The sequence below is a fragment of the Gordonia amicalis genome, from assembly GCF_022059885.1.
In the GTDB taxonomy this organism is placed as follows: Bacteria; Actinomycetota; Actinomycetes; order Mycobacteriales; family Mycobacteriaceae; genus Gordonia; species Gordonia amicalis.
This window is the reverse complement of the sequence record NZ_CP091855.1, coordinates 2,766,333-2,997,018: the sequence shown is the minus strand read 5'-3', so window position 1 is coordinate 2,997,018 and position 230,686 is coordinate 2,766,333. Positions and strand designations below refer to the sequence as shown.

General features: G+C 67.1%; 184 protein-coding genes, 2 tRNA genes, 3 rRNA genes, 4 pseudogenes and 1 riboswitch (1 of these 194 running past the window's edge). Of the genes and pseudogenes, 84 read left to right on the top strand and 109 right to left on the bottom strand.

Going from position 1 to position 230,686, the window contains the following annotated elements:
• Positions 1-64 precede the first annotated feature (64 nt).
• A complete protein-coding gene (locus IHQ52_RS13705; RefSeq protein WP_006435508.1) occupies positions 65-487 on the bottom strand; it encodes a PaaI family thioesterase in 423 nt (140 codons plus the stop codon).
• Between the two features lie 319 nt (positions 488-806).
• Here IHQ52_RS13705 and IHQ52_RS13700 point away from each other — a divergent pair, with 319 nt between their 5' ends.
• From IHQ52_RS13700 to IHQ52_RS13660, 9 genes are all read left to right on the top strand, one after another.
• The gene (locus IHQ52_RS13700; protein ID WP_024497485.1) at positions 807-1,205 is read left to right on the top strand and encodes a BlaI/MecI/CopY family transcriptional regulator; all 399 of its coding nucleotides are present in this window, start codon (positions 807-809) and stop codon (positions 1,203-1,205) included.
• Positions 1,206-1,252: 47 nt separating this feature from the next.
• Positions 1,253-2,203 carry a M56 family metallopeptidase gene (locus IHQ52_RS13695; RefSeq protein ID WP_024497484.1) on the top strand — a complete coding sequence of 317 codons (951 nt, stop codon included), beginning with the start codon at positions 1,253-1,255 and terminating at the stop codon, positions 2,201-2,203.
• A gap of 109 nt (positions 2,204-2,312) precedes the next feature.
• A complete protein-coding gene (gene gndA / locus IHQ52_RS13690) occupies positions 2,313-3,770 on the top strand; it encodes an NADP-dependent phosphogluconate dehydrogenase (protein ID WP_024497483.1) in 1,458 nt (485 codons plus the stop codon).
• Between the two features lie 16 nt (positions 3,771-3,786).
• Complete coding sequence (guaB1, locus tag IHQ52_RS13685; RefSeq protein WP_024497482.1) at positions 3,787-5,220, top strand: GMP reductase; 1,434 nt, start codon at positions 3,787-3,789, stop codon at positions 5,218-5,220.
• A gap of 1 nt (position 5,221) precedes the next feature.
• Entirely contained in the window at positions 5,222-6,643 is a 1,422-nt protein-coding gene (locus IHQ52_RS13680; protein ID WP_024497481.1) for a hemolysin family protein, read from the top strand.
• Positions 6,636-7,709, top strand: a complete 1,074-nt coding sequence (locus IHQ52_RS13675) for a hemolysin family protein (protein WP_024497480.1) — start codon at positions 6,636-6,638, stop codon at positions 7,707-7,709. The genes IHQ52_RS13680 and IHQ52_RS13675 overlap by 8 nt, the downstream gene beginning before the upstream one ends.
• Positions 7,706-8,614: a hypothetical protein gene (locus IHQ52_RS13670; protein ID WP_024497479.1), complete on the top strand. Its 909-nt coding sequence runs from the start codon at positions 7,706-7,708 to the stop codon at positions 8,612-8,614. The genes IHQ52_RS13675 and IHQ52_RS13670 overlap by 4 nt, the downstream gene beginning before the upstream one ends.
• A gap of 74 nt (positions 8,615-8,688) precedes the next feature.
• A complete protein-coding gene (locus IHQ52_RS13665; RefSeq protein WP_024497478.1) occupies positions 8,689-10,881 on the top strand; it encodes a malate synthase G in 2,193 nt (730 codons plus the stop codon).
• Positions 10,882-11,014: 133 nt separating this feature from the next.
• On the top strand, positions 11,015-12,247 hold the full coding sequence (locus tag IHQ52_RS13660) for a hypothetical protein (protein WP_024497477.1): 1,233 nt from the start codon (positions 11,015-11,017) through the stop codon (positions 12,245-12,247).
• A 179-nt stretch (positions 12,248-12,426) separates the two neighbouring features.
• Here the strand turns inward: IHQ52_RS13660 and gcvP are convergent, their stop codons facing one another.
• The 8 genes from gcvP to secA2 form a co-directional block, all read right to left on the bottom strand.
• The gene (gene gcvP / locus IHQ52_RS13655; RefSeq protein WP_024497476.1) at positions 12,427-15,297 is read right to left on the bottom strand and encodes an aminomethyl-transferring glycine dehydrogenase; all 2,871 of its coding nucleotides are present in this window, start codon (positions 15,295-15,297) and stop codon (positions 12,427-12,429) included.
• Between the two features lie 169 nt (positions 15,298-15,466).
• Positions 15,467-15,562: riboswitch (glycine riboswitch) on the bottom strand.
• Between the two features lie 99 nt (positions 15,563-15,661).
• Entirely contained in the window at positions 15,662-16,303 is a 642-nt protein-coding gene (locus IHQ52_RS13650) for a MerR family transcriptional regulator (RefSeq protein WP_006435497.1), read from the bottom strand.
• Between the two features lie 253 nt (positions 16,304-16,556).
• Positions 16,557-17,069 carry a bifunctional nuclease family protein gene (locus IHQ52_RS13645; RefSeq protein ID WP_024497475.1) on the bottom strand — a complete coding sequence of 171 codons (513 nt, stop codon included), beginning with the start codon at positions 17,067-17,069 and terminating at the stop codon, positions 16,557-16,559.
• A 157-nt stretch (positions 17,070-17,226) separates the two neighbouring features.
• Positions 17,227-17,913 carry a transcriptional regulator FtsR gene (ftsR, locus tag IHQ52_RS13640; RefSeq protein WP_024497474.1) on the bottom strand — a complete coding sequence of 229 codons (687 nt, stop codon included), beginning with the start codon at positions 17,911-17,913 and terminating at the stop codon, positions 17,227-17,229.
• A gap of 42 nt (positions 17,914-17,955) precedes the next feature.
• Positions 17,956-18,408 carry a glycogen accumulation regulator GarA gene (gene garA, locus IHQ52_RS13635; protein WP_005199386.1) on the bottom strand — a complete coding sequence of 151 codons (453 nt, stop codon included), beginning with the start codon at positions 18,406-18,408 and terminating at the stop codon, positions 17,956-17,958.
• Positions 18,409-18,757: 349 nt separating this feature from the next.
• Complete coding sequence (gene gcvH / locus IHQ52_RS13630; protein WP_024497472.1) at positions 18,758-19,162, bottom strand: glycine cleavage system protein GcvH; 405 nt, start codon at positions 19,160-19,162, stop codon at positions 18,758-18,760.
• Between the two features lie 20 nt (positions 19,163-19,182).
• The gene (locus tag IHQ52_RS13625; protein ID WP_024497471.1) at positions 19,183-19,812 is read right to left on the bottom strand and encodes a CDP-alcohol phosphatidyltransferase family protein; all 630 of its coding nucleotides are present in this window, start codon (positions 19,810-19,812) and stop codon (positions 19,183-19,185) included.
• Positions 19,809-22,148, bottom strand: coding sequence for an accessory Sec system translocase SecA2 (gene secA2, locus IHQ52_RS13620; protein ID WP_024497470.1), 2,340 nt, complete (start codon positions 22,146-22,148; stop codon positions 19,809-19,811). Before secA2 ends, IHQ52_RS13625 begins: the two co-directional genes overlap by 4 nt.
• Positions 22,149-22,329: 181 nt before the next feature.
• Between secA2 and IHQ52_RS13615 the strand changes: the two genes are divergently transcribed.
• On the top strand, positions 22,330-23,868 hold the full coding sequence (locus IHQ52_RS13615) for a hypothetical protein (protein WP_024497469.1): 1,539 nt from the start codon (positions 22,330-22,332) through the stop codon (positions 23,866-23,868).
• Positions 23,869-23,871: 3 nt separating this feature from the next.
• On the opposite strand, the gene IHQ52_RS13610 is transcribed toward IHQ52_RS13615, so the two are convergent.
• A complete protein-coding gene (locus tag IHQ52_RS13610; protein WP_024497468.1) occupies positions 23,872-25,107 on the bottom strand; it encodes a hypothetical protein in 1,236 nt (411 codons plus the stop codon).
• Positions 25,108-25,256: 149 nt separating this feature from the next.
• Here IHQ52_RS13610 and IHQ52_RS13605 point away from each other — a divergent pair, with 149 nt between their 5' ends.
• From IHQ52_RS13605 to IHQ52_RS13590, 4 genes are read left to right on the top strand one after another with little or no spacing between them, the layout of a single operon-like run.
• Positions 25,257-25,652 (top strand): META domain-containing protein, encoded by a 396-nt coding sequence (locus IHQ52_RS13605; RefSeq protein WP_024497467.1) that lies wholly within the window; start codon positions 25,257-25,259, stop codon positions 25,650-25,652.
• Positions 25,649-26,632, top strand: coding sequence for a malate dehydrogenase (locus IHQ52_RS13600; RefSeq protein WP_024497466.1), 984 nt, complete (start codon positions 25,649-25,651; stop codon positions 26,630-26,632). Before IHQ52_RS13605 ends, IHQ52_RS13600 begins: the two co-directional genes overlap by 4 nt.
• A 27-nt stretch (positions 26,633-26,659) precedes the next feature.
• Positions 26,660-27,490 (top strand): polyphosphate kinase 2, encoded by an 831-nt coding sequence (gene ppk2 / locus IHQ52_RS13595; RefSeq protein WP_024497465.1) that lies wholly within the window; start codon positions 26,660-26,662, stop codon positions 27,488-27,490.
• 10 nt (positions 27,491-27,500) lie between these two features.
• Positions 27,501-27,797, top strand: coding sequence for a DUF503 domain-containing protein (locus IHQ52_RS13590; protein WP_024497464.1), 297 nt, complete (start codon positions 27,501-27,503; stop codon positions 27,795-27,797).
• Between the two features lie 63 nt (positions 27,798-27,860).
• Here IHQ52_RS13590 and IHQ52_RS13585 read toward each other — a convergent pair whose 3' ends face one another.
• Entirely contained in the window at positions 27,861-28,424 is a 564-nt protein-coding gene (locus tag IHQ52_RS13585; RefSeq protein ID WP_024497463.1) for a mismatch-specific DNA-glycosylase, read from the bottom strand.
• A gap of 76 nt (positions 28,425-28,500) precedes the next feature.
• On the opposite strand from IHQ52_RS13585, the gene IHQ52_RS13580 reads away from it, so the two are divergent.
• From IHQ52_RS13580 to IHQ52_RS13550, 7 genes are all read left to right on the top strand, one after another.
• The gene (locus tag IHQ52_RS13580; RefSeq protein ID WP_024497462.1) at positions 28,501-31,722 is read left to right on the top strand and encodes an ATP-binding protein; all 3,222 of its coding nucleotides are present in this window, start codon (positions 28,501-28,503) and stop codon (positions 31,720-31,722) included.
• A gap of 123 nt (positions 31,723-31,845) precedes the next feature.
• On the top strand, positions 31,846-33,273 hold the full coding sequence (locus tag IHQ52_RS13575; RefSeq protein ID WP_024497461.1) for an FAD-binding oxidoreductase: 1,428 nt from the start codon (positions 31,846-31,848) through the stop codon (positions 33,271-33,273).
• A gap of 61 nt (positions 33,274-33,334) precedes the next feature.
• The gene (locus IHQ52_RS13570; protein WP_024497460.1) at positions 33,335-33,730 is read left to right on the top strand and encodes a PIN domain-containing protein; all 396 of its coding nucleotides are present in this window, start codon (positions 33,335-33,337) and stop codon (positions 33,728-33,730) included.
• Positions 33,731-33,881: 151 nt separating this feature from the next.
• Positions 33,882-35,513 carry an FAD-dependent monooxygenase gene (locus IHQ52_RS13565; protein WP_024497459.1) on the top strand — a complete coding sequence of 544 codons (1,632 nt, stop codon included), beginning with the start codon at positions 33,882-33,884 and terminating at the stop codon, positions 35,511-35,513.
• Between the two features lie 63 nt (positions 35,514-35,576).
• On the top strand, positions 35,577-36,881 hold the full coding sequence (locus tag IHQ52_RS13560) for a polysaccharide pyruvyl transferase family protein (protein WP_024497458.1): 1,305 nt from the start codon (positions 35,577-35,579) through the stop codon (positions 36,879-36,881).
• Positions 36,882-36,962: 81 nt separating this feature from the next.
• Positions 36,963-38,138, top strand: a complete 1,176-nt coding sequence (locus tag IHQ52_RS13555) for a serine hydrolase domain-containing protein (RefSeq protein ID WP_024497457.1) — start codon at positions 36,963-36,965, stop codon at positions 38,136-38,138.
• 22 nt (positions 38,139-38,160) lie between these two features.
• Complete coding sequence (locus IHQ52_RS13550; RefSeq protein ID WP_024497456.1) at positions 38,161-38,646, top strand: PPOX class F420-dependent oxidoreductase; 486 nt, start codon at positions 38,161-38,163, stop codon at positions 38,644-38,646.
• A 47-nt stretch (positions 38,647-38,693) separates the two neighbouring features.
• On the opposite strand, the gene IHQ52_RS23590 is transcribed toward IHQ52_RS13550, so the two are convergent.
• Positions 38,694-38,819, bottom strand: coding sequence for a hypothetical protein (locus tag IHQ52_RS23590; protein WP_269138879.1), 126 nt, complete (start codon positions 38,817-38,819; stop codon positions 38,694-38,696).
• Between the two features lie 256 nt (positions 38,820-39,075).
• Here IHQ52_RS23590 and IHQ52_RS13545 point away from each other — a divergent pair, with 256 nt between their 5' ends.
• The 4 genes from IHQ52_RS13545 to IHQ52_RS13530 are packed head-to-tail and all read left to right on the top strand — an operon-like array spanning position 39,076 to position 42,020.
• Positions 39,076-39,588, top strand: a complete 513-nt coding sequence (locus IHQ52_RS13545) for a GbsR/MarR family transcriptional regulator (RefSeq protein WP_024497455.1) — start codon at positions 39,076-39,078, stop codon at positions 39,586-39,588.
• The gene (locus IHQ52_RS13540; protein ID WP_024497454.1) at positions 39,585-40,571 is read left to right on the top strand and encodes a daunorubicin resistance protein DrrA family ABC transporter ATP-binding protein; all 987 of its coding nucleotides are present in this window, start codon (positions 39,585-39,587) and stop codon (positions 40,569-40,571) included. The genes IHQ52_RS13545 and IHQ52_RS13540 overlap by 4 nt, the downstream gene beginning before the upstream one ends.
• The gene (locus IHQ52_RS13535; RefSeq protein WP_024497453.1) at positions 40,568-41,371 is read left to right on the top strand and encodes an ABC transporter permease; all 804 of its coding nucleotides are present in this window, start codon (positions 40,568-40,570) and stop codon (positions 41,369-41,371) included. The genes IHQ52_RS13540 and IHQ52_RS13535 overlap by 4 nt, the downstream gene beginning before the upstream one ends.
• Positions 41,372-41,393: 22 nt before the next feature.
• Positions 41,394-42,020, top strand: a complete 627-nt coding sequence (locus IHQ52_RS13530; RefSeq protein WP_024497452.1) for a GyrI-like domain-containing protein — start codon at positions 41,394-41,396, stop codon at positions 42,018-42,020.
• On the opposite strand, the gene IHQ52_RS13525 is transcribed toward IHQ52_RS13530, so the two are convergent.
• Positions 42,011-42,448 carry a MarR family winged helix-turn-helix transcriptional regulator gene (locus IHQ52_RS13525; protein WP_024497451.1) on the bottom strand — a complete coding sequence of 146 codons (438 nt, stop codon included), beginning with the start codon at positions 42,446-42,448 and terminating at the stop codon, positions 42,011-42,013. The genes IHQ52_RS13530 and IHQ52_RS13525 overlap by 10 nt on opposite strands.
• Positions 42,449-42,520: 72 nt before the next feature.
• On the opposite strand from IHQ52_RS13525, the gene IHQ52_RS13520 reads away from it, so the two are divergent.
• The gene (locus tag IHQ52_RS13520; protein WP_024497450.1) at positions 42,521-43,144 is read left to right on the top strand and encodes a maleylpyruvate isomerase family mycothiol-dependent enzyme; all 624 of its coding nucleotides are present in this window, start codon (positions 42,521-42,523) and stop codon (positions 43,142-43,144) included.
• Here the strand turns inward: IHQ52_RS13520 and IHQ52_RS13515 are convergent.
• Complete coding sequence (locus tag IHQ52_RS13515) at positions 43,102-43,983, bottom strand: helix-turn-helix domain-containing protein (protein ID WP_024497449.1); 882 nt, start codon at positions 43,981-43,983, stop codon at positions 43,102-43,104. The genes IHQ52_RS13520 and IHQ52_RS13515 overlap by 43 nt on opposite strands.
• A gap of 173 nt (positions 43,984-44,156) precedes the next feature.
• Between IHQ52_RS13515 and IHQ52_RS13510 the strand changes: the two genes are divergently transcribed.
• A complete protein-coding gene (locus IHQ52_RS13510; protein ID WP_024497448.1) occupies positions 44,157-45,011 on the top strand; it encodes an SDR family NAD(P)-dependent oxidoreductase in 855 nt (284 codons plus the stop codon).
• A gap of 84 nt (positions 45,012-45,095) precedes the next feature.
• On the opposite strand, the gene IHQ52_RS13505 is transcribed toward IHQ52_RS13510, so the two are convergent.
• Positions 45,096-45,515: a DUF7715 family protein gene (locus IHQ52_RS13505; protein ID WP_024497447.1), complete on the bottom strand. Its 420-nt coding sequence runs from the start codon at positions 45,513-45,515 to the stop codon at positions 45,096-45,098.
• Between the two features lie 116 nt (positions 45,516-45,631).
• Positions 45,632-45,943, bottom strand: a pseudogene (locus tag IHQ52_RS13500) (LLM class flavin-dependent oxidoreductase); the annotation flags it as partial.
• Between the two features lie 196 nt (positions 45,944-46,139).
• Here IHQ52_RS13500 and poxB point away from each other — a divergent pair.
• Positions 46,140-47,876, top strand: a complete 1,737-nt coding sequence (gene poxB, locus IHQ52_RS13495; RefSeq protein WP_024497445.1) for a ubiquinone-dependent pyruvate dehydrogenase — start codon at positions 46,140-46,142, stop codon at positions 47,874-47,876.
• A 5-nt stretch (positions 47,877-47,881) separates the two neighbouring features.
• Here the strand turns inward: poxB and IHQ52_RS13490 are convergent, their stop codons facing one another.
• On the bottom strand, positions 47,882-48,523 hold the full coding sequence (locus tag IHQ52_RS13490) for an MBL fold metallo-hydrolase (RefSeq protein ID WP_024497444.1): 642 nt from the start codon (positions 48,521-48,523) through the stop codon (positions 47,882-47,884).
• 139 nt (positions 48,524-48,662) lie between these two features.
• On the opposite strand from IHQ52_RS13490, the gene IHQ52_RS13485 reads away from it, so the two are divergent.
• The 4 genes from IHQ52_RS13485 (at position 48,663) to IHQ52_RS13470 (ending at position 52,569) form a co-directional block, all read left to right on the top strand.
• A complete protein-coding gene (locus IHQ52_RS13485) occupies positions 48,663-49,934 on the top strand; it encodes an oxygenase MpaB family protein (protein WP_035760170.1) in 1,272 nt (423 codons plus the stop codon).
• A gap of 81 nt (positions 49,935-50,015) precedes the next feature.
• Positions 50,016-51,068: a fused (3R)-hydroxyacyl-ACP dehydratase subunits HadA/HadB gene (locus IHQ52_RS13480; RefSeq protein ID WP_024497442.1), complete on the top strand. Its 1,053-nt coding sequence runs from the start codon at positions 50,016-50,018 to the stop codon at positions 51,066-51,068.
• A gap of 25 nt (positions 51,069-51,093) precedes the next feature.
• Entirely contained in the window at positions 51,094-51,492 is a 399-nt protein-coding gene (locus IHQ52_RS13475; RefSeq protein ID WP_024497441.1) for an ArsR/SmtB family transcription factor, read from the top strand.
• 3 nt (positions 51,493-51,495) lie between these two features.
• Positions 51,496-52,569, top strand: coding sequence for a cation diffusion facilitator family transporter (locus IHQ52_RS13470; protein ID WP_024497440.1), 1,074 nt, complete (start codon positions 51,496-51,498; stop codon positions 52,567-52,569).
• 115 nt (positions 52,570-52,684) lie between these two features.
• Here the strand turns inward: IHQ52_RS13470 and IHQ52_RS13465 are convergent, their stop codons facing one another.
• From IHQ52_RS13465 to IHQ52_RS13440, 6 genes are all read right to left on the bottom strand, one after another.
• Positions 52,685-53,107, bottom strand: coding sequence for a nitroreductase family deazaflavin-dependent oxidoreductase (locus IHQ52_RS13465; RefSeq protein WP_024497439.1), 423 nt, complete (start codon positions 53,105-53,107; stop codon positions 52,685-52,687).
• Positions 53,108-53,136: 29 nt separating this feature from the next.
• Positions 53,137-54,291, bottom strand: coding sequence for a hypothetical protein (locus IHQ52_RS13460; protein ID WP_024497438.1), 1,155 nt, complete (start codon positions 54,289-54,291; stop codon positions 53,137-53,139).
• A 358-nt stretch (positions 54,292-54,649) separates the two neighbouring features.
• Positions 54,650-56,368, bottom strand: coding sequence for a dipeptide ABC transporter ATP-binding protein (locus IHQ52_RS13455; protein WP_024497437.1), 1,719 nt, complete (start codon positions 56,366-56,368; stop codon positions 54,650-54,652).
• Complete coding sequence (locus tag IHQ52_RS13450) at positions 56,365-57,249, bottom strand: ABC transporter permease (RefSeq protein ID WP_024497436.1); 885 nt, start codon at positions 57,247-57,249, stop codon at positions 56,365-56,367. Before IHQ52_RS13450 ends, IHQ52_RS13455 begins: the two co-directional genes overlap by 4 nt.
• Complete coding sequence (locus IHQ52_RS13445; RefSeq protein WP_024497435.1) at positions 57,246-58,265, bottom strand: ABC transporter permease; 1,020 nt, start codon at positions 58,263-58,265, stop codon at positions 57,246-57,248. The genes IHQ52_RS13450 and IHQ52_RS13445 overlap by 4 nt, the downstream gene beginning before the upstream one ends.
• Complete coding sequence (locus IHQ52_RS13440; protein WP_024497434.1) at positions 58,262-59,929, bottom strand: ABC transporter substrate-binding protein; 1,668 nt, start codon at positions 59,927-59,929, stop codon at positions 58,262-58,264. The genes IHQ52_RS13445 and IHQ52_RS13440 overlap by 4 nt, the downstream gene beginning before the upstream one ends.
• A 213-nt stretch (positions 59,930-60,142) precedes the next feature.
• On the opposite strand from IHQ52_RS13440, the gene IHQ52_RS13435 reads away from it, so the two are divergent.
• The 3 genes from IHQ52_RS13435 to IHQ52_RS13425 all read left to right on the top strand — a co-directional run bounded on the left by IHQ52_RS13435 (position 60,143) and on the right by IHQ52_RS13425 (position 64,297).
• Positions 60,143-61,525 (top strand): LLM class flavin-dependent oxidoreductase, encoded by a 1,383-nt coding sequence (locus IHQ52_RS13435; RefSeq protein WP_024497433.1) that lies wholly within the window; start codon positions 60,143-60,145, stop codon positions 61,523-61,525.
• Positions 61,522-62,721 (top strand): acyl-CoA dehydrogenase family protein, encoded by a 1,200-nt coding sequence (locus tag IHQ52_RS13430; protein ID WP_024497432.1) that lies wholly within the window; start codon positions 61,522-61,524, stop codon positions 62,719-62,721. The genes IHQ52_RS13435 and IHQ52_RS13430 overlap by 4 nt, the downstream gene beginning before the upstream one ends.
• A 190-nt stretch (positions 62,722-62,911) precedes the next feature.
• Positions 62,912-64,297 (top strand): IS1380 family transposase, encoded by a 1,386-nt coding sequence (locus IHQ52_RS13425; protein ID WP_024498686.1) that lies wholly within the window; start codon positions 62,912-62,914, stop codon positions 64,295-64,297.
• 419 nt (positions 64,298-64,716) lie between these two features.
• Here IHQ52_RS13425 and IHQ52_RS13420 read toward each other — a convergent pair whose 3' ends face one another.
• The gene (locus IHQ52_RS13420; protein ID WP_051349612.1) at positions 64,717-66,090 is read right to left on the bottom strand and encodes an LLM class flavin-dependent oxidoreductase; all 1,374 of its coding nucleotides are present in this window, start codon (positions 66,088-66,090) and stop codon (positions 64,717-64,719) included.
• 417 nt (positions 66,091-66,507) lie between these two features.
• Between IHQ52_RS13420 and IHQ52_RS13415 the strand changes: the two genes are divergently transcribed.
• The 7 genes from IHQ52_RS13415 (at position 66,508) to IHQ52_RS13385 (ending at position 73,288) form a co-directional block, all read left to right on the top strand.
• A complete protein-coding gene (locus tag IHQ52_RS13415) occupies positions 66,508-67,083 on the top strand; it encodes a recombinase family protein (protein WP_024498709.1) in 576 nt (191 codons plus the stop codon).
• Positions 67,080-67,382, top strand: coding sequence for a hypothetical protein (locus tag IHQ52_RS13410; RefSeq protein ID WP_024498708.1), 303 nt, complete (start codon positions 67,080-67,082; stop codon positions 67,380-67,382). Before IHQ52_RS13415 ends, IHQ52_RS13410 begins: the two co-directional genes overlap by 4 nt.
• A gap of 132 nt (positions 67,383-67,514) precedes the next feature.
• Positions 67,515-68,603, top strand: a complete 1,089-nt coding sequence (locus IHQ52_RS13405) for an ATP-binding protein (protein ID WP_024498707.1) — start codon at positions 67,515-67,517, stop codon at positions 68,601-68,603.
• Positions 68,604-68,915: 312 nt separating this feature from the next.
• Positions 68,916-69,344 carry a chorismate mutase family protein gene (locus IHQ52_RS13400; protein ID WP_024498706.1) on the top strand — a complete coding sequence of 143 codons (429 nt, stop codon included), beginning with the start codon at positions 68,916-68,918 and terminating at the stop codon, positions 69,342-69,344.
• 1 nt (position 69,345) lies between these two features.
• Complete coding sequence (gene pabB, locus IHQ52_RS13395; RefSeq protein ID WP_024498705.1) at positions 69,346-71,466, top strand: aminodeoxychorismate synthase component I; 2,121 nt, start codon at positions 69,346-69,348, stop codon at positions 71,464-71,466.
• Entirely contained in the window at positions 71,463-72,344 is an 882-nt protein-coding gene (locus IHQ52_RS13390; RefSeq protein ID WP_024498704.1) for a prephenate dehydrogenase/arogenate dehydrogenase family protein, read from the top strand. Before pabB ends, IHQ52_RS13390 begins: the two co-directional genes overlap by 4 nt.
• Entirely contained in the window at positions 72,341-73,288 is a 948-nt protein-coding gene (locus IHQ52_RS13385; protein WP_024498703.1) for a diiron oxygenase, read from the top strand. The genes IHQ52_RS13390 and IHQ52_RS13385 overlap by 4 nt, the downstream gene beginning before the upstream one ends.
• 149 nt (positions 73,289-73,437) lie before the next feature.
• On the opposite strand, the gene IHQ52_RS13380 is transcribed toward IHQ52_RS13385, so the two are convergent.
• From IHQ52_RS13380 to IHQ52_RS13295, 18 genes are all read right to left on the bottom strand, one after another.
• Positions 73,438-73,511 (bottom strand) — tRNA-Pro (locus tag IHQ52_RS13380).
• A 257-nt stretch (positions 73,512-73,768) separates the two neighbouring features.
• Entirely contained in the window at positions 73,769-74,671 is a 903-nt protein-coding gene (locus IHQ52_RS13375; protein ID WP_232513020.1) for a DDE-type integrase/transposase/recombinase, read from the bottom strand.
• Between the two features lie 119 nt (positions 74,672-74,790).
• Complete coding sequence (locus IHQ52_RS13370; RefSeq protein ID WP_096273810.1) at positions 74,791-75,258, bottom strand: hypothetical protein; 468 nt, start codon at positions 75,256-75,258, stop codon at positions 74,791-74,793.
• Between the two features lie 101 nt (positions 75,259-75,359).
• A complete protein-coding gene (gene der, locus IHQ52_RS13365) occupies positions 75,360-76,799 on the bottom strand; it encodes a ribosome biogenesis GTPase Der (protein ID WP_024498702.1) in 1,440 nt (479 codons plus the stop codon).
• Positions 76,796-77,491: a (d)CMP kinase gene (cmk, locus tag IHQ52_RS13360; protein ID WP_024498701.1), complete on the bottom strand. Its 696-nt coding sequence runs from the start codon at positions 77,489-77,491 to the stop codon at positions 76,796-76,798. Before cmk ends, der begins: the two co-directional genes overlap by 4 nt.
• Positions 77,488-78,423, bottom strand: coding sequence for a pseudouridine synthase (locus tag IHQ52_RS13355; protein WP_006435441.1), 936 nt, complete (start codon positions 78,421-78,423; stop codon positions 77,488-77,490). Before IHQ52_RS13355 ends, cmk begins: the two co-directional genes overlap by 4 nt.
• A 37-nt stretch (positions 78,424-78,460) precedes the next feature.
• Positions 78,461-79,252 carry an SMC-Scp complex subunit ScpB gene (gene scpB, locus IHQ52_RS13350; protein ID WP_024498700.1) on the bottom strand — a complete coding sequence of 264 codons (792 nt, stop codon included), beginning with the start codon at positions 79,250-79,252 and terminating at the stop codon, positions 78,461-78,463.
• A complete protein-coding gene (locus tag IHQ52_RS13345) occupies positions 79,249-80,151 on the bottom strand; it encodes a segregation and condensation protein A (protein WP_024498699.1) in 903 nt (300 codons plus the stop codon). The genes scpB and IHQ52_RS13345 overlap by 4 nt, the downstream gene beginning before the upstream one ends.
• A complete protein-coding gene (locus IHQ52_RS13340; RefSeq protein ID WP_024498698.1) occupies positions 80,148-81,089 on the bottom strand; it encodes a ParA family protein in 942 nt (313 codons plus the stop codon). The genes IHQ52_RS13345 and IHQ52_RS13340 overlap by 4 nt, the downstream gene beginning before the upstream one ends.
• 170 nt (positions 81,090-81,259) lie before the next feature.
• Positions 81,260-82,177, bottom strand: coding sequence for a site-specific tyrosine recombinase XerD (gene xerD, locus IHQ52_RS13335; RefSeq protein WP_006435437.1), 918 nt, complete (start codon positions 82,175-82,177; stop codon positions 81,260-81,262).
• Between the two features lie 22 nt (positions 82,178-82,199).
• Positions 82,200-82,823: an NUDIX domain-containing protein gene (locus IHQ52_RS13330; protein WP_024498697.1), complete on the bottom strand. Its 624-nt coding sequence runs from the start codon at positions 82,821-82,823 to the stop codon at positions 82,200-82,202.
• Between the two features lie 5 nt (positions 82,824-82,828).
• The gene (locus IHQ52_RS13325; protein WP_081712441.1) at positions 82,829-84,613 is read right to left on the bottom strand and encodes a CTP synthase; all 1,785 of its coding nucleotides are present in this window, start codon (positions 84,611-84,613) and stop codon (positions 82,829-82,831) included.
• A gap of 151 nt (positions 84,614-84,764) precedes the next feature.
• Entirely contained in the window at positions 84,765-85,700 is a 936-nt protein-coding gene (locus IHQ52_RS13320; RefSeq protein ID WP_024498695.1) for a copper transporter, read from the bottom strand.
• A gap of 3 nt (positions 85,701-85,703) precedes the next feature.
• Positions 85,704-86,891: a putative cytokinetic ring protein SteA gene (steA, locus tag IHQ52_RS13315; protein ID WP_238063591.1), complete on the bottom strand. Its 1,188-nt coding sequence runs from the start codon at positions 86,889-86,891 to the stop codon at positions 85,704-85,706.
• A 101-nt stretch (positions 86,892-86,992) separates the two neighbouring features.
• Entirely contained in the window at positions 86,993-88,747 is a 1,755-nt protein-coding gene (gene recN / locus IHQ52_RS13310; protein WP_238064290.1) for a DNA repair protein RecN, read from the bottom strand.
• Between the two features lie 2 nt (positions 88,748-88,749).
• Entirely contained in the window at positions 88,750-89,769 is a 1,020-nt protein-coding gene (locus tag IHQ52_RS13305) for an NAD kinase (RefSeq protein ID WP_238063583.1), read from the bottom strand.
• A gap of 79 nt (positions 89,770-89,848) precedes the next feature.
• On the bottom strand, positions 89,849-90,709 hold the full coding sequence (locus IHQ52_RS13300) for a TlyA family RNA methyltransferase (RefSeq protein WP_006435430.1): 861 nt from the start codon (positions 90,707-90,709) through the stop codon (positions 89,849-89,851).
• A gap of 25 nt (positions 90,710-90,734) precedes the next feature.
• Positions 90,735-91,067: a hypothetical protein gene (locus IHQ52_RS13295; RefSeq protein WP_006435429.1), complete on the bottom strand. Its 333-nt coding sequence runs from the start codon at positions 91,065-91,067 to the stop codon at positions 90,735-90,737.
• Positions 91,068-91,196: 129 nt separating this feature from the next.
• Here IHQ52_RS13295 and IHQ52_RS13290 point away from each other — a divergent pair, with 129 nt between their 5' ends.
• A complete protein-coding gene (locus IHQ52_RS13290) occupies positions 91,197-92,216 on the top strand; it encodes an IS481 family transposase (protein ID WP_191834440.1) in 1,020 nt (339 codons plus the stop codon).
• On the opposite strand, the gene IHQ52_RS13285 is transcribed toward IHQ52_RS13290, so the two are convergent.
• The 18 genes and pseudogenes from IHQ52_RS13285 to IHQ52_RS13200 all read right to left on the bottom strand — a co-directional run.
• The gene (locus IHQ52_RS13285; RefSeq protein WP_051995371.1) at positions 92,213-94,477 is read right to left on the bottom strand and encodes an HAD-IIA family hydrolase; all 2,265 of its coding nucleotides are present in this window, start codon (positions 94,475-94,477) and stop codon (positions 92,213-92,215) included. The genes IHQ52_RS13290 and IHQ52_RS13285 overlap by 4 nt on opposite strands.
• 130 nt (positions 94,478-94,607) lie before the next feature.
• Positions 94,608-94,724 (bottom strand): 5S ribosomal RNA (rrf, locus tag IHQ52_RS13280).
• A 114-nt stretch (positions 94,725-94,838) separates the two neighbouring features.
• Positions 94,839-97,968 (bottom strand): 23S ribosomal RNA (locus tag IHQ52_RS13275).
• 471 nt (positions 97,969-98,439) lie between these two features.
• Positions 98,440-99,960: ribosomal RNA gene (locus IHQ52_RS13270) — 16S ribosomal RNA — on the bottom strand.
• The 16S, 23S and 5S rRNA genes sit together here, the layout of an rRNA operon.
• A 467-nt stretch (positions 99,961-100,427) precedes the next feature.
• Positions 100,428-101,774 (bottom strand): tyrosine--tRNA ligase, encoded by a 1,347-nt coding sequence (tyrS, locus tag IHQ52_RS13265; RefSeq protein WP_006437373.1) that lies wholly within the window; start codon positions 101,772-101,774, stop codon positions 100,428-100,430.
• A 74-nt stretch (positions 101,775-101,848) separates the two neighbouring features.
• Complete coding sequence (locus IHQ52_RS13260; protein WP_006437372.1) at positions 101,849-102,064, bottom strand: Trm112 family protein; 216 nt, start codon at positions 102,062-102,064, stop codon at positions 101,849-101,851.
• Positions 102,065-102,069: 5 nt separating this feature from the next.
• Positions 102,070-105,066, bottom strand: a complete 2,997-nt coding sequence (locus IHQ52_RS13255) for an AMP-binding protein (protein ID WP_238064289.1) — start codon at positions 105,064-105,066, stop codon at positions 102,070-102,072.
• Between the two features lie 90 nt (positions 105,067-105,156).
• Positions 105,157-106,608, bottom strand: coding sequence for an argininosuccinate lyase (gene argH, locus IHQ52_RS13250; protein ID WP_006437370.1), 1,452 nt, complete (start codon positions 106,606-106,608; stop codon positions 105,157-105,159).
• Complete coding sequence (locus IHQ52_RS13245; RefSeq protein WP_006437369.1) at positions 106,605-107,804, bottom strand: argininosuccinate synthase; 1,200 nt, start codon at positions 107,802-107,804, stop codon at positions 106,605-106,607. Before IHQ52_RS13245 ends, argH begins: the two co-directional genes overlap by 4 nt.
• 157 nt (positions 107,805-107,961) lie before the next feature.
• Complete coding sequence (locus IHQ52_RS13240; protein ID WP_006437368.1) at positions 107,962-108,468, bottom strand: arginine repressor; 507 nt, start codon at positions 108,466-108,468, stop codon at positions 107,962-107,964.
• Between the two features lie 44 nt (positions 108,469-108,512).
• Positions 108,513-109,436, bottom strand: a complete 924-nt coding sequence (argF, locus tag IHQ52_RS13235) for an ornithine carbamoyltransferase (RefSeq protein ID WP_006437367.1) — start codon at positions 109,434-109,436, stop codon at positions 108,513-108,515.
• Positions 109,433-110,671 carry an acetylornithine transaminase gene (locus IHQ52_RS13230; protein ID WP_006437366.1) on the bottom strand — a complete coding sequence of 413 codons (1,239 nt, stop codon included), beginning with the start codon at positions 110,669-110,671 and terminating at the stop codon, positions 109,433-109,435. Before IHQ52_RS13230 ends, argF begins: the two co-directional genes overlap by 4 nt.
• Positions 110,668-111,642, bottom strand: a complete 975-nt coding sequence (argB, locus tag IHQ52_RS13225; protein WP_006437365.1) for an acetylglutamate kinase — start codon at positions 111,640-111,642, stop codon at positions 110,668-110,670. The genes IHQ52_RS13230 and argB overlap by 4 nt, the downstream gene beginning before the upstream one ends.
• Positions 111,639-112,898 carry a bifunctional glutamate N-acetyltransferase/amino-acid acetyltransferase ArgJ gene (argJ, locus tag IHQ52_RS13220; RefSeq protein ID WP_006437364.1) on the bottom strand — a complete coding sequence of 420 codons (1,260 nt, stop codon included), beginning with the start codon at positions 112,896-112,898 and terminating at the stop codon, positions 111,639-111,641. The genes argB and argJ overlap by 4 nt, the downstream gene beginning before the upstream one ends.
• A complete protein-coding gene (gene argC / locus IHQ52_RS13215; RefSeq protein ID WP_040004874.1) occupies positions 112,895-113,953 on the bottom strand; it encodes an N-acetyl-gamma-glutamyl-phosphate reductase in 1,059 nt (352 codons plus the stop codon). The genes argJ and argC overlap by 4 nt, the downstream gene beginning before the upstream one ends.
• Positions 113,954-114,021: 68 nt before the next feature.
• Positions 114,022-116,493: a phenylalanine--tRNA ligase subunit beta gene (pheT, locus tag IHQ52_RS13210; RefSeq protein WP_238063574.1), complete on the bottom strand. Its 2,472-nt coding sequence runs from the start codon at positions 116,491-116,493 to the stop codon at positions 114,022-114,024.
• A gap of 53 nt (positions 116,494-116,546) precedes the next feature.
• Entirely contained in the window at positions 116,547-117,599 is a 1,053-nt protein-coding gene (gene pheS / locus IHQ52_RS13205) for a phenylalanine--tRNA ligase subunit alpha (protein ID WP_040004873.1), read from the bottom strand.
• Between the two features lie 97 nt (positions 117,600-117,696).
• Positions 117,697-119,130 (bottom strand): annotated as a pseudogene (locus IHQ52_RS13200) (acyltransferase family protein); the annotation flags it as partial.
• Between the two features lie 151 nt (positions 119,131-119,281).
• Here IHQ52_RS13200 and IHQ52_RS13195 point away from each other — a divergent pair.
• Positions 119,282-120,148 (top strand): alpha/beta fold hydrolase, encoded by an 867-nt coding sequence (locus IHQ52_RS13195; protein ID WP_006437359.1) that lies wholly within the window; start codon positions 119,282-119,284, stop codon positions 120,146-120,148.
• A gap of 52 nt (positions 120,149-120,200) precedes the next feature.
• Here the strand turns inward: IHQ52_RS13195 and IHQ52_RS13190 are convergent, their stop codons facing one another.
• The 5 genes from IHQ52_RS13190 to infC form a co-directional block, all read right to left on the bottom strand.
• Complete coding sequence (locus IHQ52_RS13190) at positions 120,201-122,696, bottom strand: Tex family protein (protein ID WP_394854770.1); 2,496 nt, start codon at positions 122,694-122,696, stop codon at positions 120,201-120,203.
• Between the two features lie 46 nt (positions 122,697-122,742).
• Positions 122,743-123,552, bottom strand: a complete 810-nt coding sequence (locus IHQ52_RS13185; protein WP_006437357.1) for a TrmH family RNA methyltransferase — start codon at positions 123,550-123,552, stop codon at positions 122,743-122,745.
• Between the two features lie 47 nt (positions 123,553-123,599).
• Entirely contained in the window at positions 123,600-123,980 is a 381-nt protein-coding gene (gene rplT / locus IHQ52_RS13180; protein WP_005178731.1) for a 50S ribosomal protein L20, read from the bottom strand.
• A 43-nt stretch (positions 123,981-124,023) separates the two neighbouring features.
• Positions 124,024-124,218, bottom strand: coding sequence for a 50S ribosomal protein L35 (gene rpmI, locus IHQ52_RS13175; protein ID WP_006360758.1), 195 nt, complete (start codon positions 124,216-124,218; stop codon positions 124,024-124,026).
• Between the two features lie 120 nt (positions 124,219-124,338).
• Positions 124,339-124,941, bottom strand: a complete 603-nt coding sequence (gene infC, locus IHQ52_RS13170; RefSeq protein ID WP_085950459.1) for a translation initiation factor IF-3 — start codon at positions 124,939-124,941, stop codon at positions 124,339-124,341.
• A 314-nt stretch (positions 124,942-125,255) separates the two neighbouring features.
• Here infC and IHQ52_RS13165 point away from each other — a divergent pair, with 314 nt between their 5' ends.
• Both IHQ52_RS13165 and IHQ52_RS13160 read left to right on the top strand, forming a co-directional pair.
• On the top strand, positions 125,256-125,681 hold the full coding sequence (locus IHQ52_RS13165) for a DUF1844 domain-containing protein (RefSeq protein ID WP_006437355.1): 426 nt from the start codon (positions 125,256-125,258) through the stop codon (positions 125,679-125,681).
• A gap of 154 nt (positions 125,682-125,835) precedes the next feature.
• Positions 125,836-126,123 carry a hypothetical protein gene (locus tag IHQ52_RS13160; protein ID WP_006437354.1) on the top strand — a complete coding sequence of 96 codons (288 nt, stop codon included), beginning with the start codon at positions 125,836-125,838 and terminating at the stop codon, positions 126,121-126,123.
• 99 nt (positions 126,124-126,222) lie between these two features.
• On the opposite strand, the gene uvrA is transcribed toward IHQ52_RS13160, so the two are convergent.
• Positions 126,223-129,105: an excinuclease ABC subunit UvrA gene (gene uvrA / locus IHQ52_RS13155; RefSeq protein WP_191834933.1), complete on the bottom strand. Its 2,883-nt coding sequence runs from the start codon at positions 129,103-129,105 to the stop codon at positions 126,223-126,225.
• A 267-nt stretch (positions 129,106-129,372) separates the two neighbouring features.
• Here uvrA and IHQ52_RS13150 point away from each other — a divergent pair, with 267 nt between their 5' ends.
• From IHQ52_RS13150 to IHQ52_RS13135, 4 genes are all read left to right on the top strand, one after another.
• Entirely contained in the window at positions 129,373-130,065 is a 693-nt protein-coding gene (locus tag IHQ52_RS13150; RefSeq protein WP_006437352.1) for an MBL fold metallo-hydrolase, read from the top strand.
• 313 nt (positions 130,066-130,378) lie between these two features.
• On the top strand, positions 130,379-131,497 hold the full coding sequence (locus IHQ52_RS13145; protein ID WP_006437351.1) for a DoxX family protein: 1,119 nt from the start codon (positions 130,379-130,381) through the stop codon (positions 131,495-131,497).
• Between the two features lie 91 nt (positions 131,498-131,588).
• On the top strand, positions 131,589-132,242 hold the full coding sequence (locus IHQ52_RS13140) for a hypothetical protein (RefSeq protein WP_238063572.1): 654 nt from the start codon (positions 131,589-131,591) through the stop codon (positions 132,240-132,242).
• The gene (locus IHQ52_RS13135) at positions 132,239-134,620 is read left to right on the top strand and encodes a HelD family protein (protein ID WP_238063570.1); all 2,382 of its coding nucleotides are present in this window, start codon (positions 132,239-132,241) and stop codon (positions 134,618-134,620) included. Before IHQ52_RS13140 ends, IHQ52_RS13135 begins: the two co-directional genes overlap by 4 nt.
• On the opposite strand, the gene IHQ52_RS13130 is transcribed toward IHQ52_RS13135, so the two are convergent.
• The 3 genes and pseudogenes from IHQ52_RS13130 to IHQ52_RS13120 form a co-directional block, all read right to left on the bottom strand.
• Positions 134,592-136,544 carry a thioesterase domain-containing protein gene (locus IHQ52_RS13130; RefSeq protein WP_238063568.1) on the bottom strand — a complete coding sequence of 651 codons (1,953 nt, stop codon included), beginning with the start codon at positions 136,542-136,544 and terminating at the stop codon, positions 134,592-134,594. The genes IHQ52_RS13135 and IHQ52_RS13130 overlap by 29 nt on opposite strands.
• Positions 136,545-136,592: 48 nt before the next feature.
• Positions 136,593-142,025, bottom strand: coding sequence for a non-ribosomal peptide synthetase (locus tag IHQ52_RS13125; protein ID WP_238063559.1), 5,433 nt, complete (start codon positions 142,023-142,025; stop codon positions 136,593-136,595).
• Positions 142,022-147,363: pseudogene (locus tag IHQ52_RS13120) on the bottom strand (amino acid adenylation domain-containing protein); the annotation flags it as partial. The pseudogene IHQ52_RS13120 and the gene IHQ52_RS13125, both read right to left, overlap by 4 nt.
• A 289-nt stretch (positions 147,364-147,652) precedes the next feature.
• On the opposite strand from IHQ52_RS13120, the gene IHQ52_RS13115 reads away from it, so the two are divergent.
• Positions 147,653-148,555: a hydroxymethylglutaryl-CoA lyase gene (locus IHQ52_RS13115; protein ID WP_040004872.1), complete on the top strand. Its 903-nt coding sequence runs from the start codon at positions 147,653-147,655 to the stop codon at positions 148,553-148,555.
• Positions 148,556-148,602: 47 nt separating this feature from the next.
• On the opposite strand, the gene IHQ52_RS13110 is transcribed toward IHQ52_RS13115, so the two are convergent.
• The gene (locus IHQ52_RS13110) at positions 148,603-149,049 is read right to left on the bottom strand and encodes a universal stress protein (protein ID WP_238063551.1); all 447 of its coding nucleotides are present in this window, start codon (positions 149,047-149,049) and stop codon (positions 148,603-148,605) included.
• Positions 149,050-149,227: 178 nt separating this feature from the next.
• Entirely contained in the window at positions 149,228-151,384 is a 2,157-nt protein-coding gene (gene uvrB, locus IHQ52_RS13105; protein ID WP_096274067.1) for an excinuclease ABC subunit UvrB, read from the bottom strand.
• Positions 151,385-151,520: 136 nt separating this feature from the next.
• Here uvrB and IHQ52_RS13100 point away from each other — a divergent pair, with 136 nt between their 5' ends.
• Complete coding sequence (locus tag IHQ52_RS13100) at positions 151,521-152,108, top strand: ribonuclease FAU-1 family protein (RefSeq protein ID WP_040004870.1); 588 nt, start codon at positions 151,521-151,523, stop codon at positions 152,106-152,108.
• Here the strand turns inward: IHQ52_RS13100 and IHQ52_RS13095 are convergent.
• The 4 genes from IHQ52_RS13095 to IHQ52_RS13080 form a co-directional block, all read right to left on the bottom strand.
• The gene (locus IHQ52_RS13095) at positions 152,096-152,629 is read right to left on the bottom strand and encodes a hypothetical protein (protein ID WP_232512993.1); all 534 of its coding nucleotides are present in this window, start codon (positions 152,627-152,629) and stop codon (positions 152,096-152,098) included. The genes IHQ52_RS13100 and IHQ52_RS13095 overlap by 13 nt on opposite strands.
• Before the next feature lie 130 nt (positions 152,630-152,759).
• Entirely contained in the window at positions 152,760-153,656 is an 897-nt protein-coding gene (gene coaE / locus IHQ52_RS13090) for a dephospho-CoA kinase (RefSeq protein ID WP_006437339.1), read from the bottom strand.
• Between the two features lie 97 nt (positions 153,657-153,753).
• Complete coding sequence (aztD, locus tag IHQ52_RS13085) at positions 153,754-154,989, bottom strand: zinc metallochaperone AztD (protein WP_096274964.1); 1,236 nt, start codon at positions 154,987-154,989, stop codon at positions 153,754-153,756.
• A gap of 71 nt (positions 154,990-155,060) precedes the next feature.
• Complete coding sequence (locus IHQ52_RS13080; protein ID WP_006437337.1) at positions 155,061-155,813, bottom strand: TetR/AcrR family transcriptional regulator; 753 nt, start codon at positions 155,811-155,813, stop codon at positions 155,061-155,063.
• Between the two features lie 183 nt (positions 155,814-155,996).
• Between IHQ52_RS13080 and IHQ52_RS13075 the strand changes: the two genes are divergently transcribed.
• Both IHQ52_RS13075 and IHQ52_RS13070 read left to right on the top strand, forming a co-directional pair.
• Entirely contained in the window at positions 155,997-156,644 is a 648-nt protein-coding gene (locus tag IHQ52_RS13075; protein WP_024498720.1) for an SNF2-related protein, read from the top strand.
• A gap of 175 nt (positions 156,645-156,819) precedes the next feature.
• Positions 156,820-157,404 (top strand): SWIM zinc finger family protein, encoded by a 585-nt coding sequence (locus IHQ52_RS13070; RefSeq protein WP_024498721.1) that lies wholly within the window; start codon positions 156,820-156,822, stop codon positions 157,402-157,404.
• A 68-nt stretch (positions 157,405-157,472) separates the two neighbouring features.
• On the opposite strand, the gene rpsA is transcribed toward IHQ52_RS13070, so the two are convergent.
• Positions 157,473-158,942: a 30S ribosomal protein S1 gene (gene rpsA / locus IHQ52_RS13065; protein WP_024498722.1), complete on the bottom strand. Its 1,470-nt coding sequence runs from the start codon at positions 158,940-158,942 to the stop codon at positions 157,473-157,475.
• A 328-nt stretch (positions 158,943-159,270) separates the two neighbouring features.
• Here rpsA and IHQ52_RS13060 point away from each other — a divergent pair, with 328 nt between their 5' ends.
• From IHQ52_RS13060 to IHQ52_RS13045, 4 genes are all read left to right on the top strand, one after another.
• On the top strand, positions 159,271-159,849 hold the full coding sequence (locus IHQ52_RS13060) for a 2'-5' RNA ligase family protein (protein WP_024498723.1): 579 nt from the start codon (positions 159,271-159,273) through the stop codon (positions 159,847-159,849).
• 75 nt (positions 159,850-159,924) lie between these two features.
• Complete coding sequence (locus IHQ52_RS13055; RefSeq protein WP_024498724.1) at positions 159,925-160,752, top strand: hypothetical protein; 828 nt, start codon at positions 159,925-159,927, stop codon at positions 160,750-160,752.
• 123 nt (positions 160,753-160,875) lie between these two features.
• Positions 160,876-161,628 (top strand): hypothetical protein, encoded by a 753-nt coding sequence (locus IHQ52_RS13050; RefSeq protein WP_024498725.1) that lies wholly within the window; start codon positions 160,876-160,878, stop codon positions 161,626-161,628.
• A gap of 94 nt (positions 161,629-161,722) precedes the next feature.
• Complete coding sequence (locus IHQ52_RS13045) at positions 161,723-162,589, top strand: class I SAM-dependent methyltransferase (protein WP_024498726.1); 867 nt, start codon at positions 161,723-161,725, stop codon at positions 162,587-162,589.
• Between the two features lie 18 nt (positions 162,590-162,607).
• Here IHQ52_RS13045 and IHQ52_RS13040 read toward each other — a convergent pair whose 3' ends face one another.
• The 6 genes from IHQ52_RS13040 to IHQ52_RS13015 form a co-directional block, all read right to left on the bottom strand.
• A complete protein-coding gene (locus IHQ52_RS13040) occupies positions 162,608-163,381 on the bottom strand; it encodes an amino acid ABC transporter ATP-binding protein (RefSeq protein ID WP_006437329.1) in 774 nt (257 codons plus the stop codon).
• Entirely contained in the window at positions 163,378-164,358 is a 981-nt protein-coding gene (locus IHQ52_RS13035) for an amino acid ABC transporter permease (protein ID WP_024498727.1), read from the bottom strand. The genes IHQ52_RS13040 and IHQ52_RS13035 overlap by 4 nt, the downstream gene beginning before the upstream one ends.
• A 1-nt stretch (position 164,359) precedes the next feature.
• Positions 164,360-165,298 (bottom strand): ABC transporter substrate-binding protein, encoded by a 939-nt coding sequence (locus IHQ52_RS13030; protein WP_238063549.1) that lies wholly within the window; start codon positions 165,296-165,298, stop codon positions 164,360-164,362.
• Between the two features lie 106 nt (positions 165,299-165,404).
• Positions 165,405-166,493, bottom strand: a complete 1,089-nt coding sequence (locus IHQ52_RS13025) for an isocitrate/isopropylmalate dehydrogenase family protein (protein WP_238063547.1) — start codon at positions 166,491-166,493, stop codon at positions 165,405-165,407.
• Positions 166,493-169,240, bottom strand: a complete 2,748-nt coding sequence (polA, locus tag IHQ52_RS13020) for a DNA polymerase I (protein WP_035760413.1) — start codon at positions 169,238-169,240, stop codon at positions 166,493-166,495. Before polA ends, IHQ52_RS13025 begins: the two co-directional genes overlap by 1 nt.
• Before the next feature lie 79 nt (positions 169,241-169,319).
• Complete coding sequence (locus IHQ52_RS13015; RefSeq protein WP_238063545.1) at positions 169,320-169,889, bottom strand: GNAT family N-acetyltransferase; 570 nt, start codon at positions 169,887-169,889, stop codon at positions 169,320-169,322.
• 220 nt (positions 169,890-170,109) lie between these two features.
• Here IHQ52_RS13015 and IHQ52_RS13010 point away from each other — a divergent pair, with 220 nt between their 5' ends.
• The 4 genes from IHQ52_RS13010 to IHQ52_RS12995 are packed head-to-tail and all read left to right on the top strand — an operon-like array spanning position 170,110 to position 174,453.
• Positions 170,110-171,531, top strand: coding sequence for a branched-chain amino acid ABC transporter permease (locus IHQ52_RS13010; protein ID WP_238063543.1), 1,422 nt, complete (start codon positions 170,110-170,112; stop codon positions 171,529-171,531).
• A gap of 3 nt (positions 171,532-171,534) precedes the next feature.
• The gene (locus IHQ52_RS13005) at positions 171,535-172,524 is read left to right on the top strand and encodes a branched-chain amino acid ABC transporter permease (RefSeq protein WP_024498732.1); all 990 of its coding nucleotides are present in this window, start codon (positions 171,535-171,537) and stop codon (positions 172,522-172,524) included.
• Complete coding sequence (locus IHQ52_RS13000) at positions 172,517-173,638, top strand: ABC transporter ATP-binding protein (RefSeq protein ID WP_024498733.1); 1,122 nt, start codon at positions 172,517-172,519, stop codon at positions 173,636-173,638. The genes IHQ52_RS13005 and IHQ52_RS13000 overlap by 8 nt, the downstream gene beginning before the upstream one ends.
• Complete coding sequence (locus IHQ52_RS12995; protein ID WP_024498734.1) at positions 173,638-174,453, top strand: ABC transporter ATP-binding protein; 816 nt, start codon at positions 173,638-173,640, stop codon at positions 174,451-174,453. The genes IHQ52_RS13000 and IHQ52_RS12995 overlap by 1 nt, the downstream gene beginning before the upstream one ends.
• Positions 174,454-174,532: 79 nt before the next feature.
• Here IHQ52_RS12995 and IHQ52_RS12990 read toward each other — a convergent pair whose 3' ends face one another.
• Positions 174,533-175,897, bottom strand: coding sequence for an ABC transporter substrate-binding protein (locus IHQ52_RS12990; protein WP_024498735.1), 1,365 nt, complete (start codon positions 175,895-175,897; stop codon positions 174,533-174,535).
• A 167-nt stretch (positions 175,898-176,064) separates the two neighbouring features.
• Positions 176,065-176,688 carry an ANTAR domain-containing response regulator gene (locus IHQ52_RS12985; protein ID WP_024498736.1) on the bottom strand — a complete coding sequence of 208 codons (624 nt, stop codon included), beginning with the start codon at positions 176,686-176,688 and terminating at the stop codon, positions 176,065-176,067.
• A gap of 100 nt (positions 176,689-176,788) precedes the next feature.
• On the opposite strand from IHQ52_RS12985, the gene IHQ52_RS12980 reads away from it, so the two are divergent.
• The 6 genes from IHQ52_RS12980 (at position 176,789) to IHQ52_RS12955 (ending at position 185,988) form a co-directional block, all read left to right on the top strand.
• Positions 176,789-176,862: transfer RNA gene (locus IHQ52_RS12980), tRNA-Leu, on the top strand.
• Between the two features lie 332 nt (positions 176,863-177,194).
• Positions 177,195-178,625, top strand: coding sequence for a DUF1254 domain-containing protein (locus tag IHQ52_RS12975; protein WP_024498737.1), 1,431 nt, complete (start codon positions 177,195-177,197; stop codon positions 178,623-178,625).
• Positions 178,626-179,033: 408 nt separating this feature from the next.
• Complete coding sequence (locus IHQ52_RS12970; RefSeq protein WP_024498738.1) at positions 179,034-179,918, top strand: alpha/beta hydrolase; 885 nt, start codon at positions 179,034-179,036, stop codon at positions 179,916-179,918.
• 257 nt (positions 179,919-180,175) lie between these two features.
• On the top strand, positions 180,176-180,940 hold the full coding sequence (locus IHQ52_RS12965; protein ID WP_024498739.1) for an amino acid hydroxylase: 765 nt from the start codon (positions 180,176-180,178) through the stop codon (positions 180,938-180,940).
• Positions 180,941-181,003: 63 nt separating this feature from the next.
• Entirely contained in the window at positions 181,004-184,954 is a 3,951-nt protein-coding gene (locus tag IHQ52_RS12960; RefSeq protein WP_024498740.1) for a non-ribosomal peptide synthetase, read from the top strand.
• A gap of 233 nt (positions 184,955-185,187) precedes the next feature.
• The gene (locus IHQ52_RS12955; RefSeq protein WP_081712444.1) at positions 185,188-185,988 is read left to right on the top strand and encodes an O-methyltransferase; all 801 of its coding nucleotides are present in this window, start codon (positions 185,188-185,190) and stop codon (positions 185,986-185,988) included.
• A 218-nt stretch (positions 185,989-186,206) separates the two neighbouring features.
• Here IHQ52_RS12955 and IHQ52_RS12950 read toward each other — a convergent pair whose 3' ends face one another.
• The 5 genes from IHQ52_RS12950 to IHQ52_RS12930 all read right to left on the bottom strand — a co-directional run bounded on the left by IHQ52_RS12950 (position 186,207) and on the right by IHQ52_RS12930 (position 191,488).
• Complete coding sequence (locus IHQ52_RS12950) at positions 186,207-186,953, bottom strand: succinate dehydrogenase/fumarate reductase iron-sulfur subunit (RefSeq protein WP_024498742.1); 747 nt, start codon at positions 186,951-186,953, stop codon at positions 186,207-186,209.
• Position 186,954: 1 nt separating this feature from the next.
• Complete coding sequence (locus IHQ52_RS12945) at positions 186,955-188,883, bottom strand: fumarate reductase/succinate dehydrogenase flavoprotein subunit (RefSeq protein WP_024498743.1); 1,929 nt, start codon at positions 188,881-188,883, stop codon at positions 186,955-186,957.
• Between the two features lie 57 nt (positions 188,884-188,940).
• Entirely contained in the window at positions 188,941-189,765 is an 825-nt protein-coding gene (locus tag IHQ52_RS12940; protein ID WP_024498744.1) for a hypothetical protein, read from the bottom strand.
• Positions 189,762-190,052, bottom strand: coding sequence for a hypothetical protein (locus IHQ52_RS12935; protein ID WP_024498745.1), 291 nt, complete (start codon positions 190,050-190,052; stop codon positions 189,762-189,764). Before IHQ52_RS12935 ends, IHQ52_RS12940 begins: the two co-directional genes overlap by 4 nt.
• A gap of 452 nt (positions 190,053-190,504) precedes the next feature.
• Entirely contained in the window at positions 190,505-191,488 is a 984-nt protein-coding gene (locus IHQ52_RS12930; protein ID WP_024498746.1) for a glycoside hydrolase family 43 protein, read from the bottom strand.
• A 222-nt stretch (positions 191,489-191,710) separates the two neighbouring features.
• On the opposite strand from IHQ52_RS12930, the gene IHQ52_RS12925 reads away from it, so the two are divergent.
• Positions 191,711-193,330 (top strand): DUF222 domain-containing protein, encoded by a 1,620-nt coding sequence (locus tag IHQ52_RS12925; RefSeq protein WP_096274967.1) that lies wholly within the window; start codon positions 191,711-191,713, stop codon positions 193,328-193,330.
• 164 nt (positions 193,331-193,494) lie between these two features.
• On the opposite strand, the gene IHQ52_RS12920 is transcribed toward IHQ52_RS12925, so the two are convergent.
• Complete coding sequence (locus IHQ52_RS12920; RefSeq protein ID WP_024499793.1) at positions 193,495-194,451, bottom strand: DUF1214 domain-containing protein; 957 nt, start codon at positions 194,449-194,451, stop codon at positions 193,495-193,497.
• Between the two features lie 123 nt (positions 194,452-194,574).
• Positions 194,575-195,321 (bottom strand): class I SAM-dependent methyltransferase, encoded by a 747-nt coding sequence (locus tag IHQ52_RS12915; protein ID WP_024499792.1) that lies wholly within the window; start codon positions 195,319-195,321, stop codon positions 194,575-194,577.
• A gap of 209 nt (positions 195,322-195,530) precedes the next feature.
• Between IHQ52_RS12915 and IHQ52_RS12910 the strand changes: the two genes are divergently transcribed.
• The 6 genes from IHQ52_RS12910 (at position 195,531) to IHQ52_RS12885 (ending at position 199,771) form a co-directional block, all read left to right on the top strand.
• The gene (locus tag IHQ52_RS12910) at positions 195,531-196,130 is read left to right on the top strand and encodes a DUF8020 domain-containing protein (protein ID WP_024499791.1); all 600 of its coding nucleotides are present in this window, start codon (positions 195,531-195,533) and stop codon (positions 196,128-196,130) included.
• 219 nt (positions 196,131-196,349) lie between these two features.
• Complete coding sequence (locus IHQ52_RS12905; RefSeq protein WP_024499790.1) at positions 196,350-197,597, top strand: alkane 1-monooxygenase; 1,248 nt, start codon at positions 196,350-196,352, stop codon at positions 197,595-197,597.
• The gene (locus IHQ52_RS12900) at positions 197,594-197,761 is read left to right on the top strand and encodes a rubredoxin (protein WP_024499789.1); all 168 of its coding nucleotides are present in this window, start codon (positions 197,594-197,596) and stop codon (positions 197,759-197,761) included. The genes IHQ52_RS12905 and IHQ52_RS12900 overlap by 4 nt, the downstream gene beginning before the upstream one ends.
• Entirely contained in the window at positions 197,758-197,937 is a 180-nt protein-coding gene (locus IHQ52_RS12895) for a rubredoxin (RefSeq protein ID WP_006437844.1), read from the top strand. Before IHQ52_RS12900 ends, IHQ52_RS12895 begins: the two co-directional genes overlap by 4 nt.
• A complete protein-coding gene (locus IHQ52_RS12890; RefSeq protein WP_024499788.1) occupies positions 197,934-199,172 on the top strand; it encodes an NAD(P)/FAD-dependent oxidoreductase in 1,239 nt (412 codons plus the stop codon). Before IHQ52_RS12895 ends, IHQ52_RS12890 begins: the two co-directional genes overlap by 4 nt.
• Positions 199,169-199,771: a TetR family transcriptional regulator gene (locus IHQ52_RS12885; RefSeq protein ID WP_024499787.1), complete on the top strand. Its 603-nt coding sequence runs from the start codon at positions 199,169-199,171 to the stop codon at positions 199,769-199,771. The genes IHQ52_RS12890 and IHQ52_RS12885 overlap by 4 nt, the downstream gene beginning before the upstream one ends.
• Positions 199,772-199,779: 8 nt before the next feature.
• Here IHQ52_RS12885 and IHQ52_RS12880 read toward each other — a convergent pair whose 3' ends face one another.
• On the bottom strand, positions 199,780-201,267 hold the full coding sequence (locus tag IHQ52_RS12880; RefSeq protein WP_024499786.1) for a phospholipase D-like domain-containing protein: 1,488 nt from the start codon (positions 201,265-201,267) through the stop codon (positions 199,780-199,782).
• A 125-nt stretch (positions 201,268-201,392) separates the two neighbouring features.
• Between IHQ52_RS12880 and IHQ52_RS12875 the strand changes: the two genes are divergently transcribed.
• Positions 201,393-202,016: a CHAP domain-containing protein gene (locus IHQ52_RS12875; RefSeq protein ID WP_024499785.1), complete on the top strand. Its 624-nt coding sequence runs from the start codon at positions 201,393-201,395 to the stop codon at positions 202,014-202,016.
• Here IHQ52_RS12875 and IHQ52_RS12870 read toward each other — a convergent pair whose 3' ends face one another.
• On the bottom strand, positions 202,017-203,090 hold the full coding sequence (locus tag IHQ52_RS12870) for an IS630 family transposase (protein ID WP_024498685.1): 1,074 nt from the start codon (positions 203,088-203,090) through the stop codon (positions 202,017-202,019).
• A 72-nt stretch (positions 203,091-203,162) separates the two neighbouring features.
• On the opposite strand from IHQ52_RS12870, the gene IHQ52_RS12865 reads away from it, so the two are divergent.
• From IHQ52_RS12865 to IHQ52_RS12850, 4 genes are all read left to right on the top strand, one after another.
• Entirely contained in the window at positions 203,163-203,795 is a 633-nt protein-coding gene (locus tag IHQ52_RS12865; RefSeq protein ID WP_024497908.1) for a DUF2461 domain-containing protein, read from the top strand.
• A gap of 360 nt (positions 203,796-204,155) precedes the next feature.
• The gene (locus IHQ52_RS12860; RefSeq protein ID WP_024497907.1) at positions 204,156-205,148 is read left to right on the top strand and encodes an antibiotic biosynthesis monooxygenase; all 993 of its coding nucleotides are present in this window, start codon (positions 204,156-204,158) and stop codon (positions 205,146-205,148) included.
• A gap of 46 nt (positions 205,149-205,194) precedes the next feature.
• Complete coding sequence (locus IHQ52_RS12855; protein WP_238063540.1) at positions 205,195-206,592, top strand: amidohydrolase family protein; 1,398 nt, start codon at positions 205,195-205,197, stop codon at positions 206,590-206,592.
• 4 nt (positions 206,593-206,596) lie between these two features.
• Positions 206,597-207,541, top strand: a complete 945-nt coding sequence (locus IHQ52_RS12850; RefSeq protein WP_024497905.1) for a putative antibiotic biosynthesis monooxygenase — start codon at positions 206,597-206,599, stop codon at positions 207,539-207,541.
• Position 207,542: 1 nt separating this feature from the next.
• Here IHQ52_RS12850 and IHQ52_RS12845 read toward each other — a convergent pair whose 3' ends face one another.
• Complete coding sequence (locus IHQ52_RS12845) at positions 207,543-207,950, bottom strand: YchJ family protein (protein WP_024497904.1); 408 nt, start codon at positions 207,948-207,950, stop codon at positions 207,543-207,545.
• A gap of 91 nt (positions 207,951-208,041) precedes the next feature.
• Between IHQ52_RS12845 and IHQ52_RS12840 the strand changes: the two genes are divergently transcribed.
• Complete coding sequence (locus tag IHQ52_RS12840; protein ID WP_024497903.1) at positions 208,042-208,254, top strand: dodecin; 213 nt, start codon at positions 208,042-208,044, stop codon at positions 208,252-208,254.
• An 18-nt stretch (positions 208,255-208,272) separates the two neighbouring features.
• Here the strand turns inward: IHQ52_RS12840 and IHQ52_RS12835 are convergent.
• Positions 208,273-209,162 (bottom strand): annotated as a pseudogene (locus tag IHQ52_RS12835) (alpha/beta fold hydrolase).
• Positions 209,163-209,237: 75 nt separating this feature from the next.
• Between IHQ52_RS12835 and IHQ52_RS12830 the strand changes: the two are divergent.
• Complete coding sequence (locus IHQ52_RS12830; RefSeq protein ID WP_238063532.1) at positions 209,238-209,858, top strand: TetR/AcrR family transcriptional regulator; 621 nt, start codon at positions 209,238-209,240, stop codon at positions 209,856-209,858.
• Here the strand turns inward: IHQ52_RS12830 and IHQ52_RS12825 are convergent.
• The 5 genes from IHQ52_RS12825 to IHQ52_RS12805 all read right to left on the bottom strand — a co-directional run bounded on the left by IHQ52_RS12825 (position 209,832) and on the right by IHQ52_RS12805 (position 215,058).
• Complete coding sequence (locus IHQ52_RS12825; RefSeq protein ID WP_024497900.1) at positions 209,832-210,506, bottom strand: TetR/AcrR family transcriptional regulator; 675 nt, start codon at positions 210,504-210,506, stop codon at positions 209,832-209,834. The genes IHQ52_RS12830 and IHQ52_RS12825 overlap by 27 nt on opposite strands.
• A gap of 95 nt (positions 210,507-210,601) precedes the next feature.
• Complete coding sequence (locus IHQ52_RS12820; RefSeq protein WP_238063530.1) at positions 210,602-211,747, bottom strand: acyl-CoA dehydrogenase family protein; 1,146 nt, start codon at positions 211,745-211,747, stop codon at positions 210,602-210,604.
• A gap of 22 nt (positions 211,748-211,769) precedes the next feature.
• The gene (locus IHQ52_RS12815) at positions 211,770-213,446 is read right to left on the bottom strand and encodes a class I adenylate-forming enzyme family protein (protein WP_238063525.1); all 1,677 of its coding nucleotides are present in this window, start codon (positions 213,444-213,446) and stop codon (positions 211,770-211,772) included.
• Between the two features lie 46 nt (positions 213,447-213,492).
• Positions 213,493-214,242: an SDR family NAD(P)-dependent oxidoreductase gene (locus IHQ52_RS12810; RefSeq protein WP_238063518.1), complete on the bottom strand. Its 750-nt coding sequence runs from the start codon at positions 214,240-214,242 to the stop codon at positions 213,493-213,495.
• A 21-nt stretch (positions 214,243-214,263) separates the two neighbouring features.
• Positions 214,264-215,058: an enoyl-CoA hydratase-related protein gene (locus tag IHQ52_RS12805; protein WP_024497896.1), complete on the bottom strand. Its 795-nt coding sequence runs from the start codon at positions 215,056-215,058 to the stop codon at positions 214,264-214,266.
• A 232-nt stretch (positions 215,059-215,290) separates the two neighbouring features.
• Between IHQ52_RS12805 and IHQ52_RS12800 the strand changes: the two genes are divergently transcribed.
• Positions 215,291-216,700, top strand: coding sequence for an ethanolamine ammonia-lyase subunit EutB (locus IHQ52_RS12800; RefSeq protein WP_238063516.1), 1,410 nt, complete (start codon positions 215,291-215,293; stop codon positions 216,698-216,700).
• Positions 216,697-217,506: an ethanolamine ammonia-lyase subunit EutC gene (eutC, locus tag IHQ52_RS12795; protein ID WP_238063514.1), complete on the top strand. Its 810-nt coding sequence runs from the start codon at positions 216,697-216,699 to the stop codon at positions 217,504-217,506. Before IHQ52_RS12800 ends, eutC begins: the two co-directional genes overlap by 4 nt.
• 21 nt (positions 217,507-217,527) lie before the next feature.
• Here the strand turns inward: eutC and IHQ52_RS12790 are convergent, their stop codons facing one another.
• From IHQ52_RS12790 to gltB, 9 genes are all read right to left on the bottom strand, one after another.
• Entirely contained in the window at positions 217,528-217,863 is a 336-nt protein-coding gene (locus IHQ52_RS12790; protein WP_238063512.1) for an SHOCT domain-containing protein, read from the bottom strand.
• A gap of 40 nt (positions 217,864-217,903) precedes the next feature.
• On the bottom strand, positions 217,904-218,353 hold the full coding sequence (locus tag IHQ52_RS12785) for a DUF6325 family protein (RefSeq protein ID WP_238063510.1): 450 nt from the start codon (positions 218,351-218,353) through the stop codon (positions 217,904-217,906).
• The gene (locus IHQ52_RS12780) at positions 218,353-220,188 is read right to left on the bottom strand and encodes an AMP-dependent synthetase/ligase (RefSeq protein ID WP_238063508.1); all 1,836 of its coding nucleotides are present in this window, start codon (positions 220,186-220,188) and stop codon (positions 218,353-218,355) included. The genes IHQ52_RS12785 and IHQ52_RS12780 overlap by 1 nt, the downstream gene beginning before the upstream one ends.
• 109 nt (positions 220,189-220,297) lie before the next feature.
• Positions 220,298-222,277: an ABC transporter ATP-binding protein/permease gene (locus IHQ52_RS12775; protein ID WP_238063505.1), complete on the bottom strand. Its 1,980-nt coding sequence runs from the start codon at positions 222,275-222,277 to the stop codon at positions 220,298-220,300.
• A gap of 189 nt (positions 222,278-222,466) precedes the next feature.
• Positions 222,467-222,931, bottom strand: coding sequence for a hypothetical protein (locus IHQ52_RS12770; protein ID WP_159405627.1), 465 nt, complete (start codon positions 222,929-222,931; stop codon positions 222,467-222,469).
• A 10-nt stretch (positions 222,932-222,941) separates the two neighbouring features.
• Positions 222,942-223,820, bottom strand: coding sequence for an acyl-CoA thioesterase (locus tag IHQ52_RS12765; protein WP_006437818.1), 879 nt, complete (start codon positions 223,818-223,820; stop codon positions 222,942-222,944).
• 52 nt (positions 223,821-223,872) lie between these two features.
• Positions 223,873-225,297: a pyruvate kinase gene (pyk, locus tag IHQ52_RS12760; RefSeq protein ID WP_006437817.1), complete on the bottom strand. Its 1,425-nt coding sequence runs from the start codon at positions 225,295-225,297 to the stop codon at positions 223,873-223,875.
• Between the two features lie 193 nt (positions 225,298-225,490).
• Entirely contained in the window at positions 225,491-226,996 is a 1,506-nt protein-coding gene (locus IHQ52_RS12755) for a glutamate synthase subunit beta (RefSeq protein ID WP_024498864.1), read from the bottom strand.
• A protein-coding gene (gene gltB, locus IHQ52_RS12750; RefSeq protein ID WP_024498863.1) for a glutamate synthase large subunit crosses the window boundary here: on the bottom strand, positions 226,989-230,686 show its 3' portion. The gene runs 874 nt beyond the window's last position; only the last 3,698 of its 4,572 coding nucleotides appear in the window; its start codon lies off the right edge, out of view; it ends in the stop codon at positions 226,989-226,991. Before gltB ends, IHQ52_RS12755 begins: the two co-directional genes overlap by 8 nt.

The window sequence follows — 230,686 nt, the reverse complement described above, 5'->3', positions numbered from 1 at the left end:
GAACGCCGCGGGTCAGCCCTCCGGCGGTGAGACGGCCGTCACCGGGACGTGGTCAGCAAACCTGTCAGCGGGCCTCGATGTTCTGGAGTCGCACCTGCGTCCTGGCGAGCAACGTGCCGTCCTGGTCGACCATGTCGACAGCCCACAGCTGCTGGCGCCGGCCGCGGTGGATCGGCGTCGAGGTCGCGGTGACCGTTCCCGAGCTCACCGACCGCAGGAAGTCGGTGTTGTTGTTGACCCCGACCGCCGTGCCCCCGATACCCGTCTCCTGCAGCCAGAAGAACCCGCTCATGCTCGCGACGCTCTCGCCGATCGCGCAGTAGACGCCGCCGTGGACGATCCCGAACGGCTGATGGTGACTCTCGGTGATCTCCATCGTCGCGACGATCCGGTCCGGCCCGGCCTCGACGACCTCGAGTCCGAGCACGCCGTCGAGTCCCTTGCCGAAGGAGCTCTGGAGGATCTCGTCCGCACTGTTCGCAGTCATGGCGTCAACACTGACACGGCTCCGCGCCGTTGGCGATACCGCCCCGGGAACACGGATGCCGGCGCCGGCGTTGTCTCCTCAGAGAAACCGGAAGGCCCCGCACCTCGTCGAGATGCGGGACCTTCCGTGGCGTCGACCGGGGGTCTCTGCAGCCCTCAGGACTCTCGCGCGGCCCGACGTCACTTAATGTAGGCTAGCCTTACCAACGTGTCAAGTGCTGTGGTGAAAAGCCACGTGAGAGGCGCGATCGCCGGCGCGGACGCGTCGATCGGGTGAAGACGCGAGCCGAGAGACACACAACGGGAGGCACAGCAGTAAAATGCGAAAGATGACTGGGCTAGGCGACCTCGAGCGCGCGGTGATGGACACGTTGTGGGCCGGATCCGAACCGAAGACCGTGCGGCAGGTACATGCCGAACTGTCGCGGGATCGGTCACTCGCCTACACGACGGTGATGACCGTGCTGCAGCGGCTGGCGAAGAAGAACCTCGTGACCCAGATCCGCGACGACCGTGCGCACAAGTACGTTCCGACGCACCCCCGTGAGGACCTGGTCGCGAACCTGATGGTCGACGCGCTCAGCGAGGCCGACGCACCGGGGTCACGGCACGCCGCGCTCGTGTCCTTCGTCGGCCGGGTCGGCGCAGATGAGGCCGCCGCACTCCGCGAGGCCCTCGATGAACTCGAAGCCGCACGAGGAACCGGCGAGACCGGTTAGATTCGCGGCACACCCCCAACAGCCCACCCTTTGAGGAAGCCCACCGGATGACCGCCCTGCTCTTCGGCATCGTCAGCTTGGTGCTCGCCGGCCCTGTACCCGAGGCACTGTCCCGGGCACGATGGCCGATCAGAGCCCCGCGCGCGGCGATGACGCTGTGGCAGGCCATCGCTCTCGCCGCCGTGTTGTCGGCGTTCAGCTGTGGCCTGGCGATCGCGGCCAACCTCCTGGTGATCGGCGCCGACGGCACACCGACGACACATCCGCTGCACGAGATGGAACGCCTCGGCCTCCCCCTGTGGCTGACCTGCGTAGGTGTCTTCGTCCTCACCCTGCTGGTCGGCGCCCGCCTCTTCTACACGACCATCCGCGTCGGGCTGCGCACCCGCGCCCGCCGCAAAGCCCACCGCCAGCTGATCGACATCCTCGATCGCTGCGACCGGACCGACGCCGACGATCCGCTCTACGCCCGCGACGTCCGGATGATCGACGTCGAGCAGCCACTCGCCTACTGCCTCCCCGGCCTGCGGCAACGCGTCGTCGTCAGCGAAGGCGTCGTCCATCGCCTGACCCGCGACGAGCTCATCGCCGTCATCGCCCACGAGCGGGCTCACCTGCGCGCACGCCACGACCTCGTCCTCGAGGCGTTCATCGCCCTGCACGAGGCCTTCCCGCGGTTCGTCCGGTCCAGTTCCGCCCTCGGCGCCGCCGAACTGCTCGTCGAAGCGCTCGCCGACGATCAGGCCGTTCGCGCCACCGCGCCGACGACCCTCGGACGCGCACTCGTCGCCTGCGCCGACGCGGTCGCTCCTCGCGGCGCGATGGCCGTCGGCGGACCCACCACGCTCACCCGTGTCCACCGTCTGCGCGACGACCGCCCCGCCCGCTGGATCGCGGTCGGCGCCTACGTCACCGCTGCCGGCATCCTGGTCCTGCCGACCCTCGCGGTCGCGATCCCGTGGCTCACCGAACTCAATCGCCTGATGTCGGCGTTGTGAGAGCGGTCCGATCTCCGCGCTCTGGACGACTGCTGTGAACATCGTCCGGGCATACACCAAAGGTGAGGCAGATCGCCGGATCGGATCGTGAGGCAATAGGCTGTCGGGCATGAACAACGTCGAGGGATCGTCACCGTCCGGGAAAGCTCAGATCGGCGTCACCGGTCTGGCCGTCATGGGTTCGAACATCGCGCGTAACTTCGCCCGTCACGGGTACACGGTCGCGCTGCACAACCGCAGCGTCGCCAAGACCGATGCACTGCTCGAGAACCACGGCAGCGACGGAGAATTCATCCGCACCGAGACGGTCGCCGAATTCGTCGCCGCACTCGAGCGTCCGCGCCGCGTCCTGATCATGGTCAAGGCGGGCGACGCCACCGACGCGGTCATCAACGAGCTCGCCGATGCGATGGAGCCGGGCGACATCATCATCGACGGCGGTAACGCGCTCTACACCGACACCATCCGCCGCGAGGCCGCGATGTCGGCCCGGGGACTGAACTTCGTCGGCGCCGGCATCTCCGGCGGCGAGGAGGGCGCGCTCAACGGCCCGTCGATCATGCCCGGCGGTCCCGCCGAGTCCTACGAATCGCTCGGCCCGTTGCTCGAGTCGATCGCCGCCCAGGTCGACGGCGAACCGTGCTGCACCCACATCGGCCCCGACGGCAGCGGCCACTTCGTCAAGATGGTCCACAACGGCATCGAGTACGCCGACATGCAGCTCATCGGTGAGGCCTACGACCTGATGCGCAAAGCCCTCGACATGCCAGTCTCCGAGATCGCCGACGTCTTCCGTGAGTGGAACGGCACCGAACTCGAGAGCTACCTGATCGAGATCACCGCCGAGGTGCTCAGCCAGGTCGACGCCGAGACCGGCAAGCCCCTCGTCGACGTGATCGTCGACGCCGCCGGCCAGAAGGGCACCGGCCGCTGGACCGTGAAGTCCGCACTGGACCTGGGGATCCCGACCACCGGCATCGCCGAGGCCGTGTTCGCCCGCGCACTGTCGAGCGCCACCGATCAGCGTGTCGCGGCCCGCGGCCTGTCATCGGGCAACCTCGGTGCCTCGCCCACCGACAAGGCGCAGTTCATCAACGACATCAAGACCGCCCTCTACGCCTCGAAGGTCGTCGCCTACGCACAGGGCTTCGATCAGATCGCCGCAGGCAGCGCCGAATACGGCTGGAACGTCGACCGCGGTTCGCTGGCGACCATCTGGCGCGGCGGCTGCATCATCCGGGCGCAGTTCCTCAACCGCATCCGCGAGGCCTACCACGAGGATCCGGACCTGCCCAGCCTGCTGCTGGCCCCCTACTTCCGCGAGGCGGTCGAGGTGGGCATCGACAGCTGGCGACGCGTCGTCTCGACCGCGACGCTGCTCGGCATCCCGGTGCCGGCCTTCGCATCGTCACTGTCCTACTACGACGGCCTGCGCGCCGAGCGCCTGCCGGCCGCTCTCACCCAGGGTCTGCGCGACTTCTTCGGTGCGCACACCTACCAGCGCGTGGACAAGGAAGGCACCTTCCACACGCTGTGGAGCGGCGACCGCTCGGAAGTGACCGAATAGGAGCCTGCGAGAACCGGTGCGATTCATCGAAGGCCATCGACCGACCCACGACCTGACCTACGACGATGTCTTCATCGTCCCCAGCAGGTCGGAGGTCAGTTCGCGATTCGATGTCGATCTGTCGACCTCGGACGGGAGTGGGACCACCATCCCACTCGTCGTGGCGAACATGACCGCGGTCGCGGGCAAGCGCATGGCCGAGACGGTCGCGCGCCGCGGCGGACTCGTGGTCCTCCCTCAGGACCTCCCCATCGAGGCCGCCGCGGCTTCGATCGCCTTCGTGAAATCACGCCACCTCGTGGCCGACACCCCGGTCACGCTCACCCGGTCGGACTCGGTGACCGATGCGATCGCGTTGATCCCGAAGCGATCCCACGGGGTGGCGGTCGTGGTCGACGACGGACATCCGGTCGGCGTCGTGACCGAGAGACGGTGCCGCGACGTCGACCGTTTCACCCGGGTACGCGACGTACTCGACCCCGACATCGTCACCCTGCCCGTCGACACCCCGCCCCGCGAGGTGTTCGACGCGCTCGGCGACCTCCACCTCGGCGTGGCAGTGCTCGTGGATGCCGACGGCAGACTGGCCGGGGTCCTGAACCGCGTGGGTGCTCTGCGCCACGCGATCTACGAGCCGAACGTCGACGACACCGGCGCGCTGCGGATCGCCGCCGCCGTCGGGATCAACGGCGACGTGGCCGGCAAGGCCCGCGCGCTCGCCGCCGCCGGCGCCGACCTCCTGGTCATCGACACCGCTCACGGCCATCAGGAGAAGATGCTCAGCGCACTGAAGTCGGTGGCCGACGCGGGACTCGGGGTCCCGATCGCAGCGGGCAACGTGGTCTCGGCGGAGGGCACCCTCGACCTCCTCGCCGCGGGCGCGTCGATCGTCAAGGTCGGTGTCGGTCCGGGCGCGATGTGCACCACCCGGATGATGACCGGTGTGGGCCGTCCGCAGTTCTCCGCCGTCGCCGAATGCGCCGGTGTCGCCGCGAGTCACGGCGCGTCGGTGTGGGCCGACGGCGGTGTCCGTCATCCGCGGGACGTCGCCCTCGCGCTGGCGGCTGGTGCGTCGAACGTGATGGTCGGCTCGTGGTTCGCGGGCACGCACGAATCGCCCGGAGACCTCCACGAGGACGAACTCGGTCCGTACAAGGTGAGTTTCGGCATGGCGTCGAAACGCGCCGTGGCCGCCCGGACCTCCGGCGACAGTCCGTACGACCGCGCCCGCAGGAGTCTCTTCGAGGAGGGCATCTCGACATCGCGTATTCGACTCGATCCCGATCGCCCGGGCGTCGAGGACCTCATCGACCACATCTGTTCCGGGATCCGCAGCACCGCCACGTACACCGGGGCCCGAAACCTGCGGGAGCTGCACGACAAGGTCGTCCTCGGGATCCAGTCGCCCGCCGGCTTCGCCGAAGGGCGTCCCCTGCCGGGCGGGTGGTGACGTGGAGGTCCTGCTGCTCGTCGCGAGCCTGGTCGGGTTCATCGCCCTGACCCTGGGCACCGCGCTGTTCGTCGCGGCCGAGTTCTCCCTGACCGCCCTCGAACGATCCACCATCTCCGCCGATGTCGCCAAACGCGGAGACCGTCGCTCCCGCCTCGTGCAGCGCGCGCATTCGACGCTGTCGTTTCAGTTGTCGGGCGCCCAGCTCGGCATCACGATCACCACGCTGATCACCGGCTACATCGCCGAACCGGTCCTCGCCCGCATCTTCAAGCCACCGCTGGCCGCGGCCGGGGTGAGCGAGTCGGTCGCCTCGGCGACCTCGCTCATCCTCGCGCTCGTCATCGCCACATCGTTGTCGATGGTCCTGGGCGAGCTGATCCCGAAGAACCTCGCGATCGCGAAGTCGCTGGCCGTCGCCCGCGCCACGTCCGGTCCGATGACCGCCTTCTCCGCTGTCTTCCGCTGGGCGATCAACGGACTCAACGGCACCGCCAACTGGGTCGTCCGCCGACTCGGCGTCGAACCCACCGACGAACTCGCCTCGGCCCGCTCACCGCAGGAGCTGGTGTCCCTGGTCCGCAACTCAGCGCGGCGCGGCGCGCTCGACGAGCAGACCGCGACGCTCGTGGACCGATCTCTGCGTTTCGGCGAGCTCACCGCCGAAGACCTGATGACCCCCCGCGTCACCATCGACACCCTCGACCGCGACGACACCGTGCGCGACCTCGTGATGGCCTCGTCGCGTACCGGTCACTCGCGCTTCCCGGTCGTCGTCGACGGAGACCTCGACGACCTCGTCGGCGTGGTCCACATCAAGCAGGCCTTCACCGTCCCGCCCGAACGCCAGGCCACGACCCGGGTCACGTCGATCGCGCGCAGCGTCCCGCGGGTACCCGCCAGCCTCGACGGGGACGCCCTGATGGAACGCATCCGCGCCGACGGTATGGAACTGTGCGTCGTCATCGACGAATACGGCGGTACCGCCGGGATCGTCACCACCGAGGACCTCATCGAAGAGATCCTCGGCGACGTCACCGACGAGCACGACTACGAACGCGCGGATGTCGTCCCGATCGACGGCAACGGCTACCTGTGTGCCGGGCTGCTGCGGATCGACGAACTCTACGACGCGACCGGCTACCACGCTCCCGACGGACCCTACGACACCCTCGGCGGCCTGATCATGTACTGCCTCGGACGTATTCCCACTGTCGACGACGTCGTCGACCTGCCGCGCCGCTCCCCCGTCGGCGACGGCGACGGCTCACCCGAGATGCCCGAGGCGCGCGACGACATCACCTGGCGGGCCACCGTCGCCCAGATGGACGGCCGTCGAGTCGACGTCGTCGCACTGCGTCCGGCCCCGTCCGGCGAGCCCCTCGGAGACGAGCCACGACATCCGGAGGACGCCGATGGGTGACCTCTGGGCGGTCGTGCTGGCCTTCGCGCTGCTGGCGGGCAACGCCTTCTTCGTCGGTGCCGAGTTCTCGCTGATCTCGGCGCGCCGCGATCGCCTCGAGGCGTTGGCCGAGAGCGGAAAGAGTCGTGCACGGACCGTCATCCGAGCCGGTGAACACCTGTCGCTGATGCTGGCCGGGGCGCAGCTGGGCATCACGATCTGCTCGATCCTGCTCGGCCGCGTCGGCGAACCTGCGGTCGCCCACCTCGTCGAGAAGCCGCTGGAACTCGCCCACGTGCCGCACGCCCTGCTGCACCCGATCTCCTTCGCCATCGCCCTGTCCCTGGTGGTCGTGCTGCACATCCTGCTCGGCGAGATGGTGCCGAAGAACATCGCACTCGCCGGACCCGAATCGGCGGCGATGCTGCTGGTCCCGGTGCATCTGATGTTCATCCGTCTGGTGCGTCCGTTGATCTCCTTCTACAACTGGACCGCCAACATCTCGCTGCGGCTGATGCGCGTCGAGCCCAAGGACGAACTCGAGTCCACGGTGTCGTTGGGTGAGCTGGCGCAGATGCTCGGCGAGTCCAAGCAGGAGGGACTCATCGACGCCGAGGAACATGAGCGCCTGACCCGGGCCCTGCAGTCCATCGGCCGTACCGTCACCGAGGTGATGATCCCCCTCGACAAGATGCGCAGCGTCAAGGTTCAGGTGTCGGCGACCGGCGGGATCGGGCCCACGCTCGGGGCCGTCGAGAAGGCCGTCAGCGAGACCGGCTTCTCCCGCTTCCCGGTCCGCGGACCGGACGGCACCTTCACCGGCTATCTGCACCTGAAAGACGTCCTCGACGAGATTCTCGACGAGCACATCGGCCCGGACACCATCATCGGTGTCGACAAGATCCGGCCGCTGCCGGTCATCGCCTCGACCACGCCCCTCGACGAGGCGACGACCGTGCTGCGCCGCACGAGTTCGCATCTGGGCGCCGTCGTCGATGACAACGGCCGGACCATCGGCATCGTCCCGCTCGCCGACCTCGTCGAGGAGTTCGTCGGCAACGTCCGGGACGAGACCCACCGCGTATGACCGCCGGGACCGTGCACCCGGACCAGCAGGACGGGTCGAACGAGAAGGAGCGACTGACCGGGCAGGAATGGCGCGCGCGACGCGACGACCACCGCCGCCGTGTCGACGCGCTCATCGGTCCCTATCTGGACGCCCGTCGCAAGGGCGTCAAACACCCGGTCATCGACTTCCTGTTCACCTACTACTCAGCGCGTCCCTCGCATGTTCTGCGCTGGCACCCGGGCTTCGGTGTCGTCCTCCAGGACGCCGACGAGTTCCTGCCGTTGCGCGGCTACGAACGCACCGAGTCCGGCGTGCACGTGGGTCTCGACTATGTCCGGCGCCGTCGAGACGCCTTACGGGCCACCGTGGACCTCCTCGGCGCCACTGCCGCGCGCCCGGCTCGGCTCGGATGCTTCGGACTTCACGAGTGGGCGATGGTCTACCGCACCGACGAGGCCCGGCACGACGTCCCACTTCGGCTGGGCCGGGCGGGCACCGACCGCGTCGTCGAGCAGATGCCGTTGCGCTGCACACACTTCGACGCCTTCCGCTTCTTCACCGGGCCGGCCCGGCCGCGCAACGAGAACCAGCTGAGCCGCGCGTCGCAGATCGACCACGAACAGCCGGGCTGCCTGCACGCCACCATGGATCTCTATCGCCACTGCTTCACCCTGGCGCCACTGCTGCCCGCCGGCCTGACGGTCGACTGCTTCGAGTTGGCCCTACGCGCCCGGGACCTCGACATGCGGGCCAGCCCCTACGATCTGCGTGACCTCGGCTACGAGCCGGTCCCGATCGAGACACCGGCCGGACGAGCAGAATACGTCCGCGAGCAATCGGCCATCGCCGATGCCGGAACACAACTCCGCGCGGAGGTGTTACGACGGTGTACGAACCTGGCCGGGATCGCGCGCCACGCCTAAACAGGACGCCTGTACGGTTCGGCGTTACCGGCGAGTAGCATAGATGTGTCTTCATTCGCTCGAGAAAGGCAATCATGTCGGACCGGATCACCGTCAACGGGTTGCAGGTCGCTTCCGTCCTGTACGACTTCATCAACAACGAGGCGCTGCCCGGCACCGGTGTAGAGGCCGACGCCTTCTGGTCGGGTGCCGCATCGGTGATCGCCGACCTCGCCCCGCGCAACCGCGAGCTGCTCGCCGTCCGCGACGATCTCCAGACCAAGATCGACGGGTGGCACCATGATCACAAGGACGCGGATCTGAAGCCCGGCACCGCCGACTTCGACGCCTACAAGACGTTCCTCACCGAGATCGGCTATCTCGCCGAGGTGCCCGCGGACTTCCAGATCACCACCGGCAACGTCGACCGCGAGATCGCCGAGACCGCCGGGCCGCAGCTCGTGGTCCCGGTTCTCAACGCGCGCTTCGCGCTCAACGCGTCGAACGCCCGCTGGGGTTCGCTCTACGACGCCCTGTACGGCACCGACGCGATCCCGGAGACCGACGGCGCCGAGAAGGGGTCGTCGTACAACAAGGTCCGTGGCGACAAGGTCATCGCCTACGCGAAGGACTTCCTGGACAAGGCCGTTCCGCTCGAACAGTGCAGCTACACCGACGTGCGATCGTTCGCCGTTCAGGACGGCGCCCTCCAGGTGACCCTCGACGGGGGCGCCACCTCGACGCTGGCCGATCCGGCCGCCTTCGTCGGCTACCGCGGAGACGCCGGTTCGCCGTCCTCGATCCTGCTGCGCAACAACGGCCTTCACCTCGACATCGAGATCGATCCGGCGTCGCCGATCGGTTCCACCGATCCGGCCGGCATCAAGGATGTCGTCGTCGAGTCGGCGATCACCACGATCATGGACTTCGAGGACTCGGTCGCCGCGGTCGACGCCGAGGACAAGGTCACCGGTTACCGAAACTGGCTGGGCCTGAACAAGGGCGATCTCGCCGAAGAGGTCACCAAGGCCGGCAAGACCTTCACCCGCGTGCTCAACGGCAACCGCGAGTACACGGCCCCCGACGGCACCACCTTCGACCTCCACGGCCGCTCGCTGCTGTTCGTCCGCAACGTCGGTCACCTGATGACCAACGACGCGATCCTCGACGCCGAGGGCAACGAGGTCCCCGAGGGCATCCTCGACGGCCTGGTCACCTCGCTGATCGGTATCCACGGCATGAGCAGTGAGGGCCTCCAGAACTCGCGGACCGGCTCGGTCTACATCGTGAAGCCGAAGATGCACGGCCCCGACGAGGTCGCGTTCACCGTCGAGCTGTTCGGCCGCGTCGAGAAGGTCCTCGGCCTGCCCGAGAACACCCTCAAAGTCGGCATCATGGACGAGGAACGCCGTACGACGGTGAACCTGAAGGCGTGTATCAAGGCCGCCTCCGAGCGCGTCGTCTTCATCAACACCGGCTTCCTCGACCGCACCGGCGACGAGATCCACACCTCCATGGAGGCCGGTGCGATGGTCCGCAAGGCCGAGATGAAGCAGCAGAAGTGGATCGCGGCGTATGAGGACTTCAACGTCGACACCGGCTTGCACGCGGGACTCCAGCACAAGGCACAGATCGGTAAGGGCATGTGGGCCATGCCGGACCTGATGGCCGACATGCTCGAGCAGAAGATCGGTCACCCCAAGGCCGGTGCCACCACCGCGTGGGTGCCCTCGCCGACCGCTGCAACCCTGCACGCGCTGCACTACCACCAGGTCGACGTCTTCGAGCGTCAGGACGAGATCGCCAAGCGCGATCCGGCCACGGTCGACGACATCCTCACGGTGCCGCTGGCGGCGAAGACCGACTGGTCCGACGAGGAGAAGCAGCAGGAGCTCGACAACAACTGCCAGTCGATCCTGGGCTACGTGGTCCGCTGGATCGATCACGGTGTCGGCTGCTCGAAGGTGCCCGACATCCACGATGTCGCCCTGATGGAGGACCGCGCCACGCTGCGTATCTCCAGCCAGCTGCTGGCGAACTGGCTGCGCCACGGCATCGTCAGCGAGGCCGACATCGTCGCCTCGCTCGAGCGGATGGCTCCCGTCGTCGACCGCCAGAACGCCGGCGACAGCGCCTACCGTCCGATGGCTCCCGACTTCGACTCCAACATCGCCTTCCAGGCGGCCAAGGAGCTGATCCTCGAGGGCACGACGCAGCCCAGCGGCTACACCGAGCCGATCCTGCACCGCCGCCGTCGCGAGTACAAGGCCGCCAACGCGGCCGGCTGACACCGCGGTCACGACGCACTGATACGACCGTGCCGGTCCCCGGTGGACCGGCACGGCGTATCGTCGTACCCTGCGCTGGACATCGACCGGGGAAAACCCGATCCCGGCGCACACGGCAGGGAGGGCATCGGCGTTGGCACATCATCGGAACCGCGGGGAGAGCATCCGCAACCGTGGCGTCAGCCGAGGTGTCGTATTCGCACTGCTCTCGATCCTGCTCGTCGCCGCCATCGTGGTGGCCTGGCAGGACCTCGGCGACCGCATCAACCGACAGGCCGACGACGCGGCCGCCCAGTGTGTCGAGGGCGCCGCGTCGGTTCCGATCGTCGCCGATCCCGACATCGCGCCCGGTCTCGCCGCGATCGCGACCGCCTTCGCCGACACCAAGCCCGTGGTCCGCGACCATTGCATCACCGTCGCAGTCCGTCCCGGAGACGCGAAGATCACCCTCGACGGCCTCACCGGTACCTGGGAAGCCGAATCGATGGGCGCGTACCCGGCCGCGTGGGTACCGCAGTCCTCGGTGTGGTCGGCAGACCTGGCCTCGGCCAAACCCGATCTGGTCGAGGGCAGCAACCGATCGCTCGTCTCGACCCCGGTGGTCCTCGCGGTCTCGCCGGAATTCGCCCGGGCCGCCGGCGACCAGCTCGACTGGTCCCAGATCCCGACCCTGCAACGACGCGACGCCTCGCTCACCGAGTTCGGCCTGCAGGGCTGGGGGGCACTGCGCATGGCCATGCCGGTCGGCGCCCAATCCGACGCGAGCGCGCTCGCGGCGCAGGCCGTCGCCACCCGCGTGACGCGCACGACCGGCCCCCTGACCACGGCCGACGCGGAATCACCGCGTGTGACGTCGAGTGTGAAGGCGATGCTCAACGGCGCACCGCTCTCCCCCGACGGCACCCCGCAGGGCGCGGCGACCGCGATCGCCAACGCCGCCGACCCGGCCAAGGGCGAAATCCACGTCGTCCCGATCACCGAACAGCGACTTTTCCAGATGACCAAGTCCGACGATCCGGCACGTCTGGCCGAGGTGATACCGGGCGGACCGACGCCGATCGCGGACTACCCGATCATCCGTCTCTCCGGGCCGGAGGTGAGTGACGTCGCGGCTGATGCGGTGGCGGAGTTCATCGCCTACGCGTCGCAGCCCGACCAGTTGAAGCTGCTCACCGAACTCGGATTCCGCGGCGACGCCCCGATGCCGGCGGCCACCGCGACGGTCACCTTCCCGCGTACCCCTGATCCGATGCCCACACCGGAGAACGGCGCGATCGTCGCGATCAACCGCGTGGTCTACGGACCCACGAGTCTGCCGGCGAGTTCTGCGGTCTCGCCGGCGCCTTCGGGAACCGCCGGCGGATAGACCGGATGGCTCGAGTCGTTTCGATACGGCTCGTCGCCGCGCTCCTCACCTACTCAACGAGCAGGGATCGCGCTCGTCGCTGCGCTCCTCACCTACTCAACGAGCAGGGATCGCGCTTGTCGCTGCGCTCCTCACCTACTCAACGAGCAGGGATCGCACTGACTCGTCGACCGGAGAGATCAGCTGCTGTAGGCCTCGATCGGGGGACAGCTGCACACCAGGTTCCGATCGCCGTAGACGCCGTCGATGCGACGCACCGAGGGCCAGACCTTCGCGCGGGCGCCCGCCGACGGCAGTCCCTGCGGGTAGACCGCGACCTCCCGCGAGTACGGATGGTCCCACTCGCCCACCAGCGCCTCGGCGGTGTGCGGCGCACCGCGCAACGGGTTGTCGTCGACCGGCCACTCGCCGCTGGCCACCCGGTCGATCTCCTCCCGGATGGCGATCATGGCGTCGCAGAAGGCGTCGATCTCGTCGAGGTTCTCGCTTTCGGTCGGCTCGACCATCAGGGTCCCGGCCACCGGGAAGCTCATTGTCGGAGCGTGGAAACCGTAGTCGGCCAAGCGCTTTGCCACGTCGTCGACGGTGACGCCGGTCTCCTTGGTGATCGTGCGCAGGTCCAGGATGCACTCGTGGGCGACGAAACCGCCCTCACCCGTGTAAAGCACCGGGAAGTGGTCCCGGAGTCGCTTGGCGACGTAGTTGGCGGCGGTGATGGCCGTCAGTGTCGCCCGGCGCAGACCGGCCGCACCCATCATGGCGATGTAGGCGTAGGTGATCGGCAGGATCGTCGCCGAACCGTACGGTGCCGCGGCGATGGTCGCCGTGCCCGGAAGTTCGTCGGCGAGCGGGTGTCCGGGCAGGAACGGAGCGAGATGCTCGCGCACCGCCACCGGACCCACGCCCGGTCCGCCGCCACCGTGCGGAATGCAGAAGGTCTTGTGCAGATTCAGGTGGCTGACATCGCCGCCGAAGTGACCCGGACGTGCCACGCCCACCAGTGCGTTGAGGTTGGCGCCGTCGACGTAGACCTGTCCGCCGGCGTCGTGGACCGCGCCGCAGACCTCGCGGATGTCGTGTTCGAACACGCCGTGCGTGGACGGGTAGGTGATCATGATGGCGGCGATCCGGCCCTCGTTCGCGGCGATCTTCGCGCGCAGATCCTCGAGATCGACGTCGCCGTTCTGCCGGCAGCCGACCACCACGACGCGCATGCCCGCCATGACCGCCGACGCGGCGTTGGTGCCGTGGGCGCTCGACGGGATCAGGCAGACGTCACGGTCGAGATCCCCCCGGCTCCGGTGGTACCCGCGGATCGCGAGCAGTCCGGCGAACTCGCCCTGCGAACCCGCGTTCGGCTGCAGACTCACCCGGTCGTAGCCGGTGACGGCGACGAGCCAGCCCTCGAGCGTGGAGATCAGCTCGCGGATGCCCACGGTGTCCTCGACCGGCGCGAACGGGTGGAGTCCGGCGAACCCAGGCCACGTGATGGGTTCCATCTCGGTGGTCGCGTTGAGCTTCATCGTGCAGGAACCGAGCGGGATCATGCTGCGGTCGAGCGCGATGTCCTTGTCGGACAGAGCGCGCAGATAGCGCAGCATCGCGGTCTCGGTGCGGTACCGGTTGAATGCGGAATGGGTGAGGTACTCGCTGGTGCGGTTCTCGATCGGCTGCGCGAAATCGAGCGGCTGCACACCGGCGGCGTCGAAGGCACGCAACACACCCTCGAGGTCGGCCTCCGTGGTGGTCTCGTCGCAGGCGATCGAGACGGTGTCGGCGTCGACGCGGCGCACGTTGATGCCCTCACGACGAGCCCGGGCGACGATCACGTCGGCCTGCCCCGTGGCGCGGACCTCGATGGTATCGAAGAACGAGGCGTGCGTGACCGAGAAGCCGCCCGCCGCAAGCGAATTCGCCAGACGAATCGCGGCGTCGTGGGTGCGGCGCGCAATGGCCCGGAGCCCGTCCGGCCCGTGGTACGACGCGTACATGGCCGCCATCACGGCCAGCAGGACCTGCGCGGTGCAGATGTTGCTGGTGGCCTTCTCCCGCCGGATGTGCTGTTCACGGGTCTGCAGGGCGAGGCGATAGGCGAGGTTGCCGTCGGCGTCCTTGGAGATGCCGACCAGACGGCCCGGCAGCTGGCGGGCGTGCTTCGAACCGACCGCCAGGTAACCGGCGTGCGGACCACCGAAGCCCATGGGAACGCCGAAACGCTGGGTGGTGCCGAAGCAGGCGTCGGCTCCCTGGTCCCCCGGCGGCGTGATCAGCGTCAGCGCGAGCAGGTCGCCGCCGACCGCCACCAGTGCACCGCGCTCGTGTGCGGCGGCGATGATCGGCGCGGCGTCGACGATCCGACCCGAAGCACCTGGAACCTGCAGGATCACGCCGAAGAAGTCGCCTTCGGGAAGCCCCTGGTTCGGCAGCTCCGGATGCAGCGATGCCTCGACGACCTCGATGCCGAGCGGCTCCGCGCGGGTCTCGATCACCGCGCGGGTCTGCGGGAAGAGATCGGCGTCGACGACGATGCGCGACGACTTCGACTTGCCGGCGCGGCGCAGCAGTGTCATGGCCTCGGCCGCCGCGGTGGCCTCGTCGAGCATCGACGCGTTCGCCACCTCCATCCCGGTGAGATCGGCAACCATGGTCTGGAAGTTCAGCAGGGCCTCGAGTCGTCCCTGACTGATCTCCGGCTGGTAGGGCGTGTACGCCGTGTACCAGGCCGGGTTCTCCAGGACGTTGCGGAGGATGACGCCGGGCGTGTGGGTGCCGTAGTAGCCGAGACCGATCATCGAACGGGCCACGGTGTTCTGGGCGGCGAGACCGCTGAGCTCGGCCAGGACCTCACTCTCACTCTGGGGGCTGGGCAGAGCCCCCAGCACGTTCGAGTCGAGTTCATCCGCGATGACCGCGGGGATGACGCGATGGGCGAGTTCATCGAGCGACGACACACCGATCACCGAGAGCATGCGCTGCGTCTCGTCGGGGTCGGGACCGACATGGCGGTCCACGAAGGTGACTGGCGCTGACGACGTGTCGGCTGAGGGCATGGTGAGGGCAACCTCTCGCAGGCGCCGGCTCGGTGCCGGCAGGCTCGCCCTCCCCCTCTGTCATGTCACCGGCCGGGGCCGGACGACGCCTGAGAGATTCGGTGTCACGCGGTTGCGTGACGACCTTTCACCGTGGGCGGACGACGAATCGTCACTTTCCAGAGACGCCGTCACCACCACGGTCCGGGTGCCTGAGAGTTTGACGGAGAGGTATTGCTCCTTCGGCGGTCACCTGTGTTCGGTGACGCTCTCCCGTGGCGTAGCGACGCGCGCACCAGTCTACGCAGTTCCACGTCCCGTTGGTCCAGACGACATCGCGAGAGTCGTGAGGATCACGTGGCGGGGTGCGGGCAGAGTGCGGATGCTAGCCGGTACGGCGGGTGCGATTCTTGCGGCGAGCGGCGAGTTCGTCCTCGGGTGCCGTCTCGCTGATACCCCCGTCGGCCCGTTCACCCGGGAAGTCGGCGATGGTGCCGGTGAGTTCGCGCATGGCGCCGCTGACCGCGATGCCGAAGACGCCCTGTCCACCCTGCAAGAGGTCGACGACCTCTTCGGCCGACGTGCACTCGTAGACGGTGGTGCCGTCGGAGAACAGGGTGATCTTGGCGAGGTCCTCGACCCCGCGCTTCCGGAGGTGGTCGACGGCGACACGGATGTTCTGCAGCGAGATGCCGGTGTCGAGGAGTCGCTTCACGATCTTGAGGACGAGGATGTCCTTGAACGAGTACAGACGCTGGCTACCCGAGCCCGCGGCGCCGCGGATCGACGGGACGACCAGCGAGGTACGGGCCCAGTAGTCGAGCTGGCGGTAGGTGATGCCGGCGATCTGGCAGGCACTCGGCACGCGGTAGCCGACCAGTTCGTCGGGAACGGTGTCGTCGGGGAAGAGCCCGGGTGCGATCTCCTCGAGACTGCCCTGGGTGGGACCCGCGGGACGATCGGTCACAGCGTGGTCGGGTGACGGGTCGCTCGACGTCACTTCACTGTCGACCGGACGATCGCCCACTTCTGTCTCCCTTGCAGAGCTCGGACCGGATGCCGCATCACACGCCTGACATCCACGTCTACAGTACGCGGTCCAGGCCCTGCTCGGGTCAGCCGATCACATCTTCATCGGCCCCTGAATGGTGCGCGATGTCGGGATTGACGCTATGCCGCGGGGGACACCGGATCAACGCGACGCGCCATGAGGCTCAACCTCAAGTTGAGATTGAGACAAACGGTGACCTATCGGTTGCCGTTCCGTGACCACGGACAGCTCAGGCGCCGCTGGCCTTGAAGTCGTCGGGCGAGACATTGTCGAGGAACTCCTTGAACTTCTCGACCTCGTCCTCTTTGGTCTCGTCGACCGGCTCGGCGGTGGCGTCCTCGGGTTCTTCCTCCGGGATCAGCAGACCGGCCTCGGCGAGGACCTCCTCGTCGGCGATGATCGGCACCTCGGCCCGCATCGCGACGGCGATGGAATCCGACGGCCGCGCGGATACGCGGAGATCGCCCGAGAAGATCATCTCGGCGTAGAAGGTGCCCTCCTGCATGTCGACGATGCGCACCTCGAGGAGCGTCTGGCCGAACTCCCTGATGAGATTCACGATCAGATCATGGGTCAGCGGGCGCGGCGGCTCGATTCCCTTCTGACGCAGGGCAATTGACGCAGCCTCACTCTGTCCGATCCAGATCGGCAGGTACCGCTCGCCGTCGACCTCGCGGAGCAGGAGCACGGGCTGACTCTGCGGGGGCTCGACCCTGATGCCCACCACACGCATCTCGCTCATCTCGCACCTCCCAGACGCCTCGTAGGGCGATCGATTGATGACCTCGACGCTACACCGCTCGGGCGACACACGGCGGCCGACTCGCTGCTGGGCGGCACGATCACTTCGGCCCGATGCGGACACCGAGGAGGCCGGAGTGCGCTGGTCGAGAAAGTGTTCAGTCGAGCACGTCGCGGACGGCGGCCTTGACCAACTGCGTGTGCAGGGTCACCGACAGCGCCGCGATCTCGCGAACGAGTTCTTCGGCACGGTCCCGGGCACCGGTCCCCTTGCCCTTGGCGATGGGGTTGGCGATCTGGGCGACCAGGCCGGCTTCCCGGTCCGCGGACACCTTGAAGGCACGAAGATGGCGTGTCTCGAGGCCATAGCTGGCCAGTGCCGCGGCCGCTTCGACGAGGCGCACGGCATCCTCGTCGAAGAACCCGGCCGGGCCCGGGATCAGCAGCCCGTTTCGCTGCAGTTCGGTCACGAACGCCGAGTCGACGCCGGTCCGTTCGATCAGCGACTCCCGGGACACCCGACCGGCACGCGCACCGAAATCGGTTGCGGGGGCCACGGTGCCGCGAGCCGTGGACAACGCCACGGTCCCGCCGGAACCGAAGCCGCCGTTCCCGTTGTCGATCGCATCGAGTTGTTCCTTGATGACCTTCAGCGGGAGATACCGGTCCCGCTGGGCGGTCAGCACGAAGCGCAACCGTTCACAGTCGGCTTCGCTGAATCGCCGATAGCCGGACGGCGCCCGCTCCGGGGTCACCAGACCCTCCGATTCCAGGAACCGGATCTTGGAAATCGTGATGTCGGGAAAGTCATCACGCAACTGGGCGAGGACCGTGCCGATCGACATCGATCCCTCGCCGCGAGGGGCCGTGGACGCCGTCACGACTTCTCAGGCGTCTGCTTCGTCGCGCGGACCGCTCAGGAAGACCAGACGGAATTTGCCGATCTGGACTTCGTCGCCGTTGCTCAGCGATGCGGTGTCGACGGGTTCCCGGTTGACGTAGGTGCCGTTGAGGCTGCCCACGTCGACCACCTGAAACTCGTTGTCGCCGAGTCGGAATTCGGCGTGACGACGGCTGACCGTCACATCGTCGAGGAAGATGTCGCTGTCGGGATGCCGACCCGCTGAGGTCGTCGGCTGGTCGAGGAGGAACCGCGATCCCGCGTTGGGCCCCCGCTTCACGACAAGCAGCGCGGTCCCGGGAGCGAGTCGCTCGACTCCCGTCTCGGCCGGCTCACTCGAGGTGCTGGTCCCGGCATCGAGTTCATTGATGAACTCTTCCCGGAACACCGAGGTGGTCTCCACCGGCGCCTCGAAGTCCCTGTCGTTTTCGCTCACCACTTCTCCTTCGTCGTCGTCAGTGCAATCGCACTGTCAGTGCACACCGCACTGTTCGGCCAACCGCACTGTCCGGCCGTCCACGTCTCCGGTCCCGATCGCGGTCTCGCGTCGGTTCGGAATCGGCTCTCGCCACGATGGCCGGTTGAATCTACATGACGTGTGCGGACGGGTAGATCTCGGTGCATGATCGCGAAGTCCGCTCACGTCACGCCTCATTCCCACTGCCGTAACCGTACCGGTCATGTCGATCGCACCGGCGAGCGAGTCGACTCCGGCACGGTCGATCATATCGTCACCGGGGCGATCAGCCAGGTCGATCAGAGCCACCGGGTGGTATCGGCGGGATGTCCTACCCTTCGATGACGGCGCGGTAGCCCGCGGCGTCGAGACCATCTCCCAGTTGCTCCTCGAGGGTCGCCTCGTCGGCGGCCTCGATCTCCACCAGCCAGCCCTCGCCGTACGGGTCCGAATTGACCAGTTCGGGCGAGGCGTCCAGTGCGTCGTTGACCGCGCTGACGGTACCGGTCAGCGGCCCGAAGATGTCGGAGACACTCTTTGTCGATTCCACCTCGGCGAAGGACTCGCCGACGGTGACCTCCGCCCCGGTGTCGGGCAACTGCACGAACACCACGTCACCGAGCGCATCCTGCGCGAAGTCCGTGATGCCCACGCGCACGGTCGTCGGCCCGGTCTTCTCGATCCACTCGTGCTCTGCGGTGTAGCGCAGGTCCTCTGGCACTTTGCTGTCGGTCACATGAGCCCCTCTCGTTCCCGTCAGACTCTACTGTCTGACGAGGTGTCGGCCTGACGGCGCGACGGCATGTGTCGCATCACCAGGATCGTTTGATACCAGTACAGGACGAAGGACCACAGGTAGAGCCCCACGCCCCAGATCATGAACGCCCACCCGACCGGGTACGCGATGTCGCCGACGACCGAATCGAGCTGTCCGGCAAGCAGCCACGGGAACGCACTCATCAGCGCGAAGGTCGCGGCCTTGCCGATGTAGAGCACCGGCAGTGCCAGCACACCGCGAGTACGCAGCAACGGCGCCGTGGCGAACAACAGCACATCCCGCCCGACGATGACACCGATGAGCCACCACGGCAGGAACTCACGCACGCCGAACGCCAGCGGGATGATGACGATGTAGAGCCGGTCGGCCGCCGGGTCCAGCAGGGCCCCGATCCGCGACGACTGATCGAGCAGTCGAGCCAGTTTCCCGTCGGCCCAGTCCGAGAATCCCGAGAACATCAGGACCGCGAATGCCCACCCGTCGGACTTCTCGACGAGCAGCAACCACACGAAGACCGGGATGAGGACGAGCCGGAGCACGCTGAGCGCGTTCGGCACGGTCACGATCCGGTCCGGAGCCGGCGCGGGGGCCGCCTCCGGCTCGGTCACCGGAAGATCCCGATGATGCCCTGCAGCGTCTTCGCCCCGCCCGAGGAGAAGAGGTTGTCGTGGACCATGTACGTCCATGTCGTCGTCGAACGGTGCAGATCCGACGATCCGAGATCGACGCCGTCGGCGGTGATCTTCGCCTCGCGGAACGTCTCCCGCGCCTTCTCCAGCGCTTGCGCGGGCAGGTCGGCGAACTCGGCGAGGATCATCCGGTGGAACTCGTCGAGCGGGCTCTCCTTGCCCAGCGACCGCAGGTGGATGCTCGCCCGGACATCGGAGACGAAGGCGAGATGGTCCGCCCACGCACGGTCGAGGTGGTAGAGCACGATCTCCCGCGCCGCCTGGCCGAGCACGTCACGCGGCACCGACTCGACGGCGACCTCGTCGTCGGTCTCCGCCGGGGACTTCTCCCCCGTCAGTTCGGCGTACCGCTCCGGTTCGAGTTCGGACAATTCCTCGAGCGCGGTGTCGGAGGTCAGGATCTTCATGCGTCGGTCGACGATGATGTCGCGTTGCTGATTGACGAGCTTGTTGTATCGCCAGGTGTTGGCGTGCAATTCCAGGCGGACGCCCTCGGCGATCCGCTGCGCCTGCTCGATGAGGTCGATGCCCTTACTGCCCATCGAACCGTCGTCGTTGGGCGACACCGGATCGCGCTTGAACGCGAGGTTCTTGGTGACGACCGGATCCTCGAGGCTGGAGAAGAAGACCGACGTACCCGGGTCGCCTTGACGGCCCGCGCGACCCCGCAGCTGACTGTCGAGCCGCTCGGTGTCGTGTCGTCCGGTACCGACCACGCACAGACCGCCGAGTTCGACGACCGCGTCGCGGGCCGCGGAGTCGTCGGCCGAGCCGCCCAGCCGGATGTCGGTACCGCGGCCGGCCATCTGAGTGGACACCGTCACGGCATCACGCGCGCCGGCCTCGGCGATGATCTTCGCCTCCTGCGCGTCGTTCTTGGCATTGAGGACCACCGACGACACGCCGGCCTTCTCGAGGAAGTAGGCGAGTTCCTCGGACTCGGCGACGTCGTGGGTGCCGATGAGGACCGGCTGTCCGGTCTCGTGGATCTCCTTGACGTAGGCCACGATCGCCTCGACCTTGTTGGCCTTGGTGTCGTAGACCCGGTCGGGCAGATCGGTACGGATGTTCTCGGTGTTCGGCGGGATCTGCGACACCCGCAGGTCGTAGAACTGCCGGAACTGTTCGCCGGCCGCGAGTGCGGTACCGGTCATACCGCACACCTTGGGGTAGCGACCGATGAGCGCCTGCACGGTGATGGTGTCGATGACCTCGCCCGAGTCGGTCTGGGCGAGACCCTCCTTGAGTTCGACGGCCGCCTGGACGCCGTCCGGCCAGCGCTGCAGCTGCGCCACCCGACCACGCGAGGCGTTGATCAGGTGGACGCCGCCGTCGCGGACGATGTAGTGGATGTCGCGCTCGAGCAGATAGTGCGCGTGCATCGCGATGCTGACGTGCACGAGCGTGGACCCGACGTGTTCCTCGCTGTAGAGGTCGATCCCGCCGAGCTCCTCCTCGACGAAGGCCGCCCCCTCGTCGGTGAGCGTCACGTTGCGGCCCTCGGCGTCGACCTCGTAGTGCTTCTTCTTCATCCGCGACACCACGTCGTGGATGGCCTGGTCGGGAACCTCGGTCTCGGTCGATCCGGCCAGCACGAGCGGCACGAGCGCCTCGTCGACGAGCACCGAGTCGGCCTCGTCGATGATCGCCACGTCCGGCTTGGGCGAGACGAGGTCGGCCTCGGACAGGGCCAGCTGGTCGCGGAGGACGTCGAATCCGATCTCGTTGACCGAGCCGTAGGTGACGTCGCCGGCGTAGGCGCGTCGACGCTCCTCGCGGCTGGAGCTCTCCGAGATGGCGTGCACCGCAATGCCGAAGACGGCGAAGAGCGGCTTCATCCACTCCGCGTCGCGGGTGGCGAGGTAGTCGTTGACGGAGATGACGTGGACCTGATGGCCTTCGAGCACATGCCCGATCGCCGCGATGGCGCCGGCGAGTGTCTTGCCCTCACCGGTGGCCATCTCGACGATGTCGCCTTCGAGGAGACGCAGCGCGCCCTGCAGCTGAACATCGAAGGGGCGCAGTCCGATCGAGCGATCCGCGGCCTCGCGGACGAGCGCCAGGAACTTGGCCCGGTCGCCGGCCTTCGCCCCGAGGTCGAGCTTCTCGGCCTCGCCGACGAAGGCGTCGTCGTCGAGTTCGGCTGCCCAATCGGTGTGGGCTTCGGCCTCCTTGATCACACTCAGCGACTTCGACTGATTGCGAGTCGACTGGGCACCCAGAAGTCGCCACATGCTGTTGGTCAGCTTTCCCACCGAAACACTTCTCCTGATCGTTTCCCGGCCACTACACGACCCGTCGCGCCACTCGGCCCCGTCAGGTCAGCAACAACGGTACGCGGCCCCTGGTAGAGCGGGGTCGCCGACATTATGATCGGTCCACCTGTTCTGCCCCGCCCGCATTTCGCCCTCTGCTTCCCCGACCCTAGGACGGCCGATGAGCGTGACCTTCCCGAACAGGACACGCCTGCGTCTGGTCCGGGCCGTTCTGGCCGGGCTGGTGCTGGCGACCGGCGTCGGTCTCGGCGCGTTCAACGCCTGGTGGGTCGCTCTGTCCATCGGCGTTCCGCTGGTCTTCCTGGGTATCGCGATCGGTCCGCGCGCGTCGCGGGTGTCCGAACTGACGGAGTTCCGGCGCGGTGTCACCCGGGACGCCCCGCAGATCGAGGTCGAGGCACTGACCCGCAGCAGTCTCGGCGCCGACGACCTGCAGCCCACGATGGTCACCGCCACCGTCAGCCCGCCGAATGACACCTCCTACGAGGCGCGGTGGATCACCTCCATGGGCAAGGGCCACTTCCAGGCGCTGGTATCGAGCCCGTTCACGACACTCGCACCCGATCAACTGCCGCCCCGCGACCAGACCGACACCCCGGAGTTCGACGACCATCCCGGCCGGTGGGCGGTCATCTACCCCGCGGTGACACTGCTGGTCGCTCTCGCCCTGCTGTTCGGCGTCGCCGGGAGCTGGAAGATCTCCGGCCCCTCGTTCCCGTCGTTCGGTTCGGCCGTGGACGGAGATGCGGACGAGAACGAGGCCGCACTCGCCGAGCGCCACCAGCGGCTCCTGGACGAGATCGTCGACCGGCTGGGGCCCGATGCCACCCGAAACGTGTTGCGCCTGAACTACAACCTCGACTCGTCCTCCGACCAGGCGATCGTGTTCGATCCCACGAACGGCCGCGCGACGAGCATCAACGTCTGGGACGGCGGTTCCAACGCGTCGGCGGTGCCCAACATGGACCGGGCGGACAAGACCTTCGACGCCGCGACCATCAATCCCGGCTCGCTCGGTGACATCACCCACTCGATGTCGGCGGAGGTCTCCCCCGCGGTGGCCGAGACAGAACTCGACCGGGTGCAGATCCAACGACCCGCGCCGAACGAGCCGGTGGTCATCACCGGCACCTTCGACCCCGGAGACGCCTTCGTCCGCGACGTCGAGATCGAGGCCCACACCGACGGAACCGTCGCGGAGTTCTTCGACCCTGCGGATTTCGACACCGCCTTCACGATCGCCCGCGACGCACTGTCGCTCGCCGGCATCGCGCCGGACGCACCTGTCCTCGACGAGTTCGTGATCCGCGGCATCGCCGACAACACCCCGATCATCAGCGCCAGCAGCATCCAGAACAGCGGCGGTGTCCTGATCCGGTACACGACCCCGACCCGCAGCGGACAGGTGGTGATCGCGCCCGGGAAGTTCCCGGAGGTCACGGACAGGGTGGGGCGCCACCGGCCCGACGGCTTCGACTTCGACGGGATCTCACCGCAGCTGTTCGACCGCGTTCGCGACGACGCGATGAAGCGCGGCTCGGTTCCCGAATACGATCGCGGGGCCGTCGCCATGGATGTGTCCGAGCCTCTGCTCGACGACGCCCCGGGTCACGTGGTCCGCATCGAGATGGCCCGGGTCGAAGCATCGAAGGGCATGTACACACTCGACGGAGAACTCATCAAAGCCGCGCACTACTGACGCTCACACCTGCGGCGTACCTGCCTCCAGTGCGCGCCGCGTGACGGCATGCAATTCGGCGACCGCAGCCTCCGGCGGATGAAGGACCCCGCGATCGGACATCGTGGTGACGATGTCGCGGACGCGACCGTAATAGGTCGCCTGCTCGGCGGGCGTGCTGCTGGCCTCGGCGTGTTTGTACAGCTTGAGGGCGGTGTCGAGGGCATCCCGGTCGGCGGGTTCGAGATAACCGGCCCCGATGCGTCGTCCGTGCTTCTCGCACGCGATCCACGCCCGCCGGAGCGCGGCGACGGATTGCTGGTAGGCGTCGGCGCGACCGCGGTTGCCCGGGTAGGCGTCGGTGCGCAGCGCGGTGGCCTCGTCGAGCGCGAGATGGAAGGTCTGGGTCTGTTCGACGGTCACATCCGTGACGGCCGGATACCTCAGCAGCAGCGCCGGGTCGAGTTCGTAGCTGCCGTAGACGCCGAGGATCTCGTCGTGGCGCCGGGTCGCCTCCTCCCACAACCGCTGCGCGGCCTCATCCGATCCGGCGTCGGCGATACGGGGGCGGCGCAGATCGACGGGTGAGTGGTCGTCGGACGAGGCGTCGTGGTCAGGCGACACCGACGCCACCGACACCTTCTCCCGCTGCTCGGCGGCAGCTCTCGGTCGCGTCGAACTCTTCTGCGTCGAACTCTTCTGCGTCGAACCCTTCTGGGTCGAAACACATTGTGGCGCATACTGTTTCAGTCGATCGATGACGACAGCGGCCGCCGGATCGCCCTCGATGATCGCGACCCTCCAGAAGTCGGAGTCGAGATCTTCGTCCACCCCCGTGCCGACGCGCGGCTGCTCACGCGCGAAGGTCAGTTCGAGGTATTTCTGCCCGAAGACGGTGAGGTGCTGGGCCCGCTGTCCGGCCATCGGCGAGGTGTCGTCCGCCGGACCACCGATCGCGAAGGATCGTAGTGCGGTCAGCGGGTAGGACACCAGCGTGCGGTCCTCGTCGCCGAAGTACACGGTGTCGTCGTCGACGGTCAGCAGCACCGCCCCCCGCTTGCCCAGTCGGCCGTACGCCGCGGCGAACAGAGACAAGGCCAGCAGTCCGGCGACCACTGCCGAGATGACCAGACCGTCGACGCCGGCGATGTTGAGCCCTACGAGCCCGACCAGCGCGACCATCATCACGATCCACGCGGCGCTCGCGGAACGGTGATGGCGGGCCGTCAGATACTCGGTCCGGCACGTTACCGGAACCACATCTCACCCCCGAAGGCCATATCGCATCCCCCATCCGGTCGGCTACCGTAAGGATCGTGAGCTCCGGGTATCGCCGTCAGACGGCACGCGTACTCCACCCAGCCCGCGACCATCGCATCAGCTTACGCATTGTCGCGGTGGTCAGCGCGGTGTTGTTCGTGTCAGGTATCGGCGCATTCAGCGCCGGCCCGGGTGTCGCCGCGCCGGCAACTCCACCATTTGTCGGCAAGTCGTACTCGTCCACAGCGGTCACCGGCCCCCAGATCCCGGGCGGAGGGCCGCTGCAGGTGACCTTCCCCGCCGCCAACCGCATCTCACTGTTCGCCGGATGCAACCGGCACGTCGGCGAGATGACGGTCGACGGTTCGGTCCTGCGCCTCGCCTCGCTCGCCTCGACGATGATGGCGTGCCCCGGTCCCCGCTCGGGCGCCGACGACTGGATCAACACGTTCACGAAGGAACCCCTCACCTGGTATTCGGTGGGCCACGCGCTCGTGCTCACCGCAGAGGGCACCCAGGTCCTGCTGATGGAAAAGTACTCGTGAGCACCTCCACACCGGCGGTCGTCACGGTGACCGGTGCGGCCGGGAGCATCGGATATGCCAGCGTGTTCCGCATCGCCGCCGGCGCGATGCTTGGTCACGACCAGCCCATCGCCCTCCGGCTCCTCGAGTTACCCCAGGCGGTTCCCGCCGCCGTGGGCACCGCGATGGAACTCGACGACGGCGCCTTCGGTCTGCTGAAGTCGGTCGACGTCTTCGACGATCCGCGAAAGGCGTTCGACGGCGCTGGTTTCGCGCTGCTCATCGGTGCTCGTCCACGGTCCAAGGGCATGGAACGCGCTGATCTGCTCGCGGCGAACTCCGACATCTTCGCCGTGCAGGGCGCGGCCATCAACGAGGTTGCCGCCGACGACATCCGGGTGATCGTGGTGGGCAATCCCGCCAACACCAACGCCGCGGTCGCCTCGGCACACGCACCCGAGGTGCCGCCGCAGCGATTCACCGCGCTCACCCGTCTCGACCACAACCGCGCGATCGCCCAACTCTCCCACCGGGCCGGGGTCGAGGTCGGCGAGATCAGCCGGGTCACCATCTGGGGCAACCACTCGGCGACGCAGTACCCCGACATCTTCCACGCTCGTGTCGGCAGGCGAAGCGGCGCCGATCTCGCCGCCGACCGCGAGTGGCTCGTCGACGAGTTCATCCCGACCGTGGCCCGCCGCGGCACCGCGATTCTCGAGGCACGCGGATCGTCGTCGGCGGCGTCGGCGGCCAACGCGACGATCGACCACGTCCACGACTGGGTATTGGGGACCCCTGCCGACGACTGGACGTCCACCGCACTGCCATCGCCCGGCGTGTACGGCGTGCCCGAGGGCATCGTCTGCTCGTTCCCGGTGCGATCGGTCGCCGGCGAGTGGGAGATCGTCGAAGGGCTCGACATCAACGAGTTCTCGCGCGCCCGGATCGACGCGTCGATCGTCGAACTCGAAGCCGAACGCGATGCCGCTCTGACCCCTTGACCGGTCAGCAGCCCGTACTCTCTTCCCATGGCCAAGAAGGACACGCGGAAACCTGAGAAGATCGCCGACGAGGTCTACGAGGCGGAGTTGTTCCGGCTGCAGACCGAGTTGGTCAAACTCCAGGAATGGGTGCGTGAGACCGGCACTCGCGTGGTGGTGGTCTTCGAGGGACGCGACGCCGCGGGCAAGGGCGGCACCATCAAGCGGATCAGCCAGTATCTGAGTCCTCGCATCGCGCGGGTCGCTGCGCTTCCGGCACCCACCGACCGCGAACGCGGGCAGTGGTACTACCAGCGTTATGTCGCGCATCTGCCGGCGCCCGGCGAGATCGTGCTGTTCGACCGGTCCTGGTACAACCGTGCCGGAGTCGAGAAGGTCATGGGTTTCTGCACGCCCGAGGAACACACACGGTTCCTGCGGCAGACGCCGATCTTCGAGCAGATGCTGATCGACGACGGCATCATCCTGCGCAAGTACTGGTTCTCCGTCTCCGACGACGAACAGCTCAAGCGGTTCCGCCAGCGCATGAAAGATCCCGTGCGGCAATGGAAGTTGAGTCCGATGGATCTCGAGTCGGTCTACCGCTGGGAAGACTACTCGCGCGCCAAGGACGAGATGATGGTGCACACCGACACTGCGCTGAGCCCCTGGTATGTCGTCGAATCCGACGTGAAGAAGCACGCGCGGCTCAACATGATCGCGCATCTGCTCGACAGCATCGACTACGGCGAGGTGCCCCGTCCGCAGGTGACGTTGCCGAAGAAGCCGGTCGAGACGGGCAACTACCACCGGCCGCCGCGTTCCCTGTCCAAGTACGTGCCCGACCACGTGGCGACGCTGATCCGCACCGACCATTGATCGGGTTCTGATGTGGATCGGGTTCGCCGAGTTCGACTATCGCCTCGGTGATGTGCACTCGCTGAAGCAGAAGCGTTCCATCGTCCGGCCGATCGTCGCCGAACTACGCCGACGGTTCGCGGTCTCGGTGGCCGAGGTCGGGCACCTCGACATGCATCGGCGCGCGATGATCGGCACGAGCGTGGTGGCGGCCGACCGGACGCACGTCGTCGATGTGCTCGACGCGGTCGAGAGATCCGCCGCCAACCATCCCGAGGTCGAACTCTTGTCGATGCGCCGCCGGATTCTCAATTCCGAAGACCTCTGAGACCGAACTACATCCCGGCGGAAGCCACAGCCGGAAAGCGCTCCCTTTTCCAGGGTGCTCTGCTCACACCACGCCGGCCGCGACCGCCGCCTCCCGGTACGCAGCGGCCAGCGAGTCGACGGTCTCGTGCGCATTGAGTCCGCTGGGGTTCGGAACCACCCAGAGCTGCGCCCCGTCCCAGGTCTCTTCCTGGCGGCCGGTCACCGCGTCTCGCCGCCCGAAGGCACTGCGATAGGCGGTGATCCCGGCGACCGCCACCACCCGGGGCCCGATCTCCCGCACGCGCGCCCGAAGCCGACGACCACCGTCCCGCAACTCGTCGACCGTGAGTTCTGCGGCGGTTGCGGTGGCCCGGGCAACGACGTTGGTGATGCCGATCCCCCGTCTGGTCAGCAGTTCGGCGTCGGCCTCGGACATGCCGCGCGACGCGTCGATCACCCGGTCGACGATCCCGGCGCGTGCCAGTGCCGGGTAGAAGCGATTTCCGGGCCGCGCGAAGTGAGCTCCGGTGGCGGCGGTCCACAGTCCCGGGTTGATGCCGACGAACAGTAACCGGCAACCGTCACCGACCAGGTCCTCGACGGTGCGGTCCCGGTATTCGAGGAGTTCGGCCCTGGTGAATCCCATCCCCCGAGGCTAAACGGCCGGCCTTCGAGACCGACAACCCCGCGCCAGAGGTGTCCAGACCATTACACTCACGCTGATGCTCGGACTCTCGTACACGGTCTTGGGCGGGCTCGGTGCTCAGATCGGTTCCGATCCCGTCGAACTCGGCACCCGCAAGCAACGTGCCACACTCGCGCAGCTCGTGCTGGCGGAGGGCGCGCCGCTGCGTGCAGATCGGCTGATCGAGGGAATCTGGGGCGACTCGCCGCCCGACCGTGCCGAAGTGTCCCTGCAGTCTTACATCTCGGGGCTCCGCAAGGCCCTCGAACCCGACCGCAAACCGCGCAGTCCCTCGACCGTGCTGCTCACCCACGGCACCGGCTACAGCCTCCCGACGGAGCCTGAACAGGTCGACCTGCGGCGTCTGACCACCGACCTGACCTCGGCGCGGACCCTGATGCAGCACGGCGACACCGCCGCCGCGGCCCCGATCCTGCAGGAGGTCCTCGACTCCTACCGTCCCCTTCTCCCGGAATTCGAGGGGCTGGCGTTCCGCGACGAGGCCGCCGATCATCTCGACCGCATGCTCGGCGCGGCGCGGGAGATGTCTTTCGAGGCGCGGATGGCTGCCGGGGACCATCGGCTCCTGGTCACCGAACTCGACAGCGCCGTCGAACGATCGCCGCTCGACGAAGGCCTCTGGGTCCTGCTCGCCACCGCGCTGTACCGACTCGGGCGGCAGTCCGATGCCCTCGGGGCGATCGCCAATGCGCGCCGCATCCTCGCCGACGAGATCGGCGTCGACCCCGGACCGAGACTCCGCGAACTGGAACGCGACATCCTCGACCACGCCCCACATCTCGACGCGCCGACCGCACCGCGCGCGGCGATCACCATGAGCGAGCGAGCCGGCAGCGGCGTCGTCGAGCATCCGGCGAGCGACGACGCGGAGAATCGGACGCCCGAAGCCGATCCCCTCGACCCCGCGGACGATGCGCCATCGCTCGTCGGGCGCACCGACGAACTGGCCGCGCTGCACCGCGCCGTACTCGCCTCGATGACCGGACACGGTGGGGTCGTCGTGGTGGAAGGCGAACCCGGAGCGGGCAAGACGGCCCTGATCGACGAAGCCGGCCGTCGTGCGGCCGGTGCCGCCGACCTGCGGGTGCTGTGGGGTCGGTGCGTGGACGATCCCGCGGCACCGTCGATGTGGCCGTGGGTCCAGATCCTCGGCACGGTCCTCCCCCAGCTCGATCCGGCCGACCGTGAGCGGCTCCTGGACAGCTCACTCGGCCGTATGGTCACCGAGGGCGTCAACGTCATCCCGCCACCGCGCCAGATGCCCGACGCCGCAGCACGTTTCCAGTTCTACGATCAGGCCGCCGATCTCCTCGACGGCGTCGCCGAGACCTCGAAGCTGATCATCGTCCTCGACGACCTCCAGTGGGCAGACGGTGCCTCACTGGAACTCTTCGCGCACATGACTTCTCGAAGGACCCCGGGCGTCACGTTCTTCGCCTCCCTGCGGTCGCCGACCCCCCGGCCGGTCGTCGCCTCGACACTGGCGACGTTGGCCCGGCTGCCCGAACACCGCCGTATCCAGGTCGGTCCACTCCGCGGAGACGACATCTCCGAGCTGATCCGCCGCGAGACCCAGCAGTGGCCGGAGGTCGCTACGGTGAGCTCGATCGAGCGGCGCACCGGCGGTAACGCTTTCTTCGTCCGCGAACTGGCCCGCATCCTCGCCGCCCAGGGGTCGATCGCGGGTAACGCCGTGCCGTCCGGCGTGCGCGACGTGGTGCGTCAAAGGCTGCTCGGACTGTCCACGGAGACAACCGAACTCCTCGACATCGCGGCGCTCATCGGCACCCGGGTGGATCTGGTGTTGCTCGCGACCGCAGCCGGACGGCCGGTCGACCACGCGCTCGACACCCTCGAAGCCGCCTCCGCCGCCGGGGTCATCGATCTCGGACCCGACGATCCGTTCGGATTCAGTTTCAGCCACGACATCATCCGTGAGGCGATCGCCGACGCGATCCCCTCGATGCGCGCCCGACGCATCCACCTGGCCATCGCCGACGCCCTGGCCGGCAATTCGTCACCGCACGCGGTCACCCGGGTCGCTCGCCACCTGTGGTCGGCAGGTCCCCTCGCCGACCGTGAGCGCACGACCAGCGCCCTTCTGACGGCGGGCGACATCGCTCTGCGCACCTACGATTTCGACGGCGCGAAACGCCATTTCGGCGATGCGTCGACGCTGGCGCGGGCCACCGGGGATCAGCAGGCCGAACTGCGGGCGATCGCCACCCAGCTCGCGGGTGAGGTCTCCACTCACGGGTACTTCGCCGCCGACCCCGACCTCCAGGAACGCGCCCGCACACTGGCGACCGCACTCGACGACCGGCGACTGCTGGCCGCCCTCGACTACGCACGTTGCGCCGCGCACATCCAGGTCGCCGACGTACGCACGGGGCACCGGCTCGCGAACGACCTACGTGCGCGTGCCGAACGGTCGGACGACGCCGTGGTCGTTCACCTCGGCATGCAGGTGGCCGGGATCGACGAGTTCACGCGCGGCAATTTCGGTGCGGCTCATCGCATCCTGGACACCTACGGTCCCCTCGATGACGTCGACGGGCTCCGCGACGACCAACTGACGATGGCACGCGGCTTCCGGATCTGGGCGGCGACGATCCACGTCGGCGGTGATACCGGCCGCGGCCTGTTCGCGACCATGTCCGATGCCCGCCCGGATCCCAGATCGCGGTTGGGTACGGCGATCTTCGCGGTCGGCGCGGCGGCGATGATCGGTGACGCGGAGTGGGCGCTCGACGCCGGACAGATCATCGACTCCGAGGGTCCGGGTCCGCTCGCATATCTGCGTCGCGGCGGCGAACGCATGTACTGGTGGGCGCGCGCGATGACCGGTGATCTCGACGACGCCCTGGTCCGAATCGATCAGCTGGACACCGGCGGACCCGCAACCGGCGAACCCGGCAGTGCGGACCCTCCGCGCACCGGTGAGGGATTCTGGCTCGGATTGCACGCCGAGGTACTGGTCACCGCGGGCAAGCTGACCGACGCGGCCGCCCTCCTGGACCAGGCAGACGACTTCGCCGAGCGGACCGGCGAGCGCTACGGGGACGCGCACCGTCTTCTCGTCCGCGCCCGCTACGAGTACGCCAACGGGCGGCCGGCATCGGTGTTCGGCGCGACGCTCGGACGCGCTCGGGACGTCGCGATGGTCCAAGAGGCACAAGCCCTGGTCGGGCGGATCGACGCGCTCGCCGCAGAGTGGGGCGTGTCCTCGTCGGCGTGAGGCCCAAGTCCGCCTCAAGTCGCCTCCAAGCCCCGTCGGGAAATCTGGTCTGCGAATCCGGGCCGACCGGAGACCAGAGAACGCCCGCGCCGGCCGAGCCGGCCACACCCGAGGACTCACCGAATGACCCCGACACCCACCTCACCGACCGGCCGACCCGAACGGTTGATCGTCCGCACCCGCACCTCGGTGCTCGCACAGTTGCGCCACCGGATCGCCGGCGAGGTACTCGGCCCCGGAGATGCGGGTTTCCGCGAGGCCCGCGCCGGCTTCAACCGGCTCGTCATCCACCGACCATCGGTGATCGCGATCCCGGCCAACCACTTCGACGTGGTCGAAGCCGTGCGGTTCGCCGCCGAGGAAGATCTGCGGGTCACGGTCCAGGCAACCGGTCACGGGACCGGCGTACCGGCCGACGGCGGTCTCCTCATCAACACGTCCCGCCTCACGTCGGTGGCCGTCGACCCCATCGCGCGGACCGCCCGGGTCGCCGCCGGCGCCACCTGGAAGATGGTCCTCGACGCCGCGGTCCCGTACGGACTCGCACCCCTGATGGGTTCGGCGAGCATCGTCGGCGCGGTCGGCTACACCCTCGGCGGCGGTTTCGGCTGGCTCGGACGCCGCTTCGGTCTGGGGTCGGACGCAGTGCGCGCCTTCGATCTCGTGACCCCCGACGGCACCCCGATCCGCGTCAGCGACGCGAGTTTCCCGCACATCTTCTGGGCGCTGAAGGGCGGTGGAGCCGGCAGCCTCGGCGTCGTCACCTCGATGGAGATCGCCCTCGCCGACGTCGCGACCGTGTACGCGGGCAACCTGTTCTACCCGGTCGCCGAGGCCGAGGAGATCATGCGCCGGTTCCGGGACTGGGCACCGGCCCAGCGCGAGGAACTGACCTCGGCGGTCACCATCCTGAATCTCCCCCCCACCGACGACGTTCCGGAACCGTTGCGCGGCGGCAGTTTTGCGGTGTTGCGTGGCTGCTGGTCCGGTGACACCGCCGCCGGCCGCGCGATCGTCGACGAGTGGCGGGACTGGCGGACACCCCTCGTCGACCTGTGGGACGAGATGCCGTTCGCGGCAGCGGACGCGATCAGCATGGACCCCACCGAACCGATGCCGGTCATGGTCACCACCGAATGGTTCGACGACCTGCAGGACGAGGCGATCGACGTCATCGCCGGACGCAGCCGGCCGGCACCGGGTTCGGCACCGCTCATCGTCTCCGCCGAGATCCGCCACGCCGGCGGCGCAATCGCGCGCGGAGCCGCCCGGGCGGCGAACGATCGGGCACGCTCCGGACGGTTCCTCCTCGAACTCATCTCGATCGTCCCCGATCCCCATGTGGCGCTGGCCGTCGAATCGACGCTGCGCGTCACCCGCACCGAGCTCGCGCCCTATGTCACGGGTGCGACGTACCTGAACTTCACGTCGGGAGCCGAACGCGCCGGCCGCGCCGCGGAGTCCTACAGCGTCGAGCACCGTCGTCGGCTCCTGGAGATCAAGGCGACGCTCGACCCGCACGACAGGTTCTGCCACGGCGACATCGTCTGACACCCGGGCAGTCGGCCGACGGGGGTTGCGCAACCACGCCGATCCGTGGACTGATGGGGTCATGACCGACCCGACGCCGTCGCACCTCGACATCCCGCTGCTCGTCGTGGACGGTGCGAATGTCGTCGGATCGGTGCCGGACGGATGGTGGCGAGACCGTCGGGGTGCGGCGGAGCGGTTGCGGGATCGTCTCGCTGAACTCGCTGCCCCGGGTATCGAGGCGTTGACCGGTCCGCTCGCGATCATGCTCGTCGTCGAGGGCAGGGCTCGGGGGATCGCATCGGTCCCCGGGGTCACGGTGGTGGAGGCGCCGGCGGTCGGCGACGACATGATCGTCGACGTCGTGGGCCGGCACCCCGACCGTCGTCGAGTGGTCGTCACCGCCGACCGCGAACTCCGCGCGCGGGTCACCGCGCTGGGGGCCGAGACCCTCGGACCGTCGTCGATCCCGCGCTGATCCCGGTCGGCCCGCGGTGCCGGACATCCGACAATGCAGTGCCGAGAATCGAAGGTGTGCCGCGTTTTCCCAGTCCCACGCCCGAGTTCGGCCGCACGGCGAATAATGCCTGCGAGTGTCGGCACTCGCCGACCGACGAAAGGGGTTCGGTGTGAATGACGTAGACGTACTGGTCGCGGGCGCGGGCCCGATCGGTCTGACCGCTGCCATCGAACTCCGCCGGCGAGGGGTCCGGGTCCGGATCGTCGACCCCCTTCTCGACCCTCCCCACTACGCGAAGGCCGTTGGGATTCAGCCACGGACCCTCGAGGTGTTCGAGGGCATCGGGGTGCTCGAGCCGATCCTGGACGCGGGTATGGAGATGCGCGGGCAGTTGGTGTTCGTCAATGGTTCTGAGGTGTCACGGATCGACCTGTCCACGCCGGACGATGTTCCCTTTCGCTTCCACCTGCTGCCGCAATATGCCACCGAGCGCGTCCTGCGAGACCGGCTCACCGACCTCGATGCCGAGATCGAACGCGGCGTGCGGGTGTCGGCGTTCGAGCAGGACGTCGACGGCGTCACCGTCACGCTGGCCGAGGCGGACGGTGGCGAGACCCAGGTCCGCGCGTCATATCTGATCGGCGCCGACGGCGCGCACAGCACGGTTCGCAAGGGTCTCGGTCTGAGCTTCGAGGGCGGTGCATTTGCCGAGCAGTACATGCTGGGCGACGTGGCCGTGGACTGGTCGATGCCCCGTGGTTACGCGATCCGCGCGATGCATCAGGCCGACGACGGCACAACCGACGACCTGCTGGTGTGCATCCCGCTACCGGGCCGCGGACGGTATCGCATGTCGATGCTCGTGCCCGACGAACTCGCGATCGGCGAGACCTCCGGCGGGGACGGTGTCGCGCATGGTTTCGAGGGCACCCGCACGCCCGAGCTGTCCCACATCCAGGCCGTCGTCGACCGGTTGTCGCCCGAACCCGCCACCGTGTCGGACATGCGCTGGTCGTCGGTGTTCCGCATCAGCCATCGGATCGTCGATTCCTACGGTCGCGGAAGGGTGTTCGTGGCCGGCGATGCCGCGCACATCCATCCGCCCACCGGCGCTCAGGGAATGAACACCGGTGTGCAGGACGCCCACAACCTCGCGTGGAAGCTGGCGCTGGCCGTCGATGGCGTCGCGGCACCCGGCCTGCTCGACAGCTATGACCTGGAACGACGACCGGTCGGTGAGGAGGTCGTCGGCCGTACCGTCCGCGACGCTCGGGAGGGCATCGGCACCGATTCCACCGACGTCGACTTCGTGACGCGCCGCGAAGCCCAGTTGCTGATCTCCTACGCCGACAGCCCGATCACCGCGGGTTCGACGGTCCCCAGCACGCCGTCGGCACCGCGGGCAGGGGAACGGGCTCCGGACGCCGCAGGACTCGGTCGCGAATCGGTGAATCACCCGCTCCGGCTGTTCTCCTTGCTGGGCGGCGTCGACCACTCGCTCGTGTTGTACGCCGACGCGACCTCGGGTGCCGAGGACGTCGCCGTGCTCGAAGGCCTGGCCGCGGAGATCACCGCGGCGGCACGCGGGCACATGACCGTACACGTGGTGGCGGCACCGACCGCGCAGGTCGGCAGCACCGACCTGCCCTTGCTCCGCGACACCGAAGGCCTCTTCGCCGCCGGATATCGGCCGGACGGTTCGACGGCCTTCGTCATCCGCCCGGATGGCTATCTCGGTTACCGCGGCCCGCTCGACGACACCGCCGCGGTCCTCGCGTACCTCCGCGCCACATTCGCGTGAACCGGGATCGCCTCTCGCGAAGCGCCGAGTCGCGCCGCCGCCCCGCCGCCGTAATCTCTCACCATGAGGGAATGGGGGCAGGTGCCGCGACTTCGCGGGCTGGCGAGCCGCGTGGGGGCATCGACACGACGCCGAGCCGCTGAGTCCTACGTCGGACGCGCCCTGGGCTCCGGCGAGGTCATCTACCTGATCGCACCGACCGGATACCCCAACTACGGCGACGAACTCATCGCGCGCACCTGGCTGCGCCACCTCACGCGCATCCGTCCCCACGCGACGGTGATCCTGGACTGCCACAACCCCGGGCCGGCGACCGCCTTGATGGGCGACGCGCACCCGAACCTGCGCGTCGTCGACACGCTCTGGCAACTCACGAACCACGCCGCCGGCATCGAACCCGACGCCCCGTGGGCGTGGGTCGGCCGGGCTGTCCTCGACTCCGGCCTGGCACCGCGGCTGAGCGCCGGTATCGACCTCCTCCACACGGCGACCACCATCCACCTGCTCGGCGGCGGATACGTGAACACCGTGTGGCCGCATCATGTTTCGCTGTTCGTGGGGGCCGCCGCGGTATCGGGCAGATCGGGAGCGAGGGCCGTGGCCACCGGGCAGGGACTGGTGCCCACCGTCGCCGAACCCGCGTGGACCGCCCTGGCCACGGCGCTGGGCACCTTCGACATCGTCGATGTGCGTGACACGCCGTCGGCGCAGGCGCTCGATGGGGTCGTGGGCGTGCGGAACTCCGGGGACGACGCCTGGCTCGCACTCAACCGTCCGCAACCGGCGATCTACCGCGACGAGACGGCCGCCGACGCACCGGGTCACGGTCACGGTGTGGTGCTGTGCCTGCAATCGGACCTCACCGAGAAGTTCACCGGCTCACACGGAACCGGCGCGGAGGCGCTCGCCGGGTTCGTGCACGACACCCTCGACGCCTGGGAGGTACCGGGAACGGGGGTCACCGTCGTCGAGGGAATCCCGGGACACGACTACGAGGTCCCGTTCCGTCTCGGGTCCCGACTCGACGGCGCACGCATCCTCAGTTTTCGTGACGTCTGGCTCGAGGGGCTGCCCGCAGGGCAGGGCAACACCTGGATCAGCACGCGATTCCACCCCCACCTGATGGCGGCTGCCGCCGGGGACCCGGGCGTCGCGGTCGTGCCGATGCGGGTCTACTACTCGATCAAGCACCGTTCCCTCGTCGAGGCCGGATCGTCCTGGAGTGTCGTCGATTCGGGAGACACGATCCCCGACCGGCCCACCGCCGGCGGTTTCGGGACGATGCAGCGGCAACGGGCCATCGAGGCCAAGGTCGCCACCGCACTCGACATCTATCCGGTGGCGGCTCTCTTCGCGCATCGGGTCTGAGGTAAACCGGACAGCGCGAATTCTGCGCCAGATACCGAGATGGACTGGCTGTTCCAGTCGTCGGCGAGCGATCATCACGGGATGATCCGTCGGCCCGTGCGCCCCGCTGTCCTACGAGTCCTGGTGTTCGGCGTGATAGCGGTGCTCGGCCTCGCCGCCTGCTCGCCGTCCCAGACGGCTTCCGACGGGTCGGGCACCCCCTCATCTGTGTCGGCCGAGAGCAGCGCCGCGTTCCAGAAGGTGCTCGACGACCTCCAGTCCGCCGGCGGCTTCCCCGGCGTCATCGCTCGCGTCATCTCACCGTCGGGTATCTGGACGGGAACGGCCGGCACGGCTGTCAAGGGACGGGATCGGCCGATCACCGCGTCCGATCACACCCGTATCGGTTCGCTCACCAAGACGATGACCGCGACGATCCTGCTGCAACTCGTCCAGGACGCGCGGGTCTCGCTCGATGATCCGATCAGCAAGTACATCCCCGACGCCCCGAACGGGAACGCCACCGTTCGCCAGGTCGCAGACATGACCAGTGGCATCCCGTCGTACACCCTGTCCGACACCTTCACGCAGAGATTCTTCTCCGATCCCGGATATGACTGGGCGCCAACCGAACTCGTCGACGCCTCGAAGACGTTGCCACCGGCCTTCGCGCCCGGGGACGGCTGGCAGTACTCGAACACCAACTACGTGCTGCTGGGGCTCCTCATCGAGAGGGTCCTGCGGCAACCGATCCGCGACGTCTTCGACGAACGGATCTTCGGCCCGCTGGGCATGGACGACTCGTCCTGGCCGGGCGGATCCGTCGACATCCCCGATCCCCACGTCGACGGCGTGACCAGCCAGGGTCAGCCGGCCGGAAAGACCGTCGACTCCACCGACTGGAATCCGTCCTTCGCCTTCACCGCGGGCGCGGTGATCTCGACCCTCGACGATCTGCAGCGCTGGGGCGATGCCCTCTTCACCGGTCGGGCGGTGCTCAACCCGTCCACCCAGCAGTTGCGTCGCGACTCGATCCTCACGTCTCCGCCGCCGAACACCGCCACCGCCGGGTATGGCATCGGTATCGGCGACCGGGACGGCTGGTGGGGCCACGACGGCGATTTCCCGGGCTTCAACTCGTCGCTGTTCCACAACTACGATTCCGACACGACCATCATCATCCTGGTGAACAGTGACGACGACATCACCGTCGACGGCAAGCAGGAACCACCGGTGTCGGCGATCCTCGCCGGGTTGATCGCCGCACTGCCGACGTAGACGTCGGCGTAAGGTCGTCGGCATGGCCAGAACCGTTGCGAAAGCCGATGCCGTCGACCGTGCCGGACTGCTGGACTTCATCCGGCCCCGTCACAAGATGATCCTGAGCACCGTCCGATCGAACGGCAGCCCGCAGCTGTCGCCGGTGACCGGCGGCGTCGACGCCGACGGCCGCATCGTGATCTCGACCTATCCGGGTCGCGCGAAGGCGACGAACCTCCGCTCCACCCCGGTGGCGAGCGTCGTCGTGCTGTCCGACGAGTTCAACGGCGCCTGGGTCCAGGTCGACGGAGACGCGGAGGTCCTGGACATGCCCGAGGCCGAGGACGCCCTCGTCGACTACTTCCGCAGCATCTCCGGCGAACATCCGGACTGGGACGAGTACCGTGCCGCGATGCGCATGCAGGGCAAGTCGCTGATCCGCATCACCCCGACACGATGGGGCCCGATCGCCTCTGGCGGCTTCCCCGCCGACGTCGCGGCGAAGCTGGACGCGCAGGACAGCTGAGCTCGAGTTCGACGACTCACGCGCGACGACGCAGGACACGTGACCCGTCAGAACGGCGGCGGGTCTGCCTGGTCGGCGAGGCTCTGCATCTTGTTGCGGGCACGTTCTGCCCGCCGACGTGCGTGCTTGTTGGCAAGCCGGTTGGTGGAGGGGGCGTCGTCCCCGGTGATCACTCGGGGCGTCGGTAACCCCAATGTAGACCCGATCACCGACAAGAACAGATGTCCATCCACAGACGGGGTGACCAGGGGTTGTGCGGCAACGGGTTACGCGAAAATTGGCCCTTCCACTTCCAGACCTCGTTTCGACGTTGCGACCTCGATCGAAGTCGCTACGTCGAAATGAAGTCCGACAGACCGATTCCTCAGAAAAGGGCGATCAGATGACACAGATTTGTGTCATCTCAGTCATGCGCGCACACTGTGACGTATGGCACTCGACGCGCAACTGACGTTCGCCGATCACATGGCGCGATTCTGCGCGCGTCGTTACAGCTACCCGCCGATGGTCGGACGCGTCCTCGGTTATCTGGCGGTGTGCGATTCGCCTGCCCCGACGATCGCCGAGCTGAGCGACGCCCTGCTCGCGAGCCGCTCGGCAATCGCCAACGCCATCGCCACGCTGGAATCCGTGGGCCAGGTGATGCGGACGCGCACCGCCGGGGAACGGATGGACCGCATCTCGATCGACATCACCTCGGCACGTGGCCTCGGGATGGACAATGCCGAATACGAAGAACTGGGGGCACTCGCACGAGAGGGACTCGACGTCCTTCGCGACGCACCTCCGGAGCGTCGCGCGGTCCTCAGCGAGATCGCGGCGTTCACCGAGTTCCTCACCAATCGGATCCCGGCGTTGTACGCCGAGTGGCAAAAGGAACGCGAGGTGTTGATCGCGGCCGGCGAGATCCCCGCTTCTCCGTCAGAAGGGCCGAGCGCATGACCCTCAGCCGCACCGCGGGCGCCGAGATCTGCATCCGCGGACTCACGAAAAGCTATGGCGAGCAAAAGGTTCTGGATGGTATCGACCTGACCGTCCCGGCCGGGTCGGTGACCGCGCTGCTCGGCCCCAACGGTTCGGGCAAGACGACCACGGTGAGCATCGCCTCGACGCTGTTCCCGGCCGATTCCGGCACCGTGACCATCGACGGCCACGACACCGTGGCAGCGGCCCGCGCGGTGCGCTCGATGATCGGCGTCACCGGCCAGTATGTCGCCATCGACGACCTGTTCAGCGGCCGCGAGAATCTGACCCTGATGGCCGATCTCCGCCACCTCGGACGCGCCGCTGGTCGACGTCGTGCGGACGATCTGCTCGAACAGTTCGATCTCGTGGGCGCTGCGGACCGTGCGGTGTCGACCTATTCCGGCGGTATGCGTCGCCGCCTCGACCTGGCGATGACGCTCGTCTCCACACCGCGCGTCATCTTCCTCGACGAGCCGACGACCGGACTCGACCCGCGCAGCCGACGGGTGCTGTGGGACATCATCACCGGCCTCGCCGCCGGCGGGGTCACGATCTTCCTCACCACCCAGTACCTCGAGGAGGCCGACCAGCTCGCCGACCGCATCGCGGTGCTCGACCACGGTCACATCGTCGCCGAGGGCACCGCGGCGGAACTGAAGAAACGGGTGCACGATTCCGAGGTGCGCCTCACGTTCGCCGACGACGACGCCTTCGACTCCGCCGGGCGGCTGCTCCCCTCCGCCCGGCCGATCGTCGAGTCCCGTCGGCTCGACATCGCCACCGACGACACCGTTTCCACCATCCGCACGACGCTCAACCTCCTCGACGCCGCCGACGTCGAGGTGGCCGACGTCCACGTCCACACCGCAACCCTCGACGACGTGTTCTTCGCCCTCACCGGGTCGGCACCGGCGGACGCCGTCGAGAACGACAGCAACACCTCGGGAGCCGCGTCATGACCGCGTTGACCTACACCGTGACCGACTCGCGGGTCATGCTGCGCCGCAATCTCCGACGGCTCGTCAAGTACCCGTCGTTGACCATCATGCTGGTCGGCCTGCCGGTCGTGTTCCTGCTGCTGTTCGTCTTCGTCTTCGGCGGCCAGCTCGGCGCCGGGATGACCACATCCACCGGAGCCACCGGCCGCGCCGCGTACCTCGACTACGTCATTCCCGGCATCATCCTCGTGACGATCGCGTCCGCGGTGCAGGGGTCGGCGATCGTGGTCGCGATGGACATGACATCGGGGATCATCAACCGGTTCCGCACCATGGACATCGGACGATCCTCCGTGCTCGTCGGGCATGTCCTCGCCAGCCTCATCCAGGCCTTGTTCAGCATCGCGATCGTACTCGCGGTGGCGATCGCCCTCGGCTTCCGCCCCACCGTGGACCCCCTCGGATGGCTTGGCGCACTGGGTATCACGGTCATGTTCTCGGTCGCCCTTATCTGGCTGGCGATCTACCTGGGCCTCGCCGCGGACACCGTGGAGACCGCCAGCAACTCGCCGATGTTCCTGACGATCATGCCGTTTCTCAGCACCGGTTTCGTTCCCGCCGACTCCTTGCCCGTCGGGGTCAAGCAATTCGCCGAATACCAGCCGTTCACCCCGGTCATCGAGGTCCTCCGTGGAGCTCTCACCGCCGCAACGGTTCCCACCGGCAGCGTGATCGCGGCAATGGCCTGGAGTCTGGGCATCGGCGCGGTATCCTACGGACTCGCCCTGCGCACCTATGAACGGCGAGCCATCACCTCCTAGCCGACAACCGGAGCGGAACCCTGTGAGCGACAAGGTCGACTTCAAGAAGACACTCGACTCCTATCAGGCCAGACGCGGCGAGTTCCGCATCCTCGAAGTCCCCTCCATGCGATACCTGATGATCGACGGCCAGGGCGACCCCAACGACTCCCCCGACTTCGCCGCTGCGATCGAGACCCTGTATCCGGTCGCCTACAAGCTCAAGTTCGCCAGCAGCCGCGGACTCGGTCGCGACTATGTGGTGCCGCCCCTTGAAGGCCGATGGTGGGCCGACGACATGGAGTTGTTCACCGGGGCGCGCGACAAGACCAGGTGGAGCTGGACACTCATGATCATGGTTCCGTCGTGGCTGACCGACGACATGATCGCCTCGGTGATCGAGACGGTCGGCACGAAGAAGCCACCGCCCCGGCTCGACGACCTTCGCACCGCGACCCTCGACGAGGGACTCTGCGTACAGACCCTGCACCTCGGTTCCTTCGACGACGAGGCACCCGTCCTGAACCGCATGCACGAGGAGTTCATCCCCGCCAACGACCTACGCATGAGTGGGCACCACCATGAGATCTACTTCAGCGACTTCCGCAAGGTGGCACCGGCGAAGCTCCGTACGATCCTGCGCCAGCCGGTCGAGAGGACTCACCGGTAGGGATCGGTGATCTCCCGCAGGCGGATCAGCGATCTCTCCAGCGCCGCATAGTCGTCGGCGCCCAGGTGATCTCGCCACTCCAGCTCGATGGCGTCGACCTCCCGCGCGGCGATCTCACACAACTCGACGCCGCGGTCGCTGAGGGTCACCAGCCGTGCCCGACGATCCGACGGATCCGGCACCCGCATCAGGTACCCCGCGGCCTCGAGCTGATCGACGATGCCACCGGCGGTCTGCTTGGTGACGCCCGCCTGTTCGGCAAGATCTGTCAGGCGCATCGGCTCGGGTGCGAGCCTCTGCACCACCCGACTCTGCGCGAGGGTGATGTCGTCGGCCCCGGCGTCGGCGAGACGCGCCATCACCCGCCGTTCGATGGACCGGTGGGCCACGAACATCAGGACGCCGAGGGCCGGCCGTTCGTCGGTCATGCCATTGACTTTAGTACGGAACCCTGACTAATATGGTCAGGCATCCTGACCAATTCGTAACGGGAGCACGTCATGGACAGTGACACTCTCTGGAACCACGTCGACGAACAGCGAATCGACCTGGCCGCACTGATCGAATCCCTCTCCGACGAGCAGCTCGGCACGCCGTCCCTGTGCGCAGGCTGGACCGTGCGCGACGTCGCGGTGCACCTCACGCAATCGCACGCCGACGCGCGTCAGGTGATCCCCGAAGCCATCCGATACGGCTTCCGCTTCAACACGATGATCCGCAACATGGCGATCCGCGACCGGACGACCCCACCCGAAGCGGCGCAGAAACTGCGTGCGATGGTCGGGTCACGTCGCCACCCGTTCGGGACCAACGAGCGAGCACCCCTCATCGACTCCCTGCTGCACGGCCAGGACATCACCGTTCCGCTCGGGATCGATCGTCCGATGCCGGTCGACGCCGCAGCAGCCGCGGCACAGGAGATCTGGGACATGACATTTCCCTTCTTCGCCCGTCGCCACAATCGGGGTCTACGTTTTGTGGCCACCGACGTCGACTTCGTGGCCGGGTCGGGGCGGGTCGTCGAAGCGCCGATCCGTGAGGTGCTGATGTGCTTCAGCGGGCGGGTCCCGGCGAGTTCCCTTCATCCCTCCGACGGTTCGGACTCCGGTTCCCGCGCCGGCTGACTCCAGCTCGCAAGGATCGAGATCGCCTGGCGGGACGACGATTCCGGCTCCGTCGTGTAGAGATACAGCGCCTGGTCGCTGTCGCCGGGCAGCACGAAGGTCTCGTAGTCGACGGTGAGTTCGCCGACGACCGGGTGCACCAACCGCTTGGAACCGAAGGTGCGCTGATGGACCTGATGCTCCGACCACCACTGCCGGAACTCCGGGCTCGACACCGACAGCTCCCCGACAAGTTCGATGACGTCGCGGTCCTCCGGGGATCGCCCGGCCTCGAGTCGCAGACTCTCGACGGCGTTGCGGGCCTGCAACTCCCAGTCGACGAACAGGCAGCGCGCGTCGTCGGAGAGCAGTATCCAGCGTGCATAGTTCCGTTCACGTCCGGGCATGCGCTCGAAGTCGGCGAACAACGCGCACGCCATCCGGTTGGCCGCCAACACCTCGGTCCGGCGGCCGAGGACCAGCGCGGGATGTGCGTCGAGCGAATCGAGGAGCCGGCGAAGTGCGGGGCGGACGCGCTGCGCCGCCGACCGGGATCGTGCCGCCGCCCGCGGCGCCCGCGTCGACGAGACGAGGTCGTGCAGATGGGTGCGGCCCACGTCGTCGAGCGCGAGCGCCCGCGAGATCGCGTCGATGACCTGCGTCGACGGCACGATGCGCCGCCCCTGTTCCAGCCTCGTGTAGTAGTCGGTGGACACCCCGGCCAGCAGGGCCACCTCTTCGCGCCGCAAACCCTTGACGCGCCGGACCCGCCCGTCGTCGGGGAGTCCGGCCTCCTGAGGGTCGCGCCCGGCACGAGCACGGCGGAGGAAGTCCGCGAATTCTCGATTCAGATCGGCCATGACCACCATCATGCGCGTCCGAGGTGGGCCGTGCCTGGGTCTTGCAGTCCTAGGTTGGCCGATCCGGGGTCCGTAATGGTCAGTTATGGCGTCCCACAGTGCCTTTCGGCGCGGGATTCTGGTGTCACCGGTTCGACTGACGGACCGCGACCCCACAGGAGACAATCATGATCGTGAGCTACCCCACCGATCGTCCGGCAACCTGGTTCGTCACCGGCGCCTCGCGCGGCCTCGGCCTGGAGCTGGTCACCCAGCTGCTGCAGCGCGGCGACAACGTCGCGGCCACCACCCGCTCCGCCGGTCGGCTGACCGGGGCCCTGGCCGATGTCGACACGAGCCGTCTTCTCCCGCTGGAGGTCTCGCTCGCGGACGAGGCCGACGTCAAGGCCGCGGTCGCGGCCGCCGAGGAACGCTTCGGCGGCATCGACGTGGTCGTGAACAACGCGGGTTACGGCTTCCTCGCCGCGGTCGAGGAAGCGACCGACGCCGAGGCCCGCGAGATGTTCGACGTCCAGATCTTCGGGGTCTGGAACGTACTACGTGCCGCGCTCCCGCAGATGCGGGCACGCCGCCGCGGCCACATCATCAACGTGTCGTCGATCCTGGGCCTGACGACGTTCCCCGGTTGGGGCCTGTACTGCGCCGGCAAGTTCGCGCTGGAGGGGCTGACCGAGTCGCTGGCTGCCGAGGTCGCCGACTTCGACATCGCGGTCAACCTGATCGAACCCGGCTACATGCGGACCGACTTCCTGCGTCCCAGCTCGCTGGGTCTGCCGGAATCCACCGTCGACGCCTACCCGGCCATCCGCGAGATGACCCAGGCGCACCTGGCCATGCCCGGCACCCAGCTCGGCGATCCGGCCCGCGCCGCGTCGGCGATCATCACCGTCGCCGTCGAGGGCAGCGCGCCACTTCATCAGTTGTTGGGATCGGACTCCCTCGGGTTCGCCGACGCCCGACTGGAGGCGCTGCGTACCGAGTTCGACGCCGCGAAGGAGCTCGCGGTGACCTCCGATCACCAGGACTGAGTCCATGCGACTCCGCATCGGTGATGCGACCTCGGTCGAAGTCGCATCACCGAAGCAGACTCGGCCGGCGAGAAGTCCGGACGATCAGCTCGCCAGGGCGTACTCCCACGCGTCGGCTCGGCGGTTGTAGGCGACCCGGATGATGGTCCCGGGATCGAGCTGCGCAGCCAGCACCAGCGTCGGCACCAGGAGCTCCAAGGCGTATGCCGCGACCGGATCGGTCGAATCGCCGGCGTCTGCGTCGGCCCTCAGCAGTTCCGCCCATCCCGCGGACTCGAGATACCCAAAGGTGGCTGTCGTGAGGTCCTCGACGGTCAGTTCCAGATCGCGGACCATGATCGTCGTGGTGGCCCGGTGGGAGTTGAGTCCGCCGAATGCGCGGTCGCATCCGCAGGTCCGGGAATCGCACACAACCCACGACGGCAGCACGATCTCGCCTTCGACGGCGTGGCAGAAGTCATCGTGCCGGGTGGCACCGGATGCGGTGGCGGTCAGGACTTTCATGAGCGACTCCGATGTGTCGAAACCACCTCGCAGAACGCGAGGCCCACGCCGCCCGGCGTGGTGCGACCCACGGTGACGAACGGCCCCGACAATCAGCGCCGTGGCCGACGACGCCATCCACAGCCCGGCCAGACATCCACAGGTCCCGGCCCTAGGCCCGGTGAATGAGGTTGCACGCGACGGGAGTACTGCTCGATGCCGACGGTGCCCTCGAAGTCGCTGACGGGTTCGCCGCGCAGGTTGTCCAGGAGTCGGACGACCCGATCCTTGGAGAAGTTCTCGACGTCATGGGTTTCCGGGTACAGCGACCTCGTGAAGTCGTCGTACCGCATCGGAACACCCACGGAGACTCCGGAATTGATTCGTCCGTCACTGAGTAGGTCGACGGTGGCGAGATCTTCGGCCAACCGCAGCGGATTCTCCAGACCCCGTTCTCGTCGAATCGTCCGATAGTCAGGAAGCCGAGATTCTGCGGTGGTTCACCACGCTGTGGCATGGACAGATTGTGTCACCGGCGATACCGCCGGTCACCGAGAATCATGGTGCGCGAAAGTTCGACGAGGTCGGTGCCGTTCGAGTCGCGTCTATAGTCGGGTGCACACCGACTCGACCGAACGGATCACCATGCCGACAACAGTCGCCGAGAGGATCGTCGAAGAGCTCGACCGTGCCGGAGTGCAGCGTGTGCACGGGCTTCCGGGTGATTCACTCAACGGTCTCACCGACGCCCTGCGCACCACCGAGGCCATCACCTGGCAACACGTCCGGCACGAGGAAGCGGCTGCGTTCGCAGCCTCCGCCGAAGCCGCACTCACCGGCGAACTCGCGGTGTGCGTGGGCAGTTGCGGCCCCGGCAATCTCCACCTGATCAACGGGCTCTTCGACGCTCACCGCAGCCGCGTGCCGGTCCTCGCGATCGCGGCCCACATCCCCGGACCCGAGATCGGCAGCGGCTACTTCCAGGAAACCCATCCCGAACAGCTCTTCCGCGAGTGCAGCGCCTTCTGCGAGATGGTCAGCACCCCCGAGCAGATGCCCCGGCTGCTCGACGTCGCATTGCGCACGGCGGTCGAACGACGCGACGTGGCCGTTCTGGTGATCCCCGGCGAGCTGTTCCTCAAACCGTGCCCCAAACGTCGTGCGGGCGCCCCGATCCGGCAGGTACCACGGCTGGTCCGTCCCACCGACGCGGAGTTGACCCGCACCGCAGACACTCTGAACGCCGCTCGGCGGGTCACGATCCTCGCGGGTGCCGGTGTCCAGGGCTCTCACGACGAGGTCGTCGGACTCGCCCGCGCGTTGCAGGCACCGATCGTGCATGCGTTGCGCGGCAAGGAGTTCATCGAATACGACAACCCCTACGACGTGGGCATGACCGGCCTGCTGGGCTTTTCGTCGGGGTATCGCGCGATCGAGAAGTGCGACACCCTTCTCATGCTGGGGACCGACTTCCCGTATCCGCAGTTCTATCCGTCCAAGGCGACCATCATCCAGGTCGACATCCGTGGCGAACAGATCGGTCGACGCTGTCCGGTCGACGTGCCGCTGGTCGGCGATGTCGGCGACACGGTGCGCGCGCTGCTCCCGCTGATCTCGGCCGACCGCGATCCCGAACACCTGACGACCTCACTCGCCCACTACACAAAGGCGCGTCGACGCCTGGACGACCTGGCCGACAACGACCGCAACCGGTCCCCGATCCACCCGCAGTACCTCACCCGGCTCATCAGCGAAAAGGCAAGCGCGGATGCCGTCTTCATCCCCGACGTCGGTTCGCCCGTCGTGTGGGCCGCGCGGTACCTGACCATGAACGGGTCCCGCCGACTGATCGGCTCGTTCACCCACGGGTCGATGGCGAATGCGGTCTCGCAGGCGATCGGCGCGCAGACGGCATTCCCTCGGCGACAGATCATCGCCCTGGCCGGCGACGGCGGGCTGGCGATGCTGCTCGGGGAGTTGCTCACCATCACCCAGAACGAGCTGCCGGTGAAGATCGTCGTCTTCAACAACTCGTCGCTGAACTTCGTCGAGGTGGAGATGAAGGCAGCCGGATTCGTCAACTACGGCACCGATCTGGAGAACCCCGACTTCGCGAAGCTCGCCGAATCCGTCGGCATCCGCGGACGCAAGGTCGAGCAGGCCGACGACCTCGCCGGCGCCGTCGACGACTTCCTCGCCCACGACGGCCCGGCGCTGCTCGACGTGACGACGGCCCGTCAGGAACTGTCGATCCCACCGACCATCACCGCCGCCCAGGCCAAGGGATTCACCCTCTACGCCCTGCGCACCGTGCTGTCCGGTCGTGGGGACGAACTGGTCGATCTGGCGGAGACCAACGTCTTCCGGCGGCTGTTCGACTGACCGCCCTAACGCTGCGCGGCCGAGAGTCCGGTGAGAGCCTGATCGATGTGATCCGGCCATTCCTGGGCGACAATGTGATTCACCGCTGAATCCCCGGCGTACGCACTCGAGATCACCACATCGACGGTCAGTGTCGCCAGCAGACGCAGGCTCTCCGCAAGAGTGTGTGCGTTGCTGAAACTCGGCAGATATCCGGCCGTCCATTCGCCGGATTCGCCCAGGTACAGGGTGTCCCCGGTGAACAGGTACCGGAGGCCGTCGTCACCCGGCACGAGGTAGCACGTGCTGCCGGGTGTGTGCCCGGGTGTCGGGATCACCTCGACACCGTTGTCGTCGACGTACCTTTCGGCGAGCGCTATGTCCACGCGCGCATACCGGCCGATCCGGCCGACCTCGGGGGCGGGAGCGTGCAGCGTCGCCCCGAACCGGTCCTCGATGCGGCCGAGCATCGGTCCGGCCTCATCGTGATGGGACAGGTACTGGTCATCGACGCCACCCAGCTTTTCCAAGTCGGCGAACTCGGCGTCGGACGCCACCGAGTAGAACAACGCGTTGCGGTCCGACGTCCACAGGTAGGCATGCGTGGTGAGGCCGGGGAATGGATTGTCGGTGGCGGTCTCCCAGAGGTCGGGTAGCACCTGTCGCATCGGGGTTCTCCTCGGTGAGGGCGGTCACTTCCACCCACGGTGCAACTTCAAGTGCACTCGAGGTCAAGGAGGCGGCGTGCACCTTCCACCCGACGGGTGATACACATGAGGGAATTCGTCTCAATATTTGGGGGTTCCCGTGTCCGCAGTGCTGTCGGGTCGCTCGACCGACGACGATCCCGCCTTCCCGAGCGCCGTCACCTACGACGCCGCGACGTCCAACCGCCGACTGCAGCGCGCACGCGCCCTTGTCCGGAGGGCGACGGGTAAGGACCTCTACCCCGAGCCCGAGCAGCTGCGCACCTTCGCCGAGGACATGTTCCGCACCGACCCGGTGGCCGAGCGGTTCGTCGACGAGGTCTACGGCACGCTCGGCCCGGAGGCCGCCCGAGCGCTGCTGGACAAAGCACTCACCGACGGGCTCGACAGCATCGAGAACCCCCCGCCGGCGCTGGTCGAACTGTTCGAGGAATTCGAGACGGTTCCCGACTGGGTCGACCCGGAGCTCATCGCGGAGGGCGAGGAGATCTGGCGTCGCTGGGGCACCGGCCTGTTCAGTGTCGCCGGCGGGATCACGCTCGAGATGTACACGGAAGCCGCGGTTGCCAAGCCGCTGTCACTGGCCGGCGGATACGCCGGCGACAACGCGCTACGCCGATTCCTGGAGACGTCCCGGTTCTGGATCGACGTCTCCCAGCCCGGCGCGCTGCTGACCCCGGGGTCGGCCGGACGGGCGACGGCGATGCGGGTCCGAGTGATGCATGTGTGGGTTCGACGCACCGTCGCCAAGCACCCCGAATGGGACGTGGAGCGATGGGGCGAGCCGATCAGTCAGTCGTATCAGCTGCTGACCCTGCTCGGCGGCAGCGTCGTGCCCGCGTCGGCACTGTGGCTGACCGGCGTCCAGACCACGCCTCGCGAGATCCGGGTGCTGTTGCACTATCAGCGCTACCTCGGGCATCTGCTCGGCGTGCGCACCCAGTGGTTCCCCGAGACCATCGCCGACTCGCTACGACTGTTGGCCTTCGTCAACACGACCCGCAGCTACGACGCGGGTGCGGAAGGCGCCGAACTCATCGAGTCGTTCCCGGCTGCGTTCGCCGGCGCGAACGCGAAGGGCCTCGAGCGCATCCGCGGCAAGTACAACGCCATGATGTACGCCGCGTACTCGACGATCTACATGATGCCGACGACGCGCTTTCGCTACGACATGCCCAATCCGGTCCCGGGTCTCGCGCTGATCCTGTTGCGACTGCCCGCCGTGACGCTCATCGAGACACTGCGCCGGGCCTCCCCGACGTTCCGCCGACTGCACGAGAAGGTGATGTGTCGCCACCGGGAGAATTGGCACCGCTGGCAGTCCTCGGGGCGCCCGGCGGAGTTCGCCCACGGCAAGGGGCTGCGACGCTGACGTCCAGGCCGTGTCGTCGAGCGCGGGACCGGAGGATGCCACGGTTTTGCCTGCGGAACCCGCGCGATTAGCGTTGTCGAAATGACCCAACCCCCGATCACGGAACCGACGGCAGCCGGTGAGGCGCCCGACCTCGAGACGCGCGTCGGCCACTACTACGTCCTCGACGGCTCCTACGAGGTGGGACGCGAGAAGGTCCGCGAATACGCCCGCGCGGTCCAGGACTACCACCCTGCCCACTGGGAGCCGGAAGCCGCTGCTGCCCTTGGATACTCGGGACTCGTCGCACCGCTGACGTTCACCTCCATCCCGGCGATGGCCGCGAACCGGGAGCTGTTCGAGTCCGTGATCGTCGGCTACGACACCTACGTGCAGACCGAGCAGGTCTTCGAGCAGCACCGGCCGATCGTGGCCGGGGACGAGCTCGTCACCGACGTCGAACTGTCGAGCGTGCGCAAGGTCGCCGGCCGTGAGCTGATCACCGTGACCAACACCATGACCGACGCCGCCGGCGAGAAGGTGCACACGATGCACACCACGGTTGTCGGGGTCACCGCCGACGAGGTCGATCCGACTCTCGGCCCCGCGGTGCGCAAGGTGATGATGCACGACGTCAACATCTTCAGCCACGAGGACACCCACCACCTGTACGAGAAGACCGTCCGGCCCGAGGGTGAGATCCGCGTCGCCGACGGCGCGAGCCGTCCGTCCGGCGCGCGCTCCTTCGACGAGCTCTCGGTGGGCGACGAACTGCCGATGCACACCGTCCGCATCTCCCGCGGCGACCTGGTCAACTACGGAGGTGTCGCCGGCGACGCCAACCCCATCCACTGGGACGAGGCGGTCGCCAAGCTCGCGGGGCTGCCCGACGTCATCGCACACGGGATGCTCACGATGGGTCTCGGCGCGGCCTTCGTCGCCTCGTGGTCCGGCGATCCCGGCGCGGTCACCCGCTACTCGGTGCGGCTCTCCCAGACGGTTCCCGTCTCGGCGTCCGACGGCGGCGAGATCGAGTTCAGCGGACGCATCAAGTCGCTGGACCCCGAGACCAGGTCCGGTGTCGTCATCATCGTCGCGAAATCGGGTGGCCGGAAGGTGTTCGGTCTCGCGACCATGAACATCCGTTTCGCCTGACCGATCAGAGCGCTACTATCTGCATATGAATGCAGATAAGCATTCACCGGTCGCGCGCTCTCCCATCGCGGAGGATCAGGCGCGGCTGGTGGTCGAGGTCTTCCGGATGCTTGCCGACCCAACCCGCATCCAACTGTTGTGGGCACTGTCCGGCACCGAGATGTCGGTCAGTGAACTCGCGGACGCGGTCGGCAAGCCCGGGCCCTCCGTGTCGCAACATCTCGCCAAGCTCCGGATGGCGCGGCTCGTCCGCACCCGCCGCGCCGGGACCACGATCTTCTACAGTCTCGAGAACGAGCACGTCCAGCGTCTCGTCACCGATGCGGTGTTCAACGCCGAACACGCCGGCCCGGGTGTACCCCCACACCATCGCGGCGATCCCGCACTTCGCGCCGTCGATCCGGGACCGGCCCGGGAGGCGTGAGCGATGACGCATCTGCCTCGCGCCCCCCATCGGCACGACCACCCTGACGATCACGCGCACCGCCATCCGCATCACCACGACCATGCGCACCGGCACGGCTTCCGGGGAATTGTCGCCGAGATCTTCGCGCCGCATTCCCACGACGCGGCCGACAGCGTCGACTCCGCACTGGAGTCCTCGAAGGCAGGCATCCGCGCAGTGAAGATCAGCCTGCTGGTCCTCGGCGTCACCGCTGTCGCACAGGCCGGGATCGTCGCTGCCTCGGGCTCGATCGCGCTGGCTGCCGACACGATTCACAACTTCTCCGACGCCCTCACCGCGGTACCGCTCTGGATCGCTTTCGCCCTGGGCACCCGGTCGGCCACTCGACGCTACACCTACGGGTTCGGACGCGTCGAGGACCTGGCCGGACTGTTCGTCGTCGCGATGATCGCCCTGTCGGCGTTCATCGCCGGATACGAGGCCGTGGGACGGCTCCTCGATCCCCGACCCATCGAACACGTCGGTTGGGTGGCGCTTGCCGGTCTCGTCGGCTTCATCGGCAACGAGTGGGTGGCGCTGTACCGCATTCGAGTCGGCAGACGCATCGGTTCGGCCGCCCTCGTCGCCGACGGACTCCACGCGCGCACAGACGGTTTCACGTCCCTCGCCGTGCTGCTCTCCGCGGGCGGCGTGGCTGTCGGGATTCCGCTCGCCGATCCGATCGTCGGGCTGCTGATCACCGTCGCCATCCTCGCGGTTCTGCGCACCGCGGTGCGCGACGTCTTCCGCCGTCTGCTCGACGGCGTGGATCCCGACCTCGTCGAGACCGCCGAGAAGACCCTCGCCGAACGTCCGGGGGTGCTGGCCGTCCGTAGTATCCGAATGCGCTGGATCGGACATCGACTCCATGCCGACGCCGAACTGGACGTCGATCCGAACCTACTGCTCACCGAGGCGCACACCATCGCGCACGACGCCGAACACGAACTGACCCATGCCGTTCCGAAGCTCGCCAGTGCGCTGATCCACGCTTATCCCGCACACGGGGATCATCCCCACGGGCAGCAGGAACACACGGTCAACACCCGCCCTTGATGACGAAGCACGGCCGCAGATGACCCGCTGGAGGACATCGGGCGCCACTCGGTGGCCACAACATCAGAGCCCCGACCGAAGTCGAGGGCTCTGATGCCTGCGGGCTGCAGATGAATCACTCCAGGATGAAGACCGGGATCTCTCGGTCGGTCTTGGTCTGGTACTCCCCGTAGGGAGGGAAAGCCGCGACGGCGAGCTCCCACCAGTGAGCGCGCTCGTCGCCGCTGATCTCACGCGCGGTCAGTTCCTTGATCTCGGAACCGTCCTGCACGGTAACTTGCGGATTGGCCTTGACGTTGAAGTACCAGGCCGGATGCTCCGGTGCACCGCCTTTGGAGGCGACCATCGCGTACTTGCCGTCCTCCTCCACGCGCATGAGCGGCACGTAGCGCTTCTTGCCGGACTTCGCGCCGGTGGTGGTGAACAGCACGATCGGACGATCCTGGACCAGCACACCCTCGGTGGTGCCCTGCTCCAGGATCTTCTCGGTCTGCTCGCGGACCCAGCCTTCAGGACTCAATTCTGCGTTGACACTCATGGCCCGCAAGAACACTCCGACACCCGTACCTATTCCGCCGTCGTCCGCCGATCGCCGCCGTCTTCGGCGACCGTCTCCGTTGCTGCTCCCGCTCCGGACTCCGCTCGCGACCCGTCGGCAGTCGTCACCTTGGTCTCGCCGGTGGACGATCCGTCGTCCACGACCGTCTTCAGGTCCGAACCACCGGAATCCGGCACCGGCTCCTTCTCCGTGGTCGAGGAGTCCGACACCGCCGGCACATCCCCGATCGGGTCAGCACCGGGAGTCGTGTCGTCGGACTGTTCTCCGCCGGGACCCGAGGGCGATCCGCCGTGCTCGCCTCTGGGGCCGGGGCCGGGATCGAGGGGCTGGGTGTCCTCGAAGATTCCCGGGTCGGGACCCGGCTTCGTCGTATTGCCCTGATCGTTCCCCGAACCACCGCCGGAACCGGGGTCCGTGGGTGTACCCGTGACGGGCGGGACGACGTGGGGTCCGAGCGTCATGGCCTTCGCCGGAAGCGTGACACCCCATGGCAGGGTGAAGCTTCCGGTCTGAATCGTCGGGGTGAGGTCGGCGCGATCGGTCGGCACACCCGATCGGATCTGCGGCACACCGAGGTAGTTGACGTATGTGTCACCGCCCACGGTCACGACGGGGAAGAGAACGATCGTGCTTCCCAGCCAGTCCAGTGTGATCGCTCCCGGCCCATACACCGGGTCGGCGACATTCGAATCGCTGCCGCCGACGATGACGGGTGCGAACCCATAGCTCGTGGTGACCGCGATCCGGTGGGTTCCGGCCGACTGACCGAGGGTGACCCGAACGAAGTCCTTCGTCAACGCTTTCGCGCTGCCTCCCCCGAGCACCACGTCGTCGAGGATGTCCTCCAGCGACCGGTCGCCGGTGAGGAGCGTCCCGGGATTCGTCAGGCCGAACTGGATCTCCTTCTTCAGCCGGTCGTAACGAAAGTCGAATGCGCCCAGAACGTTTGTGCACGCACCAGCCGAGGACGAGGTCGCTATCGCAAGGGCACCGAAGCAGGTGACCGACCCGGTGTCGTCGGCAGACGCCGTCGCGACGCCCAACCCCAGGACGGCGAGGGCGAAGGCGACGTCACCGGCGCTCGGAGACGAGGTTCCGGCGACAGAGCCTGGAAGGAATGCGAACGACGCCCCGTCACCCTGCGCGTCTGGGTGGTTGAGCACGGTCCCGCCGAGGACTCCCTGCGAAACGATCTGGATGCCGCCACCACCGACGCCGAACCGGTGGCGATCTTCTTGCGGCGTTTGCTCCGTCTCCGAGCAGTCATGAGACAGCCTTTCTCTGTACAGGAAATGCACACGAGGGATTCTTCGGCTTCCCGACCGAAGCACTGCCAGAGATATACCGGAACAGAGAAAACCGGACATTAACGACACCGGGCTCGCGACTCAGTTGGCCCGATAGTGACGGTTGGTACCACGCGCACCACCAGCACCATGCGCGTTCCGGCCCTCGGCGGCTGTCCCGCCGAACCGGTTCTGAACGGCACGGCCTCGACGCGATGGGAGCGTGCCGAGGCGTTCAGGCGATGAGCTCACCGCCGTCGACGGTGGGCACCGCGGCGAGCAGTTCACGCGTGTAGGGGTGCTCCGGGTTTCCGAAGACGCGGTCGGCGTCGCCGTACTCGACGACCTCGCCGCCGCGCATCACCAGGATGTCGTCGGCGACGTGGTGGATGACGCCGAGGTCGTGCGAGATGAAGACCAGTGAGACACCGGTTTCCACCTGAAGCATCGCGAGCAGGTCGAGGATACGGGCCTGGATCGACACGTCCAGGGCCGACACCGGCTCGTCGCACACGATCACCGACGGTTCGGGTGCCAGCGCCCGGGCGATGGCCACTCGTTGACGCTGCCCACCGGACAGGTGCAGTGGGTGACGCCATCGGAAGGCATCCGAGAGTCCGACGCTGTCGAGCAGTTCGGAGATACGGTCGTCGAGCGCCTTGCCGCGTAGGCCGCGGGAGCGCAGGCTGTCGCGCAGGATACGTTCGACGTTCCACCGGGGATCGAACGAGCTGAGGGGATCCTGGTAGATGACGGAGATCTGGTGCCGGTTCACCCGACGTTCGACATCGGTCAACGCGCTCCACGGCCGTCCGTTCAGCTCGACGGTCCCCGCGTCGGGGTCGGTGAGTCCGAGGACCATCCGAGCCGTCGTCGTCTTGCCCGATCCGGATTCGCCGACGATTCCCAGTGTCTTTCCTGGGAGGACGTCGAAACTCACACCGCGTACCGCCGGTCGCGCCGTGTTGTGCTTGCCCTCGAACGACTTTCGGAGATCACGGACGCGCAGCGAGGGAGTCGCGTGGGTCCCGGATGCCGCCGTGGGCTCCGGAAGGGTTTCGCCGCTCGTCAGGAGCGTGCCCTTGGAGGTGCGCGACGGCACCGATGCGAGCAGGTTTTTGGTGTATTCGTGCGTGGGGTTGCGCAGCACCTGATCGGTGGAGCCGTATTCGACGATCTCCCCGTGCCGCATCACCGCGACACGGTCGGCCAGGCGGGCGACGACGGCCAGGTCGTGGGAGATCAGGATGACGCCGTTGCCGCGTGTCTTGGCCTCGCCGAGGACGTCGAGGATCTGAGCCTGGACGGTGGCGTCGAGAGCGGTGGTCGGCTCGTCCGCGATGAGCAGCTTCGGATCCTGGGCGAGGGCCGATGCGATCAGCGCGCGCTGGCGTAGACCGCCGGAGAGCTCATGCGGACGCTGCGCGGCCCGGACGCGGGGTTCGGGGACGCCGACCAGTGTCAGCAGTTCGACGATCTTCTCCTCGCGATCCGCACGTCGGAGGGGCGATCGGCTCCGAAAGACGCCTCCGCCACGGGAATCCGAGTGCGCGGTCAGTGCTTCCCCGATCTCGCTCCCGACGGTACGCAGCTGGTCCAGCGACACCAGGGCATCCTGGAGGACGAAGCCGATCTCACGACCACGCAGACGACGCCAATCCCGGTCCTTGTATCCGAGCATCGACCGTCCGTCGAATGCGATGGTCGCGGCGCTGATCCGGGCACCCTCGCCCGTGAGCCCGATGAGCGTGCGCGCGGTCACCGACTTTCCCGACCCGGACTCGCCGACGATGGCGAGGCATTCGCCCGCGTCGACCGTGAACGAGACGCCCTTGACGACTTCCCGATCACCGAAGGACACATGCAGGTCCCGGATCTCGGCGAGCGGCGCCCGCGTGCCGTCGGTGTCGGCGCCGTCCGCCCGTTCCTCGATGGAGCTCGCGACCACGGTCATCGGGTTGTTCCTTCCAGTCGGGCGCCGAGGTGGCGTCCCACGGTGGTGAATGCCAGTGCGGTGATCACGATGACGAGGCCGGGGAAGATCTCCAGCCACCACGCCACCGTGATGTAGGTGCGTCCGGCGTCGAGCAGTGCGCCCCACTCGGGCGACGGCGGCGCGACACCGAGACCGAGGTAGGCCAGCCCCGACGCCCAGATGATCGCCTGGCCGATGCCGAGTGTGGCGGTCACGATCATCGGACGGAGAGCGTTGGGAGCGATGTGCTGCACCAGGATTCGCGTCCGCGAGTGTCCCAGCGCGGTCGCCGCCTCGATGTAGGCGGCATTGCGGACCGTCAGGACCTGTCCGCGGATGATCCGGGCATAGCCCGGGGCGATGCCGATCCCGATCGCGAATATCAGTGTGTACGGTCCGGGGCCGAACACCGACGTCAGCAGGAGTCCGAGGAGGATCGTCGGAAAGGCGAACAGAACGTCGATCCAACGATTCGCCAGGGCCTGCGCGATCCGGCCCGAGAGCCCGGCCGTGATTCCCAGCGCCACGGCCAGCAACAGGGCCACGGCCACCGCGCCGAGGCCGATGGCGAGGGACTGCCGAGTGCCGAAGATGATGCGAGTCAGAAGATCTCGACCCGACAGGTCGGTACCGAACGGATGCGCCCAGGTCGGCGGCGACAGCGTCTCGTCGAGGTTGATCGCGAGCGGGTCGTACGGCGCGATCAGCCCAGGTACCACCGCCGCAAGGGCCAGCAGGACCAGCACCCCGAGCGCGGCGATGACGGTGGGCGGCAACGACCACGGCCGCCGTGACGTCTCCGGTAGCGCGGTGACCGTGCTGCGGGACGTCTTGATGGACGGTTTCTGGGTGGTGGTCACGGGACCTCGATCCGGGGGTCGATGACGGTGTACAGGAAGTCCACGAGCAGGTTGGCGACCGTGTAGATCGCGGCGACGAGCACGACGATGCCGCTGACCAGTGGGACGTCTCTCGAACTGGCGGCTGCGACGAGGGTCTGGCCGATGCCCGCTCTCGCGAACACCGTTTCGGCAATGACCGCACCCGAGAGCAGGGCACCCATGGCCCAACCCGAGACGGTCACGGCGGGAATGACCGAGTGGCGCAACACATGTCGGGCACGAACCGACAGATCGCCGAGACCCCGGCTCCGGGCCGTGAGGACGAAGGGCTGGTCGAGTGCGCGTGCGAACTCGTCGCGGGCGATGCTGCCGAGGAATCCGGCGAGGGGAATCGCCAGTGTGAGCACCGGGAGAACCAGTCCGCGCAGCGAATCGCCGCTCTCGACCGGGAACCACGCGAGGTTGATCGCGAAGACCACCAGCAGGATCGAGCCCAGCCAGTACTGCGGGAGTCCGGCGCTCACGGTCTCGAGCAGGGCGCCGAGCGCGCCGCCCGGCCCACGGCGGCCGGCCGTCAGCGTCGTGGTCACCAGCACCAGGAGCCAGGCGACGATCAGCGCACTGATGGTCAGGACCAGGGTGGGACCGAGCTGGGCGGCGATCACCTCGGTGACCGGCTCGCTCAGCTGGTACGACGTACCGAGGTCACCGTGCAGCAGACCCTGCAGGTAATGCAGATACTGCTGCCAGATCGGATCGGTGAAACCGAACTGATCGTTCACCGGGCCCACCTCGTCGGCCGTGCGTTCCCGGCTCTCGCCCGACGACAGGTTCAGCAGCAGCGTCGCGCGGTCACCGGGTGCGAGCACCTGCAGGAGGAACGTGATCGTCGCGGCCGCCCACAGCACGAACACGGCCGAGCCGAGCTTGCCGAGCCACCGCAACCACACCGCCGAGCCCCTGGGTCGTCGACGCGCGACCGGCCGGCCCGCCGAGCCCGCGTCGACGATCGTCTTGTCGGTCTGAATGGTCATCGCACAAACCTCGCATCCGCGAACACCAGTTCACCCTGGGATTTCTCGACCCACACGTCGTGCAGCTTCGGGTTCGCTGCGATCGAGGTCGTTTGTGTGTACAGCCCGATCGACAGCGCCTGGTCACCGATCAGCTTCTGGGCCTGACTGTAGAACTCGCGCTGTTCCGCGGGGTCTGCCGAGCTGTTGGCCTTCTCGATCAGTCCCTGGAGAGTAGGATCGTTGTAGTAGGCCGTGTTGTGCGGGTTGGGTGAGTCCTCGAGCCGCTGGCGCCAGTTGATGTAGAGCAGGCCGGGAGTCGGACTCGTCCAGTAGCCGACGTAGGCGTCGTAGGTGTCCGGCTTGGCGTAGTTGCCGCCGAAGTACTCGCTCTGCGTCGCCGGGACGAGTTCGATGTCGAAGCCGACGTCGCGGGCCTGGTACGCGATGTTCTGCAGGATCGCCGCACCCTCGGGTCCGACGATGGCATCGGCCGCGTACACGAGCCGCGCGGTCAGCCGCCGACCGTCCTTGGTGCGGACGCCGTCGTCGTCACGCGAAGTCCACCCCGCCTCATCGAGCAGGGCGTTCGCCTTGTCCGGGTCGCGATCATACGCGCCGGCGGACGGATCGTAGTCGGGAGTGCTCTGACTGAGGGCGCCGTTCGAGTTGAACGGCACCACACCGAGAAACGCAGTCTCCACCGCCTTCTCGCGGTCCGCGGAGTACGCGAACGCCTGGCGCACCCGGACGTCGTCGAACGGTGCGTGGGCGACGTTGAGCGTGATCGCGTTGGGGCGACCCGGGGTCACGTACTGCTTGGTCTGGAATCGCGTTGTCGCGTCGGCCCAGTTGATGGGCGGGACGTTGTAGATGACGTCGGACGAACCACTGGTCAAGGAGCCGTACCGGAGTACCGGGTCCTTGAGGAACTTCCAGATCACCTTGTCGACGTAGGCCGGTCCCTGATGTCTCGCATTGGCCGGCGCCGAGTTGTAGTTCGGGTTGCGCACGAAGGTGATGCTGCGGTTGCGATCCCAGCGTTCGATGATGAACGGTCCCGATCCGACCGGCTGCGAGCAGTTCGCCTTCTTCCCACGCGCGAGCGCGGTGGGCGACTGGATTCCGAAGTAGCCCTGGGTGAGAACGGTCAGGAGCGGACTGTACGGCTGCTTGAGATGCAGCGCGTAGGTGTTGCGGTCGATGACCTCTCCCCCGGCGTAGTACTGGCCGATGTAGGCCATCACCGTCCCGTTGGGTGCGTCCGGATCGAGGTACTTGTCGAAGTTGGTCTTCACCGCAGCCGCGTCGAGATCGGTTCCGTCGCTGAACTTCACGTCGGGCTTCAGGCGGAAGGTGTAGGTCTTTCGGTCGGGCGAGATCTCCCAGCTCGTCGCCAGCCACGGCACCGGCGTCCCGTTGTCGTCGAGCGAGACGAGATTGTCGAGGTATTGCCGTGCGAGATAGGCGTTCTGGACCCAGCCGCCGTGTATGCACGGCGGTTCCTGCTCGTGCCCGTACTCGATGACGCCCCCGTCGACGTACTCGCCGGCCGCCGCGGGAACGCCCCGCGATGTGCCGTCGCCGGTCGCCGGACGCTCGCCGCACGCCGACAGCAGAGTGGCGGCCGACAGACCCACCGCCAGGAGGGCTCGGGTCCGTCTGGAACGGACAGATCTGAACACGGCAGGTACTCCTCGATATCGAGAGTCAGGATTCGACAGTGATCGAAAGCGGAAGGGGCGGCGGGCCGGCACGGAAGTCTCGGCACAGCTGAATCAGCACTCTGACCCGCGGTCGTCGTCGTACGGTAACGACCGAAGGCGTCTGCGTCAGGCTTTGGAGTCACCCTGAGCACAACGACACACGAGACGGCGCGCGAACGTACCGTCGTTCGGGTGTCAGAGCCAAAACCCTTGCGTTTCGCCGCCTTTGTGATGAACACGACCTCCCACATCCTGCATGGGGCGTGGCGTGCCCCCGGTGCGCGGCAAACGGATTTCAACTCGCTGCAGCACTGGATCGACCTCGCAAAGACGTTGGAGGAGGCGCGATTCGACTTCGTCTTCTTCGCCGACGTCGTCGGACTCTACGACGATTACCAGGGCGACTGGAAGAAGTTCGTGGACACCGGATTGCAGATCCCCAGCAACGACCCGATCGTTCTCGCGTCCGCGTTGGCGTCGCACACCGAGAATCTGGGCATTGCCATCACCAGCTCGATCCTGCAGGAACACCCCTTCGATTTCGCCCGCAAGATCTCGACGCTCGATCACGCGTCCAATGGCCGCATCGCGTGGAACATCGTCACGAGTCTGTCCCAGAATGCCTGGCGCAACTTCGGATACGACGGGATCACCGCCCACGACGACCGGTACGCGTGGGCCGAGGAGTACGTCGACGTCGTCTACAAGCTCTGGGAGGGCAGCTGGGACGACGGCGCGCTGATCCAGGACAAGGCCAGCGGCGTCCACGCAGACTTCGACAAGGTACACAAGATCCATCACGTCGGTGACCGCTACCGCGTCGAGGGACCACACCTCGTGGCACCCTCGCCGCAGCGCACACCGGTGTTGTTCCAGGCGGGTTCGTCACCGACGGGCCGCCGCTTCGCCGCTCGCAATGCCGAGGCACAGTTCATCGTGTCGCCCACTCCGCAGGCCGCCAAGGGCCTCGTCGACGACACCCGTCGTCTGGCGGTCGAGGCCGGCCGGGACCCTCAGGACATCCAGTTCTTCCAGGGGCTCTCCTTCGTCATCGGCAGCACCGAGGAGGAGGCACGCCGGAAGGCCGCCGAACTCGACGAGTACATCGATCCGAGCACGATCCTCGCCCACTCGGCGGGTGGTCTCGGGCTCGATCTCGGCTTCTACGATCTCGACACCCCGATCGGCGAGATCCACACCGAGGGCACGCAGAGCACCCTGCTGTGGCTGCGCGAGGCCGTGCCCGACCGTGAGCCGACCGTCCGTGACCTGGCCGAACTGCGCAGCCGCAGTGGACGGGTCGTCGGCACCCCCGAGCAGATCGCGGACCGCCTGGCCGAATGGCGAGATGCGGGCGTCGGTGGCATCAACGTCATCAACGCGACAATCCCGGGAAGCTACGTCGAGTTCGCCGAGCACGTCCTGCCGGTGCTGCGGGAACGCGGACTCGCCCAGCACGAGTACGCGCCGGGCACGACGCGGCGCAAGCTCACCGGCCGGGATCGCCTGCCCGAGTCCCATCCCGCGGCGGCGTATCGCGGTGCGTTCGCCGAAAGGGTCGAGGTGTCGGCGTGAGCGTGCTGAGCCGTGTCGTCGCGGACCGATCGGCGATCCTGTCCGAGATCGGGGCCGATGCCGCGGTGCGTGAGCTCACCGGCATCGATCCTCACGCCCAAGTTCGGTTGCTCAGTGAAAATGGCTATACCGCTTTGACTCTCGACGACGACTCCGGTCCCGGGGCCGGCACTCCCGAGCTGTTCGGGTTCCTCATCGATCTGGCCCGCGCCGATCCGATCGTCGCCCACATCCTCCGTGCGCACTACTGGTTCGTCGAGCAGATCCGCCGGTTCCCCGACGGGCCCGTGCGCGACCGCTGGGTCGCGGAGATCGCCGCGGGAAAGGTCTTCGGCAACGCGACCAGCGAACGCACCGGAAGCGCGGGTTCGCTCTCGTTCCAGACCGAGCTGGAGGCGGTCGACGGCGGGTGGCTGCTGACCGGGACCAAGTTCTACAGCACCGGCACCGCGTTCTCGGACTACGTCTCTGTGACCGCGACCGTACGGGGCGGTGAATTCGACGGCAAGGTCGCACGGATCGTCCTGCCCGTCGACCGTGACGGCGTGACCGTCGTCGACGACTGGGACGGGATCGGTCAGAACCGCACGGGTACAGGCACGACCACCCTGGACCGCGTCCCGGTGTCCGCCGACGACGTCCTGGCCTTCACAGACCCCGCGTCAGCCGCTCCGCTGGCGAACGACGGCCCGTTTCTTCAGCTCTACCTACAGGCACTGATCACCGGAATCCTGTTGTCGGTCGGTGATGATGCGACCACGCTGCTGCGGTCGCGGACGCGAACGTTCGATCATGCCCCCGTGGATTCGCCGCGCCACGATCCCGTGCTCCTCGGGACCGTCGGCGAGATCGACGCGGCCGCCCACGTGGCGAGGGCCGCCGTCCTCGACGCCGCTCGGACGATCGAGGAGGCGTTCGCGCCGGCGCGCAGCGGCGTGATCGATCCCGACCTGTTCATCAAGGCCTCGGTGGCGGCCGCGCGGGTGAAGGTTCACGTGGACCGCGTCGGTCTCCGCGCCGCCGCGGACCTGTTCGACGTCGGCGGCGCGTCGTCGGCGAGCCGGACCACGAACTTGGACCGGCACTGGCGCAACATCCGCACCGTCACCCTGCACAACCCGACGTCGTACAAGGCCATCGCCCTGGGCGACCTCCTGGTCAACGACACTCCCCTGCCGGCGAACGGGTACTTCTGACCACAACCCTCGCTCCCGGGAGGCTGAGGCACGGCAGCACCCCCGTCCCGCTCCCTGAGCCTGGATGCACCGATTTGGGGTGAGGTTTCTGGTGTTTGATGGGGTGTTGAGAAGCGAGATGCCTTGCTGCAGTGCAAGAATGGGACTTGTCTAAGGAACACATTCAGGCACGAAGAAAGGCATCTCGCAGATGCGATTCTCTCATACCAACCCGGTAGCAGCAGCCTCGTTCGACGACCCGAACCTGATCGCCGCAGCGGGGGTCGTGCCGGTGATGGGCTTGGCCACCTCGTGCAGCTTGGCCGACCTGGCCGACGAGTGGCTCACGATCCCCACCGACAAAGGCGCCCACCCAGGAGCGAAGGTATCGGCGCTGGTCACCGGCATGGTCATGGGTGCGGACAGCATCGCCGACATGGGTGTGCTGCGTCACGGAGCGATGGGTACCCTGTTCGACCGCACCTACGCACCGTCCACGCTGGGATCGTTTCTGCGGATGTTCACCTACGGCCACACCCGCCAACTCGACGCAGTCGCCACCCGGTTTCTCGGCGAACTGACACGACAGACCAGCCTGCTCGGTGATCTCAGTAATCCCAGCGCCTCGGTGATGCTCGACATCGATGACACTGTCATCGAGGTCCACGGCTATGGCAAACAGGGCGCGCAGGTCGGTTACACCGGCACCCGCGGACTCAACGTGTTGCTGACCACGCTCACCGCCCCAGGACGGGCCCCGGTGATCTGTGGGCAGCGCCTACGCCGCGGTGCTCGCGGTTCCTCGCACGGCGCAGCGTCAATGATCACCTCAGCACTGAAGACGCTCACCCGTCTGAGGCCCACCACCACTGCACCACCAGTGCTGGTGCGTGCCGATTCCGCGTTCTACTCCTACGACATGGTCCGCGCCTGCCTGGCCCACGGTGCGCACGTCTCGATCACCCTGCGGCGCCAACCCGACGTCCTGCGCGCCATCGCCAACATCGACGCCACCGCCTGGACACCGATCACCTACACCCGCCCGGTCTATGACCCCGACACCCACACCGTGGTCCACCGCGCCCAGGTCGCGGCCACCCCGTTCACCGCATTCACCGGCAACATGAGCGGCAAGAAGCCAGTGCCTGGTCACCTGATCGTGCGGCGAGTACCCGACGAACAAAGCACCCAGACCGGCGAGTTGTTCCCGATCTGGCGCTACCACGCGTTTTTCACCAGCCAACCCGACCCCGATCCGGTCACCGCCGACGCCATCCACCGCGGACACGCCATCATCGAAAACGTCCACGCCGACCTCAAAAACGGGCCCCTGGCCCACCTGCCCTCGGCACAGTTCGCCGCGAACAACGCCTGGCTGACCTGCGCAGTCATCGCGTTCAACCTCTCCCGCGCCGCGGGATGTGTGGCCGGGATGACCACCGCCACCACCGCCACCGTGCGCCGCACCCTGATCAGCATCGCCGCCCGCATCTCCCGCTCAGCACGCCGCGTGACCTTGCACCTACCCCGCGACTGGCCCTGGCAACCGTACTGGCAGAACCTCTTCGACCACACCCACCATCGAAAACCCGCGTAAACCCCTACCAACCCCGCCCACCCCCGGGCCCAACCAGGACACCCAGTGAAACAAGCCGACATTCCGAGATCGGCAGACCACCCACGCCCACATACCACCACCCCCAAAACCGCACGCCCACAACACCCTCCACCACCACCGGCACACCACATCGGTGCATCCAGGCTGAGGTGTGAGGAGCGCTAGCGACCGCCCCCGCTCCCTGAGGTGTGAGGAGCGCTGGCGACGAACCTCGAAGGGCCTGGCGACATTTCCTCGCCAAGCCCTTCGATACGCTCGCAAGCTCGCTACTCAGGGAGCAGAGCCTCACGCTCGCAAGCTCGCTACTCAGGGAGCAGAGCCTCACGCTCGCAAGCTCGCTACTCAGGGAGCAGAGCCTCACGCGCACAAGCTCGCTACTCAGGGAGCAGGAGCGCGCGTCAGTTCGCCGCACCAGCGAACGCCTCGTCGCCGGCTTTGCCGGCCCCCGCGCCGAACGCGCCGCGGTACCGGGTCGCATGGTGGCGATCCGGCAACCGGTCCCCTTCTCCGAAGATCTTCTGGCGCAGGGTGCCGTCGGAGTACTCGCTCTGGATGAGACCACGCTTCTGCAGCGTCGGGATCACCTGGTCGACGAAATCCTCGTAAGAGGTGGGGATCTCGTAGTTCATGAGGTTGATGCCGTCGACGCCGCTCTGCTGCCAGGCAGCGAGCTCGTCGGCGATTTTCTCCGGGGTCCCGATTATGCGGAGATTGGTCGCGGTGTGGTGTGCGACGTCACGCAGCGTGGCCGGGCGGCCGGTCACGAGGTCGTTGATCCAGCCGATCATGGACTGGACTCCCTCGGTCTTGATCTCGCCGACCGGGGTGTCGAGGTCGTCGTGACCGAAGTCGATGCCGATGGAACCCGACATGTGCGCGAGGTGGCCGTCGTGGTCGATCCACTCGTCGAGTTCCGCGGCGACGCGTGCTGCTTCGGCTTCGGTCGACGTCGGCACGACGTACAGCCCCTGGAAGAACTTCAGGTCGTCGGCTCGACGCCCGAGCGCGACCGCACGCCGGCGGATGTCGGAGGTGTCCCGGAGTGCGGCTTCACGGTTCGGCGTTCCGAGGAACACTGCTTCGGCGTTCTGCGCCGCGAAGTTGCGGCCGGCCTCTGAGGCACCCGCCTGGAAGAGGAACGGCGTGCGCTGGGGGCTCGGCGACACCAGGTGTGGCCCCTCGACCTGGTACCGCTCACCGACGTGGTTGATGCGGTGGACCTTGTCGTAATCGGCGTGGACGCCGCGCTCACGGTCCTGCAGCAGCGCGTCGTCGTCCCAGCTGCCCTCCCACAGCTTGTAGGTGACGTCGACGTACTCGTCGGCCCACGCGTAACGCGCGTCGTGGGCGGTGAGTCCTTCGAGACCGAAGTTGCGGCTGGCATTGGGCAGGTAGTTCGTCACGATGTTCCACGCGATACGACCCTTCGTCGCGTGGTCGAGTGTCGAGATCCGGCGGGCGAAGTTGAACGGATGCTCCTGCAGGATGCTCGCGGTGAATGCGATGCCGAGATGCTCTGTCGCGTAGGCGATCGCGCTGGCGAGCACGCTCGGGTCGTTGCTCGGGACCTGCAGACCGGCTTCGAAGTACTTCCGCTCGTCACCGCGGTACGGGGCGTAGAGCCCGACGACGTCGGCGAAGAAGATGGCGTCGAACTTTCCACGCTCGAGAGTCTTCGCGAGATTAACCCAGTGGTCGAGGTCGTTGAAGTCGGCCGACCTCGACGACGGGCGACGCCACGTGCCCTGGACGATGTGGCTCGTGGTGTTCATGACGAACGCCGCGAAGTGGAGTGGGCGGACAGGTTCTTGGGACACGAGTGCTGCTTCTTTCACGACGAGGGACGCGACTACGACTGCTGCACCCTAGGTGCGTCCGGTTTGCCGGGGCACGCTTACGCGCAGTGTGATCGAAACCCGACAGTCGGCGCGCACTCCCCCTGCGACTCAGCGGCCGATGACGTCAGGTTCCCTCCCGGCTCCCGGAGCACTGCACACGCAGATCAAAACCGGGTGCCGTCTCGAAACTTACGAGACCCCCTTTTGCGACACGTACTTCTTGAAAATTCCCCCAGTTGCGCGACTTCTGCGAATCGAGTCTCGAATCTCGGCGCGTCTCAGAAACTGTATCGAGACTTTTGAGATAGAGTCCTCCTCGTGACGGAAGAAGTGAGAGGTGGCGCACCGGGGATGGCTCTCGGATACGCGCGCGAGACCCCGGGAGCCCACGCTCTCGGTCCACAGATCGACGCATTGACGGAAGCAGGGGTGGATCCAGGACGGATCTACTCCGACGCCGCCGACCGGGTTCGGTCCGCGGACCGTCGGGCGGGCATGAATGCACTGCTGGACTACGCGCGGGCCGGAGACACGACCGTCGTTGTGGGAATCGATCGCCTCGGCCGTAACATTCGCGAAGTCATGGCCATCACACGCGAACTCGCGAAACGCCGCATCGGCCTCCGCTCGTTGCGCGAGGGGATCGACACCGACGATCCCGCCGGCGCGATGGTCGTCGGCGTCCTGGCGTCCCTGGCCGAACTCGACGACCTCTCCCCCACCCCCGCCTCGGCGAGGCCACTGACGACGGCGAACCGGCGACCGGCGTCGACCGTCGGACGCCCGCGAGTCCTCGACGACGAGCAGGTGCTGCGCGCCGAACAGATGCGGGCCGCAGGCGAATCCGTGCCGAGGATCGCCCAGGCGCTGGGGGTCAGCCGTGCAACGCTCTACCGTACTCTCGCCGAAAGGCGCACGGTCCGTTGACAGATCACGAGCACGAGCTCCCCGACCTCGACATCGTCACCGAATACGGCATCGTCACCCGGCTTCCCACGTCGTTTCCGATCTACGACGCCGACCTCGACGAGCATCTCGATCCCGATCTCTTCCAGAAGGGGTTCGACGACGCGGAAGCCGCGCTGTGCGCACTGCCGGCACCGTGGGCACGTCAGCTCGCATCGTCGACCCTCGACTGCCCGCCCGACCCCGACGACGAGGAACCCAGCTACACCCGCGGCTATCGTGCCGCCCTGTACGGGTACCTGCGGCACGCCCGCAAGTGAAGGCCGGGATCGCCACCTGAACATCGCAGCGCTGGCTACAAGTAGCGCTCGGGGCAGGTGGCGATTCCCCGACACCGCCCCACGCGACCCTGCGAGTCGGTGCCGAGGCCTCCGACGCCGTATTGTTCAGGCGTGGTCCAGCTGACAGTGGGAAGCCATCGCGACGACGCGACATCCGAAGTCGTTCTCTCCGCCCTGAAGTTCAACCGTCACACCTTCTGGTGCGGCCAGAGCGGTTCGGGCAAGACCTACGCGCTCGGTGTGGTGCTGGAGCAGTTGCTCCTGAGCACCCGACTCCCGCTGCTCATCCTCGACCCGAATGCCGACTTCACCCGGTTGCCGGAGACGAGGGACAGCTCCGACCCCGAAGCCGCCGCGACCATCGCCGCATCCGACATCCGGGTGCTGCATTCGACGCGGCGCGACCTCCCCCAGCTGCGGACGCGGTTCACCGACCTGCCGCTCGCCGCGAAGGCCGCGGTCCTGCAGCTGGATCCGATCGCCGACGCCGACGAGTACAACGTCCTGCTCCACGCCGACGCCACTCTCACCGGCACGCCGGACCAGAGCACCTACATCACAGCGCTGCGCGCCTCCGCCGACCCCGGCCACCAGCGGCTGGCCAAGCGGATCGAGAATCTCCAGGTCCTCGACTGGGACCTGTGGGCGCGGGGCGAGGTCGCGGCCACCGACATCGTCGACGAGCGCCCCCAGGCAACCGTGCTCGACCTGGGCGGGTTCGCCCACCCGGCCGAACCCAAGGTCGCCGCCCTCAGCGTGCTCGAACACCTGTGGGCTCGCCGCGAAGAGCGTCGACCCGTGCTGATCGTCATCGACGAGGCCCACAACATCTGCCCGCCCGTCGCCACCAGCGCCGTGGAGCAGGCCCTGATCGATCGCGTCGTGCAGATCGCGGCCGAAGGCCGCAAGTTCGGTCTCTGGCTTCTCCTGTCCACGCAACGGCCGACGAAGATCCACCCCAATGTGCTGTCCCAGTGCGACAACTTGTGCCTGATGCGGATGAACGCCCCGCGCGATCTGGCCGAACTCGCCGACACGTTCGGGTTCGTCGGCGAACACATGCTGGCGGAGTCACCCGAGTTCCGCCAGGGCGAAGCCCTCTTCGCGGGCGGGTTCATCACCACCCCCACCTTCACCCGGATGGGAGCTCGGATCACCGAAGAGGGCGGCGCCGACGTCGGGGTGCCGCTGCCCGCTTGAACGCCCTGTCCGGCCGTCCCACTGGCCCGACACGAGTTCGTGCGCCGCGCGGGCACGGCCAGACCGACGCGATCGAACCACCCCCCATCTGATCGGACGACAGTGATGTCGCGGTCGTTGGTGAATCGTGACCGGGCGGTGACGCCAACTCCCTCACAGTGCACGCGGTCGGTGCGACTATGGACCGAGTCGGGGGACGCGGTTCGCGAGCACGAACCGGGCGCAGGACCAGTCGAGGTCGGCGTCGCAGCATCTCGGCGGTTCAAGTTGGCGGGCCGCACTTCCCTTCGGACAGTGCAAGGTGGTCGTGCCGTGAACGAATCGATGGGCGACAAGGGACAGATGCTGGGTGCGAGCGACGTCGGCGAACGCGAGCTCGCGGACCTCCGTGCGGAGTTGGACGGTATCGACGACCGACTGCTCGAGGACGTGCGCGCCCGGATAGAGGTGTGCACCCGCATCGCGCACCTCAAGCAGCGATACACCATTCCGGTGATGCAGCCGCGCCGTGTCGGAGCGGTGCACGAGCATGCCCACCGATACGCCCTCGATCACGACCTCTCCCCGCAATTCCTGCACGACCTCTACGACCTGCTCATCTCGGAGACCTGCCGGGTGGAGGACCTGATCGTGGTGACCGAGGAACTGCGGACCAACAGCGTCCCGGCCGAGAACGCAGGACCGGATCGTGCCCTCACCGAACGGATTGCCGCGGACATCGGCGGCCCGAGCACGGACTGAGGTGGCCGCCGTGCGGACACTACTCATCGACAACTACGACTCGTTCACGTACAACCTGTACGCGGTGTTGACGGAGGTCAACGGCCGGGAGCCGACGGTCGTCGCCAACGACGTGCCGTGGTCGTCGGTGGACCTGACGGCGTTCGACAACGTGGTGGTCTCCCCCGGCCCGGGCCGGCCGGACTGCGCGCGCGACTTCGGGATCAGCGCGCGGGCCCTGACCGACAGCGGGCTTCCCGTGCTCGGCGTGTGTCTGGGCCACCAGGGACTGTGTCACGTGTTCGGCGGCCCGGTGGTACCGGCGCCCGAACCTCGACACGGACGGATCAGCGCGGTGCACCACGACGGCAGAGGCCTGTTCGCGGGACTGCCGTCCCCGTTCCGGGCGGTGAGGTACCACTCCTTGGCGGTCGTGGAGGTCCCCGACGTGTTGGAGGTCCAGGCGTGGTCGGACGACGGTGTCCTGATGGCGGTACGTCATCGGGAACTGCCGTTGTGGGGGGTGCAGTTTCACCCGGAATCGATCTGCTCCGAGTACGGCCGGGAACTCCTGGCGAACTTCGCGGCAGCGACGCCGGTGCGGGCGCCCCGGCCGACCCGGGCGGCAAGGATTCCCCCGACGGCAGCGGAGACCGAAGCGCCGGCGACGAAGCCGAGAGACCGCTACCGGATCCGATCGGTGAAGGTGGACCGGGTCGTGGACCCCGGGGCGGTGTACGAGCGGTTGTTCGCCGGTGGACCGAACAGCTACTGGCTGGACGGGTCGGCGGCCGACGAAGCGGACGGCCGGTTCTCCGTGATGGGTGACTGCTCGGGTCCGCGCGCCGAATACGTGACCTACCGCGTCCCGGAAATGACCGTGCGAGTAGAACATTCGGACGGGACGGTGGAGAAGATCCGCAGCACCTTCTTCGACTATCTCGGCGCGCAACTACGGGAGCGGTCGGTGGCGCCGCGCTCGGATCCACCATTCGGGTTCTGTCTCGGCTACGTCGGCTATCTCGGCTACGAACTCAAGGCGGACACCGGCGGGCAGCTGGCACACGCGTCCGAGCAGGCCGATGCGGCGCTCGTGTTCGCGGACCGGGCCGTGGTGATCGACCACGAGCGGGGATGTGCGTACGCGCTGGCACTCGAATCGGTGGACGGCCCGGATCCCGACACCGCAGACCCCGATACCGCGCGGTGGTTACACGAGACGGCGTCGACCATTGATGCGATGCAGGACACGCTTCCCGAGCCACCAGTAACGGCTCCCCCACTGGTCCCGGCGTCGGAAGAGGTGCCGATCGTATTCCGGCACAACCATCCGACGTACTTGAGGCTCGTCGAACAATGCCTGGCGGAGATCCGCTCCGGGGAGACCTACGAGGTGTGCCTGACGAACACGGCGACCGTGCACCGCAGCCTCGATCCCGTGTCCGGGTACTCGTGTCTGCGCGAGATCAGCCCGATGCCCTACAACGCGTTGCTCCAGTTCTCGGGACTGTCGGTGCTCAGCGCGTCCCCGGAACGATTCCTGAAGGTGGGTGCGGACCGGACGGTGGAGTCGAAACCGATCAAGGGCACCCGGCCGAGGTCGGCGGACCCCGTCGAGGACCAGGGGTTTCGGTGCGACCTGCGAGCCAGCGAGAAGGACCGGTCGGAGAACCTGATGATCGTCGACCTCGTCCGCAACGACCTGTCGCGGGTTTGCGTGCCGGGGTCGGTACATGTGCCCTCCCTGTTCGATATCGAGACGTACGCGCCCGTGCACCAGATGGTGTCGACGGTGCGCGGGACGCTGCGCGAGGGGCTGTCAGCGGTCGACTGTGTGCGGGCGGCATTCCCCGGCGGATCGATGACCGGTGCTCCGAAGATCCGCACGATGGAGATCATCGACAAACTCGAAGCCGGTCCGAGAGGGGTGTATTCGGGCGCGATCGGCTACTTCTCGCTGACCGGAACCGCCGACCTGTCCATCGTGATCCGCACCATGGTCGCGACCGGTTCCGAGGTGACGTTCGGGGTGGGGGGCGCGATCGTCGCGCTGTCGGATCCGGACGAGGAGTTCGAGGAGACGATGGTCAAGGCGCTGACGATGCGACGCTGCCTGTCTGTCGCCGAAGAGAGTGACCCGTGACCGGACCACCCGTCCCAGGTGCACGGTCGGTGGTCGTCGCCGGCGGCGCCGGGGCGGTCGGGACGATGCTCGCCGACCGATGGCGCGGTGACGGGAACACCGTGCACGTGCTCGATGCCTGCTCGGGCGATGACATCCGATCCCCCGGCCCAGAGGCGACGAAGCGATTGCGCGAGGCGGACGTCGTGGTCCTCGCGGTCCCGGAGGATGTCGCGCTCGCCGCGGTCGCGGACGTGAGTCCACTGCTGAGTCCGACAGCACTGCTGGTGGAGACACTGTCGGTGAAGACGCGGTTCTCTGCGGCCGTAGCCCGTCTCGACGCCGCCGATCGCGACCGGGGCGCGTCGATCGTCGGGATCAATCCCATGTTCGCGCCGTCCCTCGGCCTGCCCGGGCGCACGGTCGCGGTGGTCGTCCATCGGGGCGGCGCGGGCGCAGACCGTCTGCTCGAGGACCTCGCTCGGTGGGGCGCGCGAGCGGAGATCACGACCGCGGACCGGCACGACCGGTTGTGCGCGGCGGTGCAGGCCCTCACCCATGCGACGATCCTGTCGTTCGGATGCGCGCTCGCCGACCTCGGAGTCGACGCCGACGAGGCGGCGGCGCTGGCCACCCCGCCGTTCACGACGATGTCGGCGTTGCTGGCGCGGATCACCGGCGGGACACCGGAGGTGTATCGAGACGTGCAGGAGTCCAACCCGTGTGCGCCCGCCGCGCGGGAGGCATTGGGGCGGGCCGTATCCCGGCTGTCGGCCGCGTCCGAGGGCGACGCCGACGACTTCACAGCGCTCCTCACGCGGGCCGGTGTCCCGCTGGGCGACCACGCGGACGGGTACGCGCGAGTGTGTGCGCGGATGTTCGAAGGACTGCCGTCGTGAGCGGCCACGTGCCCGAGCACGACGCCTCCGATCCGGTGGAGACTGCGGTCATCCGCGGGCTGGTCCGCAGCTGGCCGCGGCGGGCGACGGTGCGGCGCAACGAACCCGAACTCGACTCGCTCACGATGGACGACCTCTACGACGACACCTGCGTCGACTACCCAGAGGTGCTGCTCCCCTTCGCCGGGCATCCGGTCTGGGAGCGGCTCGACGAGGGTGTCCGGTCCCGCATCCTGGCGTGGGCGTGGATCGCCTACAACAAGAATGTCGTCGACATCGAACAGGACGTGGTGACACCTGGTTTCGGGCTGCTTTTCCGGGACGCGTTCGGCACCGGCTTCTCCGATGCGGGCCGGGCGGCGGTGGTGCAGTCGATGGTCGACGAGGAGTACCACACGCTGATGCACCTGAACGCGTCCGCGCTGACCCGGCGTCGACGCGGCTGGGCGCTGCCGGACGCAGCCTTGCCGGAGACGTCGACCGTGCGGCGGCATCGGGAGGCGCTCTCGCGGGCGGAATCGGCGCGTGCCGCGGCCTTGACGACCCTCGCGTACGCGACGGTCGCGGAGACCTCGATCGCGGACTACCTGACCCTGATCGCCGACGACCGGACGATCCAACCGGTGCACCAAGCCACCATCGCGTTGCACCGCCGAGACGAGCGCGCACACGCCTCGGTTGCGTCCGAGATGATCGCCATGGTCCACGACCGGCTCGACCGACACGACCGGAACATCCTGGCGCGGGCCCTGCGTGATGGCGTCGACGCGTTCACGGCCACCGATGGGACGACGTGGTCGGCGATCCTCGCCGTCGAACAGGTCCCGGCCGGCGATGCGATGCTGCGCGAGGTCGCCGAGGACCCCGATCGCCGCCGATTTCTGCAGGACTGCACCGCGATCGACCGGCTGCTCGCCCGGTTCGGTGAGCTCGACCGGTGCTGACCACGATTCTGCGTGCACCCCGCCGACCCCGAACTTCCTCAGCGGACGGCCTGTTCGTGCAGGAAGGATCGTCGAGTATTTCGATCGCGTCGACAAGAGTCCGTGACAAGACGAAGGCCCCGTCCGCAATGCGGACGGGGCCTGCTCTGTCGGGCTGACAGGATTTGAACCTGCGACCACTTGACCCCCAGTCAAGTGCGCTACCAAACTGCGCCACAGCCCGTTGCTCCCTGCTCAAGCGGAGCGAGATAAAGCCTAGCCGACGACTGCCGTTCGGAACCAATCGCCTGGTCAGGCGGGGTTCCCGGCCGGTCGTCAGATGTCGCGAAACGTGGCGCCGGGCGCAACGATCGACGACATCTGCTACCGCGACCTAGACCGCGGACCGCATCTTGAACCAGATCCAACCGCCGGTGACGATTGCCAGACCCAGTCAAACCCACCAGTTTTCGGCAAACGCACCACCCGACGCGGAATTTCTCAACCTGTCTGAGACAGGACTTGGTTGGTTGTTCTTCTGTGGTTGATCCCGACGGTGGTCGGGATTTCCGGGGCCCGGGGTGGGCGCCGGAAGCGTTGCGGGTGGGCCAGGTAGTGGCGGTTGAGCAGTGTTTGGCGGTGCTGCCGCTGCTGGGTGGCAGTACCGTCGAACACCGAGGCCGGGGTGTGCCAGGCCAACCCGCTGTGGCGATGCTCGTCGGCATAGGTGGCGAGGAAGGTGGCGGTCCAGGCGCGGGCGTGGTCGATGTGGTCGAACCGGTCGGGACACTGCAGGTCGTATTTGATGGTCTTGAACAGCGATTCGGAGAACGGGTTGTCGTCACTGACTCGGGGCCGGGAGAACGAGGCTTCGATCTTGGCAGCCTGCAGGGCGTCGAGCAGATCGCGTGAGCGCATGATCGCCCCGTTGTCGGCGTGGAGCACCTGCGGGGCGCCGTAGCGGGTGAAGGCGGCGGCGAACATGTCGACTGCCAGGGCGGTGTCCTCGACGTGCTCGATGCGCCAGGCGACCGGGTAGCGGGAGAACACATCGATCACCAGGTACAGCTTGTAGCGCTGGCGGGATGGTCCTTTGAGTTCGGTGACATCCCAGGACCACAACTGCCCCGGCGCCGTCGCTACCGCTTTGGGCGCCGGGCGTGCGCACCCGCCGCCGTGCCTGCCTTTGCGGCGATCACCGGTCATCTGTTCGGCTTTGGCAATGCGGTAGAAACTGCTCTGCGAACACGGCACCCGACCGGCATCGAAAGCCCGCCAATAGGTTTGGCACACTGACAGCTCGGCGTATTGCTCGTCTTCGAGTACCGCTCGTGCCTGGGCACGCTCACCGGCAGTCAATGCCGCCGGCTGTTGGCGGGCGTGCTGCGGGACCGGATCGGTCACCGGTGTGTAGTGCCGATACCGGCGAGTGAGGCGATAAAACGTTGCCCGCGGCAATCCCGCCCACACACATGCCGCCGCGATCGTCATCCCAGCTGCGGCCAACGCGATGACCGTCTCGACTAGGACAGTCCTTTGCGGTGCAGCCACTGCTGGTACTGTTCGGCGCTCATCAACGCCGGTGGGATCTGCTCCTCCTCGCTCGTCGAGCTCGCGGTGATCCCGTCCATGAGCTCGATAGCTTTTCCCATGATCTCTTGAATGGCTTCGGCCTGTTCGACCTTCTTACGTAGCCGTTGGTTCTCAGCGCGTAACCGCGCCAACTCGGCTCGTTCCTGAGCATCCACCCGGCGCGATCCTTTCGACTTGAGTGCTGCCGACACCATCGACACCTCAAAGTCTCCCCGATCACGGGCGTGCAACCAGCCCCGCACCGTGGCCCGCGACAGAGCATGCTCGCGCAGCAACCGGGCACGGCCACCGCGCTCCAGCGTCGCCGCATCCCACAACTGCAAAAACTCGACCTTGAAACCAAGCGGGTAAGACCGCTGCCCATTCGGGGTTCGGCCGACCTCGACACTGATAGTCATCACACATTCCGATCCCCGCACACCCCGCCAGGTGTCTCACAAACAGCCTGACAGGATGCGCGACGCGGGGGTGATTCTGCCGAAAAAGGGTGGGTCTGCGGTCAGCGTTTGCGACGCTGCTCCCGCTTGTCGCGCACACGCACGTTGATGCGTACCGGCGAGCCGTCGAAGTTGAACTCCTCGCGCAGGCGACGCTCCAGGAAGCGGCGGTAGCCGGCCTCGAGGAAGCCGGTGGTGAAGAGCACGAAGGTCGGCGGTCGTACCGACGCCTGGGTCGCGAACATCACGCGCGGCTGTCGCCCGCCGCGCAGCGGCGGCGGGTTGGCCGCGATGACGTCCTTGAGCCAGCTGTTCAGCGGTCCGGTCGAGATGCGCTTGTCCCACGAGTCGAGTGCGCTCTCCATCGCGGGTACCAGCTTCTGGACCGCACGACCGGTCGACGCCGAGATGTTCACCCGGCGCGCCCACGGCACGCGGGCGAGCTCGCGATCGATCTCCTTGTCGAGCTGGTAACGACGATCCTCGTCGACCAGGTCCCACTTGTTGAACGCGATGACCAGCGCACGACCGCTCTCGATGATGAGCGACAGCACGCGAAGGTCCTGCTCGGTGATCGGCTCCGACGCGTCGATCAGCAGGATCGCCACCTCGGCGGCGTCGAGTGCCGACCGCGTCCGCAACGACGCGTAGTACTCGTGACCACTCGCGGTGCGCACCTTGCGCCGCAGGCCGGCGGTGTCGACGAAATGCCAGGTCTTGCCGCCGACTTCGACGATCTCGTCGACGGGGTCGACGGTGGTCCCGGCGACGTTGTCGACGACGGAACGCTCGGTGCCGGCCAGCTTGTTCAACAGCGAGCTCTTGCCCACGTTCGGCTTGCCGACGAGTGCCACACGACGCGGGCCGCCCAGCACCGGCGCCTCGCGCGGAGTCGCGGGCAGCTTCTCCAGGATGACGTCGAGCAGGTCACCGGCGCCACGACCGTGCGCCGCCGACACCGGGTGCGGCTCGCCGAGTCCCAGCGACCACAGGGCGGCCGTGTCTGCCTCCATGCGCTCGCTGTCGACCTTGTTGGCGCACAGGATCACCGGGGTCTTCGACCGTCGCAGGACACGCGCCACGGCCTCGTCGGTGGCGGTGGCGCCCACGGTCGCATCGACGACCACGACGATGGCGTCGGCGGTCCGCATCGCGAGCTCGGCCTGGGCCGCGACTGCCTGCTGCAGACCCTTGGCGTCGGGTTCCCAGCCGCCCGTGTCGACGACCGTGAAGCTACGTCCCGACCAGCTCGCCGAGTAGGACACACGGTCACGCGTGACTCCCGGGATGTCCTCGACCACGGCCTCGCGACGGCCGAGGATGCGGTTGACGAGAGTGGACTTGCCCACGTTGGGTCGCCCGACGATCGCCAGCACCGGCATGTGCTCGAACTCGGCGGCACCGTCGGCACCCTCGATATCGGCCAGCTGCCAATCGGATTCGTCCGCCCACGTGCCGTCACCCGGCAACGCCGCCACATCGGTCTCGAAGTTGTCGCTCACCGTTCTGATGCTCCGATCCGGGTCTCCACGAGGCCGCTCAGTTCGTCGAGCACCTCCATCAGGGTCTTGTCGCTGGTGTCGACGACGACGGCATCGTCGGCGGCACGCAACGGCGACACCGCGCGCGTCGAATCGAGATGATCGCGGCGGTTCACGCTGTCGAGAACGGCTGCGTAGTCGCTGTCGCGACCCGCGGCCAGGTTCTGCTTGTGCCGCCGGTCAGCGCGTGCCTCCGGCGTCGCGGTCAGGAAGATCTTGACGTCGGCGGCCGGGAACACCACGGTCCCGATGTCGCGTCCCTCGACCACCACGAAGCGGTCCTGCGCGTTCTGCCGCTGCAGCGCAACGAGTTTGGTTCGCACCTCGGGAACGGCGGACACCGCCGAGACCGCGCTGGTCACATGGTCGGTCCGGATCGGCCCGGACACATCGCGACCGTCGAGCAACACCGTCGACGACCCGTCTCCGGTGGGGATCAACTCGATGTCGACCGCGTCCACGACCCGGGCGATACCGGCCGGATCATCAAGTGCCACACCGGCATCGAGGACCGCCAGGGTCACCGCGCGGTACATCGCACCGGTGTCGAGGTAGCTGGCACCGACCTTCTCGGCGAGCAGCTTCGACACCGACGACTTGCCCGTACCGGCCGGCCCGTCGATGGCGACGACGCGCGTGGTGCCAGCGGTCACAGCCCGACCGCCTTGTACAGCGCGCCGACCTCGTCGTTGCCGAGGACACGCAGGCTGCCCGGCCGTTGCTCTCCGAGCGCGACGGTACCCACATGCGTGCGAACGAGTTTCGTGACCGGGAAGCCGACCTCGTCCATCATGCGGCGCACGATGCGGTTCCGGCCCTCGTGCAGGGTGATCCGCACCAGCGACTGTCCCTCGTGGACCTCGATGACGGTGAACCTGTCGACCTTGACCGGACCGTCCTCGAGTTCGATCCCCTCACGGAGTTGACGAGCGACCCCGCGGGGCACCTCACCCTTCAGGGTCGCGAGGTAGGTCTTGGGCACCTCGAACGACGGGTGCATCAGCCGGTGGGCCAGCTCGCCGTCGTTGGTGAGCAGCAGCAGACCTTCGGTGTCGGCGTCGAGGCGGCCGACGTGGAAGAGACGCTGTCCGGCCATCACGCGTTCGGCGACCACGTCACCGACGCACGGACGACCCTGGTCGTCGGCCATGGTCGACTGCCAGCCCTTGGGCTTGTTGAACGCGAGGTACTGACGCGTCTCGTCCATGATCACGCGTGCATCGTCGACGTGGATGATCGCGGTGTCGGGGTTGATGCGCAGGCCCTGCTCGGTGACGACGACGCCGTCGACCTTCACACGTCCGGCGGCGATCATCTCCTCGGCGCCGCGGCGCGAGGCGACGCCGGCCTGGGCGAGTACCTTCTGGAGTCGCACACCGTCCTCGACGAAGGCCGGTCCCGTGCCGCTCACCTGCTCCGGCGCCACCTGATGGCGTGCGGGCCGGGCGTTGTTGAGCCGGATCTTCCCGACATCGGCGTTCGGTTTCGACGACCCCTTGCGGTGCGTCTTCTTGGTTCGCGGTTGCTGTGCGGGGGCGCCCTTGCGGCGTTTTCCCGGTGAGCCATCTCGGCCAGCGGAAGCCATTGTTCTCAATCCTGTGTGTGGGTGGACCTATGCGGTTCTAGTCATCATTCAGGTCACCGTCGGTGACCAGTACCTTCGAGTCTGACGGCTGAGGGGACAGTTTGGCGAATCGGGGATCCGACAGCAGCTCGTCGTCCAGGTCGTCGATGAGGTCGACGTCGGGCAGCAGCGGCGCCAGATCGGGCAGTTCGGACAGCGAGGCGAGACCGAGACGCTCGAGGAACAACTCGGTGGTCGCGTAGGTCGTGGCGTTGGTCTGCGGGTCCTGGCCGACCTCGTTGATCAGGCCGCGCGCGACGAGGGTGCGGATCACGCCGTCGACGTTCACACCACGGATCGCGCTGACCCGTGCGCGGGTCACCGGCTGCCGGTAAGCGATCACGGCCAGTGTCTCCAACGCGGCGCGCGTCAGCTTCGACCGCGCCCCGTCGAGCAGCAACCTCTCCACGTACGGTGCGTAGTCCGCCCGGGTGTACAACCGCCAGCCGTCGCCCGCGAAACGCAGGTCGATGCCGCTGCGCGCCGCGGTGAGCTCGGCGGCCATCGCGTTGAGCATCTCGCGCACGCGTGTCCGGTCCTGGTCGACGGCGTTGGCCAACTCCTCGGTGGTCACCGGGGTGTCGACGACGAGCAGCACGGCCTCGAGTGCCGCCCGCAGGGTCGCGTCGTCGAGGACCTCGACCTCGTCCTCCCCCGTCAGCGCCGTCTGCTCGGGGTCGGCGGGGCCGTGGTCGGTCGCACTCTCCGCCGACGCCGGGGCGTCGGTTGCCGATTCGGCGAGAGCCTCGTCGTTCACGTCGTCGGCGTCCTCGATCGGTCCGTCGGTCATCCGTAATCCTCTGCCTTGTCGATGCGCAGGTCGTCGATCTCGCGTTCGCCGGTCCACATCACCGCGAGATCGCCGAGAGCCTCGGGTTGCTCGAAGGTGATGGCCTGATCGCGGTAGAGCTCCAGCAATCCGAGGAAGCTGCCGACGATCTCGAGTCCGCTCCCGCAGTCGGCGGTGAGAGCGCGGAACGTGACCCATTCGCCGGTCGACGCGCTGAGCAGTGCCGCCATCCGCCGGGCCTGACCCGGCACCGACACCGACTGCACGTCGTGGAGATGGTCGAGTCCGACCGTCGGCACGGGTCGCGGGGTCATCGCCGCCGCGGCCACCTGCACGAAACCAGCGGCGTCGACGCCGAGCGTGACCTCCGGCAACAGGTCCTCGAACCGTTGCTCCAGCGAGACGGCGCGCGGATAACGTTGAAGCGCGGCGGCTTCCAGTTCGCCGAACAACTGTGCCACCTGCTTGTACGCCCGGTACTGGAGCAGCCGCGCGAACAGCAGGTCGCGGGCTTCGAGCAGGGCCAGGTCCTCGGGGTCGTCGACCTCGCCGGACGGCAACAGCCGGGCCGCCTTGAGATCGAGCAGCGTGGCCGCCACGACGAGGAACTCGGTGGTCTGGTCGAGCCCGACCTCCGGACCGAGTTCGCGGGTATAGGCGATGAAGTCGTCGGTCACCTCGTGCAGCGCGACCTCGGTGACATCGAGCCGATGCTGCGAGATCAGGTTCAGCAGCAGGTCGAAGGGTCCCTCGAAATTGCGGAGCTTGACCCGGAAACCGGATTCGGTGGCCTCGTCACTCCCATCAGGGGTGTCCCCGACCGGCTCCGACGCCTCGACCGGCGCTTCGACCTCGGACCCGTCGGACTCGGTCACGGCGTGGTCGGTGTCGACGGTCATGCGCCCTTCACGTTGCGCGCGATCACCTCACGCGCCAGCGCCCGGTAGGCCTTCGCGCCGGCCGACCGAGGTGCCCACGAGGTGATCGGTTCACCGGCGACGCTCGTCTCCGGGAAACGGACGGTCCGGGAGATCACGGTGTCGTAGACGGCGTCGCCGAACACCTCGACCACACGCGCCATCACCTCGCGGGAATGCAGCGTGCGGGCGTCGAACATGGTGACGAGGATGCCACCGAGGTCCAGGCGCGGGTTGAGACGGTCGCGCACCTTGTTGATCGTGTCGGTGAGCAGCGCCAGGCCACGCAGCGAGAAGTATTCGCACTCCATCGGGATCAGCACGGTGTCCGCGCAGGCGAGGGCGTTCACGGTGAGCAGGCCGAGCGAGGGCTGGCAGTCGATCAGCACCACGTCGTAGCGGTCGAGCACCGGGTGCAGCGCACGGGCCAGGGACTGTTCGCGTCCCACCTCCGTGACGAGCTGGATCTCCGCGGCCGACAGGTCGATGTTGCTCGGCAGCAGGTCGAGTCCGTCGACGCGTGTGCGCATCAGCACCTCGTCGGTGGCCACCTGCGGCGGGACGAGGAGGTTGTAGACCGTCTGCTCGAGTTCGTGGTGCGGCACACCCAGTCCCGCGGACAACGCGCCCTGCGGATCGAGGTCGACGAGCAACACGCGGCGGCCGTACTCGGCGAGCGCGGCCCCGAGGTTGATGGTCGAGGTGGTCTTGCCGACCCCGCCCTTCTGGTTGCACACGGCGATGACGGTGGCCGGACCGTGACGGTCGAGTGGTCTCGGCTCGGGGACCTCTCGATAGGGCCGTCCGGTGGGACCGATCTCGCCGGTGCCGTGGTGATCGACCTCGTCGGCGTCATGTCCCGGCGACACCTGGATGCTGTACTGATCGCCCGCGGAGGTCACGATCGCGTCCCCGAACACTCGAGTCGGGTGCCAGACCGCAGTGTGCTCGGAGTGGTCACGTGCCCGCCGCTCCCTTCACTCTTCGGTACCCGATGCGCGTCGGCCGGCCGGGCGGAAATGCCGGTCCGTGGACGACGACTCGTATCAGCCTAGGACATCGCGGGCGTCGACCCGCTGTCGGCGCGCGGTCAGCGGGCACGCGGATGTGCGACGGCATACACCTCGCGCATCGTGTTCACCGTCACGAGTGTGTACACCTGCGTGGTGGTCACCGAGGCGTGTCCGAGCAGCTCCTGGACGACGCGGACGTCGGCGCCGCCGTCGAGGAGATGGGTCGCGAAGCTGTGCCGCAGGGTGTGCGGGGAGACGGCCTTGTCCAACCCGGCACGTTCGGCGGCGGTGACCAGTACCTGCCACGCCGACTGACGCGAGAGTCGCCCGCCCCGGGCATTGAGGAACAGCGCCGGCGTCGCCCGCGACACCAGCGCGGGACGGCCGCGGACGAGATAGGCGTCGATGGCGTCGATCGCCGGTCCGCCCAGCGGGACGAGACGCTCCTTGCCGCCCTTGCCCCGTAGGCGTACCGCCCGGGTGTCGAGGTCGAGGTCGTCGATGTCGAGCGAGGTGGCCTCGGAGATGCGGGCGCCGCAGCTGTAGAGGAATTCCAGCAGGGCGCGATCGCGCAGGGCGCGGGGATGATCTTCGGCACCGGCGGCCTCGAGGATGGCCAGCACCTCGTCGACGGGCAGCGACTTCGGGAGACGGCGCGCCGGCCTCGGCGGACGGACCGCCTGCGCGACGTCCGTCGCAACCATCCCCTCGTCGACCGCGAACTTGTGAAAGCGCCTGGTCGCCACCACGGTTCGCGCGATCGAGCTGTCCGCGAGGGGCGGGAACCCGGCGTCCGGATCCCCTCGACGCAGGTCGACGAGGAATTCACGCACGTCCTCCTCGGTCACCGCGTCGATCGACGCGATGTCGCGCGATTCGAGATATCGCCGGTACCGCTCGAGATCACGACGGTAGGACGACACGGTGTTGGCCGCCGCACCTCGTTCGACGGTGAGGTGATCGAGGAAGCGCGAGATGGCGGCGGCGATCGTCACGGGCGACTCACGACTGACGTGTTCACGAGCGACGCCGGCGGTCCCGGAGCGCGGTCGGCTCCTCGGGCCACGGGGCATCTGTCCCGCGCAGCCCGATCCCCGACCGTTCCGCCGCCGAGGCGGCCAGGATGCCCGCGACGCTGGTGGCGTTCACGATCTCGCCGGCCAGCACCATCGCGACCGCGTCGTCGAGCGACACCCACTCGACCTCCATGTCGGCTTCCTCGTCGACGCGCTCCGCCTCGTCGAGGCGATGTAGGTCCTCGGCCAGGTAGAGGCGAAGTGCCTCGTCGGTGAAACCCGGTGAGAGCGCCAGATCGACGAGGACGTGCCAGGTGTCGGCGGCCAGGTCGGCCTCCTCGGCCAGCTCGCGCTGCGCCGCAGCCAGCGGCGCCTCACCGTCCTGGTCGAGAAGGCCGGCCGGCAACTCGAGGAGGCGGCGGCCGATCGGATGCCGGTACTGGCGCACCATGGCGATCCGGCGGTTCTCGTCACGCGCGAGGATCGCGACCGCACCGAAGTGTTCGACGACCTCCCGCTCGGCGACTCGCCCGCCGGGCATGGCCACGTCGTCGACGCGCAACGTGATGATCGCACCGTCGTAGACGGTGCGGGTTCCGTTGACGTCGAACTCGTGGCCGCCCAACCCGGTCAGCCCTCGACGCCGATCTCGTCGATCCCGGCGACCGGTTCGACGGTGACGTCGTTGACCGCCGCGACGGTGCCGGCCGGGGCGTCGTTCGACTCGTACTCGTCACCGAGATCCACCGGAAGGCGTTCGGCTGCCTTGTATTTCAAAGCGGCCTCGATGAACGAGCGGAACAGCGGGTGCGGTCGCGTCGGACGGCTCTTGAGCTCCGGGTGCGCCTGGGTGGCGACGAAGAACGGATGCACCGACTTGGGGTATTCGACGAATTCGACGAGGTGCCCGTCGGGCGAGGTCCCCGAGAAGACCAGACCCGAATCGGCGATCTTGTCGCGGTAGGCGTTGTTGACCTCGAAACGGTGACGGTGACGCTCGGACACCTCGCGGGTACCGTACGACTCCGCGACGACCGAACCCGCCTTCAGGACCGCGTCGTAGGCACCGAGGCGCATCGTGCCGCCCAGGTCCGCCTCGCCGGCCACCGCGTCCGCCTGGTCGGCCATCGTCGAGATCACCGGATGCGGGGTGTCGGGATCGAATTCGGTCGAACTGGCCTCGTCGAGCCCCACCGAACGGGCGGCCTCGATGACCACACACTGGAGCCCCAGGCAGAGGCCGAGGAGCGGGATGCCGCGGCGCCGCGCGTACGAGATGGCGCCGACCTTGCCCTCGATGCCGCGGATGCCGAATCCGCCGGGGATCAGGATCGCGTCGACGTCCCCGAGCGCGGCCTGCGCACCCGCCGGGGTCTGGCAGTCATCCGACGGCACCCACTTGATCTCGGTGCGTGCCTTCCAGGCGAAACCGCCGGCACGGATGGCCTCGGTGACCGACAGGTAGGCGTCGGGCAGGTCGACGTACTTGCCGACCAGCGCCACCCGCACGGTTTCGCGCGGCTCGTGGACGCGGTGGAGCAGTTCGCCCCAGACCGTCCAGTCGACATCACGGAAGGGCAGCCCCAGCTTGCGGACCACGTACGCGTCGAGATGCTCGTTGTGCAGCACCTTGGGGATGTCGTAGATCGACGGCGCGTCGGGGGTCGAGATCACGCCGTCGAGTTCGACGTCGCACATCAGCGCGATCTTCTTCTTGAGTCCCTCGGGCACGTCGCGGTCGCAGCGCAGGATCAACGCGTCGGGCTGGATACCGACGTTGCGCAGCGCGGCGACCGAGTGCTGGGTCGGCTTGGTCTTGAGCTCCCCCGACGGCGCGAGGTAGGGCACCAGCGACACGTGCAGGAAGAAGACGTTGTCGCGGCCGACGTCATGGCGCACCTGGCGGGCGGCCTCGATGAACGGCAGCGACTCGATGTCGCCGACCGTGCCGCCGATCTCGGTGATGACGACGTCGGGCACCTCGCCGTCGGCGTCGGGCTCGCCCATGGCCAGCACCCGCGACTTGAGTTCGTCGGTGATGTGCGGGATCACCTGCACGGTCTCACCGAGGTACTCGCCGCGCCGCTCCTTGGCGATGACCGTCGAATACACCTGTCCCGTGGTCACATTCGCCGACTGCGAGAGGTTGCGGTCCAGGAAGCGCTCGTAGTGTCCGACGTCGAGGTCGGTCTCCGCGCCGTCCTCGGTCACGAAGACCTCTCCGTGTTGGAAAGGATTCATCGTGCCGGGATCGACATTCAGATAGGGATCGAGCTTCTGCATCGTGACCCGCAGGCCCCGAGAGGTGAGAAGTTGACCCAGGCTCGAGGCCGTGAGGCCCTTACCCAGTGAAGAGGCGACGCCACCAGTGACAAAGATGTGCTTGGTGTCGTGAACGTGTCGCAAAGGTCGCAAAAGCGTGTCTCCCGTCGGCCGAATCAGGGCCGATGCCCTGATTACCTACGGGACTCCAGGGTAACACCACTGGGCCGCCACGCCGTACCGCCACACCGGCGCGTGGCGTGGCGGTACTCACTCCGAACCCGAAATCAGCTCGACGGCGGGGTCAGGCGGCCGGCTTGCCGTCGGCCCCGACGGTGACCGCGGTGGCGCCGGCCCCGGTGCCGTAGGCCCCGGTCGCACCCTTCCCCTCGGCCGCGAGCGCCAGGACCGTCGTGATGAGACCGGTCGGCTGGTCGACGTTGTCGACCGTGGAGACCGCGTTGGCCAGCGACGGGTCGGCACGGACCACGGCGATCGGCGAGCTTCCGTTGGCCGATCCGGTCCGACCCACGAGCACCCCTCCCACGCCACGTACGGACGCCGCTGCGGCAAGGCGGGCCACGAGCGCACCCTGTGCACCCGAGTCGGGGCCGAACTCGTCACCGGTCACCACGACCATCAGATCGGCCGGTGTCACCGCGTTGTTGACGTAGTCGATGAACCCGCCGTCCCGCAGGGTCGCGAGACCGGTCCGACGGTCGGCGGACGATGCCGGGCGGGTGGATTTGCCGGAGAGCACCAGGGTTCCGAGCAGGTCACCGGCCCGGCTGCCCGAGTCGGTCAGCTCGGCTCGCAACATCGCACCCGGCGGGATCGTCTGGTCGACGATGGTGCGCAGCTGTTCGGCGTTCTGGTCGCCGAGGAGCGACTCGGTCAGCGCGATCTGACCGGCGAAGCGCGCGCCGGCGCCGGAGATGTTCTCCTTCACGGCGTCGACGTCGGCCTCGGCCGCGTTCGGCGCGGTGACCACCAGAACCGACTGGCCGCGCAGGGTGTTGGCGATGAGCCGGGGCCCGATCGCCAGATCGAAACTGTTGGACGCGTTGAGCTTCGCGTTCAGGTCGTCGCGCTGGTCTTCGAGATCACCGATCCGGTCCCTACTGGTCCCGGTCATCGAGTTCACCCGATCCCCGACGAACCCCGAACCGAGGAAGAGTCCGAGCGCCAATGCCAGAAAGATCGCGACCAGTGAGATCGCATGCTGTCGTAGCGAGATCATCGCCTATCGATTCCAGACCTCTCGTGCCCAGTCGAGCAGCGCATTCCACTGCGTGACAATCCAATCGGTGACGTCGGTGCCGGTGTTGGACAGCAGGAGGGCCGCGATCACCGCGACCAGTGCGGCCAGGACGACACACGCGATGGCTGCGCCGGACACGCGACTGCGGTACAGCGTCGCAACCGCTTTCGCGTCGACGAGCTTCTGCCCAACCTTCAGACGGGTCAGGAACATCGACGGGTTGCTCTCGCGACGCGAACGATCGAAGAAGTCGTCGAGGGAGCCCGGGTACCCGACGGTGACGATCAGGTCGGCGCCGTGGTAGTCGGTCAGCAGCAGGGCGAGGTCTTCCGCGGAGCCCGCCGCGGGGAAGGTGGTGGCACCGATACCGAGGTCCTGGATGCGCTCGAGGCCCGCGGCATGTCCGTCGGTGTCGGCCGGCAGCACCAGTTGCGCACCGGATTTCAGCGTCGGGGTCTTGATGTGCTCGGGGTCGCCGACGATGATAGCGGGCTTGTAGCCGGCTTTCGTCAGGGTGTCCGCGCCGGTGCCCACACCGACCATCACCGGCTGGTACTCCTTGATGAACGGCTTGAGCGCACGCAGATCCGCGGCGCGGTCGGCGCCCTCACCGACGATGACCACATGCCGGCCGGCAAGGTCCACGTCGATCTCCGGCACACCCACGCCGTCGATCAGCAGCGGGGATTCGCTGCGGATGAATTCGATCGTGTTGCCGGAGAAGGCTTCCAGGTGATCGACGAGACCCGCCTTGGCGCCGATCATGATGTCGGCGATGTCGCGCTCGTCGAGTTCGGTGCCCAGCGCCAGACGACGTTCACCGACGAAGAGCCGGTCGTCGTGGACGCGCACCTTGGCTCCGTCCTTGACGCGCTTGAAGATCTCCGGGCCCACATCGTCGAGTAGGACGATGCCCGACGCGACGAGAACCTCGGGACCGAGGTTCGGGTAGCGGCCGGTGATCGAGCGGGAGGCGTTCACCACCGCGACGACGTTGGCCTCGACGAGGGCGTCGGCGGTGACGCGGTCCAGGTCGACCTCGTCGAGGATGGCGATGTCACCCGGGCCGACCCGGTTGAGCAGCCGCTTGGTGCTCTTGTCGATCCTGGCGATACCGGTCACGCCAGGCAGTTCTTCGGTGTTACGCGCGAGCAGTGCAGGCATCTTCATGACCGCAATGATTGACCGAAGACACGACGGAGCCCGGGAGGCGCGCCGTAACACGAGAAACTTTTGTCACACGAGCAACAGGGGTCCCAGCCCGTGCGAGGTCAGTGAGCCGCCCGTTCCGCTTCCGCGGTGGCCAGCAATTCCTCGGCGTGCGCACGTCCGGTGTCGGACTCCCCCAGCCCGGCGAGCATGCGTGCCAGTTCGGCGACGCGCTCGTCGCGGTCGAGGGTCCGCACACTGCTGGTGACCAGCGCACCCTTCTTGGACTTGCCGATGACCAGGTGGTTGTCGGCGAAGGCCGCGACCTGTGGCAGGTGGGTGACGACGATGACCTGGTGGGCCCGGGCCAGACGGGACAGTCGCTTGCCGATCTCCACGGCGGCTCGCCCGCCGACACCGGCGTCGACCTCGTCGAACACCATGACCGAACCGGAGGTCGGCGCAGCGAGCACCACCTCGAGCGCGAGCATCACGCGCGACAGTTCGCCGCCGGATGCCGACTTCGCGATCGGCAGTGGCGTGGCTCCGGGGTGCGCCACGAGCGCGAATTCGACCTTGTCGGCGCCGTCGGCCCCCGCATGAGCCCGGCTGCCGCCGAGCGTGATCGCGAGCCGATCCTCCGGCGAGGCCGGTTCGGGGCTGACGGAGACCGCAAGCGTCGAGTCGCCCATTGCGAGCCCCTTCAGCTCCTTGGACACCTTGCCGGCCATCGACGACGCCGCCTTGACGCGCAGGTCGTGCAGCTTGGTCGCAGCGGCCTCGACCGTTTCCAGCGCCGTCGCGGCCGCGGTCTCGAGTTCCTCGATCGACGACCGCGGGTCCTCGATCTCGGCCAGGCGGGCCTGCGCCTTGTGCCGCCAGTCGATGACCCCGTCGACATCGGGCGCGTACTTGCGCAGGAGTGACTTGAGTTCGGCCTGACGTGCGAGGAGTTTGTCGAGCTCTTCGGCATCGGCCGGGAGGCTCGACGTGAACGCCGTCAGTTCGGCGCCGACATCGGTGATCAAGGTGAGCGCTTCGGAGACCCGCGGGACCAGTCCGCGCAGCGTGTCGTCGGCGGCACCCTCCAGAAGGGTCCGCACCGTACCCAGTCCCTCGATCACCGATGCTCCCGAATCGCCGGCGACGATGTCGTGTGCCTGGTCGGCGGCGCCGCGGATGGATTCGAGGTCCGACAGACGCCGGATCGTCGCGGTGAGTTCCTCGTCCTCACCCGGGACCGGGTCGACCGCGGCGATCTCATCGATGCCGAAACGAAGTCGGTCGGCTTCCTGCGCGAGCTCACGGTAGTTCGCGCGACGGGCGTCGAGTTCGTCGAGGATGTCGACCCAGGCGGTCCGGGCCTTCCGGTACGCCTCCAGCGCAGCCGTCGCCTTCGAGCCCCCGAAGGTGTCGAGCGCGGCTCGTTGATGCTCCGGACGCAGGAGACGGAGCTGATCGTTCTGGCCGTGGATGGCCAGAACCGCGGTGGTGAGTTGCCCCATCACCCCGACCGGCACCGATCGGCCACCCAGATGTGCCCGCGACCGACCGTCGGCGCTCACCGACCGGACCGCGATCACGGTGTCGTCGTCGTCGAGTTCGGCGCCGGTGGAGTCGAGGATGTCGGCGACCACCGGATCCTTCTGCACACCCTCGGCGTTCGCCAGCCGGAACCGGCCCTCGACGATGGCCTTGGCGCTACCGGTTCGGACACGCGTCGCGTCGGCGCGCGCCCCGGACAGCAGGTGCAGGCTGGTGACGATCATCGTCTTGCCCGCGCCCGTCTCACCGGTCAGCACCGTGAAGCCCGGGTGGAAACGTGCCTGCGCGTCCTCGATGACACCGAGTCCGGTGATCGACAGTTCTTCGAGCACCCCTATGCCTGCCTCCCTCGCCATCCCGTGACCGGGAGGGCGAACTTGGTCACGAGCCGGTCGGCGAACGGATCGGAATCGATCCGGATCCAGTTCACCGGACGCTCGCTGCGTACGACCTCGACGCGAGCACCGGCCGGCACGTCAAGTGGTCGACGGCCGTCGCACAGCGCGACCGCCGAACGTCCGTTCTTGTCCACCTCGACGGCGATCCGCGACCTCGGGCTGGTCACCATGGGCCGCGCGAACAGCGCGTGCGCGTTGTTCGGGACCACGAGGATGGCCTCGAGGTCCGGCCACATGACCGGACCGCCCGCCGAGAACGCGTAGGCCGTCGACCCGGTCGGGGTCGCGACCAGCACGCCGTCGGCGCCGAACGCGGACACCGGGCGACCGTCGACCTCGGTGACGAGTTCGAGTACGCCGTTCTTGCTGGTGTTGAGGATCGCCACCTCGTTGAGGGCCCAGCTGCTGGCCGTCGGTGGGTCGGGATCGGCCGGGTCGACGATGTCGATCTCCAGGGTCATCCGCGGTTCGATGCGGTAGTCGCGGGCGATGAGCTGCGCCATCACCTCGTCGATCCGGTGCGCCTCGGATTCGGCGAGGAAGCCGATGTGCCCGAGATTGATGCCCAGGACGGGCACTCCGGCCGGGCAGGCCAGCTCGGCGGCGCGCAGGAAGGTTCCGTCACCGCCCAGGACGATGACCAGCTCGCAGCCCTCGGCCGACGCGGACTCGGCCGTGGTGACCTCGACGACGGCACCCAGGGAACGGAGGTACTCCGGATCCACCGGGATGTTGCCGGGTCGCGAGGCTTCGCCCTCCCGGTTGCGGTACAGCACGTCGTGGTCCGGGGCGTCCCGATCGAGCGTGTCATGGTCGACGACACGCAGCGCGACGCCGGCGGCGGCACAGTGGCGGGCGATCGCCTCGATCGTCTCGATGACGTTCTCGCGTCCGGTGTGGGCGACCACCAAGAACTCGCGGGCACCGGCGGACTCGGCTACCGACTCGTCGGTCACTGATGTTCCCTCCCGGAGAAGTGTGGTCGGACGTGTGGTCGAGCAGGGACGAGCCGAACGGGCGCCGGTCGGTTTGCGCTCAGCGCGGTCCCTCCGCGACCGCACGTTCGATCATGGAGCGGAGCTCGTCGGACGATCCCGCCCGGTCGACCCTATCGCTCTCCCCCGACTCCTCGCCCGTCCGGCCATCGGGTTCGTTGCGCAGCCAGAGGAAGTACTCGACGTTGCCCGACGGGCCGGGCAGTGGGCTGGCCACGACGCCACGGGTCTCGAGCCCGAGCGCAGCGGCCTCGGTCGCCACTCCGAGCACCGCCTCGGCACGCAACTCGGGATCGCGCACGACCCCGCCGGCGCCGACACGGTCCTTGCCCACCTCGAACTGGGGTTTGACCATCGGCAGCAGGTCGGCTCCCGGAACCGCGCAACGGGCGAATGCGGGTAGGACGAGTCCCAGCGAGATGAAGGACAGGTCGGCGACCACGACGTCGACCTGACCACCGATCTGCTCGGGTTCGAGGTGCCGGACGTTGGTGCGGTCGTAGACGTGAACCCGATCGTCGTTCTGCAGACGCCAGATCAGTTGTCCGTAGCCGACATCCACGGCGACGACCTCCCGGACCTCGCGACGCAGAAGCACATCGGTGAATCCGCCGGTCGACGCGCCGGCATCGAGACACCGACGGCCGGCGAGGGTCAGACCCTGGGGTTCGAACGCCTCGAGCGCACCGAGGAGCTTGTGGGCGCCGCGCGACGCCCAGTCGTCTTTCGGTGCCTCGACGACGACGATCGGGGTGTCACGGGTGACGCCGGTCGCGGCCTTGGCCGCCACCGTTCCGTTGACCTTCACGACGCCGGCGTCGACGAGTTCGCGCGCCTGCTCCCGGGACCGGGCCAAGCCACGCCGGACGAGTTCTGCGTCGAGTCGTGCTCGGGTCGCCATCGTCAGTGCCGCGTCCGGGATCGACTCATCGGCGGTCCACCGCATCGAGCGCTGCGGTCAGCGCATCGTGTGCCTGCTCGAGGAGGTTCGCCTGGCGCTCGAGTGCGGCCAGCGAGAAAGTGTCCCCGACGGACTCACGCAGCTCGTCGACCTCGGCGAGAAGCTCAGAGACCGTGGCCTCGACGTCCGGCAGGTCGAGATCGGCGTCCGGCCCCGACGATGGGTCGTCGGTCAGGGCTGCCATCGGGTCGTACTGGCGACGCGGCATGGCGCCCGGACCGGGTCGGGGCGCCATGTTGTTCGGCGTCGGACCGCTGCTCAGGTCCGAACGACTGCTCTCGTCACTCGGATAAGTCATCGTCAACCACGCTAGCTGTACTGACCCGGGACGTTAGGTACGGGGTTCGGCGAGTCGGCGTGACATAGGGAAGACCTCCGAGTGAGGTGTGGAGCTGTCTAAGAACCGCTCCTCAACCCGGAGGTCTTCATGTCTCACCGTAATTCACCGTTGTCCCCGACTGGCCGGCTGCGTCTGGCTCGGTGTGTTGTCGAGGATGGGTGGCCGCTGCGGCGTGCCGCGGACCGTTTCAATGTCTCGGTGACCACGGCCAAACGGTGGGCCGACCGCTACCGCGACCACGGGCCCGCAGGGATGGTTGACCGCTCAAGCCGGCCCCGCTCATGCCCGCATCGCACCACCCGTCGCCGGGAACGCCGGGTGGTGGGGTTACGCGTGTCGCGCCGTTGGGGACCAGCTCGGATCGGGTTCCACCTGGGGTTGAACGTGTCCACAGTCCACCGCATCCTCACCCGGTACCAGTGTGTGCGGTTGTCGTGGACCGACCCGGCCACCGGAGCACCGGTGCGTGCACGACGACGTGAGGTTCGCCGGTATGAACGCGAAGCTGCCGGGGACTTGATCCACGTCGACATCAAGAAGCTGGGCAGGATCCCCGACGGTGGTGGGCACCGCGTGCACGGCCGCGCCCGAGGCGGCCGCAATTCCAGTGCCCATCGCGATCCGTCCCGGCCCCGCACCGTGCATGGCCGCCCCAACCTGGGATACGCCTACCTGCACCACGCCGTCGATGATCACTCCCGATACGCCTATTCGGAGATCCTCGCTGATGAGAAGAAGGAAACCGCGACCGCGTTCATGACGCGTGCCGTGGCCCACTTTGCCTCGATCGGCGTCACGACCACACGGGTGATGACCGACAACGGGTCCTGTTACCGGTCCAGAATGTTCCGGAAACGATTGGCCGACAACGGGATCAAACACAAATGGACACGACCGTACCGGCCGCAAACCAACGGCAAGGTGGAACGATTCAACCGCACACTGCAAGAGGAATGGGCCTACGCCCGCCCCTACAACAGCGAGACCGAACGCGTGGCCGCCTTCGACGAGTTCCTGCGCATCTACAATCACGAACGCGGCCACACCGCACTCAGAGGCGACTCACCCGCCGACCGCGTACCCAACCTGGCGGGTCAGTACAGCTAGCCGACGAGGGTGACACCCAGCGACGCCAGCTTCTCCCGCGCCGTGCCCTCGGCCCGGATCCGTAGCTCCTCGGGATCCGCGGTGCCGGCGTCCACCGCGGCCCAGGTGGCAGCGGCGAGCGCCGGCACGAGACCTATCTCGTCGCCCGAGCCGGAGACGCTCACCGTCGAGGCCTCCACGCTCACGGTCCAGCCCGGCTGGTCGGCCACGCGCACCGCGTCGACGACGTCGAACATGCCCGCGAGGTCGTCGATGACATAGGTGGGTCGCTGCTCTGGGGGCGCGGCCAGCAGGTCGGTGACCGTGCTGACGCCCGTGAGGACCAGTGCGCTCTCGATGCCGACGGCGTGTGCACCCTCGATGTCGGTGTCGAGACGATCGCCGACGACGAGCGGAGCGTTGGCCGCGGCCCGCGTGATCGCGTCCGCCATCAGCGGGGCGGCAGGCTTGCCGGCGACGAGCGGCTCCTTGCCGGTCGCGCTGCGCAGTGCTGCGACCATCGACCCGTTGCCCACGAGCAGACCGCGCTCGGACGGGAGCGTGGCGTCGACGTTGGTGGCCACCCACAGCGCACCGGCTCGGATGGCCAGAGCGGCCTCGGACAGCTGCGCCCAGCCGGTGTCGGTCGAATGCCCCTGGATCACGGCCGCGGGACGGTCGTCGGCGCTCCGTGTCACGCCGATACCGACTTCGCGAACCTCCTGCGCGAGTCCATCGGTACCGATCACCAGCGCCCGCGATCCCGGTGCGAGATGCTCGGACAGCAATCGCGCTCCCGACTGCGCACTGGTGACGACGAGATCATCGGTGGCGTCGAAACCGAGGTCACGGAGATGCGCGGCGACCTCGGCGGGCCGTCGACTCGCGTTGTTCGTCACGAAGAGGCGGGGGATGTCGAGCCGGTCGAGGGTGTCGACCGCATTCGGCAGCGCCTTGTTGCCCGCGAAGACAGTGCCGTCCAGATCGAGCAGGAGTGCATCGTAACGATCGGCGAGTGTCTGCGAGACCGAGTCCGAAAGCCCGATCAGCTCGGATACATCATCGTCGACGTAACTCGACGTCTCGGACAGGTCTGCGGTCCCCTGCACGCCTTCGATCGTCTCGGTGTCGTCGGCCTCCTGCTCGCCGGCGAGTTCCGGTGCGACGACCGGCTCTGGTGCAACAACCGGCTCCGGTGCGACGACCGGTTCGGCAGCTACCTTTGCCGAGGGCAACTCAGGGGATTCACCAGCAGTCGACTCAGCAGCGGCCGGTTCAGCAGCGGCCGGTTCAGCAGCGGCGGGCTCGACGCTCACGGCTTCAGCACTCGACGACTCGGCCGCCAGTGCCTCAGAGACTGCGCTGTCGGCGAGGACGTCCACCCCGTCGACGGCCTGCTCGTCATCGCCGACCGGTGCGTCGTCGTTCGCGAGTTCGGTCAGTCGGAACTCGGCGTCGGTCACGTCCTCGACGTCGGCTGCGGCCGCGTTCATGAACCAGGTGATCGATTCGTCACGGCGGCCCGATGCGTACAGCGCCGACGCGTACGCGTAGAACAGCCGCGCGGGTCCGGTTCCCACCTGACCCGGCTTGAGGTTCTCGGCCTGAAGCGTGACGACGGCTTTCTCGGGTTCACCCAGGTCGATTCGTGCGCCGGCTTCGACGATGCGCATTTCGGTGGCTTCCTCGCCGCGCAGCGCACGGCCCTCGTCGCCACGCGCGATCTCGACAGCACGCTCCGGACGGCCCAGACCACGCTCACAGTCGGCGATGAGAGGCAACAACGCATTGTTGCCGGTGATACGACGCGCAGCACGCAGCTCGGTTGCGGACTCCTGCCACTCGCCGGCGTTGTAGGCCGCGATACCGGCGGTTTCCCGAACGACGCCGACCCTCGACGCGCGGCCTCGCGCGGCACGAGCGTGTTCGAGCGCGAGCGCGGGCTCTTCGAGGAGCAGACGCGAGACCATCACCAGGTGTTTGGCGACGATCTCGGCGTTGGCCTTGTCGAGTGTCAGGAGGTCGCGACGGACTTCCGGATCAAGGTCTGACGCAGCGACATCGTCGGGCAGCGGAGGACCCGGCTGCCGGCGACCACCGTCGCCGCGCTCACGACCCGGACGATCCGGACGACGTCCCCGGCTCGAATCTCCTCGACTCGAATCGCTCTGACCGCGGGCTCCCCGCTGACCACGCGGACCGCCCTGGCCCCGCGACTCCCGCTGATCTCGCGTATCACGCTCACCGCGTCCCTCACGACGCGGACGATCACGATCATTCATAGCTGCCAATCTATGCCCTTGAACCTTGATGGGAAGCATCGCCGCCCTCGTCCAGACGAACGTGGGCGAACGAGAAAAGCCCCGTATCCGACGAATGAATTCATCGAATACGGGGCCCTTCTGAAGTTGTGTTCGGCGGTGTCCTACTCTCCCACACTGATTAAGGTGCAGTACCATTGGCGCTGGAGGGCTTAGCTTCCGGGTTCGGAATGGGGCCGGGCGTTTCCCCTCCGCTATGGCCGCCGTAACATTGTGAAACAACCACAAACCGCTGGTGTTTGTTTGTTCGTGTGTTGTCTCAGAAGATGCATAGTGGATGCGAACACACCAAAACAGAATGTTTTTGTGGTGTGTGGGTGTTGTTGGTAAGTCCTCGGCCGATTAGTACCAGTCACCTGAACACATTGCTGTGCGTACAGTTCTGGCCTATCAACCCCATGGTCTGTAGGGGGCCTTAACCCCGCAAAGGGGGTGAGAAACCTCATCTTGGAACAGGCTTCCCGCTTAGATGCTTTCAGCGGTTATCCCTTCCGAACGTAGCTAACCAGCGGTGCCCCTGGCGGGACAACTGGCACACCAGAGGTTCGTCCGTCCCGGTCCTCTCGTACTAGGGACAGGTTTCCTCAAGTTTCTTACGCGCGCGGCGGATAGAGACCGAACTGTCTCACGACGTTCTAAACCCAGCTCGCGTGCCGCTTTAATGGGCGAACAGCCCAACCCTTGGGACCTACTCCAGCCCCAGGATGCGACGAGCCGACATCGAGGTGCCAAACCATCCCGTCGATATGGACTCTTGGGGAAGATCAGCCTGTTATCCCCGGGGTACCTTTTATCCGTTGAGCGACACCGCTTCCACTTGCCGGTGCCGGATCACTAGTCCCGACTTTCGTCCCTGCTCGACATGTACGTCTCACAGTCAAGCTCCCTTGTGCACTTACACTCAACACCTGATTGCCAACCAGGCTGAGGGAACCTTTGGGCGCCTCCGTTACCTTTTAGGAGGCAACCGCCCCAGTTAAACTACCCACCAGGCACTGTCCCTGAACCCGATCAGGGTCCGAGGTTAGAAGTCCAATACGATCAGAGTGGTATTTCAACAACGACTCCATGAACACTGGCGTGCCCACTTCACAGTCTCCCACCTATCCTACACAAACCGAACCGAACACCAATACCAAGCTATAGTGAAGGTCCCGGGGTCTTTTCGTCCTGCCGCGCGTAACGAGCATCTTTACTCGTACTGCAATTTCGCCGAGTCTGTGGTTGAGACAGCAGAGAAGTCGTTACGCCATTCGTGCAGGTCGGAACTTACCCGACAAGGAATTTCGCTACCTTAGGATGGTTATAGTTACCACCGCCGTTTACTGGGGCTTAAATTCTCAGCTTCGCTCCCCGAAAGGAACTAACCGGTCCTCTTAACCTTCCAGCACCGGGCAGGCGTCAGTCCGTATACATCGTCTTACGACTTCGCACGGACCTGTGTTTTTAGTAAACAGTCGCTTCTCTCTGGTCTCTGCGACCCACACCAGCTCAGAGAGTAAATCTCGTCACCAGGATGGGTCCCCCTTCTCCCGAAGTTACGGGGGCATTTTGCCGAGTTCCTTAACCACAGTTCTCTCGATCGCCTTAGTATTCTCTACCTGACCACCTGTGTTGGTTTGGGGTACGGGCCGTGTACCAACTCACTAGAGGCTTTTCTCGGCAGCATAGGATCATGGAATTCACCGCAACGGCTACGCATCACCTCTCAGGCTCACTGTGTTCCGGATTTGCCTAGAACACGCCCTACAGGCTTACACCAGTACAACCACTGACTGGCCCCACTACCTTCCTGCGTCACCCCATCGCTTGCCTACTACCAGCCAAGGTCCCATGCATCACCCCACCCGGCACCCGAAGGTGCTCCTGGGGGATCTGGATGGTTAGTACAACTGATTCAGCATGGGCGCGGATACACGGGTACGGGAATATCAACCCGTTGTCCATCGACTACGCCTGTCGGCCTCGCCTTAGGTCCCGACTCACCCTGGGCGGATTAGCCTGGCCCAGGAACCCTTGGTCATTCGGCGGCAGAGTTTCTCACTCTGCTTTCGCTACTCATGCCTGCATTCTCACTCCCACACCCTCCACCACTAGATCACTCTGTGGCTTCCACGGATGCAGGACGCTCCCCTACCCACCCACACACCTGGTTCACCATCCGTAAACGGAGAACGGGCTATTGTGTGAGTGCCGCGGCTTCGGCGGTGTACTTGAGCCCCGCTACATTGTCGGCGCAGGATCACTTGACCAGTGAGCTATTACGCACTCTTTCAAGGGTGGCTGCTTCTAAGCCAACCTCCTGGTTGTCTTCGCGACCCCACATCCTTTTCCACTTAGTACACGCTTAGGGGCCTTAGCCGGCGATCTGGGCTGTTTCCCTCTCGACTACGAACCTTATCGCCCGCAGTCTCACTGCCACACTCTCACTTACCGGCATTCGGAGTTTGGCTGACGTCAGTAACCCTGTGGGGCCCATCGGCCATCCAGTAGCTCTACCTCCGGTAAGAAACATGTGACGCTGCACCTAAATGCATTTCGGGGAGAACCAGCTATCACGGAGTTTGATTGGCCTTTCACCCCTACCCACAGCTCATCCCCTCCATTTTCAACTGAAGTGGGTTCGGGCCTCCACGACGTCTTACCGTCGCTTCACCCTGGCCATGGGTAGATCACTCCGCTTCGGGTCTAGACCCGGCGACTCAAACGCCCTATTCAGACTCGCTTTCGCTACGGCTACCCCACACGGGTTAACCTCGCCACCGAGCACTAACTCGCAGGCTCATTCTTCAAAAGGCACGCCATCACCCACCCCGAAGGCGCAGGCTCTGACGGATTGTAAGCGTCCGGTTTCAGGTACTATTTCACTCCCCTCCCGGGGTACTTTTCACCTTTCCCTCACGGTACTTGTCCGCTATCGGTCACCAGGAAGTATTCAGGCTTACCGGGTGGTCCCGGCAGATTCACAGCAGATTCCACGAGCCCGCTGCTACTTGGGAGAACATCACGCAAGACCATGTGTTTTCAGCTACCGGACTCTCACCGTCTACGGCAGACCATTCCAGGCCACTTCACCTAACACACGATTTTCTGACTCACGCTTCCACAGGCAGATGGAAGAAGATGAACCCCACAACACCACACACACAACCCCTACCCGGTATCACATGCGCATGGTTTAGCCTCATCCGCTTTCGCTCGCCACTACTCACGGAATCACTTTTGTTTTCTCTTCCTATGGGTACTGAGATGTTTCACTTCCCCACGTTCCCTCCACACCCCCTATACATTCAGAGGTGGGTAACACGACATCACTCGTGCTGGGTTTCCCCATTCGGACACCCTCGGATCACAGCTCGTTTGACAACTCCCCGAGGACTATCGCGGCCTACCACGTCCTTCATCGGCTCCTGGTACCAAGGCATCCACCGAACGCCCTTACACACTTACAACAACACCTACAAACCACCCCCACCACACAACCCGAAAGCTGCACACAACCCCAAAGGATCATGTTCGGCGAGGATCGAATGTAGACAACACAAAACATTCTTTCTGCTAAATCACAGACCAACAAAAAATTGTTGATTTGAAATAAAGATGCTCGCATCCACTATGCACTTCTCAAACAACACACACCATCCCACCACCCACACCTCCGCGCCCCATCACAGGACACCTCACCAGCATGATTGGCCGAACAGTTAGGTCAGAGACAACCCGTTGCACACCCGAAAGCATGCCGCGTGTTCTCTCAGAACCCCGATAGTGTGCGATGAACCCGCCGGCCTCACGACCCAGCAGCAACCCCCCAAACTTCCACAGGTGTGGAAGCGGTGAGCCTGTCTGATGTTTCACCCTCGAACACACACGCGCCGCAGAACATACGCCTGCAGAAACACGTGATGTTGTGTGCTCCTTAGAAAGGAGGTGATCCAGCCGCACCTTCCGGTACGGCTACCTTGTTACGACTTCGTCCCAATCGCCGATCCCACCTTCGACAGCTCCCTCCCACAAGGGGTTAGGCCACCGGCTTCGGGTGTTACCGACTTTCATGACGTGACGGGCGGTGTGTACAAGGCCCGGGAACGTATTCACCGCAGCGTTGCTGATCTGCGATTACTAGCGACTCCGACTTCATGGGGTCGAGTTGCAGACCCCAATCCGAACTGAGACTGGCTTTAAGGGATTCGCTCCACCTCACGGTATCGCAGCCCTCTGTACCAGCCATTGTAGCATGTGTGAAGCCCTGGACATAAGGGGCATGATGACTTGACGTCATCCCCACCTTCCTCCGAGTTGACCCCGGCAGTCTCCTGCAAGTCCCCGGCATAACCCGCTGGCAATACAGGACAAGGGTTGCGCTCGTTGCGGGACTTAACCCAACATCTCACGACACGAGCTGACGACAGCCATGCACCACCTGTACACCAACCACAAGGGGGGCTATATCTCTATAGCTTTCTGGTGTATGTCAAACCCAGGTAAGGTTCTTCGCGTTGCATCGAATTAATCCACATGCTCCGCCGCTTGTGCGGGCCCCCGTCAATTCCTTTGAGTTTTAGCCTTGCGGCCGTACTCCCCAGGCGGGGTACTTAATGCGTTAGCTACGGCACGGAACTCGTGAAATGAGCCCCACACCTAGTACCCACCGTTTACGGCGTGGACTACCAGGGTATCTAATCCTGTTCGCTACCCACGCTTTCGCTCCTCAGCGTCAGTTACTACCCAGAGACCCGCCTTCGCCACCGGTGTTCCTCCTGATATCTGCGCATTTCACCGCTACACCAGGAATTCCAGTCTCCCCTGTAGTACTCAAGTCTGCCCGTATCGCCTGCACGCCTACAATTGAGTTGCAGAATTTCACAGACGACGCGACAAACCGCCTACGAGCTCTTTACGCCCAGTAATTCCGGACAACGCTCGCACCCTACGTATTACCGCGGCTGCTGGCACGTAGTTGGCCGGTGCTTCTTCTCCAGGTACCGTCACTTGCGCTTCGTCCCTGGTGAAAGAGGTTTACAACCCGAAGGCCGTCATCCCTCACGCGGCGTCGCTGCATCAGGCTTGCGCCCATTGTGCAATATTCCCCACTGCTGCCTCCCGTAGGAGTCTGGGCCGTGTCTCAGTCCCAGTGTGGCCGATCACCCTCTCAGGTCGGCTACCCGTCGTCGCCTTGGTAGGCCATTACCCCACCAACAAGCTGATAGGCCGCGGGCCCATCCTGAACCGCAAAAGCTTTCCACCAAACACCATGCGATGTAAGGTCATATCCGGTATTAGACCCAGTTTCCCAGGCTTATCCCAGAGTCCAGGGCAGATCACCCACGTGTTACTCACCCGTTCGCCACTCGAGTACCCGCAAGCGGGCCTTTCCGTTCGACTTGCATGTGTTAAGCACGCCGCCAGCGTTCGTCCTGAGCCAGGATCAAACTCTCCATGAAAAAATAGCGAAACAAAACCAACACCCAAAAGGTGCCAGCGTTTCAACACAATCAGGAAAGCAAAACCTGACCAATCCAAAACTAGCAAAAACATGTGACACCCAGACGGGGCCGAGCGCCACACACAATAAACATCTACATCCATAAAGAATGCACGATGCCACAATTGGCATCAGACAATTCATCATCACACTATCGAGTTCTCAAAGAACACACACCCACCAGACGTCCTCTTGACGAGTCCGGCTCCGGTGAGCCTCTCCCAGAGCGTGAGAAATTCTCACGCTCTTGTTCTCGGGAGTGGCCCCGCACAGGCGGCCCGAGCGAGTAGCTCGGGCACTTTTGCTTCCCCGGTGCTTGCGGCTCCGGGGGAGTTGCTCTCTGCGGTGCGTCGATTAAGTTACACAGGCGCGAACAACGCGTCAAATCGCCTGGTCAGAGGCCTGGTTCGCTACGCCTTCGCTGCGTCAGCGGCCCAGTCTCGCGCCGGCGAAGCTCTTCTTGCCGCGGCGCACGACCAACCATCGCCCGTGGAGCAGGTCGGAGTCCGCCGGCTGCCACTCCGGATCGGTGATCTTCGTGTTGTTCACGTACGCGCCGCCCTCGGACACTGCACGACGCGCAGCCTTGTTGCTCTCGGACAGCTTGGTGTCGACGAGCAACTGGATGATCGTGGGTCGCTCCTGCACGTACTCCGCGATGACGGTCTCCCCCACGGCCGCGGCGAGGGTGGACTCGTCGAGCTCGTCGAGCTCGGCGCGACCGAACAGGGCCTGGCTGGCGAGTTCGACTGCGCGGGTGTTCCCCTGCCCGTGGATCAGGGTGGTCATCTCGGCGGCGAGCTTCTTCTGCGCGAGACGCAGATGTGGCTTCTCCTCCGTCGCCTGCTCGAGTTCGGCGATCTCCTCGCGTCCGAGGAAGGTGAACCACCGCAGGTAGCGGATGACGTCCGCGTCGGCGGTGTTCACGAAGTACTGGTACCAGGCGTACGGGCTGGTGAGCTCGGGGTCGAGCCACAGGCTGCCGCCACCGGTGGACTTGCCGAACTTCTTGCCGTCCGACGACGTCACGAGCGGCACGGTCAGTGCATGCAGGGACACCCCGTCGAGTCGGCGTCCCAGGTCCACACCGCCGACGATGTTCCCCCACTGATCCGAGCCACCGATCTGCAGGAGGCAGCCGTACCGCCGATTGAGCTCGACGAAGTCGTTGGACTGCAGGAGCAGGTAGCTGAACTCGGCGTAGCTGATGCCGTCCCCCTCGAGACGCCGCTTCACGGTGTCCCGGGCGAGCATGACGTTCACCGAGAAGTGCTTCCCGAGGTCGCGCAGGAACTCGATGGCGGAGAGCTGTCCGGTCCACTCGAGGTTGTTGACGACGAGCGCACCCGTCGGCGACTCGTCGATGTCGACGAAGCGACGGAGTTGGGCGTCGATCCGGCCGGCCCATTCGGCGACCGTGTCGGGAGCGTTCATGGTCCGCTCCCCCACTTCCCGGGGATCACCGATGAGACCGGTGGCCCCACCCGCGAGAACGATCGGCCGATGGCCCGCGAGTTGGAAGCGTTTGAGGGTCAACAGCGGCACGAGGTGACCTGCGTGCAGACTCGACGCCGTCGGGTCGAAGCCCGCGTACAACGTGATGGGCCCGCCCGCGAGGGCCTCACGCAGTGCGTCGAGGTCGGTGGACTGCGCGATCAGACCTCGCCACTCGAGTTCGTCGAGGATGTCGACGGGTGCGGTTCCGCTCTGGGCGGTCGCGGCCCGGACGATTTCGTCGGTCGTGTTGGCGGTTCCCTCAGTCTCAGCACTCACCCCTCGATCTTGTCATCCATCGAGATCGGGGCTCGGACGAGGTGACTCGTGAGTGGGCCGCCGGCAGGCGTCGGCTACTGCCCGGAGATCAGGCGTTCGTGCTCGGCGTCGTCGACCTTGCGTGCCTCGTCGATGAGCATGACGGGGATTCCGTCGGCGTCGATCCGGTACGCGACATGGAGCCGCGGGTTGTAGAGCTCGTCGCCGGCATTGATCAGCGGGCCGTGGTCCTGCGGGCAGGCCAGCCGTTCGCGCACGATCGGGTCGATGGCCTCAGCGCGTGTCGTCACGCGGCTCAGCCTAGGGCATCGTCGATCGACGAATGGCCCCAGTCCAGCTTCTGGGCGATCGTCCTGGTGTATCGCCGGTACCGGCCCTCCTCATCGCGATACCAGGTCCGGGGACCGGGTTTCGGCAGACCTTCGGCCGCGAAGGCGGTGCTCAGCGGACGGAACGACGCCGAGTGCGGGATCTCGTCGACGACGCGGATGAGGTGTGGTCGTAGTTCGGCGGGGAACTCCCCGAGTGCGATGCGGAGCTGGGTGACGGTGAGTGAGTCGGCCTTCGCGTCCGGACGTAGCGTCAGCGCGGCGACGGCCACCTGATGACCCGGTTCTCCGACGCCGTAAGTGACCACCTGGTCGACGCCCTGCATGCGCGACAGAGCGTGGGTGATCGGCGGGATGAACACGGGGCCCGCCTCGGTCCGGATCACACGGTCGATGGCACCGAGGAAGTACAGGTCGCCGTCGGCGTCGCGGACGAAGAGATGTCCCGACACCTCCCACCGGTCGCGGCTGGTGAACACATCGCGGAGCACCGTGCCGTTGATGTCGAACTTGTGCTTGGCCTTGGACAGCAGCAACCCGGCTTCACCGATCTCGGCCCGTCGGACGAATCCGGACTCGTCGATGAGCAGGCGGTCGTTCTCGATGTCGTAGGCCGCGACCTCGACCGGGTTGGTCTCCGGCAGGGGCCGCCCGACGGAGGACAGCTTGTCGCCGGAGACGTTGGCCAGGATTGCCGAGCCGTCCGCGGTCGCGAAGAACTCGAGGATGCGGGCGCGTGGGAAGCTGCTGCACACGTCCTCCCACAGACCGGCCGACATCCCCGAACCCATGAAGAGTCGGATCGGGTTGTGCTGGTTGATCCGGAAACGGGGATCGCGCACGACGCCGCTGAGCATCGACCAGGTGTAGGACACGACGGTGACGCCGTAGCGCTGCACCTCGGTGGCGAAGGTCTCCGGGTGGATGCCGTTGGACAGGGCGATCCGCGATCGGCCGACCACGGTGGCGCCGAGAGTCGTCAGCAGGCCGGAGGCGTGATGCAGGGGCGGCAGGCAGTACACCGTGTCCCGGTCGGACAGCGCCGCCGCCGATGCCGCACCGAACGCCGACATCGCGAACCGGTGGTTGGTGACCGGCCACGGGACGAGTTTGCCGCGCGCACGGCTGAACAAGATGAACGCGAGATCACCGGCCAGGCCGGGATCCGGCCGGTACCAGGTGGGCAGGACGACCGCGTCGGGATCGATCTGCTCCATGTCGATGATGGTGGCGCCGTCGACACCGTCGATGTCGCGGGAGTCGCCACTGCCGCCGCCGAGGACCAGCACCCGACCCGACGCCGCGGTGGCGAGGTCGAGGTTGTTGGGGTCGGTGACGATGACCGAGCTGTCGGCGAGCCGCATCATCTCCCGCACGTCGGCGTCGGCGGCGAGGAGGACGGAGACGGCTCCGAGCCGGGCCAAGGCCGCGACCACGACCAGGGCGCTGGGGCGGGTGTCCATCAGAACGCCGATGTGCTGCCCCGGCCGCACACCGCAGTCGATGAGACCGGCGACCACGTTGTTGATGCGGGCGCCGACCTGCGCGTTGGTCAGCACGCGGTTCTCGAAGAGGAACAACTCGTTGTCGCCGTGCTTCTTGGTGTTCTCCGCCATCAGCTTGGACAGGGAGATCCGCGTGCCGCTCTGGATCTGACCGAGGCGGAGCAGCCGCGGCACCGTACGCACCGACTCGGAGGCGACCGCTCGCGACGTCCGTTGCACGGAGTTGACCAGTCCCAGCAACTCGCGGGATGCGGCGGTGCCGGCATCGGCGACCGAACCCATCCCGTGGGTGATGCGGGAGGACAGACTGACACCACTGCCGTGGCCCGGCTCCGCGACCGTCATCTCGCTGATGAGCTCGGGGCGGGTCCCGTTGGCCGACAACCAGTTCACCCAGTCGGCCGTCGTGGGCCAGGTGTGCTCACCGGCCGAGGAACCGACCACGAGTCCGAAATGACCGACGGGCAGCGTGGATTCGTATACCTCGGCGTCGGGTGCGGCACGCACGATCCCGCGCACCGCGGCCGGCTGACCGATGTCGTCGGCCTCGCCGACAAACGCCAGTACCGGACAGGTGATCTCGGTGAGCGACACGAGGTCACCGTTGATCACGAAGCCACCGGAGACCATGCGGTTGTGGGCCACGAACTGACGCAGCAGTTCGGCGATCGCCGGACCGGACCACGCGACCCAGCCGTCGGCCTCGAGAAACCTGCGCTGATCCTCGCGTGGCAAAAGCGCCTCGCGGTCGTGGAGACGGCGGAGGAAGTCGATGCGGCTGCGTACGGTCTTGACCGGATCGAGTAATTGGAAGCCGGTGCGTACCATCCAGTCCCGTACCCAGAGATTCCGCACGAACGATCTCTCGGCGAGGAACTCGGCAGCCGGCGCCACCAACCCCGCCGGCAATCCGAGGGGCAGTGCCGCGAGGACGTCGACCGGGCTGCCGAAGGTGATGAGGCTCGCGATCCCCTTCGACCGCCGGTACGCCGCGGTCTGGTACGCGAACATGCCGCCCTGGGAGTACCCGGCCAGGTGGATGTCGCGTCCGGTCGCCTCGATGATCAGGTCGATCGCTTGGCTGATCGCGACCACATGGTCGGCGAGATTGCGTTCCATCCCGCCCTCTTCGGTGTCCGGGGACCCGAAGTCGATCACCCACGGGGTGATGCCGTTGCGATGGAGGACGGACACCGCACCGTTGTGTTCGGTCACGTCGTAGACGTTGGCGGACACCATCATCGGAGGCACGAGGACGATGTTGGGGCCGGTGGACGGTTCGTTCGGGAAGTACCGGCGCAGGCGGAACATCTTGCGCGTCTCGACGATCGCGAAGGGCGCCGGTTCCGTCCCGGTCTCGAGTCCGCCGAACCGCAGGACCTCGAGCCCGTTCTGAGCGGTCGCCACCACCCGGCTGACCACTCCCCCCACATCGGGGATACCGTCCCAAGCCACCATCGCGTCGAATCCTCCCGTCGTCAGCGTGACGTGCACCGCCGACATCGGTGACATCGGTGACATACGTCACTCTACCCACTCAGAAGTGGATCAGCGCCGTCCTCCGGGCCCCGCGTTCCAGCGTGTCCGCAGGTCGGCCGATTGCGCCGACACCAGTTCTATCTGCCGTCGTACCTGAATCGGCGCGGTCCCGCCATGCGCGTTACGCGACTCCACCGATCCACGCACCGTCAGCACGTCGCGAACCGCAGGGGTGAGCGAGGGATTGATGCCGGCGAGTGTCTCGTCGTCGAGCTCGTCGAGACCGACACCCCGCGACTCGGCCTCGCGGACACAGGCTCCGGCGACCTCGTGTGCAACGCGGAAGGGCACACCCTGCCGCACCATCCACTCGGCGATGTCGGTGGCCAGGGTGAAGCCGGCCGGGGCCAGCTCCTCCATCCGGTCGGTGTGGAACTCGAGCGTCGCGACCAGGCCGGTGACGGCCGGCAGCAGCAGTTCGAGCTGCGCCACCGCGTCGAAGACCGGTTCCTTGTCCTCCTGGAGGTCCCGGTTGTATGCCAGTGGTTGCGCTTTGAGAGTCGCGAGCAGACCGGTCAGGTCACCGATCAGCCGGCCGGCCTTGCCGCGCATCAGCTCGGCGACGTCCGGGTTCTTCTTCTGCGGCATGATCGAACTGCCCGTAGACCAGGCATCGGCCAGTGTCACGTATCCGAATTCCGGTGTGCTCCAGATGATCACCTCTTCGGACAGCCGGGAGAGGTCGACCGCGATCATCGCGAACACGAACGCCGCCTCGGCCGCGAAGTCGCGGGACGAGGTGGCGTCGATGGAGTTCTCGGCCGGTGCGTCGAACCCGAGATCGGCCGCGATGGCAGCCGGGTCGAGACCCAGCGACGAGCCGGCCAGCGCGCCGGACCCGTACGGCGACACGGCGGTCCGGCGGTCGGCGTCGGCGAGCCGGTCGATGTCGCGGAGCAACGGCTGCGCATGTGCGAGCAGGTGGTGGCCGAGCAGGACAGGCTGAGCGGCCTGCAGGTGCGTCTTGCCGGGCATGATCGCGTCGGGATGAGCGGCCGCCTGGGCGGTCAGCGCGTCGACCACGTCGAGCAGACCGAGGGCGACGCGACGCATGGCGGCGCGCAACCACATCCGGAACAGCGTGGCGACCTGGTCGTTGCGTGACCGGCCGGCACGCAGCCGCCCACCGAGCTCGGGACCGACCCGTTCGATGAGTCCCCGCTCGAGCGCACCGTGCACGTCCTCGTCGGACTCCGCGGGACCGAACGTCCCGTCGGCGACATCGGCTGCCAAGCGGTCGAGACCGTCCAGCATGCCTCCCAGGTCGTCACCGGTGAGCAGCCCCGCCTTGTTGAGCACCCGGGCGTGGGCCTTGGAAGCCTGAATGTCGAAAGGCGCCAGGGCCCAGTCGAAATGGGTCGACTTGCTCAGGGCGGCCATCGCCGCGGCCGGACCGCCGGCGAAACGGCCGCCCCAGAGCGAACCCTCGTTGGTCGTTCCGCCGGTCTGCTCGTCACTCACAGATTCAGGTCCCGCTTGGCCGAGATCTTCGAGGACAGGCCGTGCAGCTCGACGAAGCCGCGGGCTGCCGACTGGTCGAAGCTGTCGCCCTCGTCGTAGGTCGCGAGGTTGAAGTCGTAGAGCGACTCGGAGCTGCGACGTCCCGTGGCCGCGATGTTGCCGCCGTGCAGGACGAGGCGGATCTCACCGGAGACGTGTTCCTGTGTCGAGTCGACGAAGGCGTCGAGCGAACGCTTGAGCGGCGAGAACCAGAGGCCGTCGTAGACCAGCTCGGCCCACTTACGGTCGGTGCCGCGCTTGTACCGGCCGAGCTCGCGCTCGATGGTGACGTGCTCGAGTTCCTCGTGGGCGCGGATCAGCACCATGGCGCCCGGGGCCTCGTAGACCTCGCGGCTCTTGATGCCGACGAGACGGTCCTCGACGACGTCGAGGCGGCCGACGCCCTGCGCACCGGCGCGGCGGTTCAGCTCCTCGATGGCCTGCAGCACGCTGACCGGACGGCCGTCGATGCTGACCGGACGGCCCTTCTCGAAGCCGATGATGACCTCGTCGGGGGTGTTCCAGTTGACGGTCGGGTCCTCGGTGTAGCTGTAGACGTCCTTGGTCGGCGCGTTCCACAGGTCCTCGAGGAAGCCGGTCTCGACCGCGCGGCCCCACACGTTCTGGTCGATGGAGAACGGCGACTTCTTGGTCACGTTGATCGGGATGTCGTTCTCCTCGGCGAAGGCGATGGCCTTCTCACGGGTCCACGCGTAGTCGCGGACCGGTGCGATGACCTCCAGATCGGGTGCGAGGGTGGCGAAACCGACCTCGAACCGGACCTGGTCGTTGCCCTTGCCGGTGCAGCCGTGGGCGACGACGGTGCCACCGTGGTCGCGGGCGGCGGTCACCAGGTGCTTGGCGATCAGCGGACGCGACAGCGCCGAGACCAGCGGGTAGCGGTCCATGTAGAGGGCGTTCGAGGTGATCGCCGGGAGGCAGTACTCGTCGGCGAATTCGTCACGGGCGTCGACGACGACCGCTTCGACCGCGCCGCAGTCGAGGGCGCGCTGGCGGATGACATCCATGTCCTCGCCGCCCTGCCCGAGGTCGAGGGCCACGGCGACGACCTCCTTGCCGGTCTCCTTCTGGATCCAGCTGATCGCGACCGAGGTGTCCAGGCCGCCCGAGTATGCGAGTACGACACGTTCTGCCATGAGGTGAAGCTCCTGTTCTAAGCGATGACCCGAGTCCATCATCGGCCCCGGGGTTCCGACCACACCGTCCGGGTCTCGGTTGGCGGTGTGGTCGGTTGCGGTTCTCGTCGTGTCCGGCCGCGGTGAGTGCGTCCGGTGGTGGTGGGCAGGACGGGGGTTACACGAGGCCCTCGATCCGTCGGGCGAGTTCGGCTCCGTCGAGCGGCTCCCGGGCGACCACGAAGATCGTGTCGTCGCCGGCGATCGTGCCGACCACATCGGGCAGACGAGCACGGTCGAGGGCGGCCGCCAGATAGTGCGCGGCGCCCGGCGGAGTGCGCAGCACGGCCAGGTTGCCGCTGCTGTCGGTGGAGACCAGCAGCTCCGACACGAGGCGGGACAGCCGGTCGGTGCCGCCGGACACGCCGCGCACCGGCGAGCCGTCCTCGGGAACCACGTAGACACCCGCACCGCCGTCGGCGGCCCGCAGTTTCACGGCCCCGAGCTCGTCGAGATCGCGCGACAGCGTTGCCTGCGTGGCATCGATCCCCTGGTCGGCCAAGAGTCGCTGCAGCTCGGACTGGCTACGCACCTGGTTGGTCGACAGGATGTCGATGATCCGCGCATGCCGCCCCGCGCGGGTCGCGGCGAGGCGGTTCTCCGTGGGTTCGGCGCCGGCGGTCATCGCTCGTCCTGTGTCACTGCTCGTCCTGGCTTGCGGATGTCATCTCACTGGTGCTCCAGAAGCCAGACCAGCAGTGCCTTCTGCGCGTGCAGACGGTTCTCGGCCTCGTCGAAGACGACGCTGCGCGGGCCGTCGATGACCGACGCGGTGATCTCATCGCCACGGTGCGCCGGCAGGCAGTGCAGCACGATCGCGTCGTCGGCGGCGTGGGCGAGCAGCTCGTCGTTGATCTGGTACGGCCGGAAAGGCGCGGTGCGGTCCTTGCCGTCCTCCTCCTGACCCATCGACACCCAGGTGTCGGTGACCAGGACGTCGGCTTCCGTGGCGGCGGCGACCGGGTCGGTCACGAGCTGTACCGACCCGCCGGTCTCCGCGGCACGACGCTCGGTGTCGGCGATGATCGCCGGGTCGGGCTGGAAACCCTCCGGTGCGCTGATCGTGACGTGCATGCCGGCGGTGACGCCACCCAGCCCGAGCGAGTGGGCCATGTTGTTGGCACCGTCGCCGAGGTAGGTCATCTTCAGCCCCGAGGGCGACCCCTTGTGCTCGACGATCGTCTGCAGGTCCGCGAGCACCTGGCAGGGGTGGAACTCGTCCGACAGGGCGTTGACCACCGGCACGGTCGCGCTCGACGACAGCGCCTCGAGACGGTCCTGCCCGAAGGTGCGCCACACCACGGCGTCGACGAAGCGCGACAGCACCCGTCCGGTGTCCTCGAGGGTCTCCTCGCGGCCGAGCTGCGTGGTGCGACCGTCCACGACGACCGCGTGACCGCCGAGCTGGGCGATGCCGACCTCGAACGAGAACCGGGTGCGGGTGGAGTTCTTGTCGAAGATCACCCCGACCCCGCGGGGCCCTTCGAGCGGGCGGAAGGCGAACGGCTTCGCCTTCACCTCGGCGGCGAGCGCGAGCACCTCGGCCTGTTCGGCCGGGGTGAGGTCGTCGTCGCGCAGGAAGTGCCGCGTCATGCCCCATCTCCCTTTTTCACGCTGTCTCCCTTGTTCACACTGTCTCCCTTGTCCTTCTGTGCAGCGTGCGCAGCGGCGTCCAGCAGGTCCGGCAGCGTTTCGACGAAGCTCTGCCCCTGCTCCTCGGTGATGATCAACGGCGGTGCGAGCCGCAGCACGTCGGGTGCCGGTGCGTTGATGAGGAATCCGGCGTCGCGGGCCGCGGCCTCGACGCGGGCCGACAGCGGCTCGGTGAGCACGATGCCGAGCAGCAGACCGGCGCCCCGCACGTGATCGATCAGCGGGTGGTGGAGGTCCTCGATCCCGGTGGCGATCGCCTTGCCCACGGCGGCGACGTGATCGGTGAGACCTTCGGACTCGATGACACCGAGCACGGCGAGTGCCGCGGCCGCGGCGACCGGATTGCCACCGAAGGTGGTGCCGTGCTGACCGGGTTCGAACAGCTCGGCGGCCGCACCCGTGGCGATGCATGCACCGATCGGCAGTCCGCCGCCGAGTCCCTTGGCGAGCGTCATCACGTCGGGAACCACACCCACCTGCTGGTGGGCGAAGAAGGTGCCGGTTCGCGCGACACCGGTCTGCACCTCGTCGAGGATCAGCAGCGCGCCGCGCTCGCTGGTGATGCGTCGGGCGGCGGCGAGATAGTCGGCGGGCGGGACGATCACGCCGGCCTCACCGAGGATCGGCTCGAGGATCACCGCGGCGGTCTGATCGGTGACGACCGCGTCGAGCGCCTCGATGTCGCCGTAGGGCACGAACCGCACACCCGGCGGCATCGGCTCGAACGGAGCACGCTTCGCCGGCTGTCCGGTCATCGCCAACGCACCCATCGTGCGACCGTGGAATGCCTTCTCGGCGGCCACGATCTCCGGCCGGCCGGTCCGGCGCGCGAGCTTGAAGGCGGCCTCGTTGGCCTCGGTGCCGGAGTTGCAGAAGAACGCCCGGCCGGGATGGCCGAAACGGTCGAGCAGTTTCTCCGCGAGTTCGACGACCGGCGGCGAGATGTAGAGGTTCGACACGTGCCCGAGCGTCTGCAGCTGGGTCGTGACGGCCTCGACGATCGCCGGATGCGCGTGACCGAGGGAGTTCACCGCGATCCCACCGAGCAGGTCAAGGTAACGCTTCCCGTCGGCATCGGTGACATACGACCCCGAGCCACCGACCAGGGCGATCGGCGGGGTGCCGTAGTTCTTCATCAGCGACTGGCCCCAGCGCCGTTGCAGCGGTGCGGTCACAGGTCCTCCTCCTGGGTTCCGGCGGCCGCCTTCGCCCCCGACTCGGCCGGGTCGACGACGGTGGTGCCGGTGGAGCTTCCGGTCAGTAGTTGGGCAAGCACGGAGTGGGCGACGCGGCCGTCGATCACGTGGGCGCGTTCGACGCCCCCGGTCACCGCACGCAGACAGGCCTCCATCTTCGGGACCATGCCGGAATCCAGCGACGGCAGGAGCTCGACCAGGGCATCGGTGTCGATCTGGGACACCAGCGACCCGCGGTCGGGCCAGTCGGTGTACAGCCCCTCGACATCGGTGAGCATGACGAGCCGCGACGCGCCGAGCGCCTCCGCGAGCGCTCCCGCCGCGGTGTCGGCGTTGATGTTGTGGACGACGCCGTCACGATCGGGAGCGATGGTCGACACCACCGGGATACGGCCCGCCCCGATGAGATCGAGCACCGCCGAGGTGTTCACCGAGGAGATGTCGCCCACGAGCCCGATGTCGGTCGCGACGCCGTCGACGAGAACCGTCCGCCGCGTCGCGGTGAACAGGTGGGCGTCCTCGCCGGTGATGCCGACCGCATAAGGCCCGTGCGCGTTGATGAGGCCGACGAGCTCACGACCCACCTGACCGAAGAGAACCATCCGGGCGACATCCATCACCTCCGGGGTGGTGACCCGGAAGCCGCCCTTGAATTCCCCTTGGAGGCCGAGCTTTTTCAGCATCGCCGAGATCTGCGGTCCGCCTCCGTGCACGACGACGGGGTGCATGCCGCAGGCACGGAGGAACACCATGTCCGCGGCGAACGCCTTCTTCAGCTCGTCGTCGACCATCGCGTTGCCGCCGTACTTGACGACGATGGTGGCGCCCGCCAGTTCCTGGAGGGCGGGCAGTGCCTCGGCGAGGATCGTCGCCTTGTGCAGCCCTGCGGCCGGATCGATCGTTCCCGGAACACTCTCAGGGGCACCGGATTCCGGTGCGGAGCCGCTCATGACGAGTACGCCGAGTTCTCTTCGACGTAGGCGTGCGAGAGGTCCGTGGTCCGGACCGACGCCGATGCGTCGCCGAGTTTCAGGTCGACGAGCACCTCGATGTCGGCACCGGACAGGTCGACGTCGCGTGCACCCTGTACGCCGCAGCCGTTCTCACACACCGGAGATCCGTTGAACGACACGGCGATCACGTCCGGGTCGATGCGGACCGGCGACGCGCCGACCGTGGCCAGCACCCGCCCCCAGTTGGGGTCGGAGCCGAACAACGCGGTCTTGACCAGGGAATCGCGTGCGACGAACCGGGCGACGGTCAGCGCATCCTCCTCGGTCGGTGCGCCCGTGACGGTGATGGCGACCCTCTTGGTGACGCCTTCGGCGTCGGCCTGCATCTGGGCGGCCAGATCGTCGCAGACCGCGAACACGGCCTCGTCGAGATCGGCCTGGTCGACCGGGATCTGGCTGGCGCCCGAACTCAGCAGCAGCACCGTGTCGTTGGTGGACATGGAGCCGTCGATGTCGAGCCGGTCGAACGTCCGCGCCGTCGCCCGGCGCAGCGCGGTGTCGAGCTGTTCGGAGGTCGCCGCAGCGTCGGTCGTGAGCACCACGAGCATCGTCGCGAGCGACGGCGCCATCATCCCGGCACCCTTCCCCATACCGCCGACGTTCCAACCCTGGGGATGGTGCAGCGCAGCCTGTTTCGGCACGGTGTCGGTGGTCATGATCGCGTGCGCGGCATCGGTGCCGCCGGTGAGTCCGCCGCCCATCTCCTGGACGATCTCGGTGACGCCGGCGAGGACCTTGTCCATCGGGAGGCGATCGCCGATGAGCCCGGTCGAGCAGACCGCGACCTCCACCGCACCGGTGCTGGTCCCCCAGTTGCTCAGCGCCTCCGCGACGGCCTCGGCCGTCTTGTGGGTGTCCTGGAATCCACCCGGGCCGGTGCACGCGTTGGCGCCGCCGGAGTTGAGGATCACGGCCCGCAGCCTCGACGTGGTGAGGACCTGCTGGGACCAGCGCACCGGAGCTGCCTTGACCTGATTGGTGGTGAAGACACCCGCGGCGGAACAGTCCGGACCCTCGTTGACGACGAGAGCGAGGTCGGCGGCACCGGATGCCTTGATACCGGCCGCGATTCCCGCTGCACGGAATCCCAACGGCGCGGTGACACCCTGTCCGCGGACGAGCCGTGGATGATCGCCGGGGGCGCCGCCCTCGATCCGATCCGGATCCGGCTGCGCGTGTTCGATTCCCGTCACGGTGCCACTCCCACGGTGCTCAGTCCCTCGTTCTCTGTCCAGCCCAGCGCCAGGTTCATCGATTGGACCGCGGCGCCGCCGGTCCCCTTGGTCAGGTTGTCCACGGCGCCGACGACCACCAGGGTCTGGGCGCGTTCGTCGACGGTCACCCCGAGCTGGACCGCGTTGGAACCGATGACCGAACCGGTGGCCGGCAGTCGGCCCTCCGGCAGTACGTGGATGAATTCCTCGTCGGCGTAGGCCTTTTCATAGACCGCGCGCACCTCATCGCCGGTCGCGACGGTTCGTGCGGTGCACGTCGCGAGGATGCCCCGGGCCATCGGCGCGAGGATCGGGGTGAACGAGACGGTGACCGGTTGCTGCGCCGCCGCCGAGAGTGCCTGCGAGATCTCCGGGGTGTGCCGGTGGACGCCGCCGACACCATAGGCCCGGGCCGACCCGATGACCTCGGAGGCCAGGAGATCGACCTTCGGCGAGCGACCGGCACCCGACGCACCGCTCACCGCGACCACGGTCACGTGCGGCTCGGCCAATCCCGCGGCGATCGCCGGGAGCAGCGACAGGATCGACACCGTCGGGTAGCACCCCGGGACGGCGATCCGGCCGGCGTCCTTGAGGACGTCGCGATTCCCGGGCAGCTCGGGCAGTCCATACGGCCAGGTTCCTGCATGATCGCCGCCGTAGTAGGCGGTCCAGTCGCCGGCGTCGCGCAGCCGGAAGTCGGCACCGCAGTCGATGATCAGGGTCGTCGGCGGCAGTGCGTCGGCGATGACGGCCGACGCGCCGTGCGGCAGGCCCAGGAAGACGACGTCGTGACCGCCCAGGATCTCCGGGGTGGTCTCCTCGAGAACCCGCTCTGCCAGCGGCAACAGGTGCGGATGATGAGATCCGAGCGTCGTGCCGGCGTTGCCGCCGGCCGTCAGCGCGCCGATCTCGAGCTCGCCGGATCGCAGACGGGGATGCCCGCACAGGAGTCGGAGGATCTCACCGCCCGCGTAGCCGCTCGCGCCGGCCACCGCGACCTTCACCTTGCTGGTTGAGCTTGTCGAAGCCATGCAATCATTATGCAGCAGCCTGCAAATCAATTCATCGCCGGGTGGGTGGCCGTCGAAGTGCCCTTCGGTCAGCGGAGTCGGGCGCCCACCCGGTCGGCAGCGGCGTCCACCGCGGCGAGCTTCGCGGCGTTGGCCTCGTCCTCGGTGAGCGTGCGATCACTCGCACGGAAGCGCAGCGAGAACGTCAGCGACTTGTTCCCCTCGCCGACCTGCTCACCGGTGAAGACGTCGAACAGTGCGATGTCCTCGAGCAGCTCACCCGCGCCGTCGCGCAGCGCCGACCGGACCTCGGCAGCGGGTACGTCGGCCGCGACCACCACGTTCACGTCCTGCAGGACGGCGGGGAACACCGACACCGCGGGAGCGGGCAGCACCTCGCCGAGCGGGAGCGCGTCGATGTCGATCTCCACCGCGCACGCGCGCTTGGGCAGGTGGGCGCGTTCGAGAACCGCCGGATGGAGCTCACCGGCGTACCCGACCGTGCGTCCGTCGACGGTCAGGCGAGCGCACCGACCCGGATGCCACGGCCGGTGATCGGCAGCGGAGAGTTCGACCTCCACGCCCGCGGCGCGAGCGATCGTGCGAGCCGCTTCGAAGGCGTCGAGGTAGTCGGCGGCACGGCCCGGACCCCAGGGACCTGCCGGATCGCGAAGACCGGTCAGGACGACGCCGACATGCAGCGGCTGATGCGGCAGCGAGGCGTCGAGCGCCGCGATGTCCTCGTCCGTCGGGCGACGGGTCACGTCGAGTGCGGGAACCGGCGCGACATGGTCGCCGGCGATGACGACCTGGCCGATGGTGAACAGCGACAGGTCGCGCTGGCCGCGGGAGATGTTGCGCGCGGCCATCTCGAGCAGACCCGGCAGCAGCGTCGTGTTGAGTTCGGGCCGATCCGACTCGAGGGGGTTGACCACCTTCACGGTGCGGCGACGTTCGTCGTCGGCGGGCAGATCCCAGAGGTCGAAGACCCCGGCCGGCATGAACGGGTACGGGAGGACTTCGACATATCCGTCGAGCGCGAGTGTGCGCCCGACGCTGCGGCGCCGACGCTGCTTCGGCGTGAGGCCGGTGCCGCCGGGTGCTCGCGGCACGACGGCGGGGATGTCCTCGAGGCCTTCGAGGCGCAGCACCTCCTCGACGAGGTCGGCGCGCTGCCTGAGGTCGGGACGCCACGACGGCGGGACGACGTCGAGCGTATCGGTGCCGGTGACCACACACCCCACCTCGGTGAGGCGCGCGGCGGTGGTGCCCGCCGGATAGCTGATGCCCGCGACGCGGTCGGGCTCGTCGGCGGCGATGCCGATCGCCGACGGGAGCGGTGTCACGACCCGCGCCTCGGACAGCGGCGAGGAGATCGTGCCGCCGGCGATCTCCACGATCAGCTCGGCGGCGCGGTCGGAGGCGACCGCGGTGATCTCCGGGTCGACGATGCGCTCGAAGCGCTTGCTGGCCTCGGAGGTCAGCTTGTGGCGCTTACCGGTGCGGAAGACGCGGACGGGATCGAAGGTGGCCGACTCGAGCAGGACGGTCGTGGTCTCCTCGCCCACCTCGGTGGCGCCGCCACCCATGACGCCGGCGAGGGCGATGGGACCGGTCTCGTCGGCGATGACGACGTCCTCGGGGTCGAGCACACGGTCGACTTCGTCGAGGGTTCGCAGCTTCTCACCTGGCTTCGCCGAACGGACGGTGACGGTGCCGGTGATGCGATCGGCGTCGAAGGCGTGCAGCGGCTGACCCAGTTCGATCATGACGTAATTGGTGACGTCGACGATCGCCGAGATCGGCCGGATGCCGGCGACCATGAGTCGCTTCTGCATCCACCACGGCGAGATGGCCGACGGGTCGACGCCGCTGATCGCGCGCGCGGTGTAGCGGGTGGCGCCGGAGCCGTCCTCGATGGCGACGGGCCACGGGGTGCCCTCGGCGGTGACGTCCGCCTCGGTGACGCCCGGGTCGACGAAGGGCACCTCGAAGCTGCTCGCCAACTCGCGGCCGAGACCGCGGATCGAGAAGGCGTAACCGCGGTCAGGGGTGACGTTCACGTCGATCGCGGCGTCGTCGAGTCCGAGAACCTCGCGTGCGTCGGCGCCGGGCTCGGCCGTGCCGGGGGCGAGTACCAGGATGCCGCTGTGGTCGTTGCCGATGCCGAGCTCCGAGACCGAGCAGATCATGCCGTCGGAGACGCGACCGTAGGTTTTGCGGGAAGCGATCTCGAACGGACCGGGCAGCACGGCGCCGGGCAGTGCGGCCACGATCAGGTCACCCACGGCGAAGTTCCGGGCACCGCAGACGATGCCGCGCGGCTCCGCCTCGCCCACCTCGACGGTGCAGAACCGGATCGGCTTCTTGAACTCGGTGAGCTCCTCGATCGTCTCCACGCGACCGATCACCAGCGGACCGGTGATCTCCGGGAACTTCTCGATGTCCTCGATCTCGAAACCCACGCGGACGAAACCCGCGTCGATCTCCTCCGTGGTGGCCGACCACGTCGGGTCGCCCGCGCGCAGGACCTCGGTGTACCAGGACTGTGGTGCACGCACTGTGTATCAACTACTTTCGTCGCGTCGTGAGGAGTCTGGAGGGGTCGCGCCGCTCAGGCGGCCGGACCGAACGGGAGGGTGAACCGGATGTCGCCCTCGACCATGTCGCGCATGTCGGAGATGTCGTTGCGGAACTGCAGAGTGCGCTCCAGCCCCATGCCGAATGCGAAACCGGAGTAGACGTCCGGGTCGATCCCGCTGGCGCGCAGTACGTTCGGGTTCACCATGCCGCAGCCGCCCCACTCCACCCAGCCGGGCCCGCCCTTCTTGGCGGGGAACCACACGTCGACCTCGGCCGACGGTTCGGTGAACGGGAAGTAGGACACGCGCATCCGGGTGGTGGTCTCCGGCCCGAACAGCGCCCGGGCGAAGGTCTCGAGGGTGCCGCGCAGGTTCGCCAGGGTGAGGCCCTTGTCGATGGCGAGACCCTCGATCTGGTGGAAGACCGGGGTGTGGGTGGCGTCGAGTTCGTCGGTGCGGAACGTACGCCCCGGGCAGGCCACGTAGATCGGCAGGTCGCGGTTGAGCATCGAGCGCACCTGAACCGGTGAGGTGTGGGTGCGCAGCACCTGACGCGAACCCTCGGGTGCGATGTAGAAGGTGTCCTGCATCGACCGCGCCGGGTGATCCGGCAGGAAGTTGAGGGCGTCGAAGTTGTGGTGTTCGGTCTCGACCTCGGGCCCCTCGGCGATCTCCCAGCCCATGCCGACGAAGACGTCGGCGACCTGCTCGGCGATCACGGTGATGGGATGGCGCGCACCGACCGGGCGTCGACCGCTGGGCAGGGTCACGTCGACCGACTCGGCGACGAGGACCGCCGCATCGCGCTCGGCCTCGAGGACCGCGGTGCGCAACTCGAGCGACGCGGTGACCCGGCCACGGACCTGGTTGACGAGCTTGCCCGCTTCGGAGCGCTGGTCCTTCGGCAGGCTGCCGAGTGCGCGTCGGGCCAGGGCGATCGGCGAGCGATCACCGAGGTGCGCGGATTTCGCCGCGGACAACTGCTCGAGGTCGGCCGCCGCATCGAAGGCCTCGACGGCCGACGCCGCGGCCGCCTCGAGGTCGTCGGGTCCGGGGAATACCGTTTCGTCGGCGGAAGTGGCCACGGTCGGCGAGCTCCTCATGCATGGGTCGGTGGATGGACGGTGTCGTCGTGACGCGGAGGGCCGGTCGGGCGCGGAAACCGGCTCGAGGCGACCGTCGACGGCGGCGATGACTCTCATCGAGGGTAGTCGACCGCCGCGACGCGCTGACCTGCAGGGAGGCGTGGTCTCCGGGAACCGTGTCCGCTCCGCGCGGACTGGACGGCCGAAGAGCGAGGACACGAGCGGTCGTCGCACATCCGATCCCGGCGATCAGCCACCCGATGCCGTCGCCGAGCAGGCCGTACCGCGACACCATCAGAACAGCGATGCCGAGGCACACGAGCACCGCCAGCAGGGCCAGGTCACGCGCGCGTCCGGATCGCCCGGCGACCGGATCGTCCCACCACCGGAGCGGCCGGTTCTCCAGAGGCGACAGCACCGCGACGACGGGCACCATGAGCGCGAGGAGCAGCATCGTCTGGGCACCGACGATGATCGGGAACGACGCGGAGTGCACATCGGCACGGTCTGCGCCCGTCACCGCGCCGGACACGATGATCGCGGCGAGCACCGGCAGATGCCAGAGGTACAGCGTCATCGCACCCCGGTTGCCGAGGACGACCCACCACCAGACCCGCGGACGGTCGGCGATCTTCGCCAGCATCCTTCGCACGGCGATCGCGCCCGCACACAGCACGATCGCGTGACCGGCGAGGAGCAGGCTGGGCGGGCTCATGTTCGACAGTTGCTGCCCCGGCACCGTGACGAGCGAGACCTCATACGGACCCCGGTACACGAGCCCGACGTCGAGGATCAGCACACCTGTCGCCACCGCCGCGGCAGTCACCGGACGAAGGATGCGCTTGGCGTAGGCGACGCCGAGCACGGCCGGGATCGTCCACACCGTGAGGAAGTTCAGATAGCCGAGCCACGACGGGCCGTCGGCGAAACGGATCACGTCGATGACCGCTGCACTCCCCCAGCATGTTCCGAGCGCGATCATCACGTGGAAGGGTGTGCGGATCCGCTGCAGCAGCGGGACCACGGCCAGCACGAGGAGATACGCACCGAGGAACCAGAGCAGCTGCACGCCGAGTCGCGCGACGACGTCGGCCGCGGCGTCGAGGCCGGCGGTCGTCAGTCCGGCCAGCAGGAGCAGCACGGCGCCGAGGTACCAGACGAGTGGACGCAGCAGTCGCTGCACGCGGGTGAACAGCCAGTGCCCGGCAGTGGGGTGGTCGTGGGAAGCACGCGACATCCACCCGTGCGTCGACGCGGCGGCACCCGCGAAGAAGAACAACGGCAGCACCTGGAGCAGCCAGGTGGCCGGCTGCAGGATCGGCACGTCGCCGAGTGTGTTGCCGAGACGGATCGCGCCGTCGGATGTGTCGACGGTGAGCATGATCGAGTGGCCGGCGACGACCACCAGCAGCGAGCAGATGCGGATGAGGTCGACGACCCGATCCCGGTCCCCGGTGAGTGCCGCGAGTTCGTGTGGGGTCGGCAGACTGGTCGGTCCGCCGGTTGTCCGGCGGCGGGAGGTCGTGAGCATTCATCGAGTCTCGCCGGGTACGTGGCCCTCGACCTGAGCAGAACTACTCAGCCGGGGTCGGTGATCCCCGCAACCTCCGGGCGCCTGTGGCACGCATCACGTGCCGCCGAAAAGCTTTACCATCGGCCGCCACCACGGTAGAGACAGAAAGGTGAAGCAATCAACTATCACCCAGCTCCGAGGCGACGGCATCCGACTCGCCGCCGATGTCTGGGAGCCCTCCGGCACGCCGACCGGCACCGCCCTGTTGCTGCACGGCGGTGGACAGACCCGGCACTCCTGGCAGCGCACCGGCGCCCGCCTCGCCGAGCACGGCTGGCGGGCGCTGACGATCGACGCCCGCGGCCACGGAGACAGCGACTGGGCCGACGACGGCGACTACAGCCACGACGCGCACGCCCGTGACCTGCGGCAGATCGTCGACGACCTGGGTGAGACACCGGTGCTGGTCGGCGCGTCGATGGGCGGTTTGGCCTCGCTGCACGCCGCGGGTGCCGACCCGTCGATCGCACGGGCGCTCGTCCTCGTCGACATCACCCCGACCGCCGAACCCGCGGGAATCGCCAAGATCACCGGCTTCATGCGCGACGGACTCGACGGCTTCGACAGTCTCGAGGACGCCCTCGACGCCGTCGTCGCCTACAACCCGCACCGGAGCCGCCCGCCCCGGATCGAGGGCCTGCGCAAGAATCTCCGGGAACGCGACGGACGCTGGTACTGGCACTGGGATCCGCGGATGCTCGCATCGCACGACAACATGGAGCACACAGCCGCCGAGCGGGAGGAACGTGCGCGCGAGGCCGCCCGGGCGGTACGGGTCCCGACCCTGCTCATCCGGGGCAAACAGTCCGATGTCGTGAGCGACGACGGCGTGCGCGAGCTACTCCGACTGATCCCCGGTGCCCGCTACATCGACGTCACCGGCGCGGGCCACATGGTCAGCGGCGACGACAACGACGTTCTGAGCAGCGGCCTGATCGACTTCCTGGACGGCGTCGTGGGCGCCGAGGCCGGCTGAAAGGCCACGGTCCCGGCACTGAAGCGTGCCGGGACCGAAGCGATGTCGGGAGCTACTTGCCGAAGCCGGCGCGCTTGAGGGCGTCGGCCATCGCACCGCTCGGTGCGGGGCGACGGTCGTTGCGGTTGCCGCCGGCGCGGTTGCCCTGGTTGCCGCGACCACCCTGAGCACCCTGACCGCCACGCTGATCGTTGCGACGTCCCTGCCCACCGCCACGGTTGCCCTGCTGGTTGTCAGGGCGCGGCGCGCGGGTGCCACCCTTGCCCGAGTTTCCGGTGCCGGGCTCGTCGTCGAGACGCAGCGACAGTCCGATCCGCTTGCGTTCGACGTCGACGTCCATGACCTTCACCTTCACGATGTCGCCGGACTTCACGATCTCGTGCGGATCGGAGACGAAGCGGTGCGCCATCGCGGACACGTGAACCAGACCGTCCTGGTGGACGCCCACGTCGACGAAGGCACCGAAGGCCGCCACGTTGGTGACCTGACCCTCCAGCACCATGCCGGGCGTGAGGTCGGAGACCTTCTCGATGCCGGCGGCGAAGGTCGCGGTCTTGAACTCGGGGCGCGGGTCACGACCCGGCTTGTCGAGCTCGGCGATGATGTCGATGACGGTCGGACGGCCGAACGTCTCGTCGACGAAGTCGTCGGGACGCAGCTTGGTGAGGGTGGCGGTGTCGCCGATCAGCGAGCGGACGTCGGTGCCGACGGTGTTGAGAATCCGGGTGACGACCGGGTAGGCCTCGGGGTGGACGCTCGATGCGTCGAGGGGGTTGTCGCCGTCGGTGATCCGGAGGAAGCCGGCACACTGCTCGAAGGCTTTGGGTCCGAGTCGCGGCACATCGGTGATCTGCTTGCGGCTGCGGAACGCGCCGTTCGAGTCACGATGCGCGACAATCGATTCCGCGAGCCCGGCGGTGATACCGGAAACACGGGACAGCAGCGGTACCGATGCCGTGTTCACGTCCACACCCACCGCGTTCACCGCATCCTCGACCACGGCGCCGAGCGACCGGGCCAGCAGCGTCTCGGAGACGTCGTGCTGATACTGGCCGACGCCGATCGACTTGGGATCGATCTTCACCAGCTCGGCGAGCGGGTCCTGCAGGCGGCGCGCGATCGAGACCGCACCGCGGATCGACACGTCGAGGTCGGGCAGTTCCTTCGAGGCATACGCCGACGCCGAGTACACCGACGCGCCGGCCTCCGAGACCACGACGCTGGTCGGCGGCTTCTTGCCGGAGTCCTTGATGGCCGCGATCAGTTCACCGGCGAGCGCGTCGGTCTCGCGGGACGCGGTGCCGTTGCCGATCGCGATCAGCTCGACGCCGTGCTTCTGGACGAGCGCACCCAGCACAGCGAGGGCGCCGGCCTTGTCGCGACGCGGCTCGTGCGGGTAGATGGTGGCGGTGTCGACGACCTTGCCGGTGTCGTTGACCACGGCGACCTTCACACCGGTGCGCAGGCCGGGATCGAGGCCCATGGTGGTGCGGGCGCCCGCGGGCGCGGCCAGCAGCAGGTCCTTGAGGTTGGTGGCGAAGACGGCCACCGCGTCGGCTTCGGCCGCCTGACGCAGACGCATCCGCACGTCGAGTGACAGTCCGACGAACAGCTTGGTGCGCCACGCCCAGCGGACGGTGTCGGCGAGCCAGCGGTCGGCCGGACGGCCCTGATCGGAGATCCCGAAACGCGCGGCGATGCGCTGCTCGTAGGGACCCGGGCCGGCCGGGCGATCCGCGGCCTCCGGGTCGGCGTCGAGGGTGACCGACAGGATCTCCTCACGCTCGCCGCGCAGGACAGCGAGCACGCGGTGCGACGGGATCGACGTGAAGGGCTCGGAGAACTCGAAGTAGTCGGCGAATTTGGCGCCGGCCGATTCCTTGCCCTCGCGAACGGTGGTCCGCAGCACGCCGGTCTGCCACATCAGTTCACGCAGTTCACCCACGAGGTCGGCGTCCTCGGCGAAACGTTCGACGGCGATCGCGCGAGCGCCGTCGAGCTGCTCGGCGGTGAACGTCGACGGGTCGGTCATCGGGTCCGACAGCAGCGCGTCGGCCACCGGTTCATGCCCGGCCTCGCGCGCGATCTGGGCCTTGGTGCGCCGCTTGGGCTTGTAGGGCAGGTAGATGTCCTCGAGGCGTGCCTTGGTGTCGGCGGCCAGGATCCGTGCGTCGAGTTCGGCGTCGAGCTTGCCCTGGGCGGCAATCGACTCACGAACCGCCTGCCGCCGGGCCTCGAGGTCGCGCAGGTATCCGAGACGCTCGTCGAGCGTGCGCAGCTGAGTGTCGTCGAGCCCGCCGGTGACCTCTTTGCGGTACCGCGCGACGAACGGGACCGTCGATCCGCCGTCGAGCAGTTCGATCGCGGCCCGGACCTGTCCGACGCCGACGCCGAGTTCGGTGGCGATTGCCGACGCGATGCGCGCGTTCACGACCGCGGGGTCGGGGGCAGGCACCGTCTGCGGGGTGACGGCATCCGACTGCGCGGCAGCCGACTGGGCTGGGGCTGCGGGAGCGGACTCGGACGGGGGCACGGACGCGGGTGGCACAGTTTCTGACACGATCGCCGACCCTACCGGCCGCCTGGGACAGCTGTCAGCCGCGACCCACCGCACTGTGGATGCGCGCACTCTCGTACAGGCAGATCGCCGCCGCGGCGGCCACATTCAGGCTCTCGGCGCGACCGCGGATCGGAATCGACACCCGGTGGTCGGCAGCGGCCTGGATGTCGGCGGGCAAGCCATGGGCCTCGTTGCCGAACAGCCAGCCGACCCGGCCGGACAGCACCTCGGCGGCGTGATCGAGGTTCACCTCGCCGTCGGCGGCGGTGGCGAGCAGCGTGACACCGGCCCCTGCGATGGCGTCGAGTCCCTCGGTCAGGGCACGGTGACGAACCACCGGCACGGTGAACACCGACCCTGCGCTCGCACGGACACATTTGCCGTTGTGGGGGTCGACGGCGTCACCGAGCAGCACGACCGCGTCGGCGCCCATCGCGTCGGCACATCGGATCAGGGTGCCGGCGTTGCCGGGCTCTCGCGATTCGACGGCGATCGCGAGCATCCTCGGCTCGTCGGCGAGGACGCTCTCGAGCGGCACGTCGAGGAGCGGACAGACCGCGAAGATCCCGGGCGGGGTCGATGTCTCCGCGAGCTTCGACGCCGCCCGCTCGGAGATCACGAGGACCGGGACGCCGGCGGCCGCCGCGGCGTCGGTGAGCTCACGGTGCCGAAGACGCTCCTCGTCGGCGACCAGCACGACCTCGGCTCGGTCGACAGCGAGGGCCGAGCCGACCGAGTTGGCCCCCTCGGCGAGGAAACGCCCCTGGTCGCGCCGCTCGGCGGCGCGATGGAGCTTGGCATACGACACGACCCGCGAGGATCGCTCGGACAGGATCTCCGTCATCGGATCATCCGTCGTGCGACTCGCGGGTCGTGTGTGGTGTGGCGCAATCAGGCAGCCGGGGCGTTGACGTCAGCCGGCAGGGCCTTGCGAGCGACCTCGACCAGGCCGGTGAAGGCCTCGGGATCGGTCACCGCGATGTCGGCGAGCACCTTGCGGTCAACCTCGACACCAGCGGCCTTGAGGCCCTGAATGAAGCGGTTGTAGGTGATGTCGTTGGCGCGGGCCGCAGCGTTGATACGCGCGATCCACAGCTTCCGGAACTCACCCTTGCGGGCGCGACGGTCCCGGTAGGCGTAGGTCATCGAGTGGAGCTGCTGCTCCTTGGCCTTGCGGTAGAGGCGCGACCGCTGTCCGCGGTAGCCCTTCGAGGCCTCGAGGGTGGACCGACGCTTCTTCTGGGCGTTCACTGCCCTTTTCACGCGTGCCATGTGTTAGATCCTTTTGCTTGTCAGATGTCCGGGTTCGCGCGCGTCAGATGTTCAGCAGGCGCTTGATGCGGGGGGCGTCGTTCTCGCTGACGACGGTGGTGCCGTCGAGACGACGGGTCCGCTTGGAGGGCTTGTGCTCCAGCAGGTGGCGGCGGTTGGCCTTCTGGCGGACGATCTTGCCGCTGCCGGTCACCTTGAACCGCTTCGCGGTGCCCTTGTGGGTCTTGCTCTTTGGCATGTCTTTCCTTCTGTCGGGCGAACTCGGGCAGCCGAACCTGATCAGGTCCGGCTGGAATCCGGGTTCACTTCTCGTGATCTCGGCCGGGACGGGGCATGCACCCGCGTCCGGCCGATCGGCTCAGCTCTCGTCCGGCGCGTTCTTCGGGCCGCCGGAACGTTCGCGGCTCTCTTGCGCCTTCTGGCGGGTCTTCGCGCCCTTGTGCGGGGCGAGAACCATCGTCATGTTGCGACCGTCCTGCTTGGCCGAGGTCTCGACGAAGCCGTAATCGGCGACATCGTTACCCAGGCGCTGCAACAGGCGGTAGCCGAGCTCAGGACGGGACTGCTCGCGGCCGCGGAACATGATGGTCACCTTCACCTTTGACCCCGCCTCGAGGAACCGGACGACGTGACCCTTCTTGGTCTCGTAGTCGTGGTCGTCGATCTTGGGGCGGAGCTTCTGCTCCTTGATGACGGTCATCTGCTGATTGCGACGCGATTCGCGCTGCTTCTGGGCCGCTTCGTACTTGAACTTGCCGTAGTCCATGATCTTGCAGACCGGCGGACGGGCGTCCGGAGCCACCTCGACCAGGTCGAGGTCGGCCTCGTAGGCCAAGCGAAGCGCATCTTCAACACGCACGATGCCCACCTGCTCCGAGTTGGGTCCGACGAGTCGGACCTCAGGGACGCGGATGCGCTCGTTGATGCGGGTCTCAGTGCTGATGGGGCCTCCTTGTTCAATCCTGCAGTGGTAACCGTCGCGTCGTGGCGAGGGTCGTGTGCAGGAGAACCAGCGCAAACCTCAGCAAACGAGCCCCGGGACTGTTGTCCGCGGGGCTCCGATACCGACCGATTCTTCGCGCTGCACCTCAGGGGCACAGCATTGCCGATCTGCGGTCGCATCGACGAGGATGCGATCTGCGACGATCGGCGTGAACCGGACCGTGCAACTGCGGTGATCTCGCGAGGCGAGCAGTGCGTCGAACGGTGGGAGCGGAACTCCACTTACGACCCCGGCGCATACCAGGGCGGTCGTGCTATGGGAGTCTAACAGCCATGGCCGAGAACCCCAATTCGTCACCAGCACCGATACCCCAGGAGGGTGCGACGGGCAGTGGCGCCGACACGGATGATGCGGCACACACCGAATTCGACAACATCCGTGACCTGGGAGATATTCCGGCGATCGAGGTCATCACCCGTTCCATCGTGATGCTCATGAGTGCCGCCGCCGAGAAGCTCGGCCTGGCCGAGGGCACCCCCGAGGACCGGATCGACCTGCCCGAGGCACGCACGCTCATCACCGCACTGGCCGGCCTCGTCGACGCGTCGAAGGCCGACCTCGGCATCCACGCCGCACCGATCCGGGACGGCCTGAAAGGCCTCCAGCTCGCCTTCCGGGAGGCGAGCGCCTACCCCGACGAGCCCGGCGAGGGCCCCGGCGAGAAGTACACCGGCCCGGTTCGGGTTCCGAAGAAGTAGCCCCCGCCGGCTGAGCCGGTACCGAGCGCAGACGACACCGAGCCCCGCCGGCTGAGCCGGTACCGAGCGCAGACGACACCGAGCCCCGCCTGCTGAGCCGGTACCGAGCGCAGCGAGGCACCGCGTCGAAGCCCACACGCCGTACCCTGGTCACATGACGGATCAGGACAAGCCGGCCGAGACGGACGACATCGTCGACGCCGAGGTCGTGCACACGGGCCCGGTGCCGGGGACTCTCCCCGACCCCGACTACACCGACAGCGGTGTCCCGACCTTCGACTTCGTCCGCGACAAGATCGAGAACCGCATCACCACCGCGATCGGTTCCCAGGAACTCGCCGAGGCGAGTGCCGAGGGGCAGAGCGTCGACGAGATGATGCGCAAGCGCGACGAGGCCGCCAAGAAGCGCCTCGAGGAGATCCGTAAGTCGATGGGCAAGTGAGCCCCGCTCCCCCAGACAGAGCACAATCGCCACTTCCGTTCCAGAAGCGCTGACTGTAAGTAGGGCTGCTGCAACGGAAGTGGCGATTTTTCTGGGGTGTCAGCCCGCCGACGCGACCGTCTCGTCGACCTTGAGTATCTCGGCGAGGAACTTGCCGGTGTGGCTTCCCGGGGCGACCGCGATGTCCTCGGGGGTGCCCTCGGCGACGAGCATGCCACCCCCGCTGCCACCCTCGGGACCCATGTCGATGACCCAGTCCGCGGTCTTGATGACATCGAGGTTGTGCTCGATGGTGATCACCGTGTTGCCCTTGTCGACCAGCCCGTTGATCACCGCGAGGAGCTTCTTGATGTCCTCGAAGTGCAGGCCGGTGGTCGGCTCGTCGAGGATGTAGACCGTGCGGCCCATCGACCGCTTCTGCAGCTCGGCGGCCAGCTTCACGCGCTGCGCCTCACCACCCGACAGCATCGGCGCAGGCTGTCCGAGACGGACATATCCGAGACCGACGTCGTTGAGGGTCTTGAGGTAGCGGTGGATCGAGGTGACCGGCTCGAAGAAGTCGGCGGCCTCCTCGATCGGCATGTCGAGGACCTCGGCGATGGTCTTGCCCTTGTAGTGGACCTCGAGGGTCTCCCGGTTGTAGCGAGCGCCGTGACACACCTCGCACGGCACGTACACGTCCGGCAGGAAGTTCATCTCGATCTTGATCGTGCCCTCGCCGGTACAGGCCTCACAGCGACCGCCCTTGACGTTGAACGAGAACCGGCCCGGCTGGTAGCCGCGCACCTTGGCCTCGGTGGTCGCCGCGAAGAGCGTGCGGATCTTGTCGAAGACGCCGGTGTAGGTCGCCGGGTTGGAGCGCGGGGTGCGACCGATCGGCGACTGGTCGACCTGCACGAGCTTGTCGAGGTTGTCGAGTCCCTTGATCCGCGTGTGGCGCCCGGGGACTTGTCGTGCGCCGTTGAGCTTGTTGGCGAGCACGGTCGCGAGGATGTCGTTGACGAGGGTCGACTTACCCGAGCCGGACACCCCGGTCACCGCCGTCATCACCCCGAGCGGGAACGACACCTCGATCCCGCGCAGGTTGTGCTCACGGGCGCCGACGACGGTCAGCTGACGCTTGCGGTCGATCGGCCGGCGGATCTCCGGGATCGGCAACGAATCCCGGCCCGACAGATATGCACCGGTCAGCGATTTGCGGTTCTTCAGCAGATCCTTGTAGCTGCCGCTGTGCACGACGTGTCCGCCGTGTTCACCGGCGCGCGGGCCGATGTCGACGATCCAGTCGGCCGCGCGGATGGTGTCCTCGTCGTGTTCGACGACGATCAGCGTGTTGCCGAGGTCGCGGAGGCGGGTGAGGGTCTCGATCAGCCGGCGGTTGTCACGCTGGTGGAGACCGATCGACGGCTCGTCGAGGACGTACAGGACGCCGGCGAGACCGGACCCGATCTGCGTCGCGAGACGGATGCGCTGTGCCTCGCCGCCGGACAGCGACCCGGCCGCACGCGACAGCGACAGATATTCCAGGCCGACGTCGAGCAGGAAGCGGATGCGGGCCTGTACTTCCTTGAGAACGCGGCTGGCGATCGCGGCCTGACGCTCGTCGAGATGGAGGTTGTCGAGGAAGTCGGCGCATTCGGCGACCGACAGCGCACAGACCTCGGCGATCGACTTCGGGCCGTACTCGGGGTGGTTCAGGGTGACGGCGAGGATCTCGGGACGCAGACGCGCACCCTGGCAGGCGGGGCACGGCACGTCGCGCATGTACCCCTCGTAGCGTTCCTTCATCTGCTCGGACTCGGTCTGGTCCATCCGCCGGGCGAGGAACGACATGACACCTTCGAACTCGGTGTAATACGAGCGGGTGCGTCCGTAGCGGTTGCGGAACTTCACGTGCACCTGGTGGTCGCTGCCGTTGAGCAGCGCGCGACGCGCCTTCACCGGCAGCTTCTTCCACGGTGTGTCGACGTCGAAGCCCATCTGGTCGGCGAGACCCGACATCAGGCGCAGGAAGTAGTCGGCGTTGTGGCCCGTCGACCACGGTGCGACCGCACCCTCGGACAGGGTCAACTCGGGGTCGGGCACGACGAGCTCCTCGTCGACCTCCTTGCGGATGCCGAGGCCGTCACACTCCGGGCACGCACCGTAAGGCGAGTTGAACGAGAACGACCGCGGCTCGAGGTCGTCGATGGCGATCGGGTGGGCGTTGGGGCACGCCATCTTCTCGGAGAACCGGCGCTCGCGATTCGGGTCGTCTTCCTCGAGATCGACGAAGTCGAGCACGATGATGCCGTCCGCGAGACGCAGACCGGTCTCCACCGAATCGGTGAGACGCTGCTTGGCGCTTGCCTTCACGACGAGGCGGTCGACGACGACCTCGATGTCGTGCTTCTCCTGCTTCTTCAGTTTCGGCGGATCGGTGAGCTGGTGCACGACGCCGTCGATACGGGCGCGGGAGAAGCCCTGCGTCTGGAGTTCGGCGAAGAGGTCGACGAACTCGCCCTTACGGGTGCGGACCACCGGTGCGAGGACCTGGAAGCGGGTGCCTTCGTCCATGGCGAGCACCTGGTCGACGATCTGCTGGGGGGTCTGCTTGGCGATCGCCTCGCCACAGATCGGACAGTGCGCCTTACCCGCGCGGGCATAGAGCAGCCGGAGGTAGTCGTAGACCTCGGTGATGGTGCCGACCGTCGAACGGGGGTTGCGGTTGGTCGACTTCTGATCGATCGAGACCGCAGGCGACAGTCCCTCGATGAAGTCGACGTCGGGCTTGTCCATCTGGCCGAGGAACTGCCGGGCGTAGGCCGAGAGGGACTCGACGTAACGACGCTGACCTTCGGCGAAGATCGTGTCGAAGGCGAGGGACGACTTACCCGATCCCGACAGCCCGGTGAACACGATGAGGCTGTCCCTGGGCAGGTCGACATCGATGCCCCGAAGATTGTGTTCGCGGGCACCTCGGACGATCAGACGATCAACCACTGCAGTCCTAACGTTTCTTCTCGAGTCAGAGTCTTCTCAAACTCACCGGGGCGCACGGGTGGCGCATGGGCACCGTAACGACAGGCACCGACAAAACTGTTCCGGAAGCGTCGGCCCGGATGGGATTCGTGGTCCGAGAGCCGGACGATCGGTCTCGCCATCCGCGCCATACACCATCGGACCGATAGTCCACGATACCCGCGCGCAGGGATGGTCCGACCGTCGCGAGCGTCACACATCGGCCGCGCGGTGTCATAGCCTTGCCGCATGACCTCAGCGACACCGATCAGCGATTCCTACACCGGCGATCTCTCCGGGTCGAAGACCCCGCAGCGCCGCACCCTCGGCTCGGCCACCATCGTCAAACTGTCCGTCGGTCCGATGGACAACAACGTCTACGTGGTGACCTCGAAGGCCACCGGCGACCAGCTGATCATCGACGCCGCGAACGACGCGGACACGATCATCGCCACACTCGACGCCATCGGCGGGAAGCCGGCCCTGATCTTCACGACCCATCAGCACCACGATCACGTGCAGGCACTGGCCGCAGTGGCCCAGCACACCGGAGTGCCCACCGCCGCCGGCCGGTTCGACGCCCCCGAACTCCCGGTCACCCCGGATCGTCTCGTCGACGACGGGGACGTGATCGAGATCGGCGACCTCCGCTTCGAGGCGATCCACCTCGTCGGCCACACCCCGGGCTCGATCGCGCTCGCCCTGACCGACACGGGGTCGGACGGCGACACGGTCCATCTGTTCACCGGCGACTGCCTGTTCCCCGGCGGCATCGGCAAGACCTGGAAGCCCGAGGACTTCGACACCCTCATCGAGGACGTCTCCACCAAGCTGTTCGACCGCTTCGGCGACTCGACCGTCGTCTACCCGGGACACGGGAAGGACACCACCCTGGGCGCCGAACGCGCCTCGGTGCCGGAGTGGCGCGAGCGCCGCTGGTAGGCCGGTCCCGGTCTCACCCGCAAACCCACCATTTTTCGATATTTCCACCCCCGGCCAGGGAGGTGGCTTCATCGAAAAAGGGTGGGTTTGGCGTCAAGTCGGGACGGCCGGGTTTGAGCCCCGCCCCCTCCGGATACCTGGTTCTCGAAGCGCTCTGCCAAACGTGCCCCCGGGATCCCGAAATTCCCGAACGGATCACGAAGAGTCGATTCACCTGCATGGATCCGGAGGGCGGGTAGCGTTGATCAGGCCAGAAACGCGCTGTACCCCGACGGATCTCGAACCGCACTCGATCGAAGAAGGTTGTGACCGAATGATTCTCCGCCGTATCGCCCGCCCGCTCCTCGCGTCTGCGTTCGTCGCCAGTGGCGTCGACGCCATCCGGAGCCCGAAACCGATCGCGCAGTCCGCGGCGCCTCTCGTCGACAAGGCACGCACCGCCCTGCCGCCGGAGGTCGCGGACAAGGTCCCGGAGAACACCGAGACCCTCGTCCAGATCAATGCGGCGGCGCAGATCGGCGGTGGCATCCTGCTGGCGACCGGCAAGTTCCCGCGTCTCGCCTCGGTTGTCCTGGCCGGCACGCTGATCCCGACGACGGCCGCCGGTACGGACTTCTGGAACGAGGCCGACCCGGTCCGCAAGGAAGCCCAGCGCGACGCATTCATCAAGAACGTCGGCCTGCTCGGCGGCGTGCTGCTGGCCGCGGTGGACACCGAGGGCAAGCCGTCGCTCGCGTGGCGCGGCCGGCAGAAGGCCGGTGCCGTCGCCGCGGCGCTCCCGATCGGCGCGACCGCCGGACATTCGACCTGGGATTCGCTCGTCGAGCGCACACACGAGGGTGCCGAGGTCGTCGGAGAACGGTCGGCCGAGGCCGGCGAGCTGCTGAGCAAGGGTGCCCACGTGCTGTCCGAGCGGTCCGCGGAATGGTCCGCCGAGGCGGCGGCCAAGTTCCGCGAGCACGCCCCCGAACTCGCTGAAGCTGCTCAGAAGCGTTCGCTCGAGATCGCGGACAGGGCCGCCGACACCGCGGCCGTCGTCGCCGATCGCATTCGCGATCGAGCACCCGTACTGGCCGACGCCGCGCTGGTGCGCTCGTCGACCTTGGCCGACGCAGCACTCGATCGTTCGTCCGAATTGGCCGAGACCGCCCGCAAGCGGGGCCCGAAGCTGGCGAAGAAAGCGCAGAAGCGCGCGGAGAAAGCCCAGAAGCAGGCCAAGAAGAACGCGCCGAAGATCGCCGAACTCGCCCGGGACCGCTCGGCCGAACTCGCCGAACTCGCCCGGGACCGCTCGGCCGAGTTCGCCGATCTCGCCCGCGCCCGTTCGGCCGAACTCGCCGAGTCCGCACGGCAACTCGCGGCCGCCGCCGAGGAAACCGCCTCGCACACCGCGGACGAAGGTCGCAAGCGCTGGCGCAAGGCGCGCGGCTGACCGTCCTGCCCGGTAGCCGGATGCGAGTACGACGCTGACCACCACCGATCACCACGCGGACGCGGCACACCCTCCAGAGAACTATCCCTGGGTGTCCGCGTCCGTTGTGGTCGATCACGTCCCGTCGCTCCCGCCTCCGGGTACGCGTCTGGTGGTCGCGGTCGGTTCGAACGCGGCGCCGAGCGTCCTCCGCCGCAAACTCGGGCACCTCGACCCTGCCGCCCTCCTCCACCTCCGGCGTGTGCGGGTCGCCAACATCACAGTCGGTCACTCCGCCCACGTCGCAGTCCGCGGATACATCCCTGCGGCACCTGTTCGCACAGCTCACGGCACATGGGAAACGGTGGCGGCCTGGCTGTCACCGCTCCAGACCGAGGCGCTCGACCTGACCGAACCCAACTACGATCGACGGACAGTGAACACGCACGACCATCCCCTCATTCTCGGTGACCCTCGGCTGCCCCACGACGGTCCCGCCACTCCGGACGAGTTCGACATCTACGTGTCGCGTCACGGAGTCCTCGCCGACCCCGCGACGGGAACGCCGCTGCCGTTCGGCAGCCAGGCACGCGTCGTCGGATGGCTGGACCAGCACCTGCACGATCCCGCCCTTCAGGGTTCGACGCCACAGGTCTGCGCGCGACTGGCGACCCCGGACCACGCGGCACGGATCACCGGGCTGATCAAGGACGCCGGGCTGGCACGGCCGGGGTGGCCCGTCGACGCGCGCGGAGGTGTGGCGTGACCGCCTTGTCCCCAGACACCGACACCGACTCGCGGATCAGCGAGGAACAGGAGCACCTCGATCGGGTGTACGGCCGTCTCGACCGGATGCGGCAGACCACCCAGCGGCGCCTGTCGTCGACCCTGAGCGAGCGCGGCGGAACCCCGCAGGCACGGTCGGAACGTGAGTCCTACGAGCGGATGTACAACGAGGATCTCGCGAAATTCGATGCCGCCGAACACAACCTGTACTTCGGCCGCCTCGACCTCGACGACGGCGAGATCCGGCGGATCGGTCGCATCGGTGTCCTCGACGACGGTCTGGGAGACGACGGGACGCACGACCACACCGCGACCGACGCGACGCTGCTGCTCGACTGGCGGGCCCCACTCGCACGCCCCTTCTACCTGGCCACGCCGGCCGCCCCCGAGGACGTCGCCCGCCGTCGCCACATCCGGACCCGCAGCCGCAGGGTCCGCGGGGTCAGCGACGAATCACTGACCGCCGGCGACGCCCTGCTCGACGACTTCGGCCACGGCGACGTCGTCAACGAATCCGCTCTCGTCGCCGCCCTGAACGCGGCGCGCACCGGCGAGATGACCGACATCGTCGAGACCATCCAGCGCGAGCAGGACCTCATCATCCGGTCGACACACCGCGGTGTGACGGTCATCCAGGGCGGTCCGGGCACCGGCAAGACGGCCGTCGCGCTGCACCGTGCCGCGTACTTGCTGTACACGCACCGCGAGATCCTCTCACGCAGTGGCATTCTCATCATCGGACCGAACGACGACTTCCTCAGCTACATCGGCCAGGTCCTGCCGTCGCTCGGCGAATCCGGCGTCCTGCTATCGACGATCGGCGACCTGTTCCCCGGCGTGCGGGCACGGAGCGAGGACCCGCGGTTCACCGCCGGCGTCAAGGGCGGGCTCCGGATGGTCGACGTCCTCAAACGCGCTGTGCGCGCGAAGCAGTCGTTGCCGTCCCGTCCCGAACCGGTGGACTTCGACGGCTATCGGGTCGAGATCGACTCCGCCCTGATCAAGGCGGCGCGTGCCAAGGCCCGTGCGACCCGGCGTGCACACAACCAGTCCCAGAGGGCCTTCCTGAAGGCCGGCCTCGCCGAACTCGCGGCGCGGCACGCCTCGACCATCGGCTCCAGTCTGCTCGACGGTTCTCAGCTCCTGAGCCCCGCCGACATCTCCGACATCCGCGACGACATGAGCGGCGACCCCGACATCCGCGCGGCGCTGCTGAAATACTGGCCCACCCTGACTCCGCAGGACATGTTGCGCGAGCTGTTCACCGACGAGCGTGCGATCCGCAAGGCCACGCCCGGCTGGTCCGACGCGGACCGGGCGGCCCTGCTGCGTGAACCGCGCACGTACTCGACCACCGGGGACGACTTCTCCCCCGCCGACGTGCCGCTGCTCGACGAGTTGGCCGAACTCATCGGGTACGGCACCGACGACGCCGAACGTGCCGAGCGCGCCCGCTGGCGTCGCCGGCTCGCCGAGGCCCAGGACGCACTCGACATCCTGACCGGTTCGGCCCCACAGGATCTCGAGGACGAGCTCGATCCCGAGATCCTGATGGCCTACGACCTGATCGACGCCGAACAGCTGGCGTCGCGCCAGACCGAGACCCGGCGCGCCACCACCGCCGAACGCGCCTACGGCGACCGCACCTGGACCTTCGGCCATGTGATCGTCGACGAGGCACAGGAGCTCTCGCCGATGGCGTGGCGGATGGTGATGCGCCGCATCCCGAACCGATGGATGACCATCATCGGTGACACCGCACAGACCTCCGACGAGGCGGGAACCCGGTCGTGGGGTGACGTGCTCGAGCCCTACGTCGCCAAGCGCTGGCAGTTCAAGGAACTGTCGGTGAACTACCGGACGCCCAGCGAGATCATGACCTACGCCGCGCGTGTCCTCGACGAGATCGGCAACGGTGAGACCGCGCCGACCTCGTTGCGCAGCAACGGTGTCGAGCCGGTCGCGATCCCGGTGACCGATGCCGGGGATGCGCAGAGCATCGCGACCGGTGTCCTGCGTGCCGTCGACCTGGCCGAACCCCAGGGGCTCACGGCGGTCGTCGTCCCGGACGCCCTTCTCGATGCGGTGAACGCCGCGCTGGACCCGGACGCATTCGACGCGACTGACGTCGAGACCCCGAAGGTCTACACGGTCCGGACCTGTAAGGGTCTCGAGTTCGACACCACGATCGTCGTCGAACCGGCCGCGATCATCGCGCAGTCACCGCGGGGTCTCAGCGATCTGTACGTCGCACTGACCCGCGCGACGCAGCGACTCGTGGTCGTCCACGGCGACCCTCTTCCCAAGGTGCTCTCCGACCTGCCGGCCGTCACCGGCGCCGCGACTCCGCGTCGTTGAGCGCCGCGTCGATCCGCGGACCGAACTCCGCCAGCGCCTGGCTGCCGACGATCCCGAGGTGGTCGGTGTCGATGTCGATGCGGGTGATGTCACCCCTCAGGTAGTGCGCCCAGCGGTTGGGCGCCTCGTCGGTCGAGTCCTCCTCGCCGTCGGTGGCGACGACGAGCATCGCGTCGCCGTCGTAGGGTCGCGGCCGGTGGGCGATGGTGCGTTCCGCAGAACTCGTCATACGCTGCAGCATCCGGTCGAAGGACTCCGCGTCGAGCAGGCCGAGTCCGATGGCCTTGTCCCGGATCGCGGCCGCGATGGTCTCCGGCGCGACGGACCCCGGATGGGCGGGGTCGACGAGCTCGTCCACGTCGATGACCGCTCGCCAGCCGCCGAGCAGCTCGGCGGCCAGCTCACGCGCATCGATGTCCAGCGACATCTCCCCGTCGTCGGTCCAGACGGTCGCCGGCTCGGCATCGTCGGCCGGGAAGCTGTCGAGCAATCCGAGGACGCCGACTTCCGCACCGCGCAAACGCAGTTCGACGGCCATTTCCTGCGCGATGAGACCGCCGATCGACCAACCCACGAGATGGTACGGGCCGTCGGGGGCGATGCGCCGGATCTCGTCGACGTAGCGCACGGCCAGGTCGTGCACGGTGGCGTCGGGGAGGTCGCCGGCCACCACGTACGGGTCCTGGAGTCCGTACACCGGCCGGTCGTCGAGGTGGGGTGCGAGACCGCCGAACAACCACGCCAACCCGTCTGCGGGATGCACACAGAAGACCGGGCTCCGCTTTCCCTCGCGGCGCAGCGGCACGACGACTCCGCCGTTTGCCGCAGCGGTGGGGCCACCGGCGCGTTCCGGGTCGCGGTGTGCGGCCAGCCGCGCACCGAGATCGCGAGGAGTCGGCCCGGCGAACACCCAGGCGACCTCGACCGGAAGGCCGGTGCGGCGGCGGAGTTCCGCGACGAGCCGCACCGCGGACAGTGATGTTCCGCCGACGTCGAAGAATCCCTGGACCGCGGTCGTGACCGGGACGCCGGTGACTCCGGACATGCACTCGGCGACGAGCACCTCCCACTCTCCGACCGGCGCCTCGGGCCGCTCCGGGACATCCGCATCGCGAGCGGCAGTGCCGATCATCGTCGACATCCGCGCATGGTCGGGCCGTCCGTCGTCATCGACCGGGATCTCGTCGACGATCGTCAGTGTCGACGGAACACAATGCGGGGCAATGCTTTCCACGGCAGATCGACGAAGATCGTCCGCCGTGATGTCGGCGTCGACGCTCACCCAACCGTGGATCTCGACACCGGCGGCGCACGGTATCGAGACGACGCCACTCGACCGCACACCGTCGAGATCGGCGAGCATCCTCTCGACCTGGTCGAGATCGACCCGCAACCCACCGATCCGGGCCTGACGGTCGAGGCGGCCGAGAACCTCGATCCGCGGTCCGCCACCGTCTTCCAGCCACCGTGCGAGCAGTCCGGTCGAGGAATCGTCCGACGTCGCGTCGGATCTACGCAGTTCACCGGGGATCCGCGGCGGCAGGAGTCGCCCGGCGGGATCGACGACGACGCCCGGTGCATCCGGAGAGCGGAGTCGACGACGGTCGTCGTCGGTGACCAGATCGATCTCACCCAGAACCGTGGCGGTCGGGACGTCCGCGGTGATCGCATCGACCATGCGATGGAAGACGTCGCGGAACACGGCGACCGTCTCCGGATCGAAGAGCCCTGCGGCGTAGTCGATCTCGCCGGCGATGACCGTCCCGTCGACGGTGTTCGTCTCGGCGAGTCCGAGAGTCAGGTCGACCTTCGCCGGCGGCGGGCCGGGATCGACCGGTTGCACACGCAACCCCTCTACCTCACCCAACTGTGCGAGCGGCGGTTCGGCTGACCCGCCGGTGGTGTCCGCGAGGTAGTTGATCATGACCTTAGCGCTTCGGCCACCTCCGCAGTCGAACGCGGCTCGGCCAGCTCAGGCAACGGTGTCGATCGCCGACGCGAGGGCCTCGACCGTCGGCGCGTCGAAGATCACCCGCACCCCGATCTCGACACCGAGTTCGGCGCCGAGCCGTGCGACGACGCGCGTCGCGGACAGCGAGGTGCCGCCGAGGTCGAAGAACGAGTCGAGTGCGGACACGCCCGGTGCGTCGTCGGCGCCGTCCATGCCGAGGACCTCGGCGAAGGCCGCGGCGACCGTGCGTTCGGTCGCGGTGCGCGGTTCGACGTGGACGCCGCGGGAGAACTCGGGTACCGGCAGCGCGGCCCGGTCGAGTTTGCCGGTGGCGGAGAGGGGGATCTCGTCGAGCGGGACGATCGCGGTCGGCACCATGTGCGCGGGCAGCTGCCGTGCGGCATGGGCTGCCAGCGCCGACACGTCGATGACCGCACCTTCGCTGTGGTGAACCCACGACACCAGCACGGTCTCGCCCGACGTCGGGTGGGCGACACCGGCGGTGGTCGAGAAGTCGACCGCTGCATGACTTTCCAGCACGGCGTCGATCTCGCCCGTCTCGATCCGGAATCCGCGGATCTTGACCTGGAAGTCGCTGCGACCGAGGAAGTCGAGCTCCCAGCGGTCGTCCCGACGACGGCGGCGGACGAGGTCACCGGTCCGGTACATCCGCTCGCCCGGTCGCCCGAACGGCGCGGCGACGAACCTCTCTGCGGTCAGGGCGGTGTGGTTCAGGTATCCGGCGGCCAGCGCCTGGCCGACGAGGTACAGCTCGCCCGCGACGCCGGGTGGCACCGGATGCAGGCGGGCGTCGAGGACCAGCACACCGACTCCCGCGATCGGTCCGCCGATCGTGACGGGCCCGCCGGGACGCATGGCGCCGGATGCGGTCGACCAGATGGTGGCCTCGGTCGGACCGTACAGGTTGTACATGATGCGTCCGTCCGACCAGGCGCGGACGAGTTCGGGCGAGCAGGAGTCGCCGGCCACGCACACCACGCGGAGATCGGGGAACGCCTCGACGGGAACCGTGGCCAACGCACTCGGTGTGATCGTCATGTGCGAGACGGCCTCGTCGGTGATGACTGCCGCCAGCTCCCGGCCACCGGTGACGCCCGGTGGCACCACGACCAGGGTCGAGGCGGCGGCCACCGCGACCAGGGTCTCGAACACCGAGGCGTCGAATCCCGGTGCGGCGAAACGCAGCACCCGCGACGACGGGCTCAACTCGAAACGCGACCGGGCGTCGGCGACGAGATCGGCGAGCCCGCGGTGCGTCACCGCGACGCCCTTGGGACGACCGGTCGAGCCCGAGGTGAAGATGACGTAGGCCGTGTCGTCCATCCGGACGGACGGCAGCGGATCATCGAACACACCCGACTCCGGCGCCCATCGCGAGCGGTCCGTCAGGTCGAGAAGATCCTCGACGACGAGCCAGGAGGTGCCGACGTCCGGCTCGCTCGGTGCGCCGGCACCGCCGACGGCATCCGCCGCCGCGCACGTCACGCCGAGCGTCGTGGCCAGTGTGCCGGTCATGTACCGGATGCGTTCGGCCGGCTGAGACGGGTCGATCAGTCCGGCCGCCGCCCCGGTCCGGGCGATCGCCCAGAAGGCCACCGTGCCGACCGACGAACGGGGCACGGCCAGTGCCACGACCGTGCCCGGTCGTGCACCCCGCGACCGGAGTTCCGCGGCGAGCAATCGTGACGCCGCATCGAGTTCGGCGTAGGTCAGCGAGTGTTCACCGTCGGTGACGGCGACACCGTGCGGATGGTGGGCCACCGCGGAGTCGAGTAGCGCGGGCAGCGCGACCGCCGAATCCGTGAGGGCCGGCGAGTTCACGAGTGCCGAGACGGCGTCGGACTCCCCGGTCGGCAGGTCACCGATCGGGGTCTCCGGTGCGTCGACGACCGACCGCGCGATGGATTGCAGGCGATGCAGCAGGTCGGCGATGGTGTCCGCGTCGAACAATGCTGTCGCGTAGGTGATCACGACGGGCGTGTCCTCGTCGCGAGGCCGCCCCGGTGGGTCGACGACCGTCACCTGCAGATCCACCTTGGCGGTGGTGACCGGTACCTCGAGTTCGGAGACGACCAGTCCGGGGAGTTCGACGACCGGCCGTTCGGTGTTCTGAAAGGCGAGCGCGACCTGGAACAGCGGCGGGTGCGCCGTGCTGCGGGCGGTCGTGACCTCCTCCACGACCGTTTCGAACGGCAGATCGGCGTGATCGAGGGCAGCGATGTCGGTCTCGCGGCAGATCGCGAGAACCGTGGCGAAGTCCGCGTCACGTCGCAACGGGGTGCGCAGCGCGAGCGTGTTCACGAACATCCCGACGAGACTGTCGAGCTGACGCTCGCCGCGACCTTCCACCGGTGTGCCGATCACCAGATCCGCGCTGCTCCCCGACCGCAGCAGCGTGACCGCGAGAAGCGCGTGGACACACATGAACATGGTCGCGTCGTGCCGGTCGGCGAGTTCGAGCAGGCGGGACCACGTCGCGGCGTCGATCACCGCGGACAGTTCCGCCCCGCTCTCGTCGCGTACGGGCGCACGTGGACGGTCCAACGGCAGATCGGTGAGCTCGGGGACGCCGGCGAGCTGTGTCTTCCAGTAGGCGAGCTGACGGGCCGCGAGCGACGCGGGGTCGGCGCTGTCCCCGAGGATCTCGTGATGCCACACCGCATAGTCGACGTACTGCACGGTCAGTGGCGGCCACTCCGGGGCACGACCGGACAACCGGGCCTGGTATGCCTGGACGAAGTCCGCCACGAGCGGCGCCATCGACCCACCGTCGCCGATGATGTGATGGACGACCAGCACCAGCACCCATTCGTCGTCGGCGACCCGGATGAGCCGCGCCCGGACCGGCGCTTCGTTCTCGAGATCGAAACCGCGCGTGACGATGTCGGCGACCGTCGCGGTCACCCCGGGTGTGCCGGTACCTCGCATGTCGATCGGTGGATCCGCCCGGGCGTCGTGCCGCGCGGTATCGGGGTCGTCGATGATCTGTCGGGGAACCCCGTCGCCGGCGACGAACCGTGTGCGCAACGTCTCGTGACGGACGATCAGGTCGTCGAGCGCCGCGGCCACGGCCGCTGGATCGACAGGTGTGCCCGGCGCGTCGGCGTCCGAGCGGCCTCGCAGGCGCAGGACGGCCGGGATCAGGTAGGCCGCTCCCCCCGGGTTCATCGTCTCCAGGAACCAGATCCGGCGCTGGGCCGGTGACAACGGTAACGGCCCGGTGCGGTCCACCGGACGCAGCGGCGGCCGCGCGGGTCCCGGCTCATCGCCGTCGGCGAGTCGCTGGTCGATCACCTCGGCGAGGCCGCGCACCGTGGGCGTCGCGAAGAGGTCGCGCGCGGCCACCGTGGTCCCCAGGTCCTCGGTCGCGCGCGCCGCGACGCGGGTCGCGGTGAGTGAATTGCCGCCGAGGTCGAACAGCGAGGCGGTGACGCCGATCTCGTTCTCGCCGAGGATCTCCGCGACGAGAGCGGCCAGCCGCTCCTCGGTCGGGGTGGCGGGCGGTTCGTCGATTCCCGGGTCGTCGGTGGCGTCCGGTTCGGGCAGGAGGGTGCGGTCGAGTTTCCCGTTGACCGTGAGCGGCAGCGCGTCGAGCCACACGAACAGGGTCGGCACCATGTACTCCGGCAACGCGGCCGCGAGACGGGTCCGGACGGTGGCTTCGCCGGGTCCGTTCCCGGCGGTGGGTACGAGATAGCCGACGAGATGTTCGGTATCGCCGCGCATGCGGATGTCGGCGCCGGCCGCGTCGATGCCGTCGACGGCGGACATCGCCGACTCGACCTCGCCGAGTTCGATACGGAACCCACGCAGCTTCACCTGTCCATCGCGCCGGCCGACGAACTCGATCGATCCGTCCCTGGCGACGCCGATGTCACCGGTTCGGTACATCCGGCTGCCCGGCGGGCCGAACGGGTCGGCGACGTAACGCGTCGCCGTCAGGCCGTGGCGCCGGAGGAAACCCCGGGTCACCTGGACACCCGAAACGTACAGTTCGCCGGGCACACCGTCGGGCAGCGGCGCGAGCCGTGCGTCGAGGACGTGCACGCGGGACCCGAGAAGCGGTTGTCCGATGTCCGATGCCGTTGCGGCGTCGACGAATCCACGCGTGAGCTCGCGCCGCGTCATGTACACCGTCGTCTCCGTCGGCCCGTACATGTTGTTGAGCTGGGGCCCGGGGACGTCGGCTCCCGGCCTGGCCGGCGACCCGTCGGCGGCGCGGTCGGCCTGCCACTTCCGCACATGCTCGTAGTCGAGGAGCTCACCCGAGAAGTGGAGGCGCCGAACCGATTGCGGGAGAACCGAACCATGCGGCGGCCGGACCGCCGCGGCGAACTGGTAGAAGGACGACGGCGTGAAGTTGACGACCGTGACGCCCTCGCGGTCGAACACCTCGACCACGTCGTCCGGCGCACGCGTGGTGGCATGGTCGAGCACGACCAGACGGCCCCCGGCGAGGAGCGCCGCCCAGATCTCGCCCACCGACACGTCGAAGGCATACGAGTGGAACATCGACCACACGTCGTCGGGCGTGCTCTCGACCAGCGCGCCGAGCGCGACGAGCAGGGAGATCACGTTGTCGTGGGTGACCACAACACCTTTCGGCACACCGGTCGATCCGGAGGTGTACATGACGTAGGCACTCGTATGTGCGCCGATCCGATCGGGAAACGCCACCGGGACCGGTTCGGCCCACGCCGTCAGATCGTCGGGCGTCGAGACCCGGGCAGGCATGTCCGCCCAGGCGGCGGCGGTCTCGGGGTCGGCGAGGACGAGTACCGGCGCGGCGTCGTCGACGATGGTTCGCAGCCGCGCGATGGGATGGGTGCGGTCCAGCGGTAGGTAGGCCGCGCCGGTCTTGAGCACCGCGAGCAGTGCGACGACGAGCTCGGTCGACCGTGGCATCGCCACGCCCACCAGCGATTCCGGCCCGGCTCCGGCGGCGGCCAGTGCGCGGGCGAGCCGTTCCGTCCGATCGTCGAGCTCGCGGTAGGTGATCGCCGCGCCGTCGAGGTCGGTGAGCGCCACTGCGTCTGCGCGTCGGCGTGCCGACACCCGGAAGAGACCCGGGAGGGACTCCACGTCGCGCGTGCCGAGAACGTCGTCGATCCGCCGTTCGAGGTCGGCGAGGACCTCACCGGCGGTGGCCGCCAATTGTGCCGGGGTGCTTCCGGTTCGGGGCAACAGCGCCGTGACCGTCGCGCGCACCGCCGGGGCCGGATCCACACCGCGAGCGGCCAGGGTGGTCGCTGCCGCCGTCACCCGCCGGTGCAACTCACCGAAGGTCACGGGCCCCGACGCACCGACCATCGCCTCGGCGTCGGCCGCGTGGGTCGCGGCGAAGGTGAGCCTGCGCAGCACCGCCGGCTGGTGAGTGGACCCCGCGGACGTGCGCGCCCCGACGCTACGCGATACCGAGGTGTCCGACGTCACGCGGGGTCCGCCCGGTTCCGTCGGGGTTCATCGTTCACCGCATCGGCGCCTACGCACAGTGCGTTCGTCGCCGCGGTGCGGATGCACGCGAACACCTCGTCGATGGTGCGGTCCGCGTCGGCGAGGAGCGTGGTGACCGCGACCGTCAGCGCCTCACCCGGGTCCTCGTCCGGCACGGAGAAGGCCATGGCGACCGAGGTGGCCTCGAGGTCGGCGAAGGTCACCGACGGCGCCCCGGGGATGCCGATCACCGCGTCGGGCACCGTCGCGGCGACTGCGGACACGAGTTCGTGGAGCGCCTGCTCCTCGTCGACTACCTCCGACGACTGCCTGTCGGCCCAGATGGACAGGTCGCCGACCGGGGTGCCCGGCCGGGCCGCGATGTCGGTGAGCAGGTTCCGGTAGCGCTCGACGATCCGTTCGGCACCGGCTCGGTCGAAGAGGTCGGTGTCGTAGGCGATCTGGCCACCGAGTGCACCACCCCGATCCACCCCGTCCAGGTCGTCCGGGTACACCATGATCTCCAGATCGACCTTGGCCGCGATCGACGCCGGGGGCCGGACCCGGACGGACAGACCGTCGAGGCTCACCTCCGGGAAGTCGAGGTTCTGGTACGAGAGCATGACCGAGAACAACGGGTTGTGGCGGCCGCGCCGGACCGGTCCCGTCTCGGCGCGGTTCAGGTGGTCGACGATCTGGTCGAAGGCGACGTCGGCATGGGCCAGGTCGGTGACGTCCTCGGTCCGTACGCGTCGCAGAAGCTCGTCGAACGGCTCGTCGAGGCGCAGACGCGTTCGGAGCGGAACCGTGGTCGCGAGCATGCCGACCATCTCGGCCAGGGCGGGATCGTCGCGGCCGGCGAACGGCGTCCCGATCACGATGTCCTCGCTTCCGGACAGACGGCCGATGAGGACCGCGAGCGCCGCGTGCATCACCACGAACTGCGTCGTGTTGTTCACACGCGCGAGATGTTTGAGAACCGTTGCGGTTTCGGGCGGGATGCTCAGGTCGACGACACCTCCGCGGTGCCGGGGTTCGGCCGGCCGCGGACGGTCCGTCGGGATCACCGCCGGTTCCCGTACCGTCCCGAGGCGTCGTTCCCAGTACTCGAGTTGAGCCCGTTCCTCGGTCAGCCCACCGGGTGCCTCGGCCGCCAGCCGCTCGGCATGCCAGATCGCGTAGTCGGCGTACTGCACGCGCGGTGCGCTCACGGTCGCCGTCCACGGTCCCGCCTGCCCACTGATCCGGGCACGGTAGGCCGTGGTCAGGTCGCGGGCCAAGGGCCGCAACGAACCGCCGTCGGCGTTGATGTGGTGCACCACGAAGACGAGGAGGTGGCGGTCGGACGCCAGTCGCAGGATCACCGCCCGGATCGCGTTGGGGCCGGTCAGGTCGAAGCCCGGTTCGACGACGGCGGCGATCTCCTCCCCGACGCGGTCGGGGGTGGTGTCGACGAGGGCGACCCGGAATCCGCGGAGAGCATCAGCGGCCGGGATGATGACCTGAACCGGCCGCCCCTCGTGCAGCGGGTACCGCGTCCGGAGCGACTCGTGGCGGGCGATCACGTCCCCGAGTGCCCCCGTGAGGGCCGGGATGTCGAGGGGCCCATCGAGTTCGAGGGTGAATCCGACGTTGTACGCCGACGACGACGGGTCGATCTGGTTGAGTGACCACAGTCCGCGCTGCACACCCGTGAGGTCGACCATGTGCGGCCGTTCCCGCGGTGTCAGGACACGTCCCGCCCCGACGGACTCGACGGTGTGCAGTGCGGCGACGAAACTCGCGACCGTCGGGTTCTCGAACAGCAGGGCGAGCGGCACCCGCCGGTCGACGTGCTGTTCGACCCGGTAGGTCACCTTGGTCGCCGACAGCGAACTGCCTCCGAGTTCGAAGAATCCGTCGTGCACGCTGACCGTCTGGAGTCCGAGGACATCGGCGAAGATCTGCGCCACTGCCGCCTCCAGACGGCTTCGGGGAGCGACATATTCGCGAGCGGGTGAGATCTCGACGGCCGGCAGCGCACGGCGGTCCACCTTGCCGGTGCGGGTGACCGGGAACTCCTCGAGCACCTGGACGGTGTGTGGGACGAGATGTGCCGGCAGGTGGGCGACCGCGTGGTCGACGATCTGCTCGGGTGCCGGACTGCGGCCCGGCCGGCCGGTCACATAGGACACCAGGACCGTGTCGCCGGCCGGCGTGGGCATCCCCACACTCACCGAGTGCTCGACGTCGGGGTGGGTGACGAGCACTGCGTCGACCTCCCCCGGCTCGACCCGCATGCCACGGATCTTGATCTGGAAGTCGTTGCGGCCGTGATAGATCAGCTCGCCATCGGGTGTCCATGAGACGAGATCACCGGTGCGGTACATCCGTGTGCCGACACCGAACGGGTCGGCGACGAACCGGCCCGCGGACAGCCCGGCGCGTCCGTGGTAGCCCCGTCCGAGCGCACGTCCGGCGAGGTAGAGCTCGCCCACGACGCCGGGCGGCACCGGTCGCAGACCCGGGTCGAGAACCCGTGCTCCGACGCCGGAGATGGGGCGCCCGATGGTCACCGGCGCCGTCGCGCGCAGCGGTCGGGACGCGGTCGCCCAGATCGTGGTCTCCGTGGGACCGAACAGGTTCAGCAGGCGCCGGCCATCGGCATCCCACCGAGCGACCAGTTCCGGCGGGCACTCCTCCCCGCCACCATGATCGTCTCGACGTCCGGGACCGACGCCGGATCGATCGTCGCCAGAGCTGTCGGCGTGGCCACGGCGTGCGTGACCCGATGCCGTGCGGTGACGTCCTCGAGTTCGGGTCCGGCGAACACGTCCGGCGGGCTGATCACCAGTTCCGCGCCCGCACAGATCGCGAGGATGATCTCCCAGACGGCGACGCCGAAACCCGGTGCGGCGAGCTGCACTACACGGGACGCCGGCGTGGCCCCGAGCCGGGCCTGCTGTTCGGCGACCATCTCCGCCAGCCCCGCGTGGGTGACCGCGGCCGCCTTCGGACGTCCCGTCGATCCGGATGTGAAGAGCAGGTACGCGAGATCGTCGACACGGGTGCGACGCGTCCGGTCCGCGTCGGTGACCGGATGGTCGCGGCGCCCGGCGATGTTCAGTTCCACCTCGAGGTCGTCGAGCAACCACTCCTCGACACCGAGGTCACGGACGCTCGTATCACGCTGCTGCGGTGCGGCATCCGGTTCCGCGGCCCGGTCGGCGGCGACCACCGAGTCGACGGTGATCACCAGGGCGGCGTCGCTGTCGGCGAGCATCGCCGCGCGGCGCCGTACCGGCAACCGCGCGTCGATGATGACGAACGCGGCCCCACTCATGGCCACCCCGAGCATCGTGAGCACCATCCGGGGCGACCTGGGGATGCTGACGGCGACCACCTCTCCCGGCCCCAGTCCGCGGTCGGCGAGGACACGGGCGATCTGATGCGTCACCGTGGCCACCTCGGCCCAGGTCAGTCGTGCGGTACCGTTCGTGGCCTCACCAGTGAGGGCGACCGCGGCGGGGTCGGCGGTGGCGAACCCCCGGGCGATGAGCTCCGCGAGGGTCGTCTCCGGACGGGCGCCGCGGCGTGGTGCGGCGAGCTCGCGCAGCGCGTCGGGTTCGAGCAGATCGATCGCGGCGAGGACACGATCGGGCCCCGACACCATCTGGCTGAGCACCCGCCGCAGCCGGGACGCCAAGTCGCGGACCGTGCTCTCGTCGAAGACGATCGGTGGCGTAGGCGAATTCGACGACATAGTCGTCCGAACGCTCGGTCACCGAGACGGTGACGTCGTACTTCGCCGACGGAACCCGCGCATCGAGCAGTTCCGCCGACCCCGTCCAGTGCGACAGGTCGGTCAACTGGTCGGGCTGCACGCTCAACGCGACCTGGAACAACGGCGAATGTGACGGCGACCGTTGCGGCGCGAGGGCGTCGACGACGCGCTCGAAGGGCACGTCGGCATGACTCATGGCCCGAGCGCAACGGCGATGTGCCCCGGTGACCAGATCCCGCACGGTGTCACCGGGCCGCAGTGCGGTGCGCAGGACCACGGTGTTGACGAACATGCCGACCAGATCGGCGACGGCCGGATCGTCGCGCCCGGCAACCGCGGTACCGATGCTCACGTCGTCCACCGCGGCGAGCCTGCCCAGCGTGAGGGCAAGCGCGGACTGAAGACCGCGAACGGGGTGACGGCCAGCGTGGTCGCCAGCCGACGGAGGTCGGCGGACAGCTCCGCGTCCAGGGTGACGTCGAGGTGGGCTCCCGCACTGGACATCACCCGCGGGCGCGGACGGTCGGTGGGCAACTGGAGCAGATCGGGTGCGCCGTCCAGTTCCGCACGCCAGAACTCGAGACCGTCGACCAGCGCCGGTGAGGGTTGTTCAGGCGTGCCCAGGACCTCGGCGCGTTCGACGGCGATGTCGGCGTACTGCAGCGGCAGCGGGGTGAACTCGGGGGACTCGCCGGCACGCCTGCTCTCGTAGGCCGTCATCAGATCCCGGAGCAACGGCCGCAACGAGTGTCCGTCGGCGGCGATGTGATGCAGCACGAGCACCACGACATCGCCGCGAGGGTCCCCGGTGATCAGCCGGCACCGGAACGGAATCTCTTCTGCCAGGTCGAATCCCACGTCGGTGATGGCGGCGATCGCCGCTTCGAGCGGTTCCGCGGCAGAAGCCTCCCGGCGTCCCTCCGTGCTGATCCGGACAGGTTCGGAATCGAGTACGGCGCCGGCGGACGCGGTGTCGAGGATGCGCTGTTCGGGTTCGCCGTCGACGGCCGGGAACACGGTACGCAGGATCTCGTGCCGGTCGAGGACGTCGAGCGCTGCTCGACGCAGCACCGCGGTGTCCACCGCGTGGGTGAGCCGCAGCGCGCCGGACATGTTGTAGGTCGCCTCGGCGGGTGACATCCGGTTGATGAACCACAACCGGGTCTGTGCCTGGGACAACGGTATCCGTGCCGGGCGTGGCCGGCGTCGACGCTCCGTGGACACGGGCGGGGTGTCCGAGACGACGGCGCGGGATGCGAGATCGGCGAGGTCGTCGCTGTCGAAGACGTCGGTCAGGGCGATCGTCAGACCGTGCCCGATCCGGGCCCGGGACACCATGCGTGCCGCGAGGATCGAGTCAGCACCCAGGGCGAAGAGGTTGTCGGACAGGCTGATCCGTTCTCGGCCCAACGCCTGGGCGACGAGGGAGACGATCGCCTTCTCGGCCGGTGTCCGCGCCTCGCGGAATTCCTTGGCGCCGGCTGTCAGGTCCGGGGCGGGCAACGACGACTGGTCCAGCTTCCCGGAGCGGGTCGTCGGGAAGTCGGCGAGGAACACGACTGCGAGCGGCACCAGCCGCTGACCCGTCCCCCGAGGCTTTCGCTGAACAGCCACGAATCATACGCTTTACATCTCTTTTGAGATCGAAAGTGATACAGCGCATCTCGGCTCCACACGACGCTCCGCACGCTGCCGCGAACTGCTGTGACTGGTGGGACCACGGAAGTCCCACGGAGTCACTTCGTTCACTTCTGTAGCGCGACAGCACTTACGTTGCGGTTTGGATTCGGTCGTTCGACCGACATCCGCTCGATGGAACGGATCTCCTCGCGCCCGCCATCCCCGACGGGGCAAGATTGGGCACATGAAAAGCGTGCAATTGGTCGAGGTCGGCCCTCGAGACGGCCTCCAGAACGAACAGACCATTTTGTCGGTGGACGACAAGGTCGAGCTGATCTCCCGCAGTGTCGAAGCGGGGATCAGTCGCGTCGAGGCGGTCAGCTTCGTCAACCCGAAGCGGGTGCCGCAAATGGCCGGCGCCGAAGAGGTCATGGCGCGGGTGCCGCGAGTCGACGGCGTCTCCTACATCGGACTGGTCCTCAACCGACGAGGTCTCGACCGTGCACTCACCGCAGCCGTCGACGAGGTCAACGTCGTGGTCGTCGCGACCGAGGAGTTCAGTCAGCGGAACCAGGGCTGCAGTGTCGACGAGGGCGTCGCCGCCGCCGTCGACGTCGTGCGCGATGCGCGAGCAGCCGGTCTCCGGACGACGGTGACCATCGCCGTGTCCTTCGGCTGTCCGTTCTCCGGAGAGGTCGCACCGGAGTGGGTCGGCGAGATCATCGCGCGGCTCACCGACGGTGCGGCGCCGGACGAGATCGCCCTGGCCGACACCATCGGCGTCGGCGTTCCGGCGCAGGTGCGCACGCTCGCCGATCTGGCCGCCGCACACGCGCCCGGGATTCCGCAGCGCTGGCATTTCCACAACACGCGCAACACCGGCTACGCCAATGCGCTGACCGCCCTGGACACCGGGGCCAGTGCGCTCGACGCGTCCATCGGCGGTTTCGGCGGTTGCCCCTTCGCGCCCGCGGCGACGGGCAACATCGCGTCGGAGGATCTGCTGTATGCGCTCGACCGGTCGAACATCTCGACCGGTGTCGACATGTACGGACTGATCGACGCCGCGGAATGGCTGGGCAGGTCCCTGGAAAAGAGCGTCCCCGCTCTCCTCGGGCGCGCCGGAGGGTTTCCGGAGGCCCGCTGAGGCGGGGACTGGCTCGTCAGCTCGAAGCCGGCGGGCGACTAGCTGTACTAACCCGTGGTGTGCACGATCAGCACGTCGCACGCCGACTTGCGCGCCACATCGGCTGGCACCGATCCGAGCAGGCGCCCGGCGATCGAGTTCAGGCCGCGGTTACCGACCACCAGGAGATCGGCCTTCACGTCGCTCACGAGCTGGAGCAGTGCGTCGACCGGCGCACCCTTGACGGGGCGCTGGACGATGGTGGCGGCTCCGGCCTTGGACGCGCGTTCCTTGGCGGTCCGCAGGATCTCCTCGGTCGGCGTCGAGCCGGTGACCTGGTAGGCCTCGTCCTTGAGGATGTCGGCCGCCTCCCCGGTGCCGCGCTCGCTGGGGAAATACGCGCACGCGATCACCAACTGCGCGCGTTCGCCCGCGAGTGCCCCCGCACGTTCCACCGCCTTCATCGACGACTCCGAGCCGTCGGTCCCGACGACGATGGTCTCGTATGCGCTCATCCCAACCTCCGACATGAATTCGCCTCGCTGCCCATCAGCGAGGCGTCACCTAATATCCCCCATATTGCAGGGTTCTTTCACCGGGACATTAGTTTGCCACGGCGTGTCTGTCCGCCGATCGTGGTGATCGGCACACCGTCCGGAAGCAACGGTCCCGGGGACTTCGCAGGTCACCGCCCTACTTGATGCCTGCCGCGTCCATTCCCCGCAGTTCCTTCTTCAGGTCGGCGATCTCGTCGCGCAGCCGGCCCGCCAGCTCGAACTGCAGGTCGCGGGCGGCGCTCATCATCTGATCGGTCAGCTGCGACACCAGGTCGGCGAGTTCGGCGCGCGGCATCGTCGACACGTCCCGCTTCTCGATCACGCCCGCACTGCCGGCCTTCGACACCTCGCCCTGCGCCCGGCGGCCACGGCTGGCGTTGCGGCCCGAACCGCCGACCGCGACCGCCTCGTCCTCGGCTTCGCGGTACACCTGGTCGAGGATGTCGGCGATCTTCTTGCGCAACGGCTTCGGGTCGAGACCGCGCTCCTTGTTGTAGGCGATCTGCTTCTCGCGGCGACGCTCGGTCTCGTCGATGGCATTGCGCATCGAGTCGGTGATCTTGTCGGCGTACATGTGCACCTCGCCCGACACGTTGCGGGCCGCACGGCCGATGGTCTGGATCAGCGAGGTGGTGCTCCGCAGGAACCCTTCTTTGTCGGCGTCGAGGATCGCGACCAGCGACACCTCCGGGAGGTCGAGCCCCTCGCGGAGGAGGTTGATGCCGACGAGGACGTCGTAGTCACCCGACCGGAGCTGCCGAAGCAACTCGACACGACGCAGGGTGTCGACCTCCGAATGCAGGTACCGCACGCGGATTCCCAGTTCCAGCAGATAGTCGGTGAGGTCCTCGGCCATTTTCTTGGTGAGCGTGGTGACAAGGACGCGTTCGTCGCGCTCGGTGCGCTGCCGGATCTCGTGGACCAGATCGTCGATCTGCCCCTTGGTCGGCTTGACCACGACCTGCGGGTCCACCAGACCGGTCGGGCGGATCACCTGCTCGACGAACTCGCCGTTCGACTGACCGAGTTCGTATGGTCCCGGCGTCGCCGACAGATACACGGTCTGACCGATGCGGTCGACGAACTCGTCCCAGGTCAGCGGGCGGTTGTCGACGGCCGACGGTAGACGGAAGCCGTACTCGACGAGATTGCGCTTGCGGGACATGTCGCCCTCGTACATGCCGCCGATCTGCGGCACGGTCACGTGCGACTCGTCGATGACCATGAGGAAGTCGTCCGGGAAGTAGTCGATCAGGGTCGCGGGCGCGCTTCCCGCCGAGCGACCGTCGATGTGGCGGGAGTAGTTCTCGATACCCGAGCAGAACCCGACCTGGCGCATCATCTCGAGGTCATAGGTCGTCCTCATCCGTAGGCGCTGGGCCTCGAGCAACTTGCCCTTCGCCTCGAGCTCGGCGAGCCGTTCCTCGAGTTCCTGCTCGATCGAGGCCATCGCCCGCTCCATCCGCTCCGGACCCGCGACGTAGTGGGTGGCCGGGAAGATGCGCAACGTGTCGACCTGGCGGACGACGTCACCGGTGAGCGGATGCAGATAGTAGAGCGACTCGACCTCGTCGCCGAAGAACTCGATGCGCACCGCGAGTTCCTCGTAGGACGGGATGATCTCGACGGTGTCGCCACGGACACGGAAGCTGCCCCGGGTGAACGCCGTGTCGTTACGGGTGTACTGCACGTCGACGAGAAGCCGCAGCAGGGCGTCGCGGTCGATCTCCTGGCCCACCTCGAGCTCGACCGAGCGGTCGAGGTAGGACTGCGGGGTGCCCAGGCCGTAGATGCACGACACCGAGGCGACCACCACGACATCACGACGCGAGAGCAGGCTCGACGTCGCCGAGTGGCGGAGTCGTTCGACCTCGTCGTTGATCGACGAGTCCTTCTCGATGTAGGTGTCGGTCTGCGCGATGTACGCCTCGGGTTGGTAGTAGTCGTAGTACGACACGAAGTACTCAACCGCGTTGTTGGGCAGCATCTCGCGGAGCTCGTTCGCGAGCTGCGCGGCGAGTGTCTTGTTGGGTGCCATCACCAGGGTGGGGCGTTGGACCTGCTCGATGAGCCACGCGGTGGTGGCCGACTTGCCGGTACCCGTGGCACCGAGGAGCACGATGTCCTTCTCCCCGGCCTGGATCCGGGCGGTCAAATCCTTGATGGCGGCGGGCTGGTCACCTGCGGGCTCGTACTCGCTGACCACCTCGAAACGGGCTTCGGTGCGCTCGATCTCGCCGATCGGACGGAACTCGGAGTGCGCGAGCACCGGACGTTCTGCTGCAAAAGCCATAGTGCCAGGGTAAACGCGCCGTACGACAGGAGTGTTCCCGCGCGGTCGCGGCCCCCGGGTCCGACGCGGGACGCAGACCGGGAACAACTCCGGTTTTCGGGCTGAGTTCGGCGGCGGCCGCCACTACATTCGGGGCATGACGAGCAACAGCGGTCCGACCACCGCCGCGCCGGCCGCCGCAACCCATTCGCTGCACCCGCCCAAGCGGGAGGTGTTCGATGTGCCCGCCATGACGAACACCGACAACAAGGGATTCGTCCGCGAGGTCGAGGAGTACCGCGTCACCGATTACGGCCTCTACATGTCGCGCCCCGCGCCCGGTCACCCGCGGTTCGACCACCTCGAGTCGTGGCTGCTCCCCGGACTGGGGTTGCGCGCCAACATCTTTCACTATCAAGGTGGTTATCGGGCGGATCAGCGTCTGTACCTCGACATCGGGCGGTTCGTCGGACCCGACGAACGCGGCCGCTGGTACGCCGAGGACTGGTACCTCGACCTCGTCGACGTGCCGGGCTCACCGCTGGAGCTCATCGACGTCGACGAGATCTTCGAGGCACACCGGTGCGGATTGCTCGACAACACCCGGTGCGTGGAGGCGGTCGAGATCGCGACCCGCGCGCTTGTCGGGGCGGCCGCGCACGGCAACGATGTGCAGGCGTGGCTCGACGACACCGCCGGCGGCGTGGTGTTCTTCCGGGACCACCGGCCCGGCTACGGCCGGTAGACCCAGTCGGGTCGGGGGTCCCGGTACCTCGGGGATCCCAGTAGGTAGGGGATCTCAGTAGGTCGGGAGCACGAAGCATGCCCCGTTCCGGATGAACTGCGGTGCACTCCGGTGCCGACGTCGACGGTCCGCGACCTGACCACGCCGTCGAGGGTCGCGGTGAGCACGTGACGTCCGGGCGCGGCGGGCCGCCAGGTCGGCTTGACCTCGACGGTCGAGGGCCTGGCGTTGTAGATCGTCACCGTCCGCCCGGCTCGCGTGGAGGTGATCTTCAGCGTCGACTTCGCCGACTCGGGGTCGCCGACGATCACCGACAGCTTGTAGGAACAACCGGCACCGTAGAGACCGTAGTTCGATGAGCCGTTGGCCGACGAACCGTAGCCGGGCAGGGTGTCGACGGCGATTGCCTGCAGGGCGGCGTCAGCCGGCGCCGCGGTCACGACGGCGGCCGTGACGGCCGCACCGACAGCGATGCCGCCGACGACGGTACGCACCCGATTCGGACTACCCTGACCCCACATGTGTGCTCCTCACAGCGCCGTGACAGCTGGTTGATCCGCACCGGAATCGGTGCGTGTCGCAAAGCTAACAGCGCCGGGCCCACGATGTGGCCGATTCAGGAAACATTCGTAGTCAGTTCGGGCGAGCGCCTCAGGCGGTCTCGATCCGCACGGTTGCGGGCCGCCCGGGATCGCAGGAGCCGTGGACGCCGGGCCCGGCCGGAGCGAACCCACCGACCGCGAGGAGGTCGGCGAGTTCGGCCGATGCGGCGCCGTCGCGGGCGGTGATGCGCAGCTCGGCCTTCGCCGCATCGGTGATCTCGACGGCGGTCGCCCGCTCGCCCGCGATCGCCCACAGCCGGTTGACCAGCCGCGGCGCCGGGCCGTCCGGATTGGGTTCGGCCGCAACGAGTGCGGGGACCGGCTCGGCGACCCGGCGTGCACGGACGTTGGCCTCGAACGGTACGAGCCGGTCATCCCAGACCCGCGCGGCGGCGGCCGCGAGATCGTCGGCCGATCCGGAATTGTCGAGCCAGACATCCGCGACCGCGCGCCGCTGCTCGTCGGTGGCCTGAGCCGCGATTCGCGCTCGCGCATCGGCTTCGTCGACGCCGCGCATCGTGGTGAGGCGATGCAGTCGGACGTCGGCGTCCGCGAACACGATCACCACGAGATGGAAGAAGGGCGCTGTGTGGTTCTCCACCAGCAGCGGGATGTCCTGGACGACGATCGCGTCGTCGGGTGCCGCTTCGAGCAACTCCTGGGTGCGTGCGCCGATCAGCGGGTGGGTGATCCCGTTGAGCGTCTTCCGCGATTCGTCGTCGAGGAACGCCTTGGCCGCGAGGGCAGGGCGGTTGAGGCTGCCGTCGGCGGACAGGATGTCGGGGCCGAAGGCCTCGACGAGCGCGGCGAGACCGTCCGACCCGGGTTCGACCACCTCGCGGGCGATCTTGTCCGCGTCGATGATGTACGCGCCTCGTTCGACGAAGGTCTTTGCCACGGTCGATTTGCCGGCGCCGATGCCGCCGGTCAGCCCAAGCCTGATCACGTCACCAGTCTGGCAAACCCACCGACGCCTCGCGCATACCGGCTGCACCAGTGTGTCGCGTCGGGTCAACCGGTGACCGCGTCAACCGGTGACCGCGTCAACCGGTGACCGCGGCGAGTTCGACGGTCTCGTGCGGCAGGCCCGCCTCGGCGACCTTCGCCCCCGCCTCCAGGTTGATCGCGATGATCTTCTTCGACGCCGGTTCACTCACATAGGCGACACCGTCCTGCACGACGAGATTCGGCATCGGCGACTGCCATTCGTCCGGTTCGCTCCACTCCCCGATCGCCGGGATTCGAGCCGTGCGGGTCCCGGATTCCACGTCGAAGACGTGCAGCGCGCCGTCGGTTCCGAGAATCACCGCAGACCCCCCGGGGCCGCGTTCCAGCGACCGGAAGCTGTACGAGGTGCCGAGATCGACCAGTCGGAGCTCGCCGGTACGGGTGTCGGTGAGCGAGAATCGGGTCGGCCGTTCGAGTTCGGCGTCCCGGTCACTCTTGTAGTCCCCCAGCACGATCGGCGATCCGTGGTCACCGGCCTGGTTCCCGATGCGGCCGTAGGGGTCCGGACTGGTCACCTTGCGGATGTTGTTGCCGTCGACGATCAAGATGCCGTCCTCACAGCCGAAGGTGAGGCGGCCGGCGGACGCGGCGGCCTCGCCGTGAACGCCGGGACATTCGTCGTTGCGGGCGATCTCGGTCCGCTCCTTGTCCAGAATTGCGATGCCGCTGCGCGATTCGTCGTCTCCGCGCGTGACGACGACCGATCCGTCGCCGCGGAACACCGCGACCCCGTGGTGGGGTTGCGGAACCGTGAACGTGGTGGCGACCGGGTTGCCGCGCAGTAGTTCGGCCGGTTCGACGATGTCGACCTGCCCGGTGCCGTCGCTGAATAGGCTGATGCGCGAGTCGTGGACCACGACGTGACCGGGTTCTGCTCCGCCGAAGCGCATCTCGGTGAGAGAAGGCTCGGCGGTGTAATGATGCCCGTGGTCGCCGTGCGCCTTGGTCCAGGTTCCGGCGTCGAGGACCCGGAAGCCGCCGGTTTCGGAGACCAGGACATGCCGCCCGTTGCCCGCGCTGTTGAGACGGACGAATCCGTCGACCGGCAGGTCGGCGACCTGTTCGAGCGTGGTCGCGTCGAGGACGAGGATTCCGCCGTCGTAACTGAGGCTGAGACGCGGTGTCGCACTGTGCCGTTCCGCGGGTGGCGTCGACGAATCCGCGGGGCGCGCCGCCTCCCCGGGGTCGGAATCCCCGCATGCGACGAGTGCGAAGGAGGCTGCGGCGAGCAGCGCGAGAGAACGGGTCAGGGTTGTCCGTGGTGATAGCACTCGGACAGTGCACATTCTAATGAAAATGATTGTCAACAACGCATGGTTGCCACCATCCGTGCGAGAGAACCTCAGTCGTCGCCGATGAGTGGCCGCAAACCATCGAGCAGGCAGACGAGGCCGAAGTCGAACACTTCGTCGGGAGCGCCCGGAGCCTGATGACGTTCGCCGGCCGCAGTTCCCACGCGCCCCGAGAGGGGAAACCTGCCGTCCGGGATCACCGCGTCGAGTTCGGGAGCGACCACCTCCCACCACTGGGCGTCGGTCATGCCGCTGACGGTCGCCGCGGCGCCGGCGGCCAGCGCTTCCCGGGCGTTGCCGGTCACGAAGGCCACCAGGAGGGCGAGAATGTGGTCGCGATCGAGGTCGGAGATGTCCAGGGATTCGAGGACTTCGAGTTGCCGCTCGTAGCGGGTGAGACGGTGGGGCCCGAGAACCTGGCGCCACGGGTTGGCGTCGAGCAACCAGGGATGTGCCAGGTACTCCGCTCGCAGCACGCGTGCGACCGAGGCGAGGGATTCCCGAACCGTCGTCGCCGGGCTCGGCATCGGCGAGTCGCCGGCAACATGGTCCACCATGAGAGCAACGAGGACATCTCGCGTGGGCACGTAGGTGTAGAGAGTCATCGGGCCGACACCGAGTTCAGCCGCTAGCGCCCGCATCGAGAGCGCGTTCAATCCTCGATCGTCGGCGAGCGCGATCGCCTTGACGACCATCTCGTCGACGGTGACCCGTTGTCGCGGACCGCGCCTCGGCGCTTCGGGCTCGGCACGTCCGCGCCACAGCAAGCGCACAAGGGTCCGCGCGTCTTCGGCAGTCGACATGTGTACTCCTTTCCCGTACGGTGTACGGAGAATAATTCCGTACACCGTACCAAGTGAGGAGTTCCGCTGACCACACAGGCCACCTACCTCCCCGACCTGCACCAGTTCGCGATCTGGTCGTCCCACGACTCCGGGACACGCTCGGACACGTGCCGTCTCGCGGTCCCGGCCGGGCGTTGCCTCGTGGTCCGCGACGTGTCGTGCGACCTCGTCGACGTCGACGCCCTTGCCACCCAGGCATCCGATGCGCCTTCGGTACAGGTCTGGCAGCAACTCCTTCGGGGCGAGGACGAGACTCCTCTCCCGCTCGCCGCCCATGCCGAGGTCGATCCGACCGGCACGGCGATGACCACCGCAGATTTCGCTCGGACGGCGATGCGCGCATGCCTCACCACCGATCAACTCCTCCGCGATCGCCTCCGTGCGCAGCTACGGCCCTACCAGGTCCGGGGTGTCGCGTGGCTGGCATCCACCGCCGAATCCGAAGGCGGAGCGGTACTCGCCGACGAGATGGGACTGGGCAAGACGGTTCAGGCCGTGGGCCTCCTGTCGCTCCGCGTCGAGACCGGACCGCAACTCGTCGTGTGCCCGACGAGCCTGGTCACCAACTGGGCGCATGAGATCACCCGATTCGCACCCGGACTCACCGTGTACACCGGCGCGGCACGCCGCGTCGATGCGCAGGCGCGGATCGCCCTGACCGGCACGCCGATCGAGAACAGTCTCGACGAGTTGTGGGCGATCCTTCGGGTGGTCGCCCCGTCCGTCTTCCCGCACCGGATCGTGTCCATCGGATCGGGCAGGAGCGACCGGTCACCGTCACCACGCTGACGACCGCCACGACGCTGGAGGAACACATCGACAACCTCCACCGGCGTAAGGCGGCGCTCAGCGCACATCCCGACGAGTCCTCGGCTCTCGCAGAACTCACCGCGCTCAGCGACGAACGCCTCATCACCGTCCTCCGGCGCAACCGAAGTCTGGACCCGGCAATCCGGGAGGCGGAATGACCACGACTCCAGCCGAATTCGGATTCACCGCGTGGGGCGCCGAGATCGTCCGGCTCGCCGAACCGCTCTCGACCCGGACCCCGAACCCGTTGGCACCGCGGGCCCGCAGCATCGCCCGCAACGGGGGTGTCACCCTGACCGTCGACGGTCGGCACGTGGAGGGACTGGTCCAGCGCGGTGGCGAGGCATCGGTCGCACACCTGGAGTTCTCGGCGATGACCTCCACGACAGCCGTCGTGCTCCGCGACCTGCTGGGCTCGTCGGCCGAACCGTCCGACGAGGTCCACCGTCGGCTGAAGGAGTCGGGTGCGTGGTCGCCTGCGGTCCTCGACGTCACAGACTGTTCATGCCGGGCACGCGGTGACCGATGCCTGCACATTCTGGCCGGGCTCTACGCGGTGGCGGCTGCGGTCGATCGGCAACCGTCACTGGCACTGGAGCTACGGGACTTCCGGGCAGCGACCGACGACTCGCCGACGGACTCCGGCACCTGCTCGCCAGGATCCCGGTGGGTGTCGCTGACCGCCTTCGACGTCGCCGACTACTACGAGATCACGACGGCATCCGAGCACGACGATTGAACTCGGACATACGAAAAGCCCTCCCGGGAATCCCGGGAGGGCTTTCGTGTGCTCAGTGAGCAGAGGTGTCAGGCGTTGCCCGACAGCTTCTCGCGCAGGGCGGCGAGCTGCTCGTCGCTGGCCAGCGAGCCGCCGGCGGACGAACCGCTGGTGCTGCTCGACGCGCCACCGCGGCTCTCCGAAGCCGACGAGTAGTCGGTCGGGGCGTTGGCAGCCTCGGCTGCGGCAGCAGCGAACTTCTCCATCTGGGCGGTGTGCATCTTGTGGCGACGCTCGGCCTCGGCGTACCGGGCCTCCCATGCCTCACGCTGCTTCTCGTAGCCTTCGAGCCATTCGTTGGTCTCGGCGTCGAAGCCCTCGGGGAAGATGTAGTTGCCCTGCTCGTCGTAGCTGTCGGCCATGCCGTACTTCGAGGGGTCGAACTCCTCGGTGTAGTCCTCGTTGGCCTGCTTGAGGCTCAGCGAGATACGACGACGCTCGAGGTCGATGTCGATGACCTTGACCATTGCATCGTCGTTGACGGCGACAACCTGATCCGGCACCTCGACGTGGCGCTCGGCCAGCTCGGAGATGTGGACGAGACCCTCGATGCCCTCGTCGACGCGGACGAACGCACCGAACGGCACCAGCTTGGTGACCTTGCCCGGAACGATCTGGCCGATAGCGTGGGTGCGGGCGAACTGACGCCACGGGTCTTCCTGAGTGGCCTTGAGCGACAGCGAAACACGCTCGCGGTCCAGGTCGACGTCGAGGACCTCGACGGTGACCTCGTCGCCCACGGCGACGACCTCGGACGGGTGATCGATGTGCTTCCAGGACAGCTCGGAGACGTGGACCAGACCGTCGACGCCGCCGAGATCGACGAACGCACCGAAGTTGACGATCGAGGACACGACGCCCTTGCGGACCTGGCCCTTCTGGAGCTGGTGCAGGAACTCGCTGCGGACCTCGGACTGGGTCTGCTCGAGCCATGCACGACGCGACAGGACCACGTTGTTGCGGTTCTTGTCGAGCTCGATGATCTTGGCCTCGATCTCCTTGCCGATGTACGGCTGCAGATCGCGGACGCGACGCATCTCCACGAGCGATGCCGGGAGGAAGCCGCGCAGGCCGATGTCCAGGATCAGGCCGCCCTTGACGACCTCGATGACGGTGCCCTTGACGGCCTCGTCCTTCTCCTTGAGCTCCTCGATGGTGCCCCAAGCCCGCTCGTACTGCGCACGCTTCTTGGAGAGGATCAGACGACCTTCTTTGTCCTCCTTGGTGAGGACCAGGGCCTCGACCTCGTCACCGACGTTGACGACCTCGTTGGGGTCAACATCGTGCTTGATCGACAGTTCGCGAGAAGGGATGACGCCTTCGGTCTTGTAACCGATGTCGAGCAGAACCTCGTCCCGATCGACCTTGACGATCGTGCCTTCGACGATGTCGCCATCGTTGAAGTACTTGATCGTGGAGTCGATGGCGGCGAGAAAGTCCTCGGCAGTGCCAATGTCATTGATGGCTACTTGCGGCGAGGTGATCGTGGGGGACGACATATGTTGAGTTGCTCCGGACAGGTGTGTAGTAGGTACGGTTCTTGAGGTATTTCACGGCATGAAACCCCTGATCAGAAGCATTTCGATCGGGGCGCGTGCCTGTCGCGCGTCACCGAGCACACGCGCGTTCGTCAAGCCTACTCCAGCGGCGTTGTGCTGGGCAAATGGCCGTGAGACCACCGGTGGGACGTCCACTCCGGGCCACCGGGAACCGAGGACACGTGCCGTCCGGACACAGTGCACAGTCGGTGCCCGCCCGCCTTTTCCTGGTGCACGATCGCGAGCTGGATCACCCGGTACAGCGGGAGAGCTCTGGTTCACTACATCCGTGGCACATTCGATCGAGTTGTTACCCGACGACGATACCGACCACTGGTTCCGGCACCGCTGGGCTGCGCTCGCCGACGCCGGCCTGCCCAGCGCCCAGCGCATCCGTTCGGACACCAACCGTCCACACGTCACCCTGCTGGCGGCCCGCCACATCGCGACGGCCGCCGACGTCGCCCTCGGCCCCGCCGCCCAGCGTCTCCCACTGAACTGCATCATCGGTGCGCCCATCGTGTTCGGCCATGGGTCGCGCCATACGCTCGCGCTGCTCGTCGTCCCGAGCACCGAGTTGCTGTCGCTGCATGCCCAGGTCGCACGGACGGTTCGCGAGCACACCGCCCACCGCGACGAGGACGTGGAGGACGACGGCCCGACACCGAGCACCTTCGCTCATGTGGACCCAGGCGCCTGGACCCCGCACATCACCCTCGCCCGACGCCTGTCGTTCACACAGGTCGGCGAAGCACTGGGCACACTCGAGTCGCTGGGCAAACCCGACCGGATCTGCACGTTCACCGCATTGCGGCGCTGGGACCCCGACGCCCGAACCGAACACGTGGTGGCCGGGCGGGCGTGCTGAGGCGGAGAGGACCTGCGGACCGAGTCGAAACCGCACCGTGACCGGCTCGAGAGCCAACGCTGCCATCGTTCGATCATGTCGATCACACCCGAGGGCACCGAGCCGCCCGAACAGAGTCCGCACCGCACGACCAACGCACCGACGGCGCCGAGTGCCGATGAATTCGCCGAGCGATTCCTCGACTCCACGCTGGCCACCGCGGAGACCATGAGCGTCTACCTCGGGGAGCGCCTCGGCTGGTATCAGTGCCTCGCCGATCATGGACCACTCACCGCAGCCGATCTCGCCGCCCGGACCACCACCGACGCACGGTACGCACGCGAATGGTTGGAGATGCAGGCGGCCTTCGGCATCCTCGCTGCCGACCTGTCCCGCACCCCAACGACATTCGCCATCTCCCCCGGCGTCGCCGAGGTCCTCACCGACACCTCGAGCCGTTCCTATCTGGGCGCGCTGCCCCGGATGTTCGCCGCCTCGTTCGGCCGGCTGCCCGAACTGCTCGATGCTTATCGCACCGGAGGCGGTGTCAGCTGGGAACAACTCGGAGCGGACGCGCGTGAATGCCAGGCCGCACTCAACAAGCCGTGGTTCGACACCGAACTCGGGCCCGCTCTCGGCGGGGTCACCCACCTCCATCAGCGACTGTCGCGACCGGACGCGAAGATCGCCGACATCGGCTTCGGCGCGGGTCATTCGACCATCGCCCTGGCCCGCGCCTTGTACGGGTTCTCACTCTTCGTCTGCCTACCGGATTCGATGAGTTCGCCGCCCTCGGTGGCCACCGGCACAGTGATGCGACCCGCCACCCTCCGGTCCTACGCCGAGCAGGCCGGCTTACAGAGCGTCGAGGTGTTGCCGATCGCGGGTTTCGGCTTCTTCCGGTTCTACGAACTCATCCCGTGACCCGGACGTCACTCGACCCGCCCGACTGCCCTAGGCCCAACACATGCCTTGACGATAAATAATTTGTCATGCGACTATTTTTGGGTGCCGGGTTTTGGGCCGGCGCCGGACGGTAGGAGACGCGTGACCTATACACCAGATCGACTTCTCGAGGCGATCGACGCCAACGCTGTCGGACTGCTGGTGGGGCTGGGCGTGGCGATGCTCTGCCAGACGGTGTGGCTGATCGAGGCAGCACGGGTCGCCCGCCGCGACTCGAGCTACTCGATACCGCTGGCCTGCACCCTCTTCTGGTTTGCCCACGACATCGCCTATGTCGTCCGCTTCCGTGACTGGTTCTTCACCTATGACCACTGGTTCCTCCAGCTGTTCTGGCTCGGCCTGCTGAGCGCCGCGCTCCTGGAGTTCGTGTTCTTCGCCCAGCTCATCCGGTACGGCCGTCGAGAACTGGCACCGGCGTGGTCCCCTTTCCAGTTCACTCTGCTGATCATCGCGGCGACGACCGGTTCCATCCTCGCGTGGGAGTATCTGCGACTCCTGTTCGACGACCCGCTCTACCTCGCGAGTTCGGCGCTGACTCTCATGTCATATGCACTGTTCGGCCCGTCGATGACACTGCGCCGCAGATCATTCCGCGGTCAAACCCTGTTGATGTGGCAGTGCTTCACGACGATGACTTTCGCCTGGTGGATCGCGACAGTCGCATTTCTGCCGGGCCCCTTCCGGTCGTGGCAGTACCTCGCCGTCGGCGTCTTCACGGCAGCGGTCGGCGTGGCCATGATGATCGCCATCCGCCACGCACCGCAGTCGCCGAACGCGACCGAACCGGCCCGTTCCGACCTCACATCCGACGAACCGGTCCCCGGCACCCGGTGACACCGCGCACGCGTCCGTGGCGATCGGGTCCCCCGTCCGCTCGACCGGCTCTGCCGCCGCCGGGCCGAACCGGACGGGGACCTATCATCGCAGGATGCCCACGAAGGACGACGACCGCGAGAACTCGGAGACCACCGAACAGGAGACCTCCGTACGACCTCCACGCGTCCTGGGCGACGTCGACTCCGCGACAAGTGACCGGGCCAGCCGCTGGTGGTGGGACCACGACGCGGAGAATTACCACGACGAGCACGGCGCCTTCCTCGGCACCTACACCGGGGGCGGCGACTTCGTGTGGTGTCCCGAAGGTGTCCGCGAGTCCGAGGCCGGCCTTCTCGGCGCGATCCAGGGCCGCACGATCCTCGAGATCGGCTGCGGCTCAGCACCATGCGCCCGCTGGCTGGCGGCGCACGGCGCGCACGCCGTCGGTGTCGACCTGTCCCGTCGCATGCTCGGGATCGGACTCGACGCCATGGACGCCGACGAGGTGCCCGTGCCGCTGATCCAGGCGACCGCCGAAACGCTTCCGTTCGCCGACGAGTCATTCGACACCGCCTGCTCGGCCTTCGGCGCGATCCCCTTCGTCGCCGACTCCGCCGGCGTCATGGCCGAGGTCGCCCGCGTCCTGAAGCCCGGCGGCCGTTGGGTTTTCGCGGTCAACCATCCGATGCGGTGGATGTTCCTCGACGACCCGGGGCCCGAGGGGCTGACCGTGCACATCCCGTACTTCAACCGGACGCCGTACACCGAAACCGACCCGAGTGGTCAGATCACCTACGTCGAGCACCACCGGACCATCGGCGACCGGGTGCGCGAGCTCCGGGCGGCCGGATTCATCCTCGACGACATCATCGAACCCGAGTGGCCTGACGATCACGATCGCGAATGGGGGCAGTGGAGCCCATTTCGCGGACGCTATTTCCCCGGCACCGCGATCCTCTGTAGCCACAAACCTGCATGACGAGCCGGGGTCCCGGCCTCAGAGCAGCTTCGACAGGAACTCCCGCGTCCGCCCCTCCTGCGGATTGGCGAGAAGTTCGCGCGGGTCACCCTTCTCCACGACGACGCCGCCGTCCATGAAGACCAGTTGGTCGGCGACCTCGCGCGCGAATCCCATCTCGTGGGTCACGACCACCATGGTCATTCCCGACGCGGCGAGTTCGCGCATCACCTTGAGGACGTCGCCCACGAGTTCGGGGTCGAGTGCCGAGGTCGGCTCGTCGAAGAGCATGAGCTTGGGTTCCATCGCCAGGGCCCGGGCGATGGCGACGCGCTGCTGCTGACCGCCGGACAACTGCGCCGGATAGGCGTCGGCACGATCCGACAGACCGACCCGCTCGAGCAGGTACTCGGCCCGTTCGATGGCCTCGGCCCGTTGCTGCTTCTTCACCTGGATCGGCGCCTCGATGATGTTCTCGAGGGCTGTCCGGTGCGGGAAGAGATTGAAGTGCTGGAACACCATGCCGATGTCGCGGCGTTGGGCTGCAGCAGCTTTGGCGCTCATCTCGTAGAGCTTGCCGTTGCGCTCCCGGTAGCCGATGAGGTCACCGTCGACGTAGAGCCGGCCGGCGTTGACCACGTCGAGATGGTTGACGCACCGCAGGAACGTCGACTTGCCCGAGCCGGACGGACCGATCAGACACGTCACCTCGCCCCGGGCGACCTCGAGTGAGATGCCCTTGAGGACCTGGACCGATCCGAAGCTCTTGCACACCCGGTCGGCGAGGACCATCGGTGTCTCGGCGGAACTCATGCGTTCTCTCCCCCGGTCGTGCGGCCTGCTCCCGGTCCGCCCGCGACGTCGTCGGCCGCAGCCGCCTGCCCGTCGGCCATCGCCTTCAGCTGTCGTGCGGTCAGCGCGCGGGTGGCGCCCCGCGAGTAGTGGCGCTCCACGTAGTACTGGCCGACCATCAGGATGCTGGTGACGACGAGGTACCAGGTCGAGGCGACGAGCAGCAGCGGGATCGGTTCGAAGTTGACGCCGGAGATGTCACGCACCCGTCCATAGAGGTCGAGGGTCAGCGGTACCGCTGCCACGAGGCTCGTGGTCTTGAGCATGGAGATCAACTCGTTGCCGGTGGGCGGGATGATCACCCGCATGGCCTGCGGCAGCACGGTCCGGCGCATCGTCTGCGCCCACGACATGCCCAATGCGATCGACGCCTCGGACTGTCCCTCGCCGACCGACGAGACGCCCGCGCGCACGATCTCGGCCATGTACGCGGCTTCGTTGAGACCGAGGCCGATGACCGCGAACAGGAATGCGGCGTTGAGGGTCTGGATGTCGAAGGACGCGAACTGGTGAACGAAGGGGATGCCGACGTCGATCTGCTTGTAGATCGCCGGGAACAGACCCCAGAAGACGAGCTGCACGTACACCGGTGTGCCGCGGAAGATCCACAGGTACACCCAGGCGGTGCCGCGCAGGACGGGATTCGGCGAGAGCCGCATGATGGCGAGGGCGACACCGAGGACGATCGCGATCGTCATCGCCAGCACCGTAAGTGCGAGCGTGTACCCGACGCCGGACAGCACGCGTTCGTCGAACAGGTAGCGGCCGTAGGTGCCCCAGGCGTAGGCCTTGTTGGTGGCGGCCCCGTAGACGAACAGCGCCGCCAGCACGAGGATGATGACGGCGGCGATCCACTGCCCCGGTCGGCGAAGCGGTACCGCCTTGATCGGTTCGGGCTCGCCGGTCGTGGTGGTGGTGTCGGTCTGCGGTGAGGTCATCTCAGCTCACCGCTCCGTTGATGACGGAGACATCGATCATGCCCTCCTGCAGGCCCCAGTTGGCCGCGATCTCGTCGTACTGTCCGTTGTCCATCAGATATTGCACGGCCTTCTGCAGCGCGGGCCCCAAGCCGGAACCCTTCCGAACCGGCCATCCGTAAGGCGCCGAGTCGAACAGTTCACCGGCGGCCTTCAGCTTTCCGTTGGTGCGTTTGATCGCATAGGCGGTGACCGGCGAATCCGCCGACATCGCGTCGACCCGGCCGAGGATCAGCGCGTTGACCGCCTCGTCCTGGCTGTCGAATTTCACCTTGTCGATCGGCCGGAGACCTCTGGCCACGCATTCGGCGCTCTTGGCCGGGATCTCGTCGGTGTCCTCGTAGGTGGTGGTCTGCACCGCGACCCGCTTGCCGCACGCGTTCGACGGGTCGATGGCCTCGTCGGCGTCGGCGGCCTGTGCCCACTGCACGCCGGCGCTGTAGTAGGTCACGAAGTCGACCTGCTTCTCCCGCTCGAGCGTGTCGGTGAACGACGACATGCCCAGCTGGTACGTCCCCGCCTGCACCGACGGGATGATCGTGTCGAACTGCGATTCCTTGTACACCGGCGTCAGGCCGAGGACCTTGCCGACGGCGTTCATGAGGTCGACGTCGTATCCGATGATCCTGCCGTCCGGCCCTTTGAACTCGTTGGGCTGGTATGGCACGTTGACGCCGACGACGAGCCGACCGGTGCGAGCGATCTCCGGCGGAACCAGCGCGGCGATCGCCGGTACCTTCGCCACGTCGACGTTGATCGGGGTCACCTGGTTGGCGCGCTCGCGTTCCTCGTTGTTCACACAGCCGGTGACCACGACCGCGAGCGTCAGGAGCACGCCGAGCAACCGGGCCACGCGTGGTCGAAGGGAACGTCGGTCGACCCGCGTCGAGGCCCGTGTCACAACACATCCCTTCGATCTCGAACGATCACCTGATCAGACAACACACTGTAGTTGCCACCCGTCCCACCGGCTGACCACCCGGAGTTCACGCACGTCCGCGTGCGCGTCACGGGCCGGTCACCCGCCGGACCGCCTCCGCGGCGAACTCGGTGGTCGACGCCGTCCCGCCCAGGTCGGCGGTCGCGATCGCGGCCGCGAGGGTGCCGGCGACCGCCGAATCCATGCGGTCGGCAGCCGCTATGAGTCCCGGGTCGTCCGCGATGAGCCCGTAGCGCCGGAACCCCATGGCCACCGACGCGATCATGGCGACGGGATTCGCGACGCCCCGCCCGGCGATGTCCGGGGCGGCTCCGTGGGTGGCCTGCGCCATCACCTGGGTCGTCGAACAGTTCACCGAACCGGCGATCCCGAGCGAGCCGGCGAGTTCGCCCGCCAGGTCGGACAGGATGTCGCCGAAGAGGTTCTCGGTGACGATGACGTCGAAGTCGGCGGGTCGGCGGACGAGCAGCGCCGCCATGGCGTCGACGTGTTGTTCGGTGACCTCCACGTCGGGGAACTCCTCGCCGACCTCCCGGCACGCGTCGCGGAACAGGCCCGTGGTCAGGCGCAGCACGTTCGCCTTGTGCACGATGGCCAGCCGTGCCGGACGACCGGAATCAGCGCGGTCCCGTGCGGCTTCGAAGGCGACCCGCGCAATGCGCTCGCTGGCCGACCGGGTCACGAGCCCCACGGCCAGTGCGACATCCGGGGTCGGCATGAACTCACCGCTGCCCACGGTCATGTTGCGGTCGGCGTAGAGGCCTTCGGAGTTCTCCCGGACGATCAACACATCGATGTCGGGCTTCGTCGCCGGCACGCCCGGAAATGCTTTGGCGGGACGGAGATTGGCGAACAGTCCGTACCTGGTGCGCAGCACCGCCCCCGGGGTGCGGCTGCGGTGCTCGACCGGGTACGACGCCGAATCGTGCGGCCCGACGATCCACAGACCGAGGTCGTCGAGGGCCGACAGCGTCGCATCGGGTACCGCGTCGTCGTGGGAGGCGATGGCGGCGGCACCGAACGGGAGTTCCTCCCAATCGATCCCGAAGCCCTCCACGGCCGCTGCCGCGTCGGCCACCGTCATCGCGGCCGGCACGACCTCGGGACCGATGCCGTCGCCGATGAGAACACCGACTCGCCTGGGCGAGGAGACCATCAGTGGGCCGCGTCGTCCCAGGACCGACCGAACCCGACCGACACCTCGAGCGGGACCGACAGCGTGATGGCGTTACCCATCTCCTCACGCACCGCGGCCTCCACCGCGTCCCGCTCACCGGGCGCCACCTCGACCACGAGTTCGTCGTGGACCTGCAGCAGCACCCGCGATGTCAGCTTCTCCGCGACGAATCGCTTGTGGACGTTGATCATCGCGACCTTGATGATGTCGGCCGCGGTGCCCTGGATGGGTGCGTTGAGCGCCATCCGCTCCGCGGACTGGCGCCGCTGCCAGTTGTCGCTGTTCAGGTCGGGCAGGTAACGCCGGCGGCCGAACAGGGTCGCCGTGTACTCGTTGCGCCGGGCCTCGGCGACCACATCGTGCAGATAGTCACGTACGCCGCCGAAGCGCGCGAAGTACGCCTCCATCTGTTCCTTGGCCTCCTCGCGGCTGATCTTCAGCTGTGCCGCGAGCCCGAAAGCGCTGAGGCCGTAGGCAAGTCCATACGACATCGCCTTCACGCGGTGACGCATCTCGATGGTCACCTCGTCGATCGGCACCCCGAAGGCACGCGACCCGACGAAGTTGTGCAGGTCCTCACCGGTGTTGAAGGCCTCGATCAGTCCCTCGTCCTCCGACAGGTGCGCCATGATCCGCATCTCGATCTGGCTGTAGTCGGCGGTCATCAGACTTTCGTAGTTGACCTCGGACGCCTGGTCGGTGCCGACGATGAAGCCGCGGCGGATCTCGCGTCCGGCCTCGGTGCGGACCGGGATGTTCTGCAGGTTCGGCTCGGTCGACGACAACCGGCCGGTGGCCGCGATGGTCTGGTTGAAGGTGGTGTGGATGCGACCGTCGTCCGCCACCGATTTCAGCAGACCATCGACGGTGACCTTCAGCCTCGTGGCGTCGCGATGCTCGAGAAGGTGTGCGAGGAAAGGATGTTCGGTCTTCTCGTACAGCGACTGCAGGGCGTCGGCGTCGGTGGTGTAACCGGTCTTGGTCTTCTTGGTCTTCGGCATGTCGAGCTTGTCGAAGAGCACGGTCTGCAACTGCTTGGGCGAGCCCAGGTTGATCTGTTCGCCGATGACCTCGTAGGCCGATTCCGCGGCTGCACGAATCCGGTCGTTGAACATCTGCGCGAGTGCATTGAAGTGGTCGACGTCGACGGCGATGCCGGCGGCCTCGAGGTCGGCCAGCACGAACGACAGCGGCAGCTCCATCTCGGTCAGCAGCGGCTTGGAGTCGATGCGGTCGAGCTCGATGTCGAGCGTGTCGGCGAGTTCCTGTACCGCCCGCGCCTCGAGCATGTGCTGTTCGGCGACCTTGCCCTCGGTGTCGTCGTCGAGCAGTGACATCTGGCCGTCACCCGCACCCGTGTCGGCGCGCAGTTCCCGGCGCAGATACCGCAGGGCCAGGTCGTCGAGGTTGAAGGTCCGCTGTCCGGGGCGGACGAGATATGCCGCCAGCGAGGTATCGCTGGTGACCCCGTCGAGCTTCCAGCCGCGCGAGCGCAGCGCGTGCACCGCCCACTTGGCCTCGTGAACAGCCTTCAGCGCGTCGGGATCGGCAAGCCAGTTGGCCAGTGCCGCATCATCTTCCGGCGTCAGCGTGGTCACATCGACGTACGCCGACGAGCCGTCGGCGGCCGCGATCGCCAGACCGGTCGGGTCGGAGCCCACGACGACGTGCGGCGCGGTCACCGCGAGACCCGTGCGGCCCGTTCGGGCGTGTTCGGTGAGCCAGCTCGCGACCTCACCGGCACCGAGGACCGAACCGTCGAGGTCGAATCCGGCTTCGGCCTCGGGCTCAACGGAACTCAGGGTCGAGAACAGGCGGTCGCGCAGGACGCGGAACTCGAGGTCGTCGAAGAGCTGGTGGATGCGGTCGCGATCCCAGCCGACCATCGCGAGGTCGTCGGGGCCGGCCGGCAGTTGCATGTCGCGGATGAGTTCGGTGAGCTGACGGTTGGTCTGCACCGAGGCGAGATGAGCACGCAGGGCGTCGCCGACCTTGCCCTTCACCTCGTCGACGTGATCGACCAGCGAGGCCAGCGAACCGTATTCACGAATCCACTTCGACGCAGTCTTCTCCCCCACCCCGGGGATGCCGGGCAGGTTGTCGCTGGGGTCGCCGCGCAGTGCGGCGTAGTCCGGGTACTGCGCCGGGGTGAGACCGTACTTCTTCTCCACCTCTTCGGGGGTGAAACGCGTGAGGTCCGAGACACCCTTGCGCGGGTAGAGGACCGTGGTCGAGGCGTCGACGAGCTGGAGCGAATCGCGGTCACCGGTGACGATCAGCACCTTGAAACCCTGTTCGCGGGCCTGGGTCGCGAGGGTCGCGATGATGTCGTCGGCCTCGTAGCCCTCGATGGCCATGACCGTGACGCCCAGCGCGTCGAGAACCTCCTTGGTGAGGTCGACCTGCCCGTTGAACTCGTCGGGCGACTTGGAGCGCTGCGCCTTGTACTCCGGGTACATCTCCGAGCGGAACGTCTTCCGCGAGACGTCGAAGGCGGCCGCGATGTGGGTCGGCTCCTCGTCGCGCAGCAGGTTGATCAGCATCGAGGTGAAGCCGTAGACGGCGTTCGTGGTCTGCCCGGAGTGCGTCTTGAAGTTCTCGGCCGGGAGCGCGAAGAACGCCCGATATGCCAGGGAATGTCCGTCGAGGAGCATGAGGACCGGTTGCTTGGTCTTGACCTTGCTGCCGGTACGGGTTGCTGCCGGGGAACTCTGCGCTGGACTCACAGTCGCTGAGTCTAGTGATCCGTTCCGACACCCGGACCCCGCCCGCCGGGTGATCGACTCGGAGGTGGACGACCAGGTGTCACATCGGCCGGTACATCGCCCAGACCTTCGGGCCGTCGAGCGGCAGTTCGAACTCCTCGGTGACCTGGAAGCCGAACCGCTCGTACAGCGGCACGTTGAGGGCATTGGAGCATTCCAGGTACGCGGGTCCGTCGATCTGCTCGAGCCGGTGCGTCAGCAGCGCCGTGCCGATGCCGGCACCTTTGACCGGGGCACCGATCTGCCCCAGATACCAGTGGGGTTCTTTGGGACGATACTTCGCGAACTCCGTCTCGAGCTTGATCCCGCGGTTGACGCGAGACCCGAGAGTACGGAAGAACTCCCACGACGACACGATCTGATCCCACATCGAGATCTTGTGCCCAGGAGGGTCCCAGGCGGCCGCACCGACCGGTTGCCCGTCGCGCATCGCGAGATCGAGCGTCGAACCTCGTCCGTGACTGTGGACCAGCAGCGTGCGGAACATCGCGCGGTGTCGAGACGTGTCGGGGTCCATCCACACCGTCACCGGATCGTCGGCGAAGGCCTGTGCGAGCAACGCACTCGCGAGTTCGACGTCTTTCGTCTGCGTGATGGTCACCGGCACCATCCGACCAGCGTACGGCGCGATCGTCGAGCCGACACGACATTGCGTCGATCGCACCGATCGCGTCGCGCCGCAGATGTAACTTCCGGGAAACGTCGTTGTCGTCACGTGGCGACGATGCTGCGGCTAAGTTCCCCAAGTGACCCGCCGCACAGCGACACCGGCGGGCTCATGCGCCGACCGAAGCCAACCCGCACGGGTCAACAGGGAGGTACCACCCTCGATGACAGAGCCTGACCGGCAGGCCCCACTCGTGTCCGATGACCACACCGAACGGATTCACGCGCATCGCCCCGAGTGTCAGCCCGCCTGCCAGACCCGTTCACCGTCCTCCCGCCCGCCATCCCGGCGATCACCGACACGCAGGACTTTCACCCGGCGCACCGCATCGACCATCCTGCTGTTGATCGCGGCATCGATCCTGTGGGGGCTGTTCGGGACCCCGTCGGCCGACGCCGCTCCCGACGAGGTGCGGGTCTTCGGCGTCCTGCGGAACGGCACGGAGAAGGTCGCGGGTGTGAAACTCGAGGCCAAGGACGCCGCCGGCAGCGTCGTCGGGACGGCGACCTCGTCCGGGACCGGCGCCTGGTCGGTCATGGTCCCACCCGGAAAGTACACGATCGTCGTCGACACCGGTTCTCTCCCAGACGATGTCGAGGTCCAGAAGTCCGAGTTACCGGTCGATGTCAGCGGTGGGACCGCCCGGCCGGTCATCTTCTCGTTCGGCGAGGTCCGAACCGGCACCGAGGTGTCGGCGGTCTCCGAACTCACGCGCCTGGCGATCGACGGCATCCGCTTCGGCCTCATCATCGCCATCACCGGCGTCGGGCTCAGCCTGATCTTCGGTACGACGGGCCTGACCAACTTCGCCCACGGGGAGCTGGTGACACTGGGAGCCGTCGTCGCGTGGGTGTTCAACGTGAGGGTCGGGCTGCAGCTGATACCGGCGACGATCCTCGCCGTCATCGTCGGCGTCGGCATCGGCATCCTGAACGAGCTCGGCCTCTGGAGACCGTTGCGACGACGACGAACCGGGCTGATCGCCATGCTCGTCGTGTCGATCGGTCTGGCCCTGGTGATGCGGTATCTGATCCTGATCTTCTTCTCCGACCGGGCCGAACCATTCGACGACTATCAGGCGCAGACCCAGATCGGGTCGGGTCCGTTCGCGATCACACCGGTCAATCTCGCCTGCATCATCATCTGCATCGTCGTGCTTCTCGGCGTGGCTCTGCTGTTGCAGCGCACCAGGATCGGCAAGGCGATGCGGGCCGTCGCCGACAACAAGGATCTCGCCGAGTCGTCGGGCATCGACGTCGACCGCGTCATCCTGTTCGTGTGGGCACTCGCCGGCGGGCTGGCGACGCTCGGCGGCGTGATGTTCGCGCTCTCCGAACTCGGTGGCCGCGTGCAGTGGGAGATGGGTTTCAAGCTCCTGCTGCTGATGTTCGCGGGCATCACCCTCGGCGGTCTCGGCACCGCCTACGGCGCGCTGCTCGGCTGCCTCATCGTCGGACTGCTCGTCCAGCTGTCGACGTACATCCTCAGTCCCGACCTCAAATACATCGGCGGCCTGTTGATCCTGATCATCATCCTGACCATCCGGCCCCAGGGCATTCTCGGGTCGCGAGCGAGGATCGGCTGACCCATGGACATCATCTCCGCGCTACAGATTGCGCTCGCGCAGCTCGTCGGCCCGTCGGCGATCTTCTACGCTCTGCTGGCCATCGGTCTCAACCTGCACTTCGGCTATGCCGGGCTGCTCAACTTCGGCCAGATCGCCTTCGCGCTCCTCGGCGGCTACGGCGTCGGCATCATGGCCGTCAACTACGACCAGCCACTGTGGCTGGGCGCCATCGTGGGAATCGCCGCCGCCGGCATGCTCGCGGTGGTCCTCGGCATCCCGACGCTACGTCTGCGAGCGGACTATCTGGCGATCGTGACGATCGCCGCGTCGGAGATCCTGCGACTGGTGTTCCGTTCGACGTCGGCCGACGATTTCACCCACTCCACCAACGGCATCTACGGATACGCGAGCGATTTCTTCACGATCAGCCCGTTCGACAACGGCAAGCAGTACTCGTTCCTCGGGGTCACATTCCTCGGTGGCGACCTGTGGTCGATGGTGGTGGGCTGGATCGTCGTCGGTCTCCTCTGCCTCATGGTCTATCTCCTCGTGCGCAGCCCGTGGGGGCGTGTACTCAAGGCGGTGCGCGAAGACGAGGACGCGGCCCGTTCGCTCGGCAAGAACGCCTACTTCTTCAAGATGCAGGCGCTGATCCTCGGCGGTTGCATCGGCGGCCTCGCAGGCGTGTTCAACGCGCTTGCAACGCAATCGATCAACCCCGACTTCTACTCGACCGCCCAGACCTTCTTCGCCTACGGCGCACTGATCCTCGGCGGTGCGGCGACCGTGTTCGGACCGGTTCTCGGTGCGATGCTCTTCTGGTTCCTCCTTGCCATCCCCGACGCACTGCTGCGCCAGGCGACGGCCGGCGACGACCCCCTGCTCGACCTGTCGGCACAGCAGGTCGGCGCGATCCGCTACGTGCTGCTCGGTCTGGCGATCATTCTGATGATGGTGTTCCGGCCACAGGGACTCCTCGGCAACAAGAGGGAGGTGCAACTCGATGCCTGATGACGGCCGCCATACGGCTCACGACGACGAACCCTCGACGCCCACCGGATCGGCCGCCGGGGTCACGGTCGACGGGACAGACCCCGACATCGCCGACACCAGGGCGACGCGCCGCGACCTCAAGACGCTGTCCGCTCCCGAACGTTCGCGCCTGTTCGCCGACGTCTCACCCGAACCCGGGTCCGCCAAACCCGACCCGATCATCGTGGTAGACAACATCTCTCGCACCTTCGGGGGGATCAAGGCCGTCCAGGTGGATCACCTGGAGGTGCAGCGCGGGGCCATCACCGGTCTCATCGGCCCCAACGGCGCCGGCAAGACCACCTTCTTCAACCTGATCACCGGTTTCGACAAGCCTGATTCCGGTACCTGGTCGCTCAACGGCGAATCCCTCGGCCGGATGGTTCCGCACCAGGTCGCCCGACGGGGCATGGTCCGTACCTTCCAGCTGACGAAGGCACTGTCGAAGCTGTCGGTGCTCGACAACGTCAAACTCGGTGCGACAGGGCAGCGTGGCGAGCATTTCCTCGCCGCCCTCGCACCGTGGACGTGGCGCAAGCAGGAGGCCGAGATCACCGAGCGCGCCCACGAACTGCTGCGTCGGTTCAAGCTCGACGCCAAGGCGGGCGACTTCGCCGGGTCGCTCTCGGGTGGGCAGCGCAAGCTGCTGGAGATGGCGCGCGCGCTGATGACCGATCCGGAGATAGTGATGCTCGACGAGCCGATGGCGGGTGTGAACCCGGCTCTGACGCAGAGCCTGCTCGAACACATCAAGTCGCTGCGGGACGAGGGCGTCACAGTGGTGTTCGTCGAACACGACATGGACGTGATCCGCAACATCAGCGACTGGGTCGTGGTGATGGCCCAGGGACAGATCATCGCCGAATCCCTGCCGGATCGCCTGGGCGACAACGAGGCCGTCGTCGACGCCTATCTCGGGGGGCATCACGATCAGGCGCTGGAGTTCGACGACCGGGGGCAACCGGTCGGCGCGACCGCCGTGCTCGCGGAGAAGGTCGAGGCGGCCATCGAGGCCACTCTGGAGGTGGGCGGCGATCTGTCGGAGGTCACCGAGTTACCGCCCACCATCGCGGACGAGAAGGAGGCGCAGTGATGAGCACCGGTTCGGACGCCGGGTCGCTGACGCCGGCACAGCTCGCGGCCACGCCGGAGGAACACCGCAGGCTCGCCACGAATGCCCTGCTACGTGCCGACGACATCACCGCCGGCTACCTACCGGGCATCAACATTCTCGAGGAGTGCAACTTCTTCCTGGACGACGGCGAGATCGTGGGCATCATCGGGCCCAACGGTGCCGGCAAGTCGACACTGCTCAAGACCCTGTTCGGGCTGATCCCGGTGCGAGAGGGCTCGGTCACCCTACGGGGCGACGACATCACGTCGGCCAAGGCCCACGTCCTCGTCGACAAGGGCGTCGGGTATGTCCCGCAGACGCAGAACGTGTTCCCCGCGTTGTCGATCGAAGAAAACCTCGAGATGGGCGTCTACCTGCGTCCGAAGACCTTCGTCAAACGGTTCGAGTTCGTCTCGGAACTGTTCCCGCTGCTGGCCGAACGCCGAAAGGTCAAGGCGGGTGCGCTGTCCGGCGGCGAACGACAGATGGTCGCGATGGGACGTGCGCTGATGATGGATCCGGCGGTGCTGCTGCTCGACGAGCCGTCGGCCGGCCTGTCCCCCATGTTCCAGGACGAGGTGTTCATCCGCTGCAAGGCGATCAACGCCACCGGCGTCTCGATCATCATGGTCGAGCAGAACGCCCGCCGCTGCCTCCAGATCTGCGACCGCGGTTACGTTCTCGACCAGGGCCGCAACGCCTACACCGACACCGGCCGCAACCTCGCGAACGACCCCAAGATCATCGAGCTCTATCTGGGCACCCTGGCGGGCAGCTCGGAGAAGAAGAAGTAGCGTCGCTCACCGGATCTCATGAGCGGACAGACGCAGGGACCCTCGGCTCGCGAGCCGAGGGTCCCTGGTTCCGTTGTGGCTACTGCGCGGCCACTGACACGTACTTGCGGGTCGGGGTCAGCAGCTTGTTGTCCCCGTCGAACTCGAGGACACCGTACGAGCCGACGCTGGGCTCACCGGCGGCGTTGAACGCCAGGTTGCCGGTCTTGCCGACGTAGGCGATCGTCTTGCCGCTCTTCAGCAGGTCCAGGCAGGCCTGGTACGAGTCGCAGTCCTCGTCGCCGTTGGTCACGCCGATGATGTCGGCGGCGATGGTGCGACCGTCGGTCGACTTGGCCGCTGTCGCCGCGAGGGCACTCAGCACCGCGGCGTCGTAGCTCTCACCCGAGTAGTTGTAATCGATGAGCTCGGGATCGAGCTCCTTGAGGGCGGACTGGAACTCACCGCTGGTCTGCGTGAGCGGCGTGGTGCCCTTCATGCCCTTGAGCAGACCGGAACCGACCGATTGGCCCAGCGCGTTGCCCATGTTCCCGTCGACGCCGTACACGAGCTTGCCGTCGCTCGGCCCGATGCCGACCTCGTGCATACGGGTCAGGATCTTGGCGCTCTCCTCGAACCCGATGAGCGCGATGCCATCCGGGTTGAAGTTCTTCACCTGGTCGACCTCGGCGTTGAACGACTGGGCGTTCGGGTCGTAGATGATCTTCTGGATCTGGTCGGCGGGCACACCGGCGGCCTCCAGGTCACGAACGGTGTTGTCGGCCAGGCCTGTTCCGTACGGGTCGTTGAGCGCGAGGACCGACACGCGCTGAACGCCGTCTTCGGCCATCGTCTGCGAGAGTGCCTGTGCCTGCAGGACATCCGCGGGAGCGGTACGGAAGTACTGACCCTTGTCCTGATAGCAGGTGAACTCGTCGGAGGTGTTGGCCGGCGAGAACATGACGGCGCCCGCGTTGGCGATCTTGTCGATGACCTTCAGCGACACCGAGGACGACGCCGCGCCGATGATCACCTGGGTACCGGCGGACAGTTCGCGGTCGACAGTGGCGTTGGCCGTGTCGGTGGTGGTGTCGCCGGAGTCGCCGGTGACCAGCGCAACGGGCTGATCGAGCACACCGCCGGCGGCGTTGATGTCTTTGATGGCGAGGTTGACGCCGGCGACCATGGGCGGTCCCAGGAAGGCCAGGGAGCCGGTCTCGGGGAGCAGCGTTCCGATCTTCAGCGGCGCGGTGCTCGCCGGTCCCGGGGTGGCCTTCGGCGGATTACAGGCCAGTTTCTGGGCGAGGCCCGGTCCGGGAGGCGCGGGCGTGGACTCGACAGCTGCGCTCGCCGACCCTCCCGAGCCTTCGTCGGAACCGGAGTCAGAGCTGCTGCAGCCGGCGACGACGAGCGCTGCCGCCGCCGTCATGACCACCGCCCCGCTCGTCAGGAAACGAAAGGACATCGGTGTTCTCCTTGCGATTGGAGGTATCCCACGAAGGCGGCGCATCGACATCGACGCATCGAACCGCGCCTCGCTGGAAGAAAGCTAGCGCGATCTTGTTGCCCCTGCGTAAAGACAGTGAAACTGACTTGCGCGCACAGGCATTGCGTCAACGGACCCTCGGTCGCTCAGTTCGCTCCGAGGGTCTCCACCACCACCTGGGCCACGGCTTTCATCGTGGTCCGACGGTCCATCGCAGCGCGCTGGATCCATTTGAACGCCTCGGGCTCCGACAGCCCCTGTTTCTGCATGAGCAGACCCTTGGCACGTTCGACGAGCTTGCGGGTTTCGAGGCGCTCGTTCATCGTCGCGACCTCACGCTCGAGCAGCTTGAGCTCGTGATAGCGGCTGACGGCGACCTCGATGGCGGGCACCAGGTCGGCCTTGGTGAACGGTTTGACCAGGTAGGCCATGGCACCGGCGTCGCGCGCCTTCTCGATGAAGTCGCGCTGGCTGAAGGCGGTGAGCATGACCACCGGCGCCAGCCGCTTCTCCGCGATCTCGGTCGCCGCGTCGATGCCGTCCCGGATGGGCATCTTGATGTCCATGATCACCAGGTCGGGCCTCAGCGACTCGGTGAGCTCGACGGCGACCTGCCCGTTGGGGGCCTCGCCCACGACGTCGTAGCCCTCTTCACGGAGCATCTCGATGAGATCCATGCGGATCAACGAGTCGTCCTCGGCCACCAGAACCCGGTGTGTCTTCGTGGTCTCACCAGCTGTTGTCGTCGCACTGTTGGTCACCGTCACCATCCCCTCCTCCACGCCATAGTTGCTCCGAAAGAGTACCGGCTGCCGGCCCGGTCGGCCGATCATCTAAAGTTGGCTCCTGCACGGGGCAACCCGAGCACTGGCCCCCGTAGCCCAATTGGCAGAGGCAACGGATTCAAAACCCGTCCAGTGTGAGTTCGAGTCTCACCGGGGGCACTGCAGAGGCAGAGTATGAATCTGCTGGTCGATGTATTCCCACGCAACGTAGAAACGAGCAGCTGGGCCGCAAAGTCTTGCGCTTCCTTCTTGATGCGGAGTCCCCGGCGGGTCGTCTGCCGGTTCTCTGGCGTTCGATAGGTAACCCGTTAGCGGACACCGGACTTCGTGCTGTAGCGGTCGACGGACGCCACCATTCCCGATCCGTCACGTGTTCCCTCGTCGATCCGGCAGACAGGGCGGGCCGAGACGGCGCATCCTGAGTGGGTGGCGGGAGCCGTGGGGTCGGCGGCGGAGAATCTCGGCAAGGGCTATCGACTCAGGAGGACTCGATGACCTCACACGTGAACCGAACCCCGATTCCGCCCGGCATCGAGATGCCGGATGAGGTCCACACCCGGTTGGGCACGCTGCGGTTCTTCGACGGAGTCCCGGACGACGAGACGACCCGGACACTGTTCGACAACCTGGACTTCCAGCGGGCGGTGCAGGCGTACCTGCTGGCGGAGCATCCGGTGTCTTGGGGGGCGTGGCGCCGAGGGCTGTCGCGCTGGGGCCCGGCCAACACCACGATGGCGCTCTGGGAGGACCTGTGCCACCCGTGCACCGTCGGACCGGCGATGCACACGACCGTCGTCTACTTCTACATGTGGATCGACCTCCACGACGGACCCATCGTCCTGGAAGCCCCTCCCGACGTGTACGGCCTGATCGACGACTCGTGGGGGCGATGGGTCGTCGACATCGGCGCGACCGGACCCGACAAGGGCCAGGGCGGCAAGTACCTGTTCCTGCCGCCTGCATACGACGGCGAGGTCCCGGACGGCTACTTCGTGTTGCGGTCCCGTAGCTACGGGTTGGTCCTCGTCTCGCGCGGTTTCCGCGACGAGCATGGCGACCCGCATCCGGCCGCCGACATGATCAAGGCGAAGGCCCGGGCTTACCCCCTGGCTCAGGCCGACGACCCGCCGCCAATGCGATTCGTGAACGTCTCCTTCGAGCCGTGGGTCACCATCCCGGCCGCCGACTACCAGTACTGGGAGCTGCTCAACGAGGTGGTCCAGTCCGACCCGCCGGAGTCATCCGACCCGGTCACGCTGGGGATGTTCGCCGCCGTCGGCATCCAGCACGGCAAACCGTTCGACCCCGACGAGCGGATGCGGGCAATCCTGACCGAGGCAGCCGCGGTCGGCGATGCGACCGCCCGCGCGCTCCTCTACCGGATCCGCCAGCCCGAGGCACGCTACTACCCGGACGGCGCCTGGCGGGTCTTCCTCTTCGCCGGCTACCAATTGCAGGACAATGGCGCCGCCATGCTCGACACCGGTGCCGCCCTCGGCTTCATCGGGAGCGGATCAAGTCCGGCGTACCTGACGGAAATGGTCGGCGCCGGATCGCAGTATGTGACGGCGTTCGTCGATGCCACCGGTGTGCCCTTCGACGGCGGCAGGACCTACCGGCTGCACGTCCCGCCGAACGTACCGGTCAACAACTTCTGGTCGATCGTCGTCTACGACACCCAGACCCGGTCGATGCTGCAGACCAACCAGGAATGGCCCACCGTTGCCAGCGACCGCGACATGATCTCGAACGAGGACGGCTCAGTCGACGTCCACTTCGGTCCCGAACAGCCCGAGGGAAGCCGCAACTGGATCCAGACCCTGCCCGGCAAGAGCTGGTTCGCGATAGTCCGGCTCTACGGTCCGCTGGAACCGTGGTTCGACAAGACATGGAGACTGCCCGACATAGAACCGGTCGGGTAACGCCACTGGTGCGTCGTCAGCCCGTCCACGTGTTCGATGAAATTCACACGCGCACAGCTGGTTTCCATTCATTTGAACGGCAAATCCGCCGTCATTACGCACCGGTTCGCCGACGATCGCGGTGTAGACGACAGCGCGTTCACAGCAGCCGTGCACCCCGCTCAACACTGCATCACGAAATTCGCGCCGGGACCATTCCCGCGGCGGCTACGATTCCGGGATGTATGAACAGAACGCTCGGCGGCGTGTACCTGCTTGCAGCGAATCGGTCCGATGACGGTGCGCCGGCGGGGCCCACTGTTGATGGCCGTCGGCGCGTGGATGGTGGTCTGCGCGATGGCCGCATCTTCCACGGTTGCATTCGCAGCGCCCAACCCGGCAGGACCAGTTGGGTCGGATCGATCCGCTGTGGTGTCCGTGACGGCTCTGGGCGGACGCCAGTTCGCGGTGACGGTGTATTCGGCGGCGATGAATCGCCGGATACCGCTGTGGGTGTCGCACCCGAATGCGTCGGCACCCGCGCTGTATCTCCTCAACGCCGTCGACGGCGGCGAGGGCGGGGGCGCGTGGACCGGACGAACCGACGTGGCCTCGTTTTTCGCTGACAAGAACGTCAACGTGGTGATCCCGATGGGAGGCCGCGCCAGCTACTACACCGATTGGCAACATCACGATCCCGTCTTGGGCACCAACAAATTGGCGACGTTCCTGACCCGCGAGTTGCCGCCATTGCTCAACGCCAGATTCTCCATGACCGGTCGAAATGCAGTTGCCGGATTGTCGATGTCGGCGACCTCGGCCCTGGACCTGGCGGCCCATGCACGCGGGCTCTATCAGGCGGTGGGTTCCTACAGCGGCTGCACACGCATGAGCGACCCCGTGGTGCAGGCGTCGGTGTACGCGGAGTTGGCGATCTTCGGCGCCAATGCGGCCAACATGTGGGGTCCACCCGGCGATCCTGCGTGGGCCGACCACGATGTGACGCTGCACGCGGATCGACTGCGTGGCACCCACGTGTACATTTCGGTCGGCACCGGCCTTCCGGGCCCGCACGAAACACCCAATGCGCCGGGGATCGGCGGCAATGTCGGTGCGCTGGTCGATCGAGTTGTCGTCGGCGGAGCGTTGGAGGCGTTTGTCAATCAGTGCACGCGGCCATTGGTGGACCGCTTACGTGCCCTGCGCATCCCGGTGACTGTGGGCATGCCTGCGGCCGGCACACACTCATGGCCGTACTGGCAAGACCAGCTGCACAGATCTTGGCCCACACTGGCTGCCGCGATCGGCGCATGAGCCGAATCCCGAAACGTGTCGCAGATCGGCCACATTCAAAGCGCCCATTTCGCACATTCCGGACGACATCGCTGGTTTCGCAAAACATTTCGCCGGGTACTGCTTTCTCCAGATGTTGTCAGTCTGTGGTGAGTTCGCAGCACGGGTGGCAAGATTACCGTTCATAATCGGAGAACCCGAACACATTTGAGCTGAGCGTCAACAGGAGCAACTGAGACTGGCAGGAAGATTCCAGCAACGAGAAAGTACCGATTGCGATGACAGCATGTCTCGATATCCGAGCCGAGCGCGAGCGGGTCACCCGCGCGTTTCGCCCGGGGCGACCGTTGCCCGATTTTGGCTACAGCAGCGAAGAGGACGCCTTGTGGTCGCGTGTGTTCGCGACCCTTCGCGGCATGCATGAGGATCTCAGCTGCATGGCGTATCAGGGGGCCGCACAACGCGTGAAGCTGCCCACCGGCCGGGTGCCGCAGCTCAGTGAGGTCTCACGTACCCTTCGGTCCTTGACCGGCTTCGAGCTCGCACCGGCGATGGGGGCAGTACCGGGCCCGCTGTTCTACGGACCACTTGCCAAGGGCATTCTCACGTCAACCCCGGATGTGCGCCCGGTCACGGAGCAATCATTCTCGCCTGACCCCGATGTCATTCATGAACTGGTCGGCCATGGGGTGATGCTTGCCGATCCGGAGTTCGCGGAGCTGTACCGCCGGTTCGGACGAGCTGCCTTACACGCCGACTCTGACGAGGTGCGGACGGCGATCTCACGGTTGTTCTGGTTCACCATGGAGGTCGGCCTGGTCATCGAGAACGGCCGCCCGCGAGCGTGTGGTGCCGCCATCTTGTCCTCGGTTGCAGAGATGGAGTCTTTCGAGGATGCGGAGTTGAGAGACTTCCGGGTCGAGGATGTCATTGCCAGCGACATCGACGACAGCATCTGTCAGCCAGTGCTGTATGTCGCCGATTCGGTCAGCCAGATGATGGACGCCGTTGAACGTTTCCTCGCAGCTGGTGCCGAACTGTGACAGTGCAATCAAGCACAGTCGCCGTCGCTGACGCCCTCGCCGTCGAGCGCTGAGGACTTTGCCGTGCTGGACCTGTCGGGCGACGTGCGCCAGAATGGCAGCGCGATACCGGCGGCGAGCACCTTCGAATTGTCGGTCGCGCAGTCCGAACTGTGGATGGCGCAACAACTTCACCCGCGCACGCCGTTCTCCATTTCTCAGTATGCCGATCTGCACGGACCCGTCGATCTCGAACTGCTACAGGACTGTTGGCGACGGGCCGGTCGAGAATTGCAGTCGCCACATGTGCGTTTCACGGTCGTCGGTGGTAGGCCGCGCCAATACGTCGACCATGATCTACCGGCGGGGTTCGACTGCATCGATGTGAGCGATCAACCCGATCCAGACCATGCCACTCGTGTCTGGATGAGCAACGACCTTGAGGCCGCCATCGACTTGTCGGGTCCCGATGTCACCAGGACGGTGATATTCACCCTCGGTCCCGACCGATACCGCTGGTACGCGCGCAGCCACCATATTGCGATGGACGGCTTCGGCGCCGCGCAACTATCGCAGCGAACGGCCGAACTGTACTCCGCCGCAACCGAAGGTACGGCCGCTCCACCGTGTCGGGCGATGCTACTGACCGAGATTGTGGCGACCGAGCAGCGGTATCGGTGCTCGCCACGATTCGACGCCGACCGCGCGTACTGGGCTGGGCAGCTCGCCGGTCTGGATCACATCACCAAGCTGACCGATCGGTACGCTGCACCGTCGACAAGGCCGCATTCGGCGCAGGCAACGGTTGATGCAGCAGCAACGGCGCGGCTCGATGCCGTGGCCGGCCGGTACGGCACCGGAATGGCAGAGGTGTTGGTCGCGGCAGCAGTCGGGTTCCTGGCGCACATGACCGGTGACCGCGATGTCACAGTGTCACTGCCGGTGGCCGCCAGAACCACCGGGGCACTGCGTCGATCGGCGGGGATGGTCTCGAACGTGGTGCCCATACGCGTGCGAGGCGTAGCCGAGAGCACGGTCGCTGAACTGGTGCAACAGGTGCGCCTGACCATCATCGGCGCGTTGCGGCACCAACTGTATCGCCACGAAGACCTGCTCCGCGACCACGGTGTGGGGCTGGCCGGTCGCAGTGGCTATGGTCCGCTGATCAACGTCCTCACCCTTCCCGAGAGCATCGGCTTCGGTGGCGCCCGCGGTCGGGCGCACCTGCTCTCGGCCGGGCCGGTAGAAGATCTGTCGGTCAGCTGCTACCGAGTCGGTACCGGACCCCTCAGCATCGATTTTCATGCCAACCCCGCCCTGTACACCGCAGATGAGCTGGATCGGTACCACCAGCAGTTCATGGACTGGTTGTCCCGATTCCTGCGGGCTTCGGCCGGGGAGAAGGTGTTCGCACTCAGGGCCGGCACACGGAGCGTCGCGGCCCCGCAGTCCCGGCGTCGGTCGCGGTTGCTGCCGGAGCTGCTGGCGGCCGGGATCGGTGCCGGTGAACGGATTGCACTGAGCGGGCCGGACCGGTCGGTGTCGTATCGCGAACTCGACGAGGTGACCGCACAGTGGGCACGTGAGCTGACAGCACGTGGGGCCGGTCCGGAAGTCGTTGTAGCGGTGGCCTTGTCCCGATCGGTGGAATCGGTCATGGCGCTGTGGGCGGTAGCCCGGGCAGGGGCGGTGTTCTTCCCGGTGAATCCCACCGATCCGCCGGCGCGGGTGACGAAGCTGATTGCAGATTCTGGGGCGATGTCGGGAATCACCCTCACCAGATGGTGCACACTGCTGGACGCCACGGCGGTGGATTGGTTGCTACTCGACAGCGACGAATTCACCTGCGCCGCAGCAACACAGCCGGTTGTGGCAGTGACCGATGCGGATCGGACACGGCCGCTGCGCGCCGCTCACCCCGCTTATCTGATCTACACCTCCGGATCCACCGGCGAGCCGAAGGGTGTGCTCAGCACTCACGAGGGCCTGCCGGCACTGAGTGACGAACTGCTCGCTCGGGGCCGGATTCGCCCGGAATCGGTGGTGCTGCTGGCGCATTCACCCTTCTGCGACGCGTCGATGCTCGAATACCTCTCCGCATTCGTGTCCGGTGCGAAGCTGGTCGTGCCGGCCCCGGACATCGTGGCCGGCGAACAACTCTCCCAGGTGATCGAGCAGGAGGCGATCACCCATTTGAACGTCACGCCGACCATTTTGGCGACACTCGACCCGCATCGACTGACGTCGCTGCAATGCGTCACCGTCGGCGGCGACAAATGCCCACCGGCACTTGCAGGCCGCTGGGCCACCCGGGTGCCCATGTTCAATTCCTACGGCCCGACCGAAGCCACTGTGATCGTGACCCACACCGGTGCGCTCGATCCCAACGCGACCATGACGATCGGCGGGGCACTCCCCGGAGTGCAGACTCTCGTGCTGGATGCCAGGCTCGGCCTCGCACCGCCCGGGGCCCGCGGCGAACTCTATGTCGCCGGTGACGCGTTGGCGCGAGGCTATCTGGGACGGCCCGCGACCACGGTCCATTGTTACGTGGCAAACCCGTACGGCCCCGAGGGAACCCGAATGTATCGCACCGGTGATGTGGTTCGCGAGCAGCCGGACGGCACCCTGGAGTACCTCGGACGAAGCGATCTCCAGATCTCGCTACGCGGGCAGCGCATCGAACCGTCCGAAGTCGAGCGTGCTCTGACCGCGGACGAGGCAGTTGATCAGGCCGTGGTGCGGATGTGGACGTCCGACACACTCGGCGACCGGTTGATCGGTTATGTCGTCGCGGCTGATGGCGACGGCTTCGACCGCGCCGCCGTGTTGGCGCGGTTGCGGACGGTGTTGCCGCCGGCCATGGTTCCGGCAGCGTTGGTGCCGCTGACCGCGATACCGATCAACCCCGGCAGCGGTAAGGCCGACCGATCCGCACTGCCTGATCCACAAGTGCTGGCGCGTCCCGCATTTCGCCCGCCGCAAACACAGATCGAGCACATCGTGGCAGCGGCGATCGCCGAAGTGACCGGACACTCGCTCGTCGGTCTGGACGACAATTTCTTCGAACTCGGTGGCAATTCGCTGCTGGGAGTGGATCTGTGTCAACGATTGTCGGAGCAGAGCGGCACCGCGGTGGCGATGTCGTCGTTGTTCACCCCGACGGTGGGCACCTTGGCAGCCGCCATCGAGTCCTCGGCGACGGTCGGCACGAACAGTGATCCGACGGCAGGTGTGTCCGCGCTGGAGACAATTCTTCCGTTGCGTGGCACCGGTTCAGGGACGCCGTTGATCTGCCTGCATTCCGCCGTGCCGCTGTCGTGGTGTTACACCGGCTTGCTGCAATACGTCAGCGACCGGCCGATCTACGGGCTGCAGTCCCCAGCCATCGCCGCCGGAGGGCAGCGGTGGCGAACCGTCGAGGAGTTGGCGCAGGTATACCTCGACGAGCTCACCCGTGTGCAACCACAGGGGCCCTACCACCTGTTGGGATGGTCGCTGGGCGGGCAACTCGCGCACGCGCTTGCCATCGGGCTACGCGCTCGTGGGCATGACGTGGATTTGCTCATCATGCTCGACAGCGTCGTGTTCGCCGACGGCACACCCCGACCGCCATCGCCGACGCTGCGCGATCTGATCACCCACCTACAAGGCAACGAGACAGACACTCCTGACAGCAGGCCGCTGGCCATCGACGACGCAGTCGATCTGCTCGCCCACACCACCGGGCCGGGCCGGGGGTTGACCCGTCAGCAGCTCGAGCGCCTGCACCAAGGATATGTCGACTGCGTTGGCATGTCGGCGCGCTACCGGCCGAAATCCTACGACGGGGACTTGCTGTACTTCTCGGCACGCGAAGGAATCACCGGCGGCCTCACGTGCGACATGTGGCGACCGTATGTGTCCGGAACGATCATCGAACACTCCGTCGACGTCACGCATGCCCAAATGGCGAACCCCGAGGCCCTCGCGGTCATCGGACCGATCCTGGAGGCCGAATTGACTCGGCGCAATCGCATCGGCGGGCGACCGTGAAGTCATGCAGCACGCAGAAGGTCTGCCATGACGTCGGCAGCAGAGTGACGGAGGGGCATGTGGGCAAACACTTCGATGCGATCCTGGCGGTCACGGTGTCGGTCGCTTCATCGGTTCTGCTGATCACACGTCGGCCGAGACTCTTTGGGAGTCGACTCTCGCGGGTTGCGCTGGCGGCCATCGCGGCACTCGGTCTGGCTATCGGCGTCAACGAGTGCATCGGTAGGCCGGTGATGTTTCTGCGATGGTCGTATCTGCGGTTCCTGTTCGGTCTGCGGCATATGGGCGCCACCTGGCAGGTCGGTGACGGTCGCGAACAGGCCTTGGCCGACTACGTGTGTACGCATGCTCGCCGGAACGACATCGACGACGTCATCCGGGCGATTGACGAGTTCTGCTATACCAAGAGCTATCTGATCAACATCGGTGACGAGAAAGGCAAGTTGCTGGATCGCGCTGTCGCAGCAGCACAACCGCGCCGGTTGCTGGAACTCGGCACCTACTGCGGCTACAGCGCACTGCGCATTGCGCGTGTCATGCCCGCCGACGCCGTCTTGTACTCGATCGAATTCAATCCGGCGAACGCCGCTGTGGCCCGACGGATCTGGGATCACGCGGGCATCGGCGAGCGCATCGTCGTGATCGTCGGAACGTTGGACGATGACGGGAGAACCCTCAGCACGCTGGGCGACAAACACCAGTTCGCCCCCGGAACCCTCGATTTCGTCTTCATCGACCACGAAAAAGACGCGTATCTCCCCGATCTCCGCCGGATCCTGGATCACGAATGGCTGCACCCGGGCTCGGTTGTCGTGGCAGACAACGTCAAATACCCAGGCGCCCCACAGTACCGAGCATTCATGCGCGGCCAAGAGGGCCTCGACTGGCATACCCGAGAACACCCGTCACACGCCGAATACCAGAAGATCATCAAAGACGTCGTGCTCGAATCGACCTACCTCGGCCGACCAGACGATGAGCAATCAGTAAGCGGCCCAAACCACCTCGTTCAGGATGAGCAGCAGCATCCTTGAAAGGCGGATTCGACGATCTGCAGACATCACGGCCGCAGGTTCAAATCCCGTCCAGTGTGAGTTCGAGTCTCGGTTGGGGCGCTGCCGCGATCATCGTCATCATCACCACGAAGGGACGACCGGGTGTGCCCACACCTCGAGCCCCCGAACCTCAGACCTCCGCGGAGGAACCAGTACCGTCGCGATTTACACGAAGCGATCGATACTCCGCAGCGACACTACCGCCGGAAAAGCTTGTTCCCCAACCACACCAGCGGGTCGTACTTCCGGTCGGCCACCCGTTCCTTCATCGGGATCAGCGCATTGTCGGTGATCTTGATGTTCTCGGGGCACACTTCGGTGCAGCACTTGGTGATGTTGCAGAAGCCTAGGCCGTGCTCGTTCTGTGCGGTCTCGCGCCGTTCGGCGACGTCGAGAGGGTGCATGTCGAGCTCAGCGATGCGCATGAGATAGCGCGGCCCGGCGAAGGCCTGTTTGTTCTCCTCGTGATCGCGCACCACATGACAGACGTTCTGGCACAGGAAGCACTCGATGCACTTACGGAACTCCTGGGACCGCTGTACGTCGACCTGCTTCATGCGGTACTCCCCCGGTCCCAGACCCGGCGGCGGGGTGAAGGCCTGGATCTCGCGGGCCTTCTCGTAGTTGAACGAGACGTCGGTGACCAGGTCGCGGATCACCGGGAACGTCCGCAACGGGGTCACCGTGATGATCTCATCCTCGGTGAACGTGGACATCCGGGTCATGCACAGCAGTTTGGGGCGACCATTGACCTCCGCCGAACACGAGCCGCACTTGCCGGCTTTGCAGTTCCATCGCACGGCCAGGTCGGGAGCCTGGGTTGCCTGCAGGCGGTGGATGATGTCGAGCACCACCTCACCGTCGTTCGCGAGCACCGTGAAGTCCTGGAGCCCCCCTCCTTCGGTGTCGCCGCGCCACACCCGGAATCTCGCGTCGTAGCCCATCTCAGTTCTCCTGCCTACCAACGGCATCGGGGTGGCCGGCGATTTCAGCGGCGGTGTAGTACTTCTCGATCTCGGCGAAGTCGAACAACTCCAGGAGATCCGGACGCATCGGGGTCTGTTCTTGCTTCACGACGTCGACTTCGGGGACCGGGGAGCCGTCGCCGATGTCCGCGGTGCACACCAGCAGTGTGTTGCGCCAGTCCGAGTCCATCGACGGGTGGTCGTCGCGCGTGTGTCCGCCGCGACTCTCGGTACGCATGAGGGCCGCTTTCGCCACACACTCGCTGACCAGCAACATGTTCCGGAGATCGATCGCCAGATGCCAGCCCGGGTTGAACTGCCGGTGACCTTCGACCTGCATGTCGCCGAGCCGGTTTCGAAGGTCGGCCAGAACTCGCAGCGCTTCCTGCATCTCGTCTTCCTTACGGATGATGCCCACGAGATCGTTCATCGCCTGCTGCAGATCCATGTGCAGCGTGTAGGGGTTTTCCGGTTTGCCGTCGGCCGGCGGATCGAACGGCGAGAGCGCGTATCTCGCCGCGCGGTCGATGTCGTCCTGGGCGATTCCGGGCCGGTTGCCCAGTGACTCGACATACGACGCCGCGCCGAGCCCGGCGCGTCGACCGAAGACCAGCAGGTCCGACAACGAGTTACCGCCCAACCGATTCGATCCGTGCATCCCCCCAGAGCACTCGCCGGCAGCGAACAGACCCGGTACCCGGGAGGCGCCGGTGTCCGGATCGACCTCGATCCCACCCATCACGTAGTGGCAGGTGGGGCCCACCTCCATCGGCTCGGCGGTGATGTCCACGTCGGCGAGCTCTTTGAACTGGTGATGCATCGACGGGAGTCTGCGGATGATCTCCTCGGCCGGCATCCGGGAGGCGATGTCGAGGTAGACGCCGCCGTGTTCGGTTCCGCGACCGGCCTTGACCTCCTCGTTGATCGCCCGAGCGACCTCGTCACGTGGAAGAAGATCGGGTGTGCGGCGGGCAGAGTCGTTGTCGGCCAGCCACTCGTCGGCTTCATCCTCGGTCTCGGCATACTGCCCCTTGAACACCGGCGGGATGTAGTCGAACATGAACCGCTTGCCGTCGGTGTTCTTCAGGACTCCGCCGTCACCGCGGACGCCCTCGGTCACCAGGATGCCCTTCACGCTGGGCGGCCACACCATCCCGGTCGGATGGAACTGGACGAACTCCATGTTGATCAGGCTCGCGCCGGCGCGCAGGGCGAGAGCGTGGCCGTCACCGGTGTACTCCCAGGAATTCGACGTCACCTTGAAGGATTTGCCGATCCCGCCGGTCGCGACCACCACGGCAGGCGCCTCGAACACGATGAACCGCCCGGACTCCCGCCAGTAACCGAACGCGCCGGCGATGGCGTCGCCGTCCTTGAGCAGCTCGGTGATGGTGCACTCGGCGAAGACCTTGATCCGCGACTCGTAGTCGCCGGTCGCCGCGAAGTCCTCCTGCTGCAGAGACACGATCTTCTGCTGCATCGTCCGGATGAGTTCCAGTCCGGTCCGGTCACCGACATGCGCCAGCCGCGGGTAGGTGTGACCGCCGAAGTTGCGCTGGGCGATTCGACCATCGGCGGTCCTGTCGAACAGCGCCCCATAGGTTTCCAGCTCCCACACACGATCGGGTGCTTCCTTGGCGTGGAGTTCGGCCATCCGCCAGTTGTTGAGGAACTTCCCGCCGCGCATCGTGTCCTGGAAGTGGGTCGCCCAGTTGTCCTTCGCGTTCGCGTTACCCATCGACGCCGCACAACCACCCTCGGCCATCACGGTGTGCGCCTTGCCGAACAGCGACTTGCACACCACGGCCACGGAATATCCCTTTTCCCGGGCCTCGATGACCGCCCGCAGACCGGCACCACCCGCACCGATCACAACGACGTCGTATTGGTAGCGTTCCGGTTCGGTCATCTAGCGCGACTCCCAACATTGAAAACGGTTGCACAACAGTGGTTTCGACTCAATCGATCAACCCACGAACCTCAGATCCGAGATGGTGTCGCTGGCCACCAACATGATGTAGAAATCGGTGAGCATCAACGTACCGAGCGTGATCCAGGCGAACTGCATGTGCCGGGTGTTCAGTCTGGAGACCCGCGTCCAGATCCAGTACCTCACCGGATGTTTCGAGAAGTGCTTGAGCCGGCCGCCGGTCACGTGACGGCACGAATGACACGACACCGTGTAGATCCAGAGCAACAGCACGTTGACCACGAGGATCACGTTGCCCAACCCGAAGCCGAAACCACCGCCCTTGCCGTGGAAGGCGACGATGGCGTCGTAGGTGTTGATCACCGAGATGATGACGGCCACATAGAAGAAGTACCGGTGCGAGTTCTGGATGATCAGCGGAAGCCGCGTCTCCCCGGTGTACTTGGTATGGGGTTCGGCGACCGCACACGCGGGCGGCGACAGCCAGACCGACCGGTAGTAGGCCTTGCGGTAGTAGTAGCAGGTCAACCGGAATCCGAGCAGGAACGGCAGCGACAGGAACGCCAGCGGTATCCACATCGGCAACTCGGGGAAGGGTGTGCCGAAATGGCTCGACCCAGGGACGCACGACTCGCTCAGACACGGCGAGTAGAACGGCGTCAGATAGTGATAATCCGCGACGTAGTAGGCGCTCCGGACGAACGACCGCACGGTCGCGTAGACGACGAAAGCCGCGAGACCCACGACCGTCAGCAACGGCGACAACCACCATCGGTCGGTCCGTAGGGTTCGCGCCGTCAGGCGCGCCCGTCTCGGGGAGAAGACCCCGAGTGACTCCCGCTCAGCCGCGGGGGCGCTCACTTCGTGCGCTCACGCGAGTGGAAGCCGAGCCCTTCGTCTTGAGCGCCGAGCCACGCGGCCTCGTCGGACTTGCTGTCGGGAACGTAGACGACCTGCTCCTTGGCCTTCACCTTGATCGGCTTGGGCGGGCTGTGTTCGAAGTCGTGCAGGTCGATCTCGAGGCGGTCGAGGTCGTTGGCCATCCGGCGAACCGCGTCGGTATCGCCGTAGTGCGCCCTCAGTCCGACGATGTGATGCCGCAGCGTGGTGATACTACGGTGCAGTTCTCTCATTTCGGCCGTTATCATGGCGCTCCCTCCACAGCCTATGTGATATCCAACACAGTACCGGCAGGGTCGGTTCAGTCAACGGTTTCCGAGGATCGTGTCGCGTGGACGGGGAACACGACGGTTCATGCACTCCTGCCACTGACCCGCAACAGCGCGTGGCGCATGCGATCTGACATGTCGCTCAAGATCGCCGAATCCTCGTCCCCGAGGGCGGTCGACGCGCGGACCTCGTCATCGGCCAACTCCGGCGCGGCGTCACGTTTACGTCCTCGCGTCGATGGCCGTGCCGTTTCTGCTGCCGGCTCGCTACTCCGCCGGCACCGAGTGGCTCCTCCCGGCCGTCGAGGGGCGATACTGCTGACGCTCATCGTCGTCGATCCCGGCCGTAATCCGCGGCGCCATCCGGATCTCGCGTTCCCCAGCATCTCGACCCGGCCTGGCGCGAACGCCGTGAACCTGCTCGGGCAGGGTTAGACCGGTTCTCGGACCACGCCGAAGTGACGAACAGATCCGGAGAGTCCGGGGAGCTCCTTCAACGGCGTCCAGGTCCGCAGCCCGTCGCCACTGTCGGAGTAGAAGTACCGGCGGTCCCGATAGGCGTCGACATAGAGCCGCCAGTTGCCGTTCGGCAGCTGGACCACGGCAGACCCCTCGACCAGGCGACCCCACGGACCCGGAGCGACGAATCGGTACGGCCCCACCAGCGACCCGGATACCGCGTGTTCGATGACCTTCTTGGTCTCGTTCTTGGTGAACGCGTGATACGTCGCCCCGACCTTCACGACAGTGGTGTCGATACGGTCCGCCCCGAGGCCGAGGATCGGAACCGGTGGACTCCACAACCGAAGTCCCGGATCGAGCGCGGTCATCAGATACGGAACGAATCCGCCACCCGTCGACATCGACAGGATCACGTTGACCCGGCCACCTTCGACGAACCACTCCGGCGCCCACGCCTTGGTGGTGAACGGCGACAACGACGGTCCGTCACTGGAGCCCGCCGATCCGAAACTCAGCGAGCCCGCCGACGACCCGGTGCCGTCACCCGTGCCGGGCAGGAAGGCACAGCACAACGGCACCGGGTAGTTGTGCATGAAGGTCCAGTTCACGCGGTCACGACTGCGCGCGAAGCCGATCGACGTCGAACCGGTGGTGTAGGTGACGTAGTACCAGCCGTCCGAACTCCGGAAGATACTCGGGTCACGCACCAGACCCGACGGTGGCTGGTAAGCCGACATGCGGATCGGCTGGAACCGGGTCGCGTCCGAGGACTGGTACACGTCCATGTGCCGGGCACTGGTGTTGGAGAACCCCACCATCGTGTACCGCCAGTTGTCCGGCGCCGCGTCTGCGGCACCCGGGGTGCCGGCCAGCAGCGCCGAGAGTGCAAGGACCGCGATCGCCAATGAGCCGACGCGGGACCGGCGAGTGAGGATTCGCTGGGGCAGCAACATTGAAGCAGTATCCGCGAAATCGACTGTGGTGTGAATGGCTTTCGCCGATACAACCACCGGCATTCGAGACACCCGGGATGCCCATCGACGACCGGAGGCCCTTTACACCACACCTCCGACACTTCTAGTGCCGCCATCCGGCACCGAATTCTTCTGCACGGCACAGTAATTGCGTGTACAGTCGAACATGCATTCGAACCACGGATTCAGGAGGTGACCGTCATGACCGACATCGCATCTACTGATGTCGTCGACGAGCCCGCCCCTGCCGAGATGCCCGATTTGCTCGATGAACTCGACACGATCGTCGACAAGCTGCAGAACACCGGTTTCACCCGCCTGTCCGATGCCGAAGTCGATGACGCCGGCATGCGCATCGAACGGGCCATCGCCCGACTCACCTACACCGGCAACCAGCAGATCGTCGAAGCCGATCAGCGCGACCTGCCACGCAAGTCCGGCTACCGCAGCGTCATCGACTACATGAAACACCGACTCCGCATCGCCTACCCCGGCAAACGACTCAAACAGACCCGGGCCACCGCGACCTACCCCGACCTCACCACTGGTGAACCCCTCGAACCCACGCACCCGACGCTGGCCGAGGCGTTCGCCAATGGCCAAGTCGGTTCAGCTCACGTGCACGCCGTGATGGACGTGTTGGATCAGATTCCGCACGCCATCCCACTTGATGTGCAGGTCGCCGCCGAACGCACCATGGCCGAACAAGCCGTCAACCTCACCCCCGAGCAGATCACTGACGTAGGTTCGCGACTACTGGCCCACCTCGACCCCGACGGAACACTCGCCGACGACACCGACCGCCAACGCCGTCGCAAACTGTCGGTCAACCGGCAACGTGCCGACGGCACCGCCAAGATGTCCGCCGACCTCACACCCGAACTCCTCGCGCGGATCACCATGCTGCTCGCGGTCTGGGCCAAACCCGGCATGAACAACCCCGACGACCCCGAATCACCGCACGGGTCGATCGAGAATGCCGACCCCGAGATGGTCGAAGCCGCTGCCGCACGTGATGATCGCAGCGATGCGCAGCGCAACCACGACGCGTTCAACGCCTTGCTGAAGGCTGTGTTCGAGGACGGCCTGCTCGGCAAGAGCCACCGCGAACTACCCGTGCAGGTGATCGTCAAAGCCGACCTCAACGATCTGATCCGCGAAGCCGGGTTCGCCACCACCGCCACCGGCACCCTGATCCCCATCCCCGACCTCATCGACATGGCCGCCGACGCCCAACCCTGGCTGGCGGTGTTCAAAGACGCCACCGCCGTCCCGCTGTACTTCGGACGCGGCAAACGCCTGGCCACCCGCGAACAACGCCTCGCCTCCTTCGCCCGACCCGACGGCGAAGTGTGCTCCACACCCGACTGCGACCTATCCGCCGCACACGTGGAAATGCATCACGCCCAACTCGATTGGGGTCTGGGCGGACTCACCGACATCACCGACCTGACCCCGGCCTGCTCGAAACACAACCGCATGGTCGGCGACCAGCCCGGACAGTTCACCACCCGCATGGTCCGCGAGGGCCCCGACGAAGGGCGTTGCGCCTGGCGGCTCAACGCCGAACCCGGCGCGCCCCCGAATCCCGAACGCATCAACCGGCGACCCGACCTACCCCGCCGATTCGCCGAGCACCTCCGACAGGTGCGTACCGAGATCCACGGACCCGACCCTGCGTCCGGCGATCAGCCACGCCTGGAGATCCGCGAAGTCATCGACCACCGACCGGAGCCGCCAATGCGCGGGCTGTCCGTCACTGAGCTGTCCCCCATCGAACTACAGCTCGCAGCCATCATCGGATTGAACACCAGACGCTGATACCACCACGGCGACGGGTCCACCAGCGGTCGAGGATCGCTTGGCTCGCACCTCGTGCGATCGAAGTCGCTTGCGACACTGTTCTGTATTCACCCGACTTCGATCGAAGTCGAACGGCCGCAACGACATCGCACGCGACGTCATTCCGGAGGGCGACCGACGGCTCAGGATTCGGCGACCGGCTTCAGCACCGGCGGAGTCCACGTGCCGTCGAGGACCTCGGGGCGCGGACGATACAGGCGGATGAGGTAGTTCCAGCCCTCGGGCGTCACGATCGCGTTGGGCGGGACGTCACCAGTGACGGCGGGGATGAACCGAACGGTGATCGACCCGTCGCCGTTGCGTACGCCGGTGACGCTGTTGACCGTGTACAGGTCCTTCTCGTTGGGCTCGAAGAACCCCGCCGCGTTGTACACCGACACCGACCAGAAGGCGTCGACCGGGATGTCGGCGAAGACGAGTTCGTAGTGCCCGGGACCGACGGCGGGGTCGACGCCGACATAGGTGGCCTCGGATGTCGGGAGCCCACCCCAGCCCGCCGCACATCCGATGAGGTGGCGGACCGGGTCCACCTCGTCGCGGCTGCCGAAGGTGTGGTCGAAGGAGGTGAGCCCTTTCGCCAGCTCCAGCAGAGCATCTCGGGTCGCATCGAGACTCGCGGTGTCGTAGTCGGGGGACACGAACGGCTCCGACGAGCCCGGAAGGAGCGTCACCTGGTCCTGCAACCTCCCGACTTCGGCCACATCGACCACATCGGTCGGATCGACCAGAATCCGTACGGCGACCAGGACGTAGCGCGATCCGTACGTCTCCTGCGTCAGCGTGTGCTCGCCGGACGCGTGCAGAACGTCACCGACGTAGTGGTCCTCGTTCACGATCATCGCGGACACGTAGCGGTCACCGGCGTCGGGCAAGGTGAGCACCGCCGGTGCCGCGAGATCGGCGACGGCGAAGCTGTACAGGGTGTCCCGATTGAGGCGGATCACCGTCTGTTCGTCGATGGCGGCTGGTTCGCGATTGTGGCGGAACCTGCCCACCCCACCGGCGGCCAGCTGGATGTCGGCGAACATCCGATGCGTCTCCGCCCGAACGAAGTTGTCCACGTTGACATGACCCGGCATGCGTTGTCTCCCTCTGCTGGAAGGTCGAGAGGTAGCCTATCCCGCCAATCTCAGGGGACAGGACCGAACCGACACACCCAGCTCAGGGCTTCTGCGACACGACCGAAGACATCGGCCTGGCTCTCATACCGTCCCGCGAGCGGCCCACGCGGTGGCCGAGACGGTGAACGGCCCGTCGCCCAGACGACCACGCGCGACCGTTTCGAGTTCGGTTCGGGCACCGGCGTCTAGCGTCGTCACGTACTCGCCCGCAGGACCGACGCCGAAAGTGTAGGGCTCCCACCATTCTTCGAAGGTCGGATGCACGACGTCGACGGTGATCGGCTCCTCGATGACGTTCCGCAGCCCGGCCGTCTCGAACAGTTCGGTGAGGTGACCGCGGTGGGCGCCGGAGAGGAGCGCCTCGTCCTGGGCGTCGGGATCGAGAACGTGCACCGCATCCCAGAAGGGCGCGAGCGCTCCGGTGGGTCCGTCCCACACACATGCCGCGACGATCCCCTCCGGCCGGGTCACCCGCGCCATCTGCGTGATGCCGCGAACCGGGTCGGTCATGAAGTGGACCACCAACTGCGCGAGGGCGTGGGTGAATTCGTCGGCGTCGTACGGCAATTCCTCGGCCGTCCCACGACGAACGTCGACATCGGGGAATCGCTGGTGGATCGCGTCGACGAACGGCGGGGACGGATCGATCGCGGTGACTGCGGCCCCTCGCGACAGCACATGGGCGGTCAGCGCCCCCGGGCCACACCCGACGTCGAGGACACGCGCGTCGGCACCGACCTCCGCGAAGGTCGCGAAGACCTCGGCGAGAGGGTCGGCGTAACGGCCCATGAAGCGCCCGTAGGCGTCGGGCGGGACGACGAAACCCACTCGTCCATGTTAGGACGCGGTGTGATGGGGGTCACCGTTGTCATCCGTTCGTACCAATGGCGCGGGACAGAGCACACATGGTCGTGAGCCGATGCAAGAATCACACCGCTTGAACCCGACAACGCGCTCGGACCGGCAGCAGGCGGCCTGAATGTGGTCACCGGAGGTGACGGCGACCAGTCGCCACACAGACGAAGTGGAGATCAACGATGAGACGTTTCCGCCTTCTCAGCGTCACGACGTTGGCTGTCGCGATGCTCACGGTGTCGTTCGGCACCGCTCACGGAACGCCCGCGCCGGCGGCGCCGTCACATCTGTCGGTGGCATCCGCGGACGGCACATCCATCTCCTCCGCCCTGAAGAACGCCACATTCGTCTCCGCCGGCGACGAGCTCCGCGTCGTCGATCTCAACGGCCGAACGCTCGAGCGTGTCGCCCTGACACTCCCGCTGAACGGGGTGAATGTGCCGTTACAGACGCGGATCAGCGCAGATCGCACCCAGGCGACCTTCACCCCGCTCCTCACACCGGAGGCCCGGGCCGCGATCGCCGCCGGTGTCCGCCCGGCGTCGGCGAAGAAGGACCGCGCCTATCAGCAGATGATCTGGCACATCACCAACGGCTGGAACCGCGGTGGCAACGTGACGACCGCCGTCGGCGCGCTCGCCGGTCTGATCATCGGCTGTCTGGTCATCGTCGGATGCATCTGGGGCGCCGGGGTCGGCGCCGCCATCGGTGCGGCCATCGGTATCGGCAACGGCGATCCCGCTGCCGCCCAGTCGATCCTGAACTGGATCAACACCCCATGACCGAGGGGTAGAACCCCCTCGATTCCGGATGCGGCCTTCCCCCGCCGCCCCGGAGTTCCCCCAGGAAGATCCCTCGCGCCCTCCCCCGACAGAAACGCGCGAGGGATCTTCTTTGCGAAAGACTACTTTACAAACCAGTGGATTTGTCTAGACAACGTACATTGTCTCGGTTAGTGTCTAGTGCGGCAAGTCACAGTCCTTCTCGTGAGAGGAGCGTGCATGAGTACCGCACCGCTCGAATCCACCCCTGGCACCCCACCCCTGGAATGGCGCGACAAGAAGCGCCACCTCTGGCTGCTCGGCCTCATCCCGCCGACGTCGGTCTTCCTGGCGATGGCATTCGTCGCCGCCTTCAACGCGATCGGCCACGGTTTCGACGCCGTGGCCCCCGTCTGGTGGTGGATCGGACCGATGCTGGTCTATGTCCTGCTGCCCATCCTGGACGTCTTCTTCGGCCCCGACGGCTCGAATCCGCCGGAAGAGCTGATGGAGCAGCTGGAGAACGACAAGTACTACCGCTGGTGCACCTACATCTACATCCCGTTCCAGATCGCCAGCCTCGTCATGGCCTGCTATCTGTGGACCGCCGACGATCTCAGCTGGCTCGGCATCGACGGCGGACTGGGCCTCGCCTCCAAGATCGGTCTCGCCCTGTCGATCGGCGTGATGGGCGGTATCGGCATCAACACCGCACACGAACTCGGCCACAAGAAGGACGATCTCGAGCGGTGGCTGTCGAAGATCACGCTCGCTCAGACCTTCTACGGTCACTTCTACATCGAGCACAACCGCGGACATCACGTCCGTGTCGCCACCCCCGAGGACCCGGCGAGCTCGCGTTTCGGTGAGACCTTCTGGCGATTCCTGCCGCGCAGCGTGTGGGGCAGCCTGAAGTCGTCGATCGAGCTGGAGCGCAAGCGACTCGACCGTGTCGGCAAGCCGTTCTGGCATCCGAGCAACGACGTCCTCAACGCCTGGGCCATGTCGATCGTGCTGTGGGGTGTGCTCGCGGCGGTGTTCGGGTGGCAGATCCTGCCGTTCCTCGTCATCCAGGCCGTGTACGGGTTCTCGCTCCTCGAGACCGTCAACTACCTCGAGCACTATGGTCTGATGCGCCAGAAGACCAAGACCGGCCGCTATGAGCGGTGCACCCCGGAGCACAGCTGGAACTCCGACCACATCTGCACGAACATCTTCCTGTATCACCTTCAGCGACACAGTGATCACCATGCCAACCCCACCCGCCGCTACCAGACGCTGCGCAGCTTCGACGGCGCGCCGAACCTCCCGAGCGGGTACGCCAGCATGATCACGCTCGCCTACTTCCCACCCATCTGGCGTGCGGTGATGGACAAGCGGGTCCTCGACCACTACGACGGCGACATCGAGCTCGTCAACGTCGCACCGCATCGTCGTGAACGCATCCTCGCCGCGCACGGTGTCGCCGGGAAGGACGGCGACCGATGAGCGCCTACCGTTGTCCGGTCTGTGATTTCGTCTACGACCAGGCGGCCGGCGCACCCCGTGAGGGATTCCCGGCCGGCACCGCGTGGTCCGACATTCCCGACGACTGGGCGTGTCCGGACTGCGGCGTCCGCGAGAAGATCGATTTCGAAGAGGTGGCGAAGTGAAGTTCAAGCTGTTCCGCTGCGAGGTCTGCGGATTCGAATACGACGAAGAGCTCGGGTGGCCGGAGGACGGCATCGAGCCGGGGACCCGCTGGGACGACATCCCCGACGACTGGAGCTGCCCCGACTGCGGTGCCGCGAAGGCAGATTTCGAGATGGTCGAGGTGGCCCGCCCGTGAACTCCGGGCCCGCCCACGCCCCATCGGTGGTGATCGTCGGGACCGGGGTCGCGGGCATCACGGCAGCGGAAACCCTGCGGGCCAACAGGTTCGACGGGACGATCACCGTCTTCGGCGAGGAACCCCACCTCCCCTACCAACGCACCGCGCTCAGCAAGGGCATCCTCGACGGGGACCTCTCCGATCCCAAGATCACCCTGCGGCCCCCGGGGTACTGGGAGGAGCGCGGCATCCACATCGTGCCGTCCGTCCGGGTCACCGGCATCGACGCCGTGTCCCGAACCGTCGAACTCGCCGATGGTTCGGCGGTCGGCTATGACGCGCTCGTCCTCGCGACCGGCGGCACGGCGCGCCAACTGCCCGGCGCGTCGCCGGACCTCCTGTCGCTGCGCACTCGCCGCGACGTCGAACGTCTCCGTGCCCGGATCGACTCGGGTCCGGTCGTCATCGTCGGCGGTGGACTGATCGGCCTGGAAATCGCCGCCGCAGTGTCGTCCTCCGAGCAGCGGGTGGACTCCGCCGGACAGATCACCGTTCTCGAGGCCGCCGCGTCGTTGCTGTCGCGGGTGGTCCCGGACAGCGTTGCGGAGGCCGTCGCCGCCCTGCATCGGGATCGCGGCGTGCGGGTCGTCACCGACTCCCGGATCACTGCCGCCGAGACAGACGCGGTGACGCTGGCAGACGGCACCCGGCTGACCGGAACCGTGATCAGCGCCATCGGGATGCAACCAGATACCGCCCTCGCGGAGGCGGCGGGTCTGTCGGTGGGCCCCGCGGGCATCGTCGTCGACGAGACACTGCGCACCTCGACACCCCGGATCTACGCCGCCGGCGACGTCGCAGCACGGCCCCATCCGCTGACGGGTGAGCCGATGCGGGCCGAGCAGTGGCTGACCGCGACCGAGCACGGCAAACTGGTGGCCATGACCATCGCCGCCGATCTCGGCCTCGCCACCGGTCCCTCGACCCCCGTCCCGCGCGTCCCGCTCGCATGGTCGATGCAGTACAGCAGCAACATCCAGATGGTCGGGTGGCCGACCATGGCCGACCGGTTCGACGTGGACCTCGACACCAGCACCGGGACGGGCACCTGCGCCGACGGGTTCGCCACCACCGTCCGCTGTTTCGCCGACGAACGCCTCGTCGGCGCGGTGTGCATGGGTCGCGGCGGTGCCGGACGTGCACTCCGTACCGAGATCGAGAAGACGCTGGAGCCGGTCGGCGCGGCGGGATGACGACGCGTAACTACGCCCAGGACAGCAAGACGCTGCTGCGTAACTCTCTGCTCGACGGGTTGCACGATCTGCTGATGGACCGGGACTGGTCGGCGGTACGGATGTCGGACGTCGCCGCCGCCACCGGTGTCAGCCGGCAGACGGTCTACAACGAGTTCGGGTCGAGGTACGGACTCGCCCAGGGATATGCGGTCCGGCTGGCGAGCCGTTTCGCCGGCCATGTCGCCGACTCCCTCGCCGAGCACGTCGACGACGTGACCGGCGCGCTGCGCACCGCGTTCACCGAGTACTTCACCGGCGTCGCCACCGATCCCCTGATCGCGTCGCTGCTCTCCGGCGAGGCGAAACCGGATCTGATGAAACTCATCACGACCGATGCGGCACCGATCATCGCCACGGCCGGCGACCGGCTCTCCCAGGCGTTCCGCGAGTCGACGTGGTTGTCGATGCCCGACTCCGACATCGAACGCATCGCGCGCGCCATCACCCGCATGGCGCTGAGCTATGTCGCGATGCCGCCGGAAGGCGATCGCGACGTCGCGGCGGATCTCGCCGAGATCATCGCTCCGGCCATCGAGACCGCGCGGCTCTCCGACTGAGGAAACCCTCAGCGCGGCAGTCGTTTTCCGACCCCGCGCCGGATCACCCCGCGGTAGATCCGCTCGACCAGCGGGGTGCGCGCACCCTCCGGGTCGACGAGTTCGTTCTCGGCGATGATCGATGCCTCGTCGTCGATCACGTCGCGGTCGAACAGTTCGAGCGTGCGGCCCGGGGTGGCCAGCGACTCGATCGCCCCGATCAGCGACTGCTTCTCGCGCACGGTGTCGTCGAAGACCTCGGCATCGACGTCGAGATGTTCCGACAGCAGCCGGGTACGCATCGATGTGATGGTGTCGCGAAGTCCCGCGTCGTCGGGGTCGTCGCGGCGTGCCTCGATGGCCACGTCGCATTCACTGTCGAAGCCCAGCGACCGGTTGTTGAGATTCGACGAGCCGATGCGCAGCAGGACGTCGTCGACCACGAGCACCTTGGCGTGCACATAGATCTCGTCACCCTCCGAGGTCACCGGATAGTAGGCACGGAACCGATCGTGGACGTCGGCACGCCACAGCATCCGGAGCAGCTTGTGGCGTGCGCCGTCCATGGCCAGTCGTTCCACCGGGCTGTCGGCGTTGCGTGGGAGGACCACGACGATCTCCGGACCGTCGGGTTCGGCGAGTCGCTCGGCCAGGGCCTCCGCGATCTCGCGGGCGGCCAGATACTGGCTCTCGACGTAGATCGTGCGGCGGGCGGCGGCGAAGGCCGCCCGGTACAACCGGCGGATCTCGTCGATCTCCGGACGGTCGTTGTAATGAGGGATGGTCCGGGCGACCCCGACCTCGCAGTCCGCGAAGGTCACGTCGAGACCCTTCGGCCAGATGTCGGGGCCCTCGGTGTCGACGAGGGGTGCCAGACGCTCACCGGTCGCCGCCTCCCACCGGTCGACGGCGACACTCGCGACGACGCGTGCGGCATCCCCGTCCAGTGCGACGGTCACGTCGTGCCACGGACCATGTGGTTCACCGTCGGGGTCGCGACGGAAATCGTTGTGCGACAGATGTTCTGAGGTGTCCCAACGGTCCACGGTCATGTCGATGCCGCCGCAGAACGCGAACTGGTCGTCGATGACCGCGATCTTCTGGTGGTGTGCGGCCGACACCGGATGCGCGGCATCGATCCGGTAGTGCAGACGACGCCCCGTGAGGAGGTCCTGGACGAACGGCGGCGCCACCCCGCGAAGCATCCCGGTGAACGCACCCGTGCTCCAGCGCAGCACGTAGATCTCGAGGCCCGACCGGTGCTCGATGAGCCATTCGAGGAAGTCGCCGAGCCGGTCGGGGATCTCGTGGTCGGATGACCGCGGATCGAGGCTGATCCGGGTGTCGACGTCCCAGCCGATCAGGATGACCCGGCGTCGTGCCTGGAGCAGTGCCGACTTGGCGTGCAGAAAGTAGTCCGCCGCGTCGACGATGCAGGCGACGCGGTCGGCGGTGGCGATCTCCCGACAGGTGTCACCCGCACGCAGGATCGGCTCGTGTCCCGACTCGTCCGCCATGTTGTCCTCTGCCTCGTTCTCGTCACCCGTTGTCGTTGTCAGTCCCCCCGTCAGCCCGTCATTCTGCCAACACACGTCGGTCGCCATGGCACCCCCACCTCGGGGCGGTCCCTACACTCGTCGAGGTGACACCCGAAGCCGCGGACGACCTCGACGAACAGCCCACCCGACGTCGACGACGCCGGCCGTTCGCCGTGGCTGTCGCGATCGCCGTGGTCCTGCTCCTGGGTGCCGGGCTGCTCGCGTGGCGCACCGTTCCCGAGCGGTGGCTCCCGTGGGACACCGCGGAATTTCCCCAGGTGGACGCCTCGCAGCTGTCACCGGCACAGAACCGGATCGTGGAGTTGCTCCGTGCCGAGCACGCTGCACAGCGGCCGGGCATGTTCTATTCCGAAGGCGTCGACGAGCCGTGGTGCGCGAACTTCGTCAGCTGGATCATGCGCGAAGCCGGGACCCCGTTCGCCAACCCCCACTCGGGGCACTGGCGAATCCCCGGAGTGTTCACCCTGCAGGAGTACTTCCAGGACACCGGGCGCTTCGAACCCGCCGGCGACTACACGCCCCGCGTGGGCGACGTCGTGATCTACGACCGGTCGTCGGCGCTCGGTCAGCACACCAATATCGTGGTCGGAGTCGACGGTGACGAGGCGACGACGGTCGGGGGCAACGAGATGCGCAGGATCCGGGTACACGAGCTGGACTGGAGGTCCGACGGCGGCGTCGTCGGATTCGGACGGAGCATCGGATGACTAGTGGTTCGTTTCTGAAGTTGTTTGACGGTTGGCCTTCTGCAGGATCTCTTCTGTGGTTTTGGTCCAGACGAATGGGTGTTTGCGGTCGTTCCAGCCGTTGATGAATTGCCGGATCTTTGAGTTGAGGTCGGCGACGCTGGTGAACACCCCGCGTCGGATCGCTTGGCGATCGATGAGTGCAAACCACACCTCGACGAGGTTGAGCCATGACCCCGAGGTCGGAGTGAAGTGCACGTGAAAGCGGGGATGGTCATCAAGCCATTGACGGACCTCAGCGGTCTTGTGGGTGGCGTAGTTGTCCATCACCAGATGGAGATCCTGTGTGGGGTAGGCACGAGCGAGTTGGCGCAGGAACGCCAGAAACTCCTGGCGGCGATGTTTGGGCTTGACCGCTGCGGTGACGTGGCCGGTCGCGATCTCCAATGCGGCGAACAACGTCGTCGTGCCGTGTCGCTTGTAATCATGAGTGCGTCTTTCGACGTCACCAGGCCGCATTGGCAGCATCGGCGCGGTCCGGTCCAACGCCTGGATCTGACTCTTCTCGTCCACGCACAACACGATCGCGTTGTCCGGCGGCGCGAGATACAAGCCCACCACATCGGTCACCTTGGCGACCAGTTCCGGATCGGTGGAGAACTTGAATGTCTCAGCCCGCCAGGGCTGTACACCATATTCGCGCCATGCCCGGGCCACCGTGGCGTTGCCGATCTTGAGGTGGCGTGCCAGCAAACGCGAGGACCAATGGGTGACTCCGAACTTCTTCGGCGGAGGCCGCAGCGTCGTGGCGATGATCTGCTCGGCATCGATATGACGTGGCCGACCCGACCGTGGTGCATCCTCGAGACCGGGCAGACCGTCCTCGGCATATCGCTTGCGCCACTTCCACACCGAGGTCGTCGTAGTGGCTACCTCGACCGCGATCTGCGCATTCGATACCCCCTCTGCGGCCAGCAGTACGATCCGAGCTCGCTGCGCCAGCCCCGCACGAATCGTCGTCGACCGCGTCCACGAGATCAACCTCTCCCGATCACCCTCACGCAAGACCAACGCCGGAGCCGCAGAATTCGCCACACCTCATTATCCCAAGACAATAACCATTTAGGAATTAACGACACGAGCCACTAGTGCCGGCATGGTGATGTCATGAGCTTCGACGGATTCCCCGAAGCCGCCCTCGACTTCTACGACGATCTCGAGATCGACAACTCGAAGTTCTTCTGGGAGCAGCACAAAGAGACGTATCGCACGGCGGTCGCGGAACCGATGTCGGCACTCGCCGAGGAGCTCGCCGACGAGTTCGGCACCGCCAAGCTGTTCCGGCCGTATCGCGACGTCCGGTTCTCGAAGGACAAGACGCCTTACAAGACACATCAGGGAGCTTTTGTTGCCGTGGCCCCGGCCACCGGCTACTACATCCAGATCGGCGCTCCCGGTGTCCGCGTCGGGGCCGGGTTCTACGAAGCCACCCCGGCACGGCTCGCCGAGTTGCGCAAGGCCATCGACCATGACCGGCACGGGCCCGAACTGGAGAAACTCGTCCGTAGGCTCACCAGAGCCGGATGGGAGATCGGCGGCGACCGGTTGAAGACCGCTCCACGCGGCTACGACGTCGATCATCCGCGCATCGACCTTCTGCGTCACAAGTCGCTCTTCGCCGGCCGTGACTACGGCTTCGACGAGGTCATCCACACCCCGGCACTCGTCGACCGGGTCCGCAAGGACTGGCGCGCGACGACCCCGCTCGTGGAGTGGATCGCGCGGCACGCGGCCACCTGAGCTGCCGGCATCGGCGATACGGCACCGCTGTGGTCTCCTGAAACGAATTCTGGGACCACTTCCCGGTCTTTCGGCGCGCGCCTGAATCCGCCGTGGTCATACTGGCGCGGTCCAACGTCGACAACGACCTCGAATGACCGAGACAGCCGATGACAGCGCTCGACCACGGTATCGCCGAACTTCTCGAGGCCGCCATACCCGGCCGTGTCCACCCACCGGATTCGGCGGATTACCGGGATTCGTTGGCACGCATCTTCTTTCCCGACGCTTCCCGACGCCATCCGCCGTGCGTCGTCCACCCCCGGGATTCCGCGGACGTAGCGCTCGTGCGCCGACACGTACCGACTCCAGGAGTAGTCCATGACCAACGAGACATCTCAGCACACCGGTCGGTCGGCCGGGATCGCCGACGGCGCTGCGACGCTCATCTTCGGGCAACGCGTCCGTGAGGGATTCGACGAGTCGTTTCGCACGTGGCATGCCTCGATCTCCGGCGCTGCCGCCGACTTTCCGGGCTTCCTCGGCGTCGAGTTGCGGCCTCCGACGGACACCCATGCGGACTGGCTCACCATCTACGGCTTCGACTCCGTCAGCCATCTCCAGGACTGGCTGAACAGCAGTGTCCGTCTCGAACACGTGCGCGCCGGCGCGGATCTCATGGACGGCCCCGCCACCGCGCAGGTCCTCGCACACGACGCCAAAGAACCCGACACACTGGTCACGGTCGTGATCACCCACCGTGTCGCCGACTCCAAGGTCGACGAGTTCCTCGCGTGGCAGAAACGGGTGGATGACGCCGAGCACCTATTCGCGGGCTTCCGCGGGTCCGAACTCTTCCGGCCCATCGAGGGGGTGCAGGACGAGTGGACGATCTCCTACCGCTTCGACACCGCCGAGCATCTCGAGGCCTGGCTGACCTCGCCGGAACGTCGTGCGCTGCTCGCGGAGGCGGAGGAGTTCGGCGAGTTCACCCTGCAGACGATCGACCACTCGTTCGGCAACTGGTTCTCCCACGGCGACCCCGATGCCCCGCCTCCGTCCAACTTCAAGACCTCGGTGGCGGTGTGGGTCGGCCTCTACCCCACCGTGGTGTTCCTGACGTTGATGACCGCACCGTTGGGCATGCCGCTGTGGCTGGGCATGTTGATCGGTAACCTGTTGTCCAGCTTCGCGATGAGTTATCTGACGATGCCGTACTACGTGAACAGGGTTCTCGGTTGGTGGCTGCAACCGAAATCCACCGCGCCACAGCCCCGCACGAACGTGAACGGAGGCCTGTTCATCCTCGCCCTGAACGCGGTGTGGGTGGCGATCTTCTACCTCGTGACCGTCCAATTCTGGTCGTTGCCATGACGATCCGTCCATCACCTACAAGCTCACCCCGAACCGAGGAGCACCGATGACCGACCACGTCCATCACGGCCACATCTTCCACCTGGCCGGACGTCCGAAGATCACCGAGGCCGTCGACGCCTTGGTGTCGATCCCCGACGGCGCGCTCGTGATCGGGGATGACGGGAAGATCAAGTACGCGGGTGAACGGTCCGGGCTACCGACCGAATTCGCGTCGGCCGAGAAGCACGATCATCCCGGCGGGTACCTGATCCCCGGCTTCGTCGACACCCACATCCACTTCCCACAGACCTATGCGGGTGACTCCTACGGCGGCGGACAGCTTCTCGAATGGCTGAACCTCTGCATCTTCCCCTCCGAATCGAAGTTCGCCGATCCCGAGTTCGCCCAGGCCGCGGCGGTCGAGTTCACCAGACGCCGCGTCGCCGCCGGCACCACGGCGATGATGGTGTTCGGTTCGGCCTATCCCCACGCGCAGGATTCGCTGTTCACCGAGACCCGCAAGGCGGGTCTGCGCATCGTGGCCGGTCGCGGTATCCAAACCGTCGGCGGCGACACGGCCAAACCCCTCCTCACCTCCGAGGAGGAGGCGATCCGCCTGACGCGGGCGGAGATCGAGAAGTGGCACGCTGCCGACACCGGCGACTTCCGCACCGCGCTGCTGCATGTCGCGATCATCCCGCGATTCTCGTTGTCGGTGACCACCGAGACGTTGCGCAATCTCGGCGAACTCTACGACGAGTACCGCGATCTGGGCGTCTACGTCCACTCGCACCTCAACGAGAACAACCGTCCGGGCACGGGCGAGATCGACACCACCAAGGAGGTCTACCAGGTCGATTCGTACCTGGACACCTACGACGGCAAATTCCTCCCGGGTTCCCAGGTCGGGGGCAAGAGCCTTCTGGGTCCACGAACGATCCTGGCCCACAGTGTGCACTGCCAGGACGTCGAACTGGCCCGGATGGCCGAGACCGGTACGTCCATCTCCCACTGTCCCGTGTCGCAGCTGTTCCTGGGTTCGGGGACCATGCCGTGGAAGCGCACTGTCGCGTCGGGGGTGAACATCTCGGCGGGAACCGATTTCGGCGGCGGCGACGAGTGGCTCATCCCGCGGGTGCTCGGCGACGCGTTCAAGCAGCACATCACCGAACCAGGAGACGCGGGGGTGTCGATGCATCCCGCCGAGATGCTGTTCATCGGAACCCTCGGTGGCGCCCGTGCTCTGGACATGGAGGCCCGCTTCGGCAACTTCGACGAGGGCAAGGAAGCCGACTTCCTCGTCATCGAACCGGCTGACGCGCTCAAGGGAGTGCTCGAGAACGCGGTCCGCGCCGAGGACGACGACCTCGCCCGCGACCAGACACTGTTCGGACTTCTCATGGGGTTGCGTGAATCCTCGATCGCCGAGGTCCATGTGCAGGGCCGGCGAGTTTCCCTCTGATGCCGTGATCACGACCGTGTCGGTGTTCCACCCCGTCTCACAGACCGGGTTCGCCGACTGGGCCGCACTGCTCGCCGCGTCGGCGGCCGACAGCGAGGGCTGCCTGAGCGCGCGTGTCTCGACCGTCGCGGATGGCCGTTTCGAACCGGCGGTGGCCGCGACCTTCGTCGACGAGAAGGCCTGCGACCGCTGGGTCGACAGCCCCCGGCGGGCCGAGATCCTGCGGGACGGGCGTGTTCACGGTTGGATGGCATCGGCGCCGATGCTCGAACTGGTCGACGGCGTACCGCCCCCGCCCGGCGTCGGCGCCTTCCGCCACGACATCGTGTCGGGCAAGGTCGACGCTTTCATCGACGCGCAGCGCGACTTGACCGGCGCCGCAGGAGAATTCAGCGGTTACGAGGGCACGTCACTGTTCGTCGACGAGGACCGCGAGACGGCGTTGTCGGTGCTGCGGTTCCGTACCGACCGGCAACTCTCGGCGTGGGTGTCGTCTCGCGAACGCAGCGCCGCCCTCTCCGGACTGCGTTCGAGTCTGACCCACGACTTCGAGACGATGTCGAGCACCACCGCGTTCGGCACCACCGTGCGGAACGACCACGGCCGTATCCGCCAGACGCCGAACTGGAAGTCGGCGATGATGGTCCTGCTGGTGCTCTACCCGACGGTGATGGTCCTGTCCCGTTTCCTCGGGCCGGTTCTCGACCGCATCGGAGCCCAGCCGTGGCTGGCGTTGTGGCTGAGTCAGGTCGTGAGCGTCGGATTGATGCAGTGGTGGCTCATGCCGTGGGCGGCGAAACCGTTCCGCCGCTGGCTGGATCCGGTGGACGGCAACAGCCTCCGCAGCAATCTCGCCGGCGCCGGGGTGATCCTGCTGGTGTACGTCGGATGCCTGGCGATCTTCGCGAACGTCACCTGGCTCCAGTTCTGGGATTACGTGGACTCCTGAGTCAGCCGACGACACCGTCGAGGTAGACCCAGCGCCCGTCGTGTCGGGTGAAGCGACTGCGTTCGTGCAGCGTGCCACGCTCCGAGCCGGTCTTGTAGTACGCGGTGAAGGTGACCTCGCCCTCGGTGTCGAACGGCGATCCGCCGTTCGTCGATTCGATGTCGAGGCGGTACCACCGCATCGCATCGTCGAGTTCGAGATCGTCGGGACGCGTGTCGGGGTGCCAGCTGAGCAGCAGGTGATCTCGATCACCGAGGGCGAAAGCGGTGAAGCGCGATCTCATCAGCGCCTCGGCGGTCGGCGCGTCGCGCTCACCGGCGAGGATGGTCCCGCAGCATTCACCGAACGGCAAGCCGGACAGACACGGACACCGCGCGCCGGGATCACGGTTTGCCGATTCGATGTTCATTCCCCGCATCTTAGGCGTAGACAGAAACGAGGTCACCCATGAGGCGGTCCGGTCACCCATGGCCGGACCGGCGCCAACGGAGGGAGAATCGTTGTCCGACAACGTGTATCGAGTCATCGAGGTGGTCGGTTCAGCCGCGACCGGCACCGACGACGCCATCCGGAACGCGATCGCGCGTGCGTCGCAGACGGTCAATCATCTCGACTGGTTCGAGGTGACCGAGACCCGCGGACACCTCGAGGACGGCCAGATCGCACACTTCCAGGTCACCCTGAAGGTGGGCTTCAAGATCGAAGGTTCCTGACCCTCGCGGTCGACATGGCTATCCGCGGGACGCGGTCGCGGTGAGAAACGCGCCGATCTCGCGGGGGCGACGGCTTCCGGCTCGTCGAGCATCGACAGCACCGCCGCACCGGGGATCTCGGCATAGCGGCCACGCGGCGCCAGCTCGGCGAGCCGAGGGCCGTGCGCCGGCGGCATCACCCGGTTGTCGGGCGACCACAGCACGAGCACATCCCCGTCGAACCCCCTGAGCGCCTCCGTCTTTCGAACGAGCTCGGCGGGATCGAACGATGTGGTCGCGTATTTGGTGACGTCCCGCCGGATGCGCGGGTCGGCGAGGACGGGGTCGGTCCATCGGCGCATCCGCTCGTTGTCGACGGGCTTGTTGATCATCCAGCCCCAGAGAATGGGAAGTCGTCGCAGCCACCCGATCCGCAGCTGACGTGCGGCGAGGGTGATGCCCCCGGGCAGGCGCACGGCCAGCGTTGCCATCTTGCCGGGAAGTCCCGGCGGGAAGTTCTCGAAGGCCTCACACGGCAGGATCACCATGCGGGCGACACGCTCGTCGCGGCCGAGCGCGGTCAGGAACAATGAGCCGCCCCAATCGGAATGGACGAGGGTCACGTCGCGCAGGTCGAGGGCGTCGAGGACGTCGGCGACGAGACCCACCATCCCGTCCATCGAGAGATCCGCATCCTCGTGCAGCGGAATTCGGTGAGACCCGAGCGGGAGCACCGGCCGGATGTAGCGGAAACCCTTCGGCAACAACGGGATCACGTCGTCCCACACCGTGTGGTCCATGAGCAGGCCGTGCAGGAGGACCACCGGCGGCCCGGTTCCGTCCTCCGCGTACTCGACAGTGCCGGCCGGGGTCTCGATTCTCTTGACGGCGCCCGCCTGCGGGCTTCCCATCTGGTTGAGCTGGGTCATGTCACGCGCTCCTCACCTCGGCCGGGAGACCGCAACCGGCCTCTAGAACGATCACTCTAGAATATCTGCTCTAGAATGGCCAGGGTGAAGACCGACGAACGCATCGTGGTGGCGATGGCCGAGCTCCTCCGCAGGCAGGGCTATGCGGCGACCGGGATCAAACAGGTAGTCGAGACGGCCGACGCCCCCATCGGATCGATCTATCACCACTTCGGCGGTGGTAAGCGCGACGTCGCGGCCGCCGCTCTCCGGCAATCGGGCGCCGCCTACGGCGAGTTGATCGGCTTGCTACTCGCGCCGTACGACGACCCCGCGGAGGGAATCGAGGCGGCGTTCGTCGCCGCGGCGGGCACCATCGAGCAGGGTGGTTGGCTGAACATGTGCCCCGTCGGGACCGTCGCCGGCGAGGTCGCCGATGCCGAACCCGCCCTCCGAGAGGTCGCCGACGAGGTCATGTCCGCGTGGATCGACGCCGGCACCGCACTCTTCGCCGCGCGCGGACTGACCGACGCGGATGCCCGCTCGCTGATGTACGCGGTGGTCTCGGCACTCGAGGGCGCGTTCATCGTCGCCCGGACCCAGCGCTCCACCGATCCGATCCTCGCCGCGGGTCGCGCGATGGGCAGCTATGCGCGGGCACTCACCTCCCCGGTACGGGCAGGGGCACCCTCAGAGCCGGGCGAGATACGTCGGTAGGGCGTCCTCGACGACGAGGGACTGCAAGGCGAACCGAAGCTGGGCCGACACGTATCGGTCCAGGTCGTACCCGGGCGCGAAATGCCAGTGCTTGAGCGCCCATCCATGGGCGAGCATCATCAGGTCGAAGACCACGAGGTCGGCGTCGACGTCGACGATGAGTCCGGCTGCCGTCCCAGCGGTGACCGCCGCCCGCATCGGTGCGGAGGTCTCGACCTCGAGTTCCTTGATCCGCTCCCGTCCAGCGGCGTCGAGCGTCCGGCTCTCCCGATACGTCAGCACGACGGCGTCACGGTTCTCGTCGACGATGGTCGCGTACTGACGGAAACCCGCGATCAACTGCTCGACGGGATCGTCACCGGCGCGGTCCATGGCGGGCTGGAGCTGATCGCGGAAGGCCTCGAGGATGTCGACGATCGCGGCCAGCAGGATCTCTTCCTTGCCACCGAAGTACTTGTAGAACAGGCCGACGCTGACCTGGGCCTCCTCGGCGAGTGCCTGCATCGACATCTGGTGAAAACCGGTGCGTTGCATGACCTTCACGGCGGCGTCGAGCAGCTGCCGGCGGCGGGTGGAGACACGCACCGCGCGCACCGCTTCCTCGACGGCCAGGTCGGCCGACGACCTCGCCGTCGCAGATTTCGCCATCCCACTTACTTCCTTCTGATCCGTTCGTGCCTGTGTTCATCGAGACCGCCCCACGACCGCCTCGACGAATCAGCGCTGGAGTCACTCTACAAGTCCTATAGACCGAGGTCCTTGGCGACGATCGTCTTCATGATCTCGGTGGTGCCGCCGTAGATGGTCTGGATGCGGGCGTCGACGAACGCCCGCGACACCGGATACTCACGCATGTAGCCGTAGCCGCCGTGCAGTTGCAGGCACCGGTCGGCGGTGCGCACCTGCAGCTCGGTGGCCCACCATTTGAGTTTCGCGGCGCGGGCCGGCGTCAACCGACCGGCGATGTGTTCGGCGATGCAGTCGTCGAGGAACGTGCGGGCGATGTCGAGTTCGGTCGCCAGTTCGGCGGCGACGAACTGCGTGTTCTGGAACGACGAGATCGGCGACCCGAATGCCGTGCGCTCCTGCACGTACTCCAGGGTGCGCGCGAAAGTGCCCTCGGCAGCCGCAACAGCACCGATGGCCAGTGACAACCGCTCCTGCGGGAGGTTGCGGACGAGCTGATAGAAGCCTTCGCCCTCCCCGCCGAGACGGTTGGCCGCGGGGACGCGCATGTCCTCGAAGGACAGCTCACCGGTGTCCTGCGCGTGCAGTCCGATCTTGTCGAGTCGGCGGCCCCGGACGAACCCGGGCGTGTCCGCTTCGACGACGAGAAGCGTGAGCCCCCTGTGCTTCTCGGACCCCGTCCGGGTGGCGACGACGAAGAGGTCACCGTTGCGACCGTTGGAGATGAAAGTCTTCGCGCCGTTGACCACGTAGTGGTCGCCGTCGCGGACCGCCGAGGTGCGGATACCGGTCAGGTCGCTGCCCGCACCGGGTTCGGTCATCGCGATACCCAGCACGGTGTCGCCGCCGACGACCCCCGGCAGCCAGCGAGCCTTCTGCTCGTCGGTCGTCAGCTCCGTGAGGTACGGCAGTACGACATCGTTCTGCAACGAGAAGGCGATGGCCTCGGCGGCGGCACCGGTGCGCGCCACCTCGTCGATCAGGATGGCGTTGTACCGGAAGTCGTCGACGCCGGGACCACCGAACCGTTCGGGCACGGGGAAGCCCAGGAGTCCGTTCTTGCCCGCCTCGACGAAGAGGTCGCGATCCCATTGCCCGGCGTTCTCCCAGTCGGTGTGCACGGGGGTGATCTGTTCGGCCACAAAGCGTCTGACCGTCTCGCGAAAGTGCTTGTGTTCGAGGTCGTGCGTGAGTGAGGACATCGATTCTTCCGTTCGGGGTGAGTCAGCCGTGGACGCGGTCGGGGGCCGGTGCGCGGAACGCGCCGTCGGCCATCTCGCGCGCGGCGGACTCGGTGGCTTTGTAGTGCAACTTCTTCCCGGTCGCCGAGACGGGGAGCGACTCGACGATGCGATACGCGCGAGGACGTTTGAAGCTCGACAGCATCGGGTGCGAGCGACAGTAGGCGTCGAGGTCCTCCGGCGTCGGGGCCGCCCCGTCGGCGGGCACGACGTAGGCGACGACGAGACTTCCCCACTGTTCGTCCGGGACACCGACCACGAGCGAGTCGACCACGCCCGGATGGCCGTTCAGTGCTTCCTCGACCTGAACCGGGTGGACGTTCTCGCCGCCGGACAGCAGCATGTCGTCCTTACGACCGACGATGGTGACGAACTCATCGGCGTCCCAGGTGGCCAGATCACCGATGTGCAGCCAGCTGCCGTTGTACTTGGCCTTCTCCTGCCGGGGGGAGTCGTAGTAGGCGGCCGCGCATTTCGGCGACCGGATGATGACCTCACCGACTTCCGCACCATCGTGTGCGACGACCTCGTCCGGGCTCGCCAGATGCCCGTCGTCGTGGACCCGGACCACGCGGACGTCGTCGTCGATGCACGCGCGTCCGGCAGTTCCGGCGTGTTCGGGGAGATCGTCGGGTCGCAGAAAGGTGTTCCAGAATCCCTCGGTGCTGCCGTAGCCGTTGAAGATCCGCGGGGTGAGCACCTGCTGGTAACGCAGTGCCGCCTCGCGTTCGAGCGGTGCCCCCATCGTGACGATGCCGCGCAGACTGGAGAGATCGCGCGGGTTCGCCGACTGCGCGCCGGCAAGCATCGCCAGGTTGGTCGGCGCACCGATGAGAAAGGTCAATCGATATCTCTCCACCCAGTCGAGGGTCAGCTCGGGATCGAAGGTGCGCATCGGGACGACCGTGGAACCAAGGTAGAACGACGGATTGGGACCGGCGCAGTAGAGTCCGCCGCGATGGAACCACGGCGTCATGTTCAGTGTCCGGTCGTCCGGGGACAGCGGGAAGTGCATGATCACGTCGTGCGCCGAGAAGATCTCGATGGCCGAGTTCATCGGCACCGCCTTGGGCATGCCGGTCGTACCCGAGGTGTACAGCCGAGTGGTCTCGTCGAAGACGCCGCGCGACACCGTCGGCGGCACACCGCGGGCGACGGGGAGGTCGGCGAAGCGGATCGACCCGGCGACGAGGTCTCCCTCTCCGACGCCCACCAGTACTTCGGGAGTGTGCCCGGCAAGCGAGATGGCCTCGTCGACCGTGGCGCTGAGACTGGTGTCGTAGACGTAGACCTTCGGCCGGCTGATGTCGAGGATGACGGCCGTCTCCCCCGCCGCGAGCCGGAAGTTCACCGGGGATCCGACCGCTCCGGCCGCCTGGGTCGCCAGGTAGAGCTGCGCGAACTCCGGGCCGTTCAGCAACTGATAGCCCACCACGGCGCCGTCGGTCACCCCGCGATCGGCGAGACCGGCCGCGAGTTCGTCCACCGCCGAACCGAGTTCGGCGTATGTCCACTGCCGTTCGGCGAGGGGGTCGATCATCGCCACCTCGCCGCCGTAGCGGGCGACGTTGCGGCGGAAACCGTTCAGATAGGTGAACTCGTGCTCGAAGAAACTGCGGTACGCGTGCGCGTCGTAGACGTAACTCGTGTCTGAGGTCATGTCGGTTCCCTGACTCATCTCGGTCCGGAGGGGTGGCGGCGGCCGGTCAACCGGCCATGGTGAGACCGCCGCTGACGCTGATCACCTGACCGGTGATGAACGACGCCGCGGGTGAGGCGAAGAACAGGACCGGTGCGGCGACCTCGTCGGGACGTGCGAGTCGCCGGAACGGGATCGCCTTCACCAGAGCTTCTTTCAGCTTCTCGGGTTGCGCCTGGAACAGCGGGGTGTCGGTGGGTCCGGGGCAGACCGCGTTGACGGTGATCTGATACCGGGCCATCTCGCGTGCGAGCGACTTCGAGAGGGCGATGACGCCGCCCTTCGCGCCGGCGTAGATCGTCTCACCCGCCGAACCGACCCGCCCGGCGTCGGAGGCCAGGTTGATCACGCGGCCACCCCGCCAGCCGTCGGACTTCGACGCCTCCACCATGCCGGGCAGGAACGCGCTGGCCATGTGCACGGGGCCGAGGTAATTGATGGCCACCACTTTCTCGGCGAATTCGGTGGTGGCGTTCAGGAACTGATCGGTGCGGTCCCAGCCGGCGGCATTGACGAGGATGTCGGGGACACCCACCTCCGCCTGCACCGCGTCCCGCAGCTCGTCGACCTTCGCACGGTCGGCAACATCGACGACCATCGGCACGATGGAACCCGCCTCTCCCGCGGTGCGCTTGGCGGCATCGAGATCGAGATCGGCGGCGACCACGGTGGTCCCCTCGGCCGCGAAGCCCAAGGCGATCGCCTTCCCGATGCCTGATCCGGCGCCCGTCACGACGGCGATACTGTTGGAGCTCATTGGTTTCGGTGTCCTTCCGAATCAGATGGCGGCGAACTTGTTGAATTCGGGCATGCGCTTCTCGGCGAAGGCCCGCGCACCCTCGGCACCTTCTTCGGTGTGGTGGGTGAACAGGTCGAGGGCGCTCATCGCGAGATTGGACAGACCGGCCTGGTGGTCGGTATCGGCGTTGAAGCTCTGCTTGAGGAAGCGCAGTGTGGTGGGCGACTTCTCGGCGATCTCGGCGGCGATCTTCTTCGCCTCGTCGAGCAGATCGGCCGCCGGGACGACCCAGTTCACCAGTCCCCACCGTTCGGCGGTCTCGGCGTCGTACTGGCGGCACAGGTACCAGATCTCGCGGGCACGCTTCTCCCCCACGACGCGGGCCAGGAACGCCGAACCGAATCCGGCGTCGAAGGACCCGACCTTGGGCCCGGACTGACCGAAGCGTGCCGTGTCGGCTGCGATGGTGAGGTCGCACAGCACGTGCAGGACGTGTCCGCCGCCGATGGCGAGTCCGTTGACCGCGGCGATGACCGGCTTCGGGATGTCGCGAATGGTCTTGTGCAGGTTGCCGATCTCGAACATGCCGCTCTCGCTGGGCCCGTAATCGCCGGTCTCCGCACGCTGTTTCACGTCACCACCGGTGCAGAACGCCTTCTCCCCGGCTCCGGTCAGGATCACCGTCTGGACTCCGTTGTCGGCCCAGGCACGACGGAAGGCGTTGATCATCTCCTCGACCGTCTTGGCCCGGAAGGCGTTGTACCGATGCGGCCGGTTCATCGTGATGATCGCGGTGGGGCCCTCGACCGTGTAGTCGATGTCTTCGTAATCCATCTTGATCTCCTTCTGCTGGGAATCGCCTCCAGGCACATCCATATGGGCGTGTCTGCAGTGGTCAGCGATGATTTCTTGCTCGAGCGGAGCCCCGCTGTGAACATCTATTCCGGTACGAGTGAACGTACATTCATTCATCTGGATGTGTCAAGGGTCACTCCGTTGCCGGCGTCAGTGCAGGTGGTTCGTTCGTCATGCGCGGCGGATCGGCCGAACCTAGACTTCGGGGACCATGAGATTCACCCAGACCATCTCCGGCACGTCCTATGAGTTCGACGGCCTCGTCGAACTCATGGCGAAGGCCACCCCGCGCCGCTCGGGTGACGAATTGGCCGGTTGCGCCGCCACGTCCGACGCCGAACGTGCCGCTGCGGCATGGCAATTGGCCGACGTTCCCCTGTCATCTTTTCTCGAGGATCTCCTGGTCCCCTACGAGTCGGACGAGGTCACCCGACTCATCGTCGACACGCACGATCGCGCAGCCTTCACCGAGATCTCACACCTGACCGTCGGCGGGTTCCGCGACTGGCTGCTCGAGATCTCCACCCGCTCCGACGCGGCCGAACGCATCGCACGCATCTCCCCCGCCGTGACGCCGGAGATGGCGGCCGCCACGTCGAAGATCATGCGCAACCAGGACCTCATCCTGGTGGCATCGGCCATTCGGGTGACCTCGGCGTTCCGGACCACCATCGGGCTCCCGGGCCGCATCGCCACCCGCCTGCAGCCCAACCATCCCACCGACGATCCGCGCGGGATCGCCGCAGCCACCCTCGATGGTCTGCTGATGGGCTGCGGCGACGCGGTGATCGGGATCAACCCGGCGTCGGACTCACCGCAGGCGACCACCGACCTGCTCCACATGCTGGACGAGATCCGTCAACGCTTCGAGATCCCGATGCAGTCCTGCGTGCTCTCGCACGTCACCACCACGGTCGACCTGATCGGTCAGGGCGTCCCCGTGGACCTCGTGTTCCAGTCGATCGCCGGGACCGAAGGAGCCAATGCGGGATTCGGTGTGAATCTCTCGATCCTGCGTGAGGCCAACGAGGCCGGCCGGTCCCTGCGCCGCGGCACGGTCGGCGACAACGTCATGTATCTGGAGACCGGACAGGGATCCGCGCTGTCGGCGGGCGCGCACCTCGGCACCGGTGGCAAAGCCGTCGACCAGCAGACCCTCGAGACGAGGGCCTACGCGGTCGCGCGCGCCCTGGACCCGTTGCTGATCAACACCGTCGTCGGATTCATCGGCCCCGAATACCTCTTCGACGGCAAGCAGATCATCCGCGCGGGACTCGAAGACCACTTCTGCGGGAAGCTCCTCGGACTCCCGATGGGCGTCGACGTCTGCTACACCAACCATGCCGAGGCCGACCAGGACGACATGGACACGCTGCTGACACTACTCGGCGTCGCCGGAGCGGCCTTCGTCATCGCGGTGCCCGGCGCCGACGACGTCATGCTCGGCTACCAGAGCCTGGCCTTCCACGACGCGTTGTACGTGCGACAGGCACTCGGATTACGTCCCGCACCCGAATTCGAGGCGTGGCTCGCCCGACTCGGGATGTGCGACGCCGACGGCCGAATCCTGCCGGTCGATCCGGCGACTTCGCCCCTCCTGCCGTTGGCGGCCGGCCGATGAGCACATCGGAGCAGTCACAGCCGGCGGAACTCGCCGACGGCGACGACATCTGGGCGTCGATGCGTCGAACCACGCAGGCGCGCATCGGTCTGGGGCGTGCCGGTAACTCGCTGCCGTCACGTCGCGTCCTGGAGTTCCAAGCCGCACACGCAGCAGCACGGGATGCCGTCCACGAACCCCTCGACGCCGACGCCATCGCCGAGTCGCTCGCCGAACTCGGCCTCGGTCGTCCGGTCATCGTCACGAGCCGGGCCTCGGACCGCGGCGAGTATCTGCGCAGACCCGACCTCGGCCGGACACCCGAGGACCTGTCGGCGCTCACCGAATCCGCCACCGACATCGGCATCGTCATCGCGGATGGCCTGTCCCCGCGCGCGGTCGCCGGTCACGGACACGGTCTGGTGGCCGCACTCGTCGATGCCCTCGACGGCCGCTACACGATGGCGCCGCCGGTGATCGCCACGCAGGCGCGCGTCGCGCTCGGCGACCACATCGGCGAGGCCCTCGGTGTGACGACCCTCATCGTGATCATCGGTGAGCGACCGGGACTCTCGGTTGCCGACAGCCTCGGCATCTACCTGACCCATCTACCCCGGCCCGGACGCACCGACGCCGACCGCAACTGCATCTCCAACATCCACCCGCCGGACGGATTGCACTACGACGTCGCCGCGCGGATCACCGCGGCCCTCGTCGACGGCGCCCGGAGACTCGGCCGATCAGGGGTGGCTCTCAAGGACACCTCACGTCCGGGCGCACAGGAGAACATCGGCGACGCAGACGATCTCACCATCGAGACCTCGTGATCCCGCGATCGCTCCCCGCCCTCACATCCCGAGGATCTTCGCCTTCTGCGCGGCGAACTCCGCCTCCGTGAGGATGCCCTGCTGGTAGAGCGCACCGAGTTCCTTCAGCGCCGCGATCGTGTCCATACCGGTCGACTGCGCGGGCGGTTGCGGTGGTTGCGGCGGTGGCGGTGATTCGGGATACGGCGTCGGGGCGTACTGCGGTTCGGGATATCGCTGCGCACTCGGGTCCTGCTGGGTGACAGTCCCCTGTTGCGCCCAGCGGCTAGCCTGACGCCGCGACACCCGGTTGCTCACCGCGGTGGCGGTCCCGGAGATGACGGCCGTGCGCGCGACCCCGCGGATCAGACCTGGCATGACACTGTTCCTCTCTGACCCGTCAGGGCTGTCGAGACGATCACGATCGCTCGATCGCGTCGAGCGATTCGAGGAGCGCGTCGACCGGAATCCGGCCCGATGCGACCACGCGCCCACCGTTGTTGCGCAACGCCGTGGCGAACGGAGCGGCCCACAGGTTCTCCCACACGAGAACCGCTGCACTGGAACCCGGTTCGATCGCAGTGGCCGCCTCGGCGATGTCGGTCTCATCGAGAATCGACGTCGCCGCTCCGTCGAAGATCGCGAACTCCACACCCAGTTCCCCGATCTCGACCTCGGCGACGGCTCCGTCGGCCCCCTTGGTCAGGAAGACGATGTCGATGAGACGCACGATCCCGCGGTCGATCAGGTCCATCAGGTAGGGCAACGCCTCACCGGTGGGTTCTCGCCCGGCCCATTCGACGACGACGTAGTCGACCGGACCCAGTTCACGATCAGGGGCCTGATCACGATCGGCGGCGGCGGTCATTACCGCAGATCCACTACGGCGTCACCCGGCTGCGGTTCGTACAGGGCACCGATCTCGGCCGCGTACTTCGTGGCGATCGGAGCGCGGCGCAGCTTCATCGTCGGTGTCAGTTCATCCCCGCCCGGATCCCACGTGACGGGGACGATGGTGAACCGCTTGACCTGCTCCACGCGGGACAGCCTTTTGTTGGCAGTACGAATGGCGGTCGAGACCTCGTCCACGACCTCGGGATGCACGGACAGTTCGGTGAGGTCGGCGTCGGGCAGATTCAGCTTCTCGGCGCGCGCCGCCACGACCTCCGGGTCGAGCACGACCAGCGCGGAGACATACGGCTTCGCATCGCCGATCGCGGCCACCTGACTGATCAACGACGACGCCGCCTTCATCGCGTTCTCGATATTGGTGGGCGACATGTTCTTTCCGGACTCGTTGATGATGAGTTCCTTCTTACGGTCGATGATGATGACGTTGCCGTCGTCGTCGATCTTCGCGATGTCACCGGTCGACAACCAACCGTCGGCGTCGATCGCCTCCGCCGTCTTCTCGGGTTGGCCCCGGTATCCGCGCATCACCACGGGGCCGCGGACGAACAGCTCACCGTCGTCGGCGAGTCTGACCTCCATGCCACGTATCGGTGGGCCGACGGTGCCGATCTTGAGGTTGTCGGGCGTGGTCATCGTCGACACACCGGTGGTCTCCGACATCCCCCACACCTCGAGAATCGGGATTCCCAAGCCCAGGAAGAACTTCAGCACCTCTGGTGGGATCGCTGCGGCACCCGAGCCGGCGAACTTGATCTGGTCCAGTCCGAGCGCGGCACGCACCTTGTGCAGCACCAACCGGTCGGCGAGGCCACGCTGAGCCCTGGCGAGGACACCCAGCCCCTTGCCGTCGATCTGTGCCTGAACACCGGCTGCTCCCACGCCGAAGGCCCAACCGGCGAGCACTCTCTTCACCGGACTGGACTCCTCGGCGACCTTCGCCTCGACGCCGGCACGGATCTTCTGCCACACCCGCGGGACCCCGAAGATGAACGTCGGATGCACTTCGGGCAACGCCGCGGCGATCTCGCGCGGGTCCGACACCGTGGTGATCTGCATGCCGCGCATGATGTTCGCCGCATGCGACGACACCCGGTCGGCGATGTGCGCGGCCGGCAGGTAGGAGATCGAGCGGTCGTCGAACCCCACGTCGACCTTCTCCGCCAGCGCGGCCATCTCCGCGACGATGTTGCGGTGGGTGATCTCGACGCCTTTCGGCGGTCCCGTGGTCCCGGACGTGTAGATCAGGGTCGCCAGATCTTCGGGTTCCACCGCCCGCCACGAAGCGGTGAAATCGAACCCATCGGGCGGCGGTGTGCGTGCGACGTCGTCGAGCGAGATCGCGTCGGCGGCCACCCCATCGACGACGATGATGCGTTCGACGGCGGTGTTCGCCGATGTGATCACCGGCAGGAACTTCTGCTCGGTGATCACCACCGAGTTCTCGGCGTTGCCGAACAAGTACTCGATCTGGTCGGACGAGCTCGTGTTGTAGATCGAGAACGGGACCGCACCCAGGTGCACTGCCGCGGTGTCGACCAAGTGGAACTCCGGCCGATTGGTCAGCATGAGACCGATGGTGTCGCCGTGCCCGATGCCGAGCGCCGCGAGTCCACCGGCGATGGCCTCGACCCCGGTGGCGTACTCCGCCCAGGTGATCTGCCGACCGCCGCCGGCGGTACGGATGGCCACGGCGTCCGGACGGACCGTGACCGTCTGCTGGAACGCAGCAGGCACCGTCGACACGTCGACGCCGGTCTCATGGGGAAAGGTGATCAGGTCTGGAGCGCTCATCTGGTCCTCCAATCGCCAGTGCGACGGCTGTGCTGCACATCACACTAGCGAGGGCGACCGTGGCGAGGACCGATTCACGCCAAACGGTGACCAGATCGAAAACTGCAGGTCAAGACTGTTTGTCTAGCGAAAGACTCGAGTCGACCGGCGACAACGTCCACGCCCCTCCACCGATCAGTTCCAGCACTTCGGTGTGGTGCTGGTCGGTGGTGCTCCGGTGGCTGACCGACACCAGGATCGTCTCCGGGAGCTCGGTCCGGATCAGTTGGTACAGCGCGTATTCGAGGCCCTCGTCGACCGCCGAGGTCGCCTCGTCCATGAACACCGCCTGCGGCTTCGTCAGCAGGATGCGAGCGAACGCGACGCGCTGCTGCTCGCCCGGCGAGAGCACTTTGGCCCAGTCCTCCTCATCGTGCAGACGGTCGACGAGATGCGGCAGGAACACCTTCTCCAGGGCCCGCTTGATGGTGTCGTCGCCGACGTCGTCGGGAAGCGCCGGATAGGCGACCGCGGTCCTCAGATCACCCAGCGGGATGTAGGGCATCTGCGAGAGGAACAGGGTGTGGTCACCCGGCGGACGGGCGAACTCGCCGTCGATGAACGGCCACAGGCCGGCCAGTCCCCGCAGGAGAGTGGTCTTGCCCGAACCCGAACGGCCCTTGATGACCAGCGCGTCACCGGGATCGAGAGAGACGTTGAGTGCGCGGATCAGCTCATCGCCGCTCGGGGTGTTCACATCGATGTCGGCGAGACGCACTGCGCGTTCCCGATCCGTGGTCGTGATCTCGGGCATGGATCGCGACTTGACGTCGGCGTCGGCCAGCCCGTCGAGACGGATGATCGACGCGCGCAGACCGGTGAAGTCGTCATACGCGGTCCGGAAGAAGGAGAGTGCGTCGTGCATCTCGCCGAAGGCCGACGCCGTCTGCTGCATGTCGCCGAGCTTGATCTGGCCGTCGAAGAACCGCGGGATCTGCACCAGATACGGGAACACCACCGCGAGCTGGCTGACGCTGAAGTTCCAGCCGACGAAGGCCATCCGGACATGGACGATCTGCCAGTAGTTCCTGATGACGGCCGCGAACCGGGACATCAGTCCGGAGTGTTCGACCCGTTCTCCGCGATAGAACGCGATGTTCTCCGCACTGTCGCGGACCCGGACGAGCGCGTAGCGGAAATTCGCGGTGAGCCGCTCGTTCCAGAAGTTGAGACGGATGAGCGGTCGACCGATGGCGAACGCCACGACGCTCGTCACCAGCACGTACACGAAAACCAGCCACATCATCATCCGTGGGATCTCGACACCGAGGAGCGTCACCGGCCCCGACAGATCCCAGAGGATCTTCGAGAAGGACACGATCGAGGCGATCGCCGTGAGCACACCGTTGGTCGACGAACCGCCACCGCCCCAGAGCAACGACGATCCGACGGACGCGACGTTGGTGATGTCGGCCTGGATGCGCTGGTCGGGGTTGTCGACACCGGGATGGATGTCGGTCGGCCTGCTCGAGGGCTCCGGTGTGCGGCGGAACCACCTGCGCCGCATGAGTCCCGCACTGAGGTCGACGAAGCGATTGCGGTAGAAGGCGCGTCCGTTCATCCAGTCCGCCGATGCCCCGGCGGTCATCCAGCGGCGGAGGTTGATCTCGAATGCGGCCCCGACGTAGATCTCGATCATGGTGCGCACCACGTGGAGCGACGCGAGGATCGCGAACACCATCATGGAATGCCAGAACGCGTCCTTGCCGGCCTGAAGCAGGTCGGCACCCTGCGGACCGCCTGCCAATCCCTCGGCCGCGGTCTGCAGGCCGGTGAAGAGGTCATTGCTGAAGTACGAGAACAGCACCGTCACCCGCACACCCATCAGTGCGAGCAGGGTGAGCGCCGCGGCCAGCCCCCAGGCCCGCAGTCGCGTGCCGGGCTCGGTGAAGAATCCGCCGATGACGCGCCACAGCGGCCTGCCCCAACGACTGAAGCGGGCGAGCAGGAATCCGATGACGAGAATCGACGCCGCGGAGATCCCGAATGCGATGGCCAGCCACTTCAGGCTGGCCCACACCTCGTTGCCCCAGTCGATGCTGTACTCCACGCACACTCCCTTACCGTCGGACGTCGCAGCCGGGAACGCCGGGCGACATCGCGGCCCGTCTGCACGCGGAGCGTCGAAGATGCAGTCGACACAACGGGTCCGGGCCCAACAATGATCCGGCGCAGTTTAACCCGGCGTTCACCGGCTGTCCGGACAACTGCGGCCCATGTCGCGACGGGTCGGCGGAACTCAGGCGAGGGACCGGAGCACCGCACCCTGTTGGAGGGCGGACGTGGAGACCGGTTGCGAGAAACGATCGCCGACCCGGACGACGTAGCCGGCGTCGGTGAACGTCACGCCATCGACCTCGAAGGTCAGTTGGCACCCCTCGTCCGCGCGCAGGAAGCGGTCGAGCGAGGTGACGGCGACCTCACCGCCGGCGGCGTCGTAGATCGCGACCTGCGCGCCGCGGACGATGCGTCCGCCGTCGGGCAGCGCCGCGACTTCCGTTGCGCAATCGGCGACGACGCCGCCCTTCGCCGTGAACGTCGGGGTGGTCAGGAGTCCGACCAGCAGGGCGCCGATCGCAACGGCGGCGAACAGCACCATCGCAATCGTGGTCCCGACGATGACCGGTCGACGCGTCCTGCGCTGCCAGGTCCGGCGTGGGAGGGGCGGGCCGGGATCGAGCCACATCTCCTGGGCTGCAGTCATTTCGAAGGATTCACTTCTTGGGCGGGAAGTACTTGATCAACGCTTCCTGCACGACCGACGTCGCGAGGGTGCCGTCCCGCATCCAGAATCGTCCCGACCCCATGCCGCGCGAACCCGTCGCCACCGGCGAACGCGTCGCGTACAGCAACCAGTCGTCGAAACGGAACTCGCGATGGAACCACATCGAGTGGTTCACGGTCGCCGCGAACAGCCGGTCGATGCCCCACGACAGTCCGTGAGTGGTGATGATGGAGTCGAGGACCGTGGTGTCGGAGGCGTAACACATTGCGGCGACGTGCATCACGGGGTCATCGGGCATCACGCCGTCGGCCTTCATCCACACCCGGTTGTCGGTGAGCTTGTGCCCGGCCTCCTTGGCCTTCCAGCTCGGATCATTCGCGAAGCGGATGTCGACCGGATGCAGGGCGTTCACGAAGGTGGCGATCCGGTCCTCGAATCCCTTGAAATGCTCTCCGAGAGTGGGCAATTCCTCCGGGTAGGGCACCTGCGGAATCTCCACCGCGTGCTCGAGTCCGGCGGCATTGTCCTGGAAGGCCACCAGCATCGTGAAGATCTCTTCGCCGTTCTGCTTGGCGGTGACCTGACGATTGGCGAAGGACTTGCCGTCGCGGAACCGGTCGACGTGGTACTCCATCGGTTTGGTGACGTCGCCGCCGCGGATGAAGTGTGCGTGCAACGCATGGATCGGCGGGTTGCCGCGCGTCAGGCTGCGGGATGCGGCCACCACTCCCTGCCCGAGGAGCTGCCCGCCGAAGGTGCGTGCGGTGACCTGCTCCGGGTGGTGTCCGATGAACACGTCCTCGTCGCGGCGTTCCACGTCGAGCAGTGCGAGCAGCTTGCCGAGATCCCCGGTCTGTTCCACGGTCATGGCCTTCACCCTAGTGACAGACCCGGGACCTCGGTGTCGGTGGTCGTGCTTGTCAGTGGTCCTGCTCGCCGATGCGGTGGACGTGGATGAGGTTGGTGGAGCCGACGGTGCCGGGCGGGGCGCCGGCCACGATGACCACCACGTCACCCTCGGATAGTCGGCCGATGCGCAGCAACTGATGGTCGACCTGGTCGATCATGTGGTCGGTGGTGTCGACGTTGTTGACGATGAACGTCTCCGTGCCCCAGCTCAGTGCGAGCTGACTCCGTACCTCCTGCGTCGGCGTGAAGGCCAGCAGCGGCAGCCGCGAATGCAGCCGGGCGAGGCGCCGGACGGTGTCGCCGGACTGGGTGAACGCGACGAGTGCCTTCACCTCGAGGCGTTCGCCGATGTCGCGGGCTGCGTACGAGATGACGCCGCGCTTGGTCCGGGGCACATGCGACAGCGGCGGCACGTCACGCGGACCGGACTCGACGGCCCGGCAGATGCGGTCCATCGTGCGGACGGTTTCGAGCGGGTACTTCCCCACCGAGGTCTCGCCGGAGAGCATCACCGCGTCCGCACCGTCGAGGACGGCGTTGGCCACGTCGGACGCCTCGGCGCGGGTGGGTCGCGAGTTCTCGATCATCGAGTCGAGCATCTGGGTCGCGACGATCACCGGCTTGGCGTTCTCACGGGCCATCTGGATGGCCCGCTTCTGCACGAGCGGCACCTGCTCGAGCGGCAGTTCGACGCCGAGGTCGCCGCGGGCGACCATGATGGCGTCGAAGGCCAGGACGATGGCCTCGAGGTTCTCGATGGCCTCCGGCTTCTCCAGCTTCGCGATGACCGGCACCCGGCGGCCCACCCGATCCATGACCTCGTGGACGAGTTCGATGTCGGACGGGCTGCGCACGAACGACAGCGCGATCATGTCGACACCGAGACCGAGTGCGAACTCGAGGTCCGCGATGTCCTTCTCGGACAACGCGGGCACCGAAACGCTCATACCCGGCAGCGACAGACCCTTGTTGTTGCTGACCGGACCGCCCTCGGTGACGGTGCAGACCACATCGTTGCCGTCGATCGACGAGACCGTCAGTCCGACCTTGCCGTCGTCGACGAGGAGCCGGTCGCCCGGGCTCGCATCCTCCGACAGCTGCTTGTAGGTGGTGGAAACGCGATCGTGGGTGCCCTCGACATCGTCGACGGTGATCCGGATCTCCTCACCCGTCTCCCAGACGGTCGCCCCGTCGCAGCCGTCGAAACGACCGAGCCGGATCTTGGGTCCCTGCAGGTCGGCGAGGATGCCGACGGCCTTCTCCGCCGCATCGGAGGCCTTGCGGACGCGCGCGTAGACGGCAGCATGGTCCTCGTGCTTGCCGTGGCTGAAGTTCATCCGGGCCACATCCATACCGCTGGCGACGAGTTCCTTGAGGCGTTCGTCGCTGGAAGTGGCCGGACCCATGGTGCAGACAATCTTGGTTCGCCGAGTCACACCAACACCTTAGTCCCGTCGGTGGAGCATCTCCACGCGCCGTCACAGACGTCATCCAGTGGTCACGTGGTGTTGTCGCTGGTGACGGTGAACTACCTCTCGGTACGGGTTTCGCGTCACACGCGCCGCCCGCGCGTGTTCTCCCCACCCGCCGTCTCGGTCGGCGACCGCGATGGTCCGTCGGCTCCGCTCGTCAGCGCACGGAGAGCGGCAGGGCCGCGGGCCGGACCGGAGAGGGTAGGTCGGATTCACCGACGAGGTACTCGTCCACCGCCCGCGCCGTCGACCGGCCCTCGGCAATCGCCCACACCACCAGCGATGCACCGCGATGCGCGTCCCCACACACGAAAACGCCGGGAGCGTCTGTCTGCCAATCACTTCCGCACGAGATGGCGCCCCTCTTGTTGGGTTCGATCGCCAGTCCCGACAGCAGTTCGCCGCGCTCCACACCGGCGAAGCCGATCGCGAAAAGCGCCAGCTCACAGGGGATCTCGAACTCCTCCCCGACCGGTTTGATCTCGCGTCGACCGTCGGCGTCTCGTCGTACCTCGACCTCCGCGAGGACCATGGTGGTGACGTTGCCCTCCTCGTCGCCGAGGAAACGCTGGACGGCCACCTGGTACCTGCGTTCACCGCCCTCGGCGTGCGCACTGGAGGTCCGCATGACCAGCGGCCAGGTCGGCCACGGCGAGCGCGTGTCGTCGCGTTCGTCGGGGAGTTCGGGGTTGTAGTCGAGCTGGACCACCGAGGCCGCGCCCTGCCGGTGGGCGGTGCCCAGGCAGTCCGCGCCGGTGTCGCCGCCGCCGATGATGACGACGTGCTTGCCGGCCGCGGTGATCGGCGACGGGCCGTCGCCCTCGCACTCCCGGTTGGCGGGCACGAGATGTTCCATCGCCAGGTGGACCCCGTTGAGCTCGCGACCGGGCACCGGGTTGTCGCGGGCCTGCATCGCGCCGATGGCCAGGACGACGGCGTCGTGTCGCGCCTGCAGGTCGCCGACGGACAGATCGGTGCCGACATCGCAGCTGGTGACGAACTCCGTTCCCTCGGCGCGCATCTGGGCGATACGACGATCGATGTCGGACTTCTGCAGCTTGTACTCGGGGATGCCGTAGCGCAGCAATCCGCCGAGCCGGTCGTCGCGTTCGTAGACGGTCACGTCATGCCCGGCACGCGTGAGCTGTTGCGCCGCAGCGAGTCCGGCCGGACCGGAACCGACCACCCCCACCGACTTCCCGGTCTTGGACGCCGGCGGTTCGGGTCCGATGACGCCCTCCGCCCACGACTCGTAGGCGATGGTCTTCTCGATGCGTTTGATGGTGACGCTGCCGCCGGTCGCGGACTCGGAGATCGACAGGACACAGGCGGCCTCACACGGCGCCGGGCACACCGTCCCGGTGAACTCGGGAAAGTTGTTGGTGGCGTGGAGCCGGCTGCTCGCCGCATCCCAGCGGCCGCGTCGGACGAGGTCGTTCCACTCCGGGATCAGGTTGCCCAACGGGCAACCCGCGGAACCGGAGTGGCAGAACGGGATACCGCAGTCCATGCAGCGGCGCGCCTGAGTACTGACCTCCTCGAGCACCTTCAGAGGGTTGTCGGCGTGGACGTAGACATCGTCCCAGTCCTGGACGCGCTCGGCGACCGGACGGTACTTCGCTTCTTTCTTCGGGACTTCCAGGAACCCGCGCGGATCAGCCACGTGCCGCCTCCATGATCGCTGAATCGACGTCGCGTCCCTCGGCCTCGGCCATCCTGGCCGCGTCGAGCACGCGCTTGTAATCGGTGGGCATCACCTTCGTGAACGCCAGGCAGCGGCGGGGCCAGTCCGCCAGGATCGAGGCGCCCATCGCCGACCCCGTCAGGTCGGTGTGTCTGGCGACGGCCTCCTTGAGCCATGCCAGATCGTCGGGGTCCGGGCGCATGAGCTTGACCATCGCCATGTTCACCTTGGTCCGGTCGAGGTCGTGCACGTAGGCGATACCACCCGACATCCCCGCCGCCAGGTTGCGTCCCGTCGGTCCGAGGATCACCACGCGCCCGCCGGTCATGTACTCGCACGCGTGGTCGCCGACACCCTCGACCACCGCGGTCGCACCCGAGTTTCGAACCGAGAAACGTTCGCCCACACGGCCTCTCAGGTACACCTCACCCGAGGTCGCGCCGTAGAGGATGGTGTTGCCGGCGATGACCTGGTCCTCGGCCACGAACCACGAGTCGGGATGCGGGGCGACGACGATCTTGCCGCCGCACAGCCCCTTCCCGACGTAGTCGTTGGTGTCACCGGTGAGTTTGATCGTCACGCCGGGCGGCAGGAACGCGCCCAGCGACTGGCCGGCCGAACCCTCCAGCTTCACCACGATCGTGTCCTCAGCCAGGCCCTCGGCGCCATAGCGTCGCGTGACCTCGGCCCCGAGCAGGGTGCCCACGGTCCGGTTGACGTTGCGCACCGGCAGTTCGAGCGTGACCGGGTGGGCGTCCTCCAGCGCACCCTCGGCGAGCTGGATGAGCGTCTGGTCCAGTGCACGGTCGAGTGCGTGGTACTGCTCCCGCACCCGACGGCTCGGACCCTTGTCCTCCACCTTGCGGAAGATCGGGGACAGATCGAGTCCCTTCGACTTCCAATGCGCGACCGCGGCGTCGGTGTGCAGACGCTGCGACTGCCCGATGGCCTCGTCGAGGGTCCGGTACCCCAGCTGCGCCAGATACTTCCGCACGTCCTCGGCGATGAAGCGGAAGAAGTTGACCAGGTGATCGACCTGGCCGGTGAACCGCGACCGCAGCTGCGGGTTCTGGGTGGCGACACCCACGGGGCACGTGTCGAGATGACAGACGCGCATCATGATGCACCCGGCCACGATCAGTGGCGCGGTCGAGAAGCCGTACTCCTCGGCGCCGAGCAACGCCGCCATGATGACGTCTCGGCCGGTACGCAGTGCACCGTCACACTGGACGGTGATCCGGTCGCGAAGTCCGTTGAGCATCAACGTCTGCTGGGCGTCGGCGAGTCCGATCTCCCACGGGGTGCCGGCATGCTTGAGCGAGGTCAGCGGCGACGCACCGGTACCGCCGTCGTGTCCGGAGATCAGCACGACGTCGGCATGCGCTTTCGATACGCCCGTCGCGACCGTCCCCACGCCCACCGCGCTGACCAACTTGACGTGGATGCGCGCTTCGGAGTTGGCGTTCTTCAGATCGTGGATCAGCTGGGCGAGGTCCTCGATCGAGTAGATGTCGTGGTGCGGCGGCGGCGAGATCAACGCGACACCCGGCGTCGAATGCCGCGTCTTGGCGATCCACGGGTACACCTTGTACGCCGGAAGCTGACCGCCCTCACCGGGTTTCGCACCCTGGGCCATCTTGATCTGGATGTCGGTCGCGTTGATCAGGTAGTCGCTGGTGACACCGAACCGCCCGGACGCGACCTGCTTGACCGCACTGCGACGTTCCGGGTCGTACAGGCGGTCGACGTCCTCGCCGCCCTCACCCGAGTTGGACCGGCCGCCGATCCTGTTCATCGCCATCGCGATGGTCTCGTGGGCCTCGGCAGAGATCGAGCCGTAGCTCATGGCACCGGTGTTGAAGCGCTTCAGGATCTCCTCGACCGGTTCCACCTCCTCGATCGGGATCGGTTCGCGCGCATCGAGATCGAATTCGAAGAGACCGCGGAGCGTGCCGCCTTCGCGCGACAGCCGGTCGACCTCGTCGGAGTACTTCTGGAAGATCTCGGCCCGCCCGGTCTTGGTGGCGTGCTGCAGCAGGAAGACGGTTTCCGGGGTGAACAGGTGCAGTTCGCCGTCCCGGCGGTACTGGTACTCGCCGCCGGAGTCGAGTCGGCGGTAGACCTGCTCGGTGGGATTCTCCGGGAAGGCGCGGTGATGACGTATGCGCACCTCCTCGGCCAGTTCGTCGAGTCCCACGCCCTCGATGCGCGACACCGTGCGGGTGAAGTATTCGCGCACCACCTCCGACGACAGGCCCACGGCCTCGAAAGCCTGTGCGGCGGTGTAGGAGCTGATCGTGGAGATACCCATCTTGCTCATCACCTTCAGCACACCCTTGCCGAGCGCCTCGAGGTAGTTGCGGATCGCCTTCGACGGGGTGACGCCGGTCAGTTCACCCTCGGCGATGAGGTCCTCGATCGTCTCGAGCGCCAGGTACGGGTTGACCGCGGCCGCCCCGAAACCGATGAGCGTCGCGATGTGGTGGACCTCACGGGCGTCGCCGGATTCGACGACCAGTGCGACCCGGGTTCGCTCCTTGGTGCGCACCAGATGGTGGTGGACGGCCGAGGTGGCCAACAGCGACGGGATCGGCGCGTGGTCGGAGTCGGTGAGGCGATCCGAGATGACGAGGGTGGTGTGTCCCTCGGCGATCGCCTGGCTCGCCCGCTGACGCAGATCCTCCAGCGCGGCCGCGAGGCCGGCTCCGCCCTCGGCCACCTCGTACAGCGCACGGAGCAGCTTGGCCGACGACCCCGGATGATCGCCGTCGTCGTTGATGTGGACCAGCTTGGCGAGGTCGGTGTTGTCGAGGACCGGCCAGTGCAGCATGATCTGGCGGCACGACGCGGCGCTGGGATTCAGCAGGTTCTGCTCAGGACCCATCACGCGGCCCATCGAGGTGACGATCTCTTCGCGGATCGCGTCCAGCGGCGGGTTGGTGACCTGCGCGAACAGTTCGACGAAGTAGTCGTAGAGCAGCCGCGAGCGCTGTGACAGGACCGCGACCGGGGTGTCGGTGCCCATCGAGCCGAGCGGTTCGTACCCCGACGCCGCCATCGGCGTGAGCAGCACGCGCAGGTCCTCTTCGGTGTATCCGAAGGACAGCTGCCGGCGGACGACGGTGTCGTGGTTGGGCTGGAAGACCGGGCGTTCGGGCAGCGTGGCGATGTCCACGAGCCCGGCGTGCAACCACTCGTCGTATGCCTCGGCGTTCATCAGCTCGCCCTTGATCTCCTCGTCCGGGATGATCCGCCCCTGGGCCGTGTCGACGAGGAACATGCGGCCCGGCTCGAGGCGCCCCTTGCTGATGACATCGTCGACCGGGACGTCGAGGACACCCGCCTCGGAGGCGAGGATGATCCGGCCGTCGCGGGTCTGCCACCATCGCCCGGGGCGCAGGCCGTTGCGGTCGAGGACCGCGCCGACGACGGTGCCGTCGGTGAAGGTCACGCACGCCGGCCCGTCCCAGGCCTCCATCAGCGACGCGTTGAACTGCAGGAACGCGCGGCGCTTGGGATCCATGTCGGGGACGTTCTCCCACGCTTCGGGGACCATCATCATGACCGCGTGGGGCACGCTGCGACCGCCGAGATGCAACAGTTCGAGCACCTCGTCGAGCGAGGCCGAGTCCGAGGCCTCGGGAGTGCAGATCGGGAAGGCACGCTTGA

What these genes read in the sequence shown, in the direction of transcription:
- IHQ52_RS13705 (WP_006435508.1), bottom strand. Translation starts at nt 487, where the DNA reads ATGACTGCGAACAGTGCGGACGAGATCCTCCAGAGCTCCTTCGGCAAG.
- IHQ52_RS13700 (WP_024497485.1), top strand. Translation starts at nt 807, where the DNA reads ATGCGAAAGATGACTGGGCTAGGCGACCTCGAGCGCGCGGTGATGGAC.
- IHQ52_RS13695 (WP_024497484.1), top strand. Translation starts at nt 1,253, where the DNA reads ATGACCGCCCTGCTCTTCGGCATCGTCAGCTTGGTGCTCGCCGGCCCT.
- gndA (WP_024497483.1), top strand. Translation starts at nt 2,313, where the DNA reads ATGAACAACGTCGAGGGATCGTCACCGTCCGGGAAAGCTCAGATCGGC.
- IHQ52_RS13675 (WP_024497480.1), top strand. Translation starts at nt 6,636, where the DNA reads ATGGGTGACCTCTGGGCGGTCGTGCTGGCCTTCGCGCTGCTGGCGGGC.
- IHQ52_RS13670 (WP_024497479.1), top strand. Translation starts at nt 7,706, where the DNA reads ATGACCGCCGGGACCGTGCACCCGGACCAGCAGGACGGGTCGAACGAG.
- IHQ52_RS13665 (WP_024497478.1), top strand. Translation starts at nt 8,689, where the DNA reads ATGTCGGACCGGATCACCGTCAACGGGTTGCAGGTCGCTTCCGTCCTG.
- gcvP (WP_024497476.1), bottom strand. Translation starts at nt 15,297, where the DNA reads ATGCCCTCAGCCGACACGTCGTCAGCGCCAGTCACCTTCGTGGACCGC.
- IHQ52_RS13645 (WP_024497475.1), bottom strand. Translation starts at nt 17,069, where the DNA reads ATGAGCGAGATGCGTGTGGTGGGCATCAGGGTCGAGCCCCCGCAGAGT.
- ftsR (WP_024497474.1), bottom strand. Translation starts at nt 17,913, where the DNA reads ATGTCGATCGGCACGGTCCTCGCCCAGTTGCGTGATGACTTTCCCGAC.
- IHQ52_RS13615 (WP_024497469.1), top strand. Translation starts at nt 22,330, where the DNA reads ATGAGCGTGACCTTCCCGAACAGGACACGCCTGCGTCTGGTCCGGGCC.
- ppk2 (WP_024497465.1), top strand. Translation starts at nt 26,660, where the DNA reads ATGGCCAAGAAGGACACGCGGAAACCTGAGAAGATCGCCGACGAGGTC.
- IHQ52_RS13590 (WP_024497464.1), top strand. Translation starts at nt 27,501, where the DNA reads ATGTGGATCGGGTTCGCCGAGTTCGACTATCGCCTCGGTGATGTGCAC.
- IHQ52_RS13585 (WP_024497463.1), bottom strand. Translation starts at nt 28,424, where the DNA reads ATGGGATTCACCAGGGCCGAACTCCTCGAATACCGGGACCGCACCGTC.
- IHQ52_RS13580 (WP_024497462.1), top strand. Translation starts at nt 28,501, where the DNA reads ATGCTCGGACTCTCGTACACGGTCTTGGGCGGGCTCGGTGCTCAGATC.
- IHQ52_RS13575 (WP_024497461.1), top strand. Translation starts at nt 31,846, where the DNA reads ATGACCCCGACACCCACCTCACCGACCGGCCGACCCGAACGGTTGATC.
- IHQ52_RS13570 (WP_024497460.1), top strand. Translation starts at nt 33,335, where the DNA reads ATGACCGACCCGACGCCGTCGCACCTCGACATCCCGCTGCTCGTCGTG.
- IHQ52_RS13560 (WP_024497458.1), top strand. Translation starts at nt 35,577, where the DNA reads ATGAGGGAATGGGGGCAGGTGCCGCGACTTCGCGGGCTGGCGAGCCGC.
- IHQ52_RS13555 (WP_024497457.1), top strand. Translation starts at nt 36,963, where the DNA reads ATGATCCGTCGGCCCGTGCGCCCCGCTGTCCTACGAGTCCTGGTGTTC.
- IHQ52_RS13550 (WP_024497456.1), top strand. Translation starts at nt 38,161, where the DNA reads ATGGCCAGAACCGTTGCGAAAGCCGATGCCGTCGACCGTGCCGGACTG.
- IHQ52_RS13545 (WP_024497455.1), top strand. Translation starts at nt 39,076, where the DNA reads ATGGCACTCGACGCGCAACTGACGTTCGCCGATCACATGGCGCGATTC.
- IHQ52_RS13540 (WP_024497454.1), top strand. Translation starts at nt 39,585, where the DNA reads ATGACCCTCAGCCGCACCGCGGGCGCCGAGATCTGCATCCGCGGACTC.
- IHQ52_RS13535 (WP_024497453.1), top strand. Translation starts at nt 40,568, where the DNA reads ATGACCGCGTTGACCTACACCGTGACCGACTCGCGGGTCATGCTGCGC.
- IHQ52_RS13525 (WP_024497451.1), bottom strand. Translation starts at nt 42,448, where the DNA reads ATGACCGACGAACGGCCGGCCCTCGGCGTCCTGATGTTCGTGGCCCAC.
- IHQ52_RS13520 (WP_024497450.1), top strand. Translation starts at nt 42,521, where the DNA reads ATGGACAGTGACACTCTCTGGAACCACGTCGACGAACAGCGAATCGAC.
- IHQ52_RS13515 (WP_024497449.1), bottom strand. Translation starts at nt 43,983, where the DNA reads ATGGCCGATCTGAATCGAGAATTCGCGGACTTCCTCCGCCGTGCTCGT.
- IHQ52_RS13505 (WP_024497447.1), bottom strand. Translation starts at nt 45,515, where the DNA reads ATGAAAGTCCTGACCGCCACCGCATCCGGTGCCACCCGGCACGATGAC.
- poxB (WP_024497445.1), top strand. Translation starts at nt 46,140, where the DNA reads ATGCCGACAACAGTCGCCGAGAGGATCGTCGAAGAGCTCGACCGTGCC.
- IHQ52_RS13490 (WP_024497444.1), bottom strand. Translation starts at nt 48,523, where the DNA reads ATGCGACAGGTGCTACCCGACCTCTGGGAGACCGCCACCGACAATCCA.
- IHQ52_RS13480 (WP_024497442.1), top strand. Translation starts at nt 50,016, where the DNA reads ATGACCCAACCCCCGATCACGGAACCGACGGCAGCCGGTGAGGCGCCC.
- IHQ52_RS13475 (WP_024497441.1), top strand. Translation starts at nt 51,094, where the DNA reads ATGAATGCAGATAAGCATTCACCGGTCGCGCGCTCTCCCATCGCGGAG.
- IHQ52_RS13470 (WP_024497440.1), top strand. Translation starts at nt 51,496, where the DNA reads ATGACGCATCTGCCTCGCGCCCCCCATCGGCACGACCACCCTGACGAT.
- IHQ52_RS13465 (WP_024497439.1), bottom strand. Translation starts at nt 53,107, where the DNA reads ATGAGTGTCAACGCAGAATTGAGTCCTGAAGGCTGGGTCCGCGAGCAG.
- IHQ52_RS13455 (WP_024497437.1), bottom strand. Translation starts at nt 56,368, where the DNA reads ATGACCGTGGTCGCGAGCTCCATCGAGGAACGGGCGGACGGCGCCGAC.
- IHQ52_RS13445 (WP_024497435.1), bottom strand. Translation starts at nt 58,265, where the DNA reads ATGACCATTCAGACCGACAAGACGATCGTCGACGCGGGCTCGGCGGGC.
- IHQ52_RS13425 (WP_024498686.1), top strand. Translation starts at nt 62,912, where the DNA reads ATGCGATTCTCTCATACCAACCCGGTAGCAGCAGCCTCGTTCGACGAC.
- IHQ52_RS13420 (WP_051349612.1), bottom strand. Translation starts at nt 66,090, where the DNA reads ATGAACACCACGAGCCACATCGTCCAGGGCACGTGGCGTCGCCCGTCG.
- IHQ52_RS13415 (WP_024498709.1), top strand. Translation starts at nt 66,508, where the DNA reads ATGGCTCTCGGATACGCGCGCGAGACCCCGGGAGCCCACGCTCTCGGT.
- IHQ52_RS13370 (WP_096273810.1), bottom strand. Translation starts at nt 75,258, where the DNA reads ATGACTATCAGTGTCGAGGTCGGCCGAACCCCGAATGGGCAGCGGTCT.
- IHQ52_RS13355 (WP_006435441.1), bottom strand. Translation starts at nt 78,423, where the DNA reads ATGGCTTCCGCTGGCCGAGATGGCTCACCGGGAAAACGCCGCAAGGGC.
- scpB (WP_024498700.1), bottom strand. Translation starts at nt 79,252, where the DNA reads ATGACCGACGGACCGATCGAGGACGCCGACGACGTGAACGACGAGGCT.
- IHQ52_RS13345 (WP_024498699.1), bottom strand. Translation starts at nt 80,151, where the DNA reads ATGACCGTCGACACCGACCACGCCGTGACCGAGTCCGACGGGTCCGAG.
- IHQ52_RS13320 (WP_024498695.1), bottom strand. Translation starts at nt 85,700, where the DNA reads ATGATCTCGCTACGACAGCATGCGATCTCACTGGTCGCGATCTTTCTG.
- steA (WP_238063591.1), bottom strand. Translation starts at nt 86,891, where the DNA reads ATGAAGATGCCTGCACTGCTCGCGCGTAACACCGAAGAACTGCCTGGC.
- IHQ52_RS13300 (WP_006435430.1), bottom strand. Translation starts at nt 90,709, where the DNA reads ATGGCGACCCGAGCACGACTCGACGCAGAACTCGTCCGGCGTGGCTTG.
- IHQ52_RS13295 (WP_006435429.1), bottom strand. Translation starts at nt 91,067, where the DNA reads ATGACTTATCCGAGTGACGAGAGCAGTCGTTCGGACCTGAGCAGCGGT.
- IHQ52_RS13290 (WP_191834440.1), top strand. Translation starts at nt 91,197, where the DNA reads ATGTCTCACCGTAATTCACCGTTGTCCCCGACTGGCCGGCTGCGTCTG.
- IHQ52_RS13285 (WP_051995371.1), bottom strand. Translation starts at nt 94,477, where the DNA reads ATGAATGATCGTGATCGTCCGCGTCGTGAGGGACGCGGTGAGCGTGAT.
- IHQ52_RS13255 (WP_238064289.1), bottom strand. Translation starts at nt 105,066, where the DNA reads ATGGTGGCTTGGGACGGTATCCCCGATGTGGGGGGAGTGGTCAGCCGG.
- IHQ52_RS13245 (WP_006437369.1), bottom strand. Translation starts at nt 107,804, where the DNA reads ATGGCAGAACGTGTCGTACTCGCATACTCGGGCGGCCTGGACACCTCG.
- IHQ52_RS13240 (WP_006437368.1), bottom strand. Translation starts at nt 108,468, where the DNA reads ATGACCGCCGGCGCCGAACCCACGGAGAACCGCCTCGCCGCGACCCGC.
- argF (WP_006437367.1), bottom strand. Translation starts at nt 109,436, where the DNA reads ATGACGCGGCACTTCCTGCGCGACGACGACCTCACCCCGGCCGAACAG.
- argB (WP_006437365.1), bottom strand. Translation starts at nt 111,642, where the DNA reads ATGAGCGGCTCCGCACCGGAATCCGGTGCCCCTGAGAGTGTTCCGGGA.
- argC (WP_040004874.1), bottom strand. Translation starts at nt 113,953, where the DNA reads ATGGCTTCGACAAGCTCAACCAGCAAGGTGAAGGTCGCGGTGGCCGGC.
- IHQ52_RS13185 (WP_006437357.1), bottom strand. Translation starts at nt 123,552, where the DNA reads ATGACGGAGATCCTGTCCGAGCGATCCTCGCGGGTCGTGTCGTATGCC.
- rplT (WP_005178731.1), bottom strand. Translation starts at nt 123,980, where the DNA reads ATGGCACGCGTGAAAAGGGCAGTGAACGCCCAGAAGAAGCGTCGGTCC.
- rpmI (WP_006360758.1), bottom strand. Translation starts at nt 124,218, where the DNA reads ATGCCAAAGAGCAAGACCCACAAGGGCACCGCGAAGCGGTTCAAGGTG.
- IHQ52_RS13165 (WP_006437355.1), top strand. Translation starts at nt 125,256, where the DNA reads ATGGCCGAGAACCCCAATTCGTCACCAGCACCGATACCCCAGGAGGGT.
- IHQ52_RS13160 (WP_006437354.1), top strand. Translation starts at nt 125,836, where the DNA reads ATGACGGATCAGGACAAGCCGGCCGAGACGGACGACATCGTCGACGCC.
- IHQ52_RS13150 (WP_006437352.1), top strand. Translation starts at nt 129,373, where the DNA reads ATGACCTCAGCGACACCGATCAGCGATTCCTACACCGGCGATCTCTCC.
- IHQ52_RS13145 (WP_006437351.1), top strand. Translation starts at nt 130,379, where the DNA reads ATGATTCTCCGCCGTATCGCCCGCCCGCTCCTCGCGTCTGCGTTCGTC.
- IHQ52_RS13130 (WP_238063568.1), bottom strand. Translation starts at nt 136,544, where the DNA reads ATGATCAACTACCTCGCGGACACCACCGGCGGGTCAGCCGAACCGCCG.
- IHQ52_RS13115 (WP_040004872.1), top strand. Translation starts at nt 147,653, where the DNA reads ATGAAAAGCGTGCAATTGGTCGAGGTCGGCCCTCGAGACGGCCTCCAG.
- IHQ52_RS13110 (WP_238063551.1), bottom strand. Translation starts at nt 149,049, where the DNA reads ATGAGCGCATACGAGACCATCGTCGTCGGGACCGACGGCTCGGAGTCG.
- uvrB (WP_096274067.1), bottom strand. Translation starts at nt 151,384, where the DNA reads ATGGCTTTTGCAGCAGAACGTCCGGTGCTCGCGCACTCCGAGTTCCGT.
- IHQ52_RS13100 (WP_040004870.1), top strand. Translation starts at nt 151,521, where the DNA reads ATGACGAGCAACAGCGGTCCGACCACCGCCGCGCCGGCCGCCGCAACC.
- IHQ52_RS13095 (WP_232512993.1), bottom strand. Translation starts at nt 152,629, where the DNA reads ATGTGGGGTCAGGGTAGTCCGAATCGGGTGCGTACCGTCGTCGGCGGC.
- IHQ52_RS13080 (WP_006437337.1), bottom strand. Translation starts at nt 155,813, where the DNA reads ATGTCGACTGCCGAAGACGCGCGGACCCTTGTGCGCTTGCTGTGGCGC.
- IHQ52_RS13070 (WP_024498721.1), top strand. Translation starts at nt 156,820, where the DNA reads ATGACCACGACTCCAGCCGAATTCGGATTCACCGCGTGGGGCGCCGAG.
- rpsA (WP_024498722.1), bottom strand. Translation starts at nt 158,942, where the DNA reads ATGTCGTCCCCCACGATCACCTCGCCGCAAGTAGCCATCAATGACATT.
- IHQ52_RS13055 (WP_024498724.1), top strand. Translation starts at nt 159,925, where the DNA reads ATGTCGATCACACCCGAGGGCACCGAGCCGCCCGAACAGAGTCCGCAC.
- IHQ52_RS13045 (WP_024498726.1), top strand. Translation starts at nt 161,723, where the DNA reads ATGCCCACGAAGGACGACGACCGCGAGAACTCGGAGACCACCGAACAG.
- IHQ52_RS13040 (WP_006437329.1), bottom strand. Translation starts at nt 163,381, where the DNA reads ATGAGTTCCGCCGAGACACCGATGGTCCTCGCCGACCGGGTGTGCAAG.
- IHQ52_RS13035 (WP_024498727.1), bottom strand. Translation starts at nt 164,358, where the DNA reads ATGACCTCACCGCAGACCGACACCACCACCACGACCGGCGAGCCCGAA.
- IHQ52_RS13025 (WP_238063547.1), bottom strand. Translation starts at nt 166,493, where the DNA reads ATGGTCTCCTCGCCCAGGCGAGTCGGTGTTCTCATCGGCGACGGCATC.
- IHQ52_RS13015 (WP_238063545.1), bottom strand. Translation starts at nt 169,889, where the DNA reads ATGGTGCCGGTGACCATCACGCAGACGAAAGACGTCGAACTCGCGAGT.
- IHQ52_RS13010 (WP_238063543.1), top strand. Translation starts at nt 170,110, where the DNA reads ATGACAGAGCCTGACCGGCAGGCCCCACTCGTGTCCGATGACCACACC.
- IHQ52_RS13005 (WP_024498732.1), top strand. Translation starts at nt 171,535, where the DNA reads ATGGACATCATCTCCGCGCTACAGATTGCGCTCGCGCAGCTCGTCGGC.
- IHQ52_RS13000 (WP_024498733.1), top strand. Translation starts at nt 172,517, where the DNA reads ATGCCTGATGACGGCCGCCATACGGCTCACGACGACGAACCCTCGACG.
- IHQ52_RS12995 (WP_024498734.1), top strand. Translation starts at nt 173,638, where the DNA reads ATGAGCACCGGTTCGGACGCCGGGTCGCTGACGCCGGCACAGCTCGCG.
- IHQ52_RS12990 (WP_024498735.1), bottom strand. Translation starts at nt 175,897, where the DNA reads ATGTCCTTTCGTTTCCTGACGAGCGGGGCGGTGGTCATGACGGCGGCG.
- IHQ52_RS12985 (WP_024498736.1), bottom strand. Translation starts at nt 176,688, where the DNA reads ATGGTGACGGTGACCAACAGTGCGACGACAACAGCTGGTGAGACCACG.
- IHQ52_RS12975 (WP_024498737.1), top strand. Translation starts at nt 177,195, where the DNA reads ATGACCTCACACGTGAACCGAACCCCGATTCCGCCCGGCATCGAGATG.
- IHQ52_RS12965 (WP_024498739.1), top strand. Translation starts at nt 180,176, where the DNA reads ATGACAGCATGTCTCGATATCCGAGCCGAGCGCGAGCGGGTCACCCGC.
- IHQ52_RS12955 (WP_081712444.1), top strand. Translation starts at nt 185,188, where the DNA reads ATGTTTCTGCGATGGTCGTATCTGCGGTTCCTGTTCGGTCTGCGGCAT.
- IHQ52_RS12950 (WP_024498742.1), bottom strand. Translation starts at nt 186,953, where the DNA reads ATGGGCTACGACGCGAGATTCCGGGTGTGGCGCGGCGACACCGAAGGA.
- IHQ52_RS12945 (WP_024498743.1), bottom strand. Translation starts at nt 188,883, where the DNA reads ATGACCGAACCGGAACGCTACCAATACGACGTCGTTGTGATCGGTGCG.
- IHQ52_RS12935 (WP_024498745.1), bottom strand. Translation starts at nt 190,052, where the DNA reads ATGATAACGGCCGAAATGAGAGAACTGCACCGTAGTATCACCACGCTG.
- IHQ52_RS12930 (WP_024498746.1), bottom strand. Translation starts at nt 191,488, where the DNA reads ATGTTGCTGCCCCAGCGAATCCTCACTCGCCGGTCCCGCGTCGGCTCA.
- IHQ52_RS12925 (WP_096274967.1), top strand. Translation starts at nt 191,711, where the DNA reads ATGACCGACATCGCATCTACTGATGTCGTCGACGAGCCCGCCCCTGCC.
- IHQ52_RS12920 (WP_024499793.1), bottom strand. Translation starts at nt 194,451, where the DNA reads ATGCCGGGTCATGTCAACGTGGACAACTTCGTTCGGGCGGAGACGCAT.
- IHQ52_RS12910 (WP_024499791.1), top strand. Translation starts at nt 195,531, where the DNA reads ATGAGACGTTTCCGCCTTCTCAGCGTCACGACGTTGGCTGTCGCGATG.
- IHQ52_RS12905 (WP_024499790.1), top strand. Translation starts at nt 196,350, where the DNA reads ATGAGTACCGCACCGCTCGAATCCACCCCTGGCACCCCACCCCTGGAA.
- IHQ52_RS12900 (WP_024499789.1), top strand. Translation starts at nt 197,594, where the DNA reads ATGAGCGCCTACCGTTGTCCGGTCTGTGATTTCGTCTACGACCAGGCG.
- IHQ52_RS12885 (WP_024499787.1), top strand. Translation starts at nt 199,169, where the DNA reads ATGACGACGCGTAACTACGCCCAGGACAGCAAGACGCTGCTGCGTAAC.
- IHQ52_RS12880 (WP_024499786.1), bottom strand. Translation starts at nt 201,267, where the DNA reads ATGGCGGACGAGTCGGGACACGAGCCGATCCTGCGTGCGGGTGACACC.
- IHQ52_RS12865 (WP_024497908.1), top strand. Translation starts at nt 203,163, where the DNA reads ATGAGCTTCGACGGATTCCCCGAAGCCGCCCTCGACTTCTACGACGAT.
- IHQ52_RS12860 (WP_024497907.1), top strand. Translation starts at nt 204,156, where the DNA reads ATGACCAACGAGACATCTCAGCACACCGGTCGGTCGGCCGGGATCGCC.
- IHQ52_RS12855 (WP_238063540.1), top strand. Translation starts at nt 205,195, where the DNA reads ATGACCGACCACGTCCATCACGGCCACATCTTCCACCTGGCCGGACGT.
- IHQ52_RS12845 (WP_024497904.1), bottom strand. Translation starts at nt 207,950, where the DNA reads ATGAACATCGAATCGGCAAACCGTGATCCCGGCGCGCGGTGTCCGTGT.
- IHQ52_RS12830 (WP_238063532.1), top strand. Translation starts at nt 209,238, where the DNA reads ATGGCCAGGGTGAAGACCGACGAACGCATCGTGGTGGCGATGGCCGAG.
- IHQ52_RS12825 (WP_024497900.1), bottom strand. Translation starts at nt 210,506, where the DNA reads ATGGCGAAATCTGCGACGGCGAGGTCGTCGGCCGACCTGGCCGTCGAG.
- IHQ52_RS12820 (WP_238063530.1), bottom strand. Translation starts at nt 211,747, where the DNA reads ATGTCCTCACTCACGCACGACCTCGAACACAAGCACTTTCGCGAGACG.
- IHQ52_RS12815 (WP_238063525.1), bottom strand. Translation starts at nt 213,446, where the DNA reads ATGACCTCAGACACGAGTTACGTCTACGACGCGCACGCGTACCGCAGT.
- IHQ52_RS12810 (WP_238063518.1), bottom strand. Translation starts at nt 214,242, where the DNA reads ATGAGCTCCAACAGTATCGCCGTCGTGACGGGCGCCGGATCAGGCATC.
- IHQ52_RS12805 (WP_024497896.1), bottom strand. Translation starts at nt 215,058, where the DNA reads ATGGATTACGAAGACATCGACTACACGGTCGAGGGCCCCACCGCGATC.
- IHQ52_RS12800 (WP_238063516.1), top strand. Translation starts at nt 215,291, where the DNA reads ATGAGATTCACCCAGACCATCTCCGGCACGTCCTATGAGTTCGACGGC.
- eutC (WP_238063514.1), top strand. Translation starts at nt 216,697, where the DNA reads ATGAGCACATCGGAGCAGTCACAGCCGGCGGAACTCGCCGACGGCGAC.
- IHQ52_RS12790 (WP_238063512.1), bottom strand. Translation starts at nt 217,863, where the DNA reads ATGCCAGGTCTGATCCGCGGGGTCGCGCGCACGGCCGTCATCTCCGGG.
- IHQ52_RS12785 (WP_238063510.1), bottom strand. Translation starts at nt 218,353, where the DNA reads ATGACCGCCGCCGCCGATCGTGATCAGGCCCCTGATCGTGAACTGGGT.
- IHQ52_RS12780 (WP_238063508.1), bottom strand. Translation starts at nt 220,188, where the DNA reads ATGAGCGCTCCAGACCTGATCACCTTTCCCCATGAGACCGGCGTCGAC.
- IHQ52_RS12770 (WP_159405627.1), bottom strand. Translation starts at nt 222,931, where the DNA reads ATGACTGCAGCCCAGGAGATGTGGCTCGATCCCGGCCCGCCCCTCCCA.
- IHQ52_RS12765 (WP_006437818.1), bottom strand. Translation starts at nt 223,820, where the DNA reads ATGACCGTGGAACAGACCGGGGATCTCGGCAAGCTGCTCGCACTGCTC.